At 48.3% G+C, this 229,526-nt stretch carries 184 protein-coding genes, 1 tRNA gene, 4 pseudogenes, 1 riboswitch and 1 other annotated feature; of the genes and pseudogenes, 37 read left to right on the forward strand and 152 right to left on the reverse strand.

Annotated elements, in window-relative coordinates:
• Positions 1-235: hypothetical protein (locus tag ACESLK_RS03350; protein ID WP_372662228.1), on the forward strand; the 235-nt coding region annotated here is incomplete at its 5' end.
• A gap of 58 nt (positions 236-293) precedes the next feature.
• Here ACESLK_RS03350 and ACESLK_RS03355 read toward each other — a convergent pair.
• The 6 genes from ACESLK_RS03355 to ACESLK_RS03380 form a co-directional block, all read right to left on the reverse strand.
• Positions 294-1,913: a response regulator transcription factor gene (locus ACESLK_RS03355; RefSeq protein ID WP_372662231.1), complete on the reverse strand. Its 1,620-nt coding sequence runs from the start codon at positions 1,911-1,913 to the stop codon at positions 294-296.
• Between the two features lie 5 nt (positions 1,914-1,918).
• Positions 1,919-3,700, reverse strand: a complete 1,782-nt coding sequence (locus ACESLK_RS03360; RefSeq protein WP_372662234.1) for a cache domain-containing sensor histidine kinase — start codon at positions 3,698-3,700, stop codon at positions 1,919-1,921.
• Positions 3,701-3,704: 4 nt separating this feature from the next.
• Positions 3,705-4,856, reverse strand: coding sequence for an ABC transporter substrate-binding protein (locus ACESLK_RS03365; protein WP_372662236.1), 1,152 nt, complete (start codon positions 4,854-4,856; stop codon positions 3,705-3,707).
• Positions 4,857-5,162: 306 nt separating this feature from the next.
• Entirely contained in the window at positions 5,163-6,242 is a 1,080-nt protein-coding gene (locus tag ACESLK_RS03370) for a GerAB/ArcD/ProY family transporter (protein WP_372662239.1), read from the reverse strand.
• A 15-nt stretch (positions 6,243-6,257) separates the two neighbouring features.
• Positions 6,258-7,466, reverse strand: a complete 1,209-nt coding sequence (locus tag ACESLK_RS03375) for a Ger(x)C family spore germination protein (RefSeq protein ID WP_372662242.1) — start codon at positions 7,464-7,466, stop codon at positions 6,258-6,260.
• A gap of 3 nt (positions 7,467-7,469) precedes the next feature.
• Complete coding sequence (locus ACESLK_RS03380) at positions 7,470-9,062, reverse strand: spore germination protein (RefSeq protein ID WP_372662245.1); 1,593 nt, start codon at positions 9,060-9,062, stop codon at positions 7,470-7,472.
• Between the two features lie 143 nt (positions 9,063-9,205).
• Between ACESLK_RS03380 and ACESLK_RS03385 the strand changes: the two genes are divergently transcribed.
• Together ACESLK_RS03385 and ACESLK_RS03390 are read left to right on the forward strand one after the other, a co-directional pair.
• A complete protein-coding gene (locus ACESLK_RS03385) occupies positions 9,206-10,936 on the forward strand; it encodes a sensor histidine kinase (RefSeq protein WP_372662248.1) in 1,731 nt (576 codons plus the stop codon).
• Positions 10,929-12,551: a response regulator transcription factor gene (locus ACESLK_RS03390; RefSeq protein ID WP_372662251.1), complete on the forward strand. Its 1,623-nt coding sequence runs from the start codon at positions 10,929-10,931 to the stop codon at positions 12,549-12,551. The genes ACESLK_RS03385 and ACESLK_RS03390 overlap by 8 nt, the downstream gene beginning before the upstream one ends.
• 3 nt (positions 12,552-12,554) lie before the next feature.
• On the opposite strand, the gene ACESLK_RS03395 is transcribed toward ACESLK_RS03390, so the two are convergent.
• From ACESLK_RS03395 to ACESLK_RS03525, 27 genes are all read right to left on the reverse strand, one after another.
• The gene (locus ACESLK_RS03395; RefSeq protein ID WP_372662253.1) at positions 12,555-15,713 is read right to left on the reverse strand and encodes an alpha-mannosidase; all 3,159 of its coding nucleotides are present in this window, start codon (positions 15,711-15,713) and stop codon (positions 12,555-12,557) included.
• A 27-nt stretch (positions 15,714-15,740) separates the two neighbouring features.
• The gene (locus tag ACESLK_RS03400) at positions 15,741-16,628 is read right to left on the reverse strand and encodes a carbohydrate ABC transporter permease (protein ID WP_372662256.1); all 888 of its coding nucleotides are present in this window, start codon (positions 16,626-16,628) and stop codon (positions 15,741-15,743) included.
• Positions 16,629-16,643: 15 nt separating this feature from the next.
• Complete coding sequence (locus ACESLK_RS03405; RefSeq protein ID WP_372662259.1) at positions 16,644-17,576, reverse strand: ABC transporter permease; 933 nt, start codon at positions 17,574-17,576, stop codon at positions 16,644-16,646.
• Positions 17,577-17,655: 79 nt separating this feature from the next.
• On the reverse strand, positions 17,656-19,437 hold the full coding sequence (locus tag ACESLK_RS03410) for an extracellular solute-binding protein (RefSeq protein ID WP_372662262.1): 1,782 nt from the start codon (positions 19,435-19,437) through the stop codon (positions 17,656-17,658).
• A 270-nt stretch (positions 19,438-19,707) separates the two neighbouring features.
• Positions 19,708-21,270 (reverse strand): glycoside hydrolase family 76 protein, encoded by a 1,563-nt coding sequence (locus ACESLK_RS03415; protein ID WP_372662265.1) that lies wholly within the window; start codon positions 21,268-21,270, stop codon positions 19,708-19,710.
• A gap of 59 nt (positions 21,271-21,329) precedes the next feature.
• The gene (locus tag ACESLK_RS03420; protein ID WP_372662268.1) at positions 21,330-22,376 is read right to left on the reverse strand and encodes a glycoside hydrolase family 76 protein; all 1,047 of its coding nucleotides are present in this window, start codon (positions 22,374-22,376) and stop codon (positions 21,330-21,332) included.
• A 10-nt stretch (positions 22,377-22,386) separates the two neighbouring features.
• Positions 22,387-23,544 (reverse strand): glycoside hydrolase family 76 protein, encoded by a 1,158-nt coding sequence (locus ACESLK_RS03425; RefSeq protein ID WP_372662271.1) that lies wholly within the window; start codon positions 23,542-23,544, stop codon positions 22,387-22,389.
• A 4-nt stretch (positions 23,545-23,548) separates the two neighbouring features.
• Positions 23,549-24,448, reverse strand: coding sequence for a carbohydrate ABC transporter permease (locus tag ACESLK_RS03430; protein WP_372662722.1), 900 nt, complete (start codon positions 24,446-24,448; stop codon positions 23,549-23,551).
• A gap of 27 nt (positions 24,449-24,475) precedes the next feature.
• On the reverse strand, positions 24,476-25,372 hold the full coding sequence (locus ACESLK_RS03435) for a carbohydrate ABC transporter permease (RefSeq protein ID WP_372662724.1): 897 nt from the start codon (positions 25,370-25,372) through the stop codon (positions 24,476-24,478).
• A 26-nt stretch (positions 25,373-25,398) separates the two neighbouring features.
• The gene (locus tag ACESLK_RS03440) at positions 25,399-26,691 is read right to left on the reverse strand and encodes a glycoside hydrolase family 125 protein (protein ID WP_372662274.1); all 1,293 of its coding nucleotides are present in this window, start codon (positions 26,689-26,691) and stop codon (positions 25,399-25,401) included.
• Positions 26,692-26,763: 72 nt separating this feature from the next.
• Positions 26,764-28,089, reverse strand: a complete 1,326-nt coding sequence (locus ACESLK_RS03445; protein WP_372662277.1) for an ABC transporter substrate-binding protein — start codon at positions 28,087-28,089, stop codon at positions 26,764-26,766.
• 146 nt (positions 28,090-28,235) lie between these two features.
• On the reverse strand, positions 28,236-29,420 hold the full coding sequence (locus ACESLK_RS03450; RefSeq protein ID WP_372662280.1) for a GntR family transcriptional regulator: 1,185 nt from the start codon (positions 29,418-29,420) through the stop codon (positions 28,236-28,238).
• Positions 29,421-29,483: 63 nt separating this feature from the next.
• Positions 29,484-31,505: an RICIN domain-containing protein gene (locus tag ACESLK_RS03455; RefSeq protein WP_372662283.1), complete on the reverse strand. Its 2,022-nt coding sequence runs from the start codon at positions 31,503-31,505 to the stop codon at positions 29,484-29,486.
• Between the two features lie 229 nt (positions 31,506-31,734).
• Positions 31,735-33,843: a CBM35 domain-containing protein gene (locus tag ACESLK_RS03460; RefSeq protein WP_372662286.1), complete on the reverse strand. Its 2,109-nt coding sequence runs from the start codon at positions 33,841-33,843 to the stop codon at positions 31,735-31,737.
• A gap of 139 nt (positions 33,844-33,982) precedes the next feature.
• Complete coding sequence (locus ACESLK_RS03465; protein ID WP_372662289.1) at positions 33,983-35,941, reverse strand: glycoside hydrolase family 127 protein; 1,959 nt, start codon at positions 35,939-35,941, stop codon at positions 33,983-33,985.
• Positions 35,942-35,989: 48 nt separating this feature from the next.
• Positions 35,990-36,817 carry a carbohydrate ABC transporter permease gene (locus ACESLK_RS03470; protein ID WP_372662292.1) on the reverse strand — a complete coding sequence of 276 codons (828 nt, stop codon included), beginning with the start codon at positions 36,815-36,817 and terminating at the stop codon, positions 35,990-35,992.
• A gap of 13 nt (positions 36,818-36,830) precedes the next feature.
• Positions 36,831-37,718, reverse strand: coding sequence for a carbohydrate ABC transporter permease (locus tag ACESLK_RS03475; RefSeq protein ID WP_372662295.1), 888 nt, complete (start codon positions 37,716-37,718; stop codon positions 36,831-36,833).
• Between the two features lie 62 nt (positions 37,719-37,780).
• Complete coding sequence (locus tag ACESLK_RS03480; RefSeq protein ID WP_372662298.1) at positions 37,781-39,157, reverse strand: ABC transporter substrate-binding protein; 1,377 nt, start codon at positions 39,155-39,157, stop codon at positions 37,781-37,783.
• A 129-nt stretch (positions 39,158-39,286) separates the two neighbouring features.
• Complete coding sequence (locus ACESLK_RS03485) at positions 39,287-40,660, reverse strand: ABC transporter substrate-binding protein (RefSeq protein WP_372662301.1); 1,374 nt, start codon at positions 40,658-40,660, stop codon at positions 39,287-39,289.
• Positions 40,661-40,671: 11 nt separating this feature from the next.
• On the reverse strand, positions 40,672-42,501 hold the full coding sequence (locus ACESLK_RS03490) for a sensor histidine kinase (protein ID WP_372662304.1): 1,830 nt from the start codon (positions 42,499-42,501) through the stop codon (positions 40,672-40,674).
• On the reverse strand, positions 42,498-44,069 hold the full coding sequence (locus ACESLK_RS03495; protein WP_372662307.1) for a response regulator transcription factor: 1,572 nt from the start codon (positions 44,067-44,069) through the stop codon (positions 42,498-42,500). Before ACESLK_RS03495 ends, ACESLK_RS03490 begins: the two co-directional genes overlap by 4 nt.
• A 203-nt stretch (positions 44,070-44,272) precedes the next feature.
• Positions 44,273-45,301 (reverse strand): LacI family DNA-binding transcriptional regulator, encoded by a 1,029-nt coding sequence (locus tag ACESLK_RS03500; protein ID WP_372662310.1) that lies wholly within the window; start codon positions 45,299-45,301, stop codon positions 44,273-44,275.
• 230 nt (positions 45,302-45,531) lie between these two features.
• Entirely contained in the window at positions 45,532-47,133 is a 1,602-nt protein-coding gene (locus ACESLK_RS03505; RefSeq protein ID WP_372662313.1) for an ABC transporter substrate-binding protein, read from the reverse strand.
• Positions 47,134-47,238: 105 nt separating this feature from the next.
• Entirely contained in the window at positions 47,239-48,144 is a 906-nt protein-coding gene (locus ACESLK_RS03510; protein ID WP_372662316.1) for a carbohydrate ABC transporter permease, read from the reverse strand.
• Between the two features lie 12 nt (positions 48,145-48,156).
• A complete protein-coding gene (locus ACESLK_RS03515; protein WP_372662726.1) occupies positions 48,157-49,026 on the reverse strand; it encodes an ABC transporter permease in 870 nt (289 codons plus the stop codon).
• Between the two features lie 115 nt (positions 49,027-49,141).
• On the reverse strand, positions 49,142-51,982 hold the full coding sequence (locus ACESLK_RS03520) for a beta-galactosidase (protein ID WP_372662319.1): 2,841 nt from the start codon (positions 51,980-51,982) through the stop codon (positions 49,142-49,144).
• A 241-nt stretch (positions 51,983-52,223) separates the two neighbouring features.
• Complete coding sequence (locus ACESLK_RS03525) at positions 52,224-52,793, reverse strand: thioredoxin family protein (RefSeq protein WP_372662322.1); 570 nt, start codon at positions 52,791-52,793, stop codon at positions 52,224-52,226.
• Between the two features lie 116 nt (positions 52,794-52,909).
• On the opposite strand from ACESLK_RS03525, the gene pdxR reads away from it, so the two are divergent.
• Positions 52,910-54,367, forward strand: a complete 1,458-nt coding sequence (gene pdxR, locus ACESLK_RS03530) for a MocR-like pyridoxine biosynthesis transcription factor PdxR (RefSeq protein WP_372662325.1) — start codon at positions 52,910-52,912, stop codon at positions 54,365-54,367.
• A gap of 143 nt (positions 54,368-54,510) precedes the next feature.
• Here pdxR and ACESLK_RS03535 read toward each other — a convergent pair.
• From ACESLK_RS03535 to ACESLK_RS03605, 15 genes and pseudogenes are all read right to left on the reverse strand, one after another.
• Positions 54,511-54,648: pseudogene (locus ACESLK_RS03535) on the reverse strand (glycoside hydrolase family 30 protein); the annotation flags it as partial.
• A gap of 27 nt (positions 54,649-54,675) precedes the next feature.
• Positions 54,676-56,955: a beta-glucosidase family protein gene (locus ACESLK_RS03540; protein WP_372662328.1), complete on the reverse strand. Its 2,280-nt coding sequence runs from the start codon at positions 56,953-56,955 to the stop codon at positions 54,676-54,678.
• A gap of 21 nt (positions 56,956-56,976) precedes the next feature.
• Complete coding sequence (locus ACESLK_RS03545; protein ID WP_372662331.1) at positions 56,977-58,017, reverse strand: alpha/beta hydrolase; 1,041 nt, start codon at positions 58,015-58,017, stop codon at positions 56,977-56,979.
• 87 nt (positions 58,018-58,104) lie between these two features.
• Complete coding sequence (locus tag ACESLK_RS03550) at positions 58,105-59,643, reverse strand: ABC transporter substrate-binding protein (protein ID WP_372662334.1); 1,539 nt, start codon at positions 59,641-59,643, stop codon at positions 58,105-58,107.
• A 63-nt stretch (positions 59,644-59,706) separates the two neighbouring features.
• Entirely contained in the window at positions 59,707-60,591 is an 885-nt protein-coding gene (locus ACESLK_RS03555) for a carbohydrate ABC transporter permease (RefSeq protein WP_372662337.1), read from the reverse strand.
• Between the two features lie 21 nt (positions 60,592-60,612).
• Positions 60,613-61,545, reverse strand: a complete 933-nt coding sequence (locus ACESLK_RS03560; protein WP_372662340.1) for an ABC transporter permease — start codon at positions 61,543-61,545, stop codon at positions 60,613-60,615.
• 166 nt (positions 61,546-61,711) lie between these two features.
• A complete protein-coding gene (locus ACESLK_RS03565; RefSeq protein ID WP_372662343.1) occupies positions 61,712-63,322 on the reverse strand; it encodes a response regulator transcription factor in 1,611 nt (536 codons plus the stop codon).
• Between the two features lie 6 nt (positions 63,323-63,328).
• Positions 63,329-65,068, reverse strand: coding sequence for a sensor histidine kinase (locus ACESLK_RS03570; protein WP_372662346.1), 1,740 nt, complete (start codon positions 65,066-65,068; stop codon positions 63,329-63,331).
• Positions 65,069-65,186: 118 nt separating this feature from the next.
• Positions 65,187-67,445, reverse strand: coding sequence for a glycoside hydrolase family 3 protein (locus ACESLK_RS03575; protein WP_372662349.1), 2,259 nt, complete (start codon positions 67,443-67,445; stop codon positions 65,187-65,189).
• Positions 67,446-67,473: 28 nt separating this feature from the next.
• A complete protein-coding gene (locus ACESLK_RS03580; protein ID WP_372662352.1) occupies positions 67,474-70,371 on the reverse strand; it encodes a family 78 glycoside hydrolase catalytic domain in 2,898 nt (965 codons plus the stop codon).
• A 207-nt stretch (positions 70,372-70,578) separates the two neighbouring features.
• A complete protein-coding gene (locus ACESLK_RS03585; RefSeq protein WP_372662355.1) occupies positions 70,579-72,333 on the reverse strand; it encodes a DUF5605 domain-containing protein in 1,755 nt (584 codons plus the stop codon).
• A complete protein-coding gene (glpK, locus tag ACESLK_RS03590; RefSeq protein ID WP_372662358.1) occupies positions 72,330-73,865 on the reverse strand; it encodes a glycerol kinase GlpK in 1,536 nt (511 codons plus the stop codon). Before glpK ends, ACESLK_RS03585 begins: the two co-directional genes overlap by 4 nt.
• 2 nt (positions 73,866-73,867) lie before the next feature.
• Positions 73,868-74,806, reverse strand: coding sequence for a transketolase family protein (locus ACESLK_RS03595; protein ID WP_372662361.1), 939 nt, complete (start codon positions 74,804-74,806; stop codon positions 73,868-73,870).
• Between the two features lie 2 nt (positions 74,807-74,808).
• Entirely contained in the window at positions 74,809-75,654 is an 846-nt protein-coding gene (locus ACESLK_RS03600) for a transketolase (RefSeq protein ID WP_372662364.1), read from the reverse strand.
• An 18-nt stretch (positions 75,655-75,672) separates the two neighbouring features.
• Complete coding sequence (locus ACESLK_RS03605; protein ID WP_372662366.1) at positions 75,673-77,106, reverse strand: L-fucose/L-arabinose isomerase family protein; 1,434 nt, start codon at positions 77,104-77,106, stop codon at positions 75,673-75,675.
• 255 nt (positions 77,107-77,361) lie between these two features.
• On the opposite strand from ACESLK_RS03605, the gene ACESLK_RS03610 reads away from it, so the two are divergent.
• Positions 77,362-78,438, forward strand: coding sequence for a LacI family DNA-binding transcriptional regulator (locus ACESLK_RS03610; protein WP_372662369.1), 1,077 nt, complete (start codon positions 77,362-77,364; stop codon positions 78,436-78,438).
• 195 nt (positions 78,439-78,633) lie between these two features.
• Here ACESLK_RS03610 and ACESLK_RS03615 read toward each other — a convergent pair whose 3' ends face one another.
• The 8 genes from ACESLK_RS03615 to ACESLK_RS03650 form a co-directional block, all read right to left on the reverse strand.
• Positions 78,634-78,738 (reverse strand): helix-turn-helix transcriptional regulator, encoded by a 105-nt coding sequence (locus ACESLK_RS03615; protein ID WP_372662372.1) that lies wholly within the window; start codon positions 78,736-78,738, stop codon positions 78,634-78,636.
• A gap of 102 nt (positions 78,739-78,840) precedes the next feature.
• The gene (locus tag ACESLK_RS03620; RefSeq protein WP_372662375.1) at positions 78,841-79,599 is read right to left on the reverse strand and encodes an SDR family oxidoreductase; all 759 of its coding nucleotides are present in this window, start codon (positions 79,597-79,599) and stop codon (positions 78,841-78,843) included.
• Positions 79,600-79,648: 49 nt separating this feature from the next.
• A complete protein-coding gene (locus ACESLK_RS03625) occupies positions 79,649-80,035 on the reverse strand; it encodes a hypothetical protein (protein ID WP_372662379.1) in 387 nt (128 codons plus the stop codon).
• 77 nt (positions 80,036-80,112) lie between these two features.
• Complete coding sequence (locus tag ACESLK_RS03630) at positions 80,113-80,547, reverse strand: MarR family winged helix-turn-helix transcriptional regulator (protein WP_372662382.1); 435 nt, start codon at positions 80,545-80,547, stop codon at positions 80,113-80,115.
• 32 nt (positions 80,548-80,579) lie between these two features.
• Positions 80,580-80,756 carry a hypothetical protein gene (locus ACESLK_RS03635; RefSeq protein ID WP_372662385.1) on the reverse strand — a complete coding sequence of 59 codons (177 nt, stop codon included), beginning with the start codon at positions 80,754-80,756 and terminating at the stop codon, positions 80,580-80,582.
• A gap of 208 nt (positions 80,757-80,964) precedes the next feature.
• On the reverse strand, positions 80,965-81,567 hold the full coding sequence (locus tag ACESLK_RS03640) for a Uma2 family endonuclease (RefSeq protein ID WP_372662388.1): 603 nt from the start codon (positions 81,565-81,567) through the stop codon (positions 80,965-80,967).
• 235 nt (positions 81,568-81,802) lie between these two features.
• Positions 81,803-82,744, reverse strand: coding sequence for an aldo/keto reductase (locus ACESLK_RS03645; protein ID WP_372662391.1), 942 nt, complete (start codon positions 82,742-82,744; stop codon positions 81,803-81,805).
• A complete protein-coding gene (locus tag ACESLK_RS03650) occupies positions 82,741-83,733 on the reverse strand; it encodes a Gfo/Idh/MocA family protein (RefSeq protein ID WP_372662394.1) in 993 nt (330 codons plus the stop codon). The genes ACESLK_RS03645 and ACESLK_RS03650 overlap by 4 nt, the downstream gene beginning before the upstream one ends.
• Before the next feature lie 133 nt (positions 83,734-83,866).
• Between ACESLK_RS03650 and ACESLK_RS03655 the strand changes: the two genes are divergently transcribed.
• Positions 83,867-84,697 carry an AraC family transcriptional regulator gene (locus ACESLK_RS03655; RefSeq protein WP_372662396.1) on the forward strand — a complete coding sequence of 277 codons (831 nt, stop codon included), beginning with the start codon at positions 83,867-83,869 and terminating at the stop codon, positions 84,695-84,697.
• Positions 84,698-84,848: 151 nt separating this feature from the next.
• Here the strand turns inward: ACESLK_RS03655 and ACESLK_RS03660 are convergent, their stop codons facing one another.
• The 11 genes and pseudogenes from ACESLK_RS03660 to ACESLK_RS03710 form a co-directional block, all read right to left on the reverse strand.
• Complete coding sequence (locus tag ACESLK_RS03660; RefSeq protein WP_372662729.1) at positions 84,849-85,043, reverse strand: His/Gly/Thr/Pro-type tRNA ligase C-terminal domain-containing protein; 195 nt, start codon at positions 85,041-85,043, stop codon at positions 84,849-84,851.
• A gap of 56 nt (positions 85,044-85,099) precedes the next feature.
• Positions 85,100-85,855: pseudogene (proS, locus tag ACESLK_RS03665) on the reverse strand (proline--tRNA ligase); the annotation flags it as partial.
• Positions 85,856-86,019: 164 nt separating this feature from the next.
• Positions 86,020-86,454, reverse strand: a complete 435-nt coding sequence (locus ACESLK_RS03670) for a Fur family transcriptional regulator (RefSeq protein ID WP_372662398.1) — start codon at positions 86,452-86,454, stop codon at positions 86,020-86,022.
• Positions 86,455-86,599: 145 nt separating this feature from the next.
• Complete coding sequence (rpmG, locus tag ACESLK_RS03675; RefSeq protein ID WP_372662401.1) at positions 86,600-86,749, reverse strand: 50S ribosomal protein L33; 150 nt, start codon at positions 86,747-86,749, stop codon at positions 86,600-86,602.
• A 60-nt stretch (positions 86,750-86,809) separates the two neighbouring features.
• Positions 86,810-87,751 carry a metal ABC transporter substrate-binding protein gene (locus ACESLK_RS03680; protein ID WP_372662404.1) on the reverse strand — a complete coding sequence of 314 codons (942 nt, stop codon included), beginning with the start codon at positions 87,749-87,751 and terminating at the stop codon, positions 86,810-86,812.
• Between the two features lie 31 nt (positions 87,752-87,782).
• Positions 87,783-88,688 carry a metal ABC transporter permease gene (locus tag ACESLK_RS03685; protein WP_372662407.1) on the reverse strand — a complete coding sequence of 302 codons (906 nt, stop codon included), beginning with the start codon at positions 88,686-88,688 and terminating at the stop codon, positions 87,783-87,785.
• Complete coding sequence (locus tag ACESLK_RS03690; RefSeq protein ID WP_372662411.1) at positions 88,634-89,341, reverse strand: metal ABC transporter ATP-binding protein; 708 nt, start codon at positions 89,339-89,341, stop codon at positions 88,634-88,636. Before ACESLK_RS03690 ends, ACESLK_RS03685 begins: the two co-directional genes overlap by 55 nt.
• A 30-nt stretch (positions 89,342-89,371) precedes the next feature.
• Positions 89,372-89,833, reverse strand: coding sequence for a Fur family transcriptional regulator (locus ACESLK_RS03695; RefSeq protein ID WP_372662414.1), 462 nt, complete (start codon positions 89,831-89,833; stop codon positions 89,372-89,374).
• 115 nt (positions 89,834-89,948) lie between these two features.
• A complete protein-coding gene (locus ACESLK_RS03700; RefSeq protein WP_372662417.1) occupies positions 89,949-90,755 on the reverse strand; it encodes an AAA family ATPase in 807 nt (268 codons plus the stop codon).
• 20 nt (positions 90,756-90,775) lie between these two features.
• Complete coding sequence (locus tag ACESLK_RS03705) at positions 90,776-91,516, reverse strand: class I SAM-dependent methyltransferase (RefSeq protein ID WP_372662420.1); 741 nt, start codon at positions 91,514-91,516, stop codon at positions 90,776-90,778.
• The gene (locus tag ACESLK_RS03710) at positions 91,509-91,817 is read right to left on the reverse strand and encodes a (2Fe-2S) ferredoxin domain-containing protein (RefSeq protein WP_372662731.1); all 309 of its coding nucleotides are present in this window, start codon (positions 91,815-91,817) and stop codon (positions 91,509-91,511) included. The genes ACESLK_RS03705 and ACESLK_RS03710 overlap by 8 nt, the downstream gene beginning before the upstream one ends.
• A gap of 167 nt (positions 91,818-91,984) precedes the next feature.
• Between ACESLK_RS03710 and ACESLK_RS03715 the strand changes: the two genes are divergently transcribed.
• A complete protein-coding gene (locus tag ACESLK_RS03715) occupies positions 91,985-92,989 on the forward strand; it encodes a CobW family GTP-binding protein (protein WP_372662423.1) in 1,005 nt (334 codons plus the stop codon).
• Between the two features lie 3 nt (positions 92,990-92,992).
• On the opposite strand, the gene ACESLK_RS03720 is transcribed toward ACESLK_RS03715, so the two are convergent.
• Positions 92,993-93,976, reverse strand: a complete 984-nt coding sequence (locus ACESLK_RS03720) for a CobW family GTP-binding protein (RefSeq protein ID WP_372662425.1) — start codon at positions 93,974-93,976, stop codon at positions 92,993-92,995.
• 105 nt (positions 93,977-94,081) lie between these two features.
• Between ACESLK_RS03720 and ACESLK_RS03725 the strand changes: the two genes are divergently transcribed.
• Complete coding sequence (locus ACESLK_RS03725; RefSeq protein ID WP_372662734.1) at positions 94,082-95,083, forward strand: CobW family GTP-binding protein; 1,002 nt, start codon at positions 94,082-94,084, stop codon at positions 95,081-95,083.
• Positions 95,084-95,132: 49 nt separating this feature from the next.
• On the opposite strand, the gene ACESLK_RS03730 is transcribed toward ACESLK_RS03725, so the two are convergent.
• Positions 95,133-95,330, reverse strand: a complete 198-nt coding sequence (locus tag ACESLK_RS03730) for a P-loop NTPase family protein (RefSeq protein ID WP_372662428.1) — start codon at positions 95,328-95,330, stop codon at positions 95,133-95,135.
• Between the two features lie 49 nt (positions 95,331-95,379).
• Here ACESLK_RS03730 and ACESLK_RS03735 point away from each other — a divergent pair, with 49 nt between their 5' ends.
• Complete coding sequence (locus ACESLK_RS03735; RefSeq protein WP_372662737.1) at positions 95,380-95,628, forward strand: IS3 family transposase; 249 nt, start codon at positions 95,380-95,382, stop codon at positions 95,626-95,628.
• Positions 95,629-95,712: 84 nt separating this feature from the next.
• Here ACESLK_RS03735 and ACESLK_RS03740 read toward each other — a convergent pair whose 3' ends face one another.
• The 3 genes from ACESLK_RS03740 to ACESLK_RS03750 form a co-directional block, all read right to left on the reverse strand.
• Positions 95,713-97,242 carry a glycoside hydrolase family 13 protein gene (locus tag ACESLK_RS03740; protein ID WP_372662430.1) on the reverse strand — a complete coding sequence of 510 codons (1,530 nt, stop codon included), beginning with the start codon at positions 97,240-97,242 and terminating at the stop codon, positions 95,713-95,715.
• Positions 97,243-97,270: 28 nt separating this feature from the next.
• Positions 97,271-97,714: a hypothetical protein gene (locus ACESLK_RS03745; RefSeq protein WP_372662433.1), complete on the reverse strand. Its 444-nt coding sequence runs from the start codon at positions 97,712-97,714 to the stop codon at positions 97,271-97,273.
• 211 nt (positions 97,715-97,925) lie between these two features.
• Positions 97,926-103,874, reverse strand: a complete 5,949-nt coding sequence (locus tag ACESLK_RS03750) for an alpha-amylase family glycosyl hydrolase (RefSeq protein WP_372662436.1) — start codon at positions 103,872-103,874, stop codon at positions 97,926-97,928.
• Positions 103,875-104,636: 762 nt separating this feature from the next.
• On the opposite strand from ACESLK_RS03750, the gene ACESLK_RS03755 reads away from it, so the two are divergent.
• Positions 104,637-104,933: a hypothetical protein gene (locus ACESLK_RS03755; RefSeq protein ID WP_372662439.1), complete on the forward strand. Its 297-nt coding sequence runs from the start codon at positions 104,637-104,639 to the stop codon at positions 104,931-104,933.
• Positions 104,934-105,023: 90 nt separating this feature from the next.
• Here ACESLK_RS03755 and ACESLK_RS03760 read toward each other — a convergent pair whose 3' ends face one another.
• From ACESLK_RS03760 to ACESLK_RS03800, 9 genes are all read right to left on the reverse strand, one after another.
• Complete coding sequence (locus tag ACESLK_RS03760) at positions 105,024-106,601, reverse strand: response regulator transcription factor (protein ID WP_372662442.1); 1,578 nt, start codon at positions 106,599-106,601, stop codon at positions 105,024-105,026.
• A gap of 28 nt (positions 106,602-106,629) precedes the next feature.
• The gene (locus ACESLK_RS03765) at positions 106,630-108,369 is read right to left on the reverse strand and encodes a cache domain-containing sensor histidine kinase (protein WP_372662445.1); all 1,740 of its coding nucleotides are present in this window, start codon (positions 108,367-108,369) and stop codon (positions 106,630-106,632) included.
• A 73-nt stretch (positions 108,370-108,442) separates the two neighbouring features.
• On the reverse strand, positions 108,443-109,276 hold the full coding sequence (locus ACESLK_RS03770) for a carbohydrate ABC transporter permease (protein WP_372662448.1): 834 nt from the start codon (positions 109,274-109,276) through the stop codon (positions 108,443-108,445).
• A 2-nt stretch (positions 109,277-109,278) separates the two neighbouring features.
• On the reverse strand, positions 109,279-110,160 hold the full coding sequence (locus ACESLK_RS03775; RefSeq protein WP_372662451.1) for a carbohydrate ABC transporter permease: 882 nt from the start codon (positions 110,158-110,160) through the stop codon (positions 109,279-109,281).
• Between the two features lie 76 nt (positions 110,161-110,236).
• Positions 110,237-111,589 carry an ABC transporter substrate-binding protein gene (locus ACESLK_RS03780; protein ID WP_372662454.1) on the reverse strand — a complete coding sequence of 451 codons (1,353 nt, stop codon included), beginning with the start codon at positions 111,587-111,589 and terminating at the stop codon, positions 110,237-110,239.
• Positions 111,590-111,604: 15 nt separating this feature from the next.
• On the reverse strand, positions 111,605-113,065 hold the full coding sequence (locus ACESLK_RS03785; protein WP_372662457.1) for a family 43 glycosylhydrolase: 1,461 nt from the start codon (positions 113,063-113,065) through the stop codon (positions 111,605-111,607).
• 259 nt (positions 113,066-113,324) lie between these two features.
• Positions 113,325-113,678, reverse strand: a complete 354-nt coding sequence (locus tag ACESLK_RS03790) for a DoxX family protein (protein ID WP_372662460.1) — start codon at positions 113,676-113,678, stop codon at positions 113,325-113,327.
• A gap of 30 nt (positions 113,679-113,708) precedes the next feature.
• Positions 113,709-114,158, reverse strand: coding sequence for a MarR family winged helix-turn-helix transcriptional regulator (locus ACESLK_RS03795; RefSeq protein WP_372662463.1), 450 nt, complete (start codon positions 114,156-114,158; stop codon positions 113,709-113,711).
• 41 nt (positions 114,159-114,199) lie between these two features.
• A complete protein-coding gene (locus ACESLK_RS03800; protein WP_372662466.1) occupies positions 114,200-114,958 on the reverse strand; it encodes a pirin family protein in 759 nt (252 codons plus the stop codon).
• A 407-nt stretch (positions 114,959-115,365) separates the two neighbouring features.
• Between ACESLK_RS03800 and ACESLK_RS03805 the strand changes: the two genes are divergently transcribed.
• The 6 genes from ACESLK_RS03805 (at position 115,366) to ACESLK_RS03830 (ending at position 123,978) form a co-directional block, all read left to right on the forward strand.
• Complete coding sequence (locus ACESLK_RS03805; protein ID WP_372662469.1) at positions 115,366-116,931, forward strand: response regulator transcription factor; 1,566 nt, start codon at positions 115,366-115,368, stop codon at positions 116,929-116,931.
• Between the two features lie 11 nt (positions 116,932-116,942).
• Positions 116,943-118,688 (forward strand): sensor histidine kinase, encoded by a 1,746-nt coding sequence (locus tag ACESLK_RS03810; RefSeq protein ID WP_372662472.1) that lies wholly within the window; start codon positions 116,943-116,945, stop codon positions 118,686-118,688.
• Between the two features lie 123 nt (positions 118,689-118,811).
• Positions 118,812-120,524, forward strand: a complete 1,713-nt coding sequence (locus ACESLK_RS03815; protein WP_372662475.1) for an ABC transporter substrate-binding protein — start codon at positions 118,812-118,814, stop codon at positions 120,522-120,524.
• A gap of 113 nt (positions 120,525-120,637) precedes the next feature.
• Positions 120,638-121,597 carry an ABC transporter permease gene (locus ACESLK_RS03820; protein WP_372662477.1) on the forward strand — a complete coding sequence of 320 codons (960 nt, stop codon included), beginning with the start codon at positions 120,638-120,640 and terminating at the stop codon, positions 121,595-121,597.
• 19 nt (positions 121,598-121,616) lie between these two features.
• Complete coding sequence (locus ACESLK_RS03825; protein WP_372662480.1) at positions 121,617-122,528, forward strand: carbohydrate ABC transporter permease; 912 nt, start codon at positions 121,617-121,619, stop codon at positions 122,526-122,528.
• A 34-nt stretch (positions 122,529-122,562) separates the two neighbouring features.
• On the forward strand, positions 122,563-123,978 hold the full coding sequence (locus ACESLK_RS03830) for a family 43 glycosylhydrolase (protein ID WP_372662740.1): 1,416 nt from the start codon (positions 122,563-122,565) through the stop codon (positions 123,976-123,978).
• Positions 123,979-124,690: 712 nt separating this feature from the next.
• Here ACESLK_RS03830 and ACESLK_RS03835 read toward each other — a convergent pair.
• The 14 genes and pseudogenes from ACESLK_RS03835 to ACESLK_RS03900 all read right to left on the reverse strand — a co-directional run.
• Positions 124,691-124,794, reverse strand: a pseudogene (locus ACESLK_RS03835) (family 43 glycosylhydrolase); the annotation flags it as partial.
• Positions 124,795-124,843: 49 nt separating this feature from the next.
• The gene (locus ACESLK_RS03840; protein WP_372662483.1) at positions 124,844-126,364 is read right to left on the reverse strand and encodes a glycoside hydrolase family 43 protein; all 1,521 of its coding nucleotides are present in this window, start codon (positions 126,362-126,364) and stop codon (positions 124,844-124,846) included.
• Positions 126,365-126,378: 14 nt separating this feature from the next.
• Positions 126,379-127,419 carry an endo-1,4-beta-xylanase gene (locus tag ACESLK_RS03845; protein WP_372662486.1) on the reverse strand — a complete coding sequence of 347 codons (1,041 nt, stop codon included), beginning with the start codon at positions 127,417-127,419 and terminating at the stop codon, positions 126,379-126,381.
• A gap of 114 nt (positions 127,420-127,533) precedes the next feature.
• On the reverse strand, positions 127,534-129,813 hold the full coding sequence (locus ACESLK_RS03850) for a glycoside hydrolase family 95 protein (protein WP_372662489.1): 2,280 nt from the start codon (positions 129,811-129,813) through the stop codon (positions 127,534-127,536).
• Positions 129,814-130,045: 232 nt separating this feature from the next.
• A complete protein-coding gene (locus ACESLK_RS03855) occupies positions 130,046-130,846 on the reverse strand; it encodes an alpha/beta hydrolase (RefSeq protein WP_372662492.1) in 801 nt (266 codons plus the stop codon).
• Positions 130,847-131,022: 176 nt separating this feature from the next.
• Positions 131,023-131,961, reverse strand: a complete 939-nt coding sequence (locus tag ACESLK_RS03860; RefSeq protein ID WP_372662495.1) for a carbohydrate ABC transporter permease — start codon at positions 131,959-131,961, stop codon at positions 131,023-131,025.
• Positions 131,954-132,808: a carbohydrate ABC transporter permease gene (locus tag ACESLK_RS03865; protein WP_372662743.1), complete on the reverse strand. Its 855-nt coding sequence runs from the start codon at positions 132,806-132,808 to the stop codon at positions 131,954-131,956. Before ACESLK_RS03865 ends, ACESLK_RS03860 begins: the two co-directional genes overlap by 8 nt.
• A 53-nt stretch (positions 132,809-132,861) precedes the next feature.
• Positions 132,862-135,414 (reverse strand): DUF5696 domain-containing protein, encoded by a 2,553-nt coding sequence (locus tag ACESLK_RS03870; RefSeq protein ID WP_372662498.1) that lies wholly within the window; start codon positions 135,412-135,414, stop codon positions 132,862-132,864.
• A 16-nt stretch (positions 135,415-135,430) separates the two neighbouring features.
• On the reverse strand, positions 135,431-136,063 hold the full coding sequence (locus ACESLK_RS03875) for a Yip1 family protein (RefSeq protein ID WP_372662502.1): 633 nt from the start codon (positions 136,061-136,063) through the stop codon (positions 135,431-135,433).
• Positions 136,050-137,507, reverse strand: a complete 1,458-nt coding sequence (locus ACESLK_RS03880; RefSeq protein WP_372662505.1) for an SMP-30/gluconolactonase/LRE family protein — start codon at positions 137,505-137,507, stop codon at positions 136,050-136,052. The genes ACESLK_RS03875 and ACESLK_RS03880 overlap by 14 nt, the downstream gene beginning before the upstream one ends.
• A 16-nt stretch (positions 137,508-137,523) precedes the next feature.
• Entirely contained in the window at positions 137,524-138,399 is an 876-nt protein-coding gene (locus ACESLK_RS03885) for a carbohydrate ABC transporter permease (protein ID WP_372662746.1), read from the reverse strand.
• Positions 138,400-138,401: 2 nt separating this feature from the next.
• Positions 138,402-139,358: a carbohydrate ABC transporter permease gene (locus ACESLK_RS03890; RefSeq protein ID WP_372662508.1), complete on the reverse strand. Its 957-nt coding sequence runs from the start codon at positions 139,356-139,358 to the stop codon at positions 138,402-138,404.
• Between the two features lie 17 nt (positions 139,359-139,375).
• Positions 139,376-142,273 (reverse strand): extracellular solute-binding protein, encoded by a 2,898-nt coding sequence (locus tag ACESLK_RS03895; RefSeq protein WP_372662511.1) that lies wholly within the window; start codon positions 142,271-142,273, stop codon positions 139,376-139,378.
• Between the two features lie 91 nt (positions 142,274-142,364).
• On the reverse strand, positions 142,365-143,747 hold the full coding sequence (locus tag ACESLK_RS03900) for an ABC transporter substrate-binding protein (protein WP_372662514.1): 1,383 nt from the start codon (positions 143,745-143,747) through the stop codon (positions 142,365-142,367).
• Between the two features lie 269 nt (positions 143,748-144,016).
• Between ACESLK_RS03900 and ACESLK_RS03905 the strand changes: the two genes are divergently transcribed.
• The gene (locus ACESLK_RS03905; RefSeq protein WP_372662516.1) at positions 144,017-144,772 is read left to right on the forward strand and encodes a response regulator transcription factor; all 756 of its coding nucleotides are present in this window, start codon (positions 144,017-144,019) and stop codon (positions 144,770-144,772) included.
• Positions 144,773-144,853: 81 nt separating this feature from the next.
• Here ACESLK_RS03905 and ACESLK_RS03910 read toward each other — a convergent pair whose 3' ends face one another.
• The 12 genes from ACESLK_RS03910 to ACESLK_RS03965 form a co-directional block, all read right to left on the reverse strand.
• A complete protein-coding gene (locus ACESLK_RS03910; RefSeq protein ID WP_372662519.1) occupies positions 144,854-146,455 on the reverse strand; it encodes a glycoside hydrolase family 43 protein in 1,602 nt (533 codons plus the stop codon).
• Between the two features lie 6 nt (positions 146,456-146,461).
• Positions 146,462-148,102, reverse strand: coding sequence for a response regulator transcription factor (locus tag ACESLK_RS03915; RefSeq protein WP_372662522.1), 1,641 nt, complete (start codon positions 148,100-148,102; stop codon positions 146,462-146,464).
• On the reverse strand, positions 148,095-149,843 hold the full coding sequence (locus tag ACESLK_RS03920; protein WP_372662525.1) for a sensor histidine kinase: 1,749 nt from the start codon (positions 149,841-149,843) through the stop codon (positions 148,095-148,097). Before ACESLK_RS03920 ends, ACESLK_RS03915 begins: the two co-directional genes overlap by 8 nt.
• Before the next feature lie 27 nt (positions 149,844-149,870).
• A complete protein-coding gene (locus ACESLK_RS03925) occupies positions 149,871-151,556 on the reverse strand; it encodes an extracellular solute-binding protein (RefSeq protein ID WP_372662527.1) in 1,686 nt (561 codons plus the stop codon).
• A gap of 157 nt (positions 151,557-151,713) precedes the next feature.
• Positions 151,714-153,984: an endo-1,4-beta-xylanase gene (locus tag ACESLK_RS03930; RefSeq protein WP_372662530.1), complete on the reverse strand. Its 2,271-nt coding sequence runs from the start codon at positions 153,982-153,984 to the stop codon at positions 151,714-151,716.
• Positions 153,985-154,044: 60 nt separating this feature from the next.
• Positions 154,045-154,938: an ABC transporter ATP-binding protein gene (locus tag ACESLK_RS03935; RefSeq protein ID WP_372662533.1), complete on the reverse strand. Its 894-nt coding sequence runs from the start codon at positions 154,936-154,938 to the stop codon at positions 154,045-154,047.
• A 7-nt stretch (positions 154,939-154,945) separates the two neighbouring features.
• A complete protein-coding gene (locus ACESLK_RS03940) occupies positions 154,946-157,816 on the reverse strand; it encodes an ABC transporter permease (RefSeq protein WP_372662536.1) in 2,871 nt (956 codons plus the stop codon).
• Positions 157,817-157,862: 46 nt separating this feature from the next.
• Positions 157,863-158,918, reverse strand: a complete 1,056-nt coding sequence (locus ACESLK_RS03945) for an efflux RND transporter periplasmic adaptor subunit (protein WP_372662539.1) — start codon at positions 158,916-158,918, stop codon at positions 157,863-157,865.
• Positions 158,881-159,618: an ABC transporter ATP-binding protein gene (locus ACESLK_RS03950; protein ID WP_372662542.1), complete on the reverse strand. Its 738-nt coding sequence runs from the start codon at positions 159,616-159,618 to the stop codon at positions 158,881-158,883. Before ACESLK_RS03950 ends, ACESLK_RS03945 begins: the two co-directional genes overlap by 38 nt.
• Before the next feature lie 259 nt (positions 159,619-159,877).
• Positions 159,878-160,267, reverse strand: coding sequence for an RNA-dependent RNA polymerase family protein (locus ACESLK_RS03955; RefSeq protein ID WP_372662545.1), 390 nt, complete (start codon positions 160,265-160,267; stop codon positions 159,878-159,880).
• 401 nt (positions 160,268-160,668) lie between these two features.
• Positions 160,669-161,934 (reverse strand): ABC transporter permease, encoded by a 1,266-nt coding sequence (locus tag ACESLK_RS03960; RefSeq protein WP_372662548.1) that lies wholly within the window; start codon positions 161,932-161,934, stop codon positions 160,669-160,671.
• Complete coding sequence (locus ACESLK_RS03965; protein WP_372662550.1) at positions 161,927-162,832, reverse strand: ABC transporter ATP-binding protein; 906 nt, start codon at positions 162,830-162,832, stop codon at positions 161,927-161,929. Before ACESLK_RS03965 ends, ACESLK_RS03960 begins: the two co-directional genes overlap by 8 nt.
• 235 nt (positions 162,833-163,067) lie before the next feature.
• Here ACESLK_RS03965 and ACESLK_RS03970 point away from each other — a divergent pair, with 235 nt between their 5' ends.
• Both ACESLK_RS03970 and ACESLK_RS03975 read left to right on the forward strand, forming a co-directional pair.
• Entirely contained in the window at positions 163,068-164,639 is a 1,572-nt protein-coding gene (locus tag ACESLK_RS03970) for an S-layer homology domain-containing protein (protein ID WP_372662553.1), read from the forward strand.
• Positions 164,640-164,661: 22 nt separating this feature from the next.
• Positions 164,662-165,603 (forward strand): RluA family pseudouridine synthase, encoded by a 942-nt coding sequence (locus tag ACESLK_RS03975; protein ID WP_372662556.1) that lies wholly within the window; start codon positions 164,662-164,664, stop codon positions 165,601-165,603.
• Between the two features lie 443 nt (positions 165,604-166,046).
• Here the strand turns inward: ACESLK_RS03975 and ACESLK_RS03980 are convergent, their stop codons facing one another.
• The 4 genes from ACESLK_RS03980 to ACESLK_RS03995 form a co-directional block, all read right to left on the reverse strand.
• Positions 166,047-166,475, reverse strand: a complete 429-nt coding sequence (locus ACESLK_RS03980) for a DMT family transporter (protein WP_372662560.1) — start codon at positions 166,473-166,475, stop codon at positions 166,047-166,049.
• 18 nt (positions 166,476-166,493) lie between these two features.
• Positions 166,494-167,192 carry a cyclic nucleotide-binding domain-containing protein gene (locus ACESLK_RS03985; RefSeq protein ID WP_372662563.1) on the reverse strand — a complete coding sequence of 233 codons (699 nt, stop codon included), beginning with the start codon at positions 167,190-167,192 and terminating at the stop codon, positions 166,494-166,496.
• Between the two features lie 160 nt (positions 167,193-167,352).
• On the reverse strand, positions 167,353-168,708 hold the full coding sequence (locus tag ACESLK_RS03990) for a zinc ribbon domain-containing protein (protein ID WP_372662566.1): 1,356 nt from the start codon (positions 168,706-168,708) through the stop codon (positions 167,353-167,355).
• 132 nt (positions 168,709-168,840) lie between these two features.
• On the reverse strand, positions 168,841-169,998 hold the full coding sequence (locus tag ACESLK_RS03995) for a PQQ-dependent sugar dehydrogenase (RefSeq protein WP_372662569.1): 1,158 nt from the start codon (positions 169,996-169,998) through the stop codon (positions 168,841-168,843).
• A gap of 372 nt (positions 169,999-170,370) precedes the next feature.
• Between ACESLK_RS03995 and ACESLK_RS04000 the strand changes: the two are divergent.
• Positions 170,371-170,529 (forward strand): annotated as a pseudogene (locus tag ACESLK_RS04000) (DUF4183 domain-containing protein); the annotation flags it as partial.
• A 96-nt stretch (positions 170,530-170,625) separates the two neighbouring features.
• The gene (locus tag ACESLK_RS04005) at positions 170,626-171,039 is read left to right on the forward strand and encodes a DUF4183 domain-containing protein (RefSeq protein ID WP_372662749.1); all 414 of its coding nucleotides are present in this window, start codon (positions 170,626-170,628) and stop codon (positions 171,037-171,039) included.
• 43 nt (positions 171,040-171,082) lie between these two features.
• Here ACESLK_RS04005 and ACESLK_RS04010 read toward each other — a convergent pair whose 3' ends face one another.
• The 12 genes from ACESLK_RS04010 to coxB form a co-directional block, all read right to left on the reverse strand.
• On the reverse strand, positions 171,083-171,235 hold the full coding sequence (locus ACESLK_RS04010) for a hypothetical protein (RefSeq protein WP_372662572.1): 153 nt from the start codon (positions 171,233-171,235) through the stop codon (positions 171,083-171,085).
• Between the two features lie 16 nt (positions 171,236-171,251).
• Entirely contained in the window at positions 171,252-171,584 is a 333-nt protein-coding gene (locus tag ACESLK_RS04015; protein ID WP_372662575.1) for a ferredoxin family protein, read from the reverse strand.
• Positions 171,566-172,861 carry an FAD-dependent oxidoreductase gene (locus tag ACESLK_RS04020; protein WP_372662578.1) on the reverse strand — a complete coding sequence of 432 codons (1,296 nt, stop codon included), beginning with the start codon at positions 172,859-172,861 and terminating at the stop codon, positions 171,566-171,568. The genes ACESLK_RS04015 and ACESLK_RS04020 overlap by 19 nt, the downstream gene beginning before the upstream one ends.
• Positions 172,845-173,879 carry an electron transfer flavoprotein subunit alpha/FixB family protein gene (locus ACESLK_RS04025; RefSeq protein WP_372662580.1) on the reverse strand — a complete coding sequence of 345 codons (1,035 nt, stop codon included), beginning with the start codon at positions 173,877-173,879 and terminating at the stop codon, positions 172,845-172,847. Before ACESLK_RS04025 ends, ACESLK_RS04020 begins: the two co-directional genes overlap by 17 nt.
• A complete protein-coding gene (locus ACESLK_RS04030; RefSeq protein WP_372662752.1) occupies positions 173,876-174,712 on the reverse strand; it encodes an electron transfer flavoprotein subunit beta/FixA family protein in 837 nt (278 codons plus the stop codon). Before ACESLK_RS04030 ends, ACESLK_RS04025 begins: the two co-directional genes overlap by 4 nt.
• A gap of 225 nt (positions 174,713-174,937) precedes the next feature.
• The gene (locus tag ACESLK_RS04035; RefSeq protein ID WP_372662583.1) at positions 174,938-175,132 is read right to left on the reverse strand and encodes a hypothetical protein; all 195 of its coding nucleotides are present in this window, start codon (positions 175,130-175,132) and stop codon (positions 174,938-174,940) included.
• Between the two features lie 49 nt (positions 175,133-175,181).
• Positions 175,182-175,275: riboswitch (cyclic di-GMP riboswitch) on the reverse strand.
• Between the two features lie 447 nt (positions 175,276-175,722).
• On the reverse strand, positions 175,723-176,184 hold the full coding sequence (locus ACESLK_RS04040; protein WP_372662586.1) for a DUF420 domain-containing protein: 462 nt from the start codon (positions 176,182-176,184) through the stop codon (positions 175,723-175,725).
• A gap of 97 nt (positions 176,185-176,281) precedes the next feature.
• Positions 176,282-177,202, reverse strand: coding sequence for a cytochrome c oxidase assembly factor CtaG (gene ctaG / locus ACESLK_RS04045; RefSeq protein ID WP_372662589.1), 921 nt, complete (start codon positions 177,200-177,202; stop codon positions 176,282-176,284).
• 75 nt (positions 177,203-177,277) lie between these two features.
• Positions 177,278-177,595, reverse strand: coding sequence for a cytochrome C oxidase subunit IV family protein (locus tag ACESLK_RS04050; protein ID WP_372662592.1), 318 nt, complete (start codon positions 177,593-177,595; stop codon positions 177,278-177,280).
• 4 nt (positions 177,596-177,599) lie between these two features.
• Complete coding sequence (locus ACESLK_RS04055; protein WP_372662595.1) at positions 177,600-178,217, reverse strand: cytochrome (ubi)quinol oxidase subunit III; 618 nt, start codon at positions 178,215-178,217, stop codon at positions 177,600-177,602.
• Positions 178,214-180,019, reverse strand: coding sequence for a cytochrome c oxidase subunit I (gene ctaD / locus ACESLK_RS04060; RefSeq protein ID WP_372662755.1), 1,806 nt, complete (start codon positions 180,017-180,019; stop codon positions 178,214-178,216). Before ctaD ends, ACESLK_RS04055 begins: the two co-directional genes overlap by 4 nt.
• Before the next feature lie 72 nt (positions 180,020-180,091).
• Entirely contained in the window at positions 180,092-181,120 is a 1,029-nt protein-coding gene (gene coxB, locus ACESLK_RS04065) for a cytochrome c oxidase subunit II (RefSeq protein WP_372662598.1), read from the reverse strand.
• A gap of 354 nt (positions 181,121-181,474) precedes the next feature.
• Between coxB and ACESLK_RS04070 the strand changes: the two genes are divergently transcribed.
• A complete protein-coding gene (locus ACESLK_RS04070; RefSeq protein WP_372662601.1) occupies positions 181,475-182,188 on the forward strand; it encodes a hypothetical protein in 714 nt (237 codons plus the stop codon).
• 46 nt (positions 182,189-182,234) lie between these two features.
• Here ACESLK_RS04070 and map read toward each other — a convergent pair whose 3' ends face one another.
• The 9 genes from map to ACESLK_RS04115 form a co-directional block, all read right to left on the reverse strand.
• Positions 182,235-182,996 carry a type I methionyl aminopeptidase gene (gene map / locus ACESLK_RS04075; protein WP_372662604.1) on the reverse strand — a complete coding sequence of 254 codons (762 nt, stop codon included), beginning with the start codon at positions 182,994-182,996 and terminating at the stop codon, positions 182,235-182,237.
• A gap of 142 nt (positions 182,997-183,138) precedes the next feature.
• Positions 183,139-183,327 carry a hypothetical protein gene (locus tag ACESLK_RS04080; RefSeq protein WP_372662607.1) on the reverse strand — a complete coding sequence of 63 codons (189 nt, stop codon included), beginning with the start codon at positions 183,325-183,327 and terminating at the stop codon, positions 183,139-183,141.
• Positions 183,328-183,558: 231 nt separating this feature from the next.
• Positions 183,559-184,242: an FHA domain-containing protein gene (locus ACESLK_RS04085; RefSeq protein WP_372662610.1), complete on the reverse strand. Its 684-nt coding sequence runs from the start codon at positions 184,240-184,242 to the stop codon at positions 183,559-183,561.
• Positions 184,243-184,520: 278 nt separating this feature from the next.
• On the reverse strand, positions 184,521-186,215 hold the full coding sequence (locus ACESLK_RS04090) for a long-chain-fatty-acid--CoA ligase (protein ID WP_372662612.1): 1,695 nt from the start codon (positions 186,213-186,215) through the stop codon (positions 184,521-184,523).
• Between the two features lie 19 nt (positions 186,216-186,234).
• The gene (locus ACESLK_RS04095; protein ID WP_372662615.1) at positions 186,235-188,013 is read right to left on the reverse strand and encodes an acyl-CoA dehydrogenase family protein; all 1,779 of its coding nucleotides are present in this window, start codon (positions 188,011-188,013) and stop codon (positions 186,235-186,237) included.
• Between the two features lie 21 nt (positions 188,014-188,034).
• Complete coding sequence (locus ACESLK_RS04100) at positions 188,035-189,216, reverse strand: thiolase family protein (RefSeq protein ID WP_372662618.1); 1,182 nt, start codon at positions 189,214-189,216, stop codon at positions 188,035-188,037.
• Between the two features lie 36 nt (positions 189,217-189,252).
• The gene (locus ACESLK_RS04105; protein WP_372662758.1) at positions 189,253-191,589 is read right to left on the reverse strand and encodes a 3-hydroxyacyl-CoA dehydrogenase/enoyl-CoA hydratase family protein; all 2,337 of its coding nucleotides are present in this window, start codon (positions 191,587-191,589) and stop codon (positions 189,253-189,255) included.
• Positions 191,590-191,783: 194 nt separating this feature from the next.
• A complete protein-coding gene (locus ACESLK_RS04110) occupies positions 191,784-192,974 on the reverse strand; it encodes a copper amine oxidase N-terminal domain-containing protein (RefSeq protein ID WP_372662621.1) in 1,191 nt (396 codons plus the stop codon).
• Positions 192,975-193,099: 125 nt separating this feature from the next.
• Positions 193,100-193,672, reverse strand: coding sequence for a hypothetical protein (locus ACESLK_RS04115; RefSeq protein ID WP_372662625.1), 573 nt, complete (start codon positions 193,670-193,672; stop codon positions 193,100-193,102).
• An 80-nt stretch (positions 193,673-193,752) separates the two neighbouring features.
• Positions 193,753-194,012, forward strand: a binding site (T-box leader).
• A 71-nt stretch (positions 194,013-194,083) separates the two neighbouring features.
• Between ACESLK_RS04115 and ilvA the strand changes: the two genes are divergently transcribed.
• From ilvA to ACESLK_RS04150, 7 genes are all read left to right on the forward strand, one after another.
• A complete protein-coding gene (ilvA, locus tag ACESLK_RS04120; RefSeq protein WP_372662628.1) occupies positions 194,084-195,352 on the forward strand; it encodes a threonine ammonia-lyase IlvA in 1,269 nt (422 codons plus the stop codon).
• A gap of 124 nt (positions 195,353-195,476) precedes the next feature.
• Positions 195,477-196,619, forward strand: coding sequence for an MGDG synthase family glycosyltransferase (locus tag ACESLK_RS04125; protein ID WP_372662630.1), 1,143 nt, complete (start codon positions 195,477-195,479; stop codon positions 196,617-196,619).
• 33 nt (positions 196,620-196,652) lie between these two features.
• The gene (locus ACESLK_RS04130; RefSeq protein ID WP_372662634.1) at positions 196,653-197,852 is read left to right on the forward strand and encodes an MFS transporter; all 1,200 of its coding nucleotides are present in this window, start codon (positions 196,653-196,655) and stop codon (positions 197,850-197,852) included.
• A 27-nt stretch (positions 197,853-197,879) separates the two neighbouring features.
• Positions 197,880-198,509, forward strand: coding sequence for a TVP38/TMEM64 family protein (locus ACESLK_RS04135; RefSeq protein ID WP_372662637.1), 630 nt, complete (start codon positions 197,880-197,882; stop codon positions 198,507-198,509).
• An 81-nt stretch (positions 198,510-198,590) separates the two neighbouring features.
• Positions 198,591-198,734 carry a hypothetical protein gene (locus ACESLK_RS04140; RefSeq protein ID WP_372662640.1) on the forward strand — a complete coding sequence of 48 codons (144 nt, stop codon included), beginning with the start codon at positions 198,591-198,593 and terminating at the stop codon, positions 198,732-198,734.
• Between the two features lie 12 nt (positions 198,735-198,746).
• Positions 198,747-199,031, forward strand: coding sequence for a transposase (locus ACESLK_RS04145; RefSeq protein ID WP_372662643.1), 285 nt, complete (start codon positions 198,747-198,749; stop codon positions 199,029-199,031).
• A 244-nt stretch (positions 199,032-199,275) separates the two neighbouring features.
• Complete coding sequence (locus ACESLK_RS04150) at positions 199,276-199,590, forward strand: hypothetical protein (protein ID WP_372662646.1); 315 nt, start codon at positions 199,276-199,278, stop codon at positions 199,588-199,590.
• An 88-nt stretch (positions 199,591-199,678) separates the two neighbouring features.
• On the opposite strand, the gene ACESLK_RS04155 is transcribed toward ACESLK_RS04150, so the two are convergent.
• Genes ACESLK_RS04155 through ACESLK_RS04165 form a run of 3 tightly spaced genes read right to left on the reverse strand, consistent with a single transcriptional unit; the run spans position 199,679 to position 203,628 of the window.
• The gene (locus ACESLK_RS04155; RefSeq protein ID WP_372662649.1) at positions 199,679-200,728 is read right to left on the reverse strand and encodes an FUSC family protein; all 1,050 of its coding nucleotides are present in this window, start codon (positions 200,726-200,728) and stop codon (positions 199,679-199,681) included.
• Positions 200,725-201,843: a DNA alkylation repair protein gene (locus ACESLK_RS04160; RefSeq protein WP_372662652.1), complete on the reverse strand. Its 1,119-nt coding sequence runs from the start codon at positions 201,841-201,843 to the stop codon at positions 200,725-200,727. Before ACESLK_RS04160 ends, ACESLK_RS04155 begins: the two co-directional genes overlap by 4 nt.
• Before the next feature lie 21 nt (positions 201,844-201,864).
• On the reverse strand, positions 201,865-203,628 hold the full coding sequence (locus ACESLK_RS04165; RefSeq protein ID WP_372662655.1) for an ATP-binding protein: 1,764 nt from the start codon (positions 203,626-203,628) through the stop codon (positions 201,865-201,867).
• A 105-nt stretch (positions 203,629-203,733) separates the two neighbouring features.
• Between ACESLK_RS04165 and mscL the strand changes: the two genes are divergently transcribed.
• Together mscL and ACESLK_RS04175 are read left to right on the forward strand one after the other, a co-directional pair.
• The gene (mscL, locus tag ACESLK_RS04170; protein WP_372662658.1) at positions 203,734-204,219 is read left to right on the forward strand and encodes a large conductance mechanosensitive channel protein MscL; all 486 of its coding nucleotides are present in this window, start codon (positions 203,734-203,736) and stop codon (positions 204,217-204,219) included.
• Between the two features lie 5 nt (positions 204,220-204,224).
• Entirely contained in the window at positions 204,225-204,881 is a 657-nt protein-coding gene (locus ACESLK_RS04175; protein WP_372662661.1) for an NUDIX hydrolase, read from the forward strand.
• Position 204,882: 1 nt separating this feature from the next.
• On the opposite strand, the gene ACESLK_RS04180 is transcribed toward ACESLK_RS04175, so the two are convergent.
• Positions 204,883-205,698, reverse strand: coding sequence for a tyrosinase family protein (locus tag ACESLK_RS04180; protein WP_372662664.1), 816 nt, complete (start codon positions 205,696-205,698; stop codon positions 204,883-204,885).
• 330 nt (positions 205,699-206,028) lie between these two features.
• On the opposite strand from ACESLK_RS04180, the gene sda reads away from it, so the two are divergent.
• Positions 206,029-206,202 (forward strand): sporulation histidine kinase inhibitor Sda, encoded by a 174-nt coding sequence (gene sda / locus ACESLK_RS04185; protein WP_372662667.1) that lies wholly within the window; start codon positions 206,029-206,031, stop codon positions 206,200-206,202.
• A gap of 332 nt (positions 206,203-206,534) precedes the next feature.
• On the opposite strand, the gene ACESLK_RS04190 is transcribed toward sda, so the two are convergent.
• The 4 genes from ACESLK_RS04190 to nirB all read right to left on the reverse strand — a co-directional run bounded on the left by ACESLK_RS04190 (position 206,535) and on the right by nirB (position 210,810).
• Positions 206,535-206,610: transfer RNA gene (locus ACESLK_RS04190), tRNA-Thr, on the reverse strand.
• Between the two features lie 284 nt (positions 206,611-206,894).
• Positions 206,895-207,740, reverse strand: a complete 846-nt coding sequence (locus ACESLK_RS04195; protein ID WP_372662670.1) for a uroporphyrinogen-III synthase — start codon at positions 207,738-207,740, stop codon at positions 206,895-206,897.
• Between the two features lie 22 nt (positions 207,741-207,762).
• Entirely contained in the window at positions 207,763-208,101 is a 339-nt protein-coding gene (gene nirD / locus ACESLK_RS04200; protein WP_372662673.1) for a nitrite reductase small subunit NirD, read from the reverse strand.
• A 219-nt stretch (positions 208,102-208,320) separates the two neighbouring features.
• Positions 208,321-210,810, reverse strand: coding sequence for a nitrite reductase large subunit NirB (nirB, locus tag ACESLK_RS04205; protein WP_372662675.1), 2,490 nt, complete (start codon positions 210,808-210,810; stop codon positions 208,321-208,323).
• Positions 210,811-211,162: 352 nt separating this feature from the next.
• On the opposite strand from nirB, the gene ACESLK_RS04210 reads away from it, so the two are divergent.
• The 3 genes from ACESLK_RS04210 (at position 211,163) to ACESLK_RS04220 (ending at position 213,897) form a co-directional block, all read left to right on the forward strand.
• Entirely contained in the window at positions 211,163-211,720 is a 558-nt protein-coding gene (locus tag ACESLK_RS04210) for an ANTAR domain-containing response regulator (RefSeq protein ID WP_372662678.1), read from the forward strand.
• A gap of 250 nt (positions 211,721-211,970) precedes the next feature.
• Positions 211,971-213,197 carry a nitrate/nitrite transporter gene (locus ACESLK_RS04215; RefSeq protein WP_372662761.1) on the forward strand — a complete coding sequence of 409 codons (1,227 nt, stop codon included), beginning with the start codon at positions 211,971-211,973 and terminating at the stop codon, positions 213,195-213,197.
• Between the two features lie 91 nt (positions 213,198-213,288).
• On the forward strand, positions 213,289-213,897 hold the full coding sequence (locus ACESLK_RS04220) for a DUF3298 and DUF4163 domain-containing protein (protein WP_372662681.1): 609 nt from the start codon (positions 213,289-213,291) through the stop codon (positions 213,895-213,897).
• Positions 213,898-214,272: 375 nt separating this feature from the next.
• Here the strand turns inward: ACESLK_RS04220 and ACESLK_RS04225 are convergent, their stop codons facing one another.
• From ACESLK_RS04225 to ACESLK_RS04235, 3 genes are all read right to left on the reverse strand, one after another.
• Positions 214,273-214,917 (reverse strand): ThuA domain-containing protein, encoded by a 645-nt coding sequence (locus tag ACESLK_RS04225; RefSeq protein ID WP_372662684.1) that lies wholly within the window; start codon positions 214,915-214,917, stop codon positions 214,273-214,275.
• Between the two features lie 92 nt (positions 214,918-215,009).
• Positions 215,010-215,465 (reverse strand): VOC family protein, encoded by a 456-nt coding sequence (locus tag ACESLK_RS04230; protein WP_372662686.1) that lies wholly within the window; start codon positions 215,463-215,465, stop codon positions 215,010-215,012.
• 52 nt (positions 215,466-215,517) lie between these two features.
• Positions 215,518-216,666 (reverse strand): phosphodiester glycosidase family protein, encoded by a 1,149-nt coding sequence (locus tag ACESLK_RS04235; protein ID WP_372662689.1) that lies wholly within the window; start codon positions 216,664-216,666, stop codon positions 215,518-215,520.
• A 184-nt stretch (positions 216,667-216,850) separates the two neighbouring features.
• Here ACESLK_RS04235 and ACESLK_RS04240 point away from each other — a divergent pair, with 184 nt between their 5' ends.
• Positions 216,851-218,149: an ABC transporter substrate-binding protein gene (locus ACESLK_RS04240; protein ID WP_372662692.1), complete on the forward strand. Its 1,299-nt coding sequence runs from the start codon at positions 216,851-216,853 to the stop codon at positions 218,147-218,149.
• Between the two features lie 190 nt (positions 218,150-218,339).
• Positions 218,340-219,212, forward strand: coding sequence for an aldose epimerase family protein (locus tag ACESLK_RS04245; RefSeq protein ID WP_372662695.1), 873 nt, complete (start codon positions 218,340-218,342; stop codon positions 219,210-219,212).
• A gap of 480 nt (positions 219,213-219,692) precedes the next feature.
• Here the strand turns inward: ACESLK_RS04245 and ACESLK_RS04250 are convergent, their stop codons facing one another.
• From ACESLK_RS04250 to ACESLK_RS04290, 9 genes are all read right to left on the reverse strand, one after another.
• Positions 219,693-220,292 (reverse strand): DUF4878 domain-containing protein, encoded by a 600-nt coding sequence (locus tag ACESLK_RS04250; protein WP_372662698.1) that lies wholly within the window; start codon positions 220,290-220,292, stop codon positions 219,693-219,695.
• Positions 220,293-220,382: 90 nt separating this feature from the next.
• Positions 220,383-220,619 carry a hypothetical protein gene (locus ACESLK_RS04255; protein WP_372662701.1) on the reverse strand — a complete coding sequence of 79 codons (237 nt, stop codon included), beginning with the start codon at positions 220,617-220,619 and terminating at the stop codon, positions 220,383-220,385.
• Between the two features lie 18 nt (positions 220,620-220,637).
• Positions 220,638-222,188, reverse strand: coding sequence for a response regulator (locus ACESLK_RS04260; RefSeq protein ID WP_372662704.1), 1,551 nt, complete (start codon positions 222,186-222,188; stop codon positions 220,638-220,640).
• A gap of 1 nt (position 222,189) precedes the next feature.
• The gene (locus ACESLK_RS04265; protein WP_372662707.1) at positions 222,190-224,073 is read right to left on the reverse strand and encodes a sensor histidine kinase; all 1,884 of its coding nucleotides are present in this window, start codon (positions 224,071-224,073) and stop codon (positions 222,190-222,192) included.
• Between the two features lie 125 nt (positions 224,074-224,198).
• Positions 224,199-225,893 (reverse strand): type 2 periplasmic-binding domain-containing protein, encoded by a 1,695-nt coding sequence (locus tag ACESLK_RS04270; RefSeq protein WP_372662710.1) that lies wholly within the window; start codon positions 225,891-225,893, stop codon positions 224,199-224,201.
• A 67-nt stretch (positions 225,894-225,960) separates the two neighbouring features.
• A complete protein-coding gene (locus tag ACESLK_RS04275) occupies positions 225,961-226,851 on the reverse strand; it encodes a carbohydrate ABC transporter permease (protein ID WP_372662713.1) in 891 nt (296 codons plus the stop codon).
• Positions 226,852-226,868: 17 nt separating this feature from the next.
• Positions 226,869-227,819, reverse strand: a complete 951-nt coding sequence (locus ACESLK_RS04280) for an ABC transporter permease (RefSeq protein WP_372662764.1) — start codon at positions 227,817-227,819, stop codon at positions 226,869-226,871.
• Positions 227,820-228,042: 223 nt separating this feature from the next.
• The gene (locus ACESLK_RS04285; RefSeq protein WP_372662716.1) at positions 228,043-228,987 is read right to left on the reverse strand and encodes a DoxX family membrane protein; all 945 of its coding nucleotides are present in this window, start codon (positions 228,985-228,987) and stop codon (positions 228,043-228,045) included.
• 221 nt (positions 228,988-229,208) lie between these two features.
• Positions 229,209-229,334 carry a hypothetical protein gene (locus ACESLK_RS04290; protein WP_372662719.1) on the reverse strand — a complete coding sequence of 42 codons (126 nt, stop codon included), beginning with the start codon at positions 229,332-229,334 and terminating at the stop codon, positions 229,209-229,211.
• Positions 229,335-229,526: the final 192 nt, after the last annotated feature.

Below are 229,526 nucleotides of genomic sequence, written 5' to 3' on the forward strand. Positions count from 1 at the left end.
TATCATTGCTGCATTTTGCGACAATAATGGCACGCTTCTTGGCTTTGGCGGTATCATTGCTGCATTTTGCGACAATAATGGCACGCTTCTTGGCTTTGGCGGTATCATTGCTGCATTTTGCGACAATAATGGCACGCTTCTTGGCTTTGGCGGTATCATTGCTGCATTTTGCGACAATGGCAGGACACTTTTCGGTTCCGCGGTTAAAATGCTATCAACGACGAAATACCGTTAACTAATTATGCGCTCGCAGAAAAAAAAGCCCCAGAAACTAGGGCTTTAATCTCTCTTTCCTATTCGGTTTTTTTTTGCGTAAACTTCTCCCGATACTCCTTGGGACTCATTCCATAAAACTTCTTAAAAGCGGTACTGAAATAGCTAGAGCTTGAGTATCCAACTAGGGTAGTGATGTCTGTCAGCTTCAATTCGTCCTCCTTGAGGAGCTGCTCTGCTTTTGTCAGCCTAAGTCTCGTTAGGTAATCACTGAAGGTAATACCCGCATTTTGCTTAAACAGTCCGGACAAATAGGTCTCATTGATATGAAACATTTCAGCCAGGGAGGATAGCGTCAATTCGTAGGAATAATTATCCTCGACATACATGCGAATGGCTTCCGCCAATTGTTGCCCATTGGAAAACCGCGTTTTTCTGACTTCATTCATGACCAATTGCGCCATTTCATGAAGCTGTTCCAAAACTTGGTCCCGGGATTCATGATCCCTTACTGTCATTTGACAGTTCCAAAGGTATTTCTGCAAAGAATGATCTCCCAATTCGAACTTCTTGGCAATGGAATTAAACAAAAGGATGATCCGAAAGGTCAGGAAGGTAAACGCAAACATAGGAGTGTCGCGATCTGTCGTAAAAATATCCTGGACTTGCTTGGAAAAAGTCCGCATATCCAAGCTTTCGATAGCATTGATAAGCTTGCGTTCCACTTCAGGTGTAAAAGCATGCGTCAAGTCCAACGTTCGTCCGCCGCTGCCAGTATTTATTTTAATCGTACTTTGGCTCCAGGATAACATGCTTGATACATATCCATTCTTTAATTCCTTTAAGCCCTTAATTCTTTCGCCTATTCCTATCACGCAATCTAAGCGCAGATATTCCTTCAGATAATGCTTCAGTTCACGGACGAACCGTTCTGTATGCCCGCCCTTTATCTTTGTTTCATCTAACAAAATCAGAAAAAACATCATGGAAGGATGACCCGCGTCCTGGAAATAAAACATATCTCCCCATTTACCCGCTGTCTCCCGGCCCATCATTTGAAAAGCTAGATTGAGCAAATCTTTCCGGTCGCTCCACTGCTCCAGTCGCCCATGCGGCAATCTCATTTCGACGGTTACGAATTGCGCCTGTAAATCGTCCACGGTAAGAGCAGACATTTTCAATTGCTGCAGTCTTTCCTTTACCGCAGCCAGACTAAACCACTCGCTCTTCACTAGCTGTAGCAGCATTTGCCCTTGCAGAACCTCAAGCTGCTGGCTGCTCTTCATCAAATCCAATTTTCTGATTTGTTTGTTACACCTGTCCTCCTCTAACTCAACAGAAATCTTGGTCATCAAATCCGATAATTCGCTCCGAACGACTGGCTTTAACAAGTAATCCTTTACTCCTAACTGGATGGCTGATTTCATATATTCAAAATCGGAGTAACCGGACAATACGACGATACGAAGCTCCGGATACCGTTCTTTGCATACTTGTATGAAGGTAATCCCGTCCATTTGCGGCATACGAATATCCGATATCACGAGCTCCGGCAGCGGACTGTCACGAAGCAGCCGAAGTGCTTCTTCTCCGTTGGATGCTTCCATATTGACTTGAAATCCCGCAGCCTCCCAATTCATCTTGGCTTTAATACTATTTCGAACTCCCACTTCATCATCCACCAGCATCACTTTATACATGGAATTCAACTCCTAACTACAGGAAGCATGAGAGTAATGGTCGTCCCCGAGTCCAGCTTGGACTCCATTTGCAAATGAAATTGTTCACCATACATTAACCTGCAGCGTGACAGAACATTTCGCAGCCCAATACTATAGCCTTCACTGTCAAGGATACCGATGGAGTCGCTGGCCTGTACCCCTAACATAAGGTTGTCTACCAATTCGGCGGACATGCCGACCCCGTTATCTTCTACAGTCAGTAACAGTTGATTATCCTCAACTAATGTCCTTATAGAAACGGCGGCTTCCCCCTCCTTCTCTAAGCTGTATTTAACGGCGTTCTCAACCAAAGGCTGCAAAATAAACTTGGCAATAAACAGTTGATTAGCAGAGATATCCTCTTCAACTCTAACGTCAAGCTTGTCCCCGTACCGCAGCTTTAGAATAAACAAATAATCACGCATGTAGTCCAGCTCTTCCTTCACACGGACAACGTCACTATTCAAATTCAAGGAGTATCTCATCATCTTACCAAGCGACTCCGTTGCGTCCATGACCAAGTCTTCTCTTTTCATTGCCGCCAATCCGCTTATAATCTCTAAAGTATTATTATAGAAGTGCGGATTGATTTGCAACAACAATGCTTTATATTCCGCATTTTTGCGGCGCAGGTTTGTTTCAAACTCTGTTTCGATCAGGTACCTTAAACGGTCGGTCATTCTCTCGAAAATCCGTGTAACATAACCTACTTCGCTATGTCCGGTTCTCACTCCCGGCATGATTTGCACGGCTTGGCTAAATTCACCGCGCTCGACATGTTTCATGGCTCGTGCCATGGCACTTAAGGGTTTCGTTATTCCGAAAGACAGCCGCAGGGCGACAAGAATAATTATTATAAAAAGAAAGACGCTAACAAGAAGCAGCTTTTCACGTATGTTACTGATCTGTTGATAAAGCTCGGCCTTTGGCACTTCACCTATGATGATCCAGTCTTGGGCAGGCAGCTTACGAAAGAACAGTAAATAAGTAACATGGTTCTGTTCAATTGGGAATATCCCGCTAGTTTGCTTCTGGTCATTCGCATTCAACTGAGATAAGCCTGCACTAATAACATCCATGCTCTCCGAAAGATCCTGATTTAGAACACTCGTACCCTCGTTATTAAGTAAAAAGACTTTGCCTGTTTCACCAAAATGGATTTTCTCTATCGATCCCTTTAACACTTCAGTAGGATAGTTAATTTTGACAAACCCAACTTCCCTGAGTGACTGAAGGTGAACTAACGGCAAGAGAAAGCTGTTTACGTACCTTGAGGTCATAATCTGATCCGCTTGATCATTATCCTTGTGAGCATTCGTCCATCGCCTATTCTTCTGCTTGAAATGGGAATACCAATCGCTGATTGCATAGCTATTATCCTGTCTCCATAGCCCGCCCAACCCGTCTGTAAAGGCACTAATCGTAATCCCATTAGAATTATTAACGGCATAAGACGAATAAAATTCCCGCAGCCTCTGTTTGGTTAATACTCGTTCCTCTATGGTAGTCTCAGGGTTCAACTGAACGGCAGTCCAATCTTGGCTAGTCCGATTACTCATCACTTGCGTACCGATATCCTCTACTTGTCTTAATAAAGTGTTGATATGAGATGCAAATTGGTCTATGGTTTGCGTCGTGGACGTCTCGATCGATTTTTGTATGAGCTTTCCAGACTCATTACTTAAAATATAGATTACCGCTGTTAAAGGAACGATTAGCAGTATGGAGAATACCAACATAAGTCGGCTTCTTAAGGAATAGAACATGAAGTCACCTCACCCGTGCATATTCCCGATTGACTGTCTGAATAGCCTCTTCAATAGATCTATCCAAGTCCTCCTTGCCGATCGTCACTTTCTCAAACAATTTGTTTATCGCTTCCGCCATTTGAGGGAAAATCGGCGTAATGGGTCGAGGTCTTCCGAACTTCTGGTTTTGTACGACAAATATATTATTGGGATACTCGTTAAGCTCCGGAAACTTCTTAGCTGCTGAATAACGAGCTGGGATGTCTTTCGTGATCGAGCAATAGATAACCTGACCCTCATGACTAGTAACCCAGTTCACGAACCTCCACGCTTCTTCGGAGTACTTGCTCTTTGAAGAAATGCCTAAAGCCCAGCTTCCGTTTGCTACCGCTTGTTTCACTTGCTTAGGCAAAGGAGCAATGTCGTAATCCTCTCCCAATTTGAAATCAGGAAATCTCTCGTTTAAATAGGAAAGCGACCACGAGCCTTCGATCGTGATCCCCAAATTTCCATTCGGGAAAGGATCCACCGGATATTCAAAAGTGGAAACCTTATGTTTATTGTAGAGATCGGAATAAAAGCGAAGCGCTCTCTTTGTTTCCGGGGAATCTAAGTAGCCTTTGGCCGTCGTACCATCTGAACTCATGACTTCACCCCCGAATTGCCAAATAATCGGATACTTAAAGTAGGCAGTTGCACCAGAGGTCTGAAATCCTTGTGCGGGGTCGATGCCATAAATCCCTTTTTCAGGATCATTCAGTTTTTTGGCAGCTTCCAATACTTGATCCCATGTCCAAGGCTCATCTGGATTTTTAGATGGGAATGGAATCCCCTTCTCTTCGAACATTTTCTTATTATAGAACATCGCAATGGACGATTCATTCAAAGGTGCCATATATATTTCATTCTTGTAAGAATAGGTAGCTAAAGTTGTTTTCGGGATATCGTCCAGGTCACCGTCAGCTTTGAAATAAGAGGTTAAGGGCATTAAAGCACCAGCGTGAGCGAAGGAAGCTAATGAAGGGGCATCCAGCGCCATAATATCAGGAAAATTCCCTGAAGCGATGGAGGTTCTTAGCTTAGTGTCATAATCTGCATAAGGAATGGGTGACATCTCAATCAATAGATCGGGGTTGTTCTCCATAAACGTGGATACAAGCTTCTCATAAGCCATGTTTTCAGATGCGTTTCCTGAGTTTCTCCAGAATGTCAGAGTAGTCTTATCACTACTAGAATCAGGGTGCTTTGTGGCTGTATTTATTTGTGCTAAATCAGCATTTTTGTTTCCGTTTCCAGAACAAGAGGTTAAAAAAAGGATTATTAGCAAAATACCGAGACTCACCCAGCTTGACTGTTTCATAAAGAAGGTCTCCTCTATAACCAGCAATTGTTACTGGGTATTATACCATCGATCTCGTATTTTATTTTTTGTTTTTCTCTGAAATTCACTTTTAAAATGTTCTGGTATTGGGCTGTGAAGTCATTTATCACGCCCTCTAATCAACATAACGATAAAAAGAATAAACGGTATAACTCCAATAAAAATCAAATTGACCTTGAATTGATCCGCGACGATTTTTCCAAATTCCAAATGTGACTGCCAGCTTCGCGGGAGAAAGGAAGCGGCATACATAATGGCTCCAACCGGAAGGACAAACCTTCTATAATCGGTATTAAACAACTGAGACAGCCCAAGTACGGCGGCTAAATACCATAATGTCGCTTTAATAAATATTCCCGCATAAAAAAGCAAGATAACTAATGCGTCAAACCGCTCGAATACTTCGGCGATCTGAATCAGCTGTACGGATTGTAATAAAGGTACAGTACTAATGCCAGCTAATTGCGGACCCAGAACGATCAGATTCATTATGTTCGAGGTAATGATAACTACGCCGGATACAAAAAAAGATCGAATCGATGTTTTACCCAACCCTTTCTTCTCTTTTAAATAACTCCAGAACATGAGAAAAATCACCATTTGGCCAAAGGGAAACCAAACGGCGGTCAGACTCTCCTTAAATACAGGTTGTATTCCATTCTCCAAAATCGGAAGAAGGTTATCCCAATACACTACCCCTGAAATTAATTGCATAATTAGCAAAATAAAATAAAATCCCAGCACGCCTGCTAATATAAATTCGGCAAATCGAAAGAAGACTTCTATTCCTTTATAAATCGCGTAGATCGATAAAGTTAACATAACCAGCATAATGAGGGAAATGGGACCACGTGGAAGAATGGTCAAGAGGGTGAGATCTCCAAAGTCACGCAAATTTCGCATGGCTTCGTAAGTAAACCACAGGGCATAGACCAATATGACGAACTTCCCCACAAATGAACCGAAATAGTGATTCAATAGCTGACTCAAGTTTTTTTCCGGTTCCTTGCGTTGGATCGCCAAAAAGAGAAAAAGCAGCAATAATCCTAGCAGCATGCCAGCGATGGCAACTAACCAGGCATCTCGACCGACTTTAATTCCTATTTCAAATAAAGGTGTGCTGCCAATTTGAAATAAGATAATCATTGCAGCTAACTGATATTTGCTGATCCGTTCCATACGAAGCCTCTTTTCTCATTTCTGTTTCCCGGATATCTTGGAGAAGGAGTCATCGATCATTCCGGTTTGCCGGATTTTTACCTCAACATTAACGTCCAATTTTATCTTAGCGAACTCATTATCCCAGTTCTTGCTCAACTTTTTCCAGGCTTGCGGATAAGACTTGTGGAATTTTTCTCCAAAGCCCAGCGTATCTGCTTTCATCTTTTTAACGGCTTGAAAGGAGTCTTCCACATTGTTTCTTATTTGCTTCTGTATATGTTTCTCCAGTTTTCTTAAGGTTTTAGACTTTTTCAAGTCTAGATTACATGTCGTTTCAATCAAGTTTCCTTCGGCTTCAATTTCTACGGACATGAACAAATTGCCGTCCGAGATGTTTGGTATTAATTTTGTGTGAGATTCTTCAACCAAAAAGGAGGATTGTTGTCCATGGCGGCTCTCCCCTTCACAGGAAAAGACTATGGTTGTTCTTTTTAAGCGATTTGTTATCCAAGGGATGCCGCGGCTTTCTTTCCTGTTTAACCAACCTACGAATTTATCCTGCTTAAATACTCCGAATCTATCCAATTTCAATACGGCCGGGCTGCGAGTTTCTTGGAGTGCATCTAACGATTTTTGTTCTTCTGGCTCACCCATAACTTTGATTTCCAGCAAAGCGGCGCTAACGGAAGGAGTTGTAATCGCGAATATAAATTCATGTAATTTGGATGGGGCTAATTCGGATTGTCGGTTTCCCTTTCCGCTTAATAAATTGGAAATCGTGTTTCCGGGAATGTTCTCAAGTGGCGTAAGAACTTCCAAAACTCTTTTTGCGTCTCCATCCGAAATCAGAACATTTGTATTTTCTCTTGATTCGTAACTTCTCAAGTTAGCGTCCAATATTTGGTCAACTCCATATTTAGCAACCCGTTTGCTGATAATAATGACTTGTGTATGGGAAAAGAAGAGGTGACGAGGGGCTTCTAGCTCACTCTTCTGTATCGCCTCCAATAGGGTCTTTCCTTTCGATGAAAAGACGGTAACCGGCGATTGGGAGCCGCCGCCGGATTTACCTTGGGATAACTTCGGAATGATGATTTGAAAGGTTAGTTCCCATTGATTGCTTTCGTCCAAATCATAGGCTATTGCACTAATTATCCCCAACCTGTTTAATTCAATTTTGTTCGAACAACCACTTCCAAGAAATATGATAATGGTCAACAGCAGGACTATCCATCGCCTCATTTCTTACTTCTCCTTTTCCTTATTAGAAGGTTTAGGATGTAAATTTACATTTTGGCGCACATAATTATTTTTAGCGAGAAAACGCGGTCTGGTAATCATCATCCACCATGGCGCCCTTACAATGGAATCTTTCAAGTTGCTTGGTACAAAAGGCGCCATTGGCGTTAAGTAGGGAACGCCGAAAGAACGAAGAGACAACATATGGAGCAATAGGAAGAAGAGCCCCGACATTATTCCGAATAATCCTAAGGCGGCGGCAAGACCCATCAGGATAAAACGAATCAAGCGGGCAGCAATCGAGATATTAAATGCCGGAACGACAAAGCTGGAGATCGCCGTAAAAGCTACCACGATCACCATGGCTGCTGACACTAGACCCGCTTCAACTGCAGCCTGTCCCAGAACAAGAGCTCCAACGATGGATATTGCGGAACCGATGGCTCTAGGCATTCGAACTCCCGCTTCCCTTAATACCTCAAATGTGATTTCCATCAAGAGTGCTTCAAGGAATGCCGGGAAAGGAATCCCTTCCCTTTGTGCAGCAAGACTGACCAAGAGAGTTGTCGGTATCATTTCTTGATGAAAAGTCGTGATTGCAATATATAAGGAAGGCAGAACCATTGAGATGGCAAATGCAAAGAATCTCAACAAACGTAAAAACGTAGATATATCGAACCTTTGATAATAGTCTTCGCTGGCTACGAAGAACTTGAGGAAGGTGATTGGCAGAATCAGAACAAATGGTGTTCCATCCACCAGGACAGCGACCTGCCCTTCCAAGATAGAGGCCGCAACCGTATCGGGACGTTCCGTATTTAAGATTGTGGGAAACGGAGTGAAGGTTTGGTCTTGAATAAACTCTTCCAAATAGCCGCTTTCCAGAATGCCGTCTATTTCAATGCGATCGAGTCTTTGAAGTACTTCGTCAACGACTGAATCATTGGCAGTCCCTTTAAGGTACATCACACAAACATCGGTTTGGGTTACGAGTCCGATTTTCCGGTCGATTTTCCATAGCTTAGGACTTTTTATTCTGCGCCGTATTAATGCTATATTGGTGCTCATATCCTCGGTAAAACTATCTTTGGGACCCCGCACGACAGATTGGGACGATGGCTCCTCTACGCTTCTTTGCTTCCATTTGGACGAACTTGCAGAAATGCCCTGTTCCCAACCTTCAGCGAGAATAATCGTATCTCCGTTGAACAAAGCCGACATAAATTCGTCCATTTTACTTATCGTATTTGTGCGGCTAACGGTTATAATCTTGTCTTTGATGTCTGTAAAGAAGTCGGATAAAGCTCTTTGTTGAGGTCTGTTTACATCGGCGTCGAACAAGATCGGTTTCATAATGTTATCGTTTATAACATCAGAGTTGGTAAGTCCTATAATATAAAAAATAGCCATTGGCAAACCATAAGCCCCTTGAAACGTACGAATGGCTATATCCGAGCTGTTTCCCGTTAATGCTTGGACTTTATTTATATTTTGTTGAAGGTTGCCAGATAGCGAATCGGCCTGTTCGGTCTTTGCTTGGGCGTCTTGCTGCGGTGCTTTATTTAATTTCCGAATAAATAGCTGCAGAAGTTTGTTCACCTTACCATCCCATCCACCCAGCTATAATGTAATATCGCTCGTGAGTTGTATTGCTATTATTTTGGGCAAAAGACAATAAGCTTAATCAACACGTTATTGTATAATCGAAAAGAGGACATCTTTCAACAAGGAGATGTATATCTATGAAATGGATATGGGATTCCAGCATTGCGAGAAGCATCCTTGGAGGCTTTTTGGCGTTCATGATACCGGTTCTCGTATTCAGCGTTTTCATGAACAGTAAAAGCATCGAAACCGCCCGAACCGAGATTACCGGTTCATATCAGAATTCGATCTCACTGTTGACAAGGCAATTGGACGACCGCGTCAGCGTCATGTCGACGGTCGTTGATTATATGATCACGGATACGAATATTCTATACTTGAATTATAAAGAAGAAGTGGATGCCAACCAGCTGTTCGCGTATGCCGCGCTGGTAGATAACTTGAAATTTTATGCCAATACCAGCCTTCTCAAAGGGGAAATCCGGGTTTACCTTCCTAACAAAGGAAAGAGCTTCTCATCCGTAACCGGCTACAGCGACATTAACCAAGCGGATCACCTTGAGGCGCTCGACCTGAATGCCAAACAGACCGGACATTGGCGGCTGGACGAACGCAGTCTGATCTTCGTGCGTAACCCGTTATTGAAGCGTGAAAGCAAGGGTATCGTGGCGATGGCGCGCATCGACAAAAGCGAAGTGGTCCAGTTTCTGAACAATTTGAACGTTGCCAATCCTGCAGGCACTTTATTCCTGGTGGATGCGGAAGGGCAATGGTTATTTTCGGAAGCCAGCCCCCATGTCGACAAGGTGACCTTGCTCCAAAAGCTGAGGGAGCTGGGCAGCGACGCCGACCAGTTCGTCTTTGGCGACGGCGGCCGCGATTACCGGGTCATTTACGGCAAATCCCCTTCGTCGGGACTGATCGTTGGCATGTATTTCTCCGAACAATATGCGATGCGAACCATCACCGGGAAAATCCAGCTCATGACCGTTTTCGCGGTCGTGGCGATTATGCTGGCTATGCTGTTTACCTGGATTGTATACAGCCGACTGCTTCGGCCTTTCTACATTCTGGTAGAAAGCATGCGCAAGGTGGGAAAAGGCGAATTCGGCACCCGCATCGGCTTGATTCCCGAGAAAGATTTTGGCTTCGTTTTCCGACATTTCAATAAGATGGCCGGAGACACCGAGAAGCTGATCAACGAAGTGTACTTGGAAAGGCTGACAAATCAAAATACGCAGCTTCAACTGCTCCAATCCCGGATCAACCCCCATTTTCTTTACAATTGCCTCAATTTCATCTATCAGATGTCCATGGGGGAAAATCATGAAGGCGCTGCCAAAATGGCGTCGCATCTAGGCCAATATTTTCGTTTTATGGCCAAGGGCAATCGCGAGATGATTTCTCTTGGGGAGGAATGCGACAATGTCGCTTCGCTTCTTGAAATCCAAAACATGAGGTTCAGCGGACGCATCGTCTACCGGATAGACATTCCGGACGAACTGAGAGACAAGCGGGTACCCAGCTTGATCGTTCAACCGCTAGTAGAGAACGCCATCCTTCACGGGTTAAAGCCGGATCAGGAGCGCCTGTTCATCCGGATTTCCGCTTCGACAGATGAAGGAATTTTTATGATCGTGGTGGAAGACGATGGACGCGGCATCCCTTTGAACCGCCTGGAAGAAATACGCCGCAACCTTCAGGTGTTCGACGCGGGCGGAACTGGAATCGGCTTGAATAACACATATTGGCGTTTGAGATTGAAGTATGGGGATCATGCAGATCTAAAGCTGGAAAACATCGTGCCCAGAGGCTTGCGGGTGACGCTCGTACTCGAACGGCACCTAAAGGAGAATACCGATGTATAACCTGTTGTTAGTGGACGACGAAGCGGCCGTGGTTAAAGGCCTCGCTTACGATATCGATTGGAGCGATTTGAATATTTCCGGCGTCCACAAAGCCTACAGCGTCGAGCAAGCTTTGCAGCTGATGGAATGGACTCGCATAGACATCGTCGTAACCGACATTTCCATGCCGGAGGCTGACGGCATTAGATTGGCCGCAAATATTCAGCAGCGATGGCCGGATGCCGTCGTCATTTTTTTATCCGGTTATGACGATTTCCAATACGCCCAAAAAGCGATCGAGCTCGGCGTCTTCCATTATGCCACCAAGCCGGTTGATTACACTGAATTTAAGGAAACCGTCCGCAATGCCGTCCAGAAGCTGGAGAAGGATTTGATCCGCGACAACGCTCTCCGATCGGCCAGGGAAAGCCTCGAACAATTGCGCCCGCTGCTGCAGGAACGCATCTTGAGCGCATGGGTCGTCAAAGGAACGGAAAACCCGCTTTCGCATGCCGATAAATTCTCAGCTGCCGGACTGGGCTTCATTCCGGGCGACATATTCGTACTTGTCGTCCTGCGGGTGGAGGAGACCGGAACTGGAACAAGGGAAGAATCCGGTGTTCTGGAGCTGGTTTTAAAAGAACTAGCGACGGAATGGCTGCTTCGGGGCAAGGAAGGCTGCTTTTTTCCGAACGATCAAGGACAGTTGGTAATGCTGTGCTGGGAGCAAAATCATGAAGAGTGTACCAAATCCATGCGATATATGGCCGAGGTAGCGGAACCTTTCAAGGAATCGGTGAAACGGACGTTGGATTGTGTCATTTCCGTCTTCTTCGGAGAAATCACGAAGGCGGAAGGAGTAAATGCGGCATACCGCAAATTGGATGCAACGATTCGCAGAACGGTTGCCGACCCGTCGGGCGTCATCATGCTCGCAGGACAGCCGGGGGCCGCTGGCGTCGGTGTACCACATGTACGGCTGGAGTCGTTGTACGAAGTGCCCGAACTTTCCCTGCTGCTGGACCGGTTAGACTTAACCCAAGCCTTGGAGCGGATCGACCGAATTTTCGCAGAAGTTAAACGGAAACACCCCGTCGAGATGACGACGCTGCTCGAAATTTATCATTCCTTTTCCGGCGTCGCCATTCAGGCGTCTCTTCGCCATGGTCTAACGTTATCCCAATGGGCCGGCGACAACGAACGAATGCTGTATCCGTTTATGGCGGCAGGCAAAGTATCCGACCTGAAGAAATGGTGCCGGGCGGTCGTTCAATCCTTCATCGATCATCTGCACAGCGTGGAGAGAAAGCAGTTCAACCGCCTTGTCGATCAGGCGAAACAGCTTGTGGACGAGCAATACGCACGCGACATCTCCGTGGCCGAAATCGCCTCGTACCTGTATGTGCATCCGAATTATTTGACCCGCCTCTTCAAATCCGAAACCGGCCATTCTCTCATGGATTACATCACCAAGCGGAGAATCGAAAATGCGAAAGGGCTGCTTGCGCAGCCCGGTTATAAGGTATATGAAGTTGCCGAGCGAGTCGGGTATGAAAGCATTGCCCACTTCAACCGGATGTTCAAGCGGGAGACCGGGATGAGTCCGAAAGACTACCAACGCAAAATCTCGCAGTAGCAATCAGCCTTCTTGCTTGATCATTTTTATAAGAATGGTTTTGATCTCATAGGGCATGAAAGATAGGTTTAGACCAGAGTCAGTCGCTTCTAGGGGCACATCAGGTTGCTCAAGCAGATTGGCCGTAGAAACGGACATTGGATCGAGGAAGTCGGCGCTAATCATCGCCTGTTCCCGGCCGCCTTCGGACTCGTAAAGGCGCATAACCACGTTTTGTCCGTCTTCCGCCATTTTCAGTGTCTCCAGTATAACTTGATCTCCCATGACTTGAACAAATGACCCGGTTGAAGGCAACGTTCCCCTGCTTGCCTCCGAGAGCACCGGCTGAAGGGGACAGTTCAATTCAATACCTTGGCGAACGGTTTTGGCATCACGCCAATCTCCCCGATGCGGGTATAAGGAATAAGTAAACTCATGGTCCCCTATGTCCGCGGTCGGATCTGGATTTTTGGGAGCTCGCAGGAGAGTCAGCCTTATGTGGTTCCCCTTTATGTCATATCCGTACTTACAGTCATTAAGCAAGCTTACCCCGTAATGAGCCTCCGACAAATCCGCCCAACGAAATGCGCAAACCTCGAATTGGGCTTGCTCCCAACTTGTATTCGAGTGGTTCGGTCGCTCCACCGATCCGAACGGGATCTCATAGGCGGCATGTGAGGACAAAACGTCTACAGGAAATGCCACCTTCAGCACCTTGTGCTCCTCCTGCCAAGACACTTTCGTTACGAAATCAACCCGCCGCGAATCATGATAAAAGATGATATCTTGTATAATATGAGATTTGCCGATGTTCCAACGAAACCGGAGTATATCCCTTGTTTTACCGCGATGCGCCATTTTCGCCGCCAGCAGTTCGATATCGCCTGCTGGCTGTAATCCGAACCGGTCATCTAAATCCCAAGCGTCTGAAGACAAGGGAAGATCGTGAAACAGCTGGAAATCATTCGCTTTCTGACCCGGAACGACGAGCTCCCTATCGTTCTGTTTATCAAACCAACTCGTAATTCGGCCTTCTCCGTCGAACTCCAATCGGTAAAACCGGGTTTCCCATTTACCGTATGTCCAAGGAAATTTCTGTGACAACGAATGCTCCATTTCTTGACCGATGCCTTCCTCATTACGAAGCCAGACGGTTTTATAGCCAAGCGACGGGACATTCGGAACATGCACATGAAATTCATATTTTCCCCCTCTGTCCAGGGCCTGAACCACATCCGATCGAAGCTTATTCCCTTCGGCGTCGAAACAAGCCATTCCGAGCAACTCGGCTCCACCTTCTATTGTGATGTTATCGGTTCTTTCCCAGGACAAGCTGTTGAAAATTACATAAGGAACGCCTTCTCCTTCTTTAAGAATGCTGGCCGCAAGATCGGAAAGGGCGGAAAAGAATAACTTCTCGCCATTATTGAATATAAACTCATAATCTGTTTGCGAATCGGTGTAAACGTCAGGAATGGAGCTTCCCGGAATAATATCATGAAATTGATTAAGCAGGATTTTTTTCCACCCCGCCTCGAACTCTCTGTACGGATAGGGTTTACTCTGCAGAACTGTGCGAAGTGTGTTCCAAATCTCCGCTTGCCGGTACAGAACTTCGGATTTCCGATTCCACTTTTTGTTTCTGGCGTGCGTGGTATAGGTCCCGCGGTGTTTTTCCAGATACATTTCACCGACCCAAACGGGGAGATTCGATTTGGTTTTCTTGCTGATTCCGTCAAAAAAACCATGAGCGGTGCCGAACTGGATTTTCGGGAGTCCGGGCAATACAGAGGAGCAGCGGATCTGCTCGACCATCTCCCGAGTGACACCTCCGCCTCCGTCCCCATATCCGTAGAGCAGCATTTGTTCGGGATGAGCCGTCTTTTGCTTGTAAAACTTCCAATGTTCTTTAATCGTATGAGGATCGGGTTCTTCATTCAGCCCGTGGTTGATATAAGTTAACACGGTGGTACCATCGATGCCTTTCCAATGGAACAGATCGTATGGGAACAGGTTGGTTTCGCTCCAATACATTTTTGTAGTCATGAAATATTCGATACCCGCCTTAATAAGGATCTGAGGGAGTGATGCGCAGTATCCGAATGTATCCGGAAGCCACTCGATACGCGGGTGTATACCGAATTCCTCCTTCAAAAATTTCGAACCGTACAATAACTGGCGAACCAAGGATTCTCCAGACGGAATGTTGAGGTCGGGTTCGATCCACATCCCGCCGACCACTTCCCATCGCCCCTCAGCGATCTTCTGCTTGATCCGTTCATAAAGCTTCGGGTCGTGTTGTTTCACATATTCATATAATTGCGGTTGACTCTGCGTGAAATGATATTGCGGATATTCGTCCAACATCGCGCAGGCAGTCGAGAACGTACGGCTGCTCTTGCGCACCGTCTCTTTCAAAGGCCAAAGCCATGCGACGTCGATATGCGACTGCCCGATCATATGGATCATTCCGGTTCCGGGGCCAGTCGTATTCTCTTCAAGCTCAATTCGCAGTTCCCTTTCCAATTGCGCGATGCGATGCATATTCCGATAATCCACCGATATAAAGCCGTTCATTTCATCCATCCGACGATATAGGGCCGAGAGGATCATGGACCTGTTTAAATCTTCTTCCGGAAGAAGGGCGGCCGTATCAGCGTAAACCTTCACCGTATGAATAAGGGTTTGGACGGGTTCATTGATCAGAGCCAGTTTGCTTTGCTGCAAAATCAGATCCCCCGGTGCATAATCGTTCGGCGGAATTTCTTCGTTAAGCCAATCGCGGGGAAGGGCTTTCGGATTATACAGTTCGATTTCCAGCGAGCAAGAACCAGCCGATATCGCCTCTACCGGCAGCGGAATCAGGCTGCGATTGCGATCCAAGCCGTGATACGACTTGCCGTTGATACGCAGAAGCCCCTCTCCCCCGGCTTTAAATAATAATTTGACCGGCTTTTGCGACCATTCGGGATCAATGAAAATTTCTTTTTTTAACACTATCGTTTCGCCGGAAGCTGCAAGACGATCTCCCTCCGACACGGTAGAAGAATTCAATCTTTCCAGAGGTTCATATTGCCCCGGTCCGCGATAAAAATACTTTTCCGCTTTCCATTCCCGGATATCAACGGTATCCAGAAGTAATTGATCATTCAATTGACGGAGCCATCTGATAATCCTTTTCATTTTCGGATGTCCTCTCTATATGTCTGTTTATTCCTTGACCGATCCGATAGTCAGACCCGCAACGAAATAACGTTGAAGGAAAGGATAAACGATCAGGACGGGAATTATGGTCACCATAATTTGCGCCGCCCGGAGCGAACGATTGGATATGCTGGCGATCGTCTTCGCTTCTTCCGGACTGAGCTTGGTAAAGTCGATTCCTACGTATAATTGCGAGTATAGATAGGTTTGCAGCGGCCAATTTTTGCTTTCTGACATAAGAAACAAACCGGTAAAATAATCGTTCCAATGATAAACTATTGAAAATAGCGAGAGCGTCGCCACCGCCGGCAGCGACAGCGGGAGAAAAACTCGCAGCAGAATGGTCCAATGACCCGCTCCGTCGATCCTCGCCGCTTCAGACAAGGCAGACGGCAAACCGCGAAAAAAGTTCATCATGATGATCACGTTAAAGGCGGGAACCGCATATGGCAAAATCAAAGCCCAAAAGTTGTTGACCAAATTCAGCTCGTTCACGACGATGAATAACGGGATCAATCCACCGTTGAATAGAATGGTGAACACGAAATACCAGACGAAGAAGGTTCTCCCTTTCAGCTGTTTAGCCTCCAGCGAGAGCGGATAAGCGGACAGCACAATGAGGATCATGCTGACCACGACGCCGACTCCCACCCTCTCCAAGGAGATCCAGAGCGAATGAAGAAATGCCTCGTTGTTCATGATTAGCTCATAGGCGTTCACATTAAAGCCCATCGGCCAGAACGTAACCAGGTTCGCAGCTGTCGACGCTTTATCGCTGAAGGATATAGCAAGCAGGTTCGCGAACGGAAGGAGGCAAAGAAGCGCAGCTGACAGCAAAACGATTCCGATCATAAGTCGGAACGCTTTGGTAGCTGTTGTTTTCGATTGAATCATCACTAGAAAACCCCCTCAGAAAATCCTTCTGGATGCGTATTTGGTGGAAATTCGGTTGGCCATGACGATGAGAACAAGACCGACCACGGATTTGAAAAACCCAACCGCCGTCGCGAATGATAATTGTACGTTTACGATCCCGGTGCGGTAAGCGAAGGTATCAAGAATATCGCCCGTCTCGTATACGAGCGGATTGTAAAGTACGAGGAGTTGATCTTGTCCACCGTTCGCTGATAGGATCTGGCCCAGGTTTAAGGTCGTAAGCAAGATCAAAGTCGGTACAATACCCGGAAGCGTCACATGAAGCATTTGCTTAAACTTTCCTCCCCCGTCCACGACACATGCTTCATACAAATCCGGGTTGATGCCCGCGATTGCCGCGATATAAAGAACGGCTCCGAATCCGAAGTTTTTCCACACATCGGTCGCCACGACGACCGACCGGAACCAATCGTTGCTGCCGAGGAAAAAGATGCTTTGCATACCGAACGATTGCAGCAACCGGTTCAGGATGCCGTCATGCGACAAAATATCGATGAACAGACCGCCGACGACGACCCAAGAAAGAAAGTTGGGCAGATAAGTCACCGTTTGCACTGTTTTTTTGAACCACTTGCCAACCAGCTCGTTCAGAAGAAGCGCGAAAACGAGGGACGCCGCCGTGCCAAACGCAATTTTGAAAAGCGCGATGATGACCGTATTCACAAGCACCTGCGAGAAATCCGGCGAGCTGAAGAGGTATTCGAACCATTTAAACCCGACGAAAGGTGATCCAAAAAAACCTTTCCTGGGCTGAAAATCCGTAAATGCGATGATCAGGCCAAACATGGGCGCATAACTGAACAATAGCAGCATTAGCATTCCAGGCAATAACATGAGATAAAGGGACGATTTCCCGAACCAGGCTGCGGGAGCTTTACTAGGGACGCTGTATCCCGGAATTTTCATGCGGATCCTCCATCTGTTAAAGAATTACCGGAAACAAACGGCCGCGGCGGGAGTTCCCCGTAGCGGCCGCTTAAGACCGTCATTTCGATCTCTGATACCAGTCGTTTACTTCTTGGGTGATTTGATCGCCGCCAGCTTTCTTCCACTCAGCGACAAATTTATCAAAGTCATCTAGAGGCGCGTTGCTGTAGATGATTTTGGCGAACGTTTCGTTCTCGAGCTTGAGCAAATACGGGTTTTTCTCCACCATCGTCGGTGTCGGCGCCCCCATGTAGCCGTCGATCACCAGGTTGGAGCGAATTTTTTCGGCCAGCTGCATTTCGGAGGCTAGGGCACTAATCGTTTTGTTATTGTTCAAATCGTTAAACGACTGCTGCTGCTCGATGGTCAGGCCGTCCTTGCTGCCTTTCTCGCTCGCTTTTCCGACCGCGAGCATGTCGCCGAAACCTTGGTCAACATTACCGAAAAACTGAAAACCTGGGAAATATTTCGGGTGTATGCTCGTACTGAAATATTTGGGTCCCGGCTTAACAACATCGAATTCCTGAAGTTCCTGCGGTGCGTCCGGATTTTTGGCGATCAAGGCGTTCGGGCCTTCAACAGGATATTTGAATTCATACCCATATTCCTGTTTCATGCGGTCACGAAGCGCCGTATCGTTTCTGAGCCAAGAATCCATCGCTTCGTTCAATTGGTAAATCAACGATTCCGGATGCTCGCTATCGACAGAAACTGCCATCGCGAAGTTGAACGGATTGCCCGTCACCAGCTTGACCTTGCCGTCCGGTCCCTCCAGGCTCGTCGCTGCGAAAGTGGCTTCCGGCGCATTCTTGACGGCGTCCGGAAACGGCCAGTATACATACCACCAGTCGCCGGTCATCGACAGAACCTTGCCGGCAGTTACCGTCTCAACGGCTTTGCTGAAATCTTTCACGACAAACTCTTTGTCGAGCCAACCGTTTTCGTACCATTTGCGCAGCGTTTCTAACCCTTTCTTCGTTTCGGGCTGGACGCTTCCGTAAGCCAGCTTGCCGTCGGCTGTCTCGATCCATCGACCAGGATAGGAGCCGAAAGGCTGCATCGCCGGAGACATTTGGTTCACACCGCTGGGCACCAGATCCTTGTGCAGGAACACACCGACTCCGTCCGGTACTTTCGATTTATACGCAGCCAGCACATCTTCAAACTGCTCCAGCGTCTGCGGCACCTGTTTGCCGAGCGAATCGAGGATGTCATTGCGGATAAATGTGTTGTAATAGGTTCTCCCCCAAATTTCCGCGTCGACCGGAATCGCATAATACTTCCCGTCAATCGTATACGGCGAGAAAAATTTGCCGCCGGTAGCATCCATAGCCGCCTTTAGTCGATCTTTAAGCAGCGGAGAGCCATACTTATCGATCAGGTCGTTCAGCGGAGCAAGTAAGCCTTGGCTGGCGAATGCCCCAAGCTGGGGCGTCTCGCCAAAGATGGCGTCCGGCAAATCTCCGCTGGCGCTAGCGATGTTCAGCTTAGCTTTACCGTCTTCGTTGGTCGGCGAAACGAACTTCGCTTTCCACTCAATTCCCAGTTCTTCCTTCGCCCACCATGTGAACGCGTTGTTCTCGACCGACTCACCCTCCCTCCACTTTGCGTCAGGACCTACGGCAGTGTGAAAGGTGAGCTGGATAGGCGGGTCGAATTTGTGGAATTCAAATCCTTTTTTCACTTCCGGTGTCGGCGAGGCTTGGTCTGTGCTCGAAGCCGGCGGCGATTGAGACTCGTTCGTTTTCTCGTTCGATTTCTCGTTGCCCTTCGAGCACGCCGCCATGGCGACTGACAGAACCAGAATAACGGACATCAGAATCACTAACCTTTTCTTCAACTTAAATCCCCCTCGTGTAAAATGTATAAATCGAAACAACTAGGTAATTATGTCAGAAAAAAGCGCTTCAAACGCCTTTATGAAAGGGCTTTCTTTTTCCTGTTCTCATTATAAGATGCACTGGATTTGATGTACCAGATGCGTTTTCTGACATTTCTTATCGTTTTCCAACCTGTTGTGAAGCTTCGACGAAAATGATTAAAAAACAAAAAGTGGTTGAGCAGGAAAAACACCCTGCGCAACCACTTTATTAATTTGAATTCACAAAGTTTATAAACCGCTAAGCAAATCTACATTGAGGAAATTCGAATTCCCCTTCGAGCTGTCATAGCCTAATTGGATGGTATTGGATCCGGCACCCAGCGGCACGGAAATTGATACGGTGTTCCAGGATCCCCAGTTGGAGGTTGAGGTGAAGAGCAGATTGTTAGACATAAACACGCCATTCACCTTCACATAACGCGATGCGTTCCCGGCGCCTGCGGCATAACGGAACGTAATGGTTTTGCTGCCTGCGGAATTCTGGTTGACGTAGAAATCAATGGAGGTCCCACTCGTATTCCATCCCGCTACGTATCCTCTGCCGGTAAAACCCGAAGACGTGCTTTCGTTAATCATGCCGCTTCTGCTGACCAATGTTCTTCTTGCATTTTCAGCCTCGTAGGCTCCATTGCCGGCAATATAACCCGTATAGTTGTCAGCCGGAACAAGCTGCAGAATGGAAGCGCCTGCCGCGGCCGCCAGACTCTGCACGTAACCCGAGCCCGTTGGACGAAGCCAATCGCTGCCGATAATATTGTCGCTCGAGCGACGATGATTCCATGCTTGTGTCGCATTCTGCTGAAGAAAGCCTAAATATTGCGATTGGCCTCCCTGTACTCTCAACCGGTTTAAGTTTCTGGCGTATATCATCTTGAAGCCGGCTGCATCGTTTTCTCCTTCATACATCAGGCTTTGAGCCGACACCATTTTATCAATGACATACTGCGCGGCATTGTTGGCGTCCGTGAGATAGCCACTGTTCCCTGTCGCCTGGTAAAGGGATGTTGCCGCCCCAAGAAACGTCCCATAGTTGTAGGTGAAATCCCAATCCTTCACGATTCCGTTGCCTGTACCTTCGATATGATCATTGACTTTACTCGGCGTCACCAGCTTCAATTTCGTCCAGTTATATATTTGCGTTGCTTTAGTTAGGAAGGCGTTGTCATTGTAGGCGTTGCGAAGCTTGATCGCCGTCATTACCATTGGCGCGTTGGTAGCCATATTTTTCTGAGCATTCGTCGAGACAGCCGGATCATGGGCATCGCTTCTCCACCAAATGCCTCCCCCGTAATAGCTGTCATCCCATTCAGCATAAATCTCGTTGAACAGGAATGATCCGCGGTTCAAATACTCCACCGTTCCCGTCAGCTCGTAAGCACGCAGACATGCCAATGCCCACCAGCCCAAATCGTCATTGAACACATTTGCCATCATATCTGGATATTTGGCGTTAAATCCAGTATAAATGTCGTCAATCATCGTGCGATAAGTTTGGCTGTTCGTACGTTCATAGGCGTCCATGACCGTTTCCCAGAGCTGTGCTTCCCACCAGAAATCGGTATACAATCCTCCGTCAGGACCGTACGCATGTTCAATATGAATCTGGTGATCGCTGTTGACAAAGAAGTATTTGGCGGAAGAATCATAGAACACATTCACCAATGCAGTCATAGCTGTATCGGCGTTGGAAGTCGTGAACGCTTCAGCCTTTCGATCCATGCCTGGCATAAAAGGTGAGACAGTGAGCAAACAAGCCAGTGCCAACATCAATTGCCTTTTCCACGCTTTCATCAACATATCCCCTCACCTATAACGGTCCATGATTCTATCGCCGAATCGATCAAGGCTTATCACTCCAGCAATGCTGCCGCTTCGATCAGAATGACTCCGCTGAGCTGAGTGCTGAGCTCCACTTGTCCATTGGGCGGTACGTTCCACGCTTCTCCGAAGAGAGCTCTCTCTTCACTGCGTCCGGTTTCCCACAAACTCTTTGCATTGGAGAAAAGCACTTCCCTTATAGCGCCGCTATCTTCGATCGCACGAGCGAGCATACCGGCATAACGGGCAAGAATACCTTTGAACAATCCACCGTCTCCAGTTCCTTCGGGAGGAAACAGCCCCTTTCCGGACTCGGTCAGCTCTTCCACTGCCGCGTTCCATGTTCGTTCAGCATCCGCCAGATAAACCTGTTCCTCGGTCACGCGGTGAAGCTCTATGGCAGCCCCGATAAACACGCCTTGGCAATACGTATACTTCCAGTCCTTGTCGATCATCCCGTCCTGGAGACGATTGACCCCATCCCAAACAAAGCCGGATAAAGGATCAACAAGGGTACGTTTCTGCCAATCGTAGATGGTCTTAGCCCATTCCAAGTCTTCGTGATTGCCGAACGCCGTGTACAGACGTACTGCCAATATGACGGCAGGAGCATTAGCAGGGGTATTCTTATAATCAAGCTGCGTCTTCTGCCAGGCGATCCCCCCGCCCATATGATCGTTCCAGCCCGTCTTGATATCCTCCCAAAGCACATGGACCGTTTTCTTGTAGACCTCATCACCCGTCACATGGTAAGCACGCAGCCATGCAATCGCCATCCATTCCATGTCATCGTACAGATTGTTAGGCCAGACGCCTCCGTTGCGAGCGAGCAGACTTTGATGGATCCTGCGAAGCCTTGCCGTGTAGAAGGAGTCTCCCGTTCTATCCAAGCCATCGACCAGTGCTTCTACGGCGTGGGCCATCCACCAATAATGAAAGATCGTATTGCAGCTGCCGTCAGGACATGGTGTCTGAATGTCGTACATATCGATCGAAGGATTCCAGAACTTCTCGTCCAGCGTTCGCTGCGCCTCTTCGGCTCTACGCTTCCAAGTCCCCGCTTGAATACGGTTTGTCATTTTCTCACCTTCATTTATCATCTAGACCTGGCACGTCATTGTGTTCTAATCTCGCCAGCTGCTCCAGCAGCATGACGGCACTAAGCTGTGTGCTCATTTGTACAACCTCATCCGGCGTTTGGGCCCAAGAATTGCTGAACAAAGCCTTCTGCTCGCCTTTCCCGTATTCCCATAGGCTGTTGCCGTTCGTGACCAATAATTTCGTAAGCATGCGATGCTCCTTCGGGTTTTCTAAGATCAGTTCGCCGAGATAACGAACCAGAATTCCCTTGAACAATCCGCCGTCGTCCCCACCTTCGGATGGAAGCATTCCTGTCGCCGGACTTACTAGCTTTTCTCTCACATACTCGGCAGTTCTGACGGCATCTTGCCGGTAAGCCTTCTCTCCTGTTGCTCCGTAAAGCTCAAGACCCGCTCCAATATAAACGCCTTGACCGTAAGTAAAAATCCAATCCGTATCGATTCGTCCGTCTCCTTGGCGGTTGATTCCGTCCCATACCAAACCGATACGCGGATCGACCAGCTTATCTTTCTGCCAATCATATAGCTTCTGCGCCCATTCCAAATCTGCTTTATCGCCGAAATTCCGATACAGCCTGGCAGCCAGAATGACGGCAGGAGCGTTGGCAGGCGTGTTTTTGTAGTCCGGCTGCTCCTTGCGCCAAGCGATGCCGCCGCCCATAGATTCATTCCATCCTGTTTGGATATCTTCCCATAATATTAGCGCGGCAGCCTTGTAACGCTCTTCTCCCGTAGCTTCGAATGCCCTTAACCACGCAAGCGCCATCCATTCCATATCATCGTAATAATCATTCGGGAAGACACCGGCATTACGATCCAGAATCCCTTGATACATGGCGGCAATACGGTCCTTGAAGATCGATTCTCCCGTTCGCTCATATCCGTCGATAAGAGTGTCGAGAGCGTGGGCTTGCCACCAATAATGAAATGGACTCGTGCAGAGCTGCAGCAGACAGGGAGAAGCATTGTTAAACAGACCGCGCCTCTCGTCCCAGAATGAGGTTTGGAGTTCGGCTTGAGCCGCAGCTGCGCGTTCCGTCCAGACCGTGTTTTCTGACGAGGCATACTGCCTTAAATAGACAACGACTAGGATGGAAAAAAAGCCAGCAATCACAACTCCACCAAGCAAAATCCTGCTTCGCCTCATTTCTTTATCCCTTCACGCCGCTGAACGCAATGCCCTGGACGAAGTATTTTTGCAGAAATAAGAACATGATCAAGATCGGTAATACAGCTACCAACGCACCTGCCATCATCGGGCCATAATCGGTCTGATAGTTGTATGAGAACGCCTGAAGTCCCATCTGGATCGTATGCTTGGCCGGGTCATTCAGCACGATCATCGGCCACAGAAACGAGTTCCAGCCCGCCTGAAACGTGAAGATGCCGAGTGTCGCAAGCGCAGGCTTGGTCAATGGCCAATAGATACGCCAGAAAATCTTAAACTCACCCGCCCCCTCGATTCTCGCCATCTCCATCATGTCGCTTGGCAAGGTGAGGAAAAACTGACGCATGAAGAATACGGCGAATGAACCCGAAGCCCCCGGAATAATGACTCCCCAGAATGTATTCAGAAGACCATTGCCGCCGTCGCCGAGAATATCGTTTCCTCCTAACAAAGGCAAATGCTTTAGCACGAAGAAGGTTGGAATTAACGTGACGACACCCGGGATCATCATGGCCGCCAGCAATACTGTAAACAAAGGTTTGTTCAGCTTGAACTTCAGCTTGGCAAAGGCATAACCGCTAACCGATCCGAAAAACAGGTTTGCAATAACGCCGGCAGATGCGAGGAAAAAAGAGTTCCAATAATACAAGCCGAACGGCACTGTGGTAAAAGCAGTCTTATAATGTTCAAAAGTAAGCCGGTTGGGAAGCCATCGGATCGGGATGGTGAATATATCCTCATTCGGCTTCAATGAGGTCAACAGACTCCAGTAAAATGGGAGAAGCATCACGATCGCCAGCGCCGCCGCCAAAACGTAGAAGAAGATGGTCCTGAAGCGCAGCCTTGCCGCATTGCTGACCCTAATTCGGGTCAAGGAAGTCATTCCTCTGGTTGACATGTCATCACCTTCTTACAGAATGGGTTCATCCGCTTTCGAAATTCTCATGTTAACCGCGGAGAAAATAAGGATTGCTGCCGCTAAAATAAAGGCTTGAGCCGAGGCATATCCCATTTGGAGTTGATTGAATCCTTGTTGATATATGAGATAGACGGGTGTTTTGGTCGCGTTGGCCGGACCTCCTTGAGTCAGCACGAACGCCTGGTCGAACAATTGAAATGCCGAAATAATCGCAAGCGTACTGACTAGAAAGGTGGTTGGCTTAAGCTGTGGCCAGGTGATATACCGGAAGCAATCCAGCCTTGTCGCTCCATCCAGCCTTGCGGATTCGTATAAGTAATCCGGAACCCCCTGCAAACCTGCGAGATAGATAATCATGTTGGCTCCGATCGACTGCCATAGCGTAACGAGAATGATGGACAACATCGCCGTCTTCGTATGCGCAAGCCAAGCAGGCCCCGTAATTCCGAAATAGGAGAGAAATCCGTTTACAAGCCCGAACTCCGGATGCAGGAGCCATAGCCATACCGTTGCCGCAGCAACCGCCGAAGTCAGCGTTGGCATATAGGCGAATGTCCGGAACAGCTTCACGCCGGGCTTCATCCGATTCAGAAGTACCGCTGTCAACAAAGAAAACCCGATATTCAATGGAACAAAAACGATGGAGTAGAAAAATACGTTTCTGAAGGTTTGCCATAAAAGCGAGTCGCGAAAGACACGTTCATAATTGCGAAAGCCGACCCCATCCATCCGGCTAACAACGTCGTAATTCGTAAAGCTCAAATATAAGGCCATGAATACGGGAACGATCGTGAACACGGCGAACAGCAGCATTGTTGGTGTAATAAATAGATAAGCCATCCTGGCTTGGTGTTTTCCCAGCTTTCCGGATTTACGCAAGGAAACCATCTCCCCTTTCCATCGAAAGAGCCGGTTCATATTCGCACCTTCATGCCGCAAACATCAAGCACCAGCTCGCAGAACATCATATTAGCCCAAGAGAACCATTCGCGGCTGTATACGCCGGGATCGTCCTTGTGGAACCCTTCGTGCATCATGCCTTTACCTGCATCCGTGCGGGCCATGACATCTAGGAACCGCTCTTTTTCTTCTTGGACAGTTGCGGTTAAACCTTGAATCGCCAAAGCAATATGCCAGATATAATATTTAGGAGTATGGGGACTGCCGATTCCTTCAGCTGCAAGTCCCCGATAGAAATAAGGGTTTTCTTCGCTTAGCAAAAACCGCCGTGTATTCAAGTAAACGGGATCGTCCGGCGCGCAATAACCGAGGTACGGAATCGCCAGCAGACTCGGAACGTTGGCGTCATCCATCAGAACATGCCCGTCTAAGCCATCCGTTTCGTAAGCATAGATTTCGCCGAACCTCGGATGAACGACCTTGCCATGACTGATGATCCCAAAGCTTATTTCCTCTCTAAGCATTTCAGCTTCTTTTCCAAGCTTTTCATCGCCCAAGACGTCTCTCGAGATTTCTTCTAAATACCGCAGGACAACGATCGCAAACATATTCGAGGGAATGAGATAGCCGTATTTACAGGCATCATCGCTCGGCCGGAAGCCTGACCAGGTCATACCCGTGTATCCGGTAACTGCCCCTTTTCCTTCGCGGGGCAAGGTATCCGTGGCGGGACAATTCAGCCTCTGGAAAAGGTAGGGAGAGCGGGTTTCGTGATGCTGCTCCGTTCTCCATAGCGATAGAATGGCTCGAACGCCTTTCACGAACGTATCGTTGAACTGATCCGTTCTGCCTCCATTCTTCCAGAGCAGGTAGCTCAATTGCATCGGATAACAGAGAGAGTCGATCTCGTATTTCCGCTCCCAAATCCATGGGCTCATCGCTGTTAGATCGGTCTGATGACCTTTCCCGTTGCCTGATTCATTAAACGCGTTCGCGTAAGGATCATGCAGGATCTGTTGAAATTGCTGCTCGATCAGTCCTCTGATCATATCTGAAATCTCGCGGTCTTCCGATGCGAGGAGCAGATAAGGCCTCACTTGGGCTGCCGAATCCCTCAGCCACATGGCCGGAATGTCCCCGGTGATGACGAAAGTCGTTCCGTCCGGCATTCGCTTGATCGTCGTTTCGAGCGTATTGCGAATGCAATTTTCAAACATCTGTGCCACCCGGGGCCGGTCTTGCAGCTTCTCCGCGACATCCCTGATGAGCTTCTGCAAAATTAGCGTAGTTTTCACGGATTGTTCCATCGGCTTATCCCCTTGGTAAGTGTCAAAGGGAGGACGGATCCTCCCTTTGATCGGTTTCTATTTCACTTGATTTTATTTCACCTCTGCATTATCGCTCAACAGACGATCACCTTGTTCCTGCGCTTTCTTCAAGGTTGATGCTGCATCGGACTCACCCTGCATGAACAATTGCAGATTCGGAGTCAAACCGTCTCCCTCCATAACGGAATAGCCGGGGTGCTGCGGACGGATCTTGGCAAACTCAAGCGATTGCAAGAACGGCTGCCAGAGCGGGTCGTCCTTGAAGAACGGATCGTCCAATGCCGGTTTGAACGGCGGGATGTTCAAGCTGGTTTTGGCCCACAGCATCATATTCTCTTTGTTCGCCATCCACCATTTTACAAACTCCCAAGCCTCTTCCTTGTTTTTGGAGCCTTCCGGGATGACAAGACCAAACCCTCCCATAATCGTGCCTTTGTCCCCATTCGGACCGGAAGGCGGCGGTACGATACCGAAATCAAGCTCTTGGCCGTATTTCTTATAAGTGCTCAGCATCCAAGGTCCCGTATAATGCATCGCCAGCTTGCCTGTAACGAAAGCGTCTGTTCCTTCGCCGAGACCAGTCTCGAAGCCGACCTTATATACTTTGTCTTCCTTTAACAGCTTGTTCCAGAAATTCAGTACCGCTTGACCTTTATCGTTGTTGAAATTCGTCTTTCCGTCGTCCGTGATCATAGTTCCGCCCGCTTGCTGCAGGTACATGTTGAACAATCCTACATCGTTCAAGGAAAAGCCTGCAACCTCGAGCTTGTCGCCGTTCCATTTGGTCAGTTTCTTAGCTGCGACCGCTACCTCATCCCATGTCGTCGGCGGCTGTAATCCCGCATCGGCGAACATCTTCTTATTGTAGAACAACGCCCGTGCATCCACGGTCAACGGAAGTCCATATAATTTGCCATTATGAGACAGTTCCTTGAGCGATTCATCGAAATAATCTGCTGCATTGATGCCATCCCGCTTCATATATTCATCCACCGGATGCAGCACATTCTTCGGTGCGTACAGCGATGTCCGCCAGCGGTCCCAGAACAAGATGTCCGGTGATCCTCCGGAGGTTGCGGCCGTTAGAAATTTGGTGATCATGTCCTGTTGCAATGCATATTTAACTCGGATGCGGTCCTGCGATTTGTTGAATGCATCCACCATAGTCTCAAATTGCTTTTGTCCTTCTCCGCCCCAATCGCCCCAGAACGTAAGCTCAACCGGTTTTTCCCCCTTGGATTCAGCGACCGGAGCCTTACTAGCGGACTCGGATGGCTTCGCCGATTCAGCGGCCCCATTATTGTTCTTGCTGCTGCATCCCGCAATCAGCATCACTGCCATTACAACCGCAAGGACGGTTGTCATTGTTCTTTTCATCTTAACCCCTCCGTCTTCTAATATAAGCGCTTACAAATAATATATTATGTTCATAAGCTTGGTATGTCAATATGATATTTTTGTTTTTCAGTTAATATTTTTTCATTGAAAAAGGCCGCTGACGAATCAGCGGCCTCACGGTGATCTTAAGAAATTGTCGATACTCCCTTCACAATCTCGTGAGCCACGATATTATTCAGTTTTGTATCCTCATGATCCCACATACATAGAAGGATTTCCACCGCTTTCCTTCCCATTTCCCTTTCATTCTGCCGGACATGCGTAAACAGATATTCGCCGAATGGCTGACCCGGGGAATCGAAGCAGCCGATCTCGTAATCCTCTGGAATACTCTTGCCAATGGAATGCAGGACTTCCCGCAGTATGAGTGCCAAGTTGTATTCTGCAGATACAAACGCATTCAGCTCAGGGTTGAGTTCTACGAATCGACGAACCCGTTCAATGTCGGCTTGAACATAAGGTTTGTCGAATGATTGCGGCAATGAACTATACAGGTTCGTCATGATATGTTCTGGCTTTGGAGTCCAACCTCGCTGCTGGCAGGCGTCAGTAAAACCCAACAGCCTGTCTTCGATGGTCGACGTGTTCTCAGCCGGCGCGGACAGAAATCCGATCGGTCGATTTCCCTTTTCCAGCAGGGTATTTGTCAAATCGAATGCGGCCTTTCGATTATCCGTATATACCGAGCTTGCCGCTATTCCTTTAAGGTACCTATCGACAAAGACGATCGGGAACCCGTCCAATACCAGTCGCAGCAGTTCGGAATTATAGTGCTCCCCATGCCCTGGAAAGACTATTATTCCATCCACGCCAAGTCGGGCAAAGGAGCGAATCGCAGCTTCTTCTTCTTCCCTCTTATCATAGGTCAGCTTCATCAAGAGATGGCATTGCTGCAACGAACATGCTTCCTCGATTCCCCGAATCAGCGTGGCGCCGAAGGAATCGGCAAAGTCGGGCAATATAACCCCGACCGTACGCCATTCCTCGTCTTTTTCCAGCTTAGGATCGGTTGCCTCCGCCTGACTTGTTGATTTCATATCTTTCAATTCCGGCATCGTTCCGCTGACAAAGGTTCCTTTGCCCTGAATCCGTTCGACCAATTTATACTGCGACAAGAGCTCCAAAGCTTTCTTCGATGTAATTCGGCTTACGTTGAATTGATCCGCCAGCTCTTTCTCAGAGGAAACGCGATCGCCATTCTTCAACGTTCCTTCCTTGATCTTGTCGAAGATATAGTTAAATATCTTTTCGTATAAGGGTATATCCATGGCTACCTTCCCTCGACTATACTTGATATACCAACTATACATTTTATTTTTTAATATATCAATACCTATAAACAAATCGTCTAAGCTTAGAAGCGTAACAATTCCTCACTGAGAAACTTGCAGGTTATCCAGATTCAGCCAGTTCGAGCTGCCCTTCGAGGAGTCAAAGATCAGAGAAATAGTGTTGCTGCCAATGTTCAAATGGACATTCTGAACGATTACCGTATTGTACGCATTCCAACTGCCCGTACCGGAAAAACTCAGATTATTAACGATCCCGGTTCCATTCACATAGAGATAACGCCCTGCAGCGCCCGCTCCTCCCGCATAACGGAAGGTCAGATTGTAGGTTCCGGCAGTGTTCGCTATCACGTTAAAATCCACCCATTGGTTATTCAAATTCCAACCGGCCACATAACCCTTCCCTGTGTATCCCCCATGTATCGATTCAGTCGAAAGAGAATGGAGCACGGCCGCTTCGGCCTCATATGTTTTATCGGTTTCAATCAATTGGAAGGTCATATTATCCGTTGCCGAATAGGACCACTGAATCATCTCGCCGCCGCTTACCAAAGAGTTTCCTGACACATTCAAAGACTTGCCGGAGAGCCTGTTAATCACCTTATAGAACCCTTGACCGACACCTTGTATTTGCCATTGATCATTTCCGGTCGGGCCAAAATCCCACTGTATCACCTTCGCACCGTCATTAAGAGCTGCGTCTTTGACAGCCAGGGCTTTTCCGCTCTTTACGTTGATGATTTTATAAAACCCTCCATCAGTAGCCGTAATAACCCATTTGTCGTTTTGCTGAATACCCTGCTCCCACTGGATTACCTTCGCTCCGTTAGACAACGAAGCTCCGTCAACAGCAGCCGATAATCCTGTTGATTTTGGTGAAAGCCTATAAGTTTTACCCGAAACGATAGGGCCCGTGGACGCTTCTGTACCTGTTAACTTCAACATAACCGATCCATGCGGCGGGACATTGGCCGAATAGCTGTTGGTGAAGTTTCCTTTGTTTGCTTTTTCCCACAGATCTCTTACAGCTGCGTTAGGCGCTAACCCTAAGCTTGAGAAATTAACGGTCATATTAGCAGCAGCGTTAGTTCGATTAAACAACACGACCGCACGGGTTCCCGCAGTCTGCAATATTTTCGAATACACCTGTAGTCCCCCGAGGTCGCTTACCAACACCCCTTGTCTGCCTAACGGGTCCTGATCCACTGCGATGACCTCGGTATTCATTAGCGTGTCTTTGGTATATTGGTTCATGCTCGAGAGGTTATTTCCGGAAATGAGGGGTGCGGCCATAATCGCCCACATAGAGAAGTGTGAACGATATTCTGTATCCGTCATTCCTTCTCCGAACACAGCACCGGTGCCATAATTGCCTACCATCAGCATGTCCGGGTCATTCCAGCTGCCTGGACCCACAAAGTTCGCAAGCGGAGCATTCTGATCAATGATCCAGGTTACTCTTTCCCAAAAATCAAATATATCGTCTGTCGTTCTCCACATATTACCCGTCTCAGGGCCCCAAACCCATGGTTTGTTTATCCCCCAGTTACAAATGCTGTACACCATACTCCGTCCTGAGTTCAGCAACGCATCACGAATAATCGTATATCGCGTTTGCGGATCCATCCCCCCGTTGTCGCACCAATCAACCTTGACATAGTCCACTCCCCAGGAAGCAAACTTGTTGGCATCCTGAACTTCATAACCGTACATGCCGGGTCTCCCCGCGCAAGTCGTGTACCCTGCGTCCGTGTATAATCCGAACTTCAAGCCTTTGCTGTGAACATAATCAGCAAGCGCTTTCATTCCGCTCGGGAATTGAACGGGGTCTGCAATAATATCCCCATTCTCGTCGCGGCTCGTTTGCCAGCAATCGTCAATCACAATATACTCATACCCTGCAGCTTTCATCCCGCTGCTGACCATTGCATCCGCCGCTTGCTTGATTTTATTCTCATCCACATTACAAGCATAGAAATTCCAGCTATTCCAGCCCATCGGAGGTGTCAATGCCAATCCATTATTTAAGGCTTGAACCTGTTGTGGAGCAATACCGCCAAATGTCACAGGCAATGCGATTAATAATGCCAGAATGCATTTTAACAAAATATTGCCCCTAACCCGTGGTGCTTTTTCCATCATTTTAACATCCCTTCGTTATAAATTAGTTTCAAACCAATTGGGTAAAGCGCTTTCAAAAAGAATACTACTTGATATAACCACTATATGTCAATATATCATCATAATATCCATTCAAAAAAAAGTCTGCTTCAGCCTCATTGTAAGCAGGCTTTAGCAGACCTTTTCTAAAAAGCGCAATTACAAAGTTCTATTCTCAGCGCAGTTCAATATAGTCAAGCTCAGCGTAATTTGTACCTTTCGTAAGTCTGATGGTATTATTTCCTGCATTGAGGTTAACTGTTATCGTCTTTATTTTTCGAGTACCCATATTAGGAACATCTGAGATCCAGCCCCCAGTAGGCGTGTAAGATACGGAAGTTGAACCGCCTCCATTAATCGACATATTGTGGGTCGAATTCGTGCTTCCGCCATTCGCATACCCAATGTCCATCGTATAAGATTTAGTAGTGGGTACGTTTACATTAAATTGCACATAGCTGGTGCTGGAGTCTATATTCCCTACGAACATACCGGATGATCCATAACCGCTGTTTCTAACTATGGCACTATTTATTGTCGACTTCTCCGCTTCGACTCTGAGATTGAAAGTACCAACCTTAGTTAATTGGATATAGTCAAGCTCAGCAAAGCCTGTTGCGCCTTTGGTCAATCTGATTGTATTATTGCCTGAATTCAGGGTGACATTGACCTTGATCGTACCGTTGTACCCGGTGTACAACCATCCGCCCGTCGTTGGATAGGTTACCGTTGAAGAAGCTCCTCCGTTAACCGACAGATTATGGGTTGAATTGGACGATGTGCCGTTGGCATAACGAATTTCCATGATGTGCGCTCCTGCTGTAGCCGCATTCACAGTAAATTGCACATAGCTGTCGGCAAAATCCATTTGTCCTACATACCTGCCGTTAGAAGCGCTGACATTGCTGAATAGATTTGCATTGTTTACTGTACCGTTCTCGGCTTCATAACGGGTTTTGACAGATCCCGTCGGGGTAATGATTAGACGATAGCCCCAAGATTTATCCATACCAATAACAGGCACGGAAATCTGTCCGTTCGTTATGCTGAAATCCCCTTCAAAAACCGTTGTCGCAGCTGACACTGTTGTATCTACACCATACCATGGAGCCGCCTCCATCTTTACATGGGCAGTGCCGGAGAAGAACGGTGCCGCTGAAAAGCCTTTTACAATAATATTGCTGTCTCCATCCGATCCGCCGAACAAAACGTGAACATTCTGACTAGTAGAGTTGATGCTGGCAATACCGTCCAATCCCAGAGTGGTCGTGGAAGGAGGAGTGGTCATAGCCATGTTGCCTGACATGTCTCCGTACCACTTGTACAACCACCATCCGCCGTTTGAGGTGCCGGCATCCGTAATGATATTGCTGAGCCTTCCGGGTCTGAACCAGAAAGCTGCATTTGCCGTATCGACACCTTCGCGTTCAAACTGAGCAAAATATCTCACCATGCTTCCAGGAACGCCTTCTTCACTCATGACGCCATACTCATTAATACTAATCGGTCTTGGTGAAATCCCCAAATCTCTTTCTATTTGCCTGTAACTGGCAATGTGAGCCTTGATTGTCCAAGGTTTCGGATCATCCCTATAATGGCCTTCAGGCAACCCTAGTTCATGCCAACTGATGATGTCCGGCAGAACGTTATTGTCCCTGCAGTATGTCAAAAAGTTTGTCATCCATGTAGTATTCCACTGATCAATACTCGGGCCCATCGTTTTTGTGCTGGTGTCTTTTGACTTGATCCTCAAATAAGTGTTTTTCCAACCGTCATGGAACGAACCGGCGGCTGCGGTATCCCATGTCCAGTTAGGCTCGTTCCATAACTCATAGGCGTAAATATTGGTCGCGCCCGAAGCGAGTCTCGCATTAACGATTGAATCAATCTTGCTGTACCAGTCGCTCCAGCTTACCCATTGGTAGGGGAAATTCGGATAGATGTCGGGCATGCGAATCGTTACAGTGGCGCCGTTCCTTTGCGCAATCGGTGCGACAACAAGAGCATCGCCGATAGGAGTCGTTTCACCATTGGGTAACTGCCCCCCATTAGGCGCCATCTGTGTAAAATTTTTCGGCTTGGTAGGTGAAATCAAGCTGTCAGTTGGCCGTCCCTCTTCGGCAAGCCCATAAAGAGACCCTGAAGCAACATGCGTGGCTGTTCTGTATTGGTTGGCCAAATCGACTGTAAATTGCGGTGGCGGCGGTGCAGCAGATGCCGTCATTAGGGGAATGGATGCGAACACAATCATCATACATGCAATAAATTTCGAAACCTTTTTCATTTTTTGTCCACCTCTCATGATTTTTTCACTTACTCATTTGAAAATAAAGATCACTATCTTCTAACCACCTCCTTAAAGCGCTTACTTATGGTGTTAAAGAAAAGAGGAGGATAAACCTCCTCCATCTCGCTGAATGGCTTCACGGTCTCTCTTTAACCCAAACCGTCATTTCCCCTTCCCCGCGGTTGGCCCATGCATAGTAAGGTATAAAGGTTGCCAAGGCCGGTCCGTAAATCTTATCGGTATTCCTACGGTAAAGTTCTTCTCCCCATTCGTCCGTCGAAAGCCGTTCAGCTTCTATCTGGATAACTTGAACGCCGCCCAAGGTGTCCGGTTCGAACGAGGTCTGGGGCTGGCTGTTAGCGGGTAGAAACAACCGATGAAGATTTTTTCCGTTATCCGCTTCCTCCAAGCAATACACCAGCGGTCCCCGCTGGAGGGCAACTTTACCGACCGTATCCCGAAGGAGCGGATGGCCCTTCATGCGCAGAACATTCATCGGCAGAACCAGCTCGACCCGGTCACCGGGTTTCCAGGTTCTTCGAATGAAGGCATATCCATTGGCCATTTCCGGGGAATACCGTTCATCATTAACGAGCAGTATAGCTGTTTCGCTCCAATCCGGGATTCTCAGTGCCAGCGTGCAATCCATATCCGTCTCCGGATGTATCTCAAACATCACGCGGCCTTCCCAAGGAAGCTCAGATTGCTGCTTAAGATGAAGCTTCTGGCTGCCGATTTGAATGTCCGCTTCTCCCCCGACATAGAGGTGTGTGTAGATTGTCCGTTCTTTAACTGTGTAGATGTATTGCCCCAGAGAGGCTAGTAGGCGAGCGACGTTTGGCGGACAGCAGGCACACCCGAACCAACCTTGGCGCACTGTCTTCACGTGGTCGTACACATGATTCTTACCGCAAGCGTCCGGCCATACCTCGAGCGGATTGACATAGAAGAAGTGTCTCCCATCCTTGGACATACCACCCAGAACAGTGTTGTACAACGCTCGTTCCATCACATCGGCGTACTTGCTGTCCGGCTCGGCCTTTAACATCCGGTGAGCGAAAAAGATCAGTCCGATGGAAGCGCAAGTCTCTGCATAGGCTGTATCGTTCGGAAGGTCATAGTCAAGTGTAAAAGATTCTTCTTGCGCCATTGAACCGATGCCGCCCGTAATGTACATCCGCCTTGTGACGATATTATTCCAAAGCTTGCGGCAAGCCTCAAGCAGCCCGGCATCTTCGGTCTCGACAGCTACATCTGCCATCGCGGAACACATATACACCAACCGGACGGCATGACCTTCCGCGCTCTCCTGCTCGCGAATCGGCGCGTGCGCTTGGCTGTAGGTCCGTTTCTTGATCATGAAGTCGGATCCCCAATGGTTGGTTCTTCCACGCCGCTCATACTCCTCATCGTAGAAATGCGGTTCCTTGCCGCGTTCATCGAGGAAAAAGCGGCTGAGCCTCAGATAGCGCTCATTCCCTGTCGCATGGTACAACTTCACGAGAGCAAGCTCGATTTCCTGGTGCCCGTCATAGCCCTGCAACTTGTTTGGTTCGGGACCGAATACGGTGTCGATATAATCCGCGAAACGGCATGCGACCTCTAGGATCGTCCGTTTGCCCGTAGCCTGGTAGTAGGCGACCGCCCCTTCGATCAGATGACCCGCCGTGTAGAGCTCATGACATTCGCTCAGGTTGGTCCATTCGTTGCCCGGTTCCTTAAGCATGAAATACGTATTTAAATAGCCGTCGTCCCGCTGGGCTTTTGCAATTAGATCGATTAGAGTGTCCGCAACCCGCTCCAGCTCTGGATCTTGCTCGCACTCCAGCAAATATCCAACCGCCTCCAGCCACTTGGCGACATCGCTGTCTTGGAACACCATGCCATAAAATTCTCCTTCTTCTTCCCCGGCCGCGATTTGGAGATTTCGGATAGCACGGCTCGGCTCCGCGCCGGGAATCCGATCGTTCAGCGCGTCCCATTGATAGGGAACGACAACTTCTCTTACGAGACGGATATAGTCCGACCAGAAGGGATCTTGGATGCGAACGTCCTTTAGGGACAGGATCGAGTTTTGATTTGCTATTATAGCCAATTTGTACCACTCCCAGGTGATTTTCTATAGATTGCGAATTTCATTCAGTTATTCACCCTTCAACCCGGATAATGTTACTCCACGGACAAATGCATCCTGCGCAAGCAGAAATACGATGAGAATAGGCAGAACGGTAATAACTGTCGCCGCCATCAAGGCCGGCCAATCGGTCGAATACAGGCCCTGCATGTTGGCTAGACCAAGGGTAAGCGTCATTTTGTTCATCGAATTGAGGAACACGAGCGGGTTGATGTAATCGTTCCACGTGCCCATTGTAATGAAAATACCGAGCGTGGCAAGCGCCGGTTTGGATAGCGGGACGAAAATACGCCAGTAAATACCGAACGGTGTGCAGCCATCAATTTTGGCGGCTTCCTCAAGCGCGTTCGGAATGGTTGAGAAAAACTGCCGCAGCAAGAAGGTGCCGAAAGCCGACACAAGTCCCGGTAAGATAAGGGACCAATGGGTGTCGAGCAGCCCATAATATTTCATCAGCAGAAATGTCGGAATCATCGTGACTTGGGCCGGAACCATGAGCGTGGCCAAGTACAGACCGAACAGCCCCTCGCGGAATCGGAACCGAAGTCGGGCGAAGACATAACCGGCCATCGAGCTTGTAATCAGTTGGAACACGACAACGATGACGGTGATCTTCAAGGTATTGAAGAAGAAAGTGAAAAACGGAAAACGCTCAGTCATTTGGGCATAGTTGGCAAATTTCAACTGCTCCCCGAAAAATTTAGGTGGATACGTAAACACCTCGCTTAAATCCTTCAGGGAGGTGCCCACCGACCAAATGAATGGAAATAACATGATAGCCGACCCGAGCAGCAGCAAGACATGCGCCGCCGGTTTAAACCAAATGCGTGGTTTCATTGCGTCCTCCCCCTTAAGAAGTGCCCCATTTTTTTTGCCGCCAGAACTGTATGAATGTTACGATTAGCACGATGAAGAACAATACATACGCCATGGCGCTTGCGTAGCCCATCTGGAAATACTGGAACGCATTTTGGAAAATGTAGTAGACCAGCACTGACGTCGAACGGGCAGGACCGCCTTGCGTCAACAAGGCAATCATATCGAAAACCTGGAATGAGTTGATGATGGATATAATCGTAACGAAAAAAGTGGTAGGAGACAGCAGCGGCAAGGTTATACTCCAAAATTTCGTGAACCATGTCGCTCCATCGATATCTGCGGCTTCGTAATAGTCTTCTGAAATGGACTGCAACCCCGCGAGAAAAATCAGCATATTAAATCCGAGGCTTTTCCAGATACTTGCTATAATGACGGCCGGCATCGCCCATTTCGGGCTGGTTAGCCAAGTAGGTCCGTCGATGCCGAACCAGGAAAGGGCGTAATTGAGCAAGCCGAATTCCGGATTATAAATCCACTGCCAGATAACCGTTATGGCGACCATCGAGGAGATGACCGGAATAAAGAAAGCCGCCCGGTAAAACCTGATTAGCGCCAGCTTTTGATTCAAGAAAACCGCAAGGAACAATGACAGCGCTATACCGATCGGCACGCTGACAAGAGTAAAGTAGAAAGTATTTCCGAGTACCTGCTTAAATACGGGATCATGAAACAGTTCCTTATAATTGTCGACTCCGTTGAACTGAAAGGAATCGCTCAAATTCCAGCTCGAGAAGCTGATGACAAACGTAGCCAAAACCGGGAGCAGCAAAAACATCAAAAAACCGATGATGTTCGGCAGCAGCATAAGGAGGGCCCAAAATCCGTCTTTATAAAGCAGAGGCTTACTTGGTTTCATCATCTCACCCCTGGAGTAGAACCCGGGAAGGAGGAGTATAGCATCCTTCCCGGACCCATTATCTGTTATTGGTTTTGCGCAATGCTTTTGTTCGCGAGCGTTTCGATATTCTGAACAGTCATGTCGAGCGACTGATTGCTGAGGAAATATTTATCCAGCTCTGCTGTTGTGTCTTCCTGGATTTTTTGGCTGCTAAGCAGGGCGTACGGATACGTTTTGGATTCCGTGAAATAGGGAATCAAATCCTTGAAGCCGTCCGGATGAACGCCTGCCGTCAGCCATTTGCCGATGCCTTCTTCGGTATAAAGTGATTTTTTGTTCGGCAGCCATAAGCCGGCTTTAACGTTTTGTAATTGATATTGCTCGGAGGAGAGGAATTTTATCAATTTCCATGCTTCTTCCGGATGCTCCGTATTAGCCGACGCTACGTGCAGATGCGCTTGTCCATGGGTTACAGCTTCTTTGAATTTCGGAAGGACTGCCATACCCACTTTGAAGTTCATATGGGACAATTCCTGCAACGCCCAAGATCCGTCGACGAGCATAGCGATTTTGCCGGTTTGCAGCATTTGCGCTGCGCTCATTCCGCTGTTCGTCAGAAGTTTGCCTTCTGGGCTGACTCCGTCTTTTCTGCGAAGATCGGATATCGCCTGTAGTGCTTCTTTAACTTCCGGCGTATTAGCTGCGGATGACTTAAGATCTTCAGAGAACCAGTTGCCGCCGTTACTCATGATTTCAGCGATGGTCATGTAGTAGTTTTCCATACCGAACACGCCGTACTGGTCGACTTTGTCGCCGTTTTTAATGGTCAATTGCTTCGCGAGGCTCACGAAATCCGACCACGGCAACGCTTTGTTCGGATCGCTGGGCGGATAAGGCAGGTTGGCTTTGTCGAAAATGTCTTTGTTGTAATAGAGAACCGGAGCAACGATACAGGATTCGATGCCATAATATTTGCCATCCACTGTGCTGAGGGTGACTGCGGAATCGATTAGGTCTTCCGAGACGCCTTCAGAGTTAACTCTATCTGTAATGTCAAGCAAGCTTTTCCTTTTCACGAAATCACGGTAATAGTCGCTTTGCAGGAAGAAGACGTCCGGCGCTTCTCCTCCTAGGACTAACGCCTGCATCTTGGCGATATATTGTGTACCGCCTGGAATTGTCGTATATTCAACTTTAATGTTCGGGTTTTCTTTCATAAATTGATCCAAGCCTTTTTTAACACTTTCGGTTTCAAGCGGGCTTACTTCCCATCCCATGAACTTCAGGGTAACTTGTTTTTGTTCCCCGCCTTCTGTCTTGTCGCTGCTAGCGGATTCGGATGCCGGAGCCGCATTCGAGCTCGAAGGTGAGCCTGACGAATTGTTGTTGTTCCCGCCGCACGCTGATAAGATTAGCGCTAACGTTAGAAGAAATACGATTGAAAATGACCATTTTTTCATAGAAAGACCCTCCACGCTTCGGTGTATTTGTCGGAGAATCCAGCGCGTATTAAAACGCTTTCATCTGCCATACATTCACTATACCGAAAGAATGGAGGGTAAAAATTGAAGCTTTTTTTGATTTAGCGACTATTTTTGTGAGAATAAACCGCTTACTTTTTGCGCAATTCCATCGAGCGCCTCTTGAGCGGTCATCTCACCTTGCCAGACAGGAAGTAAACCGGCTGTTACCTCTGGATAAATTTCCTTCTGGTTTTGAAGGTAATATCCGATACTAGGCATCCCGTTCTCGAGCAGTTGTTTCATCATTGCGTCCTTGAAGCCGGGTGGATGAGCGGCCGGGTTCTCATTCACCCACTGGGCGACGAGGGAAGGGTCCGTGTACCACTTCTTCAGCACAGGCATCCACAAGCCATCCGTGTAAAGATTGATCGCTTTGTTCGGATCGGATAACCATTTGTATAGCAGCCAGGCTTCTTCCGGATGCCGGGAGGAACGGAATAACACCGTTGCCCCGCTGAGTCCGACCGTAACGCTTCTTTCCAGCTTCGGAAGAACGCCGATGTCAAAATCCACTTTCGCTTTGCCCAGATCGAGGTTGATCCATTGCCCGTCGACAATCATAGCCGCAAGCCCGGCTTGCAAAGCGACATTCATGGCAGGCAAAGACTTGGATTCGAACGGAGAAGGCGCAACATGGTAAACGTTAATCAAGTTGGCAAGCTTCTGTATGGCCTCCGCTGCTTCAGGTGAATTGAGCGTAAACTGAGTACCGTTCGAACTGATCCAATCCCCGCCGTTCCCAAAGATAAAATTGTTGAGCGGGTCCGACCATGTCTCGAACATGATTCCATAGCGAACAATATGATCCTTGTCGAACAAGGGGTCGGTCGCATTCCGTCCTTCGTGATCCAGAGTAAGCCGCTTGGCCGCATCTACGAACTGATCCCAGGTCCATGCAAGCTCCGCTTGGGCTGGGGGAGGCGGCACGCCAGCTTCGGCGAGCAGGTCCTTCCTGTAATAAAGACCGAAGCACTCTGCCGCCGTGCTGATGCCCCAGGCATAATCGTCGGACTTTTTATACCACACGTAATCCAAGAAATCATCTTTCTTGAGGTCCGTATCCTTGTTCAAAAAGTCGAACAGGTTCAAGAATTTGTCCTGCCTCGCGAACACTTCCCCGAGCTCCGTTGTCATGTATGCGATATCGGGTTCCTCATTAGAAGCGGACATGGCCAGAATCTTCGTATTGTAATCGGAATTTGGAAGCTGGGTCGGTTCCACCCTAATCCAGGGATACTCCTGGGTGAATCGGTCAAGCGCGTTTTCAATCGCTCTTTTCTCTTCAACGGATCCCCAATAGGTGAATCTCAGATTGACTTGTTCCCTCTGATCATCCTTTTCCGGGACACTCAATTGATCGTTCCCCCATCGCCATGAAAGGGCGGCAATGATGACCATAACCGCAATTACTCCGACCGTAACGATACTTTTGCGGTACATGATGGATCCTCCTATCCTCTCACTAGTGGCAAAACGACGGTTACTGAGGTGCCTTTACCGGGAACGGATGTGATGCGAATGCCGTATGGCTCCCCATAGAGAATACGGATACGCCGGTTTACATTGGACAGACCGACATGATGCTCACCCTTCAAGAGGTCATCCAGCCGCGAAGTATCCATGCCCTGTCCGTTGTCCTCGATCCGGTAATAGCGGGCGTTCTCGTCCATTCGGCAAGTAATCCGCAGCACTCCGTCCCGCTTCAGCCGTTTAAATCCATGAACGAAAGCGTTCTCCACAATCGGCTGAAGAAAGAATTTCGGCACATCGTCTTCAAGCATATGGGAATCCATATCATATTCCACTCGAAAAGAACCCTCGAACCGCTTGCTCATGATGGTGACATAGCTTTCCAAATAGGTGAGATCATCCCGAAACCGAACGATGGCTGCCTCGGTCTTTACCATGTACTTAAGCATATTCGACAAGCTTACGACGACTTCGCTGATTTCGGATTCCCCTTTTTCCAGCGACATGAGGCTTACCATATTTAGCGTGTTATACATGAAATGGGGGTCGAGCTGCAAATTTAACGCTTTGATCTCAGCTTCCTTCTCGCGGATTTGCGTTTCGTAATTTTCCTGAATCAGCTTGCGAATGCTTTCGTTCATATCGTTAAATTTCTTCATCAGAACTTTGAACTCGTAACTTCCGCTTTCCTCGAACCGTGTTTCAAACCGCCCTTCCCCCGTGTTCACAATCGCCCTGATCATCGTCCGGAATGGTTGGGTGACGAGTCGAGACAGGAATAAAGACAGGCTGATGAACAGAAGCGTAATCATCCCTACCGAAATCAACATGTTACGGATATATTGACGGATGACCGGATCAAGCAGTTCTCGCGGGGGGATAACCGCCAGACTGAGCCAGCCGGTTATTTCTGATCGTGAGAAGGCCACTACCTTCTCTTCCCCGTCGATCTCTATCATGCGTACGCCGTGCTTCTCGTTCATTAATTCATCCAATACGGGAAGATCCATTTTATTTGTTAGAAGCGAACGGTCCGGATGAGAGACAATGTGACCGGTTCCGTCCACGACGAAATAAGTGCTGCCGCTCACCGGTATACTTCCTGCAAACACGCTAGTGAATAGGGAATCCTTAAAATTTAAGATGAGTATCGGCCTGTCCTTCATGTCAGAGTAAGCCCGAAAATCACCCTGGAAATAGGAACCTTGAATCATGGATACCGCCGAAAAAAGGTACTTGTAGTCATAGTCCATTTGCTGCAGATAAGGGATACGAAACATCTCGGCGAACTCGTAAGTCGGTACCCACTGGGTTTTCCCTTCCCCCTGACGGGCAATCCGGTTCATAACGGTATCCGCGAACCCCTTTATGGGAATGAAGTTTTTGGCGTGTTCGCTGTTCGCCGACGAAGCGGTGCCAAAGACGAAATAGGAGGTCGCAACCTGTACGGAGTACAAGTCTTGGGATTGAGCAAAATATTTATCGAGGATGCCTTTGATGCGGAGATCAGCAGCAAGCACTTGCGTCTTGTTCTCTGGATGCAAATGAGAGAAAGCCTCATAGAAGTCGGCATCCTCCGTAAATCCGTAAATCATTTCACGAATCCGCGAAAATTTGGCATCGATGATTTCATTGTTTTTCCTGACTATTGTGAAGACGTCTTGTTTGGCCATCTCAAGCACAGTATTGCGGCTTAGACGGTAATCGCTGAAGCTGACAATCAGGACTGTAACGACAAGCAGCAAAATGTAGGTGAAGAGCAGCTTCGTATGGAGACGGCTGATCTTAACCGCATTCAGTAATCTTCTCATCCCCCGCCGACCTTGCCTTTCATTTGCCTGAAGGAATTGGGGGAAATTCCCGTTTTGCGTTTGAATATCTTGTTGAAATAGGAGGGGTTATGGAAGCCGACCCGTTCCGAGATTTCCGAAATCTTATCCTCGGTATTTTCCAATATCCGCTCCGCCTGCTTGATCCGCATACTAATAATATATTCGGAAAAGTTGACGCCTGTCCTTATTTTGAACAAGTTGCTGAAGTAGGACGGATTAAAGTGGAACATAGCCGCAACGGACTCCAAAGAAATATCCTCCATGTAGTGCTGCTGCAGATAAGCTTGACATTGAAGGATGATCAATCCGTTCTTATCCTGACGAGATTTTCCGGATAACTCTAACAATTCTTCTACCAGCTTTTTGAATCGGAATCGCAGCTCCTGGTAATTACCGCACCTGCTGATCTTTTTTTTAAGGTGGGAATGCGACAACTCTATCGCTTCGGTTGGAATGACGCTTTGCAGCCCCTCGATCATCTTCCATAGAATCATATATAATTCTTCCTTTATAAGATCTGGATCGGGAAAAGGCGGCGCTTCGCGCTTTTGGAAGAATGCATTCACTAGTTCTATCGCCCTCGGCTGGTCGCCGACCTTCACCGCAAGCGTCAACGGTTCGGCAAGCTCTTTGGAGCCGGGCGTCACTTTATCGGTAAACGCTCGAATATCCGATCCCCAGATAATCGCCTCGTCAGCAGCGAAAAAACGATGCCTCAGAGCAAGAAGTGCCTCTTCATGAGCATACCTAGCCTCTTCTGTCAGCGCAGGGCGGATAGTACTTATACCCAGTACTGCCTCCTCCATGCCTTCACCTGTTCGCAGCTGTTCGAATAAACGGGTTATTCTGCTGACCGTTTCGGAAGGCTTGGCGGCGAGATAACGGTCAAGCCAGATGAGCGTTACGAATAACCCAGAGAAGGGGTCGCCAAACAAAATGCATTTACCTAGGGGAGCCAATAGCTTATTCCATTTCTGTCTGACTGCATTCGGAATGTTTTTGTCGACTTTCGTCTGCTGGTCTTGGTTCAGCTCGATAACCATTGTGATTCCAGGACCATCTGCCGGGATATACCGATTTAGCTCGAGACGCTGTTGCTCGTCCAACTTTCCGGCTATCAGCGCGTTCCACAGATGCTCATGATAGACGGAAACAGATTGATTCAAGGAAGATTCATGGGCAAACATTTCTTCCAGCTTGTAGATGATCCGTTCGATATCCGAAAGACCGATCGGTTTAACAAGGTATTCCACGACACGGTGCTCAATGGCTTGCTTGGCATAATCGAATTGGCCATATCCGCTTATAAGAACAGTTTTGATATGCGGCTTTTGACGGGAAATACGCTCAATAAGAGTCAAGCCGTCCACATCGGGCATCCTAATATCGGTCAAGACCGCATCCACGGGCTCCGTTTCGATTTTCTCCCATGCTGTTTCGACATCCATCGCCTCGATAATGCGATATTCCGGTCGTTGTTTTCTGAGAATGGCGGATAATGCTTTGACTTGACGAGGCTCATCGTCGACTAAAAGCAATGTTGTCATTCGTTTACCCCCTGGATGAAAGCGTTGTCAACTAATAATATAACCTTTCTATCGTTTCAAGGGGTAATAATATCTTTGGAAAATGCAACAAATACTAGATGTCTTGAATGAAAATCCATATTGAGATCGGATCTTCGGAAAACAAGGAAAAACCCTCTCCACAGAAAGGGTCTAATATGGCTTACAGCACAGTAGTCTGTGGCCTATAAAATTCTTGGCGCTGTACTTTGCCTGATTATGAGCTGCGGCTCAAGAGAAGTTAACTTCTTCACTTTTCCTTTGTTCATCATCTGCCGGAGCACTTTAACAGCTGTTCGACCAAGCTCATTTGCTTGTTGAGATATTGTTGTCAATTCGGGAATGACATGGTGAGCCAGAGGAATATCATCGAAGCCTACAATTGAAATGTCATCCGGGACTTTCAAGCCGTACTCGCCAGCTGTCTTAATCGCTCCGATCGCTGTAAAGTCATTTACACAGCATACCGCGGTGGGCTTCTCACTCATTTCCAACAATTTCTGCATCTGTTGCCTTCCCGATTCCATAGAAAAGCTATCCGTTAAAATCCAGTCTTCTTTGACTCGGAGACCTTCATCCCGCAGCGTTTTGCGAAAAGCGCGCAGCTTGATGGAGGTTGTTGTCATATGACTTTCCCCGCCAATAAAGCCAATTTGCGTATGCCCCAACTCGATCAAATGACGCACAGCGAACACGGTTCCCGCATATTCATCCGTAACAACACGTGTCAACTCGGTATTCCTCATATTTCCGTTAACAAGCACTATCGGAATTTTCTTGGCATGATCGACGATTTCCTGAACGAGGTGTGGTTCGCAATCCTTAAGGTTAATCCGTCCACCAAGAAAAATAATACCGTCTACGCGTTTTTCCTGCATGATATTAAGATATTCAGTTTCTTTGGTATAAACGCCCATTGTGTTGCACAATAGAAATGTATGTCCAGATTCCTGAGCTTCCAGCTCCGCACCAGTAAACACTTCTGGAAAAAAGGGATTGGTGAGATCGGGCAGAATAACGCCGATAATACCCGTTTCTTTTGAAAGGAGGCTTCTAGCCATCGCGTTCGGCTGAAACTGATACTTTTGAATGAGCGCCTCGATCTTCGCTCTTGTAGAGACCTTTACCGGTGCAGTTCCGTTTAATACTCTAGATACGGTGGCAACGGATACTTTAGCTTCGTTGGCTATATCATATATGGTAATTTGTCTCACGCGAACATTATCCTTCCTGCTGTCAGGGTTCGTCCTATTATATCAAAATAACGCTTTTCATGAAAAGGGTTACATATATAACAAAAAAGCAGACTAGCTCAGGAAAAGAACCGATCTGCTAGGGAGTCCAATTTCGTAATCCATCATGCCAGAATAAATTGTGGGGCTGTCCTCTCAGACAGCCCCACTCCATTCGACTTTACTGTTCTGGTTGGATGGTATAGCAGCTATTAGCCTTCGATTAGTGTCTTGTAAGCGTCCATTTGCTTCTGAATTTCCGCGAGCACTTTATCGTAGCCTGCGGCTTTCAGCTTGTTCCGGAAATCTTCAACCGCTTTAACCGGATCGCCCGCTTTCCCAAACAGGATGGCTGGACCCATCTCGCCAGTGACTTGGGAAATCGCCGTCAGCTCAGCATCGATGCTGCTCTTGTCGAATACGAACTGTCCGTAAGGGTATGGCTTTTTGTAGGTGTCATAATCCGCGTAGTATTGGGTTACGCCATCCCACACCGTATCGGTAGGAATCTCGAATTTGTCGACGCGGCCGCCCCAGAAGTCGGAGTAGAATTCATCTCTTTTTTGATCATAGCCGGCCGGTTTGACACGTTTACCGTCTTTAAGTTCGTATTGAACGCCTTCCATGCCGAAGTTGATCAGCTGGTAAATCTCTTTATCGTTGCGCATCAGTTCATAGGCCATAAGTGCGCGTTCTGGATTTTTGCTATGCGCGCCAAGCGAAGTTCCGCCGTGCGTGATTGACAGCTCGATCAGATTTTTGCGAGTTGCGGAGAATGGGAACATCGCAAGCTCGGAGCCTGGTTGCTCTTCGTCCATTAGTACGCGCAATGACCCGAAGGTTTGCGTGTGATGTGCATCTGCACCGGACAAGCCCGCCTTAAGCAACGTTCGAGTATCTCCTTTGTAATTCAATACGTCTTCGCGCCAGTAGCCCTTGTCCGCCCAATCCTTCATCATCTTCGCCATATTCAAGAATACATCGTTGAAAATCGGGCTATCGACCGTGTACTTCTCATCAAATGACTTCGCAAAGAACGCAGGCATATAACCGGTTCCGATAGGAAGCTCAATCATGTCGGTATACGAGGTCGTGAAACCGAGATAAGGTGCTATGTTACCGCTGGATTGAGCATCCCAAGGAATAACGTCCGGTTTACTTTCTTTGACGTATTGGAAATACTTGCCCAGTGTTTCGAAATCGATAATCGGGCTTGTGATTCCCGCTTCCTTGGCCCAGTCTCCGCGATAGAAGAAGCCATGGTTAACCCATTGCGTATAGTCGTTCTCAGGAATAAGCATGATCTGATCTTTATACTTCGTTTGCGCCCAATCTTCCTGTGGAATGGATTCCCACGTTTGCGGCGCGTATTTCGGCAGAAGCTCGTCAAGCGGCGTGAAGGCACCCCTCTGAGCATTATTCCAAGTATCCAGCCAGTCCGTTGCAACCGTGATCAGATCGATCGGTTCGCCGGACGCCAGCAACAGGTTGTATTTCGTGGACCAATCCGCCCATTCGACCCATTTCCATTCCAGCTCCGCATTGATTTTCTCTTTCATGAGCTTGTTGACTTTCTCTAACGTTTTATCGAATTGACCGTTCTTTGGCTTGTCACCTAATACAACATAGCTGACCTTAACGAACTTCGAGGTATCTACCGCACCGCTATCAGCACTGCCAGCACTTTCTTTGCCACCAGCATTACTTGCACTGCCGCTATTCGCCGCCTTTTCATTGTTCCCGCTGCATGCCGCAAGAACGATTACCATCACAATGGACATAACGAATGAGACCAATCTTTTTCCTCTTAACATTTCATTTCCTCCCCTGGGTTAAAATGATCATCTAGACCTGTCTGTAACCGATTTCAATTTATGTGAAGGAGTCCCTTTATGAGCTCTCCCGGCACAACATGCACATTATCCTTTAACTGCGCCTACCGTAATCCCCTTGATAAAGTATCGTTGAACGAACGGGAAGAACAGAATGACGGGACCTGTCGCCACAATCGCGGTCGCCATCTTCATCGACTCAAGCGGCATATCTCGAAACGGGACATTGGCAGAAGCGGATGAACTCCGGATAAATTCCGCGCTTGTAATAACGTTGTATAAGAAAAGCTGCAAGGGTCGGTATTTCATGTCCGCTGAGAGAAACAGCATCGAATGATACCATTCGTTCCAGTACGCGAGGGCGATGAACAGTCCGATCGTTGCCAAAGCGGGCGTCGTCATCGGCAGAATCAGCCGGACGAAGATCGTGAAATCACCGGCGCCATCGATCTTGGCCGATTCCGTAATCGCATGCGGTATCGATTGAACGAAGGCCTTCATCATAATGATAAGAAACGGGCTTAACAAGCCGGGCAGCAGCACAGCCAGGTAGTTATCCTTCAAGCTCAAATATTGCGTCATGAGCAAGAAGAAAGGTACGAGCCCGCCAGAGAACAGCGTCGTAAAGTAAATTAGGAAGGAGATGTTATTCCGATACTGGAAATCCGGCCTCTGTAAGGCATAACCGGTCATCGCCACTACGAACAACCCCAATATCGTTCCCAAGATGGTTATTGCAGCTGTTACTCCGTATGCGCCGATGATATATTCCGGATTCTCGAATACGATCTTGTATGCGAACGAGGAGAAATCCTTAGGCCAGAAATTGAAGCCGTACTTCTGGATTGCATTCTCTGCCGTGAACGAAGTGCCGAGTACGAGCAGGAACGGCAGCAAACAGCATAGGGAAAATAATCCGATAACTCCGTAGCCGATAAATCCGACGACTCTCTCCGCGGCATTAGTTCGAATGCTTCGCGAGACATTTTCCATTCGTGCCGCCTCCTAGAATAATGAATTTTCGGGTGATACTTTCTTAACGAACCAGTTACAGGAAACGACGATAATGAAACCGAATACCGATTGATACAAGCTGACAGCGCTTCCCATCGAGAAGTTAAAGTTGTTCATAAGAGAACGGAAGACATATGTTTCGATAATATCTGTCGTAGGGAACAGCATCGTGTTGCTTGCACCGACCAAGTTGTAGAACAAACCGAAGTTTCCTTTGAGAATTCCGCCGAGCGAGAACAGCAGTAATATAATGAACGTTGGCTTCAACCATGGAATGATAATGTGGATAATACGCCGGTAAGCGTTGGCGCCGTCGATTTCGGCAGCTTCGATAATCTCGTTGTCCAATCCCATGATTGCCGCGAAATAAACAATGGAGCCATAACCCGTCGTCTGCCATAAGTAGACAAGGACGATAATAAAAGGCCAGATATGGGGATTGGAATAGGTTTTGACAGGATCGAACCCTAGAGATTCGAGCACACTGTTTAATACCCCGTAATCGTAGCTCAGAAAGTTATAAGCAATGAGCCCGATCAGCACCGCGGATATAAAGTACGGGAGAAACATGAACGTCTGGGCAACTTTTTTGAACCACTTTTTACGCAGCTCGTTCAGAAGAACCGCCACGACAATTTGAAGAACGTTACCCAGTATAATGAAGGCCAAGTTGTAGAGGATCGTGTTCACCGTAAGTCGCCATAAGTCTCCGTTAATGACGAGGAACCGGAAGTTATCGAACCCTACGAACATACTTCTGAATATGCCGTCCGAATAGTTGAACTTAATGAAGGCGAGGTACAAGCCGGGCATTGGCAAATACGCAAAGATGATGAAAAATAATATGGCGGGAGAACACATGAGCAGAAGCGTTCGGTTGTTCCAAAGCCGTTTGGTTTTGGATATGCCCAAGTAAGGTGTTTTCTGCTTCACCGCAATGGATTCGGTTGATTGCATCGGATGCGCTCCTTTCCTCTCAAGCTTTAATGAAAGCGAATTGTTCGATCACGCATGGGCCCTTCAGATCTACCGCCTCTAGATATACCGCCATGTCGCCTTCCATTGCTGAGAACCAAGGACCAGGCAGCCAGAACGAATCCGGACTACCTCCTCTCATCGAAGGGCGGGCATCTCCCCCCGGCAACCAAATCCGAGAAACGAGTCGCCCTTGAAATAACACGGACAGCTTCATGCCGGTGCCTGTTACCTTCACGCGCCATCCGCCCTCACTAGGAGGAAGAGGTATCTTACCGAATAACCAACGGGACTCTCCGGCTTTAAGCGTTATTGGCAGCTCAATCTCGCTTGCTTCGATAGATTTGCTGGCTGCATGATGAACAAGCTCTTTCTCGCCGCATTCCGTAATCCGCCAATCGTTCGCTGCATGACCCTCATACAAAATAACGTTTCCGGCATCAGCTTCGAGTCTCCGGTCCAGGAAAACCGACAACTGCACTCTCTCTCCCGGCGTGACGCAAGAGGAAATGTCAACGAAAGGATCGAAAGGCGTAACGGAAGCTATGGCAACTCCATTCGCGTATACCTCCACGACTCCTTGCAAACCTTCGAATTGCAATGTCCAAGAATTAGCGGATGGTGAAGCTTCGAACGACTTGCGGAAGCATTCCACCATCGGACGCTCCATCTGCAGCCAGCCTCCGAATCCCGTGATCGGCCATTGGCGGTCATCGTATGCCGGATCCGCAACCATTGCCCGATCTCCCTTGACGAGCTGTCTTCTCCAATTGCCGCTAAGGTCTTTGACCTTGCTAACGGCAACAAGTCCTTGAAGCCCTTTCATTGAGCTCAGGCGCAGAGCAGGTCTCCTCGCGTCGTCGAAGTTGGTATGTCCCCAGATTTCGGTTCTCACTGTAAACTCTCCAGCTTGTTCGCCAACACTTGGCAGAAAAGTACTGGATCCGCCTGGAACGGCAGTTCCTGCATACACGTTACCCGCATACACTGAGATGATGTCGCTTGCTTGGCGTACGAGAATGCCTTCGCGGCGCAGGTTACTCGGCATCGTATCCTTTGCCTCGTACCAGGCATACCCACGGTAAATGCCCAATTTCTCTAAATAATCGGCATGTTCGATCGTTCTGGTCATGGCAGGACCAACTGGAGTTGTAGGATCAATGGAATAGTCCGACCATGAAACGGTCAAGGATACGGGTTTATTGTCATACACAGGCAATGACTTGGTTTGAATCTGTCCATCCAAACCGATATCTTCCAATGCAAGCGCGGCATTCCGATCCATGATTACAATGACGAGTCGACGTCCATCTGAAGCATTACCTTTTATAATGGAAGGACTCCTATGCGACCCGAACGTGAGGCGAACCCGGTTGCCGTCCTTTCTCACTTCTCCCCCATCTGCCTCACATTCAATCTCTTCATCGAATTGGAATACTATTTCTCCATCGCTATCGGCGTGGAATGCCGCGATCGTTTCATTCGCAAGTGTTTTCAGTAGAAACATCTCAGCGGTTGAGTAGAGCAATTGTCCCGCGAAATTCCATTCGGAGAGCGGAATTTCTACTGGAACGGCTATCGTGCTGCGCCCAGTAAGAGTTATTGATATTGCCTCTTCGGTGTGCCCATTATTCAGAAACGCGGTTATGCTATCGTCCGATGTATTGTGCAGGAAGACTAAGTGTCCTCCCTGACTAAGCGGAAGCGCCGTCGGTCCGATTAGACTGCTCACAGCGGCAGTGTCCATGAAGATGGGACTTGCTTCCCCTGTTGGCAAAGCTTCTGCCAGAGATGAGCTGTAAGCTTGAATCAACCGATTCAGGAGCCTGCCTTCGTAAACCTCCGGTCTTAGCTGACCCTCAGGCGATATCATCCCTCCGAAGTCGTAGTCGGAAGTCATGAAGGCAAGAGGCTCTCCCCAGTTATTCGTTCCGTTTGTGAAGCCGAAATCCGTTCCGGATACTTGTAAGTAGGGTCCGAGCAGCTTAGCGCCGACGGATAATAATCTCCGGAGCAGGAAATGGGAACGATTCGTCTCGGTCACCATGAGCGGCAGGTTGCGTTCCCCGAGCAGTTGCGTATATTGCAGCACCTTCTCTTCGAATTCAGGATCCGTATCGTTTGGATAGAAGTTGCAGGTAGGAACAACACCTTCAGCAAAGCCCGAAGCCTCGTATAATCCGCCTTGCCCTGCGCAAGCAATCAACGGAACCTCAATTCGATGTTTCAATGTCATGTCGCGCAATGCAGCGATATAACCATGCGGGTCTTTGCACCCGTAGAAATCTAGTTCATTCTCGAGCTGGATGCAAATGACGGAGCCGCCTTCGCTGACCTGCTGCCGGTGAAGAATGGGGAGAATCTTCTCGAACCATTTAGACACATGCAGTAGGTAAGCGGGATCATTATCCCTGAGAGTTAAGCCGTCCTTCGCAAGCAGGTATGCCGGAAGTGCTCCTCCATCCCACTCAGAGCAGATATAAGGTCCGGGTCTTGCTACCGTCCACAACCCTGCCTCCTTAACCAATCGCAGGAACTCTTCCGCATCCCTCTCCTCTTTGAAGTTCCACTGCCCTTCAGACAATTCATGATAGTTCCAAGGGAAGTAGACGTCCACACAGTTGTAACCAGCTATCTTTAGGCGATCTAATCTGTCTTTCCATAGCTCCCGTGGAATCCGGAAGTAAAAGACTGATGCAGATACGATAATGCTTGACTTCCCTTCTACTCGAACTGCTTTTTTGGATAATTGAATAGGCATGACGTCTTGCATGTAAACTAGCCCCCATTCGCGGAACAACGTATTAATGCCATTTTCGACATTTAATGTAACCCATTTCATGAATCCGGTTTCATTTTCCCTAAAAAAAATAAAAACTCTTTATTACTTCTCTCTGGGTTAACTAAATGTAACGGGTTACATTTGTGAGAAAAAAAATATAAAGCGCTTTCATGTTGATATTAATATTTAACTTCATTTTTGTCAAGCGTACTAAACTGAAATTCGTAGCACGTGAAAAGGCCGCTTCCCAGAGGGAGCAGCCTTTTCCCACAACGATAGTCCATAACGGAGTTGTCGCTACCTATATAAAGGATTCGATTAGCTTGCGGAGCTCTAGTACAATAACTGACTGATAACCAGTGCCCGCATTATACATATCTGCGACTTCGCTTCTTGCCTTCTCAACCTTCTCTTGGTAATCTGACGCCTCCCGATCCGGATTTTCCCGCCTGAACTGTTCCATAACGGCTTGAATGTATTGCGGACGCGGACCCCATTTCCCGAATACCATCCCATTGGAATCGATAAACACAGCGATCGGCTGGCCCCTCCCTCCGTCTGTAAGAAAATGATCTATTGTTTCCAGGTGCTCCTCCATGAGCAACACTTCCGTATAGATTCTGCCCTGCTCAAGAACGCGAAACAAGACCGGCACATTCCATATCACATCCGGGCACCAATCCGTACATAGAATTAAACATTTTAAACCGGTTTGTTCCCGTAAAGCGGCGAAAAAATCCTCATCCCCTTTTGAGCTCCAGGCAAACCTGTTGTACCCGTCCATCAGACTGCTTTTATTCTTCGACATTCCATCGATAAATGGTTGTGGTTGAAGCCCCTTGCCTATTTTATGCTTCAAATTAATTTCCATCTCATTGACGCCCCTCTTCTCATTGTTGTTGCCTGATTCAAAGTTTATAATAGAATTGACCTTTCAAGAAGTGTCAGTTTTGCACTAATTATTGGGGTCAGTGGAGGTGCTAAATAATGATTGAAATTTCACTGCCCGGAAATCATAGCGGTCCACTATACATGCAGTTATATAGACATATCCGTGAACTTATTCACAAGGAAGCTCTTAACGATGGCACCCGATTACCATCCGTTCGCTCGCTGCAGCTTCAAACCAATCTAAGCAAAATAACCATTGAAACTGCCTATCAGATGCTGCAGGCCGAAGGTTACGTCATTAGTAAGCCGCGATCTGGTTTCTATGTCGTCAATCCGTATTCCTTGAAACCCGCCTTGCATGAATCGGAATCCTACAGTATATCTTCTGACATTTCCTTGCCTGTAACTAGCAGGGCAGTCTCTCCCTCCGGGAATACAAGCATCATAGATTTCCATCCCGCGACTGTAGACTATGATTCATTTCCCACTCGAAGCTGGAGGAATATGGTCAATGAAGTGCTAACCACCAACATCCACACCGTTCATCAATATGGAGACCCCCAAGGGGAATACGGCTTACGAACGAATATTGCTCAATACTTAAAAAATTCAAGGGGTGTTGTCTGTACGCCTGAGCAAATTGTCGTAGGTTCCGGCATCCAATATAGTGTTCATATTCTTTCCAAGCTGTTAGGAGACATTTCAACGATTGCGTTTGAAGACCCCGGATATGCTCCGGTGAGAGACACCTTTATAGGCAATGGATTCACTATTCTTCCGCTTCCTATTCAAGATAAAGGACTTTCCGTAACGGACTTGGAGAAGCTCGAAACGAACGCCGTTTACGTTACACCTTCCCATCAGTTTCCCACCGGAAGAATCATGCCCTATACGGTAAGACAGCAGCTGCTTAATTGGGCTTATAACCGCAACGCTTATATCATAGAAGACGATTATGACGGGGAATTTCGTTACTCCGGCAGACCGATTCCCTGCCTCCAAGGACTTGATCGCAGAGGTGCTGTCATCTATATAGGAACGTTCTCGAAGGTGTTCTCCCCTGGCTTACGTATAAACTATATGGTGCTTCCTATACACTTATCGCATAAGCTAGCCTCGATGGAACACGTCCTAAGCTCCTCCTCCCGCATTGACCAGCTTGCCATGCAGTTGTTCATGGAGCGAGGGCATTGGTACAAACATATCAGAAGAATGAGAAATGTATATCGGAAGAAGCATCGAGATTTCCTTCGACTGATTCATGAACATTTCGCCAATCAGATTCAGATTATGGGAGAAAGTGCAGGGCTTCACATTGAACTAACGGTAAATGGCGGCTGCAGCGTAGAGGAATTGGTTAGATTAGCAGCAGCCGAAGATGTCCTTGTCTACGGGTTTCAGAAGATGTGGTTCAATTCAGGAAGTATGGAGAGCATCACGAGTGGGGGGAGTATAGATAATCCCAAGGTTTATTTGGGATTTGGAGGGATCAGCATGAACGATATGGAGCTTGGAATCCAGCGGTTAAAAAAAGCCTGGGACCCTGTTCTATAGAAGGCATTAGAGCGCCACCGCAATCTGCGATGGCGCTCCTCTATACCTGTACCTCAACAACAGCATAAGTAGGAGTCCCTACGATGACATGGATACCTGCCTTGTGCATAGCATCCAGTACGCGATCATTTGACCGCATTAGCTGCAGAGTCTACGGTAATCATCGAGTTTTGTTCCCAGCCCCACGTGCTGCGCCCTTTCGGCTCAAGTATCATGTTCCAGTAGATATAAGCATTAACACCATTCGTGAAATAGTGCTGGTATAAATTGAAAACATATTTCGTCCCAAAGGAATAACAGATTTTGACTCAAGCTCGACTATTCAACTGTCTTAGCACTTCATCCAGCGCTTCGTCTGTCAGAGAGCCGCCACTGAAACCAACCAGGCCACGAAGCGGCATATACTTCATCATCGCATTCATCATATCTGAATGATCAGAATCCTCGCCATCCTCATTGGCTATTGCACCGAAAGGAGTTTGGCTGATCCAGTCCTTGATAATGGACTGCGCTTGCGGATTGCCCATCAAATCGCCGATTGTCGAATTGCGATGGTAGACTTGTTGTAAAAACGTTGTCGACTCGACATTCAGGGTATCCCTAAGCAGAATTTCCTTCGATGACCGGCCAACCAGAACTTCAAATTCGCCTGATTCGATGTGCCAATCTTTCAATTCAATGTTGTAATAGGCGAAGGAACGCTTATCGAGCTTAAACACTACGGTCTTCGATTGTCCGGGCTGCAACTCAACCTTAGCGAAACCTTTAAGCTCTTTGGACGGGCGAATGACGGAGCTTTCGACATCGCGCACGTACAGCTGTACAATTTCTTTCCCGATATAGGACCCTGTGTTCTTGATGGTGACCGTTACTTCAGCCTGCTCATCGTTAAGGATGTTTTTCTTCGAAAGGACCAGATTTGAATATTCATAAGTCGTATAGCTTAGCCCAAAGCCGAACGGGAACAGCGGCTCGATCTGCTTGGTATCATAATAACGGTATCCAACAAACAGACCTTCCTTGTATTCCACACGATCGCCTTCACCTGGGAAATTAAGCTGTGAAGGATTATGCTCTAGTCGTAACGGGAATGTCTCGGCCAGCTTGCCGCTTGGATTGGCATCCCCGAATAGCAGGTCGGCAATCGCGCCCCCAAGTGCCTGTCCTCCTAAATAGGCTTCCAGTACGCCCTTTACTTTGCCCAGCCAAGGCATCTCAATAGGCGCTCCATTACTCAGCACAAGCACGACATTGCTCTGCACTTGGGCTATCGCTTCAATTAATCGAATTTGATTAACCGGTAAGCTTAGGTGCGTACGGTCGAAACCTTCCGATTCGTAACGATCAGGCAAGCCAGCAAAAATGACCGCGACGTCCGCTTGAGAAGCCGTCTGTTGCGCCTCCTCAATTAACGCAGCATCCGTGGAGTCATTCTGGATATCGTAGCCCTGAGCATAAGACACTAGCGCACCACTGCCAGCAGACTTAACAATCTCTTCACGGATATCTTCAAGTTGGGTAGGTTTGATATGGGAGCTTCCACCGCCCTGATAGCGAGGCTTTACCGCAAATTCCCCGATCACTGCGATTTTTCCTGTTTTGCGCAAAGGCAGGACGGAATCTTCGTTCTTGAGCAGCACCATACTCTCGCGAGCTACTTCTCTTGCAAGCTGGTGATGTGCTTCAGCATCATAGAAGGCATTCGATTTCTTGTTGTCTACGGCTTTGAAAATAATACTAAGCAATCGCTCGACTGCACGGTCCAGCTTTTCTTCTGTAAGCTTCCCGCTGCGTATCGCGTCAACGATCTTACGATCTCCCGCTCCACCGCTGGCTGGCATCTCAAGCTCTAGTCCGGCAGAGAGTCCATCCACTCGTTCATTCACCGCGCCCCAATCTGAGACAACAAAGCCTTCATGACCCCACTCTTCCTTCAGAATATCAGTCAGCAAGTATTCGTTCTCGGATGCAAAGGTTCCGTTAACCTTATTGTAGGAGCACATAACTGTCCATGGCTGTGCTTCCTTGACCGCATCCTCGAAGCTCGCAAGATAAATCTCACGCAGTGTCCGCTCGTCTACGATAGAATCGCCGGTCATGCGTCGATGCTCCTGATTATTAGCGGCGAAATGCTTAAGCGAGGTGCCCACACCCTGGCTTTGTACCCCTTGGATGTGACTTGCTGCCATCCGTGCAGACAAATAGGGGTCCTCGGAAAAATATTCGAAATTGCGTCCACATAGTGGAGAGCGCTTGATATTCACTCCAGGCCCGAGCAGGATGGCGACGTCTTCAGCCTGGCATTCTTCTCCCAGTGCGACGCCTACCTTGGTAATCAGATCCCTGTTCCATGAGCTTGCCAAGCCAACTGCCGACGGGAAGCAAGTCGCTGGCACACTATCGAATAAGCCGAGATGGTCGGCAGAAGCTCGCTGCTTCCTAAGTCCGTGAGGTCCATCGGTTAGCATGATTGAAGGGATGCCGAGCCTCTCTACTCCTTTCATGTGCCAGAAATCTAGACCGGAGCACATACCTGCCTTTTCCTCCAATGTCATTTGTGCAATAAAATCTTTAACATTTCGTTTCATATACAAACCACTCCCTATGATTTAGTTGAATTTGAAAGTTTTTTTGATTCCTTCGGCGATTTCGAGCATACAATCCTTCGCTTGCGGATAGAGCCCGATTTTGTCCATGAAAGCATGGTCCATCCCGTTATAGCGAATCATCTGAGCCGGAATGCCGAACCTGAGAAGCTTGCGTGCATAAGCCTCACCCTCCAACCGAAGATAGTCGTATTCGGCTTCGATGATCAGAGCTGGCGGTAAACCGCTTAGATCATTCGCAAGCAATGGCGATACATATGGATTGGAAACATCTGTATTTCCTTGGAGGTAAAGTGTTGAAAGTCCGTTCCCGCCCAAAGCGAGAATAATCCCCCGGATTATCTCATGGTTGTGATTGACATTGTACTCCTCTATGTTCCAACGGAAATCTTCTGTCTCCACCCCCGCCATGTTGACGGTCGGATAAATGAGTGCCTGATACTTAATCATACCTGTACCAAGATCCCGGTCCATCAACGCACAGACAGTGGACAAATTTCCGCCAGCGCTGTCGCCGGAAACCGCAATTTGATCTCGGTTTACCTGTATATCACCTGCATTCTCGTATACCCACTTTATTACATCAAAACAATCGTGGAGTCCACTAGGGTAAGGATGCTCCGGCGCTAATCGGTAATCGACATTAATAACTACTGCCCCGGCTTGCTCAGCAAGAAATTTGCATGGATTCTCTACCGCTCGCGCTGTTCCGCCGATAAACCCTCCACCATGGAAGAAAACAACAGCCGGAAGCGATTCACTCTTATTCGGTGCATATATACGCACAGGAATTTCTCCGTTACGTCCAATGATGACTCTTTCTTCCGTCGTGATTACTGTTGACGTAATATCGGAATTCGGCCAACCCATCATCGCCCTCATCTGTTCAATCGGGAAATGGCCGATTTCGCCATCCTCCGTTTCCAGCTTGGGAAAGGAAGCAAACTTCTTCATTTGCTCCTGCGTTACCTTCATCACCCTAGGATCAAGATCCCCTTCTACTTCCGAATCCGGAATCCGCTTTATTGTGATATTCAAAGTCATCCTTCACACATCCCTTCTTATTAGAAATCCCTCCCCCGAAACAGGGTTTCGAAGAAGGGAACCTTAATAACACGTTAATGCGTTGGATTATTGAATATTGTTTTCCTTAGCCCACTGATCTAGCTGCTTCTGTTTCTCAGCGATGATCTTATCAATACCGGACGCTTTCAGCTTGGCGAGGAAATCTTCAAGCTTAGCGGGATCAATAGTACCAGATTCAATGCCGGCTCTGAACTGGTTGTTTACGTTTGTGACAGCAGCTACTTCCGTTTTTACCGGCCCAGCATCAAATGTGAAACCGAGCGCTTTGGAGAAGTCGGCAGATGCGTTGAAGGCCTTCGTTTGATCCCAAATATCCGCAGGCGTACCTTCCCATACCTTAGCCAGTGCATTGTTACCCACTTGCCACTGGTTGAAGCCGTATCCACTTTCACCTTCGGGAGCCTTAATCAGGTTGTCTCCAGCGGAAACATAATGTTTGCCTTCGATACCGTTATCCAGCAAGTTGACGATATCTTTGTCGGTGTACATCAGATTCATGAGTTGCATCGCACGTTCCGGATCCTGGGCATTTTTCGGAATCGTAAGCATGAAGCCCGTTCCCGCGATGGAAGTTGACAGCGGTTTGGTCAAACGGACAGCGACCATTTCGTGACCCTGAAGATTGCTTTCTTGCTGTTCGAAGCCCGGCTTCATGTTGGAGAAGTATCCGAACCCCTTGCCGGCTTTCATCAGACTATTGTTCGTCTCCTGCGTAGTAGCTGAGTCCGGCATGATGTAGCCAGCTTGATACCATTTTCTTGCCAATGCGAGAGCGTCTTTGTAAATTTGCTGCTCATAAATGTTAACGGCCTTCAAGTCATTATTGGCGATGATGAGAGTACCCGGAGTGTCGCCCAACCAGTCGACATAACCGTTTACCAATTCCCAAGTGATAGAACCAGTCTGACTCCGTTGAACCAACGGATAAATTCCCGGTTCATTGTCCTTGATCGTTTTTAGGATCGGTTCAATGTCAGCGAAGGTCTTGATATTGTCAAAGTTCAGGTTGTACTTATCCATGAGATCTTTTCTTGCGATGAAGCCGATATCTGCAGCCGTATCCCGGACGCTTGGAACTCCGTAATTTTTGCCTCCGATTTTCGTTGAGTTATAGATGGCAGGTTCCATCGTATCTTTAATACTTGGGCCGTACTTCTCCAGAAGATCATCGAGAGGAAGCAGTTGCCCCTTGGCGACTTGGGAGCTGTAATTGAAGTAAGAAGAACCAACCATCAGGTCGAGCTTCTCGTTGCCCGCAAGCAGCAAGTTCGTTTGCTGCACCCAAGCCCCTATGTCGATTGGCATCAATTTTACTGTTGCGTTGATTTTCGCTTTGGTGATTTTGCTGATCTCATCTTGGACCAACTGCACTTCTTTCATGTTGCCGATGGCCAGGAATGCGACCGTCAGTTCCAATTCTTTCTCGTTATTCGAAGAAGACGATTCGCCAGTTGCAGGAGCTTTAGAAGCGCTGTTCGTAGAATCGGAAGCACCATTGTTCGAATTTCCGCAAGCAGCCAGTACTAGAGTCAACATCAGTATTACAGAGAGCAAGATCGTGACGGTTTTCGAATTTCTACGCATGTTTTTTCCCCCTATAATAAATTTGTTCTATACCAACCGGACCCATTGGGTCACGGGAATGGCCTATCCTTTAACTGCGCCTATCGTGAGTCCTTTAACGAAATACTTCTGGAAGAACGGGTAAATGCAGATAAGTGGTACGATGCCAATGACGGCCATAGCCATCCGAACTGAATTCATAGGCAGATCCGTCGCCATCTGGGAATTGTTACCCCCTAGATTTGACTGTTGAAGGAACTGGATATTGGACAGCATGCGGTTAAGCAGGTTCTGTATACTGAACAATTTCGGCTCTGTCACATAGATCAATCCATTAAACCAGTCATTCCAATAATTAATCGTCAGCATGAGGCCAATCGTTGCAAGGATCGGCAAGGACAATGGCAGAATCATGCGATAGAAAATCTTAAATTCGGAAGCGCCATCGATGTAAGCCGATTCGATGATTGCAACCGGAATCGAAGTGCTGAAGAACGTACGGATAAGCAGGATGAAGAATCCGTTGGTGAGCAGCCCTGGAATAATCAAGGCCATCAGTGTATTTTTCATATGGAAGACTTCTGTGTAAATCAAGTAGGTTGGGACCAGCCCTCCATTAAATAGGAGTGTGAAGAAGACTAAGAAGGACAGTATTCCCCTAATTGGCATATCTTTACGGGACAAGGGATACGCCAGCAGCGCACTGATTAACAGTCCGACGAAAGTGCCGATTACTGCAATTATGATCGTGACGCCGTAGGCATTAAACATGGCAGCAGATTGTCCCCATAAATACGTGTAAGCATCGAAGCTGAAATCGCTAGGGAAGATTGAATATCCGTTGCGAACGATCGCGCTCTCATCCGTTATGGATGACATGAAGAGCAGCAGGAACGGGAACAAGCAGGTTATCGTCAGTATCAGGAAAATAACATGGGTGGCGCTCTGATTCATTTGGTTATATTTCATGGCTTTAGCACTCCTCTCTGCTTAGAATAAGGCTTGTTCTTTATTGCGTCGGCTGACGACATAGTTGGACAATAGAACCAGGATGAATCCGACCAGCGATTGATACAAGCCAGCAGCGGAGGACATTCCAATATCCCCAAGGGTCATAAGTCCGCGGTATACATATGTGTCAATTACATCCGTGGTCGGCTGCAAAGGACCGGAATTTAGCGGTACTTGGTAGAACAGTCCGAAATCGGAGTAGAAAATGCGCCCAATCGCTAGAAGCGTCATGATCGTAATTGTTGGCGCGATAAGCGGTACAGTGATGCTGCGGATCTGCTGCCATTTGTTCGCTCCATCAATGGTAGCGGCTTCATAATATTCATTGTCGATTCCGATTATTGCGGCAAGAAAGATAATGCACAGGTAGCCCGTGTACTTCCAAATTTGTACGATAGTCAGAATATAAGGCCAGTATTTCGGGTCAAAGTACCAGGAGATCGGTTCCATTCCAAACAGCGGGAGGATGGTCGTGTTGATAAACCCCGTTTCGGAATTGAGCATCGAGAGTCCAAGATAACCGACGATAACCATGGAGATCAGGAACGGCAGTAGGATAACGCTCTGATAAAAGCGGGCCGCGAACTTGCTCCTTATTTCATTGAGCAGGATCGCTACTCCAATTGCCAGCACAGTATTAAGAATAATGAACGAACCGTTATATAGTAGCGTGTTACGGGTGATTATGAAAGCGTCCTCCGTCTTAAATAGATACTCGAAGTTTTTGAACCCGATCCAGTCGCTGCCCATAATGCCTTTGGCATAATTGATATCCTTGAAAGCAATTACGACACCGAACATAGGGAGATAGTTGTTGATGATCAGATAAGCCATACCGGGTATAACCATTAGAAACAACGCCCGATATCGCTTCAATTTCTTGAGCGCGCCTTGCCATCCCGCTTGTGTCATAGGTAGTTGTCCCCCTCTTTCCTTGCCTGATTCGTTATGTCCTTATATTAAGCTAAGCTAGACAGGACCGCTCACCAAAAAAACGACCTCTCGTTTTAGAAATTCCGACCTCTTCGATACAAGCCATAAAAAAAACCAACTTCGCCGCGGCGAAATTGGTTAGTCACTAGGTTACACGAGCTCTCTTTCGAAAATCAACAGGATTATAGCTCGTAGCCTTCTTGAATATAGTAGAAAAATAGCTCAGGTTAGAGTAGCCAGATGCCAACGCAATGTCACTCACCGATTGATCGGTATTAATGAGTAATTCCTTAGCATATTCGATCCGGCGCTGCTGCAGGAAGTCCGATAAGGAAATGCCCGTTTCTTTCTTGAATACACGCGTAAGATAATCCGGATTCAGAAACACGTAGCTTGCGATATCCTCTCGCGACAAGTCTGGCTCACCGATACGATCAGTGATGTAACGCTTGGCCTTCTCCACGACGGACATATTTTCCTCAGTAGCATGGATATGATTCATCGCAACCTCAAGTACATAACGTACCCATTCCTGCAGAGAGCTTAAGGAGCGCAGCACCGATGCTGGCCGATCAGTCAGCAGGTTCTGTGCGAATACGTGCTTCGCCTGAAGTCCTTTCGATTGAAGAACGAAGAATACCATTTGGAGAAACTCCTGGTAGAAGGAGTGAACCATCTGAGCATCCACTGACCTTCCATCCGATGTCCAGCACTCCAGATAATGAGTCACTTGTCCCGCCAATTTATCGCGAGCCCCCTGTTTCATCCATTCCGCCCATTCGTTTAAAGGTGCCTGTCTCATCTTACCTTCGCACTTTTGCACATTGCCAAGAACGAGTGTCCGATTGATTTCCGTGATGTTATCCTTATCTAATCGTTGCAGGCTACGAAGCATCGGCACCATCTCATGCAGCGCCACAGGCTTACCGATATAGCAGCTAATATCACAATAGAAATATCGATTTGCATTATGGATAAACTCGTCGCAGCCAGCTCGGAGTTCAGATTCCACGATCGAACCTTCGACAGGAATAACAGTAAGAAATGAGTCTCCCTCAACCGGAATAACCGCTGCGCCAGTCTTGTGCTCCGTGATCGCTTCTTCCAACACATTGCGAAGTGCATATCCCATGATCTGCTGATCTCTCTCGGACAACTCCTTGTGCCACCTTCGTACTTGGATGTATATGGGCAAGAAGCTTACAGAGTCGGGATACGAGAGATTAGCTTTCTTCAGGCTTTCACTTATCATCTGCGGTACGGCAGGAATCTTCAATTGGATAAGATCCAGCCAGAACCGCTCCGCCACGACCGGCTGGTGAGTTTCCCATAATTGGCGGTAATGATGATGGGTTTCCTCGAAAGACCGGAGCTCCCGCTCCTTTTTCATCTTGCCAAGCGCCTTTCCGATGACAGCTTCCAACTCCGTGTAGTCTACCGGCTTGAGCAAGTAGTCGAAGCTGTTTAGCTGCAGAGCTTGCTTAGCAAAGGAGAAATCCGAATGGCAGGTGAGAAATATGGTTTCCGTTCGTGGACTGAACTCCTTCACCCATGCAGCGAGTTCTAGGCCGGAGCCTTGCGGCATCTCGATATCGCATATCATCAGATCAATCGGGTGGGAATTGAACCTTTCTTGAGCTTGTTTAAGATTATGTGCTGTATGAACGTAGTCAATGTTCACTCGATCCCAGTGAACTCCCGCTTGGAGGCCTCTGACCGCGTGGATCTCATCGTCGACTATCAGTACGTTAACCATCTTTAATCAACCCCCGGTATTTTGAATCGGCAGAGTTATACGCACAACTGCGCCTTGGTTTTCATCATTATAAAAGGTAATAGAAGCATTGTCCTGATAGAGCAGCCGAAGTCTTCGCCTTGTGTTCCAAATTCCGATCTGTTCGCCTTCATCGTTGGGCGTATTGTCTTCCATTGCCAGCTTATCGAGAATCTCTTGCGGAAAACCGGGTCCTGTATCTTTAACCAGTATAACGATGCGGGAAGTAACTCCAACGATCTCCTTGCTTATCTCAACGGTAATCAAGATAGGCTTGTCCATATTCACGCCGTATTTAATGGTGTTTTCCACCATCGTTTGAATAATCAGCGGAGGAACCTCTATGTTCTGCAGCTCTAGCGGCTCCTCGATCCGATATTCCAGAATACCCGGAAAACGAAGCTGTTGGATCCTCAAGTAATTGGCAGTATGGGACAATTCATCCTTGAACGGTACGAAATAGGAATTACTCCGGAACATGAAACGAAAATAAGATACCAAGCATTTGGTCATTTCATGAATTAAGGTAAAATCTTTAACCGTCGCAAGATTATAAATAATGTTAAGAGAGTTGAGGAAGAAATGGGGATTGATCTGAAGCTGCAGCTGTCTGAGCTCCGCCCGCTGATGATTCAGCTTTTCTTCGTACACATCGATTTTAAGGTCGTGGATTTCGGTTGTCATACGGTTAAACGTTTCGTTCACGATCTCGAATTCGGTCGAAGTTGGAATCTGTTCCAACCTCGATTCCCAATTTCCTTCCCGAAATTTACGCATTGCAATAACAATCCGCTTAATGGGGGTCAGGAATACTCTTCTCATCATATAGACGAAGAGGAACAGGAATAGGACGACAACGACTGAGATGGCAGAAGAAATCCTCTGCAGGAAGGGCAGCTTCTCCAGAATGGTACTATCCGGCACCACGGTTACCAGATTGAAGTTTCCTTTAGTGGATTCCTCACCCATTACAAGGTAAGTATTCCCGTTTCTACCCGTAACAGCATAAGAATCTTCAGGAAAGCTAACGTCGATTTGCTGGTCATTTATAAGGTCTATATGACTGATTGGCTCATGCTTGTCCGTCGTAATCAACGCGGCACCAGATTCACCCAGATTGATCAAATTTAAAGGAACCATCAGCTTATTGCTGCTGATCCAAGCACCTATATAGACATTGCCGGACTTAATGAGATGAAACAGATAATATTCTTGCTCGCCGCGCCATAGATGCCATCGGGAGTAATTAATCATTTGTGCGCTTTGTTCAATCATTTTCAGCATTTCATTTTTACCCATCTCTCGGGACTCGTAGGTATTCACGGCATTTTGGGTCACGATTATATCGCGATTGGGCTCGGAGTAGATGAAAAAGGAATCGAGTATGGGATAATAAGCAGCGTCATTCCGAAGAGTGTTGAATAAACTTAGTTTAGCTATGTTATATCGGTCTTCGTCGACTGACTTTTGGAGCTCAAGATCCAACAGACTCAGGTTGCTTCCCAACGTATTGAACAAATACTTATCAATCTCTTCTAGGTTACGATCGATCTGATCCATATATAAGCTCAGCATATTTTTGTTGGATTGCGCTACCTGGTTGCGTACGACTTCTACAGAATAATAGTTATTTATGATCAACACGGTAATAAGCGGTACGAATATGACTAGAACGACAGTAAAGAATTTGAATCGAAGAGAGTTGATGAATTGTTTGAACCTGCGCATTCCGTCGCCTCCCCTTTGGATCTGTCTGTCCTAGCATTATATCTTGATTTGCGCAGATTCGGTATGGAAAAAGAAGAGCATAGAGGGTCTCTGCTCTTCCGTGTTAACAGGCTTCTTATTATCTTCTCGCGTATTTGGACGTGCGAGCATCGTCTATGACACCTTTCCAATCAAGACCATAGCCGAAATCATAAGCATGTCCGGCCGAATCGACATATACCTCCAAGTCATGAGGAACGTCCTCGAATTGCTCTTCTACAGTCTTCATATTCGCTGGCATCTGGAACGGAAGCAGTGCTTGCGGCTGCGCAGCTCCTGTCAAGATCTCGAGCACCGCCTGATCCTGGACGCCAAAGTGTGCAACAATGGTATCCACATCCTGCTCGAACTCCGCCACGACTGCTGGATTAGACATTAGAATGGAGACGACGATCGGTTTACCGTTCATCAATTGCTTAGTTTGGACGATTGTCTCCAGGTCGGATGAGTTAGAGACGGTAACCGTTTTACCTTTGTAAGTACGATTGAGCTCATCACGAGAATCTCCGGCGATGCTCGTTTCCCGGGCATGTTCGGCTGTATAAGGACCATATTGAAGGCTGATCGGAATGTAGCCGTTGCCACCCGCCTCCGCGTCTGCCTTACTGTAGCCCTTCGTTGAAAGCGGGCTTTCGATACAGATCAGGGCAAAATCCGCCATTTCCGGCAGGTCAGTCACTTGGAAATATTTCTTTACTACTTCAAGATTAACCGGATATTGTTCTGAAGGAGGGATCGGCATTCCCATCCAATCTGTATCCGCAGGTCGCGACCTCTTGGGGATGTATACGACCTTCTTCTTGGCAAATGGAAGAGCTTGCTTCTCGTTCTTAAGCAACACAATTGATTGGAGCTGAGCTTGGTAACCCGCATCCATGAACGTAGCATTCCCAACCTTTGCTACCGAATCTTCCACTTGCAAATATGGATTCTCAAACAGCCCAAGTCGGAAAATGTTTTTGAGAAGCCTTACAGCAGATTGCTCGAATCGATTGCGCATGAACGCTTCTCCGTGCTCTTTCACGCCAATAGTATAAGCTTCCATAACCGGTCCAATCTCGTTGTTACCGCCGAATTGATCCACCCCAGCCATGATTAGTTTATAATGACGCTTGGCTACCGTGTAACCTTCTTCTACTCCCCAGCTGCGCCCGCCTGGGAACAAACGTGTGATGTCCTCGCCTTCGTCAGCGGTAATCCCCCAATCCGTGCAAACTACGCCATCGTAACCGTACTTTTCTCGTAACAGATCGTTAATGAGATAAGAGTTATAGGAGTTTCCGACATTCTCCCCGTTCTTCGGATCTTGCCCGACGGAAATCGTATAATAGGGCATTACGGCTGAGGCCTGTCCAGTCTTGCCCGACAGACGGAATGCTCCTTCTGTAAAAGGAATCAAGTGCTCGTCGAAATTATTACCTGGATAAACCGCATACTTCCCGTATCCGAAATGCGCATCACGGCCAGCTTCTCCCGAGCCTCCGCCCGGCCAGTGCTTCACCATTGCATTGACGCTGTCGTAGCCCCACCCTTCGGAGATTTCAGCCTCTCCTATTGAAGTCTGGAAGCCATCCACATAAGCTCGCGCCATATCCGCAGCTAACCGCGGATCCTCTCCGAATGTCATTCCGAAGCGAAACCATCGGGGATCTGTCGCAATATCGATTTGCGGAGACAAAGCTGTGGTCAACCCAAGCGCACGGTATTCCTGAGCCGCGATTTCGCCAAACCTCCGGGTCACTTCCGGATTGAAGGTGGCTGCAAGTCCCATGCTTTCCGGCCACATGGAAATCGTACCGCCCGCACCAGCATTGAATTCCTTGGATGTGTCCGAGCTGTGCCTCGGGTCCGAGCTATTATTCGCGGGAATTCCAAGACCGATACTCTCGGCATAAGCCTGGACTTTATTATTCCATATCGCAGCCGTTTCAGGGCTTTCTACTCGGGTCAACAGAATATGCCGGATATGGTCATCTGCCATAAAAGCGAGCTGTTGGTCCGAAAGGTCGCTTGACTCTGCTCCGCTTTCCGCGAACGGCTTGCCGCTGTAGGTGGCCGGGAACCATCCTATGTTTCCCGGAATGGCTTGATGGCTGCTGTACAACATTAGGCCGGCCATCTGTTCAATTGTCATTTGGGAAGCAAGATCCTTCGCCCTTAATTCCGGGGAAAGCCTCCAATCCTCGTAGGGATCCAGTATGCCATCCTTGTTGAGGTCCTTGAAGTGAAGCCCGTCAACTTCGATAATCTGGACTCCTGATGCTTCGGAATAGCCAAGTGTTGGCCCATTATCATTGCTTACATACCGGATTTCCGTTTTTATTTTCCCAACTTGCATTCGTATCCCTCCTATGTCTGGTGCTCATTTACTCGCGAATGTCGACAAGCTCTCTATTGATTTGTTCATATTGCTCCTGTGAGATTATGCTTCCCATCGGGCCGTGAGCAGCCATTGCTAATGGAATGTTTCTCATATGGCCAAGGTTGTCCGACACTCCAGGCACATGACGGTCGAGAATTTCCTTGGCTGTCTCCCACTGCACCAGCTCATTTAATCTCATCTCCGGAGAATAGGTCCGATAAGTTGAATGAGCTCTTGCGAACGTGAATGTATAACGTCCTGAGCCCGCTTCGATCCGGACACTATCTTCCAGCTGCTCGAGGGATTGAATACCTCTCGCTCCAGCAAGCGGCTGATTGTCAACCCTGACGTCAGACAGAAGCGCACCGGGTAGTAATATAATAGCCTCCGTGTTCGCGGGAAGGATCACCTGTATCTCTACCATTCCGCCATGGAATATCCATCCCGATTCAACCTTCCCGTACATCGATTCATAAGAAGCGTGGGCATACTCTAATCGACCTCCCGTGAAGATCGGTTCCACACGTACCCGCTTGTAACCGGGAGATCGCTCATCCGGAGATAAGCCTGCGATCCTTCGGTACATCCACTCCCCCACTGCACCATAGGCGTAATGGTTGAAGGAATTCATATCATCGCTCCAGAACGAACCGTCGTCCTTGATCCCATCCCAATGCTCCCAGATCGTAGTGGCACCTTTGGAAACGGAATAGAGCCAAGACGGGTACGTTTTCTGCAGGAGCAATTTCACTGCTGTCTCATGGTATCCGTTATCAGACAGTGCAAAGCATAGATACGGTGTGCCAACGAAACCAGTCGTCAGATGATAATCGTTGTCCTCGATCATTTCGTTCAAGTCGCGGGCAATGCGAGCTCGGTCTTTCTTATCCACTAGATCAAATACTAGCGCTAGAATCTGAGCGGTCTGCGTTTGAGCGGCAACCCGACCGTTCGGAGTAATGAACTCGTTGCGGTAAGCTGCTGCAATCCTCTCCACCAGCGCCCCATAATACGCCGCATCCGCCGCAAGACCAAGCACTTCGGCTGTATCCCGTACAATTCGGGTGGAGAGAGCGAAATAAGCTGCAGTCACCATATGGTTAGGAGTTGCACCCATGTAGCTGTTCTCCTTGGCGTCCAATGCAAGCCAGTCGCCGAAATGGAAGCCCGTATTCCAAATATGTTCGTGCTCTCCTTGTGAGCGAATGTGATCCACCCATGCCTTCATGCTCTCGTATTGCTCGGCCAGCAGTCGTTTGTCTCCATAGCTAGTGTATACAGCCCAAGGAATGACAGTCGCCGCATCCCCCCACGCCGCAGAAGAATAGCCTTGAATAATATTAGGCACGACGAACGGCACGCTGCCGTCAGCTAATTGATCGGCTTTCAGATCGCGGAGCCACTTCGTGAAGAAGGCACCACCGTTGTAGTTGAACAGAGCAGTACCGACAAACACCTGAGCATCACCAGTCCAGCCGAGGCGTTCGTCGCGCTGAGGACAATCCGTCGGCACATCGAGGAAATTACCGCGCTGCCCCCATACGATGTTCCGCTGCAATTGATTTACCATCTCGTCGGAGCACTCGAACGTACCGGTTCTGTCCATATCCGAGTGAATGACTTCTCCTATGAACGCATCTGCCGGTAATCCCTTATCTTGTCCTGGGTAACCTTCCACCTTCACATAACGGAATCCTTGGAATGTAAAATATGGCGCATAGGATTCCACTCCTTCGCCTGAAGCAATATAGGTAACCAATTGCTTCGCTGTCCGGATATTCCCTCTATAAAAATTGCCGTTTCTATCGAGCACCTCGGCATGTGTCAGCTTAATCGTTGTCCCAGCAGCTGCTGTAACGTTAAAGCGGATCCGCCCCACCATGTTTTGACCCATGTCGAGCACCGTGTCTCCTTCTGGAGTGTGGATTACAGCGATAGGCTTCAATACTTCCGTAACACGAGTAGGTACGTTTTCTTGCGCTACTAGGTTGGTAAGCGGCAGGTCTAGTGTCACAGTTCCGCTCCAGCCTTGAACATCGAACGATGCCTCACTCCAGCCATGCCTTTCAAGACGAGCATCATAGGTTTCCCCATCGTAAATCTCAGAAAATTGAATAGGACCAGTTGCGGTGTTCCAGGTCGAATCGCTCACGATAATTTCTTCCGAGCCATTATGGTATAGGACATGTAACTGCACGAGAGCAGCCCTTCGGTCACCATAGTGATTAAATTTATTTTCCCATCCAAGACGGCCTTTGTACCATCCGTTCGCCAGCATAACTCCGATACCGTTGTTGCCTGAACGAAGCTGCTCCGTTACATCATAGGTTTGGTATTGAATACGGGTTTTGTAGCTTGTCCAACCAGGTGACAGCACTTCATCACCGACTTTCTCCCCGTTCAAATAAAGCTCGTATACTCCAGCGGCTGCGGTATAAATCCGTGCTGAGGCAATGTCACCACCACCAAGTACGAATGATTTGCGCAGCAGGAAAGCAGGTTCAGCCTGTGGGTCGATCTCCGCAGGATCCGGTGTGATCCAAGACGACTTCCATTCATCTGCGCCAAGGAATGCCGTCTCCCACCAAGAAGCATCGCTCCACTCTGACTCCCGACCGTAATTGTCCCAGATCTGAACCTTATAGAAATACCGGTTGCGTGAAGAAAGCTTCGGTCCGCTGTATGGGATCAATATGGATTCATCCGACTCTACACGTCCTGTGTCCCATATAAGCTTATTGAAATTTCCATCCGCCCCAGCGACTTGAATCCGATAGGCTAATTGCTTGGTTCCCGGGTGATCAGACTCGATCTGCCAACTGATCCGCGGACTGGCTACCCCCGTGCCAAGTAAATGGTTGCGATATTCTGCAGTAAGCTTACGAATAATGAGTGCCGTCATACGAAACATCTCCTTCACTATAGAGACTTAACCTCACTACATTTTACAAATAACGATAGGTTAACCGCTTCCAGTTTAACGACTAGTATCTTTGTTTTTCCGACTAATTTGAAGCTTGAACGCGAGAATGCTGAAGAACCCGCCCTTCCATCAACAAGGAGAGGCGGGCTTTACTTTCTTGTATAAACGCATTAGGACTACTTTGGACTACAATTTTGTTATTCTTATCGCCATATATTGTCTGCCTGGAAGCTCAATCCGGAACGAGCCTTCGAAGCTGCCAGATAATTTCTCAACCGTCATATTCCAAGTGTCGATGAGCTCCACCTGATAGCGGGTTCCGGCTTTCCGATTGAAATTCCTAAATTTAGGCTGATTGAAACCGAAATAATACAAAGAATATTCATCCTTTATCCCCGCGCAGGGTACATCCCAATCGGATGGCAGGGGATCCAAACCGCCTGCTGGACCTTCCTCCATGATCTTGCGCAGGAATGCGATTCGCGCAGGACTACTTCCGGTCAGCTTGCCCCCTTTGGACCACCATAGTATTTCTTCTGGGTTCAGGTAAGTTTCCCCATGTCCAACATAACCTCCGCGAATAGCCCCTTCCCAGAACCGGCGTACCATCTCTTCTCCTGTTATATTGCCCCAGCCTTGATCGATGTCACCTTCATACGCGCACTCGTCGATAACGATCGGCTTCTTCCATTTGTCTCGCCACTCATTCGTGAATTCTGAGGTTTTGTATACATCGACACGCTGAATGCTGCAATGAGTAACCCATGGTTTGCTGAAATCATAGAAAGCAAAGCAGTTATGGTTCGAGATCAAATGATTCACCGGATCGTTCTTTGTTACAATGCTCGCGAACCGTTCCCAATCCTCCGGCCCCTTCGCCCACATCAAATCGTATTCGTTAGCAAGCGACCACCATACGTTACGGTATGCTGATAGACGCGCTACGATATAACGAAGATAACGATCGTCCACCGTCGGACTCATCTCGGAATAACCCCATCTGTCATAAGCATGGAAAAGAATAAGATCCGCCTCTATTCCCAGTTCGCCGAGATCTGCTATACGTTGTTCCAAATGCTGGAAGAACGTTGGATTAAACCGGGTGTAATCCCAGCCTTCATCTAATGTACCCTCGAAAGCGTTATAAGTAGGTTCATTATTATTGAAGAGATAGGATTTCGGAAACACACACATTCGTATTTTGTTGAACGCGGAGGCTTTAAGTGACTCCAATGTTTGCTCCTCGAGCTCGGTTCCTTGATGTGTCCAAGCATAACAAGTTGTGCCGATTGGCACATACGGGGTTCCGTCTTCATGAGCAAAATGGAAGGTGTTGTTCACACGCACTGGACCATGATTTCCTTGTGTCGCTTCAACACAGCGGAAAGCTCCTTGTATTCCATCTAGAGTTCGAGCGTTGCTATGTGTCTTATATGACCATTCTCCTCGGGTATCGGGCATGAACCGAATCCGGTAAACACCTTCCCCGTCATAGAAACCCGCAACTCGAACTGATCGATCTTCCTGATAGAACTGTGCACCAATTGCTACGTCAACAAATGGATTGTTATGGCTAGGTCCTCGAAGCTCCAGCTCGAACACACCCCACAACTCGACTGCTCCCGGCGAATGGAAAGAGGCGGAACCGATGGCTACAGAAGCATCTTCATAATCTTGTGTTGGTACAATCTCCGGTTCTTCTTTCGATTCCTCCATCACGAACGGGATAGAGCTCAGCTCAGTTAGGATTCGAGACAGCCAATCTGGCTGAGAAAGCTCATCTTGGTGGAATTGATAATATTTCTCCAAGGATAAACTCTTCATTAGAGAGGCCATGTGCGGCGGCAAATTCGTTAAAGCAGGTATATACTTCTCCAAGATGTCACGGGATACCTCAAGCTTCCAGATCTCCCCGACCCTTGACTTCTCTGTAAAAGTCATCTGATGCTCTCCCCTTTTTTCACGTTAGTCTTCTGATTAACATTGAGTACAGAATTCACCGCTTTTTTCCATCCTGCGTATTGACGTTCCCGCTCTTCAGCAGGCATCAAGGCTTCATAGCATTTGCCGGATTTCGTCAGCGCCGCGATTTCCTTCAAGGATTTCCAATAGCCGACTCCAAGCCCTGCCAAGTAGATCGAACCCATAGCGGAAAGCTCGCTTACGTCTGATTTCACTACAGGGTTATCCAGCAAATCAGCTTGGAATTGCATCAGAATGGCATTATCAGATGCCCCGCCATCCGCAAGCAGCACCTTCAGACGAATGCCCGTTTCCTCTTCCATCAAATCTACCGCGTCCCGAACTTGGTAGGCAATACTCTCCAGCGCTGCGCGGATAATATGAGCTTTACCCGTTCTACGTGTCATTCCTATAATAGCCGCCCTTGCATAAGGATCCCAGTAAGGGGCGCCTAAACCGACAAACGCTGGCACTAGGTATACGCCTTCATTGTCCGGCGCCTTCTCTAGATAGCGTTCCATCTCCTCGAAGGAATCGAACAAGCCTAATTTGTCTCTTACCCATTTTATACTATCTCCGGATGTGCGAATAATCGCTTCCAGAGCGTAGGTGACTTTGCCGCTTATGGTCCAGGCAATGGCAGTTACAAGTCCATTACCTGAGTTGGCAGGCTTATCCCCGACGTTCATTAGCACCGAAGTTCCGGTACCGTAAGTTGCTTTGGCCATTCCGGGTTCCAAACACAGTTGGCTGAATAAGGCTGCCTGAGAATCTCCGATAACACCAGAGATCGGAACCTTCTCAGGGAATAGCTCCGGGTCATCTGTGTATCCGAATACTTCATCGGACGATTTAACCACAGGAAGCAGTTCATGAGGAACACCGAACATTCTACACAGCTCTTCATCCCAGGTGAGAGAATGAATATTAAACAAGGAGGTGCGGCTCGCATTGGTGTAATCAGTCGCGTGAATGCTGCCTCCGGTCAGCTTCCACACCAGCCAGCTGTCAATTGTCCCCGCAAGAAGCTTTCCTTCAGCTAATAATTGCTTTGCGTCAGCTGCATGTTCAAGAATCCAAGCCCACTTCGCAGCGGAAAAGTAAGGATCTAACCTAAGTCCTGTAGCGGCCTGAACCAAAGGCTCATGCCCGGCTGCCATTAACTCCGCACATATGTCGGCGGTACGTTGGCATTGCCAGACGATTGCATTGTATATAGGCATTCCCGTTGTCTTATCCCATATCACTGCCGTCTCTCGTTGGTTAGTAATAGAGATCGCCGCAAGCTTGCTTGCATCGATTCCAGCAAGCTTGAGTGATGAACGGGCGGCTTTCTTAACATTGTTATAAATCTCCACCGGATCATGCTCTACCCAGCCCGGGGAGGGGTACATCTGCTTGTGCTCCTCTGAGCTTCTCGCGAGCACGTGCCCATGCCGATCGACAAAAAGTGCCTTGGTACCCGATGTACTCTGATCGATCGATAAGATGAACTTGTCCATCTCCGCCATCCTTATCTGCCCAACATCTCTATGGCAATTTTCTTGATATTGTCGGCCGTAATGCCGTAATGGTTGAACACTTCGGACGTTTTTCCGGCAATAGCCGGTTCATCCGGAATACCGAGAATCCTCATTGGCACAGCATGGTTCTGAACGACGACCTCAGCAACAGCGGCACCCAATCCTCCGTGAATGCTGTGCTCCTCGACCGTGATGATATGTCCGGTCTCCTGAGCAGCATGAATGATCGCTTCCTCGTCTAGAGGTTTAATGGTGTGCATATTGATGACTCGACAGGAAACTCCCGCTTCCTTAAGAGCAGCTTCAGCGTCAAGAGCTACACGAACGGTTTCGCCGGCTGCAATTATCGTGATATCTGTGCCTTCACGCATAGTGACAGCTTTACCGATTATGAATTCATAATCATCCGATTCGTACACATCCTCCACGGGATTCCGACCAATGCGTACGTAAACTCCGCCTTCATGCTTGACTAGCAATTCGGTCATCTTCTTCGTTTCATGACGATCAGCCGGCAGAATAATAGCGATTCCAGGGATCGCTCTCATGACGGCCATATCTTGAACGGAATGATGCGACATGCCAAGCGCACCATAGCTGACTCCGCCGCTTATCCCAACCAGCTTGACATTGGTAGCGGAATAAGCGACATCAACCTTGATTTGTTCGATACTGCGCATACTCAGGAAGCAAGCAGGCGATGTTACGAATGGCTTCTTCCCGCTATGCGCGAGACCCGCTGAGATCCCGACGATATTCTGTTCTGCGATGCCTACCTCGACGAATTGCTCAGGAAAAGTATTCGCGAACGGAGCCATAGCCGCCGATCCACGGGAATCACTGGTTATGACCATGATGTCTTGATCATTATGAGCAAGCTCCAATAAAGTGTCACATATCACTTGCCTATTCGGGATTTTGTTAGCCATGACTATCGCACCTGCCCTTCCTGCTTATAGCCCTCAATCGCTGCGGACAATTCGGCTAACGCTAGCTCCAATTGCTCACCGCTTGGAACGTGGTGGTGCCAATGAGCTACATTTTCCGCGAAGGAAACACCTTTGCCTTTAACCGTATTAGCCATGATTAATGTCGGTTTGTTCGGAATTGCTGGAGCTGACTCGAATACATCAACAAGCGCTTCGATATCATTACCGTCAATGGATACGACGTTCCAGCCGAACGAAGTCCACTTCTCCTCAAGCGGCTCGAGTCCCATGACATCCTCCGTCGAACCGCTTATCTGCAGCCGATTGCGATCGATAATCCCAACCAAATTGTCAAGCTTGTAATGCGAGCCCGCCATCGCCGCTTCCCACACGGAGCCTTCGGCCTGCTCGCCGTCACCCATCAAGCAGAATACGCGGTAGGCTTTGCCGTCCCTTTTGCCTGCAAGCGCCATGCCAACAGAAATCGCCAGACCATGGCCAAGAGCCCCAGTATTCATCTCAATGCCAGGCACTTTATTATTCGGGTGACCGATAAGTCGCGTACCGAATTGGCTGAAGGTATTCAATTCCTCTACGGGGAAGAAGCCAAGATCTGCAAGAATGCACCATAATGATTCAACGGAATGGCCTTTGCTGGCAATAAACCGATCACGATCCTCCCATTTCGGATTGTTAGAATCGATTTTCATCACCCGATAATAAAGAGCGGTTAGAATATCAGTGTTGCTTAAAGAACCGCCTGTATGACCTGTTTTGGCGGTATGAATCATGCGTATAAGATCCATTCGAATCTGAGCGGCTTTCGCTTTCAATGCTATCTTTTCCATAGATGATGCCCTCCTTGATTACATACCTGTGCCGCGCAGCCACGCCTTGATTTCTTGCTCTGTCGGATCAACGGGGTCCGGGGTTAGTCCGGGAATATAATTGCATGCTTCATATAGAGCAGGAATAGCGTTCGCATGAATCCCTACAGCGTGATGCACATATGGACCTTTCACCAGCTTCTCTTCCCATAACGGCCAATCATTTACTTCCACCCAAACATAGGAACCTCGCGTATAAGGACCTTGAATACCACTAGCTTTACCAAGGAACATCTGATAGTCCCCGTGATCTCCGTCGAAACGAGCAAGTGTCATGCCCCCGCCTTTGATTTCCCCTTCGTGTGTACCCGGAGCATGATCATCAAATAGAAAATGCTTACGAAGCCTTGGCTTGTTCTCTACGGATAAAGACACAGGGAAATTCCCGCAGTGAAACAGCAGCTCGCCATTCGGGTTCTCAGGATGTCTTACTGTCAAGTCGGCAAAAAAGGTCGGATGCTGGTTCATTGTTGCCGCCTGCACCATGACGGAGGTGATTGCTCCGTGAATGTCAGTCTCACACGTTACCGGGATCTGTTCATCGGTAAGGATCGCATTGGCGAGACAAGGCATAATACCCATTGCGTCCTGTAGGGATGACCAGCATTGGATGGCTATTGCGGAGCTTCCGGTTTGAACGGCATACTGCTTCATAGCAACCTTCAAAGCCGCGATACGTTTCACATCCGCTTCTATCACTTCGGACCAATCAAGCTTGGCTTTGATATAATCGACCGCTTCAGCTAGCTCAGAGCTAGTTCCGTTCTCAATCCGTTTCGTAGATCTTTGGATGTCAACGAGCGTAATGGGATGAATTTCGATGCCAAATCGTTCTAATAACTCGCCTTCATTACACATCATCGTCCAGAAGGAGGATGGACGTGGACCGATCTGCAGAATACGCAGGCTGCGGAATTGTCTCACCACGTTTGCCGCTGCAATAAAATTAGTGAATCCTCGTTCGAAAACAGGATCGTCCACTCGGCTGTTCGTCACATAGGTGAAAGGGACGTTAAACCGACGAAGCACTTTACCCGTTGCGAAGAGTCCGCATTGCGTATCTCGAAGCCTCATCCCGTCTTCCAAGGGGGACTCGTCGCGAGGCCCCCATAACAGGACAGGTTTGCCAAGCGCTTTGCCCACGCGCGCAACCGTATCTTCCGTTCCGAAGTTACAGTGCGGGAAAAAAACCGCATCCACATTCTCCTGCCGGAATCTCTCCGCGATTAGATCAGCATTAATATTGTCGTCATAGAGCAATCCTTCCTGATTGAGCCCTTCAAGATCTACGATATCGATATCCATTCCGAAGCTTTCGATTTTCTCTTTAATTAGCACTTTGTACCTGAAAGCATCCTCAGCGCTAAATACGAAACGGCGTGTCGGAGCATATCCCAATTTCAACTTTTTCATTATCCCGTCTCCTCTGTTGGTTACTAAACAATCAAATGATAAAGTTAAAATCAGAATAACTAAACTTAACTAAACTAATAATATGTGTTTATGATTACGCCATAAATTTATCACCGTTTATACCCGAAGTCAATGAGTTTATAGAAAAAAAGCTATCATTTTAGTTCATATAAACTAAATTTTTATCAATTGTTGTACTTCACATTGCTTCCTGTCTCATTCGAGTGTAAACTAAACTTACTAAACTGTTTCCGAATGAAATGGGGATTATTAATCGTGAAGATGGAAGACATCGCAAGGCTTGCGGGAGTATCGAAATCCGCTGTTTCCTTTGCCCTCAGCGGTAAGCCTGGCATAGGACCTGAAACCCGAGAACGCATACTTAGAATCGCTAAAGAGAGTGGCTACTTGCCCAAAACAAGATTAGCCATTCGAGATCAATCAACTAAATCAATTACTTTCCTTGTGTTTGCCAACTCGGGAATCGTACTGGAGCAATATTACCAGCAGCCATTCTTTCGCGAGTTGATTCATTACATTGAAGAGCGAAGTCGTGCAGCTGGATACTCTCTGGTATTCACCTCGGTCAACATGAGCTCATTCGAACAAGATATCAGAACTCTAGCCGAAGAGAAGCGCTGCGATGGGATCATCCTGCTAGGAACTAATCTGGATAACATTCAAATTGCGGATATTTCGGCCAAAGTGCCGTCACCTCTAGTCGTTCTGGATACTTGCTTCGAAACGCTCCCCGTCCACTTTGTTCAGATCAATAACATCATGGGGGCTTATCAAGCGGGTTCTCACCTATGCAACCTAGGCCACAAGGACATTGGCTATCTCGCATCCAACATAAGAATGCGTAATTTTGATGACCGCAGGGAAGGATTCGAGACCGCATTACGAGAATATGGTCAAGTAATCCCCGAGGAGAATGTTATCTCCGTAGCACCCACAATCCTTTCCTCTCAAGAGGGATTAAAGAATCATTTAACCGCTTATTTGGAGGCAGGTCGCCCTATGCCGACCGCTTTCTTCTGCGAATGCGATTATATCGCCATCAGTGCCATTAAGACGCTTAGTGAGTTAGGCTACCATGTTCCGGAAGACGTATCCGTGGTCGGGTTCGACAACATTTCTGAAGCTGTGATCGTTTCACCCGAGCTTACAACCGTTCACGTGGAAAAAGAACGAATGGCCCATTTAGCCGTAGATTTACTCATTCAATCTATTGAATCGGGCTCCACCGTAAAGAATAAAATTACAGTAGACACCCAATTCATTGAACGACTATCCTCCCGTTCCCCTTCCCGTAAAACCAATGTTAAATAGAGGGTAACTGACCTAGTTGCAATCTAAAAAGGCTAAACTTATTTATAACTACAGAAAAATACGAGCCACTGCTTATCGCAGTGGCTCGTAAACGAAATATTATATATGTATATTCTAGCGGCTAAACACGAAACGATGCTGTACATTCGCGCCCGAAGTATTCATCGTAATACGCTACTCCGTACAACAGCTTGTTCATTTTCCTGTCTCCTTCTCTGCGTCAATGTAATTTCGATATTGATTAGGGGTCATCCCCGTATACTTCTTGAATACCTGAAAGAAATATTTCAGAGCCTTCAAGGTTACCGCATAAGAATTTTTAGATGCGATACCTTCTGATCAAGTACAGATCCTCCGTTATACCTTTAATACCGGCAGAGTAGAGCATTTCACATTTTCGCATTAATAAGCCGTCCAACCCGCGTCGGCCGTCACCGTCGTGCCGTTGACAAAGCTGGAATCGTCGGAGGCCAGGAACAGTGCGACCTTCGCGATGTCTTCCGGTTGACCTAAGCCTGGATTAATGCCCAAACCGATCTGCGCGCGTCCCGCGCCGAACGGATTCGGTGCCGTTATGGTCATTGCGATATTCGTAGCGACCGCGCCTGGAGCGATCGCATTACAGCGAATACCGAGATTCGCATATTGGAAGCCGACGTTCTTCGTAAATCCGACGACGGCGTGCTTCGAAGCGGTATAGGCGACACCCGCCCTGGAACCGAACAAACCGCCGGCCGAAGCGATATTCACGATTACGCCTTTCTTTTTGCCGATGAAGATGGGAAGAACCTTCCGCGTCGTCCGCATCGGTCCGGTCGTGTTCACAGCGAAAACCTTGTCCCACAGCTCGTCCGTAATGTCACCCGCAGGAACGAAATTGTCCATGATGCCGGCATTGTTGACGAGATTGTCCACGGTACCGTACGTTTGAACCGCAGTGTCGATCAAGCGTTGAACGTCTTCCTCGATGGCGACATTGGTTGCCACTGCGAAAGCTGTTCCGCCCTTAGCTCCAATTCCCTCGGCCACTTTGCCCGCGTTTTCAACATTCAGATCCGAAACGACTACTTTTGCACCTTCTTCGGCGAAGAGCTCCGCGATCGCTTTGCCCATCCCCGATGCCGCTCCCGTGACGACTGCTACTTTTCCAATAAGCTTCACCTAATCAACCTCCTTAGTTCCGATTATTCGGAATACTCAACTCTTTCGTTTATTCTCCGACAGTTGCTAAATCAGATACGATGGATGCCAGTATTTCCGAGGAGATATTCGCTTGCGGAAATGCGGCCAATTGACTGAGCGTAAACCCGCTAGCCATCCCGGTCATCGGGTTGGCAGCGAATCCGGGGAGATGTTTGTCCAGCACTGCTTTCGCGGCATCTTGCTCGTTTAGGAACGTCTTCAGCAGCTCGATCCCGTCTGTGCTTATCGCAGTGGGTGCGCCTTGCTCAATCCCCCCGGCCTGTATTCCAGTATCAACCATATCGCTCATCAGTCTCGGAAGCCCTAAATCGCATAAAACTTGGACGATTAGGAATGCTATGCTTACTGTTAACGCAAGCGCGAACGGCTTTAAATACCGTAATAATAGTTTCATGAAATACCCTCCTGCCTTTGACCGCAAACTTGTTCAGACCCTCACTGTTAGCGTCCTAACTATAGGGGCAAAAAATTTTACTTAAGGTTCTTCTTCAACTTCTCCACGATCCCAAAGAATGAAGCGATCTCTTCCTCGCTTAATCCGCAACGCAGGTCATTTTCAAATTCCATAAATCGTTGGACGACCCGCTCATGCAATAAGTTCGCTTTCGGCGTAAGGGTAATCTTCTTAAGTCTTGCGTCATGCCCAACTGATTCTCGAACGATGAGACCGTTACGTTCCATTAGCTGCAAGACGCCTGTCACCGTTGCGCGTCGAATATTGAAATCCTTCTCTATATCCCGTTGGAACACCACGCGATCCGAGTTGGCCCTTACGTAACCGATAATCCAGCCTTGCATGCCCGTTAATCCGTCTTCTCCACCATCTGACGAGCCATCGTCTAATTTTCGTTTGATTAAGTTCGCCAGCACCTTAATTTCGAAACTGATTGCATCTGGCGGCTTCATTCTCTCACCTCATATCGTTAGGGTACTAACATTTAACAAAGCGCTCCTGCTCCCATTCCAATCGATGAAAGGCTCGAATCACTCTCACACCCGTCCGTCACGAAGTGTTCTTCCGTAGTCTTCTGATACTCCAGCCGAAGCATAACGATGTTGGACATCAAGGTAGGAAGGATTAATTCAGCCAACGTTTGAATGATCAACTTAAGCATTTAATTATCCTCGCCTTCTGACTTCATATGAAACCCCAATTCTAATCTTAAAGAAGAATTAATATTCTCACTAACATTTTGCAGACTAATTCAGTAGCGTTTTGACGACTTTTTACACAAAAATAGCCCTGCCAATTTGGCAGGGCATAAGGTCAATCCGATTCAGTATGTATATTCGAGAATTCAAGGAGAAGCTAAGTCCGCGAGTTCAGCTCAAGGGAAATAGCTTCTGTATACTTGCATCCTTAAATAAGTCGCTAATGGCGAACTTCACGCAAGCCAAACCGTCTGATGTCACTAGATCGTCGCCTTCGAATAGATTACTAAGCTCATACCGCTCGTCGTTCAGCACATACTGCTCCAGCGTGCGCGCGTTCACGTCGACAATCCAATATTCCGGCACCGCATGCTTGGCGTATATGTTCATCTTTTTTACTTTGTCCCGTTTGCGGGAGCCTGGGGATAACACCTCCACGACGAGATCCGGAACTCCTTCAATCGCTCTACTGGTTACAATTTCCATCCGGCTGCGATGAACGAGGATCAGGTCGGGCTGAACGACGTTCGTCCGGCTCAGAATAACGTCAAGTGGTGCAACAAAGATCATATAATCGGAATTGCAGCTTTGCTTCAATATAAACTGCAGATCTCCGCTGACGCTCTGATGAATTACAGACGGACCCGGAGTCATCATCTCGAGAATGCCATCGAATATTTCGTATCGTTTTCCGTCATCCGGCATCGCCGCATAAATATCATACGTCACCTGCTGCTCCCCGATCCGTTCTTCTCTTTTCTTTTTTTTGTCCAAAGCCGATCCTCCTCCACATTAAAAAACCACCCCGACAAAGCAACACGTCTTGTGTCTGGCTTTGGCGAGGTGCTTCCCCGTTCAATTCAATATACTTGTATTATGTCCAACCTATACGAGGAAGTCAATCAGAGTAGTCATTCTATGATTTATGGTTTGCACATATCCTCTTGGACTAATCACTGCTTGTTAGTTATGCACTTCCGCCACCTCGCATAGTTCCCCACGAATCTGCTTATGCTGGGTCGACTTGGTCGAGCCAAGCCACTTCGGATGCCGAGAGGTCGACTTTCACAGCTTCAGCGCTCGAATGGAGCTCTTGCACGGTGTTCGGGCCGATGAGCGCGCAGACGGGGAACGGCTGGTTCAACACGTAGGCGAGGGCGATGTCGTTCGCCGAGACGCCCTTCTCCCGCGCGAGCTGCTCCGCTTTGCGATATCGCTCCCAGTTCGCTTCGCTGTAATAGACGCGGCGGATTTCCGGGTCGCCGTTGTCGCGGTTGTACCTTCCGGTGAAGAAGCCCTGCGCCTGAGAAGACCAGGACAAGAGCGGCAGCCGCGTGCGTTCGTGCCACTCCAAGTCGTCGGCGTATACGGAGACGCAGCCATCCCAACGCGCCTCGTTCGGCTTGGCCAGGCTGAGATTCGGACTGTTGCAAGTTAGCGGGGTCAAGCCGTTCGCCGCGGCGTACCTGTTCGCCTCTTCGATGCGAGCTACCGTCCAGTTGGACACGCCGAGCGCGCGGCAATAACCGGCCGCCAGCATGGCGTTCATCGATTCCATGATGTAGCCGACCGTCTTGTCCAGATCGTCGCGATGAAGCATGAAAATATCAACGTAATCCGTCTGCATCCGTTCGAAGGTATCTAGCAAATCTTGTTCCATGAACTCGCGCGTCATGCGGGGGCTCCCGTACGGATGGGCGCCTTTGCCGATAATGACGACGTCCCCGCGGTTGCCGCGTTCCTTCATCCAGAGGCCGACCGACCGCGCGGTGCTTTCCCCGTAGACGTGCGCCGTATCGATACAATTGCCGCCGATGGAGACGTACGCGTCCATCAAGCCTGCGGCGTGCTCCATGTTTTCTTCCTTCAGCATCATCGAACCGAGAATGAGCTTCGCGCATGAGATCGAGTCGTCGATGCGGATCGAAGGTTTGCCAAGCTTCGCCGTCATAGGGTCACTCTCGCTTTCTCGCGCGCGGAGCGCAGCAACGCGTCGAGCGCACGCATGTTCCGGATCGCGTCGGTCGGTGGAACGAGAGGCGTATCCTCGCCCCACACGGAGCGGGCGAACCGATCGGCCTGAAGAGTATATTGGTTCGGGGCAGGCTCTTTGTCTACTCTGCGCTGGCCGCCCGAATAAACGGTGAAGTCCGCTTCTTCCCCGTTCGGAAGGAACGTGCCGGGAATATCGATGCGGCCCTTCGTGCCGACGATCTCGAAGAAATTGCGGAAGTCGGCCCACATGCCGCAGTCGAACGTCAGCGCGACGTCGCCGGGAAACTCCAGAATGCCCGAGAGCATCATATCGACGCCGTCGTGCTCGGGAGAGAATAGGGCGTGGGCCGAAGCGGCGACGGGCTCGCTGCCGAGCAGGAACCTGGCGGTACTGACCGGATAACAGCCGACGTCGAACAGCGAGCCGCCGCCCCAGTCGGCGTTGAACCGGACGTTGCCTTTGTTCGCGGCTCCGTTGAACGTGAACGCTCCGCGCAAGACGCGTAGCTCGCCGATCTCGCCGGAGGCAATGACGTTCTTGATGCGTTCCCAGCGCGGCTGGTGGCGATACATGAACGCTTCCGCGAGCTGTACGCCCGCCTTCGCGCAGGCGTCGGCCATCTCTTGCCCTTCTTGAGCGTTCAGGGCAAGCGGCTTCTCGCATAAAACGTGTTTGCCGGCTTCCGCGGCGCGGATCGCCCATTCCCGGTGCAGGTGGTTCGGAAGCGGAATGTATACCGCTTCGATACTCTTATCGGCCAGCAATTCCTCGTAACTGCCGTAAGCGGTCGGAACGCCGAATTTGTCGGCTGCCGCTTGGGCCTTCTCTTGCGTTCGGCTCGCGATCGCGACGACGCGCCCCGTGGAGGAAGCTTGGATGGCGGGAACGACCGCGCCGTTGATGCCTGCTGCACCGATGACGCCCCAGTTCAGTTGTTTGGACATTAAAAGCACCTCTTTTTCGGACTTCATGTACCTGTACCGATGTGATATTGTTATCATACTAAATCTACTTTCCATGTCATATCTAAATATCTTGTTTCCGATATCATGATATTGTCATTGGCGGAGGAATCGCATGTTCAAGTATATCGCGCTGCCGAGCATCGGCGACAATCAATTCCCCTGTTTTCCGGAATCGGTCGGCCTCATTCGCGACGACCCGAACCATATCTGTCTCCGGGAGACGGGAGAATTCCCCCATTTCAACCTTCATCTGGTCGCCAAGGGCAAAGGCAGCGTCGTCATCGACGGCAAAACGTACGAGCTGAAGGCGGGAGACTCGTTCTTGTTCGCCCCGCAGCAAACGCAGCATTACTATTCCAGCCAGGACGAACCATGGGAAGTATATTTCGTCCACTTCTACGGAACGAAGATCAAAGAATTCCTGGCGGAAAAAGGGTTCTACCAAACGAGCTTATGGACGATGAAGAGGAAAGAGGAGCTCGAGCGGTCTTTCGACGCGCTGATCGAGGCGGCGGAGAAGAACAAGCTGTGGCTGTCCGCCGCCTTGTCCACGCTCGCATACGCCATCATCGCCGAATACGTGACGCAGGCGACACCGCTCGCTCCGAAGAAGGACAACAGCAGCGCGGACTTGGTCATGAGCTTGTTGCCCGAACTTCAAGAGAGGGCTTGCGAACCTTTCGAGCTAAAGGAATGGGCGGATCGCGCGAACGTGAGCACGTTCTATTTCTGCAAATTGTTCCGCAAGCTGACGCAGCTGGCGCCGATGGAATTCGTCTCGCTTTGCCGCATCCGGCAAGCGAAGCAGATGCTGATCGAGAACAGGAACATGCCGCTGCAGGACATCGCGTCGGGCTGCGGGTATCCGAGCGTCAGCTATTTCATTCAACGCTTCAAGAAGCAAGAAGGATTAACGCCGCGGGAATACAGTCGCAACGTATAGGATTTTACACCTTTGAATATCACTTTCGCTTTTTATCCAGAAAAAAGTGCTTCTGTCCAAGTTGTTGTTACTCTTTCAAAAGTTTTTTATAATGTCTACTATTTGGGGTCTTGACCAATTTCACAAGCAACAGCTTTTTGGAATATGTTTATTAGTTTACAGTTAACTCATCCATAATACGCGCAAAAGCATCGTTGATTTGAATTGACTCTTTCTTATTGTTTCTTCGCTCTATAAACTCAACATTCCCTTTCTCAGCATCTTTACCAATCACTATTCTTATGGGGATACCAATCAAATCCGAATCTTTGAACTTAACTCCAGGACGCTCATCTCTGTCGTCCATCAGCACTTCAATACCATAACTGCTTTATGGTCAGCGATGAAAATCTCGTATTTATCTACGGAAATCATTTCATCAGCTTCTAACGAAATTGCGCTAGACTCAGCTTTCTCAAGATTAGCGGCATATTCACAACACGTACAAGCTGCAATCGTATCTTCACCTCTATCGGCCAACGCCATAAATTCATGTGTTCCACCTTCGCCGCCAATTGCACCTGCATCAGCCTCGACTGCGCGAAAGTTTATTCCACATCGGGTGAATATCCGATTATAAGCCTTAAACATCTTCCAGTATGATTCATCCAGCCCTTTAAAATCCGCATCAAACGAATAGGCATCTTTCATCAGAAACTCTCTGCCTCGGAGGAGACCGAAACGGGGACGCCGTTCATCACGAAACTTTGTTTGAATTTGATATAGCGTCACTGGCAGTTTCCTATAGGAGTTAATTTCATTTCGCACTATTGAAGTGATCACCTCTTCATGTGTAGGACCGAGAGCAAATTCTCGATCATGTCGGTCATGTAAACGTATTAATTCCGGTCCATATACAGAATATCGTCCGGACTCTTTCCACAATTCCACAGGCTGTATGGCAGGCATCAACAGTTCTTGAGCACCTGCTTTGTCCATTTCCTCACGCACTATTTGTTCTACCTTCCGGAGAACTCGTCTTCCAAGCGGCATGTATGTGTAAATTCCTGCTGCTAATTGCCGGATAAACCCTGCACGAAGCATCAATTGATGACTGATTACCTCGGCGTCTGCGGGCGATTCACGCAATGTCGTAAGTAATAAATTGCTTTGGCGCATGAGATGCAGCCTCCTTTTGTATGTGGAAAAAAACAAAAAGACACATCCGTCAGGGACGAATGTGTCGTGATACCACCCTATTTTTGACCGTAGCCATATGCCATCGGTTCTCAATCGGATAACGGTTTATACCGGTAACGGTTAAGTTACGACAATTATTGGGATCAAGACGAAGACATCTGACACTCTTCACAGATCCCATACACCTCGAATCGGTGATTAATAATTTTATATTTCCCAGGGAGATCTAGTTTTTGTTCCATAGGACAATACTCAAATATCAGCGTCTTTTCACAATTGATGCAAATTAAATGGTGATGATGGTGTGAAAGGCAATTTACTTTGAATTTCAAACCTCCATCTAGAAAATAGAATTGCTCCAGAACACCCATTTCGCTCAGCATTCTAAGATTGCGATAAACGGTATCGAAACTGACGCTTGGATAATTCACACACAGTTTTTCGTAGACATCTTTAGGTGATAAGTAACCGTCATAGTCCGTAAAAATTTGCGCTAGTTTTCTACGTTTATCGGTTATTCTCCATCCATTCTTAGACATGATCGTAAGCATTTCCTGAACCGTATTTGGATCAGACATTTTCTACCTATCCTTTCAGCAAGCTAGAATCGCCACCTTATATTATCAATGATTGTATATCGATAATCCACATGAATCAACATGGCTGATAATAACTAGAAAAAAAGGGCTTCTCTCATAGGAGAGCAGCCCTTCAATAGATACTTTAACGAGTTTCTCGGTGGATCGTGTACTTCTTAAGGCGAGGGCTGTACTTCTTGAATTCAAGCCTCGACGGATGCGTACGTTTATTTTTTGATGTCGTGTAGTTGCGATCCCCACACTCCGTGCATGCCAGCGTAATAATGACTCTCATGAGGCCAACCTCCTTTCCCATAATCATCTACCCTTTTATTCATTAGCTCCCTTACGCTCGTTATTCGTTAAGCGCTTTTGCTAATCCTGCAAGGTTATTTTCCATGATTTTAATATAATCGAGTCCTTTGCTCATATCTTCCTCGGTCAATCCTTCAAGGGGATTGAGCACATCCGTCTTTGCCCCGATTTCGTCTGCAATCGTCTGGGCTATCTTGGGGTCCACTAGCGTTTCGAAGAAAATAGTCTTTACTTCATGCTCTTTCGCGAAGGCGACAACCTCCGCCATCTCTTCCGGTGAAGGCTCCTGTTCTGGAGATAGACCTGCGATCGGAACCTGCGTTAATCCATAATCTTTAGCCAAATAGCCAAAAGCGGCATGCTGGGTTATGAATTCCTTATGTTTAGAATTGCTTAAATCCTGCTTGAATTTCTCATCCAACGCCTTCAGCTTCTCGATATAAGCATCTGCATTTTTCTTGTAATTGTCCTTATTATCCGGATCGGCTCGCTCCAGACCAGCTTGAATATGGCGGACTTCTTGCTGTGCTAGAGTAGGTGACAACCAAACATGCGGATCAAGAGGATGTTCGCCTTCTTCCTCGTGCCCTTCTTCCTCGTGCTCATGTTCATCCGATCCTTCTATTAACTCGATGCCGTCTATCGCTCTAACGACAATACGTTTCTCATTCTTCGTGCTTTCCAGCGTTTTTTCCACCCAGCCCTCTATCATACCGTTATAAACGAACAAATCGGCATCCTGAATAGCAGCTACGTCTTTAGGGGACGGCTCCCAATCGTGCGGCTCTGCACCAGAAGGAATCAGCCCTACAACCTCAGCATGATCTCCAGCAACCTGCTTAGTAAACTCTACCATCGGGTAGAAGCTGGCCACGACCTTTAACTTTTCCCCATTACCCTCATTGTTCCCATTCGAATTTCCACAACCCGATAATACCAATGCCGCAATAGCGATTCCTGCCAAACCTTTTGATAATTTCATTTGCTAACTTCCCCCCGAATGATATGAATGATTAATGAATAACTGGTGGATCTTGACCTAAGCTAACATGCTCACGAAGCTTTTTCTGCTCGTTTATATGGATCGTACCTTTAAGCTTGCCATGTTGCTTCCTCCACTTCACGACAACTTTCATAGCACCAATACCGATGACTAGAAAAAGAAGTAACGTCAATGCGATCGTCCCCCCTGGAGGAGTGCTCAACACATAGGAACCCGTCAATCCAGAGAAAACGCCAGTCACTCCGATTAGCATCGCAAGCCATAAAGCACCGGTAAAGCTCTGTGCTAAACGGATGGCCAGTGCAGCTGGGAGCACAATCAAGGAAGAGACCAACAGAACGCCTACTATCGGCATCGCCGCGGCAACGATCATCCCGGTTATGATGCTGAACAGCAGCGAGATCCAGTTTACTGGAACGCCATTCGTTCTAGCTGTTTCCTCGTCAAAGGTAATAAGATACAAGGGCTTCCTTAACACATAGAAAAACAAAGCTCCGATGAGAGTAACTCCCGCAACCAAATAAATCTCGGTTTTCTGTACCGCGACGACGGATCCGAACAGATAAGAGGAGAAGCCGCGGCTAATTCCTGGATTCATCGACATGAGCACGACAGCAGTCGATAATCCTCCGATCATGATGATGGCGATAGACACCTCGGAATAAGTTTTGTAAGATCTTCTCACATATTCAACGACTATTGCGCCAATTAAGGCTATGACAAAGCCGAAGAGTGTGGGATTAACCTTCAACAACGCGCCCATCGCGACTCCCGCCAACGAAACGTGAGAAAGCATGTCCGCCATGAGTGCCTGTCTTCTTAGCATCAGGTATACTCCGAGAACCGAAGCGACCAGAGCAATTAGACCACCGGCGAAAAATGCCCTTTGCATGAAGTCGTAGTGCAGCATTTCCATCCTCCAGCCTCCTTCTTTTCTAGCTCGATTACCCGATCCAAGTAGGGGCTAGCTTCTGATAAGCCATGGGTGACCATGACGACGGTTATGTTTCGTTCCTGCACTAGTTCTCCAAGTAATGCGTATAATCTGGAACGGCTGTCCGTGTCCATCCCATTCGACGGTTCGTCTAGCACGAGCAAATCCGGTTGCTGAGCCAAAGCCCTCGCGATGCATATCCTTTGTTTCTGGCCTCCGGAGAGCTCGCCGATTTTGCGATCACGCAGCTCCCACAAGCCGACCTGCTTCAAAGCATGCTCAGTGAGGTTTTGATCTTGTCGACTGACGGGTCTCAACCAAGATCCTCTCGTATAAGTTCCCGAACGAACGAATTCCACCACCGTGCTAGGGAATCCTGAGTTGAATGCGGCGATCTGTTGAGGGATATATCCAACGACGATCTTCTTTCCATCCTCTCGTCTACTTGCTCTAGCCACTGTCCCGCTCCAAGGCTGTAACAAGCCAAGAACCAACTTGAGCAGTGTCGTCTTCGATGCCCCGTTAGGTCCGGTCACCGCTGCGAATTCACCGCTATGGATCTCGATATCCACATCTTCCAAGCAAGGAGTGTCTCCATAACCAAAGACAACATTCCTCATTGATGTGAGCAGCATAACTTCACCCTTTCCTGTAGCATTATTTACTTAGCAGCGATTGCAATCAGGGCAATAACCCAACACCTCGTGACGATGAATGACCGCTTTGAATTCGAGAGGCAACTGCGGAATCTCGATTAAGAAGCTGGTATCAAACGGGTAGACGATGTCGCAGGACATGCATATGAAAAGATGTTGCCCGGAGTCGGAATGGCTGCTGTTGATGCCGAATTTCACTCCATCCTTGTTATAGAAAGGCTCAAGCACGCCTAAATTCTGTAGTAGTTTCAGATTACGATATACGGTATCGAAACTAAGTCCCCGATGCTTCGAACCGAGATCATGATAGACTTGCATAGGCGTTAACAAATCGGCGGTTTCCGCGAACAATTTGGCAATGGACCTGCGCTGTTCGGTAATCCGCAAGCCGTAGCGGGAGAACATTTGAATAATTTGTTCCGTTTTGGGTTTTATCGTTCGAGTCGTTTGCTCCGGTACGATTTTCGCCATTTGGATGCGCCCCTTCGGTAAATCGTAAATACTACGTTTAATAAACGTAACCTTTACGATTAAAACTGTCAAGAGAAGGCTGAAGAAATTTTGAGCAACCACCTATTACACTTCCTTATTTGCCATGTGGCTTGTACTCTTCGAAAGACTCTGCGATTGCACTGAAGGTCAGCTGGTTATTCTCAATAATGGCCTTTCGTTTGGCCTTCAGAACAATCTGCTCTATATCCGCAAAGCTGCAGCCCATTAACAATTTGGAAGATAACTCCAAAATGTGTTTCTCCTGCTCGAAATCCCCGATCAACAATTGGATATACTCATTCCTGCTGTTATCATCCGGCATCCCGAATGTCATTTTCGTATCGAATCTGCGCCACACGGCATTATCCAGTTCTTCTTCAAGGTTGGTCGCAGCGACAAAGATGCTGTCGCCTTCAAATTCGTCTAGGCACTGAAGCAGCGTATTGACGACTCGCGACATCTCTTTCACTTCATCATTATTCTCACGGGTTCTAGCAATTGCATCGAATTCATCGAGAAATAGGACGCATGGGGATGATTTGGCATGATCGAATATTTTCCGTATGTTGCTGCCGGTTTCACCCAAGTGGCTATGAATAATCGCATCTAGTCGAACGAGAATAAGCGGAATGTCTAGCTGCTGTGCGATATAGAACGCAGTTAAGGTTTTTCCTGTTCCTGGCGGACCGAACATAACTACCTTGTTAGGAATCGGTACATCATGCTCTTCAAACTTTTCTTTCATGCCCAGAATGATAACAAACTCTTCGACAATTTGCCGATTTTGGGGATGCAGAACGATTCTCTTTACTTTTTTGGCACAATCCTTTGGGGTATAAAAGGTAGCCATATCGATTCCTTTAGCTCGAGGAAGGCGGTTGTTGTTGTTTGTTTTACTCATGTTAGACTGAAGCTCCTTTATTATCGATGTCCTGTTATAATCATCCGCGGCGACCGCAGATCGTCATAATCGTCCTCATCATAGTTTCCGTAAACGGCGTCTATGGCCAGACCGACCTCGTTCAACATTTCCGTTAGCTTATCTAGTGAATAGAGCTTGACGCGCTCTGTATATCTGCTTGTCTTCCTATGCGGACCCTGAACTACGATTTCTTTCGTCACGAAACCATCTTTGATATTACGGGTCTCTATAATTGAATTCTCATCCACAGTTCTTTCCGAAGAGAGAACAAGATGTTTAGCAGTATAAGAAGCATTCATATAATCAATAATGAACTGGCCTCCTGGTTTCAGTGCCTGATAGATTTGCTTAAGTACTTTGAGCTGTTCGCTGTCCTCTTCGAAGTAACCAAAGGACGTAAACAGATTAACGACCGCGTCGAAGCTTTCATTAAATGTCTCGTCACAAGGTAACGAACGCATATCGCTTTGAACCCAACGAATAGTATTGTTGGGATCTGAGGCGCGAGCTTCCATCAGTAGAATCGGAGACAAGTCTACACCCGTCACACAGTAGCCTGCTTCGACAAGTGCTAAGGCGTGTCTTCCCATACCGCAGCATAGATCTAATACATGACTATGGTTGGGAAGCTTCAGCCATGCGATCATTTTGCGAACCTCGGCCGCTGCTCCATGCATATCCCGATGCTTATATATAATCAAGTAGTCCTCACCAAAACTTTTTTCATACCAGTTATTCATATTGCTCCTCATTCATAGGGGCAAAAGAATAGACCAATCTCTCCTCTAATTTCCTACCCTCTGTCATATTGCGAACTAACTCTTTACCCGTTTCGGGAGTCATGTCCTTGTACCATGATCCCTCCGGATAAGCAATTACGACGCACGCATCCATACATCTGCCATTACAGCGTGTACGTGTTGTATGTATAAGATGGTCCACACCTAATCGGGATATTTCTTCCCTGATCGCCAAAGTAACCTCTTCTCCTTGATGCAACATACAGCTATCTCCATTGCAAATGAGCAAGTGAGTTTGCATGACTTCTAAGTTTCGTGTACCCACATAAACCCTCCTTTTTAATTGTAATTATTACGATTATAAAAGCGGGCAGTGAAAATAACAAGGTTTACATTTGACTTTGAAATTTTGAAATTTTATACTGTGTTTAGTTGTAATAATTACGATTAAGGACGAGGGTGATTTCATTGACAACGATAAAGAAGGAAGTATCCCGTATTCCCGTCACGATATTAACGGGATTTCTAGGTGCAGGCAAGACGACGTTGTTAAATCATGTCCTTACTGCTGATCACGGGCAGAAAATCGCCGTCATTGTGAACGAGTTCGGTGAAGTCGGTATCGACAACCAGCTAATCGTAGGTGCGGACGAGGAAATCATCGAGATGAACAATGGCTGCATTTGCTGTACAGTGCGAGGAGACCTTATTCGGATTCTCACCGAGCTGATGGAAGCGAAGCAAGGACAGGGCGACCAGCGAAAAGCCGGTTTTGACCGCGTACTTATTGAAACGACAGGCTTAGCCGATCCAGCGCCGGTTGCTCAAACATTCTTCGTAGATGAAACCATTGCTGATTTCTATCATTTGGATGCGATCATCACTGTAGTCGATGCCAAACATGCAGGTCAGCATCTTGACGAGGGCCATGAAGCGCAAGAGCAGGTTGCATTCGCTGATGTCCTGTTACTGAATAAGACGGACTTGGTTCCGGAAGCCGACCTTATCCAACTAGAACATCGACTTCGCGCCATGAATCCGGCTGCCAAGCAGTACCGCACGTTACAATCAGAAATCGATATTGGACATATTCTTGGAATCGACGCCTTCGACTTAGCAACAAAGCTGGAAATTGACCCCGGTTTCTTAGAAGAGGAAGACCATGATCACGACGACGATGTGACCTCGTTATTTTTCAGAGAAACGCGCCCGCTTGATATCGATAAGGTTAACCAATTCTTAAACGAGTGGTTGCAGGACCATGGGACGGATACTTTCCGATATAAGGGCGTGCTTCATATCAAAGGTGTCGATCAGCGAGTCGTATTCCAGGGGATACACATGCTTTTCAGTTCTTATGCTGATCGTTCATGGAAGAGCAGTGAAACACCACTTAGCGAATTTGTCATTATCGGACGAAATCTTGATGAACTATGGTTCAAGAAGCAATTCGCGGATTGCGTGGCTTCCTAATGCTTAGAATCCGATAATATCGAGTATTGTGTCATTAACTTCAGACAGGGTTTCTGGCTCCCCGATGACGACAAGGACTTCTTGCACGGTCTTTTGAGGCCGAATAGACATCATTTCCAATTCGCGATATGCATATTGAATGAGGTGAAGTCCTTGCTCGCCATCGAAGCGGACGATTCCCTTCATACGATTCACTCCATGGGGTAGGTTCAGACAAAAGGAATGGAATGAATCCCGGTTGATTGGTTCGTCCAGGTAATATGTTTTTACCGACAATGAGGGGTGAATATCTGTCCCCTCCTCTTCTTTCTCGGACGCGAAATCACCTGCATCACCTGCTCCTTCTTCCTGTTCTATGGATTCTCTCGGCTTCATTTGCGAATCTAAATCCAAGAATCCCAAGCCCTCACTTCCTTTAATCGTTGCTATTAGCGGGGTGTCTCCATTGTATTGCCGAATCCATTCCTCTAACGAAGGAAGACTCTCTATCGGTACCCGATCGATTTTGTTAAGCAGCAACCATCCAGCCGATTGGATTTGGCTTATGTAAAGCCGGGTTTCCTGTCTTGTTGAATGTAAATAGGTATCTAGAAGCCTGCGCGCGTCAATGACGTTTACAATCGTCCGAAGCTCGGTTCTCGTCAGAAGAGAGGCATCCGATACACCTTCAATGATCTCAGCGGGATGAGCAGCTCCGGTAGCCTCGATAATCAGAATGTCCGGGTTATACTGCTCACATAAATTAAGTATGGTCATACTCAGATCCCCTCGGATCGAGCAGCAGATGCATCCGCCAAGCATAGCCTCCATCGGAATGTCTTCCCCGATGATCTGACCATCCACGTCCGCATCTCCGAATTCGTTAATGATAACTGCTGGACGTCTGCCTTCGTTCTTCAACCTTACTAACAGTGCGAGAAGAACAGTAGTTTTACCGCTTCCTAGATAACCAGTCAACACATATATCGGAATTATTTTACTAGTCATGGTGAACGCCTCATTCATAATCGTAATTATTACATTCAAAAGATAGACGATCTACGGTTAAAAGTCAAACAGTAGGAGTGAATCGAGATTAGAGTTCCTGCCATTATATTAAGCGGATTTCTTGGAAGCGGCAAAACGACACTGCTTCTAAAATTGCTGGAAGCTTCTCAGAAAAAGGGCCTAAAACCTGCGATCCTCATGAACGAACTCGGTAAGCGTGATGTCGATGGAATAGGACTCACCCCATTGGGTATGGAGCTGGGCATTCAAAAACTCTTAGACGGTTGCGTCTGCTGCTCGCGAAAGCAAGAATTAGCCGGCAAGCTAAAGGATTTACTCCTGCTCAAGCCGGATGTTCTTTTCATAGAGCTGACCGGCGTTGCTAACCCAGAAGAAGTTGCACTCGCTTTAAGTGAACCCGATCTAGTCGCCAAAGTGAAGTTGCATAAGGTCATCACCGTGTTGGATGCGGAGCATCTCCTTGAGTACAATAGCTGGTTCGATACCGATTTACATTTGGTTCGAACCTTGCGCCGGCAAATTGAAACAGCCGACCTTCTCATTCTCAATAAAGTCGATCTGGTTAAAGACGAAAAACTTGTCAAAATTGAGAAAGAAATTCGCAAGCAGAACGAGAGCTCCCCCCTTATACGTTCAAAGCATAGCGTAATAGACTTAGAGTCTATTCTTGGCGGGATCAAAGTGGATCAGGTTAAAGATACTCTTACTCGCGTCAAGCGTCCCGTTTATTCTCCAATAGTTAAGAAGAAAGACTCAAGCAATGAATCTTCTTTGGGGACCCACAATCAGCCTTCGCCTTCTTTTTCGCGTATAAACACCCTATCGCTACAGCTCCCTGAGGAAAGAGCCCTGACTCCGAAGGAAATCGAGAAGTTCTTAGATGCACAAGGCAGTAATTTACTTCGGGCCAAAGGTTATGTGCGGGTACCGCGCAAGAACAAACATTATCTACTGCAATATGCGGGGAAAAGGGTAACCTGGGAACCGGCAGCCTATTATAATGCGGATTCCTATTTAGTACTAATCGGACTCGATATGAATGAGCAGAATACTATACAAAGCTGGGAGCGGCTTCTTAGCACCTAATCCAAAAAAAAAAGCTAATGGATCCGCTCAGATCCGTTAGCTTTTTTATCTAGTGCAAATGAATGATTCTGCTGCAAGTTACTTTGGCCAAGTTCTCGTTATGGATAAAAACTAGAATGCCTATGTTGTTCTTCTTTGCATAATGGAGGACGATTTCCCATATTTGGGATTGAGTGATCACATCAAGCATCGTGCTGATTTCATTTTGTGAAATCGCCGGTGTATCCAGAAGTGGAACGTAAAACAAAGGGAGTTCTCCTCCATAGTGACCAAGGATATCAATATACTTCCAGGCAATACAACAAACTTCTGAAGCAGTACAGGATCAAAGTGAGTATGCGAGAAAGGGCAAATGTTTGGACAATGCGTGCATGGAGAGCTTCTTCGGACATTTCAAATCTGAATGTATATACTTGCAGTCATTTGACTCCGAACATGCTCTCATCACTGCTATTCATGATTACATAAGGTTTTACAATTACGACAGGTTTCAGGAAAAATTAAACAACCTTAGTCCGGTTGAATACCGAACCAAGGCTGCTTAGTCTATTCAGTCTTATTATTGTCTACTTGACGGGGTTAAGATCAAAACACAGGCGCCAGCTAGAAGCATTGCTGTACTTTTTTTATTATGAAACTAGGATAGCAGCAGTACCTGCTGGGACAGTGAAGGTTACATTTCCAGAACTAACGGTGTAGGAAACTCCATTCCACACATCTTTAAACACGGTGCCGTTTGCTATGTTCATATCGGATACACTAATCGTAATCGTCTGATTCGAGGTGCTTCTATTATAAGCTGTTAAAGCATCTGGGTTAGTTGAGGCATCTTCACGTCCCACAACAACTACATCACCTGAGACATATTTCATCTTCAAGCTGCCCGTACGTAAGACAGAATATGTCTTGCGAATGGATATTAGAGCCTTATAATGCTGAAGCATAGAGGTATCTGGATTGCCGCCAAGGTCAGCCCAAGGATACGTACGCCGATTGTCAGGATCCGCTCCACCTGCTAAACCAACTTCATCACCATAATAGATCATAGGAACCCCTGGCCATGTCATTTGAATCATAGCAGCAAGCTTCACCTTATCCTTGTTTCCGCTAAATTCATTCAATACACGCGTAGTATCATGGCTGTCTAATAAATTTGTGCTTGCAAGTAATGACTCCCTCGGATAATCTTCAATAACACTTAACATATTTTCCCCAAATAATGTTGAATCGATGTTTTCTTTCAACCAATTTAACACGTTGTCTCGGAAGCGATAATTCATCACTCCATCAAACTGGTCTCCTAGAAGATATGCCGTAGCACGTCCCCATTCTTCAGCTAATAAATAACCATTTGAATTTATCGTTTTATACGCAGGACGGAATCCCGACCAAAACTGGTGACTAACTTCATTGGCTACATCCATTCTCCAGCCATCAAGCCCATATCCATTCCAATATTTAATGACGGAATTCGTTCCATTGTAAACATAATCTTTAAAGCCTTGAACTTCCTGAAGTTCAGGAATATTTTTATATCCCCACCAACTCACATATTCATGGTTCCAGGTATTGAATTTATAGTAGTCATAATACGATGAAGATTGACTTTCATAGGCGCCTACAACACTTGATTTCTTCCAGCGATCAAACCATGGATGATTTGCACTGGAGTGATTAAAAACTCCATCAATAATTAAATTAATCCCATGGTTGGATAACATTGTACTCAAGTTGCTATATACGTTCATACTTCCTGCTGTGTCATGTGTGAAGGTGCCGTCAGAATTACGATTGAGCTTGCCTAGGTAACCGCTTAGGTCTTTTAAATAAGCGGCCTGATCAATAATTCCTTGCAAGTCACCGCCGAACCAATCAGAACTCCCTTCGGGAGTGGCAAACCAATTTGTTTGCTTCTTTGCATAGGCGTTGGAAGATGAATCCCTTCTATCTATTTTGCCATCTCCATTATCATCCCATTTCGCCCAAAGCAGGTCACCCGAGGAGCCGTTACCTACTGGGTCATTAGTCGTATCCCCGTTGCGAAATCTTTCTGGGAAAATTTGATAAACAACACCATTTTTAATCGATTCTGGTGTAGAGAAATTCGGCTGAAAGAAACCCAAGGCATAATCGTAATCGAAATTGATGTCCTCATACATAGCACCAACTCCGCCATTACGGTTTGCATCATCTGAGTACATATCCGTGTCTGTACCATCCGTTATGCGGAATGTATAATACCCGAGAATAGGAGTCCCAGGCGCCTTTAATGTTCCTTCCCAATAATCCCGATTGTTTTCCGTTTTCACAACCGACATGGGTATAAAGCTCTCTGTGCTGGTGGGTAGCATTCCACCAACGTATTTTTATTTCACTCACATCCCCGGCGCAAGTCTGGATACGAAATGTTGCATCTTGATTATGTGGAACAGCGCCATATGGAGATTTATAATTGATGTCACGCGAGTTATAAGTAATACCGTCCCATAGAACTTTATTATCTAATACAGCAGTATCACATGCGGCATTACTCGGAGGACCTCCTGGAGCAGCTTGCACCATTGAAGCCGTAATTAGCGTTCCGATTAATGCAAGAATTAATAATAGCTTTGCATTTACCCAATATTTCATAAAAAGCACCCTCCTGATAAGTATCGTTTTGTTCATAAATCATAATCAATTTGGCTCCTTTTACATCGCTAAGAGTATCGCAACTATACTACTTTGAACGACACGTACTTAATGCGGAATACCTTTTGAGGCATTCCGCATAAGTCGATATCATTCTTCCCATAAAATTCGCGGCAATGGCGGTATTTTGCTTTCACCGCGAAGGAGAAGCTTAATTGGTACTATCTAATAATTTAGAGATAACTTGTGCACTTTCTGCACGATTGGCTAGCCCATTCGGTACGAACTGGTTGTTGTTACGACCTTGGATGAATCCAAGCTCATGCGCTGCGTTGACTGAATCCTGTGCCCAGGCACTGATGCTGGCACTATCTGCAAATCCAGTTTGACTGCTTGCTGTAACCTTCTTACCAGCTTTTACTTCGTAAGCCTTTACGAGCATGATCGCCATTTCTTGACGGGTGATCGCAGCATTAGGTGCAAATGTATCGCTGCTGCGTCCGGATACGATGCCTGCTTCGTACGCTGCCGCAGCGGCTTCTGCATACCACTTGGAACCGTCTACGTCCTTGAAGTTTACTTCTACCATTGCTTCTAATCCAAGCGCACGTACGATCAATGCCGTAAACTCAGCGCGTGTTACAGATTGCATTGGTGCAAATTTAGTATCGCTGATACCTGCAACAATATGTCTTGCCGCCATTTTCTTAATGACATCATGTGCCCAGTACTGACTGCTGACATCCTCGAAGGATTTGTCGTATTCAAGCACCGCGTATTTACTGAAGTGATTTACACTTGCTGTCATTTTGTTCCCGTTTAATTTACCGCCTACATACTCTAAAGATCCATCATCAGCAATGTAATAAACGCCTGCGAGATCTTTATTGGCAGCTTCACTAACGTTTAACGTAATTGCAATCGGTTTTTTGAACTTGGTTAATTTTTGCTCTTTGCCATCTTTATCTACGATAGATAAGTTGAATTCGAATACATCGCCGGCTGCCTTTACTGCAGCTTTTGATTTCCCCTTCGCTTTATCAACAAGCTGTCGAGCAGCTTCATTCGTTAATGCATCTACACCAAAAGAAATATTCGCGTCTTTCAACTCCGTTTCGGTTAATAGAGACTTTAACTCCTCAAGCACTTCACCATCGATGGTTACTTCAAACTTATCGTTTTTAACTACCACTTTATTGTTCTTGTTAATGGCTTCAGCATTGGCCGGCAATAGAACTTTATTTTTTCCATTTGGAAGCGTCACAGGAACCTTGCCGTCTGGATTGGCCTTTGGATTCACAATATCATTGGTTGGAGGCGTCGTGTCTCCCCCGCCAACCGAACCGCCGGATTTATGAATCGTGAGGTTTATTGTTTTGGTCGCTTGACCCGCACGACCTTTATCGATATACCATGGTTGAGCTAAAGTTTCTGCAGTAGGCTCAATATGAACTGAAAACGTGTTAGTACCTGCTTGGAGCGGAATATTTTCAACCAAAACATTACCATATTGATCCATTTCGCCGTCTGCAATTAGAACATCATTAATGGTGAATTCTACGCCATACGGTACTACAGCTTTTAAAGTAAAGCTATTCTCATTCTCGGCCACAGTATATTCAATATCGTCGCCGTAAGAAATGCGAGGCATGGAAATCATCATTGGCATATCCACCCAGCGCAGTACATAATCATCGACTAACATTTTGTTGCCGCCCTGATTATTAATGGTGAGCCTCATGTTAGTATCTGTGGAACCATACGCCCAGTTGCCATGATCTTCAGTATCATTCTGAACGCGAATATGGGAAGTGAAAGCTTCTGTTTCCCAGGTTCCTCGAGTGTACTTATACTCTATAGACTTACCAGCCATCATTTTGAACGTATATTCCACAACATCACGATTGGTTGCCCCGCTTGGAACCTTCAGTTCGGTAGAACCGGCATTCCATCCATTAAAGTTGCCTGCAATGTAAATTCCATCCTGAGCAGGCGTATAGGAAGGGAGATGCAATCTCAACGTCACATCCACCATTACCAGCTTAGGCGTTACTGACTTCTCCTCTGAAAAGGCGCGGTTATAGGCCTGATCAAAGGCTGCAATTTTGTAGATGTACTGAATATCATTACTTACTAAATAGTCTGCATAATTGTTAACAGTATTTTCTAATACTGCTATTTTTGTGAACCCTGTATCCGATACCTTTTTGCGGAAAACATCAAAGCCAGAGATGTCTTCACCTTCCGCAGTCCAAGCTAATCTAACCAGATTCGATTCTACTGTAATATCTGCAAGCACTGGTGCTGAAGGAGCAGTCGTATCCGTTGTATCCGCATTAGCGTTAAATGTTGCCTCCGCTGACTCTGCGTAGGTTTCCCCGTTATTGGTAGACACTTTTGCGAAGTAGCGGAATACTCGAGCCTCCGTTGGTTCAAAGGTTGCATAATAAATCTTGCTTCCATTAATATCTTCTTTGTACCTTAGCTTAGTATCTGACGCATTGGCTTTATCTGTACCATCTACATAGTAAGCTAGTCTTGCAATCATATTAGGCGCCTCTATACCAGCATTTTCTACAGTATCAGTCAGACCATACACTGCAATCGCAACAGTGATTTCACTTGTGCTGTTACCTACACCAATCGTCATATCTTCAGCTTGACCCGAAATGATTACGCTATTAATCGGGAAAGCCGGCGTAGCAGACAACATGTCTAAGATAGCACTTTCTCCATTTCCGATGACTGCGGTAACCGCATAATAATACTTTATTCCATTGGTCACCGTGTTATCTTCAAAGGTCAATGCAGTTTGATCATCAGATAGTAATGTTAATTCTCCGCCTTCGATCGGGGCGCGATATACGTTGTATCCTTCAGCATCCGTCACTGCATCCCAAGATAATGAGACGAAACCATTATTTCCAGCAGCGATAACATTTGGAACAACAGGGACTTCTGCCAACTCTCCTTCATTGACCATCATAAAGCCTGTTAATGCAGGGATTGTTAGTGTAAGTTTGCCTCCGGTAACAGTGGATTGGACTGTTCCATAAAGCTGGTCCTTGAAAATCACTCCATTTGGAATAAATCCAGCTACATCTGCTTCAATCGTCGCTTCTGTCTGGCCTTTGTTAATCACTACCAAGCCGGTTTTGATACTATTTTTCCTGGCATAAGCGATGATATCACCTTGCGCATAAGCAACTTTAATGTCGCCTGTACGGAACACTTCATTACTGTTACGAATCTCTGAAGATTTTTTATAGACGTTGAATAAGGAAGCATATTTCCCTACGCCCGTAAATTGTCCGTCTGCTTCACTGACACGCTCCCAAGGGAATGTTCTGCGAGAATCGGGGTCTTTTGTACCTTCTAGACCTACCTCATCTCCGTAATAAACGGTTGGAGCACCTGGATAACCCATTTGGAATATCGCGGTTAATTCTTGCAACTTTCGAGCGGTCTCTGTTGCATCTGGCGCTATTCCTAATCTATTTTCTTCATATTGCGGAAAATCCATTTTGGTTATATTTCTAGTTGTATCATGGGATCCTACTAGATTAAGCATAACTAACCAAGCTTCTTTCGGATAATCTTCACGAATGGATTCTAATGCAGTATGCATAGATTGCGCATTCCCGCCCGTTAAGAAGGACTGTAAGGCAGCTCTAAAGCGATAGTTCATAACAGAATCGAATTGGTTACCTAACAAATAATGCGTTGCTACGCCCCACTCTTCACCTAAGATAATCGGATCAGGAATCGGCTCTCCATTAGCATTGGTCAATCCAGTTTGTGATTTTACAGCGGATCTAAACTTTTCCCATGTTCCGAAGGATACATCTGGAGCAACGTCTAAACGCCATCCGCTAGCACCCATCCAATTCCAAGCCTGTGAGGCTGTGTTTTGCATTGCTGTTTGCTGTTCTTCTGGTGTCATAGTGGACAAGTCATAACCAATTACTTGATTTCTGTAGCTTTCTACGTTCCACTCATGCATTCCCTCTATTGCTCCAGTATCACCTTCTACTGGCTCAATCGCATCCATTGCCGGCAAGGAATCATAGCCCCACCATGCGTCATATTTATACATGTATACATTGTCTCGACTTAGAACTTTTTGATTGTGTACCGTAAACCAAGTAGTAAACTCAAAGTCCTCCGGGTACTTATAATTTACTCCTGTTGCAGGATTCCGTTGACTAGTAAATTCATTATTAACAGCCTGCTCAGCCACTTCTTGAGTCATACCGTCATCATTGACATGATTCCAAACTTTAGCCCAGTATTCATAAGCCCCAATCTCCGGGTATTTCTCGTAGCGGTCAAAATAAATGGAATCGTCACCCACATGGTTAAATACTCCGTCGGCGATAATGTGAATGTCGCGTGCTCTTGCTTCGTCAGCAAATTGGATAAATACAGCATCAGATGCTTTTCGTGTAGCATCATAGTTAAGACCTGACGTTGGATCCCCAGGTATGTTGTAAACCGGTTCGCCAAACATTGGATCTAAATGATTATAATCTGTAGCATCGTACTTATGGTTCGAACCCGCCCAGGCAATTGGGTTAAAGTAAATCGCTGTCACCCCGATGGATTCAAGGTAGTTAAGTTTCGCTTGGACCCCTTGAATGTCACCGCCATAAAATTCATTCGTCCATACTCCGTCTGTCTCAGAATCAGGGTAGTAGGGCGCATTCTCAGGCGTTAAGCGGTCTGGCATTTCTGGAATGTCACTCCATTCACCCCATACTTGATCAGGCGTAGGCTCATTCTCTACACCGCCATCAAAATACTGAAGCGGGAAAGCATTAATCGGCTCACCAGCACGATCTTCAGCACGATCACCACGGTAGCCATCTACGGTCTTGGCACGGTTATTTCCTTTATTGCCATCGAAGAAACGGTCAGGGAAGATTTGATAAACGATAGCATTTTTCATCCAGTCCGGTGTTTGGAACTCAGCATCGTACACCGTCAAGTCAAATGGAACTACCCCTTCATCAAGGGCTTTACCTGTGCCGCCACGGCTGCCGTCATCACCATATTCTACTTTTGTAGGGCCGTCAATTAATATAAATTTATAACCCCACACCCCGATACCATGGAAATCGGCAGCAGGAATACTAGTTTCAAAGTAGTCTAGATCACCCACTGAAGTCACTCTTCTCATGTCATAGGTTTTTGCAAATGCCTCTTCATTGATCAATTCTGCTTTAGCAACTTGCACATCATCTTTTTTGGCTGCAATGCGCAGCGTTAAATCTTGTTGTCCTTCTGGAATCGCTCCAAAAGGCTTTTTATAAGTGATGGAGCGACTGTCAAACATAATGGCATCTTTATTAATCATTCCATCAAAATTAACATCAGTCGGTTTGTAATCGTGAGATAGAGCTCTAGGTGTTGCTGAATAATCGATGGTAAATGTAACATCAGCTGGATCCAATATGGCTACGGGCATATTATGCCCTTCTGCATTGTATCCGTAGGACTCATCCCAGTTCGGCCCGAAGGCAACCTTAGCCTCATATTGTCCAACTGGGATATTTCTTTGAAGTTTGTAGATTGTGTTGTTAAAGTTGTAATCCACAAAAAATTGCTGGGCGCCAGATGGGCTCCATTCGGGTTCACTAAAAACAGCTTGGATTGACCCTACAAGTCTTGGCCATTTGTCAGCCGTTAGTGCAGGCGTATATTGCGGTAACCCCGTTACACCAGCTACATTAATACGCGCCTGCATTAATTCATCATTAATGTAGAAGTTTACTTTTGTTCTTTCCGCTAGGGTTAACGAGAAGTTGTTACCCTCATTGGAGTAACCGTCCCACGTTCCGTTTTTCGTTAATTTGAATTCATGTGTTCCTGCATCTAAAACGATAGAGTGAGCATAGAATTCTCCAACTAGATGAGCAAAAGGTAAGGCCGTGTTATTCCAGCCTGAAAAACTACCTGTCAGGTACCAATCGTTTGTACTACCTGGTTGATCAACAAATTCGTCTGCAGAAACGTCACCTGTTATTGCTGTTGAAATGCTGGAGCCTCCAGCCGCCGCTTCTGCCGTCAACGGTACAAATGCGCTAAAGAACAACTGCAGCATCATGAGAGCGCTAACAAAAATAGAAACATGTCTTTTTTTTCTTCTAATAGATTGCATGAATGAACCTCCTTATAATTGATTAAACGTTCTTCCAAGCACCACTTTTTGCGCAAACGTTTGCACAAAAAGTAAAAAAAAGAGAGATGAAAGCCTTTTCAAAACTCATTATATAAGCCTGCTTGTAAGGGCAACACCAACTTTATTGATCTCTTAGGTGGAACATATTAACCTTTAACAGAACCAGCCGTGATTCCCTCCATAATATGCCGCTGCATTACCGCGGTGATTGGTCAATATGAAGAGGAACAGTTCCAGGCTATCTTTTTCTATACATTTCAAGCGGATGGTCGTAGAGAATACGAAAAAGAGGGCGTTCCATCCGTCATTAAAATGACGGTGAGACGCCCTTGCATGTTCCGAATAGGTCATCATGTCGAATTCTTTAACGGTATGGACATCCTTCAGGAACCAAGCCCTTTTGCCATTAGGATGGAGTGTTCTCCGTCTTTATGTCTGCGTCACCAGGGCGACGGGGCGAGGCTAACTTTATGAATTTGATACATTTCGCTAAGCGAAAACCTAATAAATTGTTTCTGTTCTATTTCCTTTCCTTCTTTCTTGTCATACTCGTCCCACCTATCGACCAATGGATTTCGCAAATAACAGCAGCAAGAAAGCCGATGCTATGGTTGCCAACCCGAACCTTCGTTAATCAAGATGGGAACCCCTATTCAATCGCGACCATCGTCGTCAAGCTGCCCGTTGCATATGCGGAGATCACAGGTTATATTGCAATCCATTTCAATGAAGATAAACTGAATGATTATCTTCGGGCAATGGACTCTGGTAATAACACACGAGTATACCTTACCGCTGATAACGGCGTTCTTGTCTCTGCATACGAAATCAGAAGCCCATATTATACCGACGGACATGACCATACTCATTCAAGCGGGAGAAAAAGGGGCTTACGTTAAGCGGATTGATGGAGCCGAATCGCTTGTAACGGTAGGCACATCGCTTCTTAACGGTTGGCGTCTTGTTTCCGTAACACCACTGAAGTATGTGGATCAGAAAATGGATTACATCCGAAACGTCATCTTGTTGACCGGATAATTTTACAGTATCATTTCATCAATTTTGTTGAATGATTCCCGAACCTTCGACCTCGGCAATCTTTATCCGGGTGAGATTCTGATAAAATCTTTATGACGAACGGTCATCTTCGCTTTTGATCATATGCTCTTCTCTGTACTGGCCGGGACTTATGCCCACATGCTTCTTGAAAACACTGCAGAAATAACGCTGGTTATCATACCCGACGTTATCCGATATTTTGGAAATTTTAAAGCTGCTTTCCCTCAGCAGCTGTTTTGCTTTCTGAATACGCAGCAAAGTGACATATTCCAGAATCGTCTGACCGGTCGATTTGGAATACAAATGGCTTATATAGGAAGGGCTGAGATCGAACCGCTCCGCCAATTGATCGAGTTGGATATTTTCATGATAATGGGATTCCAAATAAGCTTTGATTTCTTGAACCACCTTTTCTTTCAGGGTAGTTTTCGTTACGTTCAAATAAAATTGCACGCCCTTCGCCAAGTCCTGGCATTGCTTCTGCAAAGACGGCCAATCCGGCGCTTCCAACATCCCGTCAAGCAGCCGCGTGCGGTCCCCGATCACACTTTCGACCTTGATGCCATAGTCCTGCTCGATCAAATCTAGCATTCGGTTCGCCCACTGGATACCGGCCTTCTTTAGGGTAACGGGAGCCATCATTCTCCCCGTACCCCATTCCGTCCAACGTCCGAGCATCGCTTCGAACTCTTCCCGTTCGTAACGGACGAAGGACTGTATTTGATCAGACCATTCGGAAATCAATCTCTCAGAAACGCGGGTGATCTCCGGCCAACTGTTCCCGTTCATTACCGGAACGCCGAAGAACAGACCCGTTTGACAGGCTTTGTCGGCGGCCAAAAAAGAAATGTGTACATGCATAATATTGCTTACAACCGGGCCGATTCCAAACGATAATGAAAAATTTTCCGATGAGCTGTGATTGGAAAAAGTTGTGGCTGCAGCGATTAGAATTTCCGTTAATTGCGTGTGTTCCTCAAGGACCGCCATGCATAATAAGATCACTTTCTGCTGCTCGTAGAGCAGCTCCACGGCGACGCCGCGATTCACCAAAAAGCCTAGGAGAGAATCCGTGACACCATTGTTCTTGATTCGTTCGAGCCAAAGCGTCGCCGAGCTTCCAAGTACGATGGCCGCAAACTGGTCATATCGCTCGAATGGCGAATGATCGAACGAAGGATGATTGCCATGGACGATAAGATCCGTAAACACCGCCCGATCCAATGCTTTCGCGATCCGAAACTCAGGGCGGTCCCCGCTTTGTTCCGATTTTCTTTCCAGTCGCTCAATCGCCTTCGAGACGGTCTTGGCCACTTCCTCCAGCTCCGCAGGCTTGATCAGATAATCCACCGCCTCCAGCTCAATGGCTTCTTTGGCGTATTCAAACTCGGAATATCCGCTTACGATAATGCATTCCGCTTTGCGGCCTTTCTCCTTGAGGGCACGGATCAACTCAAGCCCGTTCAGGCCTGGCATCCGAATATCGGTCAGGACAATGTCCGGATCCGACTGAAGAATCCTCTCCAGTGCTTGCTTGCCGTTATTTGCCGTCCCCACGATCCGGACCCCGGAAGCGTTCCAATCGATCATGGCCGACAACGTTTCCACCACGAGCTGTTCATCATCCGCTATAAAAAGTTTATACATGATGTGATCCCGCCTTCATAGCTCGACCTCAATTCATTATGCCGATTTCAAGGGTAACTTTGGTTCCGGCGCCCGGAACGCTGTCTATGCGGATCCCGCGGTCTTGGCCATAATGCAATTGGATCCTTTCCTGGATGTTCCTTAAAGCGTATCCCCTCGGCTGCATACCAGCAGGATCGAAACCCACTCCGTCATCCTCGACTTCGAATACAAGCGTTTCCCCTTCTTTTCGGCCTCGAATGGCAATGTTCCCTTTATCCTCTTTCAACTCGATTCCATGGAAAATTGCATTTTCCACCAACGGCTGAATAAGAAGCTTCAACATGCGAGTATGCTCGATTCCCGGTTCGAGGTCGATTGTCACCTCGAATTTTCCGTTATAGCGGATGTTTTGAATCTCTAAATAATTTTTAACTTGGTCGATTTCATTGCCGACAGTGGTGATGTAGTCCCCGTTGTTCAAGCTTAATTTAAATATATTGGATAGAGACATGACCATTTTGGAAATGTTTTTGGCTCCGATTCGTTCCGCCATTAAATAGATGGAATTTAATGTATTATATAGGAAATGAGGGTTGATTTGGCTTTGCAGCGCATGCAGCTCCGCTTCTTTCTCCTTCAGCTTGGCTTCTATAAGTTTGTCCGACAATTCGGTGTTGGTGCGGAAGGTCCGCAAGAATTGATTGCCGATTTTACCAATTTCGTCTTCCTCTGCAAAGAGGATTCCTTCGATCTTATCCCGTTTGGCCGCTTTCCGGGCGACGGAAGTGAGCAAGTTCAATTGCTTGGTGATCCGATTCGAGATCAAATACGAACCATAGGCGGCAAGCAGGAAAGCCACCAGCGTCAAAGAGAATGTAACGTTACGAATGAAGACGATTTCCGAATTAATGTTCGAATAGGGGATCATGCTGACCACTTTCCACTGGGTCCCCGGATTCGTATCGAAGGTGATGACAAATCGCTCTCCGCCCATCGTTTCGATGCGGGTGCCCTGTTCAGGCAAATCATAGAGAAGGTTCAATTCCTTTTGAGGCATCTGTTTTAAATCAGCGGTGCGGGAATTATGATAGATAATTTTGTTTTGCTCCAGGATCATTAAATGTCCGTTTTCCGCATTGGTAATGTCTTTGAACATTTCATCGAAGACCCGTCTGTCGATTGAAATAATCAACATGCCGATCTGTTCGAGCGTATCGAGGTTATTTAATCGTTTGCCGTACAGAAGCAAGTTCGGACTGTTCTTGACGAGACGGACTTCATCGCTGTTCAGCCACAATCCCTTGCCCCCCATGTCGATGATTTGCTGATACCATTTCGACTGCGAGACAGCCTGATAAATATTGTCGTAAGCTAGGCTGTCCCATTGGTTCGTGACGATCAGTTCCCTTTGCCCGCTGCCTACATAAACGTAACGTATATACGATTTGTTGTTGGAAATATTGACAGCCAGATTACGGGTGGCATTTTGAAGATCATAAATTTCCTTAAAATCATCCTTGTTATAGGATAGGAAGGTCTGAACGTCACGGGAAGACAACATGAGTTTCGAAATCGTTTCAACGTCATTCACGAAGGTTTGGATATTCCAATTGATCGAGCCCAGCAAATTGGAAGTGGTATCGGACACCTTGTTCTCGACCACTTTGCTCAAATAGATAAAGGTTACGGAGGCAATAAGGACAAGCGGCAGCAAGGAACAGGCGATGGACAATATGATAATCTTGCTTCGGATGCTGATCGACAGGAACGGGCGGTTTATTTTCATGAAATCCCTCTGGCTGAGAAAAGTATAAAGCCTGGTACTTTCAGTATACCTTCTGCCACGCGTATATGGGAGATCAACCTTTAGTCGCTCCCGCGGTCATGCCAGAAATAACGCTCTTATTGAAAATAAAATACACAATCATGGTAGGGATCGTCGTGATGCTGATTGCGGCAAAGGTCGCTCCCCAGTCCGTCAAACCGTACTGGCCGATATAATCCATTAATCCAACCGGAATGGTCCGTGACTTCATGTCGTGAATAAACGTATTCGCAAAAATAAACTCGTTCCAGATGAAAATCAGATTCATGATGATAACGGTGACGATCGTATTCCGGGATAAAGGGAAAATCATCCGCCAGAAAACCTGGTAAATACCGCAGCCGTCCATGACGGCGGCCTCCATAATCTCATTCGAAATGTATTTGTAGAAGCTCACGAACAGGTAAATCGAGATCGGCAGAGCAAAACCTACTTGGGGCAAAATGAGGGAAGTCAGTGTATTGATAATTCCCGTTTTGTTATAAATAATAAAAAGCGGTATGAGTACGACTTGAATCGGGATCATAATGCCGCACAGGAATATGAATAATACGATTTTGCTCCATTTAAACCGCATCTTCTCAATGACGAAAGCAGCCATGGCACTGAACAGGATCACCAGCAAGATGGACGTCACGGCAACGATAAGACTGTTTGAAAAGTAAGTGCCTAAATTCCCTTTGTTCCAAACATTGAGATAGTTTTCGAATGAGAATCGACTGGGCAGGCTAAGCGGGTTGTTGCCGGAAAAATCGGTCGGCGCTTTGAAACTGGAAATGAACACCCATATAAGCGGATAAATTTGAATGACAAGCAGAGCAACAGAAATAATCGCAAAAATCGCTTTAGAATAGCTGGAAGGTTTCATCTTCAGGTCTCCTTACTGTCCATCATCCGTCTGATAAAAGCGACTGCAATGAGGCTTTCAATAACAATAAATACGGCCATCGCGCTGCCGTAGCCGAAATTCAGACTGGAGAAGGCGGTTTTGTACATATAAGTCGGCAGTAATTCCGTCACGCGGCCCGGTCCTCCGTTCGTCAGGAGATACGGAATGTCGAACCCTTTTAAAGCCCCCGTAGTGGCCATAATAATCGAAACCATTAGTACCGGCTTGATCAGCGGCATTTTGATCGAACGAAACATGTTCCAGGAAGAAGCTCCGTCAATTCTGGCGGCTTCCTCGATATCGGAAGGAATGGATATGAGCGCAGTGTATAAGATGATCATATAAAGACCGATAAAACGCCATCCTTCGGGAATCGATACGGCAGTCAGAGCCCACTCCAAGTCGGAGAGCCAAGGCTTGCTCCAGTTTCCGAGACCGAATTGCTGCAGGCAAAAGTTCAATATTCCGACCGGTTCGAACGAATAGATGTTTTGGAACAGCTGCGCTATGGCTACCGACGTGATGATCGCAGGAGCGAAATACAACGTTTTAAACAATTCTCTCCCTTTGGTGATGCTAGTCAGCAAGATGGCAACCAACAAACCGAGAAACACTTGCATCGCCACAATAATGAAAACATAGATCAGGTTGTTGCTGAATGCCTTCCAGAACGTCTTGTCGCCGCCGAGCATCTTAGCATAATTGTCAAAGCCGATGTAGACCATATCGGAAACCCCGTCCCAGGAGAAGAAGCTAAAATAGATCGACCAAAGGATGGGTGCTAGAACGGTGAACCCATACACGAGCAATGCCGGCAGCAGGAAGACGAGAACGGCTTTGTGATTGCGTAGGACATTATCCATGCCTTCCTAATTCCCCCTTCTACTATATTTACATAGCTGGCCAACCGAATTTCGGTTGGCCAGTTGATCAGCGTGGTTATTTGAAATATTTCGGCGCGTTTTCTTTAATGGCTTGATCCATTAATTCCGCAAACTCATCCGGAGTATGGGCTCCGAGACCCAAGGCAATCAACTCGTTGCCGAGCAGCTCATTCGTGGCCGGATCGAGGCGCGTATCCCACGGCACTGCGAAGACGCTTCCGGATTTCGCGATCTCGTCTTGGATTTTATAGAAAATTTCCGGCATCCCCTGCGCTTGATCAAGCGCATAATTGAAAGGCGAGAATTGGCCTTTTTTCGTATAGGCTGCCGGATATTTTTCCAGGAGGAATTTGACGAATTCCTTCATTGTGTCATCGAAGGTCTCTTGGTTGAATGCAACGCCGATCCCCGAGTTGATGAAATAATCGTTCTCAGCTGTCTTGGCGCCATCCATCATGGGAAGTCGGAAAAATCCGATGTTATCCTTCATTTCCGCACTGATTTTATCGTTTGCGAAATTCATCGTTTCCCATGAACCCATGTAATAGATTGCGGTTTTGCCGGCCAGGAACAAGTCGCGCGCCGCGGTGTAATCCGTCGAAGCGAACCCTTGCTGGAAGTACCCTTTGGTGCCAAGTTCGTAAACGAATTGGATGCCTGCCATGCCGGCCGGATCCTTGAAGGATGCCTTGCCCTGCTTCACGTTCTCGATAAAATCATTGCCGGTCATGCGGAAAGGCTTGTAAGCCAGGTACCTGAGAACAGGCCATTTGTCCTTACCGTCGACGGCAATCGGCGTAATCCCATTCTTCTTCAGCGTCTCGGACACTTTCATAAACTCATCGAACGTCTTGGGTGTTTCAAGACCGAGATCCTTAAACATCTTGATGTTGTACCAGAATACCTCGATCCCGAATTCGAGCGGGAGCGTATACATGCTGCCGTCTGCGAACTGCTGATATTGCAAGGCAATCGGACGGAAATCTTCGTATTTCCCAAGGTCTTGCAGCACTTTTTTCATGTCCACCAGCTTGCCTTCCTGCACCAGCTTGGAAGCATAGGCATCGGAATCGGTATCAAACATTGCGGGCATCTCGTTGCTGGCAATCAATGTCCGCAGCTTCTGCAAATAGGAAGGGCGATCGCCCGTGCCTTCCATAACCAGTTCGAATTCCGGATGCGTTTTCGAGAACTCGTCCGCAATTTCTTTCACGGTAACGGCCTGAGGGCCGTCTACGCCTCGGGCGACAAACCATTTATACGTTTTCTTATCCGTCTTCTGACCGTCGTTTGCCGGAGCTTCCGAACCGGTTTCTGCAGTATTGTTACCGCCTCCGCATGCGCTCACTAATGCCATCAATACAACAAGAGATAACGCGAGAGTCAACCATTTGACGTAACGTTTCATTTATAAGACCTCCTGTTAGTTGGGAACCGAAATGTTAACCTCTTCGAATTGCGCGCAGCCTTCCTGGACAAAGCAACCCCAGCTGCCGGTTTTCAAATTATACAACCGCGTTGTCATGGCAATCTGATCGGCCAAGTAGACGACGCAAACGGAATTTTCCACAATGATCTTGATATCGTAAACCGTATCAGCTTGTAATTCGATCGGCACCTCCAACTCTACCGCATGGGGACGGTCTCCGTCGATGTGCCACTGCGCCTCGCCCATTAACCGGCGGGGCCACATGTCGAATACGAGGCGGTTATGAATCGGTTCAAGGCGAATGTAATAAGCTTCGTCGAGCTCCTCGCTTGCGCGAAGTATGATGCCACAGCTTCTGGTCCCTTCGGTGAAGATCAACCTGGCCGAAATCTTGCAGGTTTCGGGCATGGAGCCGGCTGATATGCAAGAGAATGTTTCGTAAGCCGCCGCCGTTATGCGTCCCTCTGACTCCTTCCAATCCCCGATACGTGAACCCCACTCAGCAGTCTGTTTTTTAGCAAAATGATCGGACACGGTCTCCGGTATGCGAACCGTTAACGTTCCATCCGGTTCTTGAACGACTTCGTGTACGACCAAATTTCCGGCCCATTGCCAATCGCCATAATCGTCCTCGTTTTCCTTGCTGGGATCCCAGCCGAAAGCGTACCGCTTGTTTCCGTCACTCCATGTTTTCGCGGCATAGAACGCTCTGGCGTCAAACGCGTCGTTTCTCGGCGCCGTCCAAGGTCCGCTCAAAGATTTGCTCATGCGGTAATGGGTGACGAACCGGTCAGAGAACGTGGAGTAAACCAGATACCACCATTCCCCGATCCGGAACAAGTCCGGGCATTCGTGCGTCACGTACATTTTCGGGTCCCAGAAAGGTTTTCGGATTTCCCATTTCTTAAGATCCTTGGAAGCGCACAATGCGATGCTCCCCCGGCGCCGGGACGGACCTTCTTTGTTCCTTGCGGCGAGAAGCATCCAGTACTCTCCGGACTCTTCGTTCCAGAACACGAAGGGATCGCGCCAGTCATGTCTCTCGTATTGCATTCCGTCCGAATAGAAGGTATCTTCGGGAATTTTCCGCCACGATTCCATATCCGCACTCACGGCGTGCATAACGCATTGGAGCGGCACGCCGTCCTCCACGAAGTCCGGGTGCGGATTGAGGCCGGTGTAGAACAGATGGTACTCGCCATCGGCTTCAATGATAGAGCCGGTATAACAGTTCAGGTCTTGCTCGCTCACGCTTCCATGCTTCAGCATTTCGCCTTTTTCTTCGTAGTGGACGAAATCGCTTGTCCGGAGCTCGAACCAGGAGGTTCCTTCTCCGTGGATTTTCTTATTCTCTCTCCAATCATGAAGATAGAACAAACGGAATGTACCGTCTTTGTAGAAGGGGATGAGGTCTCCCACCCAAGCCCCATCTGGCTTGTAAAACAAGTTCGACAATGTATGCGACCCCTTTCTTTTATCGTAACTTCATTATAGAACGGGATCGAAAGCGCTTTAAATTCTAACATCTTTGTCATATGTTCAATATTTTTTGTTTTCCACCTGGAATATAGAAAATGAATACAACGGACATACCAATGTCCATAACAAAAAAACCAGTCAGGATCAAAGGTTTGATCCAACTGGTCATAAATATAAGTCTCAATTAAACGATATGAAAGTCATTATGGCTACGACTGAGATATTTTTACCTGTTTCAAATTATAGAGTTGAAATTAATGATTACCACAACAATGGACAAAATAAGCAATATAAATGGTGCTCCCATGTTTTTTCCTGGGTCCTTGATATGGATATGAGTGATAAATGCTCCAATCATTGTCGCGGCAAGAAGAATCCCTGCGACTACTGCGATTTGCGGATGCCAAATTCCTACAATCATTCCAACAGCGCCAATCACTTCGATTAACCCAGTGAAGACACGGAATCCTTGAGAATAACCGTAACGTTGAAATTCCTGAACCATCTGCTTAGCACCAAATTTCATGAAACCAAACATTAAAAACCCCAAACCCAAGATTACCTGCAAAACGATAGATGTGATATGCATATTAATCGCCTCCCATGATTTTTGAAAAATTTATTGTAATTTTTTTGCACCTATACCAATTTTCTTTAGCAACTCAATGAGTTGTTCTTTTTCTTCGTTACTTACAAAAGATAAATTGTTGGATATCGTTTCAACATGTTGTGGGAAAATTTCATCGAATAGTGAATTTCCTTTATCTGTCAAAACAACATTAGAAGCACGGCGGTCTGTTGGACTTGGTTGCCTTTCTACAAAACCCTTTTTTTCCAATTTATCCACAACATAAGTGATACTTCCACTCGGAATGGAAAGCGTTTCGCTGATTTTTTGTACGGGATGCGGTCCCTTGCTATATAGAAGTTCAAGAATCATAAAATGCTCAGGATTAATTTCATGACGGTCAATATCCTTGCGAACATTATCGGAAAGAACTTTGGAAGCCTTCATCCAAATACGAAATAGCCTTAAATCAAGCTGGCTTTGTTGATCTCCTTGGTACATAAAAATCAACCTCCTTCCAAGGGATGAATGATCTAAGAATGTTATTTTGGCTTTCGATACAGCGGATAATCAACTTGAGTTGGAATCACTATTAGCAGCATCCGAAGTTCTTCACCTTTAGATTGAATGGTAATGGTTTCATCTTTCTCTGATTGAAAAATAACAAAATCTTTGTTCTCAAATGAAACCTCCTGTTCTTCAATCACGCCGTCACCTCTTATAGCTAAACCGGCGAGTGTCCGATTAGGTGAGAGAAGATACTTATAGGTTGCACCATTTGCAATTTGAACATCAACCATTTTGGCATCTGTAACGATATGGATTGGTGAATGTTCGCCAAGTATCGTCTTAACCGTAACACCATTCTCGGAAACGATTGGAAAGTCTTGATGCACGTATTTTCTGTAAGTTGGTGGATGCTTTATGGCTTCATTCAGGTTCGGCTCGAACCAAATTTGAAAGCCTTCTGTTGGCTCAAGAAGAGATTCGGCATGGTGTATACCTGAGCCAGCTTGCATGACTTGAACACCGCCAGCACCAACTACGCTATCTGTACCAATCGTATCTTGGTGACGACCTTTACCCTTAAGGAAATAGCTTAAGATCTCGAATCCCTGATGAGGGTGAAAGCCAATACCACCTTCGCCTTTGGATTGTCCCCATGCCCAGTAAAATAAAGGACCGAGGCGATTAATGAGAGAACCCTCACCAGAAAACCCAATCGGCTTTTGTTCTGTTATTTTGCCGCCATCAAATTCTCCTTTTGCTTGATCCTGTGGCTTAATGATTTTAATTTCCATTTGTAGCCCTCCTTTGCTTTTATTAAATCTTGTATATCCTAGTTTTAGTTATCCTGCAATTAGGATGAATTTATCCTAACATTAGGATAACGTTTTTGTCAACAGAAATTCTAAAGAATTATGAGTCCACAGAAAAGATACATTAACTGTGCCCGCAAGATGGACACTTTGAAAAAAGTGCACATCTTGCGTTTTTTTGTGTTTTAATCAATTCACAGAGGATGAAGCGGGGATGCGGATCATGGGATTATTAGGGAAAGTTTCACGGAGAAAGAGGTTCAGTTGCTGGAGGCAAACCCGACCGACATTACTTACATGCGTTACGGTATCGGGCAGATTGTCCTGAGCTTTTGCTGTACAATCAATTAAACGACGACCTAAGTTGACATCTCGGAGGAGGAAGGATCATGCATAAGGTACTGATTGTCGATGATGAGATTTTTGTACGCAAAGGTTTGATCAGTCTAATCGATTGGTCATCGCTGCAATATAATATCTGCGGCGAAGCGGAAAACGGGATGCAGGCGTTGAACCTTATCAAACAACTAACCCCAGATCTAGTCATTGTAGATATACGAATGCCCGTGCTTGACGGTCTGGAGCTAATCCGACAGGTGAATGTGGAGGGAGAGCATCAACCGTTATTTATTATTCTAAGCGGGTACCCTGATTTCTCGTATGCACAGCAAGCCTTCCGTTACAATGTGTCCGATTATATTCTGAAGCCGGTTGATGAACAGGAGCTTGTAGCTACCCTAAAGAGAATAGCAATTACACTGAATCAGAAACAACTTTTATCGATGACAAGAGAAAAGCCGCTTGTCGAGATCATTATCGAAAGCTTGGTCCAGGCCGAACCCGACGAGCAAGTGATGACGCAAATTGCACACACGCTTGAGCTTCCTCTCACCTCCTCCTATACCTATGTCATTGCAGAAATACAGGATAAGCTCCCTCATAGGGAGATTGACTATATGCAGCCATTGCAAACGTTGCTCCAGCGATTTTTCCATCTCGAGGGACAACCTCTTCTCATTCATGTACGCGCGTACAATCAATATGGTTTTATCGTTCCCTCGTTGTGGCAAGACGAGCAAATCGATTCTGCGCGGATGGGCTACATGAGGCTGCTTCATAGCTTGGAGAACAATCTTTCATCGGAAATCGCTTTGTTTATAGGCCATAAGGTCGATCACTTGAAACAGATCGTTCACTCCCGCACCAGCGCCGACGAATGCTTGAAATATCGTTTTGCCGCAGGCTTTAACGGCATATTTATGGCAACGGGGCTGTTAGAACTGCCCTTATATTATTTTGATGTAGATGAAGAACTACACAGTAAGCTGATCTATGAGGTTGAAGCCAATCGAAAGGAAGGGTATAGAAACGCTATTGATGCGATTTTCATTGCTTTTCAGGAGCGGTATTTCGCTCCCGGTGCAGTTGCGAATACCGTAAGGCGAAGCATGATTGCCACGATCAACATTATCCGACAACTGGAAGGTAATGAAGAGGAGCTAGCATGGTTGGAAGAACTGCTGCATTGGCAGTCGAAGTACCGTAATCTGAACCAGCTAAGGGATGTTTTCATGAATTTTATAGAGGAAGCTGCTGAATATATCGCGAAGAAACGAGGGGAAAAAGGCGAAGGCAATATTGAAAAAGTGAAAAAATATATCGACGGCCACTTCAGAGAAAACATTTACCTGAAGGGCATTGCTTCCGAATTCCATATGAACCCGATTTATCTTGGACAGCTGTTCCGCAAAAATTACGGTGTGTATTTTAACGAATATGTGCTGTCGCTTCGCATCGAGGAGGCGAAGCGGCTGCTGCGGCAAACGAAAAAACGCATGTACGAAATCGCAGAGCAGGTCGGCTTTCAAAACGCGGATTACTTTGCCACCCAGTTCGAGAAACTGGAGAAAATGACACCGACCGATTATCGCAATAAGATGATCGACCACAAATAAGGAGGCCCTTCGTGCTCAACATTCGATTGCACCATCTGAAGCTCCGAAGCAAGCTGATCCTCATCTATGTCATATGCGTGTTCATCCCGATCGTGCTGACGAACGTGATGTTCTATCATGTAACGACCATTAACATCAAGAACCAGAAGACGGCAGATGCGGAGCAAGCGCTTGCCTTATTGCAATCCGAATTACGGGCCCTTATTGACGATGCGGCAGGCATTTCTTATTTATATTCGATCGACAATCAGCTGAGCAATCTTCTGAATAGCGACCATGACTCCTACGATCGCTATGTCGAATCGCTAAGCGGCGTCTCGAGTCTGTTCAATCGCGCGGACAAGGAGTACAAGACCATCCGCTCCGTTAAGATCATGAGCGACAATCCGATGATTCTGACCTCCAGCCATATCATCAAGCTTGAGGATGACATCCGGGACACCGACTGGTATCGCCAGAGCAAACATTACAATAATTCGTATCCGCATCTGTATGTGACCTCCGACGGCATCAGCGTCATTCAAAAGCTGTCCGATCGCCGATACGAGTCTTACGAGAATGTGGTAAAAATCGACTTGAATGAAAATTACATCAAGCAAATTTTCGATTTATCCGGCTTTGAAGGCGATATTTATTTGCTGGATCCGTCCGATCAGGCGCGTTACGGCCGTCTGGCAAGCGGCGAGCCGAGCGGGCTGATCACGGCTGACCGGACATTGGGACTCGATGAAATCCCTAAGCCGAATAAGGCAATCGTCATCAGCAAGCAATATCAGGAAAATCGTTATCTGGGGAACTGGAAGGTATACGGCGTCCTGGACGAAGAGAAGATCTTGTACGATGTCCGGCAATCCGGCCGGTTCATCCTCTGGTTCGCAGGGGTTAACTTCCTTGTACCTACCATCGTCATTTTACTGTTCTCACGCTCGATCCATACCCGCATTCAAGCTATTCTGAAGCGCATGAAATCCGTAAAAGGCAAACATTTCGAACGGATTCCCTACCATCGGGAACGGGATGAAATAGGCGAACTCGCCGTGGAATACAATCGGATGAGCACGCGGATTGAAAACTTGATCAATGATGTTTATGTTTCTGAGATCCAGAAGAAAGAACTGGAGCTGCGGCAAAGGCAAGCCCAACTACACGCGCTCCATAGTCAGATCAACCCTCATTTTTTATTTAATGCACTTGAAACAATTCGGATGCGAAGTCTAATGAATGGCGAATCACAGACGGCCAAGACGATCCAGAACATGGCGAAAATCTTTCGGAAATCGATTCTTTGGAAGCGAAGCTTCGTTACGATTCGCGAGGAACTGGAGTTGATCGAATGCTTCCTAGAAATTCAAAAATATCGTTTCGACAGCAAGCTGGAGTATCATATCGAGGTCGATCAATCCGTTATGGATATTGAAATTCCTAAGATGGCATTTTTGCCATTCGTGGAAAATGCAAGTATTCATGGTATCGAGAATATACCCGGCATTGGATATATAACGATTCAGATTGCGCAAGAGAAGGAACAGATTATCTTCATCATATCGGACAATGGGGTCGGCATCGATCAAGAGAAAATCGATGAGCTTCACCGCTACTTTCACGAGGATGCTGCCATGGGCGATTCCATAGGCATGAAAAATGTCATTACTCGTCTAAAAATATATTACGGAGAATCGTTCAACTTCGCCATTGCCAGCGATCCAAATAAAGGAACGCGGATCACGCTGCGTCTTCCGATTACACAAAGAGAATGAAATCCATCAAACAAGTTCTTAACTATTCAAAGACCAATCTAAGGTTTGCTATATAACAATTATTTTCTTTTTCTTCTACACTGAAAGTGCTTACAACATTGCGAAAAAGAAAGGGGATTTGATATGCGCAAGAAAAAGTGGCTGCATACCAGCCTGGCCGTGCTAACGGCTGTAGCACTCCTCCTTGCCGGCTGCTCGTCGAATAATGGCGAAGGAGGGGAAACAAACAACAAGAACAACACGAACACCAGCACCGCGACCGACGCAAATACCGGGGAGGTCAGTAAAGACCCGGTCACCTTCAGTTCCTTCGCATTCGGAACGAATAACGACGTACTGGCAAGCGAGACCACGATCGGTAAGATACTGCAGGAGCAAACGGGCGTCGACTGGAAGATGGAGTTTGTTGTCGGAGACCCGAGCACCAAGGCTGGCGTCATGATTGCCGGCGGCGAATATCCCGATGTCATCTCTCCGGTGGGCGAGCTTGCCAAGCTCTTGGATGCAGAAGCGTATATCCCGCTTAATGATCTGATTGAGAAGCACGGTCCTAACATCAAGCGTGTTTATGGCCCTTATATGGACAAGATTACGCATGAAGACGGGAACATCTACATCCTTCCTTTTACAGCCAATATCGGCGGCTACTTGACGGAACCGGATGCGGGAAGCAACATCTGGATTCAACGCAGAGTACTGAAAGAATTCGGCTATCCGAAAGTCAAGACACTTGATCAATATTTTGATCTGATCGAGAAATATCAGGCCAAGTATCCTACCGTAGACGGCAAAGATACGATCGGCTACGCTACATTCGCAGGCGAACCTGGTCAATTCTACACGATCACGAATGCCCCTATGCATCTGGCCGGATATCCGAACGACGGCAACGTCATGGTTGACCTGGAGACGCACGAAGCTAAGCTTTATATGGGAACCGATTACGAGAAGCAATGGCTGCAATCGCTGAATGAAATGTACGTGAAAGGCTTGGTCGATCCGGAGAGCTTCACAGCTAACGGAGACCAATTCATGGCTAAGCTGACTTCCGGCCGCGTGCTCGGATTCAGCGGCTACATCTGGCAAATCGGAAATGCGATCAACAACCTGAAGACAGCCGGCAATGATGATCTGCGTTATGTATCGCTTCCAATCGTATTTGACGAGAGCATTACAGATGCCTACATGGATCCGCCTTCCTTCGTCAACAACCGCGGCCTCGGCATCAGCGTAAGCGCCAAGGATCCGGTTCGCATTATTCAATATTGGGATAATCTGCTGACGGACGAGAACCAGAAGCTTGTCCAATGGGGTGAAGAAGGCGTCACCTACTCTGTGAACGAAGAAGGCCGTTTCGTCATGAGCGAAGAGCAATTGGCTAATCGCAACGATAACGACTTCAAACGTAAGTATGGCTGGGCTTATTTCGATTATGAGTGGCCGCGGTATGGCAACAACTCGGTGTACGAGGACGGCAATGCGCATGTGCCATTCAGCCAGCCTGAAGTAGCAGACGTCAATTATACGGATGGCGATCGGGCACTGCTTGAAGCTTATGGTATAGATACATTCTCCGGTTTCTTCTCGAAGCCTGTGGAAAGACCATGGTATCCGGCCTGGAGTATCGAGAAGCCGCAAGGTTCTCCTGAAGATATCTTCAATCAGAAAGCCGGAGATCTTCAGCAGAAGTATTATCCTAAACTGGTACTCGCTTCTGCAGGACAGTTCGAATCCGTCTGGAGTGACTATCTCAAAGAGTTCGGCAAACTGGACGCTGCCGGCTTTGAGGCATTCATGACCGCCAAGGTGAAGGATCGGATCGCAGGAAAATGGTAAATGGCAGTTTCTGAATAGTAATGCAAACAAACTGGGAAAAGTGAAGCCTTTCACTTTTCCCATCTAATTATGATAGAGACAGATAAGATTGTGCCGGAAGGGAGACGGATCGGGTGGAGAAATATACCGTGCAGCTGACAGGATCGACTTCTGACGATTCGCGCCTAAGAGCCTTTTTCAAAGCATTGTCCAAGCAGAAAATGTTGATGCTGATGTCGTTGCCTTTTCTTGCGTGGGTGATCGTATTTAAATATGTTCCGCTCTGGGGCTGGACGATTGCCTTTCAAAAATACAGGCTGGGTAGAGATATTTTCGACCAGGCTTGGACGGGATTGGATAACTTCAAGTTTTTGTTTCAGGAACAACAGTTTTACCTGGTCTTGCGCAATACGCTTGTGATGAGCTCTATTAATCTTGTACTGGGATTCGTAACAGCTATTGTATTAGCGCTTCTCCTGAATGAGCTCCGCAGAATCTACTTCAAGCGGACGGTGCAGACGATCAGTTATTTGCCGCATTTCATTTCGTGGGTCGTTGCCGCTAATATCGTTCAAACGGCGCTTGCCCCGGAAGGGATTTTCAACGTATTGCTCCTCCAGTTCAATATGATCGATAAGCCCATATTGTGGCTCGGAGTCGGGGAATATTTCTGGGGAATTCTCGGCGTGACGGAAATATGGAAGAATGTCGGTTGGAATACGATTATCTACTTGGCTGCCATTACGACCATTGATCCTACTCAGTACGAAGCAGCCCAGATCGACGGCGCGTCACGCTTACAACGAATGTGGCATATTACGCTTCCAGGCATGAAGCCCGTCATTGTCATCTTGCTCATCATGAACCTGGGCCATATCCTGGAGTCCGGATTCGAGCCGCAGTACTTGCTTGGCAATGGCATGAATGTAGAATATTCGGAAAATCTTGATATATTCGTGTTGAAATACGGGATACAAATGAATAACTACGGATTGGCGACGGCAGCCGGTATGTTCAAAACCGTGGTCAGCTTCATCTTCCTTATCGTTGCCAACAACCTCGCCAAACGGCTTGGCGAAAGCAGATTGTACTAGATAGAAAGGCGGCGATACGATGTTAAAAACCAACTCAGCTCGATATTCTTCTTCGATCGGTGATAAAATTTTTGATGTATGCAATTACAGCTTCATGATTGTTTTGATCATTATCACCTTGTATCCCTTCATCAATATGTTTGCCTTGTCGTTTAACGATGCGAACGACTCCATTCGAGGCGACATCTATTTTTGGCCGCGTGAATGGACCATTCGAAATTATGAGTATGTGTTCAATGAATCCAACGTGTTCTTTGCGACCTTCATTTCCGCAGCACGGACGATCGTTGGGACAATCGTTTCCGTATTTTGTACAGCGATGCTGGCCTTTGCGATCAGCCGTCCCGAATATAAATTGAAGAAATTTGTATCCATTACCTTCATTTTTACGATGTACTTCAGCGGCGGCTTGATTCCTAGCTATCTGCTCATTAAAGAGCTCGGTATGCTGAACAGCTTCTGGGTATACATTATTCCGGGCATCATCGGCGTGTTCAATATGATTGTCATTCGATCCTTCATAGAAGGCTTGCCGGAGGGAATCATGGAATCAGCCAAAATGGACGGCGCAGGGGATCTGACCACATTTGTCCGTATTGTACTCCCACTGACCGTACCGGCTCTTGCTACAGTCTCTCTGTTCGTAGCGGTCTATCAGTGGAACTCCTGGTTTGACGTATTCCTGTATAATTCTTCAAGGCATAATCTTAGCACGCTGCAATATGAATTGATGAAGATCCTGTCCACCTCCAATACGGGCGCCTCGGCCGCTGACCAATATGCTAATGCACAAGGAAATGTACAAATGGTTACGCCGACATCGATTCGCGCTACAATGACGATCGTTGCAAGCGTGCCGATCATAATGGTCTATCCATTTCTGCAGAAGTATTTTGTCAAAGGTATGGTCGTTGGCGGAGTGAAGGGGTAAAAGAGAATCCGGGTGCCGAGGAGTGGAAAACATTATAAAGAAACAAGGCGTAAATCCTTACTTGCCGTCATGGGAGTATATTCCTGACGGAGAACCCCATGTCTTCCAGGACAGAGTCTATGTATACGGCTCGCATGACAGTTATAACGGGCATGCCTTCTGTCTGAACGATTATGTTTGTTGGTCGGCACCCGCCGATGATCTCGCGGACTGGCGGTATGAAGGCGTCATCTACGAGAAGACGGACGATCCGCTTAATCCGGACGGACGCATGTGTCTCTACGCGCCTGACGTCACTCTCGGTCCAGACGGGCGTTATTATTTGTACTATGTCCTGGATAAGGTGTCTGTCGTCTCGGTCGCGGTCTGCGATACACCGGCCGGCAAGTACGAGTTCTACGGATATGTACGGTACGCCGATGGAACGCGCTTGGGCGACCGAGAGGGCGACCAGCCGCAATTCGATCCTGGCGTCCTGACGGAAGATGACCTCACTTACCTGTATACCGGGTTCTGTGCGATCGGCGACAAGTCGCGCAATGGCGCTATGGCCACGGTAATCGGGCCGGATATGCTTACAATTGTTGAAGAACCAGTGTTCATCGTGCCCAGCGAGCCGTACAGCATGGGATCCGGCTTCGAAGGACATGCGTTTTTCGAAGCACCATCCATCCGTAAGCTAGGCGATACGTATTATTTCGTCTATTCCTCGGTCGTCATGCACGAGCTGTGCTACGCGACCAGCAAGTATCCGACGAGCGGCTTCGCGTACCGCGGCATCATCGTCAGCAACAACGACTTGCATATCGATACGTACAAGCCGGCGAACAAGCCCATGTACTACGGCGGCAACAATCACGGGGGCATGGTGGAAGCGAACGGGCAATGGTACATCTTCTATCACCGTCATACGAACGGCACGAGCTTCAGCCGCCAGGGCTGCATCGAACCGATCACGATCCAGGAGGACGGCACCATTCCGCAAGCGGAGATCACGACAAGCGGTCCGAACGGCGGCCCGCTCGTCGGCCGAGGCGAGTATCCGGCATATCTGGCCTGCCACCTGTTCACGAATACGGATGAGTACTATACGGGCACGCACGGCGCGTGGATGGACGGCCGATTCCCGAAAATTACGCAAGACGGCAAGGACGGGGACGAAGAGGTCGGTTACATCGCGAATATGCGGGATTCCGCAACGGCGGGGTTCAAGTATTTTCAATGCGAAGGCGTGAAACGCGTCAAGATCAAGACTCGCGGTTATGCCCGAGGCAGCTTCGAGGTTAAGACGGCATGGAACGGTCCTTCGCTCGGATTGATTCCGGTCGACTTCACGAACGTATGGACGACGTATGCGGCCGACATCGCCGTTCCGGACGGCGTTCAAGCCTTATATTTCAAGTATACGGGCATCGGTAACGCAAGTCTGGCCTCGTTCACGTTGGAATAGCCGGCTCACCGACCTCAAAAAGCGTTGTTTTATAAGTAACGATCGGGGGGGCTGTCCCAAGAGTGTCTAGGTTCACTACATGAAAACACGTTTATCAAGAATCCTGTTTACTACTCTTGACGGTGTATAAGAGAATTTGAGGTAAAAGTGCTGCTAATTTCATGAGTTCAACCGATAATTCTTGATTTACTTGCTTTCTTACCACTATTTCGTCGTCGAAACTCTGATTCGATGAAAATGGAGTTTGTTAGTAGCACTATTGCCACTAGTTGAACCAGAATGAGAGATAGGAAATGATTTAGCAGTAGTTTTTCCGCTATATCGGGGGTATCCTTAGGAATAGTACAGAGCTTCGGGTTTTACTTACTGACGAGGGGAATGTAATCCGGCATTATTATATTCAGCAGCAAAATAAGAGGCTGTCCCAAAAGTCAAAACTTTTGAGCAGCTTCTTTCTTTTATATCGATTCTGTTTTTTGCGGGGATGTATACCCTTCTTTTTTTATCGATTTAGTAAGAAAAAGTGCACTTGAAATCACAAAAAGAAACCGCTTCCCCAAAATCACCTGATTCGCGTTGTCAATGCTGCTGTGAATCGGCTGGACGACAAGATCTTCGCTTCGGCATACCCTGGAGGCGGCTGAGTTAGCTATCATCCTAAAATGCTCACCAAAAAGCAATGTCCGATCTGCTTCCAGTTCACGAGATCTTAGCTGTGAAAGAGCGGAACTCCCGGGAAATACTCGAAGGAACTGGTCACCAGGTAATAATCGTCGCCAAGTCTGCAGACGTCGGGTCAGAATGGAAGCCGCTAATAACCGGATTGCGCTAAGTCATTGGGCACAATTGGGTCCTTTGCATCGTATTATATAGACAAACTCTCCAGCTTAGCATAGCGGAAATAATCGAAATCAACAAACCCGCCACTTTGCTTGGATGCATAATTGAACAACCCGATTCGATAGCCCATAAAATGATCCAATGTGTACCGCATCTGCAGCGGCCGACCGATTGGATTCCATGTTTCCCCGTTCTCGGAATAATAGAAATGGGCAATATCGATGTTGTCCACGAAATTGAAGTCGATTCTGAGGTGAATCCAGCTGGCCTCGTATCGAATGCGATCGACCGCTTCTTCGCCTCCGTCTTGTTTAATGCACATCGTCACGTAGCTGTCACCGTTGTCCGCGACCTGAATGCCGACGGTTCCGAAGTTGCTCTGCAAGGCGACCAGCCCGGCATGGTCGCCCGGCTTCATGCCGGACAAATCCATCACTGTCGCTCCGATGCATTTCGGACCTTCCGTTCGCTGCGTTATCGTATTGCGGGCATATTCGACGCTGCGGGCGATTTGTCCCGTCGTGAGGCGTAGGAAGCCCGGACGTACCGTTACGGACCAAAGCCGGTTGTCAGGGTTATGGTTCCACTGCCAGTTCAATACCAGCTTGTTCACTACGTAATCGAACTCGTCGCTGATGACTAGCGGCTTAGGCACCGAAATCGGCAACGGCAGCTTGAACGTTTGCGGCGCTTTGCCTTCAATGCCGAGCATTGGCCAATCCTGTTCCCAGACAACGGGAACGACGCAAGGAATTCGGCCGACGGAACCGTGATCCTTGAAAAGCACCGCGTACCATTCGCCCGACGGCGTATCGACGATGCCGCCTTGCGCGACACCATTATTGAAATAGCCCATGTCGTCGTCGAGAACGATTTTATTCTCGTAAGGTCCGAGAAGCTCTCGCGAACGATAGACGTTCACTCTTCGACGCCTGTTGCCGACGCGCGGCCAATCGATGAAGAACAAGTAATAGTAGCCGTTAACCTTATAGGCGTGACAGCCTTCGCATCGCAGCCCTATGCCGTCGCGCTCCGTCTCGAAAAGTAGCTGGTCAAGACCTCCCGATTTGCGCGCGGTCACGTCTTCGGTCATCTCGGTAATGCGGATAGCACCGTTGCCATGAAAAACGAAGACGCGTCCGTTGTCGAACAGCAAGGCCGGATCGTGATGAAGCCCTTTAATGACGGAACGTTCCCACCGTCCGTTCTCGATATCTGCCGTCTGGTATACGTAAAACTGCTGCATGTCGTTGCTCGAGAAGCATACATAGAATATCCCGTCATGATAACGCAAGCTTGTCGCCCAAGAGCCTTTGCCGTAAATGCCCTTCCCGTCCAACAAGTTGTGAGCATCGTTATCCTCGAACGTATCGTATAGGTAGTTCACGATCTCCCAGTTCATCAAGTTCTCCGATTTCATGATGGGACATCCCGGCATCGAATGCATGCTCGTACTGACCATGTAGTAAGTGCTCCCCACCCGGATGACGCTCGGATCAGGGACATCAGCCCATATTATTGGGTTTGTGATTGTCGTTGTGTTCATCTCGACCTCTCCTTTCATGAACGCGCCGTGTCGATGACATCCCAGAACGATTGTTTCGGGCGATGCTTCTCGTCGAACAGAAACGGCCAGTTTTTGCGACCGCGCACCGGAAAATGATCCAACCAGGTATAATCGTCGGCCGCTCCCCAGAAGGTCACGGAATGAATATGTTCGCTATATTCCTTGAAGAGCTGGAAAAACTGCTGATATCGCTCCGCCTGTCTTGCAAGCATCTCATCCGTCGGTTCCGTTAGATCGGTTCGACGATCCTCAAACTGGAAAACAGATACATCCAACTCCGTGATGTGCAGCTTCATGCCGAGGCTCGCATACCGTTCGATGGCTTGGCGAATCTCGTCGATGGTCGGATGCTCCAGGTTCCAGTGAGCCTGAAGCCCGACGCCATGAATGGGCGCGCCCTTCTCCTTCAGCGATCGGACCAGGGTATAGATTTTCTCTCTCTTCTCGGGCACCGACTCGTTATAATCGTTATAGAAGAGCAGCGCCTTCGGATCAGCCGCATGGGCAAATTCGAATGCGCTGGCAATAAAGTCCTCGCCGGCGATATCGAGCCACTTGGACGGACGAAGCAGCTCCCCGCTATTGTCGGAGACCGCTTCATTCACTACATCCCACGCGTAGATAATCCCCTTGTACCGCGATACGACTGTCTCAATATGGGCTTGCATTCGCGCGAGCAGCGTCTCGCGGTCAACCGCGCTGCCGTCCCGGTTCTCGAACATCCACTTAGGAGTCTGATTATGCCACACGAGGGTATGGCCTCTAACCCCCATTCCATTCGTAGCCGCAAAATCGACCAATCGGTCCGCGACCGCGAACGTATACTTGCCCTCGACAGGCTGCAAGCTTTCGAACTTCATTTCATTCTCGGCCGTTATGTTGTTGAAGTGATGCTTTAGCAGCTCCGACTGCGTATCCAACGTAATCGGGTTTACTGCCGCGCCGATCCGGAAGCGCTGCTTGAAGGCTTCATGCAGCTTCGGAATGTCATCCGAATGGTCCTGTTTCGTCACTATGATCTGCCTCCTATCCATTATTAATCAAACGTGTACTGCTCGCCCCTTGCAACAACAACCCTCTAATGATTGGCTTAATCACCTGTTAAATTATAGGTTCATGATGATCGCAAACGAAAGCCGGTCGTTGACTTATCCGATCGCTTCGCCTGAGAACGTATAGCTTTGTCCCGCCTCCGCGTGGAATTCAACGACGTCCGCACCGATTACCCGAATGCGGCACATTCCGGTACGTGCGGCGGTGATCACGGCCTGCAGGAGCCGTCCTTGCGCCCAAACCATGTCCACCGTATAGCCGCCTCGGGCCCGAAGGCCGCGAACGCGGCCATTGCCCCATGCCGCCGGCCATGCAGGAAGCAGATGGAGCACGCCCGAATGACTTTGCAGCAACATCTCGGCGATCCCGGCCGTCCCGCCGAAGTTCCCGTCGATCTGAAACGGCGGATGGTTATCGAGCAAGTTGGGCAGTGTGGATTGGGCGAGCAGCGCTCGTACGTTCTCATGAGCCTTGTCCGCATCCCGAAGGCGCGCCCAGAAGTTGATAATCCATGCTCGGCTCCAGCCGGTATGCCCGCCCCCGTGTGCCAATCGTCTCTCGAGGGTAACCCTCGCGGCGGCAGCCAAACCCGGCGTCTTCTCCGGCGTAAACTGCTCCCCGGGATACAGCCCGAACAAGTGGGAGATGTGCCGGTGCCCGGGCTCCGCTTCCTCGTAATCCTCCATCCACTCCTGGATCTGACCGTGCCTGCCGATGGCTGGCTGCGGGAGCCTGTTCAAGGCGGTTACCAGCTCCCCGCTGAACCGCTCGTCGATCTTAAGGATTCGGGCGCTTTCTATGCAGGCGTCGAACAGGGCTCGGATGATTTGGAAATCCATCGAGGCGCCTGCGCACAGAACTCCGGACTCGCCGCCCGGCAGCACGTAAGTATTCTCAGGAGATACCGAGGGACAAGTAACCAGTTGTCCGTCTTCCCCTTCGATCATATAGTCCAATAAAAATCGTGCCGCTTCCTCTAAAGTCGGATAGACCTCTGTCAAGAAAGTCTCGTCTCTGCCGAATTCGTAATGTTCCCAGAGATGAAGACAGAGCCAGGCCGCGCCCATCGGCCAGAAGGTCGCGGGCGGAACCGTATCCTGCGGAGCCGTGTCTGCCCATAGATCCGTGTTGTGATGCGCGGTAAACCCGCGGCACCCGTACATGACCGCCGCCGTCACAGTTCCCGGTTCTCGCATTCTTTCGATCATATCAAACAGGGGAAGGTGACACTCCGCCAAATTGCAATTTTCTGCCAGCCAGTAATTCATCTGGGTATTGATATTAATCGTGAACTTGCTGTCCCACGGCGGCAGAAAATGGGGATTCCAGATTCCCTGAAGATTCGCCGGCAGCGACCCCGGACGACTGGAGGAGATGAGAAGATAACGTCCGAATTGAAAGTATAAGGACACAAGCCCCGGATCTTCCTGACCTTGTCCGATTCCCGCTAGTCTCTCGTCCGTGGCAAGCCCATCCTTGTTACCGTTCGGATTCTCGATCTCCAGCTCCACGCGGTCGAAGAAGGAACGGTAATCCGACACATGCCGCTCGAGCAGCTCCGCGAACGATTTCCTCGTTGCGGATTCGATTACGGTCTTGCTCGCTTGCTCCGGGTCCGGCGAACGGAAAGTCGTGCTTGCCGCTATGAAGAGGGTAACCTCGTCAGCCTGATCGACCAGCAAATATTCCCCGATCGTGCGGCAGCTTCCCCCTCTCGCAACGGCCTTCATTACGGCACGGAATGCGACTCCGCCTTCCCCGCCGCCGTTCCCTGACATCATGAACCCATCTGACCCCCACGATTCGATTCCGTCCAGATACCTATACCGCTGGCGGTCCCATCTTGCCCGGAAGGTCAACCGCCCTGGTTGATCCGCCGTCAGCCGAATGACGATGACTTGATCCGGGTAACTGGCGAACGCTTCGCGGGTGTAGCGAACCCCTTCTTGCATATAGGAGATTCTTACCATCCCGCTTTGCAAATCCAGCTCCCTTCTGTAGTCCACGGGAGAAGAATCGGACGATGCAAAACAGAGCTGCAGATCGCCCAAAGGCGCATAATGCCGTTGCGATTCGGGAATTCCCGACATGGCCATGCATGCCAGCTCCTGGGCTTCCTGAGGCTTTCCTGTTAGAATCAGCTCCCTGATCTTGGGGAGATTCGGAAGGGCATCCCGATTGTTGCGGTCCCTCGGTCCCCCATACCACAACGAATCCTCGTTCAATTGGAATCGTTCGTTATTCACGGCTCCGAACACCATGGCACCTAGACGTCCGTTGCCGATCGGCAGCGCTTCGTTCCAGTCCTTGGCCGACTGTTTATACCAGAGTCGTTGACGCCTTGCAGCCTCATTCATTTCGCCTTCACCTTCCATTCCGTGTGGATTTAATCCAACAAAGACAAGCTCAATCCAAATGTATCGACCTTGACCGGCGGCCGCAACCTGTCATACTATAGGTGTTTCGAGAACATGCGCCATACGGCTTGCGACATGAATCGGACCCGCGGCTGCCGATTCCGCGGGTCCGACCTTTGCACAATAAGCTTATAATACCCTTGCACGTAACTTATTTAAATAATATCTAACTTAAGCTATTCAGTTCTTCCTATCCTTCCAACACACGATCACCTGAAGCCCGCTCCAACGCATCGCGGACCGTCTCGATCCAGAATTCCCAGGTATGGCCTCCCGGTCCTTCATAATACGTATGCTCGACCTGCTCTTGTTTCATATAATGGTGGAAACGGCGGTTCACGTCCAACAAGAAGTCCTCGGTGCCACAGGACATATAGATCTGCGGAATCGCCGAATTCGTCTCCTTCAGCCGAAGGATCAACGCCTCCGGATCTTTATCGCTGCCGAGCAATCGGTCAAGATCGCCGAAGACACTCCTGTAGTAGTCATAGCCTTCGATCCCGTTATGATAACCCGGCTTGATGTTCGCAATCGTGTACGGAATGAGCGCCGATGACAATGCGATTATTCGGCCGAATCGCTCCGCACATTTCAATCCGTTCCGAATCGCTCCGTAACCGCCCATGGATAAGCCGCCGATCCAAGTGTCCTCGCGGTCGCGGGAGAGCGGAAACATCCGGCGGGTAAACTCCACAAGCTCGTTCCCGGTGTATTCCCCCCACATCTCGCCTTTCCCCTCGTCGTCCAGGTAGAAGCGATCCGCTCCCGAGGGCATAAAGACGGCAACGTTATACTGATCCGATAATTCTCGGATTGGCGAGGAGTTGATCCAATCCGTATGGCTGCCGGTATAACCGTGAAGAAGGTACAATGCCTTCAGCGGCTTGATGGCCCCCGCCGACTCTTCCAAATCATCTATCGGCAACAACGCGGTGAACGTCACTTCTCTTCGCATGCATTTCGAAAAGTAGCTCACTTGCAATAAGGCCATCTTCGTCACTCTCCTAGTGAATAATCGTCTTTCCTCTGAAGCAAAACCGCGCTCCTACAGCACTTCCTCCAGCTGCCTCCGGCTATGGGCGTCCAGCGCCCTCCAATCGGCGATTTCGCAGCGCCCCAAAACCAAAATAGGGAGGAGCCTTCCTTCACTTGTTCATTTCGGATTCATTAACCAACAATCCCCGTGCGCTCAACGCTTTCGACGAAGTAACGCTGTACGAATATATACATCAGAACAAGCGGCACGATGGCGAGCAGCATGCCCGTATCCAGCACCATGCTCTGATAGAACGGATCCGCTCCGGAAGAGACGCCGTCGCTCAGCATAATCCTCAGATTGTAAGGCAGCGAAGATAGCTGAATCGACATGACCTTGCTTGTCGTCAAGTACGTCGTCGTGTAGAAGCTGTCGTTCCATTGCCATACGAATGAGAAGAGCAGCACGGTCACGATGGCAGGAAGCGCGTTAGGCAGCATAATTCTGGTGAATGTCTTGCTGACGCCGGCGCCATCGATATAGGCGGCTTCCTCGACTTCCTTCGGTATGCCCCTGAAAAATTGCCGGAAGATGAAGATATAGAGTCCCGCCTTCATCGAATTCGCCGTCAAGGACGTGAGAATAAACGGCCAATGCGTATTGAGCATATTCAAGTCCTTCAGGTTCAAGTACACGGGAATGAGAATCGTCGTCGGCGGCACGAGGATCGTCAGGATGACTCCCATGAACAGCAAATTGCTTCCTTTGAATTTCAACCGGGCAAATCCGTAACCCGCGAACGCGCACGAAATCGCGGTCAGAACCGTCGTCATCGCCGACAGGGTGAACGTATTGCCCAGTGTCGTCCAATAGTCCATTATCCTAATGGCCTGCTTGAAATTATCCCATGTATAATGCTCGGGAACCCAGATCACGATCGGCGAATACAGATCGGATTTGTCCTTGATCGCCGTGGCGATCTTCTGGAGAATAGGATAGATGATCACGAACGACAGACCCAGGATTAGACCGAGCCGCACGCAAGACCAAAGCCCTCTTTTCCAGGATTGGAACGATAGTAATCGGGCCAACAGCCAGGTAGCCAACGTACTCATATTCGCTCTAATCATAGTAGAACACCTTCCTAGAAATCAGATAGGAGCTGATCAGCAGGATCAGGGACACTGCCAGGAAGTAGATCCACGCCATCGCGGAGCTAAGCCCGAAGTTAAACGCAGTGAACCCGGTTTCCCGGATCAAGTCCGTCATGGCGTTCCTCGAGAACGAATCGATGATCGTGTAAATGACGTTCACCAGAATGAGCGGGCTGACCATTGGGAACGTGATTTTCCAGAACGCTTCGTACCCGGTTGCGCCCTCCATCTTGGAAGCCTCGTACAGCTGCGGCGATATCGTCTGAATGCCCGCCAGGAAAATGAGAATTTGTACGCCCGATTGGCTTACGATCTGATAGATGCGGTCTACGGCTCCCGTCAAATAATTGATGATGATTTCGTTAGCGCCCGCATCTTCCATCATCATCGCCAGCTCGAAGCTGCCCAGCCCGCCAACGATAGGGCCGCCTGCATTGGTGTCGTTGATCGCTTGAACCAAGCTTGTGCTGTCCAGCGCCATGATGACACCGGAAGCGAGAATGACCGGCAGGAAGAAGATCGCTCGCGCTAACGTTCTTCCGATAAATTTCTGATTCAGCAGCACCGCCAGAAACAAGCTGAAGATAACGATCAAAGGCACATTAACGACCATGTTCGTGATCGATTCCGTCAGGATGCGGTTGAAGCTCGTATTGACCGTTAACGCTTCCGTGTAGTTCTTGAATCCGATGAAATTAACAATGATGCCGTTGGAATTGGCTTCAACCGAACTCAAGCTGAATCGCAGCGAAGAGATCAAAGGCACGAAGAAAAAGAAGATAAAGCCTAACAGCCATGGCAAGACGTAGATAAAGCCCCACATTGCTTTCTTCTGCGCATAGGTCCTCTCGCTTAAGCGGAGCTTCGGAAGGAATTTCAAGATTGCTCACCACCCGTTAGATAGCTTTCGGCTTCGATCGTCTTGCCATCGACCTGAGCTTGCGAACCGTTATAGTTCACCATGACGTACGTTCCGTTCTCGTAGACGGTTTTGAATACGCCCTCGCTCAGCTTCTCGTGCGAAATCATCCGCTGGCCTTGGACGCTGCCCAGTACCCCGTTCACTTCCTTGTAGATTTCTGCGGCTTGATCGATCCATAGCTCGTAATTCACGGCGTACAGCCTATCGTAATCCGTATCATTCACCTTATAGTTCGGTTCATAGATCCACTCGAAGTACACGCCCGCACCGTATTCAAGACATTTGAGCACGTACTGTCTAACATCGTTATAGGTGGATAGATTGAACGGCGTGCCCGTATAGTCGATATAGCCATGGATAACCATTTGATAGAACGGAACTTCTTCGTCCTCGAGCTTGAACCGGCTATATGACATCGGCGCGTCCGTAATGTCCGTCAAGTACGGAAGCGTAAATTCGTTGCCTCCGTTGCCCATGATCTCCAGCTTGTCGCCGAGCAGCTTGTCGAGAGCTTGGGTCGATAACCCTTGGGACTTCACCCGGTCGATTTGTTTATTTTCCCGATAATCGCTGTTCAAGGAATCGGTCATATCCCGCAGCGAAATGCCGCTGGCCTTAAAGTCGCGCAAGCTCTCCAGCACCGTGTCCACATACGATCCGATAAGCCGAGGCGATACGACGTAGGAAGGCGGTTTATTACGATCCCGTCGATTCGTAGCCAAGTTTATCGGGAACAGCATGGCAGGTTCGTCCCTGAGCGTTCTCGAGGCATCGTCTGCTTGGTCGAAGTTTTCGCCCGAGTTGGCGACAAGAAAGGCGACGTCCGGGAAGAAGGAAACGCCTTTCTCTTTCGCGAACGACGCGAAATCCTTAAACCCTTTGCTCCCGCCGACGGCTTTGTCGACCGATACGTGATCCGGAACTTCGTGATCGAGCCCTTCGTTGAACCAGCCGGCGAATTTGACCTTCAGGTTGCGAATATCGCGCTGTTGCGCCTCCGTGACGATGCTTTGCGCCTGATCGAACGTCGTAAGCGACTCGAGCGCGTCGTAAGGTATACCGGCGAAGTGTTTCTGCTTGGAGATGCTGCCAACCAACTGTAAGTAGAACGGAACGTCCTTCTTCTCAGCCCTCGTCTCCGTCTGCGGAAGTCCGTTCTTCTTAAGCAGATATTGCTGGTAATACTTCGCCATGCCCGAGACGGAGGCATCTTCTCCGCTCAGGAAGGCGTATCGTACCGTGTAATCCGTCTTCATCGGATTTTCTTGGAATTTCGGCAGCGAACGCTGCTGTTCGTTCGCAAACAAGGTGACCTCATCCTTATTGATCACATAGAAGCTCGGATACACGTTGTTGTAGCTGTTCAGTCTGCCGGCGACGTCCGCGTTGATCGTTGCCGCCGCCGCGCCTTCCTCGATGATGCCGAGGAACGCTTGGCCTTCCCTGACCATTCCGAATACCGGCAGTCTAACGTTTTGCTCCCTCGAGGCGTCTTCGGTCCGGTCAATCGTCTGGTCTGACCCGTATACGAGCTGCTGGTAGGCCGGATATCTGGTTTTACCATTGTTGAAGCGGATGAGCGCTCCCGAGCCATCCGGTACAAAAATCGAGCCTTCCGCATCAGATCCTCCCGCGCCGAAGAAGCGTAGCATGGAAACCATGTTCACTGGATATTCCTCGGGATAATAGATGCTGGAGACGGGGATTTTGGCGATAAGACTATCGACATCCAAGGTATACTCGATCGAAGCCTGGAAAATCCGCGGCTCCGGCTTCGTCAGATCCATATTCAGTTCGGCCGCATCTTTCATCAGATCCTCTTCCGTATAACCCGCGGTCTCGAGCGCTTTGAGCGCCCGCACCAGTTGGATCCCTGTCAGCGCTGCGTCGTTTCGGACGTACACCGATTTCTCCTTATCCTCCTTATAGGAGATACTCAGCGCGCGTTGGCCCGCCTTATCTAATTTGCTCAACACTTCCTCAAACCGGGCTTTGCTGAACATAGGAGGCATGTCTTCGAACGTTTTTTGGGCCGTTCCGAAATGATAGGACGCCCTGACGCCGTTCGGTATAGCTTCGAATTTGATCTGCTTATATGCCACGCTGTCCGTGTACGTATTGATCGAACTGATCTGGCCGAGATTATTGTAGAAATCCATCTTGATTTGAGAGGACAACAAATCTTTGTTAACCCCCGACGCGAACGAATCCGACTCCCGTTCGGGCGGGTTGCTGTACCAGATCGCACCGGTATTCTTGTTCAGAACGGCAACGGAGCCTGATGCTTCGTCGACGAACAAACGCAGCCGATCGTTCTCGGCGACGCCTTTCATGTTAGCAACTCGAGCATCCGTGAAGGAAGCGCTCAATGCTTTGCCCGGCGTAAAGGCCGTCACGGCCAAACCGCTCTCTTGCGTTGTATTGTCCGATACGGAATCGCTGCATCCTGCAACGAGAATGAGGACCGCGCAGCACGCGATTAGCAGCGCCTTACTGGCCAACCTCATGGGTATGCCTCCTTCCTTAGCTTCTCAAGGAAATCTCTTGGGATATCGTATAGACGAAGCTTACAATTTGCTGGATCAGACTAAAGAACAATAGGCACAAGAACGCCATGAATGCCATCGTCACGACGGTCAATAGAATCGTCCACACCGTCTTGACCGGCGTATATTGATGTACTGTCATGTTTCCGACGAATAAGAGGGACACGAACCAAATGGTCGCGAAGCTGCCGGAAAAATGATAAAAGGACGCCTCTTGCAGCGAAATATAATTACTGAGCAACACCCAAGGCAAGTTAATGATGACGATAGGAGTCATCGCATAGCATGTCGAGACGAAGATCTCGACGAATCTCCCTTCTCCGTCCATAAGCGTCGTAAGCGACCAGTTGGCCACGCACCAGAACAATACGGGTATAACCACGTACAGGATTTCCATGATGCTGTTCATGTCGTCCGAATCGGAAAGGTTGACCACGAATCCGCTGTACTGACTCTGCAAGATGTTCGTAACAACCATCAAGAGCAGTATGGCGAAGGAAACGACGAGGCTCGTCTTCCGGCTGTGTTCGTATTTCAAATCCCAAAAACCCTTAAAGGGATGCACGATGAGATGAAAAGGGAATTTATACTCTCTGCTAAGCGGCGACAACTTTCTTTCCCCCTTTCGCTTTCCGGTATCTTCTCCACAGGTATAGGCATGCAACGAGCACGATCAAGCCGGCTGAGATCTCGGTAAAGTGATCCCGAAGCACTTGCTTGCGGTAGAGAAGAAACGCCTTCGAGTAATTTTTCTGATCCAAGCTTCGTTTGAAGTAATCCATTGCCTCGGCGTAGTAGCCTTGACGAAGCTTCGCTTTGCCGATTCCCGAATAGGCGAAATCCAAGTTCGCGTTCATTTGGGTCGTCTTATCGTACAACCGGTTCGCCTGCTCCTCGTCGCCTTTGTAATAGCTTCTGACCGCTTCGTTGAGCGCTCGGCCGTACTCCGTCGTTTCGAATACCGTAATTTCTCCCAGGGCCTTATCCAGCACGAGGAAGTCGTCCCCGATCCGATCGAAGGCCACCGGTGTATTGAATTCGCCAAGCTGGTTGCCAAGCTCACCGAACACGTACATTAGATACCCGTCGCCGTTGTACGTGAGGATGCGTCCTCTCTTGACATCGAGAACCGAGTAGATATCGCTGTCCGTGACATCAATATCTGTGAGCCTCGGGCTGCCGACGTAGGAACTGATCCAGACATCGCCCCCCGGGTCGAAATACCCTTCTCTTCTCAGAATATCGTTGCCGTGCGCGTTCAGCTTCTTTACGTCATCGTTCCCTTGTCCGTTCGTGGCATAGATGAAGCCTTGATCGTCGATATCGAGATTCGTAAATTCCGTAGGAATGAACATCACCATCTGGCTCTTCTGCGCCTTTGTCGACAGCATCTTCCAGAAGCGCTCGGCCGGACTGAATTGTACTTTATTGGCGCCAATGAAAGAAGTAAAGGTGCCGTCGGCGCTGAATTCCATGAATCCGTCGAAAACGCCTGTCGCCATCGTGTAGATCCGCTGCGCCTTGTCAACGGCTAACCGAACCGGCTGAAATTGGAAGTCGTCCGGCAGCGACTCTGACTCCGGGGAATCGACGATCTGGACCAGCTTGCCTTCCGGATCGAGATGGACGATTCTTTGGTTCCCCGTATCGGCCACGTACACTTGACCGTTATCCGTTACGAACAGGCCTTGCGGGTTGTTGAACGTATCCGCTTGCCCTTCACGGTTGAAAGAATCGATCGTTCCGACGAGCTTGAATTGTTCATCCAAGACGACAATCCGGTTGTTGCCGGAGTCCATCACGTAGAGGTGCTTATCCGCCGTGACATGAAGATCGGCGGGCTCTTTGAACGCGCCTACGCCCAGCTTCTCGCCGGTCCACAGCGTCGTCGCCTGGTAAGCCGAAGGCGAAGCGACCGGATTTCCCCGAGCGGAATAATTATAGGAACCGCCGCTCTCGTCGGCGTAGACAGCATTGCCGCCTATGCTGACGCCAAGCAAGCCGCATAACGCAACGAGGATGTATACTTTCACTTTTTTCAAGTTTTTCGACATCGTGCACACCTCCTTTCTACTCTTTCATCCCGGAAGTCGCCATCGTCTGAATGACGCTGCTCTGGGAGATGATGAAGAGCGTGATCGGAACGATCATCAGCATCAGTGCGACCGCCGCTCCGACGCCCGCTCGGGCGATCCCTCCCTGAATGATCTGTCCGAGCGCATAGTGAAGCGTCTTTAGATCCTCGCTGTAGATGAAATTGCCGCCATCGCTTCCCCACAGAATAGGGAACTGCAAAATCATCAGCGTTAACCACGCGGGCTTCACGTTCGGCATTACGATCGTCCAATAGATCCGGTACTCGTCAGCTCCGTCAATCTTGGCCGCCTCCAAGAGCGCGTCCGGTATTTGCTCCATGAATTGCTTCATCAGAAACAGCCCAAGCGAGAAAGCGAGCGACGGCACAATGATCGAAGCGTGCGTATTGATCCATCCTAGCCAGGACATCACCATATAGTTTGGAATAGAGGTAACCGCCACTGAGAACATCAAGGATAATACGACGATATTAAAGAGCATTTTGGAGCCCGGGAACCGGTATTTCGCCAGCGGGTAAGCAGCGGCTGACGCGAGCAGAATATGTCCCATGGTACCGACTACCGTAATGAACAGCGTATTGGCGATATAACGGGAGAGCGGTACCCACGAATTTCCCATTAGCGCCAACAAGTCGTAGAAGTTATCCGTGGTCGGATTGTTCACGAACATGCGCGGAGGGAAGATAAACAGCTCGTCAAGCGGCTTAAAAGCATTGTTCACCGCAAAAATTAACGGCAGCGCCATGAAGCAACCGAATACGGCCAGGAGCAGGAACAGCAAAAAGCTGACGGTAAAAGAGCGATTGAGCTTTCTCGATAGCCGAAAGCCCGAGAGCAATTTGACGCCCAACGTCACTCACCTACCCTTCTCAGCAATTTTTGCGTCAGCATGTTAGCCCCGATCATCATGAGGAAGAGCACCGTAGCGATCGCGGATGCGTATCCCATCTCGAAACGAATCGTGCCATAGTCGATCAAATGGGTAACGATGGTATGCCCCGCGTAGTTGACGCTCGGGAAGCCCGCCAGGGCGATCGAAACGTCGGCGACCGCGAACGATGCGGTAATCTGCATAACGGCGCCGAACATCAGCTGCGGCCTCATGGAAGGCAGCGTGATGTACCACAACTCCTGCCACCGGTTCTTGATTCCGTCCATCGCGCCGGCTTCGACCAGCGATTTGTCTATCGTCTGCAGGCCCGCAATAAAGGCCAGGAAGCTCGTACCGAGACTAAGCCACAGCTGGACGATGATAATGATGGGAAGAATATACTTTTCGGTCGTTAACCATAGAATCGGTTCCAATTTAAATCCATATTTCATTAGAAAACCGTTCAAATAGCCGTACCTGTCTCCCGAGAAAACGATCAGCCAAATGAAAAACACGTTCCCCGCAATCGACGGCGCATAGAAGACCAACGTCATGAAGGCGCGTACTTTCGGCGACAGCTCGTTAATGATCCACGCGAACAGAAAACAGGCGATATAGCTGATCGGACCGGTGATAAGCGCGAACAATAACGTATTTTTCAACGCGATCATGAACACGTCATCGTCCAGCAGCAGCCTGGAGTAGTTTTGCAGCCCGACGAATCGCGGAAACTCGAGCATATTAAAGTAAGTGAAGCTCAAGATTAACGAGAAAACGACGGGAATGACGGTAAAGGTGAAGAAAATGAGCATGTAGGGACTCATCAAGAGGTAATGATGCTTGCTTTTCTTCATTTCCTTCCACTTCAGCGCCAAGCGCGATGGCTTATTCGTATGGATGAGGTTCGGTACGGTAGGACGCGATGTTTCGGCTTGCATCGTCTTTCACCCCCATGCTATTTCGGTAAGTTGAATTCTTTTCGCTTGACCGCGATTTCGTTATTGATGTACAAGATATAATCCGACAACGATTCGCGCGGGTTTTGATTGGCGTTGATAACCTTCCGGAACGCGTTGTCCAGATGCCGGCCGGTGAAATAGCCGCCAGGAACTTGCGGAATTCCCTGAACCCATTGCCATTGGTTTTCCAAATTTTTATAATCTTTAACCGGCCAAGGCAATTCCTGAAGCGATTCGATATTGGCCGTCGGATAACGTGCCGACTCGCCTAGCAGCCCTTCCATCTCGCGTCCGTAAGCGACCTGCGTCTCCTTGTCCGTCCACCATTTCATGAATTCCCATGCCGACTGCTTGTCGTCCGAATTGTCGAGCATCAAGACGGAGGTCGTATGGCTGGCGACATTATGGTTGACCGTGCCGTCTTCCATCTCCGTGCCGGGAACCATTGTAAAGTCCCACAAGCCTTTGATTTCCGGCGCCATGACCGTCAGCATGTTATAAGTCGTGTAATCCGCAATGCCGATCGGCATCTCCCCTGTCCGGAATCGGTTTGGGAAGTCCGCTATCACCGGGAACTTATAATTGGTGTAAAATTGCGTCCATTTCTTGAACACTTCCATGGACATGTCGGAATCGAGCGCGCTCTTCTTGCTGTCGTCCGTGTAGAATTGCCCTCCGTTCTGATAGAGCAGCATAGAGAACGTTGCATTCGGAACGAGCGTCGCGTTGTTCGTCGGATTCTCGAGCGGCAACCAAAAATCCATGTTGTGCTTTTGCAGAACGGGGATCATGTTATAGACGTCCTGCCAAGTTTCCGGAGGCTCCAAATTCAATTCCTTGAGTATATCCTTGCGATAGAACAGCATCGGGAACGTTTGCTGCTCAGGCAGAGCGTAGATGCCCCCATTGTATTTGTATGGTTCCAGCGCGCTATCCCGGAACCGCGCGGCGACTTCCTTGAAATCAGGGAAAACGGACAAATCGGCCGCGGATTTACGCATCGCGTAGTTGACGGGCACGTCTTCCCCGATCTGCATCGCGACGTCCGGGCCTTCGCCGGCGAGCGTCGCGGGAAGCAATATATTGCCCGGAACAAGCTTGAGATGCACCGAAATGTTCGTCTCCGGCGTGAAGGTTTCGTCTATTAAGCCTTTAAGTACTTGCGCCTGGTCTCGTCCCGTCGTAATCCAGACGTTGACCGAACGGTCGCTGTCTCCGATATTGCCGATGCTGTCGTAGTCTTCGGTATACGACGCGACGAAGGCGCCGAGCTCGTGCCCCGCCGTATCCAAGAATGACGCTTCCGCCTTCGGAACTTCCCGGTCGGGCGAAGAAACGACAAGGTAGTCGAGCTTAAGCGGCTGCTCCCTGACGGTCAGGATCCATGTGCCAAGACCGCCGATGTTGATTTTTAACGAACCGAGGCGTTTGGCAACCGTCTCCGGTTCGTCGGCCATCTCTTTTAGCTGGCGAACCAACGTGTGAAGAACGGCGACTTTATCGCTCCGCTCCCCAGTCGCTTGTTCCAAATAATCGGCAACGCTTTGAATCGTTTTAGCTTGCTTCTTGAACACGTCTACCATGCTGGGAATCCGTTTCTCCAGTTGGTAATCTCGATACGTATCAGGCGTGTTCGATGTAATGATCAAGATCTTGCGGTACATCTCGTTGAGCTCCAGCACGCTCGATTCGATCGTCTGAAGCAATGGAGCGATATCGCCCAGCGTATTCGTAATACGAATGACATGCTTACCTTTCGTCAAATGGAACAAATAAGGCTCATCGCCGCCCAGTACGTCCATTTGCCAATCCATGCTGAAATCGAAACGAATCCGCTTCATTTCATTGAACGGGTATTCGCCGTCGATCATCAGGCTTCGCGTGGCGTAAATGCCCCGAAGCTGATCCTGCTTCCGCTTTAAGGCGATTTGATACAAGCCGTCTTCCTTCACGTCGACTTCCCACTCGATCCATTGACCGGGCAGCTTCCAGTTGGTTCCTCCGATCGAATTGATTCTGATCTTCGAATCGTTCTGCGGCATGACCGTTGCGCTCGATCGGTCCGAGACCGGATATAGCGTCGGGGAAGACTTCAAGACGGCGTCCTCCGCCTGAACGAGAAGGAATTGATCCTTGCCGGCTCCGATGCCCGCGGCTTCGTATTCACTCTTCGTCTCGGCATAAGTCTTTACGCTTTCATCCTGATACAACTCGATATAATCAATGGCCATAGGCTCTCTAAGCGCCGTCAGCGTAAGGGTTTGAATCCCCTTGCCGAAGTTGAACAGGTACGGTTCGTCGTAATATCCGTCGCTGTCCGCGAACGCTGTGAGCCGCCATGCTGGTTTCTCTACTTGTCTCGGCCGCAGATCGTTGCCCCGGTCGTCCCGTTTGATTTCCGCGTCCCGATTGCCCCAAAGCCGTTTGAAAAAAATGATTTCGGCGCCCTTGAAGGGCACTTCCTGATTGATGGAGAACTCCCTCTCGATTGACGCGCTTTTGCCTTTGATCGGATAATAGTGGATTCTAACGTTGTACAAGCCAGGGTTATCGATATTAACATCCCAACTGATCGATCCCGTATCCGGCGTAATCACGGCTTTTCCATCCAAGCCTTGGTACTGATCCGCGACCTCGAATCCTTCCCCATCAGTCTTAGAGTATCTTTCACCCTCAATTCGAATAACTTGGTCAGGCCGCTCTGCAGTCGAGGCGTTATTCAAATAGGCATCATACCCATCCTGTGCTTCCGAATCGGTAACCGCAACGAAATCAGGCATATCCTGAATGCGTCCGATACCCGCGCGATCCGAAGGGTAGAACGCCCAAACGCATAAAAAAAAGATGACCAGCACGAGAATGATCGTTCCGTATTTCTTCTTCAAAATCTTCAACGCTACTCCCCTCCTGCGGCAAGAGATCGAAATTCAATAATAGTCCCCATTATAGAAAGGATCTAAATGGGGACTATTAGCTGCTTATAGATTATTTCTTGTAAATCGCGTCAATTGCCGCTTGTGCAGGCGCCTTATACTTCTCGATTACAGTCGATACCGATTCTCCGTTAAGAAGATCGCCGCTGATTGGATAATACGGGAAATCCGGAAACGTGAAGTGTTCAAGAACGAGCAAGCCTGCAGCGGACAACTTCGCATTATTAATATCTTCTTCTGTGGACAGATTTTGTTCATAACCTGCCTGGCCTTGATAATCATAGATGGAATCAATATCGTTGAATTTCTCCCAAATATACAGGAGCTTATCCGGATCCTTGATGGCTTTCGGAATCGACAATGCCTGGTACATGCCTTCCAAGGAATGGTAGGTATCCGCGCTCGGTCCTTTCGGGAATGGAACGAAGCCGATGTCGTAATCTTTCATGTCCGTCTTCAATCCGCCGATTTCCCACATTGCGCCAGTATACATCAGCGTGTTGCCTTGACGGAAAAATTGACCAGGCTCCGTCCAGTCTCCGCCTTCCGTCGGTCTCGCCGCCTTCTCGGTTGCGATTCGTGATACGAAGTTAAGCGCCTCGACCGTTTTCGGATCGTCCAACGTCTGCTTGTCTCCGATTGTAAGAGCAGCGCCGTTGGAGTACAGTGCCGGATCCATCAGGCCTGGGTTTGCGAGACCCCAAGTATCCAGCTTGCCGTCGTTATTCGTATCTTTGTTCGCGTCTTTGGCGACTTGAATGAGCGTATCCCAATTCCACGTTTCTTCGTTCACATAATCTTGCAGCGGCTTAATGCCGAGCTGATTCATAAGCGTACGGTTGTAGAAGATACCTTGCGCCAGGTTTTCACGAGCCTCCGAGAACAAGTAGCTTCTTCCGTTGAACATACCCCATTTGTTGGTCGCGTCTTGATCGAACGCGTTAGCGTTCTTCGTATACTCATCTACCTGCCACAGCAAATCCTGCTGCACCAGCGATGGAATCGAGTAGTTTCTGCCCACTCTGACGATATCGCCGATCGGCTGTCCTGCGAGAAGGGATGCCGTCACCTTCTCTTGATATTCGCCGAAGTCGACGCTAACGAACTCCATTGTGAAGTTATGCTTCTTCTGCAGCTCTTCCAGGTTTTTCTTCTTCGCAATTTCGTCCGGATTTCTCTCTTGCGGCGTCATATCCCACCACGATACAACTTTGATCACTCTGCCGCCCAAGTCGAAATCCATGTCCGGCGTTCCTTGATCGACCTCTACCGAAGCGGAAGCGATCGCGGATGCGGACGGCTCGGCCGCAGCCGAGCTGCTTGGCGCATCACTCGGGCTTGCACTGCTGTTATTGCTGTTGTTACCGCCGCAAGCAGCCAATGCACCGACCATCAACAAACTGACTAACACTGTCGAAAACTTCTTATTACGCATCTTATTCCCCCCTAAAATTGGATTACACCGAAAAGTGTAACGCTTACATTTTGGAGCCACAACCTGCCGTTATTCAGATGTTTCACCCGTTGATTTATAGGTTTTGACACCGCTTTCAATCACTTTGTTGAAGAGGTAAACAAATGCACCCTTACCTAAAGAGATGCACATTGTCGTTCCTCCTGCCGCCGAACATAATGAAAGCGCAGTCATTTGCGCGGGCAGGTCTACATCCATAGCTGACAATTTTTGAAGGGGAGGTTCTTCGCGTGTATAAGGTGTTGCTCGTAGATCCGAATGTCCAATCGAGAGAACATACACTTCGCATGCTCGACTGGAGCCAATCGGGCTTTGTCATCCAGGACTTTGCCGATAATTCCGCCGACGCCCTTACATTCATCGACAAGCAGAAGTTCTCCCTTATACTCCTAAATATTAAGCGCTTACAATCTGACGGACTTCAGCTCTGCGGCCTGATACGGCAAATCAGCCGCGTGCCGATCATTCTCATCGGCGGTGATCATGATTTCAACCTGGCGCGGCAAGCTTTGACCTATCAGGTAAGCGATTACTTGGCGGACCCTGCTCTCCCAGACGATCTAGCCGCAAGCCTGCAGTCGGTGAAATGGGAGCTTGACGGCAAGACGCTGCAGGATGCGTTCATTCTCCCAGCCTTGAAAAGAAAGCGCCGTTCACAATCTTCGATTATTGACGTGGTTAAAAAATACGTGAAGGAGGAACTGCACCGGAACGTATCACTCAAAAAAATATCGGACGAATTGCACTTTAACTGCGCGTACTTGGGCCAGAAATTCAAGAGCGAAGAAAACATGACCTTCAACGAATATTTGCTGCAGCAACGGATGGAGAAAGCGAAACGCCTGCTCGAACAGACGGACATGAGAATTTATGAAATCGCGGGTGAAGTCGGATATACGGAAATCGATTGGTTCTATAAGAAGTTCAAGGAATATACGGGAGCGAGCGCGAACGAATATCGGAAGCAAATCTTGGTTACGGCGTAATTCATATATAAACAGCGAGCGCTCTCGGTATCGAAACCGAGAGCGCTCGTTATTTTTATTGCGTTCTTTTGCCTATGTCCTCTATTCGCTGAACTTCCACCCGCTTAGCTTGAGCAGCTTCTGGCCGGACTTTCCTCTAAAGACAAAGTACAAGTCGTGAACGCCGTCGGCCCCCGACACTTCCGTCGTCAGCTCGGTCCATTGTTCTCCCATTACCTTGGACGCGGTGAGTGATCCAATCAGCTTGCCGTCCGGCGCGTCCAGACGAAGCTCGATAACTGCAGACTCGCTTGCGCCGGATACCTCCGCGGTGAACGAGGAAGCCCTTTTGCCGCCGAAATCGACCTTCGACAAAGCGATCCAATCCGCATCATCGATATCGGTGACAACCATCTCCTGCGTTCCGTCAGCACGTGTCTCCGTCGCGACGCCGGCGCTCCACGCAATCGTTGCGCTTGCAACGCGGGCATAAGGATTCAGCGGCTTGAGCTGCGGCACGCCCTCGTAATCCGCCTGAATCTCTTGGATGGAACCGTCATCCTTGAAGAACACCTGGTTCAAATGCGTGGAACGATAGCCCTTCGGTACGCCCATCGCTTTGGACAACGTCTGCGCGTGGTAAGCGATATACCAATCGCCGTTGAACTGGAATATCACATGATGGTTATTGCCGCCAACGCCAAAGAAGTGTCCAGGATTTTTCAGAATCGTGCCCTGGTACGTCCACGGTCCCATCGGACTATCGCTCGTCATGTACGCAATTTCCCCGGTCGGCGGGCTTCCTTCCGGACGGGCTCCGCCATAGAAGTTGGAGCAGTACGTATAGTAATAAGTGCCGTTATATTTGTTCATGCCGGCATCCTCGAACATGAAAGGCGCAGGAATCGTCTTCGCTTCACCTAGAACGCTGGTCATATCCGGGCCCAATTCCATCACGCGCGCGGTATCTGGCATTTCGTCTTTCCCTTTCGGAATACCGCCCCCGAAGTAGATATACGCCTTGCCGTCGTCGTCTACGAACACCGCAGGGTCGAACAGCCAGGTAACGTCCTCGACGCCCGGAGTCGATCGCAAGATTAACGCTTTGCCGATCGGATCGACCCAAGGTCCGGTCGGACTGTCGCTCTCGAGCACGCCGATCCCGCTCGCGTTGTTGGCGAAATACAGGAAGAACTTGTCTTTGCCGTCGATCACTTTGTGGGTGGCCGCAGGCGCCCACGATTGCGTCGCCCATTTGGCCGCGCCTTGCGGACCGGCAACCGGAATTTCCCCATGGTCGGTCCAGTTGACCAGGTCATCCGAGGAGATGACCGATATTTTGTTGATGTTGCCGTACGTATTGTCTTTCACGTTGCCGTCCGCATCGTATTCCAGGACATCGTTCGTCATATACAGATAGACGCGGTCCCCATAGACGAGCGCGTACGGATCGGCGCCGAACTTATGCGATACGAGGGGGTTTCCGTTAGGCGGAAGCTTGCCTACCGCTGTTGCGGGCGGCGTGGTAACGGCTTCGCTCGCTTCAGCGGTAACGGTTGGATTGTCGGTGTTCTCGAAATGGTTCATTGTAATCTCCTCCTTATTTGTTTGCGACCTTTCCGGATTGCTTTGGAATTGGATGATCGCCGCCAGACAAACGAGAACGGAAGCTAGGACGAGCAGAAGCTTCTTTCCGCTAAGCATGATCGGTCACCCTCCTCTAGCGATCGGGATCGTATCCTTATACTCTTGGGGAGTCATTCCCGTCTCCTTTTTGAAGAAGCGCGTGAAAGAATGGGCTGCATCGTATCCGACGGCAGCCGCTACCTCCCTGACTTTGAGTTCTCCTTCTCGCAGAAGCTCCATCGCTTTCCGGATCCGGCTTTGATCGATGTATTCGGACAAGTTGATGCCCCGCTCCTGTTTGAAAAATCGGGATAGATAGGTCGGGTTGAAATAGTTGATCTCCGCTAGCCGAACCAAGGACAGATCTTCTCCCACATTCTCATGAATGTAATGGCAGATTTGATCGATAACACGCGAAGCCCTTTCACGCTCGTCGAGCCGCTTCATCCTGAAGATGTCGTCCGCGATGTGCGACAAATATTGAAAGCCGATCTTCATCGACGAATGGTCATCCAGGCGCATCAGTTTGCCGTAATCGCCAATCTGGCGATGCAGCCCCCAACGATTGATATAGGAGAGCAGCACGAGCGCGATCGAATAATACGCCTCGATCGTCAACTGGACGTTGGGGCTCGGATGGAACAGGCTTGCCGACAATTCCTCCAGGCATTCATAGAACTTCTCTTTCCGGTCCGCATCAAGATGCGCCGCCAAAATCTCCACTTTCCGGCCGATCCGATACTCTTCCTTCATTTCGGAGGAATCGGGCAAATCGGTACGGTCCGTTATGATGACCGAGATCCCGTCGCTGACCTTCAGTTGTTGCAGCTGGCGAAGCTGTTCGTATTGCGACGTAATCGTTTCCCAAGTGCAGGAGGAGCCGCTTACGGTGAACGCCATTGTCAGACCCAGCGATTCCAAGCAGGTCTCCTGAATCAGCTCCAGCGTTCCTTCCAAATAACGAATCAAGCGGTTGTCGAACTTCTCCTCTGCCTGCTGGGAAGGCTGAAGAAACCAAAGCATGTCTCCGTGCTTGTCCATGATGCTTATCTGGCGGGTTTGTTCGGATAAATACGAGCTCCAGATCATGCGGGAGGAAGTCTGCATCTGGCTTCTCTCGGAATAGGAACAGTCCGCGGGATACGATAAGCGTCCGAGGACCAGCACGACGGGAGCGACCGGATCCAAATCGATGTTCAGTTCGCGGAATTCATCGGCCAGCGCCTCTTGATCCTGGCAAAGCACGTGACTCTCTTGAAGCAGATGCCTTAAATAATCTCCTTGTGCCATCAGCTCGAGGACGAGCTTCTGTTCGCGGGACTGGAGGGCGAGCTCGCTCATTTGGTTGCCGCGCGTGATCTCGTCTATGACTTCCCGCACTGTTTGCGTCACTTTATCGTAGCCTTCCGTTTTCAGCACGTACCTGACGTCGGGCATTTGAATGGCTTTATAGGCATAATCGAACTCGCTGAATCCGGTAAGGAAGACGACTTTGCACCTCGGCCAGTAGGCTTGGATCTCTTCGGTTAATTCCAGCCCGCTCATACCGGGCATGCGAATGTCGGTCAGTACGATATCGAAGCGGGTACGCGACATCCAATGCAGCGCTTCTTTGCCGGAATAGGCCTTGCATACGTCCAGCCGGTCCGGCATGAGCTTTGCGAACACTTCGTAGAGACTATCCGTGATAATCTCTTCATCGTCGACAATTAACAGCCTATACAATGCCCTCTTCCTCCCCTAGCTTAATTCGTACCCTCACCTGGAGGCCGTTCATCTCGCTTCTGGACAGAAACAGTCCGCTGCCCTCCCCGTAGATCAGGTGAATTCGTCGATGAATGTTGATTATGCCCGTCATTTCGTGGGATTCGTTCGGATTGGCCAACCGTTCGTTTAACGCTTCGATCTCGGCATCGCTGATGCCGCCCCCGTTGTCCTCGACGATGATTCGGGCTTCCGCGGAATCCCGCTCGAACGTCAAGCGAAGCTTCCCTTCGTCCGACATCTTCTCGAGGCTATGTTCGTAGGCGTTCTCGATCAGAGGCTGAATGATCAATCTTGGGACGCGGATCGCTTCCATATCCTCCGGCAATTCGTCGAATTGAATGCGGATTCGCCTGGAGAATCGAAGCTTCTGAATTTCGGTATACATGCGCGAGTGCTTAATTTCTTCCGCCAGCTTCACGTTGTCTTCGCCGTTGCGCGTGATGAATCGGAAATACTCGCCGAGCATGTTGGTGAACTGTTCAATTCTTTCCACATCGCCGGTTTTGGCCAAGGAATTCAGGATGAAAAAGCTGTTGTACAGAAAATGCGGGTTAATCTGGGATTGCAGCTGCTTCAGCTCCGCTTTTTGCATCATCAGCTTTTGCTTGAAATCCTGATCGATGAGCACTTGCAGCTTCCGGAGCATATGGTTGAACCGATCATAGAGATAGCCGAATTCATCCTTCTTCTCGTGCTCGATCTGAATGTCCAAAGCGCCGCCCTCCATTCTCCGAAAGCTCTGTATAAGAAGCAATAAAGGCTTGTGAACAAAGCGGTACGTCAGCAACAAATAGATGACAATGGCGCATAGAGCCGTTAAGGCGAACAGCCATGCCCAGGTTACGAATTTTTTTAACGGCCTTTTGACCGCTTCCTCCGGCAAATAGGTCGCGACAGTCAGCCCCAATTCGTTGGAATGCACCTGATCGATGTGATATTTCTGGCCGTCCAGCGTCAACAAAGACATACCCCCGCCCGTCTCCTTCGCCGCTTCGATGTAGCTTTTCAACATCCGTTCCGGTTCCGCGTCGCTCCCTAGCGTGAATCCCGACTTTTCCGACAGCAGGAACGACCGACTTTCCGGATATATATTGACTTGCTTGAGCGAATCCTTCAGCTTCTGCGTATCCAATTCGATCTGTACGATGAACAGCGGCTCCTCGCCTCTCTTCCCGCTTTGCTTGGAGGCGCTGAGGTGAAGCGCGTTGTAACGATTGATGAGCCGGTTTTCCTTCTGATAGACAATCGAACGAAATAAGTTGAACCTATCGCTTTCGAACTCGTGCACGGAGTTGCCGGCGGAGACGGATTTGCCTATGGAACGTATATGAACGTTAATATCTTTGATATAGGGACTGCTATTCTTGAAGGTCGCCAGCCGATGCACCAAGTCATTTAAGCTCGCCCTTCTTTTGACGTTATCCATCATGTCCCACGTCACGGCGAGTTTGTTCAGATCGCTGTCATCCAGCAGATCGAACTGCTGAATTTCCATCCATTCGATTTCGCGGTTCAAGTCCCCGAGATAATCCGACAGCTGCGCCAAAGTCGCTCTCGACAGATCTTGACTGGCGTTCTTATAGCTCCAGTTATACAAGTACATGCCCAGTAACAAGACGGGGAGAATAACGATCAGATAAGTAACGACCAGTCTGACGAAGATGGTCTTGCGAAACGAACTAGCGGGAAATTTAAGCAAGTTGACTCCTCCGTTGCGACGTACCCGTTAATTGGCGCTGTCCCTCTTCGAATACCATTCGTTCACTTCGGCCGTAATCATGTCTCCGCCAAGACGGCGCCATTCGTCTACGAATTGGTCGAATTCGTCGACGGAATGTCCAAGGATAATATTGATATACGTCTCGTTAAGCAGATCATTTAGAATCGACTGCTTCTCGATCATCGTCTCCGTTTGGCCTCCGACGAAGCTCTCATACAGCAGCTGGTTATTTTTCTCGTATTGCTCGAGTATCGCATAGGCGCCCGACGGACCGTAAGTCCGTTCCCAGCCCCATCCCAATTCTGTATTTCCGGTTCCCGACAAATAATTATCGATGTTCTTCTGAATCGCTTTGGCTTCAGCTTTTAACCCTGACGTATCGCCGGATCGGCGGGCTTCTTCAAGCTGCCGGAACGCCTCCTGGTTTTTCTTCGCCGGAAACGGCGTTACCGGAGACAGCTGCCATGCGGGGAATGGGGTGCTGTAGTAGGTTTCGTACTCAGCCGTTGCTCCCCAGTTTTTCTCCAGGTGTAAGTTAAATAGCTTCACGATCGCTTCGGGATGCGGATAATCTTTCCTTACGGCGTAAAACTGGTTCGTGGTAAATGTCAAAAGCACTTTTGCCGGTTCGCCTGTTGCTGACACGATCGGAAAAGCCTGCCACTCTGCGTTGGGATCTTGCTCGCGGCTCGATTGAACCCAGAATGAACTCCATTGCTGCCCGTATACGATTCCAATTTTTCCGTCGCCCACTCTTTTTTTAACCTTGATTCCTTCCATGATGGCGAATTCGTTATCGATTTGACCGCTGCGATATAAGTCCTGAAGTGCTTTTAAAGCCGTTTTGACCTCAGGCTGAATCCCTCCATACGCAAGCTTGCCGGAAGCGTCCTTAAACCAGAAATTCGGATATGCCCCATAGCCCGCCATGAATCCCGACACTCCTGCCACGGGATCCCACAGATAGCTCGTGACTGCTAGGCCGTTCGTATCCTTTTTCCCGTTCCGATCCGGATCCTTTTCTGTAAACGCTTTCGAAATCGTCAACAAATCGTTCATCGTTTGCGGAGGTTTAAGACCGAGGGTATCGAGCCAATCGGTTCGAATCCATATATATTCGGCACCCTCGATTGACGAGGAAGCACCCGGTATTCCCATCAATATGCCGTCGATCGTCGCCGCTTCTAATGGCCCCGTTCCCTCCTGGCTCAGAATTTCCTTCGTGAACGCAGAGGCGTATTCGTTGTAGGCGGCGGATAAATCTTGAATCAGCCCGGCATTGCTAAGCTGCCTCAATTGCTGAGCGTTCACTCTCACGACATCGGGAATATCGCCGGAAGCAAGCGACACCCCTAGCTTTTGACGGAACAAGTCCCCTTTGGCAAGCCAATCGTACTTGATCCTAATGCCGAGTACCTGTTCATAGAGCCGGCTCCACCGGTTATCCTCCAACGTCTCGCCCGGAAACGATCTAAGCAGATTATCCAAATCGTCGCCGTTTTCCCTTACGAACGTGAGTTCAACCGGCGGCTCATACTTGCTCAACGATGGATCTTGATACGAGATTTCATGCACGGGCGGGTCCGATTTGGGTTGATCGTTCGCGCTGCCGTCTTGAAAACATGACGAAAGAAGGGTCAACGACGATAAGGCGGTTAGTATAAGCTTGACCTTGGATTTAACCTTGTTCATGATTGCCCCCCGTGACTCGTACCAGCATTGGGACGGAACATTCCGATGACAGACGTATCTAATTATCCAATGTGCCTATCAGGAATACAAGGAGCAATTCTTGATTTTGTTACCCAACCTTTACCGAAAGTTAATAGAGTCCACCATTCCTCTTATCCTACTTCAACTTAAGCCCCCCGAAGTCGGAAGTATTCTGATACGATTGTCCGGACGTATCGCTCCAGATCGCGACGCTGTCGCGCACGCCGTCGCCGTCCTCGTCGTTGTTGACCTGCACGTCGAAGCCGATCATATCACCTGCTTTCGGCGGCGTGCCGGGCCAAGCGATGGAGGCCTCCACGATGTATCCGGTGTCCGTGCGTTTCACGGCGGATACAAGATTCCCCTTCAACAACTCCGGATTAACGGACGGCTCGTTATCGAAGTTGATGCGATATTGTCCGTCGTCCGGCTCGTAAGCCGTTGTCTTGGCATTGTTCGTGTCGATGAAAATTTCGACGGAATCCTGCTCCCACGCGTTTGCGCTCTTATTCGTCAGCTTCGAGTCCGTAACGACCGCCAGCACGTACAGATGGCCTTCGTCCCATAGCGTTCTGACCCGGGCGGTCGAGCCGCTTATGCCAGTGACCCAGCGATCGGTCGTAAGCTCATGCGTGCCGTTCCAAGCCGTCTCCCTCTCGCCGTCGATGACCGGCGTTCCTTGCTTGGCCGCAGTCACTAGCTTCGTTGCGGCCACGACCGGCAAATTCTCCTCCGGCACCTTGCTCGGATCGACGAGCGCCCAGTACGCGTATTTCGCCTGAAGCCGTTCGTCGAACAGCAGCGGCCAGTTGTTGCGCTTAACGGGGAAAGAGCGAAGCCACGTGTTCAAGTCGTCTTTGCCCCAGAAAATAACGGCGCTGAGTTGATCTTTATGTTTCTTGAAGACGTCGAAAATTTCCTTGTACCGGTACGCCTGTCTGATTTGCAAGTGTTCCGGGAACGTATCGTAGGCATCGGTGTCTTTCGTATAGATGCTCATGTCCATCTCCGTAATTTGCTGGTCGATACCAAGATCCGTGAAAGCTTGAATCATTTGATCCAGCTCGAGTACGGAAGGATATTGGATCCCGATATGCGTCTGATGGCCGATGCCGTCTACTGGAACTCCCTTAGCTTTCAGGCGCTTGATCATGTCGTGCAAATACTGACGTTTGTACGGCATATTCGTGTTGTAATCGTTAATGAACAGCTTGGCGTCCGGGTCCGCTTCATGAGCGTATTCGAAAGCTTTCTCAATGAATTCCTCGCCGGCGATTTGGTACCACAGGCTGTTGCGAAGCCCGTTCGGCTGCTTATCTCCGGGCTCGATGACCTCGTTCACGACGTCCCAGGCGTATACTTTGCCTTTATACCGGCCGACTACCGTCTCGATATGCTTCTTCATCCGCTGGAACAGCACTTCCTTGCTTACGAGGTTCCCTTTGTCATCATGGAACACCCAATTCGGTGTCTGGCTGTGCCAGATCAGCGTGTGACCGCGGAAGGCTATGCCATTGGCCATAGCAAAATCCACGATCTGATCCGCCCGCGAAAAGTTGAATTGCCCTTCCCGCGGCTCGGTAGCGTCCCACTTCAATTCATTGCCGGCCGTGAGGCTGTTGAAGTGCTTCTTGAGCAACTGTGCATCCGGTCCATCCGGATCGTAGATCTCGTTCACGAGCAGGGCGGATCCCAGCATGAAGTCGTCTTTGAATACATCCTTGAGCGCCGGTATATCCTGCTGGACTTCAATTTTTTGCGGCTCCTGATTGCGCTCGATCTGAAAATCATCCACGTAAAAATCGAGCGTCGGATTCGCGGACGATTCGAAGTATACCGCCAGCTTCTCAACCTCGAAGAGGACCTCGTATTTAGCCGTAAGCTTCACCCATTTGCCTGCGGTAATCGTATCCGAAGCGACGAACTCGTAGGTATCTTTGCCTTTCGTCGTACGGTGGACCGTCATCGACACGGAGGAATCGGGTATTCCGGCAGGAAGCTTGAGCCAGGCCGTAAGCATATACGTTGTACCTTTCTCCATTAACGGCGTCACATCAAGCTGCGGACCGTTCCAGCTCTCTTTTCTCCCGGTGACCTGCAATCCGTACTTGCCCGAATGAACCGCCTCTGCAGCCGCTGTCAAAACTTCAGTGCCGCCGCGACCAATCCAGCCTTGTACCGTGCCGTCCTCGAAGTCCGTGGCGATCCTTCCGGCCGATCGAACAGCCGCCGGCTCTCCGTCAGCTTCCTTAACGGCAATCTGGGTCGCCGCGCTCTCGGATTGGGGGGAGTTAGACGCCGATTCTGTGTCGTTCTTCTCCGGCAGCAAGCGGAATAGTAAGTACGTTAGCAAGATCGTTGCGGTCAATCCTAAACCTAAGTAGAGTTTAAGCCGATTCGGTTTCATGAATCCACCTCATCCTTTAATGTTAGAGACTCTCCGTCCCACATCCGGTCAGCGAGAGCGTCAGCCCGTCTTCTTCTCATCCGGCGGATAGAGGATGATTCTTCCATCATCCTTCTCCACCCGAACTTTGTTGCTTCCTTTGAAGCCTTCTCCGTCGAGGTAGCCTGCCGGAATTTGCAGCCGGCCGGCTTTGTCGACGACTGCATACTCAATATGGCTTTCCGGCTCGTTATCCGCGCCCTCCGCTTCCAGCTGCGCCAGTTCCTCGGCATAGGATACGCGGCGGATCATTTCCGCCGACGTCTTTCCGTCTCGGATTTGGACAACGCGGTCCACCTTGCGGGCCAAGAGCGGGTCATGCGTAACGATGACGATCGTTATGCCCATCGTCCGGTTTAATGTCCGAAACAGATCCAGCACTTGATTGGATGTTTTCGTATCCAAGGAGCCGGTCGGCTCATCAGCCAACAGCAGCTGCGGCTCGTTCGCCAGCGCGATGGCGATGGCCACGCGCTGTTGTTCGCCGCCTGACAGCTCGCTAAGCTTGTTTTTCATTCTATGGCCAAGACCTACCGCTTCAAGGAGCTCCATTGCCCGCAGCCTGCGGCGTTTGCCGCGAAGCAGAATGGGCAGTTCTACATTTTCCAAAGCGGTTAAGTACGGAATCAGATTGCGCGCGTTGCTTTGCCATACGAACCCGACCGTGTCCCGCTTATACTTTACCAGATCCCTCTCGCCGAACGTGAGTAAATCACTGCCGTCCACGAGCAGCTTGCCTGCGGACGGCTTATCAAGGCCGCCAAGCATATTGAGCAGCGTCGATTTGCCGCTTCCGGAATTGCCGATAATCGCCATCAGCTCGCCGTCCGCGACTTGCAAATCCAACCCTTGAAGGGCGACGACCTCGAGGTCGGCCGTCTTATAAATTTTGACGAGTCCATCGCATTGAATCATAGGTAGGTTACTCCTCTCCCAGCTTCAGCGCCTGCGCAATTCGGATCCGCGAGAGGCGGTAGCCGAGAATGAGCAATCCGATCGTCAGCATAATGCCGACTATGCTGTACAGCTGCACGTAATCGCTAAGCTGTCTCACAATATCGAACGGCGGCACCTGATCCTGCGTCGAGAAGGACATTTCGAATAGAGGAACGAACATCTCGCTGATCAGATTGCCGATCATTACACCGATCACGACAGCAGCGCCAGAAGTGAGCAATTGCTCGCTGATGAGCATGCCAATGATCTGTATGAACGGTATGCCCATCGCACGCAGCACGCCGTATTGCAGCGTCCGTCCGGACAGCGTCAGCACCCAGAAGAGCAGGAAGCCGAAGAAGCTGATCAGCATAGAGATGACGAATCCAAGCGTCATTACACCGTTGATCGCCATCCGGAACGGATCGTTCTTAGACTCGACCAGCTCCTGCTTTGCGTCGCGGAATCCTCTAACCGGCAGCTTTTTCTCCGTCAGCTGCTCATAGATCATCTGGTTAGAGACCCCATCCTTCAGCTTCAGCCACACCTCGTACGGTTCTACTGCCAGCCGGTTCTGAATCGTGGCCAGATGGCCGACGATCAGCTTCGGCTGGTCCGCCTTCTCGTCATTCCCGTCAGAGCCTGACGGGAGCGGATTCCAGCTTGGCCAATAATCGATAATCCCGTAGACGGTGAACTGCGCCTGGTCAAGACCGTCCCAAGAAACTCGGATCGGATCGCCTGGCTTAACCTTCGCCGCATCGGCGAGCGAGCGCGAGATGAGCACGGCCTTCGGATCGGGCGCAATCAGATTCAAATAGCTGTTGATGTGGTAATCGAGCAATCTGTTCTTCATCCAGGCCGTTTGGCCGAAAGCCTTCGTACCGATTCCGAACAACGTCGTGCCGCCGGACGTACTACCTGCACTGAATCGAGCTTTTTCCTTCTTGAACACCTTGGCGGCCGTTTCTACCCCTTCCAGCTTCTGGTAAGGCTCGAACGGCGGCTCCGTGTACTGGACTCTCTTCGCTGCTGTAGTTCCCGCCGTATCTGTCTGATTCGGTTGCCCTTGATAGGTCGACGGCAAAGGCGCATCGTTCCCCCACTTTGTCGTCAGCGCAATATCTCCGCCCACGGCGTACTTGATTTTGCTCTCCATATTGTCGTTGATCGTTCTTGCAGCATTCGCGCTGAAAAGGCCGGTCGCGACGGTCATGATCAGGAACACCTTAATGGTCAAATATTGTCCTGAGGAACGGCTGATTTGAATCAAGGTGTGGTAAAGCGCCGGCGACCACCATCGGCGACCCGCCCAAAAAACAAGGCGGATGAACCATGGATATACCCGCAGCACCAACAATCCGCCTCCGAGCGCGAATAAAGCCGGCATCAGGAACAACAGCGGATCGACCTGCAGAGCGTCGGAGTCAAGCGCCAGCCGTTTCAGATCCGCCTGACGATTGTTGAAGTTATGCAAGAGATACAGAGCCAAGCTGACAAGGATAATATCAAGCCCTGTTTTGTGCCAGAACGACATCTTGGTCAACCGCGCCATCTGCTGCTTCTGGCCGACGATGCTGACCCTTGTGGCCAGAAAAGCCGGGATCAGAATCAGTACGATTGCTCCGCACACCGCGATTGCCGCTACCTTATAGGCACTGCTGGTCAAGCTGACCGGCAACGCCGACCGGTTGACGAACTCCAGGAAGCCGTTCGCGGCGCCAAGCCCCTTCGTGAACTGTACGCCAAGGAACGGTCCAACAGCCAGCGCGCCTAGTCCGAGAAGCAGACTCTCCATCGTATAGGCGGTCATAATCTGCAGACGGCTGGCTCCGCGGCTGCGTAGAACGGAAATATCCGTCTTCTGCCTTTCAATGATAAGGTTGGCGGCCATGTACAAGTAAAAAGCCAGCATCAGCATGACGGGACAATAGAGAGAAAGCAGCATAACGTCAAGCTTGCTCTGCTTTCCTTGGAAGGAAATAATGGTCATGCTCGATGGGATGTCGAACTCGGCAACGCCGACCCGCCCTTTAAAGTAGCGGCGGATGTCTTTGTCGGCCTGGATATATCGGTCAACGCTGCCGACCTTCATCTGCTCGTAGTTCAAGGCGTAACGCCATTCCATTTCGGCTACTCTCGTCTTGCCGCCTTTCATGAACTCCCGTTCAAACTGCGTGAACGGGATAAGGAAGCCGTCGCTGTCCTCCGTCGTCAAATAAGGCAAATACGGATCGGCCTTCGGATTCGTTCCGATAATTCCGATCGGAATGACGCGGAACTTATCTTGTTTATCGTCTGTCGTTTCCGCGACCAGCTCTTCCCCGAGATCCCGCTTCGCTTTTAACAGAAAGTCCTGCGTAACTAGCGCTTCGAAAATGCCGTCCGAACGGTCCACCGGCATCCGTCCATCGATCAGATGAACGCGCTTTTCCATGTCGGATAGCGATTTGAAGGCGCCTGCCGTTTTCTGCTGCTTCTTCTCCAGCTCTGAAGCGTCAGCGCCGTATACCTTCAATAGCTGCGTGAACCGCTGTTGGTAGAACGACAGCGTCTCCAGCCCCATTCGGTCCGGAATCGACTTTGCGAACTGATCGGCCCGCTCGATCGCCTGCACCGTCTTCTTGTCCATCGTCGACGAAGAATTGGTCGTGTTGACCCGGATGAAGCCCGGATAAACGGCGCTTTCAGTCTGTACCTGTTGAAGCTCTTTAATCAGCGTCCGTTGCATGATGGCATCTGAGTAAAGCGGCATGGAGCTGAACAGAGCCACGCATACGGTAAGCCCGAACCATAGGTTTAGCTGCAGCCATTTGTTATTAGCCATCTTGCGAAGGATCATCGTCCATAAGGCCATACTTACACCTCATCCTTGCTCCCGGCATCCGGGCATCTTAGTTCGGTTAATTGTTCAGGATGACCTGCTGGCCTTCCTTGAGACCTTGAACGATCTCTGCCTGAGTCGGTGTCGTCAGCCCCACCTCGACGTCGACTTCCTTGCGGCGATCCCCGTCTGCGACCTGTACATAGAATCGGCCCATATAAGTACGGACAGCCGAACGCGGCAGGACAATGACATTCTCCCGCTTCTGGAGCTCGATTGTGACATCCGCGACATCGCCGACATGTACGCCTTCGGGCTGGTTATCCATACTTAGAATGATTGTCGTCTCGTTCTTTTCTGCTTTCGCTTTATCATCGGTGATAGGCGCGCTAGATGGAGACTGCAGCACTTGGCCTGTATAGTCCTTGCCCTTATACCTCAAGCTGATTGGCATTCCGACTTCCACTGGAAACAAATCCTTCGCATTACCAGCCGCATACGAAAGCTGCATGCTCGAAGGATCAGCGATCGTGATAATCGATTGGTAGGTGTTGACCCCTTCTCCTGTTTTCAGCGATTCGACGAAAATAACGGTCCCGCTGATCGACGCGTACAGCTGAGCTTGCGAAAGACGGTTCTCCATCGCTCCATACGAAATGTTCTCCCGCTCAAGGTCGATTTCGCGGAGACGCAGATCGGTTTCATTGGCTCCTGACATTTTGGCTTCTTTATATAGCAGCCCCGCTCGCTCCAAATTGAGACTTTGCAGCTTAAACTGCAGATCCAGGTCGCCGGTCTCCAGCTCCGCCAGCAAGTCTCCAGCCTTCACTTGATCGCCCAGTTTAACGTTAATAGACTTCAGTCGCCCGCCGTTACCCTTGAACGAGAGCGTCTCGACTTTTGCGGATACGAAGGTCGCGTTGCCTTTCAGGGACGTTTGAATGTTCCCCTTAGCCACAACCACGGCGTCGAATTGCTCCTGCGCCGGTTGGATAAGCGGCGGCTGCAGCGTCTCCTCGTCGGGGAACAGCGAGCAGCCGGCAAGCGCCAGCGACGCGGCCAGCAAAACGGCAGTACCCGCCGCGCGAGGAATGAGTCTATTCAAGCGGTGCTTCGTTGGTCCTATACAATTCAATTTTTCCATCCTCCAATGCAATTACATGATCAACTAGCTCCATAATGCCTGGGTCGTGCGTCGTCAGCACGACGGTCACGCCGGAACGCTTCACGAGCTCCCGGAAGACTCGCATGACCTGAAGTCCCATACTGCTATCCAGCTCAGCCGTCGGTTCATCCGCGATCAGCAGCTTGGGTTCGTGCACGATCGCACGGGCGATAGCCACGCGTTGTTGCTCGCCCCCGGACAGCTCCGTCGGCCGATGCTTCATCCTCTCCCGCATGCCGACACGCTCCAGCGCCCATTCCACGGTCTCGCGATAACCCTCAACGGACTTACCGGCAATACGCAGTCCGAATTCTACATTCTCGTAGGCGGACATCAGCGGAACGAGGCCGAAAGATTGGAATACGAGACCGATCTCCTTGCGCCTCAGCGCGTTGCGCTCCGCGACGGACATCCCGGTGATCTCTCTGCCCCGGAACACCACCTTGCCTTCCGTCGGCTCGTCAAGCGCGCTGAGAATATTGAGCAGCGTTGTCTTGCCGGAGCCCGATCTGCCCTTGAGCACCACCATCGATCCTTCAGCAATGGCTAAATGGATGTCCGCCAGCGCTGTGACCGCGGCATCGCCTTTGCCGAACACTCGTTTAATGCCTGTCGCCTTTAGAATCGTATCGCCGCTCGCTTCCCCTCGTCTTCCTTGCACTGCGGACACCGCGATCCCTCCATGCCGAGTTTTTATATGCGTTCATTGCGACAAGAAATAGACCTTTCCCAACTTCTTCGTTCCATAGGAAAAACATTAAAGGTTTCATGAGGCAGCAACAACCTGCCGATCGTCTTGTAATTACCCGCTGAGTTATAGGTATCTCATTCTCTATACTAGAGTGATTCATGTACATGCGACTTACAAAAGCATCTTTAGCCCATGTAGATGGCTTAACGATTTCACTTCATATCCAGAGCCACGCCAGTTACTTCGCTAGCTTGGTCATCCATTTGGCACTGTACGGCGTCGCGTAGTAGCTCTTCCAACCTTGTATTCTCAGATTGAGCCATTTCATGTGTTCTTCTAACGAAACGCGCCGCATTTTTGGCGGCGCGTTTCGTTCCTTCACTACTTCCCGAATGTGTTTCTCTACCTTCGTGAAGAGCCATTGTTGAGTCGTGTAATACATGCGATTTTGTCCTGTCTCTGCTCTCGTATTTCGGTGGTGCATGCCGAGGAAGTCAAATCCTTCTTCTCCCGTCCATAACTCCACGATCCGTGTCTTGTCTGGATGCAAGGTCAGTTCCAGACGCTCCATAATCGCCTGAATCAATTTGTAGGCATGAAGAGCATCTTTCCTTATCTTGCACACCACAACAAAGTCGTCTGCATATCGCGTCAGTTCCTTCTTAGGTCGGATCGTCTAACTTGCCCTTTCTCCATCACGCCTGCTCCGAGCCATTGCCGAATAAGCTTGAGTACTCGTCTGTCGCTGATTCGCATTTCACCAGCTTCATGAGTTTCTCTTGGTTAATGTTGGTGTCCGAGGAGCCCCAGCCCCGATGCGTGGATGCGTTGTTAGATGAAGTTACTCTCCTCGAAGAGACTTCCCAGTAATTCTTCCTTACTTATAAAAAATTTTTTATCGCAAAGAAAAAAACCAGTTAGATCAAAGGTTTGATCTAACTGGTCATAAATTCAAGTCTCAATTACACGATATATTTCTCATTTATAACCATTACTCACCACATTCTACTACACTACGTTTCACTAAAATCAAACCCTATAAGCCCTCATAGCCTTAACAATCTCCTTCATCGAAGGACGCTTACCGTACATAAGCACGCCTACGCGGTAAATCTTCGCGGAAATCCAGCCAATGGCGAAGATCGTAGCGAGAAGGATGCCAATGGATACAGCAATCTCCCATGTAGCAGGCTCGCTCAGGCCGATTCGCAGGAACATGATGAATGGCGCGAAGAATGGAATATAGGAGCAGATGACGATCAGAATATGATCAGGCTGCGATAATCCGAAAAGCGCGATATAGAATCCGACAATGGTTAGCATTGTAATAGGCAGCACGGACTGACCTAGATCCTCCGTACGGCTTACGATGGAACCTACTGCTGCGAACAGTGTGGAATATAGGAAGAAACCGGTCAAGTAGAAGAATACGGCGAATACGATGAGCGAAGGATCAATCGTATCCAACCGGATCCCCATATCTAGCAGGGCATTTTTATTCTGAGGCAATAAGAGATTCACTAGGAAAGCCCCGATAAGTACAGCAATTTGCAAAGCACCTACGAGAAACGTTCCGATGATTTTACCGAACATTTGCTTAAGCGGCGAGACGCTTGTTACGAGTATCTCCATGACACGGGAACTCTTCTCGGCCGTAATCTCGGTTGCGATAAGCTGACCTGTAATCATAACAGCCATGAATAACATAATAAGGAGTACGTAGATCAGGCCAATGGCAGTCGCTTGCTCTTCCTCTGTTCTGCCCTTCTCATCCGTAAAGCTGACTTTAACGGGCATTAGGGATACCGGGGTTTCCAGCATCTTTCTCTGTGCCTCATCAAGGCCAAGGTCTTTTACGACAAGGTCATTCTTTACTGTCTGCAATGCAGTGAATAGGGATTGATGGGTCCCCGTGCCGAAAGCATTCTCCGAATTGTACGTCGCTTCGGGGAAACCCGCTTCCGCATGATCCTTGAAGATCAAGTAACCGTCCAAGTCATCTTCTTCCACGCTGCTCTTGGCAGCTTCTTCTGAAGTCATGCTCACAAGGGAGACCCCAGATTCATCTCCTTGCTTCGCATAATACACTCGCAGCCCTTCGATAATGTCAGCTTGCTGGCCCGCTACGTATCCAACCTTCGTCGCTTCATCTGAGCCCAGCTTGCTTAGGAGGTTAGGCAAGTTCCCGACAACGACCAGAAGCACCGCCAGAACGATTGTCATGATGATAAAAGTCTTGCTCCGAAGCTTATTGCGCATCGTGAACGCCATAACCGTCCAAATCCCATTATTCATGGTTCTCACCTACCGTCTTAATGAAGATTTCATTTAATGTAGGCTCCATGACCTCGAACCGGGTAACCGGTCCTTGAGCCAACGCATGCTGAAGGATACGTTGTCCCGCTTCCGGCGCCGATACCTTCACCTCATATCCGCCATGCTCATGACGAATGACTTCTCTTACACCAACGATCGTCTCAAGTCCCTTGATCTCATCTTCGGAAGCCACGACGACTCTCTCTTGCGGGAACTTCTTCTTAATCTCTTTGATCGGCCCTTGCAGAACCGGATTCGACTTATGCATGATCGTAATATTGCGGCATAGCTCCTCAACGTGCTCCATGCGGTGAGTAGAGAAGACGATACTCGTACCGCTGTCGCGCAATTCCTTGACTGTAGATTTAAGCAGCTCCACGTTAACAGGATCTAACCCGCTGAACGCTTCGTCCAAAATCAAGATGCGAGGCCGGTGAATAACTGCGGCGATAAATTGGATTTTCTGCTGATTACCCTTCGATAGCTCCTCGACCTTCTTGCCGTAATATTCCGGCACCTGGAACTTATCGAGCCAGATCTTCAGGTTTAGGTCCGCAGCCTTGCGGGACATCCCGCGAAGCTGTGCTAAGTAGATGATCTGGTCACTCACCTTGATCTTCGGATACATGCCTCTTTCCTCTGGCAAATAACCTAGCATTTTCAATTGCTCATTCCCGTATGGCTTGCCTAAATAACGAATATTGCCTTCATCAGGAAGTATAAGTCCAAGTATCATGCGCATAGTTGTTGTTTTACCTGCTCCGTTGGCACCTAGCAAACCGTAAATCTCGCCCTCCGGCACCTCGAAGCTGAGACGGTTTACGGCTGTTTTGTCGCCATAGTTTTTGACGATTTGTTCAACTTTAAGAGAGTTCAACGTCTAGCTTCCTCCTTCCGAATTAAGCAGCTTAATATATCTTCCAGCTACCGCGAGTACATGTTGTAGTAGCAACTTTCAGTGTTCATGTGTGTATATCCTTATACACACTATACAAAGTGTGCCTGTGAACCTCAAGCCCATAAAACAGGACTTTTCTTGTTTGCTATCGAATTAATAGAGTACAGCCATGTAGAATGATCTTAGACATTCTCTATGAAAGCGAGATGACATCATGAAACGTAGACTCATTACTTTATCAACCATTACCGCACTCTTATTCTCCTTCATTCTTACCTTTAACCCTTGGCAAGCTTCCGCTGCCTCCACAGGTACGGACAGCGGCTTACCTATCCGCAGCAGCCAAGAAGTCATAGCCATGTGGAAGCTATTAATGAATCCCGCCGGAGACGTTGACAACCCTTTCCTCACAAAACCTTCCAGCTCCAAGCCTTACGCGGCGGGCTCTTTAAAGGCCAATTACATCAAAGATGGAGTTAACGCGGTTAACTTCTATAGATTCATCAGCGGATTACCTTATGATGTGACTTCAACCGCCCAATTGAATTCACGGGCGCAGCATGGTTCAGTGCTGCTGGCTGCCGAGGGTAACTTCAGCCATACGCCGACTCAACCTTCCGATATGCCTGCGAACTTCTATGACAAAGGTTACGAGTCCACCTCATCCGCCAACATCTACGGCTCTACTGGATACGACGATCATATTGTTGTGCGTTCCATTAACGCCTATATGGAGGATTCGGATATCTACAATCTAGATCGGTTAGGCCACCGCCGCTGGATTCTGAATCCCCCGCTTAAGCAGGTTGGTATCGGCCTTGCTAAGAGCGCAGACAATTGGACGTATTCCGCGCTGCAAGTATTCGACCAAAGCCGGAATGAAAAAGTAGGCTACAGTTATATTGCTTACCCCGCTCCGGGTGCATTTCCAATTGAAGTATTCAAACCCTTGTATGCATGGTCGTTCAGCATCAACCCCGAGGAATATGCCGAACCCTCGATAAAGGAAGTGAGTGTCTCCTTAAAGAGACTCCGCGATAATAAGACATGGAATCTAAACGCCAAGAGTAATACGGTGACCGAATCTGGTGCCTACTTCAATGTTGAAAATTCAGATTATGGAACAGGACCAGCTATCATTTTCCGTCCGACCGGCGTTGAAGAGTACAAAGCGGGCGACCGCTTCGAGGTAACCATTAACGGCCTTAAGTCAACGAGCGGCACGGCTAAACCCGTCTCTTACACCGTTGATTTCATAAGCGCCAAGAATGATGCCCCAGTTACGGTGACAAACCCGATTCCAGCTGCGCAATTTACCGATATCTCTAAGCATTGGGCTAGAAAAGCGATTGAATGGGCTGCAGTGAACGGTATTGTTAGCGATATTAAGGGACCCTTCCGTCCTGGCGATAGTGTCACTGAGGAAGAATTCTTGCGGATGTTTACCTCTGCTTTGGGCAAAAACGTGCGGGCTGCTGCAGCAGGTGAACGTTGGTCTACCCGATTTTATGACTATGCGAGCGAAAACGGGTATAATCTACAAGGAAGCCTTAAACCTTCATTAAGAATAGAAAAGATTAGCCGCTTATCGGTTGCTGAGCTGATCGCATCCGCAGCCGGACAATCCTATATCGGCGATGAAGCCATCGAGTACTTGCTCGCCAATGGGTATTCCCACGGAAAAACATCCGCAACTGTTGAAGGATATGCAGGAGCTGCCGCATTAACCCGTGCAGAGGCCGTGCAATTTATCAAGACACTAGTCGATGCAGAATATACTGCGTAAGTGAGAGGAACGATCCATTCCCATGAAACAAGGAAAAAACAGGCCCCGTCGCCTTGGCGGAGCTTTACCCCGAAATCAAACGCCGCCTAAGCAATTCAAGGTCGCAGAGGAGTCCGAGCTATTGCTTTTTCTCTTGGAGAAGCTCTCTCCTCAAGGCCGCAATTCTATTAAGTCCTTGCTCGCTCATGGACAGGTGTCCGTCGATGACCGTGTCGAGAAGCTTTATAATTTTCCATTAAAGCTCGGGCAGACTGTCACCGTTCGTAAGGATAGAACAACTGTGGCTCCTGCATTGGTTGGGTTAAGAATCCTGCACGAGGACGATGATATTATCGTTATTCACAAGGATGCTGGACTTCTGTCGATCGCCACCCCGCAGGAAACGGAGTTAACTGCCTATCGGCAGCTAACGGCGCACGTACGAATTGACAATCCGAACAACCGAATTTTCGTGTTGCACCGATTAGACCGGGAAACGTCCGGTGTCATGATGTTCGCCAAAAGCGAAAAAATCCAGCAAGCCATGCAGGATAGCTGGAAGGATGTCGTGAAGGAACGGATGTATGTAGCGCTGGTCGAAGGAATGGTCAAGAAAACCCAAGGGACCATCTCCTCCTGGCTGAAGGAAAGCGCAACGCTGAAAATGTACTCCAGCCCGCACCCGAACGACGGGCAGCACGCGATTACTCATTACAAGGTGATACAATCGAACCGGAACTATTCCCTGGTAGAGGTTCATCTGGAAACCGGGCGCAAGAATCAGATTCGGGTACACATGCAGGATATTGGCCACCCCATTGCAAGCGATAAGAAATACGGGGCCAGAACCAAGCCGTTCTCACGGCTGGGCCTTCATGCGCGCGTTCTCTCCTTCGTCCATCCGACGACAGGCAAGCTGATGCGCTTCGAGACCGAGATTCCGAAGCAATTTCTCAGCCAGTTCCGGGAGAGCCCTGCTAAGTAAACAAACTGTATATTGTACATGTGTTTTTGGCAATATCTAATGATCCGTGCCCCTGACCTGCATTTAGTACAGGTATTATCGCCAGTTCTGCTATTTTCGCCGCTTGATGCCCCAAACACCTGTTCAAAGAATATCTCTGATTAGACAAAACACATGTACAAAATGCAGTTGCCCATCACGCAGCCTGTATTTTGTACATGCGTTTTTGCAGTATCCGATAATTCCGTGCCCCTGACCTGCATTTAGTACAGGTATTATCGCCAGTTCTGCTATTTTCGCCGCTTGATGCCCCAAACACCTGTAGTAAATACATCTTGTTCGAAGAATATCTCTGATTAAACGAAAACACATGTACAAAATGCAGTTGCCCATCACGCAGCCTGTATTTTGTACATGTATTTTTTGATTTTTATTACAATGTCGGTCACCAGCTAGCTAATCCCTCATTTATACTTAAAAATCACCACACCCGCAATCATTACACCGATCCCGAGCAGACGATTTGCAGAAAGCGCCACCTTATCTATGCCGAACCACCCGAAGGTTTCCACTGCCAGCGTCCCAATTAGCTGAGCAATGAGCAAAATGGCAATGGCCAAAGCAGGATTAAGTATCGTTACGGACTTCATAGCGCCGAAGACGATGACAACACCCATACATCCCCCAAGTAAATAAACCTTATTCAGCGAATCAAGCTTATGCAGATTACCGTCCTTAACCATCCACAGTATCAACAGCGACAACATAAATCCCGAACCGTGCACAACCGTATTCGTTAGCCAGAAACCTAGCTTTTCGGAAACTCGAACATTAAATATGCTTTGAAAACTAACGGTCAACCCCGCGATAATGGCATATACCACACCGAGCACCTGAACAACCTCCGTTTATCAGCTGTACAAATTTCCATTCGCCAGCTTCTTCAATTGGTTAATATCCTTTACAAATAGGGAGCCTCTAGACCGCTGCACCAGCCCTGCTGCCGCGAATTTTGAGATCACCCGGTTCAAATGCCGATAACTGGTTCCCAGCATCTCCGCGATTTCCGTTAGCTTAGCCGTCTTAATCCCCTCGATCTCCGCTTGATCATTCTCATCCACCGTAATGGATACTAGGTAACTCGCGAACCGCGTCTCGACTGGATAAAGTAGATTTACGCTGGAGGCTATTGAGAAGGTGTGCAGCTTATGTGCGAGATGCTTTATGATAAAACGGAGGAAAACGGGGTCATCAAAAGCCGTATCGATAAGCGCCTGTTCCTTAATGCCGATAAACAATGTGTCATTCACCGCCTCCACCGTGCTTTGCACCGTTAAGTCGTTTAGCATCTCTAGATCCCCGATCGTGCTCAACGAATTATAGAACCGGATTAGAATCGATTTGCCGTTCGGCAGTACCTTATAAATTTTTATTTTTCCTTTAATCAGAATAAATAAATGCTCCATCCGGTCGCCCACAGAGCATACGAGTTCCCCTTTATCGAAGGCGAACAGCTCCATTGCCTCGTCGGTCTTCTCATCGAATATTCCACTGAGCTGATGCTGGCTCATTAAGCTCCTAAGGGCTGCCGGATCATGAATTTTCCTCATTCGACTCTCTCTTTCTCCTCAAATACATTTTCGTGTCCGGTCTTTTGTCTGTTTTCATTGTAATGGGATTATACCCACTGTAATAGGACATATGTCCTTATTGCAAAAAAAAAAAAAAAAAAAAAAAAAAAAAGAAAACCCTGAGCCTCAGGGATTTCTGTTACTTATAAACCTTCGTATTCTTAGTACCGATGACATTGGATTCGAACCAATTCGTGACGATCCACTGTCCATCCTCATATGCCAGCTCATAGTCCGTGAATGTCGTTCCAGCTGCAGGAACAGGATTTAGATTATCAAGCTTATAATAGGTGATATCGCTGTAATCGACCTGTGCTTTGACTTGAGCTGAATATCCGCCATCTTCAAGAGGCGTCAGAACAAAGCTATCCAAATCGAAGCTCATCTTGTCTAATCTACCCCTATACTCCTGACCGTTTACCTTCATGCTCTCGATATAATAGGTTAGATCGGCAATCCTGTCCGGATGCGCATACAGGAGAATGTTAGAATCCATTGATTGCAAGGACTTCATCCAGGTATCTTGAAATTCATGGGTCGAGTCCATGATGTTATCTTTCGCAATATCATTGAGTCCCTCAATGACGAATGCCAGCTCACTTACATCAATAGGAAGCTCTTCGCTTACCATTGTTCCCCATGGATAATCGGCTTCCAAGTGCATCTTGTTTGAGCCATCTAACGAGATAGGACCGATCTTCTGCCCATCTTCAACCATTAACCCGATATGTTGGCCGTTAATATAGATACGCGCCGAACCATTGTTGGACTCGACGTTGACATAATCCCCTTCGAGTACAAGCTCCACGGTATCATCGTATCCCGATAGAGGGAACAGCGATACCTTCTCCAATTTCTCTAACGTTGTATATTCTCCTTCAAACACAGCTTTGATGGAATACTCGCCCGGAAGAAAGGGACCTAACTCGATCGGGGAGCCGTCTCCGCCTGCCGTAGCGGACTCTTTGCCATCCACCAGGATCTTAGCGCCTTCGAAGTTCGTTTGAACGGGAATCATATAACGCTTAATTTTTAACTCATAATCATTATAGATAAGCCAGCGTTTTCCGTCCCTCTTCTGCAAGTAAACGAAGGCGGTGTCTTGATCTTCGGCGAACGCTTCCTGTTCGCCGCTACGAATCTGCTTGGATTGCAGCTCCAGTTCATCCGTAACCTGAATTAGAGCATTCGAATTCGATTTGAAGTAGGCCACTATTCCGTCGGCTGACTTCTGATCGAATTTAATATCTTCATTGGCTGACGATAACAGCTTAAATAACTTGTCTGACTTCTCTTCTTTAACCGATTGCTCGAAACGCTTAATCAATCGCTCTTCATCCGTGAGATACCTCCCTAGAAAATAAGCCCCTGCAAGCAACAAAATAATGAATAATCCGCTGCCGATTAGAATCTTGGATTGTTTCGTTAGGACAAAACCTCTATTTGGGTTCTCTGGGTTTACTTGATTCGAATGAATGGTAGCAATGATAATCACCTAGATCCTTCCTATGTTGTCTTGACCACAGCATAGGCCCATCATAACAGATCCCATGCCAATCAAGGCATAGGAGGAATTCCCTAATTTAATATAAGTAATTAGTCAGATATTCAAGTCTATCTTTTTCACCTAGAGCAATCTGAAAATCTGTCCTTCCTGCGTACAGAGATAGATTTCTCCAGCCGAATCCGTGCCGAATGAAGTGATGTTCTCCTCAGACTCTAGCAGGGTCTTATTAACGATAGAGCCATCCGCATCTTGGCGTAGTGCCCATACTGTACCTGTTCCATAATCGGAATAGATGTACCACCCTGCAAGGTCTGGCAAATGTTCCCCTCTATATACATACCCTCCGGTAATAGATACCCCAATATCGCGGCCGTATGTGAATAAGGGCTGTTCTAATCCTGATGTGTCGCAGTCATTCTTAGGATTAAAGCATTCCGTACCTTCTTGAATACGCCAGCCGTAGTTTTTTCCTTTGGCTATTATATTTATCTCTTCTAACCGGTTCTGACCGACATCGGCAGCCCATAACAAGCCCGTCTCTTGATCAAAGCTGAAGCGCCAAGGGTTCCGCAGACCGTAAGCATAAATTTCGGGTACCTCTTGGTTAATGAACGGGTTGTCCGGCGGAATGGCATAAGCGTGGTCTCCCGTCTTCCCGTCAACGTCGATACGCAATATTTTCCCAAGCATGGTTTTTAAATTCTGGCTATTGTTCTGTGGATCACCGCCGCTGCCGCCGTCTCCCGTCGCAATATAGAGATACCCGTCCGGACCGAAAGCAAGCTGGCCTCCGTTATGGTTGGAGAATGGCTGCTCGAAGGTAAGCAGGACCTCTTCGCTGGACGGGTCGAGACGTTCCGACTGATCTGGATCAGCCGTATACCGCGAGATGACCGTATGTGTCTGAGTCGTGTAATTGACGTAGGCTTGGTTAGGTTTCTTCGGGTGGAAGGCTACGCCCAACAAGCCCTGCTCTCCCCCTTCATCATAGACACGGTCGCTAATATCCAGCACAATTACCGGTTCAGCTTCCGGCTTCTCAAGGTTCATGCTCACAATCCGCCCAGGTTGCTCAATGACGTAGATGAATTCGGCATACCCCTCCCGATGCTCGAATCCTACCGGCTTCTCAAAGGTTTGCGTTCCGAAAATATTCTCAAGTGAAAGTCCGTTGGTTTCATCCATGGTGTTTGTAGATTTGGGCTCCTTGAAACCCAAACATGAGGTTAGACCTAATATCATGATCACCCCTGTTAACGCAATAATTAGTCGTTTCATTCTGAGCAACCCCCTTTACCCAAGATCATCGCACATGGACAAGGCGATCACAAGACGAAAGGTTCTGTTCATTTACTAGAAAAAAGATAAAGCGCCGTTTCAAAAAGACAACTTTTTCATTAAATAATGTAGTCAGGCTAGGGGTATGATTTTTATTAATTCTCCAAAAGAGGGGATAAAATGCCTAATGCACGGCAGCATTTTCCAAAGAGATCGTCTATAAAAAGCTGCAGATCACCTTGTCCCAGCCGTAAAAGCCGCCATAATAAAGCAATCTCCATTCGCTTCACCCGTAAAAAAACAATTCCTCGTCTACCAAAGAAAAGGCGCTCTAAACCACTGAAACGGAAGCCTTATAGATTTGCAGTCTCCATGTACTGTGCGATTTCAGACGGTAATAAGCGAATATATACGGATAAAGAGTGCATTAAAGGATTTGATTCCTGCCTATCTCTTAAATCCACGGCTTTGTTTAATGTTTTTGTCAACGGCATGCTTCAACCACCTATGAATTACAACTTAAAGAAGAAACGGCTTAGTTTTAATACGACAGATTTGCCGCCAAAAAACACGCCCATTACGATACAGTTCATTCGGTTCGGCAGCAGTAAGAAGGGAGGTGAAAACATGCCAATCATCAAGCCTGTATATACAGCGACAGCCACAGCCCCAGTAGCCTCAGGTGGCGTAATAACCACTTCGGTTACTCCTGTAACGTCCGGATTCCTTGCCACATTAACAGCCGGCATGATAGGAGCTACCGAGACTACCATACCCGCGGCTAGCTTCACGACGGACAGCGGAGATCCTGTTGCAGCTCTGCCGGCCATAACGACAGTTGATTATTATACTGTTGATATCAACGGAACTCTCCAACAAAGCACGCTATCCACGCTTTCTACCGCTAGCTTGGTTTTGGACACAGTGGATGTCACTGCCGGAATCCCGGTTTATTTAAGCGTCGTGGGCTTTGGAGGTTCCACTTCTGCGCAAACTACGCCTCCAACTATTTCTGCTCCTACGATCACAATTTTCACCTAGCTTAGTTTTTCTTTTACGCTTTACGAAAAGAAGCTTACCCCAATCACAGGTAAGCTTCTTCTTTTCTTAACGTTTCGCCATACTCCCAGCTGCTGAAGTGATCCTCCCACACGATGTGGTACAGGTTACCCTGAATTTCCATAATGATTCCCTTCGTGCCATCCGACACGAATACAACGTAGTCTCCAACCTTCATCCCACGCCCACCCCTATCACCCGAGTCGAAAGACGATTCCATGCCCACCCTTAGGATAGACCCACTTGATATTCTGATGCGGACAGCCGATCCGGCAGCTTCCGCATTCATGACAGCCCTCATAGCCGACATGCATGCGGATTTCCTCCCATTTGTACACTTCCGCCGGACAGAAAATCGTGCAGATCTTATCCGGGCAGCTCGTCATGCAAACGTCCGTATCCATTACATGAAGGTGAGACTCGGTATCCGCGTTAAACCTCAGCAAGTATTGCTTCTCCTCGATCTTGGCCGCTTTCGAGCTTTCAGAAGGATCATTCGGCGCGCTCATTACTTCATCACCTTCCATGCCCGGAACAGATCGCGGGCGATTTTGAGCTTTTTCTTGGCAGGACCGATTTCTCGCCATATCTTCTTCTGCTTCTCCCATTTGGAAGAGCCATCCACCGTCAGCATCTGGCTCGCTGCGCGGTTCATCATCGGAATGTATTGCTCGAAGTATTGCGGGAACTTGTCGAAGTGGTGGGTAGAGTCCTTATATTTCTTCATATCCTGGCCTACGAAGCTGCCCATAAGGCGTTTCCGGTATTCATCCAACGAAGCCTCGGAGAAATCCTCGCGCTCCCTCGCAGCCACAATCGTCTCGGCGGCAAATCTGCCGGATGTCATGGCCATGTTGGAGCCCTCACGGTGGATCGCATTCACAAGCTGCGCAGCGTCTCCGACGACCAGTACTCCCGCTCCCGCAACCTTAGGTATGGAGTTGTAGCCGCCTTCAGGAATAAGATGCGCCAGATATTCCTGCGGTTCTGCTCCTTGAATATAGGGACGAATCATCGGATGGGTTTTCACATATTCCATTAGCTCGTAAGGTTTTATCTTATGCTTGATAAGCCCGGAAAGTAACGTGCCGACGCCAATGCTGAGCGTATCTTTATTCGTATACAGAAACCCGGTGCCGAGAATACCTTTGGTCGCATCCCCGAACAGCTCGATCGTGCAGCCTTGGCCTTCCTCGAGATTAAACCGATCCTCAATAATCTTCTTGTCTAGCTTCAGAATTTCCATTGTCGCCAGCGCTACTTCATCCGGCCTGAACTCCTTATGAAAGCCAAGCGACTTGGCAAGCAGCGAGTTCACTCCATCGGCTAACACCACCACATCGGCGCGAAGCTCGCCATCCGGTCTATCCGTCCTAACTCCGACAACCTTCCCATTCTCCACTACACATTCCAGCACGACAGTCTCGTTAAGAAGCAGCGCACCCTTTTCCACGGCTTTCGCAGCAAACCATTGATCGAACTTAGCTCTTAATACAGTGAAGTTATTGAAAGGCTCCTGCGCCCATTCCATCCCCTTATAAGCGAAGGTTACAGCCGATGTCTTATCCATCATCATGAATCTCTGCTCCACAATCGGCCGCTCCAGGGGGGCTTCCTTGTGGAAGTCCGGTACGATTTCTTCCATCATCTTGCGATAAAGCACCCCGCCCATCACATTCTTAGAGCCTGGATACTCCCCCCGTTCAATGAGCAGCACGTTCACGTTCGCCTTGGCTAGCTCGAAGGCGCAGGCAATCCCAGCGGGGCCTGCTCCAACGACGATAGCATCAAACTTTTCCGGCATTGACCTCTTCCTTTCTTCCAAGCGCGGTTTTGAATGCTTCGTTGAGCATCGGTACGATGGTTAGCGCGTCACCTACAATTCCATAATGGGAGGACTGGAAGATAGGAGCTCCAGCGTCCTTGTTAATGGCAATAATAAGGCTGGCATTCTGCATTCCGACCAAGTGCTGAATAGCACCCGAGATCCCGATGGCAAAATAGATCTTGGGCGTCACCGTGACCCCCGTTTGACCCACCTGATGGTGGTGTCCAATCCAGCCCGCCTCCACGACATCCCGGCTCGCCCCAACTGCTGCGCCCAAGGTTTCCGCCAGCTGATGGATGACCTGAAACCCTGCAGGTCCTCCCAACCCTTTGCCTCCTGCCACAATGACATCAGCTTCATCGATGCGAACCCTTTGCGTCGTCGTTCTGACGATTTCCAGCACCTTAGTACGAATGTCCGCTTCTTTTATAGGAATGCTCTCTTCGACTAGTTCGCCTTTCCTATCTGTGTTACGGGTTAACGCTTTCATAACTTTAGGTCGCACCGTCGCCATTTGGGGACGATATTTCTTGCATAGAATCGTCGCCATAATGTTGCCGCCGAACGCGGGACGACTCGCGAGCAAAAGTCCGGTATCCTCTTCCACATCCAGCTGCGTCGTGTCGGCAGTTAATCCAGTAGGCAGATCAGTCGCCACCGCGCTAGCCAAGTCTTTACCCGTAGAAGTTGCTCCGTACAGCAGAATTTCCGGCTTATGCTTCTCCACGCAAGCAAGCAGCGCTCGCATATAAGTTTCGGTCCGATAAAATCTATATATGGGATCATCATATACATAGACAAGATCCGCACCATATTCAAACGCTGTTTGCGCCAAGCGAGATACGTTCTCGCCGATCAGAACACCGGCAACTCGCGTTTTTCTCTTATCCGCAAGAAGTTTTGCCGCTCCGAGCAGCTCTAGAGACACCTGCGCGACATTGCCGTCTTTCTCCTCAATGAACACCCATACGCCGCGATAATCATCGAAATTCAAGATTTCCCACCCCCGGCAGCAGCCTCGAAAAGTTCTTTACGCTCTAATAAAATATCAAGAAGAAGCTTTATCTTCTCTTCGGGCTCGCCCTCAAGAAGTTTACCCCCCTGCGGCTTCTGCGGCGCCCAAACAGCACTGACGATAGTAGGCGAGCCTTTGAGCCCTAACTGTGTTTTGTCTATTTCCCCTAGATCGCTCACCGACCAGATATGCGGCTGATATCGGGCTGCCCTAAGCATATTGGGCAATGTGGAGTACGGAACCTCATTGATTTCCTTCTCCACCGAGAATAAGCAGGGGAGCGTCGAACGAATAACTTCATATCCATCCTCTAGCTTCCGATGAACGATTGCATAACCTTCTGCCCGATTCACCTCGATCACCTTGTTAACTGAGGTTAATGGCGGCATATCCAGTCTTCTTGCAATTCCTGGTCCTACCTGCCCGGTATCTCCGTCAATGGTCATCTTGCCGCAAATAATCAGATCAATGGGACAGATCTCCGCGATCTTCTCGAGCGCCTTCGTTAATGCATAGCTGGTAGCCAAGGTATCCGCACCCGCGAATGCCCGATCGGTAATCATATAACCTTCATCTGCGCCAATCTCAATGCATTTTCGGATTGCTTTGACCGCGGGAGGCGGTCCCATTGTCAGAACTGATACTTTACCCCCATAACGCCCCCGAAGTCGAACTGCTTCCTCTACCGCGTGCGAGTCATAGGGGTTAAGAATCGCCGGAGCGCTGGAGCGGTCCATCGTGTTCGTCTTCGGATTCATCTTGATGATCTTCGTATCCGGCACCTGCTTAATACAAGCGACGATATGCAGCATAACCTTCACCCTTTCTGCTCTCTGCCTGATCACCGGTTCAAATGTTCACTTTTATTTATATTAGGCGAGTGACCGGATCATGACTGGGTTTGTCCTCACCAAAAAACCGTCAAGAAAGCCTTGACGGTTTTTCTGGGTTTAGGCATAAAAAAAATATGCCTCCGAAGACATTCCGGACGCATACCATTTCTAAGGGTTTGGAAGATTGTTATCCTGCTGCTTCCGCTAGAGTAAAGGTTTAAGCTTAATATCCTTTGTTTCGCTAAAGGATACAGATATGAGCTCGCTTCCCTTATCAATCCACAAAGAATAAAGCTCGTCTCCCATACACTTCAATTCATGCAGAACACCCTCTAAGGTGTGTCCGTTCTGCAAAGTTAGAATATAATTCTTGCCGTTCGTTAATTTTACCTTCCCCACCTGCTTACCCTCCCCTAATTCTATTAATAACAACAAAAAACCAAGCCCGCTGAGCATCCCGGCTGTCATCCCGTCCTTCGTGGAACGGCTAAGACCCGTGGTTTTGCGTCTCCGCCTTTCGGACGGATTTGCCTTTGTTCTGATCCTTGGATAAAAGTTTGAATGTCTATGTCATTTGTACTAAGACTTACTTTAGATGTTTTTCGACATAAGATGCGGTTTTCCTTTACTATTATTGCTAATTTGACAAAAAAGTGACTAAAGTCCTACCTAATATTGCTTAACAGAACTAAAAAGCATGTTTCATCTCAGGTTTTTTGGGTTATCAGCTAAGGAGCGAACCCCTTTATGACAATATCCCCTTCGCTCACCCTATCTTCTCGAACCCTTATGACGATATCCCCTCCGCTCAGAAGCTGAAGAATAATTCGAACAAGTCGGTCCCTGAGCCGAAGGGATATCGTCATTAAGGCTTGGATCACTCGTATTCACAGCTCATGCAAACCTGCCAATTTGCCATCTATAGCCAAAAAAAAGGCCGCCCATAATTGCTTGGGACAGCCCTTCACATATGTTAAATTAAAGTGGTGTTAACCAAATATCGCATCAATAACAGGCTTCGTATGACCGCCTGGATAGCACAGATACAGCAATACATAGACCGTAATCCCCGTTATCACTGTGGCGAACCAGATTAAAGCTGTAACCTTACCCCATTTGCGGTGCTTTGCAAAGCTCTTGCGGTAAGCAAGCGTTATCGTCGTAATCCCAAAGACAGCTGCAACCGTCGCAAGTAAAATATGAAACAAAAGAAAAATTAGATAGATTGTCTTTAGGTCTTCCGGCCCGCCCCAAGAGGTGTTACCAATAAAAATAGTTCGTGACACATAGATGATAAAGAAGCAAAGGGCCGCAACAGCCGCTGCAAGCATTACCTTCTGATGCGCTTCTCTTTTTCCTTTAATGATTAAAGACCATCCGATTGCCACTAGGATTCCGCTAATCGCGATAAAGCTTGTACTAACCAATGGAAAGATATCATACCACGACATGTAACATTCACCCGCTCTATCGTCATAAATGCTTACTTCTTCTATTCACTTTATTGTAACTGTCTATCGTGTATTGTTCAAACGTTTCCTCTTTACGTCACACATTGTTAATAATATCTCCCGGAGCCCCCGGCTCCAATGTTGGTTCATCCTCGCTAGCTCGTTCCTTACGGAACCACTGCATGAACACTGTATAAAGCGCAGCAGAATTGATGAACTCTTGGATGAGCTTCATCACGATTCCTCCCAATTGCTGATCATCCCTGGCACTCATAAGATTAAAGAAAGCGGGCCCATCGAATTTGCTTAGCAATACGGAAGGGTCTCCTGAAACACAATAACCCATCGCCTTCACCCAAACCTGCGGATCGTTATATACTCCGAACAATGGTCCGCTAGCGAAAATAATCATTGCACAAGCGGGGGTTAGCAGCAATCCGCTCATGAATATATAACCAAGCGTAAGCATATGCGACATTCGCCGCCATTCTGCTACCGGACAATAAATGTGCCACCACATCATCATGGCAGATAGAAAAAGTACAATATAATAAATCGTATGAATCGTGAAATGGGTCATGATCCAGTCGTGATTTTTCGGCATGTGATAGAAAGAAAATAACAATGTGAATAATGCCATGCTGATTATTGGATTCATTAGGATTCGAAACACAGATAGTCGCCATACGTTAGCTTGGAACATCCTTCTCCATAACCAAGAAGGGATCCCATAAATCAATAATGGAGGTACGAGCATATAAGCAAGCGCCATATTCGTCATATGGAACGTAAACATGAGATGACCTAACAAGCTAAGCGGGCCGCCCTGCGTTAAATAGAGGAGCACAATCGCCAAGATGAAAGAGGTTTGCCGTGTAATTGAAACGGCTTTATCCTCAGTGAACCGATGCCTCCACGGTCCGACGATAAACGTGTATAACACAATAATCGCCATCATGAAAACCATGAACAATGGACTCCATAAATCGCGAAACGAGAAATACTCTAATCCCCACATAAAGTTAACCTCCTTTCGTTGTCCTCATAAAAAAGAGAGGTCGGATTTTGGCCGCCTCTCTGAAATTTTATTCTCTTACCACCAGACCCAATACAGGGCCATGACTACCATCGTGAACACGACGAATATGCCGGTTATGATCGCGATGATAGGGAACATATGCCCACGGTCTTTCAAGTGCATCCAGAATGCCAGCTGTATGAATACCTGAATGACAGCCATTGACACCAGAATAATGTAAGTAAACGTGGTATTGATTTCTCCTGCGGAGACAGCCGCGAAAGCGATAATCGTTAGAGCAAGAGACATAACGAAGGCGACAATGTGCTTCCGTGGACCTTCGACCTTATGACGTTTGGTCTGTTCGCCGGAAGCTGAATGATTACTTGACATGAGTTTAGCCCACCTTTCCCATCAAATAAACAACGGTGAAGATGAATACCCATACTACGTCGATGAAATGCCAGTAAATAGCTGACAAGTATACCTTCGGCGCATTCACGACTGTTAAGCCCTTTTGCATAACTTGGCCGATGACCAAGCTGATCCATACAACCCCAAAAGCAACGTGAGCTCCATGGAAGCCAACTAACGTGTAAAAAGAGGAACTGAACGCGCTTGTGGTAAATCCATGACCCTCATGCACATAGTGGTAGAACTCATAAATCTCGAGCCCAAGGAAGCCAAGTCCTAGAAGAATAGTAACGATCAACCAAATAATCATGGCTTTAGCCTTGTGTTGGTGCAACGCTTGAACCGCGAAAACACTCGTTAAACTAGAGGTAAGCAGGATCATCGTGGCCAAGAAAACCAATGGAAGCTGGAACAGTTCGTCGGCTGTTGGCCCATCCATTATATTATGCCGCAAAGCCAAGAATGCGGAGAATAGAGTTCCGAACAATACCGTTTCCGCACCAAGGAAAATCCAGAAGCCCGTGATCTTATTACGACCCTCTAGTGTTGCTTTTTCCGGCTCGTGCGGCAAGTGTCCGTCTGCGTGATCATGTGCACTCATGCGTGTACCTCCTTATCCTGATCTTCCGGTTCGATATGGAAACCGTGATCATCGAATACGGAACGGATGACCATACAAGCGAACGTAATCAACAAACCGATTCCGCCAACCACCAGATTGTCATACATAAAGCCGAAGCCCGCGATAAACAATCCGATGCTCATAATAAGCGGTAAAATGGATGGAGAAGGCATATGAATCGATCCTACCGGTTCGGCAGGCGTCATTGCTGTCTTACCTTCCATCTTTTCCTTCCACCAAGCATCGTATCCGCGAACAAGCGGTGTTTGTTTGAAGTTGTACTCTGGCGGAGGTGAAGGAATCGTCCACTCCAGAGAACGCCCGTCTTCCCAAGCATCGCCTTTAGCATTGCGCGGCTTCGACCAAGTGATAAAGATGTTGAGCAAGAATACAATCGTACCAATACCCATGAAGAATGCGCCGATCGTACTAATATAGTTCATATCGTCGTAGCCTTGACCGCCTAAGTAGGTGTATACCCGGCGCGGCATACCCAGCAAGCCTAAGAAATGCTGGATAAAGAACGTAAGATGGAAGCCGATGAAGAAGGTCCAAAACGTAATTTTACCAAGAGTTTCATTCAGCAAGCGACCGAACATCTTCGGCCACCAGTAATGCAGCCCTGCGAATATTCCGAAAATCAAACCGCCAACGATAACATAGTGGAAGTGAGCCACGACGAAGTAAGTATCGTGATATTGATAATCCGCTGGAGCAGATGCTAGCATAACCCCAGTAACTCCACCCATAACGAATGTCGGAATAAAGCCGATTGCGAACAGATTCGCCGTCGTGAAGCGAATCGAGCCACCCCAGAGCGTGAACAGCCAGTTAAAGATCTTAACCCCTGTCGGAACTGCAATCAGCATCGTTGCAATCGAGAACAGTCCATTGGCAATCGGCCCAAGACCCGTTGTGAACATATGGTGAGCCCATACCATGAATCCAAGAAAGGCGATTAACACAGTCGCGAACACCATGGAGCTGTAACCGAACAAGCGCTTACGAGAGAACGTGCTTACGACTTCAGAGATAACTCCAAAAGCCGGCACGATCAGGATATATACCTCAGGATGTCCGAACACCCAAAAGATATGCTCCCACAATACCGAGTTACCTCCATTGCCTGCTTCGAAGAAGTTGGCATGGAACAATCGATCAAACATGAGCGCTACCAGACCAACTGTCAGTACCGGGAAAGCGAACACGATTAGAGCGGACGTAATGAAGATCGACCATGTAAACATCGGCAGCCGCATGAAGGACAACCCTGGCGCGCGCATATTAATGATCGTAGCCATAAAGTTAATTCCGCCAAGTAATGTTCCGATACCGGCAATTTGCAGACCGATAACGTAATAATCTACACCGTGACCGGAATTGAATGTGGGTCCTGCTAAGGGTACATAGGAGGTCCAACCCGCATCTGGAACTGACCCGGCAAACCAACTAAGGTTAAGCAGCAAGCCGCCGAAGAAAAAGGTCCAGAAGCCCAGTGAATTCAAGAATGGGAATGCTACGTCGCGAGCACCGATTTGAAGCGGAATAACCGCGTTCATTAGCGCGAACAACAACGGCATCGCCGCCAAGAATATCATAGTTGTACCGTGCATCGTTAATAATTCATTAAATGTATCACCAGAAACAACGTCATTCATAGGCTTCATCAGTTGAATCCGAATCACTATCGCTTCCAAGCCGCCAATCAAGAAGAAAAATAGACCTGCGATCATATACAAAATCCCGATCTTCTTATGATCGACGGTCGTTAGCCAATCCATCAAGCCGCTATACCGCTTGACCGTGTGCGCATGTGCAGCCAAGGCCACGTACCTCCTTTAATTCCCGCTTGATTAATAGTCGAGCTTGTATTCAGCCAAGTACTTGGCAATGCCGTCAATTTGTTCCGGCGTTAATCCGTTCTCTTCAGCCGTCGGCATCATCGCACCGGATTTGTATTCCTGCGGATCGGTAATCCAATCATGAAGATTCTGCTCTACTGCTGCTTCATCATTGTACAGAATACCGCCAATGGTTTGACGTCCGCCGATACCTGTTAAGTTCGGTCCTGTCGTACCGCCGTTCTCACCTACTGCATGGCAGCTTAAGCATTGCGAGTTAAAGGCATCTGCGATTTCCGCGTCTGCCGGCATAATTGCTGGAGCTTTCATGGCTGAAACCCAACGCGTGAATGATTCTGGGCTCACCGCTTTTGCTTTGAAATCCATCAAAGCATGGGAAGGTCCGCACAATTCCGCGCATTTACCACGGAACACGCCTTCTTTCGGGAACTCAAGGAACATTCTGTTGGTCAATCCCGGGTTCGTATCTATTTTCCCGCCAATAGAAGGAATCCAGAAGGAATGTTTCACATCTGCCGCAACTAATTCGAATGAAATCTTCTTGTCGGTAGGAACAATTAATTCCTGCGCTGTCGTAATTCCGTAATCGGTGTATTCGAATTCCCACCAATACTGATGCGCGGTTACTTTTACTTGGACAGCGTTCGCATCTTTGCTGTAATCCTTGGCAAGACCAAATACATCAGTGATCGTCGGTACTCCGAGTATTATGAGCAAAATAAGCGGAATAACAGTCCAAATGATTTCAAGCGTGTGATTACCTTCCACTTGTTTCGGAATACTCTTGTCTCCTGCCCGACGGCGAAAGCGAATCAACACATAGATACAGATGACGAATACAACGACAACGACCAAAGCCATTATGCCAATGGACAGTTTCATTAAGTCGAATTGTTTCTCAGCCACCGGTCCTTGCGGATTCAATGTCGAGAGATCTTCTCTTCCACATGCTGACAATAGCAGCACCAATCCTGTCAGCAGCGGAAGCAGCCGCTTCATTACGTGCCACCGATTCATCATATCAACCCCAATTTGACGTTTTCATAGATCAAACAACAAACGCTCACAAAGCACTCTAATAAATATAAGGATTGATCCGCCTTCTTGTCAATGTTCACAGAACAGTTCACAAATTGTTCTCAAAACTGTCAAATACCAAGTAGTTCTAGGGATCTTATGATTTTTACGTTCCAATACGAACCACTTGTCAGCTGTCCTTCTAGTCTCTAACCCATTAACCTTCGACAACTTTCACGATTTACTCCTCCCCTTCTTTTTGCCAATATAGCCGAGTTTTATGTGTTCATGGGTTTGCATACCCAACCCGCTTTTGTAAAATCCTATACTTAACTCGAATATAGGAGGGGTTGTCTCATGTCAGCTCGTCGTTCGTCTGCGCTTATCGGAGTTGCATTAATGCTTGTACTTCTAACCGCATGCAATTACACATCTTATTATCAGAAAAGCGGACATGACTACGCCAGCCGAGCCTCGAACGATCCGAAAATGACTCGTGTACGGTCTTATGGTTCCTTGTCCGCGAATCCCATGCAGCACGAGAATCGATATTTCGAATATAGCTCCGCCCTCTCTAATAAAGTAGCTGCCTTACCTGGTATTAACACCGCGCTTGTTTTCTTAACCGACAAAAATGCCTATGTTGCCATTCTTACGGATTGGACGGCAACCGGAACCAAGGCTCGAGGAGGTTCCAAAACCAAAGAACAGGACAATACCGGAACGACTGAAGGCGTATATAATGTTAGCAACGGAAGCTCCAAATGGGACAATCGTCAGGCGGCAACGCCTTACAACTCCTATTTTACCTCTAAAGACTACTCAGACCTATCTACGGAATTACGGCAGGTTATCGGAGACACTTTACGCCACTCCCTTCCTTACGTCCAAGAAGTTCATATCTCCGCAAACCGGGAATTCGTGAATCAATCGCTCGAATTTGCCAAAGCAGCTTGGGCCAAAAAACCGCTGATTCCACTGACACCGGATTTTAATGAGCTTGTCCAATATATTTTCGGGCAAGGAAACGCTGTTCCGCTGCCTTTGTATGAGAAAAAGCCGAGCCCATGAACCTCCGCAATCGGAATTAAGAACTTGGCTTTGACTAAATGTACAGCTATCTCGTTAAAATGAGGGGACCATTCCTCGTGATCGCAACCGTATGCTCGAATTGGGCGGCCAGGCCGCCCTCCTGGGTTAAGACCGTCCATCCGTCTTCATCAATGAACACCTCAGGCGAACCAATCGTAAGCATCGGCTCAATCGTGATGACCATCCCTTCTTTAAGCTTTCTTCCCGTTCCAGCCATACCTATATAAGAAACCTCCGGCGGCTCATGCATGGCTTTTCCAATCCCATGTCCGCCAAATTGACCGACAACGCCATACCCGCCAGCATCCGCAATTTGACCTACGGCCTCAGCAATGTCGCCAATTGTTCGACCGGGCCGAGCCTCGGCAATCCCGCTGACCATCGCTTGATAAGCCGCTTTGCGTAATCGCTTCGCTTCTGGGGATATCTCACCCACCGCAAAGGTCCAAGCCGTATCCGCCATCCAACCCTTGAATTCCACCACGAAATCAAGGGTAACAATATCCCCTTTCATCAGAAGCCGTTCACTTGGCATTCCATGACAGACACAATCATTAACCGCCGCACATATGGCATAAGGGTACCCATGATATCCCTTCTGCGCCGGCTTTGCTCCTCGCTGAAGTAAAAAGCGTTCCGCGTATTCATTTAATGCCATCGTAGAAACTCCAGGAGCGACTCGTTTACCCAATTCCCGCCTAAGCCTCGAAGCCAGCCGACCTGCTATCGCCATCTCTCCGAGTTCCTCCTGCGAACGAATCGATATTTTGCCAACCGCTGATCCCACAATAACACCTCCCAATTCCTCTTTTTTAAAATTTATTCAGGAAGGTTTGTTTTTGTTATGGTGATTCAGGATTACAAAAAAAAAAGAACCGTTCAAGGAGTCGGCCATTGCCGTCTGCCTAGTCGGTTCTTCTTCCGCCGCTCTATGAGGCAGGGGAATTTAGTTTAGTAAGCTCGCGATCTACGAGCATGGTTAGCTCATCTTCATATCCACCGGTAATTCTGTATTTGCGGATGTATTCCTTAACAAACTTGCGCGAATCCTTAGGGCGGAAAATTCTAGTCAGTTCTCGCAAACTTTCTTGAACTTCATTGTGGCTGCGTTTGGCCATGCAATTCCCTCCCAGTGGAATGGATTCCGTCCGGCTAAAACGCCGAAACGGAGGCGGTATTCACCACCCAGAGAACCGATAACGGGTTCTTCATAGCTAGTTCGATTATGCCTTCGCAATGCTGCAATTAAGAAATACTTCCTTTCTTTTACTCATTATAACACTTATCTTCTGGAGGATAAAGTAAAAAGCAGTAGACTTGTGACATCATGGGAGATAACCTCACATAGATTACGCGTCGTCCCTGACTTCAAACCAATGCTCGTGTCCGGATAACGAGAACCGCTGTCCGGAGCGGAGCTCATAACTCTTGCCCGGCTCAAGACGCTGCCCATCCGCCAGAAATGTTCCGTTGGAGGAGCCGTGGTCTTCAAGAACAAATAAACGACTTTCCTCCATAAACCTCAATGAGCAATGCAATCGACTGATCTGGGCGGCTTCAATGGGAAAAAGGATAGCGCATTGAGAGGGATCCCGACCGAATGACAATCGCCGGTTTAAGATTCGGTAACAGGAGCCCGAGTGTTCTCCCACTACACCGCATAAGCTTGGCTCGCCAGGTGCCGCAGCTTCTACATGATCAGGATACGTAAGCAGTTGCGTAATGGGAATCGTATAATCCGTTAATGGGTTGTGTTCGTATTCCAAGCTCGACATCGCGCCTTCATCATTCCAATCCACTATGGAACTATCTTCGAAAGGATCGTCGTCTTGGACAGTCGTTGAGGAGGAATCATTCGCTTCCTTCCCCTTAGCCGTCATGTGCAGGAAAGCTATAACCGAACCCACGGCTACTGCTATTCCAACTCCAAGCGCAGCGAGTAACGGCAAAGTTCCTACCTTAACTTGATTAGAAGCGGTTATCAGAGGCTCGGCCGCGAATGCATTCACAGGCAGTATTGACAACCCTGGCAAGACTAAACCCGCTTTTAAGAGTAACATGGTCACGCGTGAAAAGACTTTCCCTTTAAACTTGAGTTTTTCCCTCCCTTTTTGTTCATTTCGCTCACTTTCCGTCAAGTTCTTCACCCCCATGCTTACGATAACTTTACATTCGTCAATATTGTAAACGCTTTCCTTTATTTTTAGAGAAGGAGTTTAGTTTTCGCACATGTTTATATTATAGCGAAAACTATGAATTCCTTCAATGAACGCCAACCAAATTTTAGGATAAATTAATGTTCCTTTCCTCTTCAGTCCGTTTCCTCTTCCTCTCTCAGCTTACGACGCAGTACTTTACCGATCATGGACTGCGGGAGATTTTCTCTGAATTCATATTGTCTCGGCACCTTATAGGCAGCAAGCCGATCCCTGCACCATCGATCCAGCTGCATCTCGGATACCTGCCAGCCTTTGCGCAGGACGATATAGGCTTTAACCGTTTCTCCGCGATAAGAATCCGGAACGCCAAGGACGGATGCTTCCACAACTGCGGGATGCTCGAATAGAACCTCCTCCACCTCTCGCGGGTACACGTTAAATCCGCCCGCTAGGATGATATCTTTTTTCCGGTCCATAATTTTGAAGAAACCATCTTCATCCATCGTTCCGAGGTCGCCCGTCCGCAGCCATCCACCCTGCAGAACCGCCGCCGTCTCCTCAGGACGGTTCCAGTATCCCGCCATCACCTGCGGCCCCTGAACAATAAGCTCTCCAATCTCTCCGATCGGAAGCGGTTCCAAGCTGTCTGGACCAGCAATTCTTACATCCGTATCCGGAAGGGGAATACCGATTGCACCGGGTTTGCGGAAGCCCCATATCGGATTGCAGATTACAACCGGCGATGCCTCAGTTAAACCATATCCCTCAATCAACCGTCCTCCGGATTGCTGCTCGAATTTCACTTGCACATCACTCGGCAGAGGAGCTGCTCCGCTCACGCACACTCGAATGGAACCTAAATCAACATCCGTCGTAAGCGCATGATTGATCATGGCAATATACATTGTTGGCGCGCCCGGAAAAACGGTCGGCTTACGCCTTCGAATCGTTTCCAGCACCATTTTCGGATCAAAACGCGGCACCAGCAGCAGCGAACCCGCTCGATATACCGCTTGATGAAGCAGAACAGTCAACCCGAACACATGAAATAACGGCAATGCGGCCAAATACTTTTCCTTCCCCTGCTCCATCCCATAACACCATACAGCCACCTGAACGGTGTTGGCGACGAGATTGGCATGCGTCAGCATGACCCCTTTGGGTTTGCCTGTCGTGCCTCCTGTGTATTGAATGATGGCTAGATCTGAATCGGAGTTTACCTCCTCGCAGAGCGGAGCTTCCGAAGAGCTTTTGAGTATACTTGACCAACGTATGATCCCAGCCGTTTTGTAATTCACCTTTAGCTGGGGATACTCTTTGCGGCGCTTCAGGGGGTAGAGCATATTTTTCGGAAAAGGGAGCCCGTCGGACAACGAGGTTACGATGATTTGTTCTATGGCCGTGTTTTCTTTCGCTTTACCGACTCGGGGCATGAGCAAATCCAATGTGATAAGCATAACCGCACCCGAATCCACCAGCTGACCGTGCAGCTCCCGTTCCGCATAGAGCGGATTCGTCTCGACGACCGTTGCTCCAGCCAGCAGCGCCCCATAATAAGCGATTACCGCTTGAGGGCAATTCGGAAGCATGATGGCAACTCTTTGTCTCTTTATGATGTTGAAGGACTTTAGAGCATTCCCCATTTGATAGCAATTTCTTAGCAGTTCCTTGTAGGAATAGCTCTTGCCGAGAAAATCGAGCGCTTCATGGCTCGGATAATCGCGAGCGGAGTCGATCAGGAATTGGGCAATATTCTGAATTGGATAAGTATAAGACGGAGAAACCTCCCTTGGATAATGACGAAGCCAAGGACGCTGGTTTTCCGGACGATCAGAATCCTCACTCATAACGCTTCCCCCCTCAGAGTTAGGCGTAACTCTCAGCAGCAATCACACGATTGGAAATACGTTTGCGAAGAGCGCTTAAATCAGCCGATTCGAATCTAAGCAACCGCTTTAGCACGGATAAATGAAGCTTCAAGCTTTCGCCTTTCTCCAATGACGACAACATATAACGAGCTCGCTGCCCGGCTCTCTCGATCGCTTGTTCCGCGAATAACGCCGTCATATCCATTGGATTACTTAAGGCTTGCGCGCTGGGATTATTCAGCAGCAGCTTACGTGTCCTCAAAAGCGCGCTTTCTAATGCATAGAGGTCGATCATCAAGTCGGCAAGCGAAGCGACGATTTCCTGTTCGCGTTCAAGGCGCAAACCATGCTTCTGCACCGCTAGCCCGCCTACCATAAGAAAGACTTTCTTCAGTACGGCTACAATAGCGATTTGCTTCATCAGCGGCGCTTCCGGCATAGCGGATAATGAAGCCGGTTGAAGAAGCTCCTTCTGTACTTGCAGCGCTCTCTCAATCAGAGGAATCTCCCCTTTTAACGCACGTTTGAGCAGGGTTGCGGGAATAAGGAGCCGGTTTATTTCATTCGTCCCTTCAAAAATTCGATTAATACGCGAATCTCTATATAGTCGTTCAATTTTGTAATCCTGAATGTACCCGCAGCCTCCATGAATCTGAACCCCTTCATCGACAACCGCATCCAGAGCCTCAGAGGCGAATACCTTGTTAATCGAGCATTCCAATGCATATTCCGCAATGGCGTTCGCCGCCTCCAATCCCCCGCCGGCACCCCCCAAGTCCGCTTGCCCCAGCGACTCATCTATAAGACCTGCAGTACGGTAAACCATACTTTCAGTCACATAAGTCAGCGTATTCATATCAGCCAGCTTCGCTGCGATTAACGGAAACGAGGAAATAGCCTTACCGAATTGCTTGCGCTGATTGGCATAGGTTGCGGATAGCTTAATGGCCTCCTTCATCCCCCCCAGACAAGCTGCCGCCAGCTTAAACCGGCCGATGTTCAGGATATTAAAGGCAATGAGGTGACCTTTGCCTGACTCTCCTAGGAGATTGCCCGCAGGAATGCGCGTTTCCTCGAAAAATAACGGGCAGGTGGATGAGCCCTTGATCCCCATCTTGCGTTCCTCCGGTCCGATCGTGAAACCGGGCGTGTCTCTCTCCACAATGAAAGCACTGAAATGAGTGCCGTCTACCTTCGCGTAGACAATGAACACATCCGCAAAACCCGCATTTGTAATGTACAGCTTGGAGCCGTTCAGAGTGTAGTGAGCCCCATCCGCGGTTTTCACCGCCGTTGTCCTCGCCCCTAATGCATCTGAACCGGAGCCCGGCTCCGTCAGGCAATAGGCTGCAATTCGCTGACCGGATGCGAGGCTTGGGAGAAATTGACGCTTCTGCTCCGATGTACCGAAGAACACAATGGGCAGCGTACCGATCCCCGTATGAGCGCCAACGGAGAGAGCAAAGGATGAGGCTGGGGATAGGGCTTCTGCGAGCAGCGTCGTGCTTATTTTGTCTAATCCCAAGCCTCCATAGGCTTTCGGAACGTCTGCGCCTAGAACCCCGAGCTCTCCAGCCTTGAGCATCAGCTGGACGGTTAAAGAATAGTCGAGCTTCTCAAGCTCTGCATCGCAGGGTAAGACTTCCCGCTCAACGAAAACACGGACAATCTCAGCCAACTGCCGCTGCTCCTCCGTGAAATCCTCAGGCGTCACGATTTGCCCTGGCTGGGCATCATCCACAATGAAGCGACCGCCGCCCCATACAGGAGTTGTCATCGTGCGCCACCTCCTCTTGAGTTAATAAACCTCCAACACCCCCGCTGCGCCCATTCCGCCGCCTGCACACATCGTTACGACGCCATACCCGCCTCCCAATCGCGCGAGCTCGTTCAGCAGCGTTACAGTCAACCTCGCCCCCGTGCAGCCTAACGGATGACCAAGAGCGATTCCTCCACCGTTCACGTTAACTAGATCGGGATCCATTTCCAAGCGATCAATAACAGGGATGCATTGTGCGGCGAAAGCCTCGTTAACTTCCCACAATGAAATTTGCTCGGTTATAAGCTTAGCTTGCTGAAGTGCTTTCGGAACGGCGTCAACTGGACCCAGCCCCATGATCTCCGGCTGTACTCCGGCTACTGCATACGCTCGAAAAACAGCCAGCGGCTGTACACCAAGAGCCTCGGCTCTTTCGCGGCTCATGACAATAACAGCTGCCGCTCCGTCACTAAGAGGCGAAGAGTTGCCCGTTGTCACCGTACCAGTCAGGTTGAATGACGGCTTCAGCAAAGCCAGCTGCTCTAAGGTAATGTCCGGGCGAACACATTCATCCGTGTCGATGGTGGCAGATAGCGAACGCGGATAACCATTCGCTGGTTCCGTAAGGTTTAAGGTCGTGTGGACAGGGACGATTTCCTCTAGGAATCGTCCGGAGGCAACCGCCAAGGCGGCTTTGCGATGGCTGTCCGCAGCGAACTGATCCTGCAGCTCGCGCGTAATACCGCAGCGCTTAGCAACGAGCTCCGCCGTATGGCCCATGCCCATGTAGGCGGAAGGCATCGCATCCCAGAGACCGGGATGCGGGGAAGGCTTGAAGCCGGATAACGGAATCCGGCTCATGCTCTCCACGCCGCCGGCGACAATGGTCTCGGCGGCGCCGCACTGCACTGCCGCGGCCGCTTGGGCGATCGCCTGCAGGCCGGACGCGCAGAACCGGTTCACGGTGACGGCAGGAACGTGAACCGGGAACCCGGCGTGCAGCGCAATCAGCCGGGCGACGTTAAGCCCTTGCTCTCCTTCCGGCATCGCGCATCCGATGACGACGTCATCGATTTCGGACAGCTGCAGCCCAGGGGTCCGCGCCACTGCTTCCCGGAGCACTGCGGCACCCAAGTCTTCCGGGCGAGTTTGCGCGAAGCAGCCCCTTCTGCTCCGGCCCACCGCCGTACGTACCGCCGACACAATGACCGCTTCCCTCATGGGTCTCCTCCTCTCTACATCCTCCCAGCGAGCACCTCAATTACGAAGAGGCTTACCAGCGGCAAGCATATGGCGCATACGGTCTTGAGTTAACGGTTGTCCGCACAGACTGAGTAACGTTTCCCGCTCCAGATCGAGCAAATACTGCTCCGAGACGATAGTTCCCGCCGGGACTGCTCCTCCTGTCATGACATCGGCTAACCTTCCGGCAATTAGGGCATCGTGCTCCGAGATTTGGCCGCTGCGACGCTTCGATGAGACAGCCAGCTTGAGCGCTGCCGCGTTTTCTCGCCCGCCAACTGTAACTCGCCTGTCGGCGACAGGTACCGGGTATCCCAAGCGATCCAGCTCCAGCACGGCATTCTTTGCTTCGGCGACTCTTGTTTCATCGCGAATAACAACCGCATCCCCCGAGCGCCAGTATCCGAGCTGTTTAGCGTGGTATCCGCTATCCGATACTTTGGCCATTGCAATCGATTCGAACAGAAGGGAAAGCGGCGATGATACATCCTTAAGGCTTGCCGCCTCCGCACGCTCCTGAGCCATAACGGCCGCAGCCAGACAGCCTCCGCCTGCAGGAATTAAACCCACTTCCGTCTCCACGAGTCCGTAATAGGTCTCGGCAGAGAACAGGATCCGATCCGCAGTCAAACAAGCCTCCACCCCTCCTCCCAATGTCTTGCGATGCGGGGCAGCCACGACCGGGCGAGGCATGACTCGCAGCGCTTTCATGCTCTGCTGGAACTCGCGGATCATGAAATCGATTTCCTCCCATTCTCCGTTCTCGGCTTCCATAAGCAGCAGCATCAGATTCGCGCCGATACAGAAATTACGCCCTTCATTGGCCATAACAAGCCCCCGCCAATTACGGTTCACCTCCTCTATTGCTTGATCTATGGCGGCTAAAACCCCCGGTCCGATCGCATTATGCGGAGAATGGAACTCTAAGCATGCTACCTCGTTACCCAAATCAATCAAGCTGGCTCCGTCCGCGGTGAACACCGTATGCCCACTTTCTTGTAACAGTCTTAGAGATAATTCCTCCGGCCGCTCCTCAATAGCCTTATATATGCCGCAAGAATAATATGATCCAACACCCGCTTTCCTGACGTAAAAAGATGCGACGCCCTTATTCAGCATCGAAGCGACCGGGGCAGGCACAGCTAACCCTCGTCCCTCTAATCTAGCCGCAGTTTCCTCTAACCCTAGAGCATCCCAGGTTTCAAACGGCCCCTCCTCCCAGCGAAAGCCCCATCTCATGCTCCGATCGATCTCATCGACGGTATCCGCGATTTCGCCAAGCTTATCCGCCGAGTAGCATAGCGTGGCATCCAGAACCTCGCGGACAAACGCCGCATAACGATCCTCATCCGCCGCCGTAAGCAGCACCTGCAGCTTAGCGGCTCCTCCGTGGACCAGACGCACCGCTTCCAATACGGGGGAGGTGACCTTCCTGCTGCGGGAACCGTAAGTCATTGCAGCGAGATCGAGCACTTGAATTCGTTCCTCTCCCCGCTCAGCGCGATTTTTTCGGTAGAATCCTCCCCCGCTTTTCTCCCCGAGCCAGCCTCGGGAAACTAATTGTTCAACAATCGCAGGCGGAGAGAAAGCTTCCGCTTCCAGTGGATCTTCAACCTTCTCCCGAACATTCCGGCAAACATCCAGAAAAGTATCCAATCCGATAAGGTCTAGCGTGCGGAAGGTTGCGCTTCTGGGTCTGCCGAGCAGAGGCCCCGTTATCGCATCTGCTTCATCTACCGTTAGTCCGTGTTTGTCCATGGCTCTTAGCGTTGCAAGCATAGCGAAGGTTCCGATGCGGTTGGCGATGAAGTTAGGGGTGTCCTTGGCAACCACCACGCCTTTCCCCAGCCGGTCTCTGCAAAAGCGCGCAACGTCAGCAAGCAGCTGCGGGTTCGTCTCTTTACAGGGTACGAGTTCTACCAGCTTCATATAACGGGGCGGGTTGAAAAAATGAGTAACCATCGCATGTTGGCGAAGCTCCGTACTGCATAGAGCGGCAACCTCATTAATCGATAGCCCGGATGTATTGCTGCTAACGATTGCCCCATGCTTCCATACCTTATCGATTCTAGACCAAACACCTTGCTTGATCTTTAACTGTTCTGATACAGCTTCAATGATCCAATCGCATTCTGACAGCTGTCCGAAATCCCGATTCATATCCCCAGCTTGTATTCTTGATAGAAAAAGCGGATCGTAAAGAGGCGATGGCCTTGATTCCTTTAGATTTGTTATCCCCTTAACAGCAAGCCCCTCAAGATCTAGAAGCAGGCAAGGTATTCCGGCATTTGCTAAGTGAGCAGCTATGGCCGACCCCATTACTCCAGCCCCGATAACAGCCGCTTTTCTCACGATCCACAAGCTTCATCACCTCCCTCGGAAGGCTTTTTATCCTCCATCGCTGATTTGTACTATTCGTAAATTTATTCGTAAGCCAACCCTTCATATGCTCACATCGGTAAAAAAGGCACAAAATAAATAAGGCAGTCCTCCGCTAGACATTACTGTCTCGCGGGGAACTGCCTTCCTCTTACTAATATTGAAGTTTAGAGCTGTTCACTGAACAGGATCCTGGCTTCTGGGCTTAGCAGCCATTTGCCGTTCGTCTTCTCGGCTCCGTTAAGGATAATCGCACGCACTTTAACCTTCATGCCATTACTTTGCTCCACCTCAGAAACCATAGAGAGCAGCAGAGTCGCACTATTGTCCTCGGCGCTATACTTAACGATTGTCATTTTCTCTAACGTTGTCTTGATTGTAGTTGTCGCGAACAATTGTTTAATGGTATCGATCATAGCTTCTTTTTCTTCGAAGTCTACGATTGTAGCCAAATAGTTATCCAAGTTTTCTTCGCTCGCTGCTTTCAATTGCTCGGCGAATACTTTATCTATCGCCGTTTTATCAGCCTCGGGAATAGCAGCGGCTTCGTCGAACAGCTCCTGCACATTAGTGAATACTATATCTAAAGGCTCCATGTCGTATATCTTCAAGGATCCATCCGAGTCTACGTGCAGCGTATACCTTGTTTGCGCTGCATTATCAGGGAAAAATCCTCCGCTCAGCTTTACTGTTTCATCGTTAGTTACAACGATAACTTCCTTGTCTGAGAAAGACTCGATAATTATCTCGTGAATCGTCGTTTTGGTTTTAACCTCTGCCCATTGCTCCTTAAGGGTATCGACATCCATGACTGTATCCTCAGAGAACAGATCAGCCAAGCCCTCGAGATCCCCGCTGGCCTCAACAAGAAGCAGCTTATTGAACAACTCGTTTACTGCTGCCTTCTGCTCTGGGGCAGGTCCTAGATACGTTAGAGTAATGGTTTGCGTCTTATCGTTCCATCCGACTTTGTAATTCGATATAACTCCGGCAAACCGAAGTCCGACCATCGTCTTTCCATTCTTCGCGATCACTTCGCCCGTACTCGGCACCGTTTTCCCGTTCACAAACGCTACATCGCTGCCTACGGACATTTCAATAGTTATTCCGTCCGCTTTTGCATGGATGGTTTTCGTCACTTTATCGTACTCAATTTTATAACCCAATTTCTCGAGCAAGGCGCGAAACTCTACGAAGGTTTTCCCTTTACTGATTTCGATACTCGAGCTTAATTCAACAACCTTACCATCCAGCACGAGCTTAATGGATTGAGGCTTCGTTGCTGCCGCGGCGGTACCCGCCAAGGATAAAGCTAGAACCAGAGACAGAACAATGATCATAATACGTTTCAATTCCACACACCATCTTCCCATTTTATGTAAACCATACTACTGATTTCTATGGAATCTATGCAAAGACCTGCTAACTTATTATTTTTATTCTATTCTTTAAACAAAATTTAGGTGGAAACAGCTTTCTGCTATTAATCGCCCATTCCGATTATCTGCTGCAATTCCTTTAACGTCGGCTTCTCGAATTGAACCTTTACTTCCCCTTCGCCCCACACCAAATCCTTGATCTTCAGGAACTTCGGAAGCTCTTGTCCAACCGGGATGACCCGGTCTGAGAATAGGGAGACGGGTAGTGATATCCCCTTCATCTTGGCTTTCTCCACGGTCACGATGACATTCGGATTATCCCAATGCAGTCGGTAAGTCACCTGTAATCCGGCAGAAATTAGATCTTTCCATATCAGGTTCAAATCTGCAATCAGCAGATCATCTTCTAAAGTAAAGTTCGCACCTATAACCTTTACATCTCTCTCTACCTGCGGATGATCAGCTAAGGATTGCTTCGCAAGGTTGTTAAGATCCGCCCCGGTTAAGATAAGCTCTGGAGACAATCGGCGTGCCATATCAACCGCTCGCGCTTTCAGAGTAACCTTCTCATAAGTCAAATCTAGCTTCTGGTCGGGTTTGATATAATACAGAACGCCTACACCAGAGAATACTGCCACGAATAACAACACAAAAAGAATGATAAACAGCTTTTTCATAGAAATCCCCTTTACCCAAAAATAAGTAAAATATGAATTAAATCAATTGACTTCCTTGAACGGGAAGAGTATAACAGGAATTACATTCATTGACGGGAACACGTTGCTCAGGATCTGTTCAATCTCCAGAGAGTCGGCGATTTGGTGAAAGCCGATGATTGAAGCCCAGAGCGATATCCTCCCCGAGAAGCTTCGCCGAACATTTACAGTAGGCGCGGACGTCCTCCCTCGTTAAGGGATGTCGTATCCACATATACGACGCACGAGTGCCAAACGTTGCATCTTCTTGATGTAATGCGAGGAACGAGGGTGGTACCACGGACAATGATCCGTCCCTTTTTAGGGGCGGTTTTTTTATGCGATTAAACAGATATCACATTAAATATCAAGCTTAAGAAAGGATGGTTATGTATGTCCAGCCAACTGCCTAATTTTTCTGTACCCCTCTCCGACATTTTGAACGCTCATCGCGTGCTGCAGGAGGTCGTTGTCCCAACCCCTCTCCAGCATAATCGCGCCTTGTCCGCGAAATTCGGATGCAATATTTATTTGAAAAGAGAGGATTTGCAGGTCGTACGCTCCTTCAAGATCAGAGGTGCATACAATCTGATCTCTTCCTTATCCTTAGAAGAACGCGAACAAGGCGTCATCTGCGCGAGCGCGGGTAATCACGCCCAAGGGGTAGCCTATTCGTGCCAGAAGCTGGACATTACCGGGATCATCTATATGCCAGCTACGACCCCAAGGCAGAAGATTAACCAAGTCAAGCTGTTTGGCGGCGACAAGGTGGACATTCGCCTGATCGGCGACACCTTCGACGATGCCTATGCGGAAGCTATTCGGGTTAGTGCCGAAGAAGGCTTGCCGTTCGTTCACCCTTTCGATGATGCGCGTATTGTTGCGGGTAATGCAACTGTAGGTAAAGAAATCATCGAGAGCGGCGTACTCCCTATCGATCTTCTTCTAGTAACCATTGGCGGCGGCGGATTGGCAGCGGGCGTATCTGCTTACATCAAAGCCTTAAGCCCATCGACCCGGATTATCGGAGTGGAACCGGAAGGTGCTCCCTCCATGCTGCGGGCGATAGAAGCTAATCATGTCGTCTCATTAACGGATATCGACAAGTTCGTAGATGGAGCTGCGGTCAAGCGGGTCGGTGATCTTACCTATTCTCTCTGCCGCGATTTGCTGGATGAGGTAATGCTTGTCCCGGAGGGCCGCGTCTGCACAACGATACTTGAGCTCTATAATGAACATGCCATTGTCGCGGAGCCTGCCGGAGCGTTAACTGTCGCCGCTCTCTCAGCTTTAGATCCCGACCAGCTGCGCGGCAAGAATGTTGTTTGCATTATCAGCGGCGGGAACAACGATATTGACCGAATGCAGGAAATTAAGGAACGTTCTCTGATTTATGAAGGCTTAAAGCATTACTTCATGATCAACTTCCCTCAACGGGCAGGTGCTTTACGTGAGTTCCTCGATGATGTGCTCGGTCCTAACGATGACATCGTTCAATTCGAATATACGAAGAAGCACAACAAGGAAAACGGGCCAGCGCTGGTCGGCATCGAGCTCAAAGCCCGAGAGGACTACGACTGCTTGGTCGATAGAATGCACAATAAGGGATTTCAGTTTATTGAACTAAATAAAGATCCTTTATTATTTAACCTATTAATCTAAGAATTGACACACCTCGTTTTCATGTTAATCCCTATTTTACACTGGGAAGTTACAGTTGAATAAGAAAGGGAAGGAATGAGCAATACTTTCCGTTCATATTCGATAAGAAAACTGAGGTGCCTCCATGTCGAAACAGTGGAAAATATTCATTCTGTACGCACTCTTCGGAGATGGCCACTGGCAAGCCGCTTCCGCTCTCCGTCACAGCTTCATCCAGCAAGGAAATACTGAGGTAAGGCTGATTGATCTGCTTGCCGAGTCACATCCAGTCATTAATCAAGTAAGTCGTTTTGTATATAAGAAAAGCTATCATGTATTACCCCAAGTTTACGGCTGGGTTTATGAAACAACGAAAGGAATGAAGGCTGATTCCCTATTCGCTAATTGGCTCCATTCCTTCGGCGCGGAGACTCTTCAGAAGCTAGTGGAGCTTGAACAGCCGGATGCCATTATCCATACCTTTCCAACTCTTGTGCTTCCGTCTTTAAGCTCTCGAATGCCGCGCAAAATCCCAATGTTTAACGTCATCACCGACTTCGACCTGCATCTTCGGTGGGTTCACCCTGAGGTGGATAAATATTATGTGGCAACGGAAGATATAAGCAAGCAGTTGTGTAACCTCGGCATTGGCGCTGATCGTATTGCGGCTACAGGCATTCCGATACACCCCGCCTTCTGTACCGGGAAGGTTAAGTTATCGGCTGCCTTTTCCTACGGTTTAAACCCTCATAGGCCTATCGTGCTTATGATGGCTGCAGCTAATAGCACGTGGACTGAAATAGGAGAGATGAGCCGCAGGCTAGTGGAGCAATGTAAAGTGCAGGTAATCATTGTATGTGGGCGAAATCGAACGATGGCACTTGCATTAACGGCTTTTTTCAACCAGAATGCTGATGTTTCCGTCCTGGGGTATGTCGATCATATGGACGAATTAATGTTAATTTCCAGCTGTATTATTACGAAACCTGGCGGCCTAACACTGTCGGAGGCTTTGACGGCTCATTTGCCGATGCTGCTCTACCGTCCCGTTCCCGGACAAGAACGTAACAATGCGCGGTATATGGAGAACAAAGGCGCAGCGGTTATTTGCCATAGCGTCGCTCAATTATTAACCGCCACTGATGAGATAGTTAACAACCCCGATCGCCGGAGGGAAATAAAACAGGCCATAAGCTCACTCTGTAAAAAAGGGGCATCAGATCGGATTGCCTTGGATATTGCTTCACAGTTGCATATAATGGAAGAGGCTTCCACATCTTTGGTGTAATATCGAATGAAGGTTGTTAAAGGAGCGCAAGTCATGAATAGAGCTTCCATTAAATCTTTTTTCCATACAGATATGCTGCTGCTTTTGGTCATCTTATTTCTAGTAGAATTTGTAAGAGGAGCCTCCCTTATCAGCTTTCTGCCGATCTATGGAGACAAAGCGCTAGGTCTTGACCTTGATGTCATTGGGGCCGCGATAACCGCTCACTACTTAACGGATACGGGTTTGAAGCTAGCTATCGGATATTTGTTGGACCGTTTGTCCGTTAGAACCGTAGTAACTATAGGCTTGTCATTTTCACTGGTCGGAGTCTTCGCGATGCAGTTCGCAGACGTTCCTTGGATTTTTATTACTGCTGCTGCCATCTATGGGATTGGAATCTCTCCAATCTGGATTGTCTGTTTAACCAAGGTTCGCGACGACAATCGCGCGACACAGATGGGCTTCTTGTATACGATTTGGCTTGTCGGACTTGGTACAGGACCGGTCGTAACCAATCTGCTTCTTGATTTCAATCTGGATTTGACCTATTGGGTTATGGTTGGCGTATCGTTCGGAGCTTGTCTATTGTCCCTGTTCATTACCGGAGGCAAAGGAATCCATGTAGACACGGTTCCCTTCCGTCAGCAGCTCACCATTCTAGGAAGTCGTCTAAGGGAAATGAAGCCTTTGCTGCCCGGCATGGTATTACAAACGCTTGGAGCCGGAATGCTTCTGCCCATTCTGCCTAGCTTTGCAGTGAATAGCCTTGGAATGACAGCAACCCATTATTCCATCCTGCTTATTATTGGCGGCGGCTGTACGATCCTTGGGTTAATTCCAATGGGCAAGCTCTCTGATTCATTCGGTAAGAAATGGTTCCTGATCGTCGGCTTTCTCTCGTTCGGAATCGTCTTATTCGCGCTTACCGCGCATCCGCCGCTCGCACTCGCCTTCTTCTGGGCATTCGTGCTTGGCATCTCCTATGCTGCGGTCCTGCCAGCATGGAATGCGCTTTTGGCTGCTTATGTGCCTCCGGGGCAGCAAGGACTCGGCTGGGGAGTTTTCTCCACGGTGGAAGGAATAGGCGGGATGATCGGTCCGATACTTGGCGGAATTCTAGCGACACGGTACAGCGAATCCTCCGTCGTCGGCTTAGCCGCCATCATGTTTATTTTTATAAGTATGTTTTATGTATTTTTTCCTTTTCGTCTATTTCGGGGGGACGCACCCTCAACAGGCGGGATAAAGTAACCGACGGAATGATTGGAGCTTAATAACATGTTTAAAATGCAATTCATGGTGGAGGCCTCCCAGCAGTGGCAAGATTGGATCGCTTATGCGAAATCAATGAACCTTGAAGAGATCAAAAAACTTCTTGAACGCTATTCCGATCTCGGTCCGCTTCCCGGTATTTTACTGCCGTTTCTGGAAGCGTTACTGCCCATATTACCGTTGGTCGTGTTCGTTGTCGCCAATGCTTCGGCCTACGGGATGTGGGCTGGTTTTCTATATTCGTGGATCGGCGTGTGCACAGGTTCTTTGTTAGTGTTTATGCTAGCTCGGCAGCTTGGTTATCGTTACGGGGACCTAATCCGCCGCCGTTTCCCGAAATCGGAGAGGTTTTTCAGGTGGATCGAAAATAAGGGGTTTACTCCGATATTTCTCTTAGCTTGTTTTCCATTCTCTCCTTCCGCCCTCGTAAATATTGCATCCGGCTTATCCAAAATACCGCTGCATACATTCATGACTGCAATGCTGCTCGGAAAAGGAGTTATGATCTTTACGCTATCATTTCTTGGACATGACCTTCAAGCGATGGCAGATCAGCCGTGGCGCATTGTTATAGCGGTGGTGGTCCTGTTCTTAATGTGGCTTGGCGGGCGCAAGCTAGAGGCTCGCTTCAGCTAAGCTTTGCGTTGTCGCAAGCATAACACTCATTCTTCCGTGGAACCCTATGCGAGGAAATAGAACGCAAAGGAGGGAATGGCCATGTCCGGCGAATTGCCATCCGCCAATCAGCAAGCGGCCAGCAAAGCTCAATCAGAAGCGGATCGGTCAGGAGCAGGGAAGCAGAAAGCTCGCGAGCTTCAGTCAAACGCTGACCGAGCAGCCGTTCCGAAACACGGATTGTGAGGAGTGCGCCATATGAGCGAGAACAATAAGGAAAAAATGGATCCATTTAGCGGAGAGAAAGTCGACGTGGATGGGGTTTACAAGAACGAGTACGGGCAGGAGCTTGCGCTCAAGCGCGGTGATACGTTTCCTGCCGACTTAATTCTCGGAAATACGGAATGGACGCTTACCGAGTATAGCTTCGACAACCATCATGATGGCAGAACCGACCCAAGGCTCGTACCTAAGGAAGATGATACCAACAAAATGGGTAAGATTGATTCACCTCGTCGTCAGATGGATCACGGTAAAAAGTAACTTTGCACATGACCAATCGGCTGCTTGCCGGTTGGTTTTTTCCTTTATGACAATATCCCACTCGCTCAGCACATGTTTGGAAATGGATGAAGTGAAACTTCTAGAATAATCATTATTTCGGTTATTTCTAACTTGGTTCTTAGGTGCGGCAGTATGATGTTGTAGCTGTAGTTTCTACGGCTATTGGATTACAGGTGCGGCAGTTGATGCTGCAGCTGTAGTTACTACGGCTATTGCATCACAGGTGCGGCGGTTTGATGCTGCAGCTGTAGTTTCTACGGCTAATGCATCACAGGTGCGGCGGTTTGATGCTATAGCTGTAGTTTCTACGGCTATTGCATCACAGGTACGGCGGTTTGATGCTGTAGCTGTAGTTTCTACGGCTATTGCATCACAGGTGCGGCAGTTTGATGTTGTAGCTGTAGTTTCTACGGCTATTGCATCACAGGTTCGGCGGTTTGATGCTATAGCTGTAGTTTCTACGGCTAATGCATCACAGGTGCGGTGGTTTGATGCTGTAGCTGTAGTTTCTACGGCTATTGCATCAAAGGTGCTGTAGCTCATGTCCGGCTACATCCAACTGCAGATTAGCCACATTGGCGCTCCACTTCACCTAAATCAAAAAGCACAGAATTTGGGTCGCTTCTTCAAATCTTCTCCTCCGCATCCTCAGCGTGTTCCTCGCGGTGCAGCCATTGCTCCATCAGCTTGTCTAATCGCCGTAACCGCTCATCATAGGTATAAACAGCAGATGTAATGACGAGAAGTCTGGCACGAGAGGCCTTGTCTTCAACCTCGCGTTCTTCAATTAATTCGGTTAACAGTATAGAGGCTTCGGGAGGCGGCGCTGCGGCCAAGGCGCCCGGCTTCATTTTCCCCTCCCACTTCCATAACAGCTGCTCGTGGTAACCGCATAGCGCTTCTATCTGCCTGTCGATGAGCCGATTCCACGATGCAGCGGTCGAGACGGCCCAATAATGCTCCTCCACCGCATCGATAAGCGTCATTCCACGCTCTAGAGAAGTTAACATTCCCTTGTATACGACGAGCAGACGCGCTCTCTTCTTCCTTGAGCTTCGCCTCCACACCCGCTCCTCAGCGAACAAATCATAGAACTCATCCAGCTTGCGCAGTTTGGTTCTGAGATTTTTTAGCTCATCACGGTAAACATTCTCTTTCAACTCATTGGATACCGCCGTACGCAATAGCCGAGATAACAAAGCCTGCGCTTCCTGAGCATACTTCACAAAGCGATTACGATGCCGGGGCGGCGCAATCATGACGTTCACAACAAATGCGGACACCATTCCCGTTAGGATGGCTGCTAAACGGTCCATGGCGAGCATCCAGCCTTGGCCTTGCGCTTCCATGATAACAACTGCAGTGACCAAAGTCAGCGCAATCGTATCCTCTGTTTTCAAACGAATACATAAGAGTATAACCCCAATGCAAACAATCCCAACAGCGATGGGAGTATTCCCAATTAGAAATACGGCACCTATTGCGATAATAGCACCTAGCACATTACTCTGTAATTGCTCCAGCACTTGCATCCACGAGCGATAAATAGAAGGCTGAATTGTAAAAATAGCCGAAATGGCTGCAATAAGAGGGGCTCCCAGCCCGACTAGCGTACCTATCCATAGCGCAACGGCAACGGCTAACCCCGTCTTGAGTACCCTAGCTCCAATTGTCATGAGCCTTTGTCACCTTCCGTTAATTCCTCTCCGGGTTGTAATAAGACGTTTGCAACAGCGACTTCCTGTCCGTTTACCACGAGAGCGAGCTGATGATTACCTGGGTAATGGCGACGGGTGGATAAGTCGGCGAAGGAAAATGCTCGTCCCCCTTGAAGCAGAGTACCTCCGGCAATAATCTTCTCGCTTAGCTTAAATACTTTACGATAGTAACGGCCGGTTGATCGAGGAAAAGATACTGCGAGCTCTACCCTCAGCTTCATCGGTTGGCCTGCAGGCACCTGAAGACCATATCTATATTCAATCGATCCGCCAAGCGGAAGCTCCCTAGGGGCAATCTCCCAATGCGTCACTTCGACTCCGGGCTGAGGTGCGAAGCCGAACAAAGCCATGGCCTCTGGATGAGCCGCACGAAGAAGCCCTCGACAAGCATGTCTTATAATCCAATCTGTATGTTCACTCTTCCCCATCCAGTCCCGCGCAATAACGAGGACCTTATCCGGGTGATCCTTGGATATGTCGTTTAGGTTATTCGCTACGCTTCGTCTTACATAATCTGAAGTGTCGGACTTTAGCTGCTCCAGTATCGACATAATCGGCTCAGGGTCGCGTTTCAAAGCGGGGAGCGCATCCGCCCATGGCAGTCTGGGACGACACCCTTCGCTTGCTAATCTCCGCACATGTTCATTAGAATGCTCGCTCCACACCCGCATCTGGGCCATCATTCGAGGTTGATCCCGCTTGATGAAGGGCCGAACAGCGAACTCCGAGCTTGACAAACGAGTGAATTTCTCCAAAGCCGCCACGGAACGATCCCAATGATCCAAACCATACATCTCAACGAAGTCCGGGAAAAACAAATAAGGGAACCCCTGACAACCGTCCGCAATCGCCTCGAGCACATCAAGTGCACGCTCATATTCAGCCGGAAGCGTCGCCCCTAAGCTCTCTGAGATCCGATGCATGCGTCCTTTTAGCTCCAAGTCCTCCCACCCAGATCCAAGAGCAAGCTGTACGAACGCCTCCCCATCAAAGGAGGAATAAGCTCCCTTTACTTTATCAGCGAACCCCCTAAGAAAGGGCTCATTATACATTGCCTTAAGCGGTTCTGCCACGCTTGTTTCCTCCAGACATTTTCAACTGCTCTTCTTAATTGCGGCATCCGGATAACGAAAAGGCAGCATGATTTCGAATATCGTCCCTTTACCCAGCTCGCTGTTGACTTTAATCTTTCCATGATGGTTATCCACAATCTTGTAACTCACCATGAGCCCCAGACCGGTACCCCTTTCTTTGGTAGTATAGAAAGGTTGCCCCATTTTGGCCAGCTGGCCCTCATCGATACCCGGTCCTTCATCATGAATACGCACATAGACCCCGTCGTTCTCGCGCGAAAGGCTAATCTTAATGGCTCCTCCGTCTATCATGGCTTCGATCGCATTTTTGATGACGTTAATAAACACCTGCTTAACTTGGTTTTCTACGCCATAGATCCATAGAGGATCTGTGCCATACTCCGCTTCGATCGCGATATTATGCAGAATGGCCTGAGTCTCCAGCAATGTAACTGTATCTCTCATCATCACCCGCAAATCTTGATAAACAAGCTCGTAAACCTGCGGCTTGGATAACATCAATAGTTCACTTACGATATCCTCGATACGGTCCAGCTCAGCGTTCATAATATCATAATAAGTGTTATTATGTTTCCTGCCGGAAACAATTAACTGCAGGAAGCCTTTAAGCGAAGTAAGCGGATTTCGAATTTCATGGGCAATTCCCGCAGCTAACTGTCCGGCCACGTATAATTTCTCGGAATTGATAAGCAGCTCCTCATTCTTCTTGCGTTCGGATATATCTCGTATGATGACCTGAATCGCCGGCTCATTATCGAGCGTTGTCATAGTCTCTACGATTTCAGTGTGGAGGATGTTCCCCTTCAGAGTAAACCATTCCTGTTCCAATGGCTTCCCGCTGCCAGTAAATACGAGATTGTGCAATCTCTCTCTAACCACATGGTGATCCCTGGCAGGAAGAAAGGTATAAATGGATTTGCCCAGCAATTCACTTAATACCTCAGCCTCAAACATTCGCAAGCCCGCAGCATTCACGAACCCCCAGCGGTCTCCCGTTAGAATGGCAATCGTATCTAACGAATTCTCCACCAAAAGCCGGTAACGTTCGTCCATCAAGCTGAGTCGCTTGTCTATGTACCAAGTAATCAAGGTTGAGATCAGGATGAGCAGAGCTCCTATACCTACGATAATAGCAAGCAGGTTAATATTCTGATTCAGCTTGTCCGAATCCTGATAAGCCGCGTCTTTGTATTCAATAATCAGAGCCGATTGCGCGAGCAGCTGAATAATAACCACAGAACTTCCCAGCAGCACACTGGCGATAATCTTTCTGAAACGATGAGTGCTTTCCGAGAGTAAAATAGATAAATAAGTTCCCGTGAAAAGAACTAAATAAGAAAGAATAAAATAGCCTATATCGATGCTGAGCCGTTCAATCGGATGTCCCAGTCCGCTGAAATAACACATGAAGGCGACTCCGAAAGATAAGATGGAGCTGCCGAGCAACACTCGATACTTCAGAATGCCCTGAAAGGTCAGCATCACGAAGGCCATCAATGAGAAGAAGATACCCAACATTAAGGCGACAACCATAAACCAATCGAAATGAAGCGGTTCGTTGAAGCCGAGTGTCGTTATAAAATGCTTCGCCCACAATCCCACTCCAAAGACGAACGCGCCGCCAGCTAACCAAAACTGGCGAAAGGTTCCATTCGTTCTCTTGAGATTGCCTACAAAGTTAAACATGGTATATGATGCGAGTATGCTGATTATCAGTGCCAGCAGCAAGAAGAAAGTAGGCAATAGAGCTATGGAGCCGTTCATATTGTATCCCTCGCAATAACTGACTTCTTAATGCTTTGTGTAATAAGATTCGACGAATACCAGCAAATTCCTTTTAGAGCAACCAAAAATTGGAGGTTAAACTCTATGTTCCGTTCTGTTTTTAGTGAATTTAAGACTTTTGCTATGCGAGGAAATGTTGTTGATTTAGCTGTCGGGGTCATTATTGGCGCCGCATTCGGCAAAATCGTTACTTCTCTCGTAAATGACATTGTGATGCCCCCGGTCGGTAAGCTGCTCGGCGGTGTGGACTTTAAGGATTTATTCATTCCATTGCAGAAAACAGATCTCAAGACACTTGAAGCTGTACAGGCAGCTACGATCCCCGTTGTCGCCTATGGACACTTTATCAACGTACTTATCGATTTCATCATCGTTGCCTTCTGCGTATTCTTACTCGTGAAATTCTTGAACAAGCTTACCCGGAAGAAGGAAGTAGAAACACAGCCCGCAGCACCGACAACTCGTGAATGCTCCTATTGCCTTTCCGAGGTCCCTCTGGCCGCATCCCGTTGCGCTCATTGCACTTCCGAGCTTGTCCCCGTGGTACAAGCTTCCTCGGCACAGGTATAGGTAGGATGGCTGAAATATTCGATGTATATGACGAACGGGGCAATTGGACAGGGACCGCAGAACGGGGAGAAGTACATGCGCAGGGGTTATGGCATCATACGGTGCATTGCTGGCTTGTCCGTCTGTCGAACAATGGAGTAAACAATAGCAGCAAACGCAGCGCTCGTGTTTTGTTTCAGAAACGATCTGAGAATAAGGATACTAATCCAGGATGCTTCGATATCACGGCAGCAGGTCATCTTGCAGCTGGGGAGACGCCGCGGGACGCCGTTCGGGAGCTGGAAGAGGAGCTTGGCGTCCAAGTCGCCTTCGACGAACTCACCGAATATGGTATCATACGCGAAGAGTCGTCCGGAGAGATTGGCGGCGCGGCGTATATCGACGCAGAAGTCAGCCATGTATACGGGCTAGTCACTTCAATGGAGTTAATGGATTTCACACTGCAGGAAGAGGAAGTTTCCGGCTTATATGAAGCGGACGCGGATGAGCTTATCGCTTTATTAGAAGGTAAAGTAGACGAGCTCATCGTTAGTGGTGTTACCATAAAGAACGGACAGCTGAAGGCTGCCAAAACCATCATCACCTGCAGCTCGTTCGTATCCCGGGATTATGGCTACTATATTTCCGTGTTCCGTTTTTTGCGGGATATGGCTATGCGTTAATCTAGATATTACGAGGTTGAAGGCGGATGGGCTTCCAAATGATACGTCCGCCCTTCACCTTGCCTTCTACCCAGTATCCGTGTCGGGGGTGTCGGAATAGCACTTCAAGCTTGCCGTCCCCGTCTACATCCCAGATTCGAAAAAGACGTCCGTCGTTCACTCTCCCAAAGCCCCGACTGTCTCCTGCAGATTCCCATGCCAATCCGCCCGTACGAAGTCTATCGGAATCCTTTGCACGTGCCAACGCTTTCCCCAACCACCAAGATCCATCCTTAATCCCGTAATACAGCACTTCATCTTCCTCTAAGTCAAACCGACCGCACCAATAGGCGCCTCCTTCATGAAACCTGCCTAACCCCTCCCAGTTCCGCCACCAACGATCAATCATTCCGTGAATATTATAAAAAACTGTATTGTGCGGGGCCGTATCGAAATCGTTAATATCCGACTCCCCAAACAATTTGGCCGCTTCCTGATGAATGCATGCATGAATGTCCGAGGATTCGACAAATCGGCCAAGTTCGTCCGCGGTGGCGAAGGATTCCGGTTGGAGCAATATTCGAGCTTCCGCCGCTTGGTTGTAACAAGGCGATTGCCGGATCGGCTCCGGAACAGATGTCCATGCCTCCACAAGGCTGGGATCAAGGCTGTTACGATGGTACCAAGTTAATGCTCGAGTGATAAAATTGCGATGATATTGAAGAAACTCAAGCCCATACCCAACCGGAGGGTTAGCCTTATCAACATAATGCCGGGCATGGTGCCAATTCTTATGCTCTTCCACAAGGTACTGCGGAAAGTTCGGAATTCTCGGCAAGAGATCCCCCCTCTTAACCGCATCAAAGCTGCAAGCGGTCTAATTGCCAATACTATATGCAATGGTTTAGGAGGATGATGCTTACTCTGGCTATATAGCCGAGGTGATTATCATGATCATGTCTTCCGCGAATATTATCTATCTCATTATCCGTAATGACGGTGGACCTCGTAAAGATGACCCGGTATAGGTGACGTTTCATATCCCTTTCTGCGGGTAATGGTAAATAAAGGGTTGAAAACTAACAAATACTTAATACCTTATCGCAATTATTTCTAATACTTTGGCGTTATGATTTACTTACCAAACAACCAAATGGTGGTGATTAACGTGAGGGACATTAGAGATGCCATTCTTGCTTTAGACAACAGCTTTCTGATTAACAAGTTTAATGCGGCAGCGGAACATTCTCCTGATGATGAATTCATTCAGGTTCTCCTCAAGGAAATAATCAACCGTCAACTAACCATTGAAGAAGTGCTGGCACAGCGAGAGCTTCATTGAGCTAACTCCTCCCTTTAAATATATTACTCGCCTGCAGAGATGCAGGTATTTTTTTTACACAAAAGTCTATACACACCCTATTTGCGAGTCCCTCGAGTAAGCTTAATCGGAGACATTAGTCATCATCATTAACTCTAAACCTGTATTTACTACATGTTCTTTTCGCGATTAGAGACAACTGGGTTTCCCATCCTGTGTACAAAATGCAGGTTAGAGTCGACTGAGCCATTGGACGTAGAGTTATACTATCTTTATAGTTAACAAACAAAAAAACCGCTCAGCCAAGTTGGCTAAGCGGTTCCTTATCTGTTAAAGCATTCAATTAAGGGTGGTGGTGCCGGCGAGAGGATTCGAACCCCCGACCTACTGATTACAAGTCAGTTGCTCTACCAACTGAGCTACACCGGCACGTGAATTTTTCCTTACAAATAAAGACTTTATCACAAAATTTAAGGATGTGCAATGAATATTTTTAAACTCAGTCTTTGTTTTTTCCATCAGCCTGAGCCGCTATCCCACGAACTACATCAGCAAATCCTTTATTAGAATAGTTATTTTTGAAATAAAAGTCAAGCCTTACTTCGCTGGTTTATTATGGATGGTTTAGTACGCAAAAATCACTGTATATGTATCACAAAGAACCCCTGCAGGATAGGTTTCTCCGGTCAGGGGCTTAATAATTGATTTTGCAGCTATTGCTTTACTTCGGCAGGCACTGTGATCTTAATGTCTGCATGCTCCTCAAACCAACGTCCCGCTCCGACAAGAGCCGGGCCTAACCTCTCTTCTTCCGGGTATTGCAGGCGGATAACACCTTCGTCATGCAACGCATCGGCTGTGACTTTGCCAATCGCTATGCAGAGAACATCGTTCTCGAAAGCAGCAAGAAGAAGTTGTTCCTTCTTTGTATCGCGAGCTCTATGAAAGATGCAGCGAGCTTGCGCGGTACTCGTGAATACAACAGCGTCCATCGAGCCTTCCAAGCAACGGTGAATCAACTCGTCTATCGGTCCAGGCTCCGGCATGACATGAATATAAGGCAGCAGCTCCATGCATTCCGCTCCAGCTTCGCGTAAACGATTGGAAATTGGGGGCGAAGGGTCGCCATAGAGCTGAAGTGCGATTCGAGCTCCTTGGAGCGGATATTCCGATAAAGCTTTAAATATCCCCTCCGTTGTTCCATCTTCTGCTTTAATGGTCGGTTCAATCTGCAGCTTCCGCAGCGCATTAACTGTTTTATAACCACGAGCGGCAATTCGCGTCCTAGACATAAAGGCAAGAAGTTCTTCCTTCATCCCCAGATCCTGTGCCTTAGCCACTAACGCTTCGGTTCCGATCCCTGTCGTTAACACAAGCCAATCTATAGAGGAGGTTGTTAAGCTGCGAAGCTGCACCTCGAGTAATCCGTCGTCGGAATAGACGTTGCCTTGAGCGGGACATATGAAAGGAGATCCACCCATTTTAAGTACCATTCGGGTAAATTCGACTTCACAACGTGGACCGGTGACTGCAATGCTTCTGCCTGACAGCTTGCCCATGCCTAATTCCCCCTCGCTATTCTCAGGATGAACGCCGTAATGTCTCGGTATCGTTGCAAAGATAAACTTTACCTGTCGCCTCTTCATGTATCACGCTGACAGCCTTGACACAGCCATGATCGGGAGCTTGAACCTGCCCGTCATCGAGATCAATCTTCCAATCATGCAACGGGCAGTAAACGTGATGATCGCATACGATGCCCTCCGACAATTTACCCGCTTTGTGGGGACAGCTATTCTCCACGGCTCGGAAGCTGCCATCCGATAATAAGAATACCGCCCACTCCACACCGCCTGATTGAACAACTCTAGCTCTGCGGTCAGTGAAATCTTTATGATGGCCAATTAGGGTTTTCGCCATGGTTATCTCTCCTTATATTTAAGTGCCTATTCGATATACGGGTGCGACAGGAAAGGATGAGGATTCCGCCGCTGGTAAATCCAAGTTGCTTTGATCACACCTAGCGGTTGCAACTTGGATTTAAAGGCGACGTAAACTCTCCATCCTCATTCCTTTCCTTCTGACCCTTTCGAATAAGTATAGCATTCCAAACGGATCTCAACCTAGCTTTTTATTGAGTTAGTCGGTTGGGGGTTTCTCTACAAGCGCGGCTTGAGACTGGTTGTCTGCTCCGCCGGAAGACGAGTCGGAATTAGCCGCCGTTAATGAGTCAAACGCTTTAAGTAGATCTGCGTTTTCAATGATTTGCTGCCATGGATCCTTCATGAGATCTAGCGTTTTCTCGATTCGGCTCACCAGAGCTTCGCGTTCGGATTGGAGCGCTAAAGCGTCCTTGATCTTAGGAAGTCCGATTCGCTGCAGCCACTCGGCTGTCCGTTCATTAAATTTAGCGGTCTCGCGATAGTATTGCAGGTAAGCGCCAGTCCATTCCAGCACTTCCTCTTCCGTCTTCACCTTAATCAGCAAGTCTGCCGCCCGTACGCGAGTACCGCCGTTTCCTCCGACATATATCTCCCATCCGCCATCGATCGCAACAACTCCGAGATCCTTGATCGTTGCCTCTGCGCAATTTCGCGGGCAACCGGATACGGCAAGCTTGATTTTGGCTGGCGTATTGAGCCGTTCGAATTTCTTCTCCATGGCGATACCCATTCCAATGGAATCTTGCGTGCCGAAGCGACAGAATGTATTGCCCACGCACGTCTTCACCGTTCTCAAGGCTTTGCCATAAGCGTAACCTGAAGGCATATCAAGGTCCTTCCAAACGTTCGGCAAGTCTTCTTTCTTGACTCCCAGCAAATCGATTCTCTGTCCGCCTGTAATCTTCACTAGTGGAACATCGTATTTTTTCGCGACATCTGCAATACGCTGCAATTCCTCCGGTGTAGTAACTCCTCCATAAATCCGCGGGACTACAGAAAACGTTCCATCCTTTTGGATATTAGCATGGTTTCTCTCATTAACAAAGCGACTCTCCAGCTCATCCTCATGCTCGTCGGGAAAGATCATTCCCAAATAGTAATTCAAGGCAGGACGGCATTTGGAGCATCCCTCTGGATTTTTCCATTCCAGAACATGCATGACCTCTTTGGAAGTGGTTAGTTTCATGCTTGTAATAGCTTCAACGACTTCATCGCGAGTTAAGGGGGTGCAGCTGCAGATCCCCTCATGAACCTGCTGTACATTATCGGCTCCAAGCGTGAGGGAAAGAACTTCCTCTACTAATGGCTTACATCCCCCGCAGGAACCAGAAGCCTTCGTGCAGGCTTTAATTTCCCCGATGCTTACGCAGCCTTTTTCCTTGATCGCTTCGATGATCGTATCCTTTGTAACACCATTACACCCGCATATGATCTCGTCTCCGCTCATCGCTTCAACTAAAGTCGTTGTGCTGCCGCTTTGACCGCCGCCGCCTTCGTTACCGAAAAGAACTTCCCGCTCCCGCCCGGTGAAATCTTCACCGCTCCGTATCAAGGAGAACAGCTTCGAGCTTTCAGCCGTATCACCGAATAGAACAGCACCGACTACCTTACCCTCTTGGAACACTACCTTTTTGTAGATTCCCGCAAGATCATCCTGAACCCGCAATGCTTTCGTACCCGGCTCATCCGTGAAGCGGCCTGCCGAGAACACTTGCACACCCGACACCTTCAGCTTAGTGGATAGTACGGAGCCGGCATAACCTGGAGCCTCCGTTCCCGCCAGCTTCTTCGCCAGCACCGCGCCTTGTTCATACAGTGGGGCGACCAGACCATAGACGATTCCCCGATGCTCCGCGCATTCCCCCAAGGAATAAATGCCAGGTATGCTCGTCTGCATGAAATCATTAACCACAATACCGCGGTTCACTTCCAACCCGCAGTCACGTGCCAATTGAACATTGGGCTTGATCCCAACCGCCATAACAACCAGATCAGCCTCTACCTCTGAACCGTCTTTGAACCTTAAGCCTTTTACGCGTTTCTTACCTATGATGGAATCCGATTGCTTCTCAAGAAGGAACTTCATTCCTTGGCCTTCCAACTGCTCGCGAAGCATCTGAGATCCGGTTGGGTCCAACTGTCTCTCCATTAGATGTTGGAAAATATGAACAACGCTAACTTCCATGTTCAAGTTAAGTAATCCGCGCGCCGCCTCCAAGCCGAGAAGACCTCCGCCGATTACGATTGCTTTCTTGTACTTTTTGCTCGTTTCGATCATGGTGTTGCAATCTCGAATGTCCCGAAAGGCGATTACACCTTCCTTGTCCGCCCCTGGAAGCGGGAGCATGAAAGGTAAGGACCCCGTTGCCAACACAAGCTCATCGAACTCCACAACCATTCCTTGATCCGTGGAAACTTTCTTATTGACGGTATCAATCCCCGTTACTACATGGCCGGTAAGCAGCTCTATGTGATTGTCCCTGTACCAATCCCAATCGTTCAGAACAATGTCTTTCAGCTCCGCATCTCCTGCAAGTACCGATGACAACATAATTCGGTTATAGTTAGGGTGCGGCTCTGCTCCGATAATTGTTATTTCATATTTATGGGAATTCAGCTTCAGCAGCTGCTCGACGAACGCAACCCCGGCCATTCCATTTCCAACCATGACTAGTCTTTGTTTCATTTCCTTGTCTCCTCTCTGTTCGCGACGCATAACCTTTCCAAATTACACAAAAAGCCCATCCTCTTGAAATCAAAAGGATAGGCTTCGCTGCCAGGAGTGATAACACGCCATTGTGTCTGATCACTGCATTGATCATCTTAAATTATAGCAATATTATAGAGGGTCAATCTGTTTAGTGTCAACATAATTTACATAAAGATAGTGCTTTACACAACAACTAACTCTTAAAGGTTAACCTCGACAGTTATTTGCTTCGTATGTTATATTACATTACATCACATTAAAATTATACAGAGTGCGCATCTGAAATATTGTTGAACATTCAGAGGCGTCGAGCGGGGGAGGTGTGACTATGAATAAACCATTATTATGGCAGGACGAGGACTTAGACCCCAATCCCATTGCCTCATTAATCAATCGCTATCGTAATATTACCTGTATTCGTACGGAAGCTGAGCTGCGCCATTCACTGCCTTCGGCATCCGTGGCTATCCTTTATGTCTCCTATGCGAAGTTGCGCGATAAACAAATCACCGTCACCAACACTAGACGCTTACCTATCCTTTGGCTTTGCAATGAACCGCGTATCCCGCGTGAGCCGGAATGGGGCTACTCTCTAGATGGTCTGATATTTCCCGGAATGGATCGCCATGAAATGGATTGGGCCATACAATGGGCCACCCGTTCGTTCCTTGAACGAAAAAGATGGCATGAAGAAAAAGAACAATTATTACAGCGCCTTGAGGAACGAAAGTGGGTCGATCAGGCCAAAGCTATCCTGTGCGAAATCAAGGGTATCACCGAATCGGAAGCTTATGATTTTCTAAGAAAACAAGCAATGAATGAGCGGAAAAGAACAGGAGAAGTCGCAGCATCGATCGTTAAGGTTTACCAGTTGATTCATGGTTAATTGAAATTTTGGTGTTAATTTAGTTGACATGTTCCTAAACCCACATCTATAATGGCAATAGAACCCCTCGAACGAGGGAGCGGACATGGCGACGCAGCCTTACCGTTATTATCACTAACCACAAAAATTACGATAACGGTACAAGGGCGTACCTAAATCGGGCAATGAAGCCGGCAGCAGTCGATTACTCGACCGCGCCGGCTTTTCTTATGGTTATTAACACGGTTTTATACAAAGAGGAGAGATTATGATGGCAGGAAAAGGATTTATGCAAGCGGGACACAAGCCTTCTTTATTTAGTTCGTTTCTTTACTTTGATGTAAGCTTTATGGTTTGGGTATTGTTAGGACCTCTCGCTGTTATTATAATGGGAGATTTCGATATGACCGCCTCACAGAAAGCAAATCTCGTCGCTTTGCCGGTTTTAGGCGGTTCTATCCTACGCCTCGTGTTAGGTTTCATGACGGATCGTATCGGCCCGAAACGGACCGGTCAAATCGGAATGCTGCTTACAATGATCCCATTATTCTGGGCGTGGCAATTCGCCAATACCTTAAGCAGCATGTACTTTGTCGCACTGTTGCTCGGTATTGCCGGCGCCAGCTTTGCAGCTGCGTTGCCGCTTGCAAGTCGTTGGTATCCTCCGCAATATCAAGGGCTTGCCATGGGTATTGCCGGAGCCGGTAACAGCGGCACCGTGATCACGACATTGTTCGCTAACCGGATCGCTACCTATTACGGCGATTGGCATATCGTTTTCGGCTTTGCCCTCATCCCCATTGTAATTACTTTCATTGTTTTTACTATTCTAGCCAAAGACAGTCCAAATCAGCCTGCACCTGCTACTCTTAAGGATTACGGCCGCATGTTCGGTCAACGCGATACCTGGTTGTTCTGCTTACTATACAGCGTTACGTTTGGCGGTTTTGTCGGTATGGCCACTTACCTTACCATTTTCTTCAATACCCAATATAATCTCGCCCCTGTGCGCGCTGCCGACTTCACGACCATTTGCGTAATCGCGGGCAGCTTCTTCCGTCCGGTTGGTGGATGGCTTGCCGATAAGCTAGGCGGTATTCGCATGCTGATCACTCTTTATGCTGGCGTAGCGATTCTATTGGCCTTTATTTCCGGACTTCCGCCGCTTGGCTTTGTTACTGTTCTCCTCTTCATAATGATGATGCTTCTAGGGATGGGGAATGGAGCAGTGTTCCAGCTTGTACCTCAACGGTTCCGCAAGGAAATTGGCATCATGACGGGAATTGTCGGGGCAGCCGGTGGAATAGGAGGCTACTTCCTGCCGAAAATCCTCGGCAATGTCAAGGAAGCTACAGGAAGTTATTCGACCGGTTTCTTGATCTTGAGCGGGATTGCCCTCATCTGTATCGTGGCTATTCTCGTCGTCCAAAAAGATTGGAAATCCTCATGGGTTGGCCAAGGCGGCCGTGCGCAAACTACTACTGAAATATCCGCTTAATAGCAGCCATTGATGACTTTTTCTGAACCAGACTTCCCTCTTCTGCATAAGCTGGCATGACACCAGCCTATAGAAGCGAAGGGGAATGAAGATGAACGGCCAAACATTGATGCTCCCGATCCGAGTACGAAAAATGACCGCTAAGAACGTTAAAATTAACGTCCCTTATATAACCGGGGGAACAACCCCAGCAGCGGTTGAAGCAATGAACAATGCCATTGCCTCAGCTAATCAAGAGTTGTTGAGAGCTCAAGGTTATCCAGGACCGGATGTACAGGAGATGGATGGTACATTTGAAATCAAGACGAATGAGAGAGGCGTACTGAGCCTCTCTCTCCTGAACTATGCTTACACGGGCGGCGCCCACGGAAATACGCTGCAGAAATCGCTGACCTTTGATGCAGATACTGGACGCAGCTATACGCTGGGTCAGCTGTTTAAGCCGGGAAGCAACTATGAGGCAAGGTTGAATACAATTATCCAAGCTCAAATTAAAGCGAGGCAGTTGCCGCTTCTTGGAGATTATCCAGGGATTACTCCGGACCAGGATTTCTATATCGCCGACAAAGCGCTGGTCATCTATTTCCCGTTATACGCGATTGTGCCTTATGCGTGGGGCTTTCCTTATTTTCCGATATCGGTATTCGAGATTCAGGATATTATCGATGAAGAAGGTCCTATGGGTGTCTTAATGTATTAGGAGTGGGGATGCAACAATGGGGGGCCGCTTTCTGGCCTTCCATTGTTGCATTTTGAGGCTGTCGATTAATTGTGGACAGTTTTAACGTGAACATACACATGCAGAGAATGTATATGATTTTTCGGATACATTTATAGAATCCGGGCTCAACTCGTGTTTTGTGTATGAAATTTCGTATAGAATCGACTGATTCGATGTGTATGCCGCTCATTTTGTATGATTTTTCGCATACATTTTGTGGTCTCCCGCAGATTTCCGAAGTTATGAACTGTTAATCGACAGCCTCATTTTGCGACAATAGCGAGGCGGGCGACATGTCAGTTGGTTTAAAAAAGGCTTATCCCTAGTCCGAGGACTGGTGATAAGCCTTTTTATTCATTTCAATCCCCCGCAGCACCACCCAACAGAGTGCTGAAGCAGCTTCAACACTTCCGTGTGCAACAGCCCATCGCGGCGATGCGCAGGAGTTAGACAGCACACTCGCCCTCCTCCGTATGGATGGCGCCAACCTGCAATGGAGCTGCCGTCCACCGATTCAGATCGAAGGAACACCTCGGTTTGCTCCTCGCTGCAGGCAACGAAATAGTGTTCATCCATAATTTCGAAGGTAGTTTGATCTTGCGCAGTAAAAGTATAAGTAACCGGTTGATGCAGCTCCGGGTGGTGTAGAAAGCAGCCTCGTAACATGGAGACATAGCTTCCTTCTTTATCATAAGAGGCCAACCCGGAATGCCAAGCCAACCAGCCTCCACCCGCTTCTACATACTTAGCGATCGAAACGGAGATTTCGTCAGACATCCATCTGGCATTGTTATCTGCTTCAGGAGAGATCCGATCTTCCGCGAAAAGAATAACGGCATCCGGCCCTTCAGCCAAAGCGGACTTCAGCTGCTCCACTGAAATATAACGTAAGCTAAGCTCGCCGGAATCGATCATTGGCTTCAAGGCTTGATTTAACGCTTCCGCGCTATCCTCTGCAACATGGTAAAAATCACCGACTATTGCCACGATTTGTTTCATGGATCAGATTAACCTCCTGCTTATTTTAAATTGGCATCGAATGCACCGTTAGTTGAAAGCCGAGGCCTCTTCCGGCACCTGTTATAAGTAGTTCATTTATCGTTCTCCAGTAACTCAACCAGCATCTTAAGCTCACTGTAGGAGTCGATATACGCATATCGCCCTCCCGTATACTCGCCCTTCTGAAGAAGAGGCATCCCTTTTGCTTCCAGCAACGCGATTTTCTCCTTCATTCCATCAACAACAAAGGCGATATGATGAAAGCCTTCGCCGTTCTGATCTAACGACTCGCGCCAAGTGCTTGGATTGTGGTCCGGCTCGATTAACTCCAATTGCAACGATCCCATATCGAAGAAGGCCAACTTCGCCCGAGCCTCCGAGCGCTCTCCCCGGTATTCCGTCTGCGCAATATCCGCTGTATCCGTCCAGAACCAAGCCGGCTTCTCGACCCCGAAAAAATCTGCATATTTCTGAGAGGTTTGGTCGATATCATTGACCAATAACCCGATTTGCGTAATCACCTTATTACCCAGTAAACTTTTGTCCATGGTAGAAAGTCTCCTCTGCGATTGATTGTTCGTTTATTGCTGAATATCCCGGTTACCCGCCCGCATCGATTTCACTCGGCTTCATCCCCGCCCATATGTTCGGTACTTGAACTGTACTCGGCTCTTCAAAAACTAGGAATGCGGTGGGCAAATACCTCTCGCCATAGGCAGAAGCCGGTTTATTTACGATTAGCCCTTTGTCATCTACGAGTACCGTTGAGGATCCTCCGTCTAAGTTAGCCGCAATGACGGCACCTCTCGCCAGCATTATTTCCTGAGCCTCGTACAGAGTCACACCCAGACTATAACCCGGCTGCCGTCCATCGATCATAAGAAACAGAATCGCACCGTCTTCGCGCTGTCCCATTACCGTACGCGGGGCAACTCCCCAGCCTTCCTTGCGGCTTTTGATCAAGCCCTTGCCATTGACGATAATCCGCGGCGAGAAGCTTACAGCTTCAGAGATACCCATCTCCATTAATTCATCTATCGTATAATTCCCAGCTATCATCTTGCCGCTCTTATCAATACCTACAATTTGCACGCTTTTCTTACCGCCGAGTCCATCGTAGAAAATTCTTCCCTGGCTTATTACAAGTCCAATCGGCTTAAACCCATTACCCTTCCAGTTGGGATCCGAGAAGCCACCTGCATTCACTCCCGCCACAGCTCCCGTCCGTTTGACCATACTGGATACCTTCTCGCCCCGCCCCCGCTTGATAGGAACAACGAGACGCACCTTTTTCGGGTCCCTTACGGTGAGGAGGTAACCGTGATAGCCATCGCCATCCACTTCTTCAATGGAAGTAAGCGGCTGTGTTTCTTCCTCTGGATCGGCGGTTTGCTTAGAAACTACCGGAATCGCCGGAATCGTATGGGTGTCGCGCTCCGTTCCCATTTCCTCGAACCGGGCAGCATAAACCGCGACCCGTTCCTTCAAAGCTTTATCGCCAATCAAATATTTCGCCCATTCCCGATGCTGGGTTGTAATTAATGAATCAGCTAACATATAGCGATACTCTATGCCAGAAGGGATCAGGAAAAACCAGCCTGCTGCTAAGACCGTGAAAATAAACCCTGTTACGAACAAGGCTTTGAGCATCCGCCAAAACCTAGATCGTTTTGGACGTCCTGCTTTGTTTTTCCGCGGAGTCGACACCACGGTTGAAGTTCTAGAGGGTAATGGCGATATGGCGTCCATGCTCCTTTTTTTGTTTTTCCACACTCCTTTATACGAGGCTAGGGATGAAGTTGTTGCGTGCTATTTTAATAGAGACAAAAGTTCCTAAAATGAGACAAAATGCGACTTATATTGAAAACGGTCAGGGTATACGATATTGTAGAATCACTTGGAATATTATTCATAATTAGAGAGGAAGAGTTGCTTGTTCCCTTTTCAGAAGTTTCGTATTTTCATTCTCAGCCTAATTTTGACGGTTTGTATCGGCAATGTTGCGGTTGTTGCCGAAGGAGAAACAACAGAGCCTTCTGTTGAGACGTTAGAACTCTCTGTCTATCAAACGGATTTGTGGGACTACACCCCACTCTTTCAAACCTATGTAGATGAAATCAACCCAAATGTCAAAATCAACATCTATTCCTTTCCCATTTGGGAGTATGAGGATAATATCAAGATCGCACTGGCCTCAGGAGATACTCCCGATTTAATCCTGTTTCCAAACTGGTTTATTCCGGACTTCAGCTCCACAGAAGGTCTATTTACAGATATGAACGAGATCGACTCCAGTGCAGTATCCGAGATCCGCAGCGGAACGGTAAAAGGCTTGTGGAGCACCATAAATCCTCCCGGCAGGAAATCCGTATCGTTTGTCCCCTTGAATTCTTTACCCAGCGTAATGTTTTATAGAACGGACTTGTTCCGTAAAGCGGGGCTGCCTACACAACCCGAAGCCGTAGAAGCCAAATTGAATAGTTGGAATGCAGTGGCCTCGTTAGGAAAGATTTATAAAAGCAAAACCAAGAGAGCTCTTCTGGGACAGCCAACATCTATCTTTAATTCCGTTATTCAATTAAAAACACCTATTTACTATGATAATAAAAACAATTATATCGGAGATAAAAATCCGCAAATCAAAAAAGCATACGATTATGTCGTTAAAGGTATGAAGGAAGGCTGGATCGGTAAATACAAGGATTTCAACTCATTGGAAAATGCGGTTAAATCGGGATCCGTCGGAGCTGTAATAGGAGAACCCTCAATTGCTCAGAGCATTAAAGATTGGGTGCCAAAATTAGCGGGGAAATGGGCAGTCGCTTCGGTCCCTGAGCGTACTTATGATTCCGGCACGCTGTCTGCGGCCATTCCGCCCATGAAGCAAAACTCAGGAGCCGCGATGGAGCTTATTCAGTGGTTGGCCGGGGCGAATGCGCAAAACATGGCATTCAACAATTTCGGGTTTTTCCCCGCCAACCTTGAAGCATTGGGGGAGACAGAGTGGCTGAATGAGTCGGATGCTTTTTACGGTAACCAGAAAGTAAATCACTGGTATGTAAAAGCGGCACAAACAGCCAAACCGGATGCGTTATATCAAAACCATTCACTAGAACTTCATAGTAGTTTCAACAATGCGATTATAAGACTCATTCGCAACGCGAAATCCGATCCTACTAAAGAGTGGGCGGCTGCCGTAAAAGAAGCGAAGAAAATTGCCGCAAGCAATTAATCTATTTTTTGCGACAGCATTTCCCAGGAAATGACGAGAAACGTCCCTATCCGCTAGTCTCAAGGTGGAATAGGGACGTTTCTTTATATACACCCCCCTCTTCTTCGTTGAAGAAGGAGTCTTCTCGGCAAGATAAGATAAATATTGGTATAATGAGGAGGACTAATGGTGAGAAACTGGAGGAATTTTTATGAATTCGAATGAACGTTATGTCATTAATCAATTAAACGATTGCTTTCCCCTTTATGAGCTTAGAGATCATCATACGGATTCTCGAGTTGTACTATGCCCGGAGCGCGGCGGAATCGTTACTGAATGCCAGCTTCACGGGCAGGAGCTGCTTTATCTGGATCGCGAGACATTCCTTAATCCTCAAGCAAACATTCGCGGAGGAATCCCGGTACTGTTCCCTATCGCGGGACAGCTTGTCAACGGTCAGTATGAATGGAATGGTGAAACATACCGGATGAAAAATCACGGAGTCGCACGTAACCACCCCTGGGAGGTTATCGCAACCGGAACCGAGGGCTCGGCTTCCATTACATTAGCTCTACGCAGCAATGCCGAAACCTTAGCAGCATATCCATTCGAGTTCGAGCTGCGGTTTACTTATCGGCTGCGGGACGGGATCCTCTCGATTGAGCAAAAATATATCAATCTCTCACAGCAAGCGATGCCCATGGTTGCGGGCTTTCACCCCTACTTTGCGACAGAGGGCAAGAATTTAACTTATGGTACGGATGCAACACACATGCTGGATTACAACGACAAGCTGGTAAAGCCGTTTAACGGGTCACTGGATTTAGGTGGTATGGTGGAATCCGCAGCCTTGCTAGATGCTCGCAAGCAGGAGATCTCCTTTCCCCTGGCAAGAGGGCGTAACGTTCACCTAAGCTATAGCGAGGAGTTCCGTTACGCTGTTCTCTGGTCCGTAGAAGGGAAGCCTTTTGTATGCGTGGAGCCTTGGACGGCTTTAAATGAAGCTTTGAATGACAAAGCCGGCCTTCTAATGGTATCCCCAGGAGAAACGTTGGATTTGGCCTTACATATCGCTTGTGAATAGTGAAGCTTTAATATAATTATTCGTCGCTAAGAAGGGGCTGTCCCATAAGGGCGATCTTATGGAACAGTCCCTTATTTGCTGCTGAAAATAACAATGCTGGAATACATTCTCCTCATCAGTAAGTAAAACCCCGTAACCCATTACTTTTCTTAAGGCTATCACTGTAAAGAAAATAACGCCAAAACTACTTCTATATCATTTCCAATATCTCATTATGGATCAACTAGTAGCAATAGTGCTGCTAACAATCTCCATTTTCCACGAATCATGGTTTTGACTACGAACTAGTGGTAAGAAAGCAACAATATCAAGAATTATCGGTTGAACCCATGATATTAGTAGCACTTTTACCTCAAATTCTCGTATACACCGTCAAGAGTAGTGAATAGGATTCTTGATAGGACATTTTTGTCATTTAGTGAACCTAGAACCTTTTGGGACAGCTCCCTTCTGGTTCCGAAAGATAAAAGCGATCTGTTCTTAGAAACCAAAGACGACGTCAATAAACCATTTGCCATCGATCTTCATTAATTCGAATGTATCCTCATCGGTTTGTTTCTCTCCATCCTCCATATAGACGACCTCATAATGAACCTTTGCTGTATTCTCGTCTTCATCGACCTTTAAGATGCTATAGTCCCGAAGGTTTATTTCACCCGCTTCGAATTGTCCTTCCAGCATCTCGACTAAGGAATCCTTTTTCTCTCCTTCAGCGGCCATGGAGGAAGCCGACATATAGGATACCATTTCCCTCACGTTTTCTTTTTTAACGGCATTCATGAATCCTTTAACCGTGTTCTCCGGAGTGGCTTGGTTTCCAGCTCCTCCAGTAAACTTGAAGAGAAGAAAGATAAGCGCTGCCGCCGCCATGATAACCAGAATCATTTTCTTCGTCTGATCCGATAACAACCTTGATGGGTTAGGTGCGGATGGTGTCGCAAAAGGGTATTGTGGATCTATAAATTCCGATTGATCTGACGCGCCTGCCGATAGGGGCTGTTCTTTTGTAATTTCTGTGCCGCAGCTCGGACAAGTTACAGCTTGTTCAATAAGCTTTTCTCCGCAATTCGCACAATACATCTTCAAAAATCCTCCAAAATGTGTAATGTATTCATGTCTCCTTTCACTATACACACAAACTTGGAGCAGAGGAATAATGTACCGAATTCTTTAAGAGAATTTAAGCTTATAGCTCCACCGATATTCACTCATATACCCGAACATAATCGGAAAGGGCAGAGTTCCTTCCGCTCCCTTGGGACTCCCGCTGAACCACTCCGTATGCGTCTGATACAGCTCACTGTTTCCTCCGATCTTGTACAACTCGTAATTAATCCTACTCCATATATCATAATTAAGGCCGCTGCCCATTTCGTCAATGGTCTTCCCCCTTATGCGACTGTTCAAGCATTATGGGTATTTATCTCAGGAGAGAATCGATTTATTGTTCCGATACTCCAGAGGCGTAACTCCTACAGTATCCTTAAATACCCGATTGAAGTGCTTGGTGTTCTCGAAGCCGACCATTTCCCCAATCTCGAATACCTTCAACTCTGTCGTTTCCAGCAGCTCCTTGGCCTTCTCGATCCGCAGGTTTTTTATATAGTTAACAAAGCTCATCCCCGCGAATTCCTTGAACGCTTGGCTGAAGTACGAATAATTAAGCGATACGTGATTAGACACCATCGTCATGCTAAGCTCTTTGTCATAATTAGCTTGGATGTATTCCACGGCCCTAGTCATATCTCTCTGGTCGACATGGATTAATTTCAAATGCCGAATGAAGTCATTCAAACCGGATAGAAGGCCTTCCACGCAATGAATGTAGTCTTGAATACTAGTAAAGTTGTATATGCTGCCAGCTAGTTTGTACATTTTGATAATTTCGACCGACGCTTCCCCATAGGTACGAAACACTTGATCGAATACCCATTCGTTTAAAGCATGGCTGACCGCTTCAAAATATACGATGTCTGCCTCAGCTAGCGCCCTAGGCTCGAAAAGCTCCATGAGAAGCGACTTCATTTCTTTCTCCCTATCCGTCCCCATCATGTTCGCCAGCTTACGAATTGCATCTTCGGGTACCCGATAACACCGATCCCGGTGTATCAGCTGACCATAACGAATGAATATCGATCCAGATCGATCGAATAGCAGACGGTATTTCAAAGCATGACGAGCTTCCTCGTATTTGATCTTGAGCTGTCCGATCGATACACCCAAATCGCTGATGCCCGCAGCGAACGTCCCCGTTCCGCCGGATGCAGAAGCCATATGCTCCGTCATCCCTTGTAACAACTCCTGCCGGGACGTTAACACGACAAGCCGGCCGTCCTTGTCTTCCAAGGAGAGGAAATTGCCCTGCTGCTGGCGACCGTACAAATACTCATTCCCTTTAATGAGATTACGCTGATGGTCCGATGTATCCAAGATTCCAACATAATAAGACGGCTCAAACTCCTCAAGCCCCGCTTCAAGACAATGCTCGACTACTTCTTCGGCTCCGATGCTCTCCCTGGCCCAAATATATTGCAGCGTATTGATTCGCATACCCTGCCTATACTTATCCGTTGTCTCGAGCCGGTTATGAATCGACTCCTGCAAAACAAGCTCCGATTCTATTCTGCCGAGAGCCGCAAACAAATCTTCTCGTACGATCGGCTTTAGCAGATATTCCTTCACTTTATATTTAATTGCTTCTTTGGCATATTGAAAATCGTCGTAGCCGCTCAAAATGAGTAACGCAGGCCCTTTAGGCAACTCCGCCAACGATTTGATGAGCGCAATCCCATCCATTACCGGCATTCGAATGTCAGTAAGAACAATGTCCGCAGGCTCCTGCTCGAATCGCTCCAATGCCTGCTTGCCATCGGCTGCCAGAGAGATGCAGTAAACTCCCGGATATTCCCGTTCGATCATCGCTTTCAAGCCTAGCCGGATATTACGTTCGTCATCCGCGATCAGCAGCGTGCGCATATCAAGAGATCCCCCCGCTCAAGTTGAAATACGGGATACGGATCGTTATGCGTGTATAGCGGCCTTGCTCGCTCTCGACCTGCAGCCCGTATTCTTTGCCGAAATGCATTTGTATCCGACTATTAACATTCACCAATCCGATGCCGTTTCCTTGGCCGGGATGGCCTTGACTATCCCAGACAATGGACGTCCGCTCGACTTGCTGAATGCGCCGGCTAAGCTCATACACCTGCTCTTGCGTCATTCCCTCTCCATCGTCGGTGATCGAGATCAGCATTGTATTCCCATCCAATTCCGCCCGGATGACAATGGTCATCTCCTTGTCCCCCAGTCCGTGTTTAACGGAATTTTCAACGACTGGCTGAAGCGACATTTTGAGCAGCTCTTGGTCCATGAAGCCACTAGGAATGTCCGTCACTAGCTTCATCTTATCGTCGAACCGAATATTCGCGATATTGATGTAGTTGCCGATATGATTCAATTCATCTCTTAGCCTCACGTATTCGCTGTTCCAACGCATGTTATAGCGCATCATGCTGCCAAGCGAGGTCAGCGCGTCTGAAACGTCTCGCTGATCGTTGATTTCCGCCATCATTTTGATATTTTCAAGCGTATTATACAAGAAGTGCGAATCAATCTGGTTTTTCAGCGTAACAAGCTCAGCTTCCTTGGAAGCTGCTTGCTTGTTCACCGCATCTGCAATGAGCTCATTGATTTTGCGCAGCATCTTGCGGAAATGGTGAGCAAGTTCCCCGACCTCGCCCCCTCCGCGTATATCGATGTCGAACCCAAAATCTCCTTGCCGCACTTTTTTCATCGAATCGGTCAGGACATGAAGCTTTTTTAGAATAATGGAATTCAAGAAATAGGTTGAAAGCGTCAGAATGGCAAGCAAAATGACGTTGGCCAGGATAATCCGGTTTCGTGTCTTGTTGATCCCTTCATAGACAGGTTCGAGTGTAGACACCTTCAACATGTATGCATCCAAAAGATCGATATAGGAATAGACACCCAAGAATGGAACACCTTCGATAATAAATTCGAAGCTTCCCTTGCTGTCCGGCGCCGGCTCTATGAGAGCGAATTGCTGCCTAAGGATATCTTCCGTCAAACCCGAACGGTCCAAGAAGCCATTGGCCGGATGTCGGAACATGTGTCCCTTCCGGTCGAGAACGACCATCTGGGATTGATCCTCTTGCAGAGCGCTGAATGTGTTCGGAAAAAAATGAGTAAGCAGCATATCCACTTCCAGCACGCCAACGTGTGAACCAAACGGATGTTGGATCTCCTGAAATAGAGATACTTTGGGCCTTATTACTTCTTCTCCGCTAAGTCGGCTCTGAAGCACCTCACGATCAGATCGGCTAAACACCCAAACATCCTTCATCCCAGCATTCATGACCTGCGCGTACCAAGTATCCTTCTGAATCCGTTTTTCATAAAGAAAAACAGGCCACATCTCGAAGGTATAAGGATTACTCATATAAATACGGATAAGCTCAATATCCGGATTATTGTACTGAAGTCTAACAATGTCCTCCATGTTAATCCGGTCTACATCAATCAATTCCTGTACGGTTGGCTCGTTTGATCGGGATAAATAATCCCTAACATCCCCGACAAGCGGGGTCGCCATCTGCGCCGCTCTTTTCATCGTTTCCATATTGTTTTTGATATGGATCTGTTCGATCTCCAATGCATATTCGTTGTTTTTCTGTATTTCCTGAATGGCATTGCCGGTTAGTCCCCGGAAAATATATAGCGAAATAAGGAGGCTCGGAAGCAGCATAATAAGGATATAGGCAATTACGAGTCTTTTCTGCAAAGTTAGCTGTTCCAGCCGGAACATTCCTCTGCCAAGCTTGCTTTTCCAATATCGCAGCAATCTTCGTCACATCTCTTTCGCCCGGGTCATGCCCCTATTCTATCATGGGGTGCTGCAGTTCGATCCCCTAAACGTCCAAAAAACCCAGAAGTGCTGGGTTTTTTGAACTTGCCTGTCATCCATCCTTACTTCATGAATTCCGCTAATTTCTTCACATTCTCTTCATACATCTTCTGACGGTAGGCCATCAAGTCAGCAAAACCAGTTTTGTCGCGTTTCTCGATAAATTCATTAAAGGTTTTATCGAAATCCGCGTCCGACTTGGACAGAAGCAGCTTAGGCAGAATCTTGCCCCATTCATTGGCAATCTTCGTTGCGTTGATGCCTTCTTTGGAATTGGCAGGCGGATTGATCAGATCATACTGCGAGAAGCTGGTCGTCTTGCCTTTGGTCCAATCCTCCAATTGCTTGAAGGGAGCAACGGATGGCGGCGCCCACTGCAGATTCATGTTCGTATCCATCAGCATCCAGAAGGTATGGGAGGAGCCGTATTGCTTGTCGAAAGCCGAGCGGTCCTTGTTCATTAATTCTAGCACTTCAGGCTTGAATTGGTCTTTGCCGTCGATCGTATCGTACGACACGCCTTTCTCGCCCAGGTACATATCCTTCTGGCCTTCTTCGCTAATTAAGTAGCTAAGGAACTTAATGGCTCTTGCTTTGTCTTTAACTTTTTTCGAAATTAAGGTGACTGTCCAACCTGAAATCGCAGGGCCGGCTAGGGTTGGCGGATCCATTTGGGCGTTCGCCGGTCCGTCAACCGCGATATATACGGAATTCGGATCATTCGCGAAAAGTACATTCTGCTGTGCAGCGAAGTCCGTACGTTGGTACAGCATCGCGAAATAACGGCCTTGCGAGATTTTTTCTTCCATTTGGGCGCGCTTGTCAACGAAAACGTCTTTGGAAATCAAGCCGTCTTGGTTCGCTTGGCGGAATACTTTCAGCCATTTCACAAACTCAGGATCCGTGGAACGGTCATACAGCTTGCCGTCTTTCTCACGCGGAAGCGCAAGGAAGTTTGCTAAGTAAGAGGAATCCTGCTGATAGTCGATGAAAGAATAGTTGCCAATGTCGCCGAATTCATGGAAGCCGATCGGGATAAGCGGTTGCCCGTTGACCTCAGGGAACTTTTCTTTAGCCAATTTCAACGCGTTCAGGAAGCCTTCAGGCGTTCTCATGTCAGGACTGCCGATCGCTTCATACATATCTTTACGCACAGCGAATGTTTGGTTAGAGGCAAACTCCGTGCCGAACTTCTGGAAGTCCTTCGGAGAAGAAGAAGCATTCGGGTAAACGTAAGTTTTGCCATCCGGCTGAGCGTACCAGGACAATTTGGCAGGATCGGCCACCTTGAAGAAGTAAGGATCGTACTCGTTAGCCAGATCCGTCAGAGACTCGACAAGACCGCCTTCCACCATCTTTTTCACGCCTTCTTCCCACCAGCCTAGAGTGATGAAGTCAGGCAGATCGCCGGAAGCAATCATAGCGTTAAGCTTATCGTTCTCGTTACCCGCAGGGACGATGAATTCGAGTTCGACGCCAGTTTTCTTCGTGATATATTGGGAAGTCGGATCAACGCCCCATTTGTTCGGGAACCAAGCAAAGTTCAAGTACCAGTCGAATTTGATCGGCGAAGTATCGGCTTTCCAGCCTTCTTCCGCAACCGGTTGCTCACTTGCACTTGCGCTGGCGCTTGCTGCCGGAGGTTCGCTGGATGCGCTCTGGATGCTCGCAGCCGGTTCATTGTTGTTGCCGGAACATGCGGCGACGATGGTAACCATAAGTGCTGCAATAATTGCTAAGCTAAGCCACTTTTTCATTGTCATACCCCTTTGAATAAATTTTATAGGATTTTCCCTTTCGGGAAAAGTAAAACCGTTCTTGATGCTAGCCTTTGAGAGAACCGATCATAAGCCCCTTGACGAAATACTTCTGCAGGAACGGATAAGCCAAGACGATTGGCAGCGTCGTGATAACCATGGTCGCCAGCTTAATCGATTGAGAGGTAACCGTTCGGTTGATCGCCCCTCCTGCAGCCCCAACGATTTGATTCGAGCTGGACTGAGCGATTACCCTGTACAGGAAGGTTTGGATGGGCTGCAAATCCGCATTGTTCGTGTAGAGCAGCCCCGTGAAGTAATCGTTCCATTGCCACACGCCATGGAACAGCGCGATCGTGGCGACAACCGGCAGAGACACCGGCAGGACGATTTTCACGAATATCGCGAAGTCGTTGGCGCCATCGATTTTGGCCGCTTCCTCCAGCCCCTCGGGAATTTCCCTGAAGAAGGCCAGGAAGATAATAAGATCAAAGAAGCTGAACATAGCCGGATAGATGTATACTCCGAAGGTATCAAGCAGTCCTAAGTCGCGAAACCATAGATAGGTTGGAATCAAGCCTCCGCTAAAGAACAAGGTAACAGTTCCGAACACCATATAAACATTACGGCCAATCAACTCTCTTCTTGATAAGGCATAGGCAACCATTGCCGTGAAGAAGACGTGAATCACGACTCCTATGACTGTTTTGGCTACAGTCACGCCCATGGCGGTCATTATTCCGGCATTCTTGAATACAGTCGTGTAATTCTCAAGGCTGAAATCACGAGGGATCCAATAGATATTGCCGCCGGTCATGGCATCTTGGCCTTCGTTAAACGAGTTAACCAGCACATACCAAATCGGATACAATGTGGCGAAACAAATGAGCAGCATTACGATTACGTTAAGATTATCGAAAATGTGATCTCCGCGCGTTCTGCGGTCTCTTGTCCACATGGTCGTTCACCGCCTTTCTAGAATAGGGAAGATTGATTCATTCGTTTGGTCACGGAGTTGGCGATCAATAGGAGGAAGAGAGCGATGAACGCTTTAACCAAATTTACAGCGGTAGAATAGGAAAACCGTCCTTGCGAAATACCGATTTCATAAACAAAGATGTCGATAACACCGCTGGCGCTTTCGTTCAATTGGTTTTTCAGCACGAGAATTTGATCGAAATTGGAATTGAGTATTCCGCTGACTGCCAGAATAAACAGGATTGAGATCGCCCCTTTGATACACGGCAGCGTGACAAACCACATTTTCTGGAAACGCCCCGCACCATCAATCGTCGCGGCTTCATAGAGCTCAGGCGATATGCTGGCGATGGCAGCGATATAAATAATAGCCGACCAACCAAACTCCTTCCAGATGTCCGACGCGATAACGATGCTCCAGAAGTAACCGGGTTCGCCCAAGTAATAGATAGGCTCATCAATGATACCGAGACCCATTAATACGTCATTAACGATCCCTACATCCGACAGCCACGTTGTCAGTATTCCTCCCAATATGACCCAAGAAAGAAAGTGCGGAAGATAGGAGATTGTCTGCACGACCCGATTGAATTTCAGGGAACGAAGCTCGTTCAGGAAAAGCGCGAATATGATCGGCAGCGGAAATCCGATGATCAGCTTCAGCAAGCTAATGCCGAGCGTATTCTTGATGACCTCAAGTATTTGATCATCCTCGAACATCGCTTGGAAATGAGTCCATCCCGCCCAAGGCGCGTCCGATATTTGACCAATGCCGATGTAATCCTTGAAGGAAATAATAATTCCATACATCGGAATGTAGTTGAACAGGATCATCCAGGCGACTCCGAGAAGCGCCATAACTTGCAGATAACGCTGGCCGTAGAGTTTACGGAGAATATTCGCACTCCCCTTTTTTCTGTTTACAGGCTTCTGTATCGGGATTTGCATTCCCGCGTTTGTTTCCATTCCGGCCACACCTCCTAGCAGTTCTGTAAGCCTTTTCACGAAAATTATACTGAATGGATATTTGGAAAGTAAGGCGTCAAATTTTATCTAAGGTTGCATTTTTTCAGGTTTAAAGACAGTAAAAAAGAAGCCGACCCGTAAAGATCGACTTCCTTATTCATTTAACCCTCTAAACAATCAACGGTTCAAAGCTTTGCTGCATTTCCTATGCGAATCGATAGTAGAGAAGGATAAAGGCTGCAAGCACAAGCAAGAAGTTAAGGCCCACGAAAATAATCCGGTCCAGCTTGGTTTTGTGCATGTCAACCGGAGGCTTGTAGAAGCTCACCCCTTCGATAATGAACAAAATCAGTATGATGTGAATCATGAAGTGGCCAACGATTTCTACATATCCGAACAGCATCGTCGTCGTGATGAAGATAAGCGTCAGAACGATGGACAACAGCCGATTCAGTATTCCGACCACAAGCAAATATCCGACGACGAATTCGATGAATGCAGCAATTACGATAAATACCGTTGGAGGAAACCCGAAGGTTGGAACTCCATGCTGGTGGACAATATCTAGGCTCATCGCGGGATAAATCCACTTCTCGGCCGCAACCCAGCATAAGGAGAGTCCAGTGCCCAAATATAGTAGAGGGAATGCCATCCTCTCGTAAGGTGTCTTGTACATCGCCAATGCAGCGGCAATAGCCAAATAAAAGCCATAATCCAGCATATGAAACAGGCCGTATTGTGAGGCGTAGTAGACATAAAGACCAAATAAAACAGTCGAAGCGAGCTTGACTGAATAATGGGATGGCACGAGTAATAATGCAATCGCCGCTATGACTGCTATATGAATGACACTCTCAGGAGCCGCAAATTCAGGAGCGAACAACCCACCCTCTAAGAGACCCCATAGAAGAGAGGCGGCCGTACCATACTGGAGGATTGTAAATGACCACGGTCTAAGCTTCTCCAACTGCCTATCCAGTTTACCTATTGCCGGAATCTGCATAATTGCAGGAAGAAGCTGTGTTAATACTGCTAATAACAGTGCTACTACTAAAGCCGTACCCATAAACACGGGAGATAAGATTTTGCTAATCTCTTCTTTAACAGGAACGACATCTGTAAACCATTTGACGTGCGCGAAATGAAACATGTCCTCTACCCCCATTGGTCTCGATGAACCAGCTTTAGTATACCATTCCTTTCCTTGCTATTATCCTTCGATCAATCCGCTCACAACCCTTTGTTGACATTGTTTAACAAAACCTGTATAATATTTGGTTGTAGAAGTAGTAACCCTCAGTTTTTCCTCTTTGGGCAATATTCCTCCGTTTTCCCTAACACATTCCTTACGATTTATCTCAATGATTTATCTCAGCTGCTGGAAGGAACACGAATTCTCACTGGCGCGGCCATGGAGCCGTAAGAACGATGGAGAGGTAGGGCTATCGTTGTTTTCGTGAAAGTGAATTCAGGAAGAATCGCGCGGTTGCGCTTCAATATTAAGACCCCCCAGACAAAGTCTGCGGGGGTCGTCCAATTTGTACATTTCGAATCGATTTTTTAATCGAGTAGGAGGGAGTGATTAACTCCCGACCTCTCACACCACCGTACGTACCGTTCGGTATACGGCGGTTCATGAAATATTCCGTAGTGAGTTATATCTGTCCACTAAACTCTTCAAACCATTAG

It is taken from the genome of Cohnella sp. (genome assembly GCF_041640265.1).
Classification (GTDB): Bacteria; Bacillota; Bacilli; order Paenibacillales; family Paenibacillaceae; genus Cohnella.

Excerpts from the sequence above, each read along its gene's own strand:
- ACESLK_RS03355 (WP_372662231.1), bottom strand. The coding sequence starts at position 1,913 with ATGTATAAAGTGATGCTGGTGGATGATGAAGTGGGAGTTCGAAATAGT.
- ACESLK_RS03360 (WP_372662234.1), bottom strand. The coding sequence starts at position 3,700 with ATGTTCTATTCCTTAAGAAGCCGACTTATGTTGGTATTCTCCATACTG.
- ACESLK_RS03365 (WP_372662236.1), bottom strand. The coding sequence starts at position 4,856 with ATGGCTTATGAGAAGCTTGTATCCACGTTTATGGAGAACAACCCCGAT.
- ACESLK_RS03370 (WP_372662239.1), bottom strand. The coding sequence starts at position 6,242 with ATGGAACGGATCAGCAAATATCAGTTAGCTGCAATGATTATCTTATTT.
- ACESLK_RS03375 (WP_372662242.1), bottom strand. The coding sequence starts at position 7,466 with ATGAGGCGATGGATAGTCCTGCTGTTGACCATTATCATATTTCTTGGA.
- ACESLK_RS03385 (WP_372662248.1), top strand. The coding sequence starts at position 9,206 with ATGAAATGGATATGGGATTCCAGCATTGCGAGAAGCATCCTTGGAGGC.
- ACESLK_RS03390 (WP_372662251.1), top strand. The coding sequence starts at position 10,929 with ATGTATAACCTGTTGTTAGTGGACGACGAAGCGGCCGTGGTTAAAGGC.
- ACESLK_RS03395 (WP_372662253.1), bottom strand. The coding sequence starts at position 15,713 with ATGAAAAGGATTATCAGATGGCTCCGTCAATTGAATGATCAATTACTT.
- ACESLK_RS03400 (WP_372662256.1), bottom strand. The coding sequence starts at position 16,628 with ATGATTCAATCGAAAACAACAGCTACCAAAGCGTTCCGACTTATGATC.
- ACESLK_RS03405 (WP_372662259.1), bottom strand. The coding sequence starts at position 17,576 with ATGAAAATTCCGGGATACAGCGTCCCTAGTAAAGCTCCCGCAGCCTGG.
- ACESLK_RS03415 (WP_372662265.1), bottom strand. The coding sequence starts at position 21,270 with ATGAAAGCGTGGAAAAGGCAATTGATGTTGGCACTGGCTTGTTTGCTC.
- ACESLK_RS03420 (WP_372662268.1), bottom strand. The coding sequence starts at position 22,376 with ATGACAAACCGTATTCAAGCGGGGACTTGGAAGCGTAGAGCCGAAGAG.
- ACESLK_RS03425 (WP_372662271.1), bottom strand. The coding sequence starts at position 23,544 with ATGAGGCGAAGCAGGATTTTGCTTGGTGGAGTTGTGATTGCTGGCTTT.
- ACESLK_RS03430 (WP_372662722.1), bottom strand. The coding sequence starts at position 24,448 with ATGACTTCCTTGACCCGAATTAGGGTCAGCAATGCGGCAAGGCTGCGC.
- ACESLK_RS03435 (WP_372662724.1), bottom strand. The coding sequence starts at position 25,372 with ATGGTTTCCTTGCGTAAATCCGGAAAGCTGGGAAAACACCAAGCCAGG.
- ACESLK_RS03440 (WP_372662274.1), bottom strand. The coding sequence starts at position 26,691 with ATGGAACAATCCGTGAAAACTACGCTAATTTTGCAGAAGCTCATCAGG.
- ACESLK_RS03445 (WP_372662277.1), bottom strand. The coding sequence starts at position 28,089 with ATGAAAAGAACAATGACAACCGTCCTTGCGGTTGTAATGGCAGTGATG.
- ACESLK_RS03450 (WP_372662280.1), bottom strand. The coding sequence starts at position 29,420 with ATGTATAGTTGGTATATCAAGTATAGTCGAGGGAAGGTAGCCATGGAT.
- ACESLK_RS03460 (WP_372662286.1), bottom strand. The coding sequence starts at position 33,843 with ATGAAAAAGGTTTCGAAATTTATTGCATGTATGATGATTGTGTTCGCA.
- ACESLK_RS03470 (WP_372662292.1), bottom strand. The coding sequence starts at position 36,817 with ATGAAACCACGCATTTGGTTTAAACCGGCGGCGCATGTCTTGCTGCTG.
- ACESLK_RS03475 (WP_372662295.1), bottom strand. The coding sequence starts at position 37,718 with ATGATGAAACCAAGTAAGCCTCTGCTTTATAAAGACGGATTTTGGGCC.
- ACESLK_RS03480 (WP_372662298.1), bottom strand. The coding sequence starts at position 39,157 with ATGAAAAAATGGTCATTTTCAATCGTATTTCTTCTAACGTTAGCGCTA.
- ACESLK_RS03485 (WP_372662301.1), bottom strand. The coding sequence starts at position 40,660 with ATGTACCGCAAAAGTATCGTTACGGTCGGAGTAATTGCGGTTATGGTC.
- ACESLK_RS03490 (WP_372662304.1), bottom strand. The coding sequence starts at position 42,501 with ATGAGAAGATTACTGAATGCGGTTAAGATCAGCCGTCTCCATACGAAG.
- ACESLK_RS03495 (WP_372662307.1), bottom strand. The coding sequence starts at position 44,069 with ATGACAACATTGCTTTTAGTCGACGATGAGCCTCGTCAAGTCAAAGCA.
- ACESLK_RS03505 (WP_372662313.1), bottom strand. The coding sequence starts at position 47,133 with ATGTTAAGAGGAAAAAGATTGGTCTCATTCGTTATGTCCATTGTGATG.
- ACESLK_RS03510 (WP_372662316.1), bottom strand. The coding sequence starts at position 48,144 with ATGGAAAATGTCTCGCGAAGCATTCGAACTAATGCCGCGGAGAGAGTC.
- ACESLK_RS03515 (WP_372662726.1), bottom strand. The coding sequence starts at position 49,026 with ATGTGTTCTCCCGCCATATTATTTTTCATCATCTTTGCGTATTTGCCA.
- ACESLK_RS03520 (WP_372662319.1), bottom strand. The coding sequence starts at position 51,982 with ATGAAATGGGTTACATTAAATGTCGAAAATGGCATTAATACGTTGTTC.
- ACESLK_RS03525 (WP_372662322.1), bottom strand. The coding sequence starts at position 52,793 with ATGGAAATTAATTTGAAGCATAAAATAGGCAAGGGGCTTCAACCACAA.
- pdxR (WP_372662325.1), top strand. The coding sequence starts at position 52,910 with ATGATTGAAATTTCACTGCCCGGAAATCATAGCGGTCCACTATACATG.
- ACESLK_RS03540 (WP_372662328.1), bottom strand. The coding sequence starts at position 56,955 with ATGAAACGAAATGTTAAAGATTTTATTGCACAAATGACATTGGAGGAA.
- ACESLK_RS03545 (WP_372662331.1), bottom strand. The coding sequence starts at position 58,017 with ATGACTTTGAATATCACAATAAAGCGGATTCCGGATTCGGAAGTAGAA.
- ACESLK_RS03550 (WP_372662334.1), bottom strand. The coding sequence starts at position 59,643 with ATGCGTAGAAATTCGAAAACCGTCACGATCTTGCTCTCTGTAATACTG.
- ACESLK_RS03555 (WP_372662337.1), bottom strand. The coding sequence starts at position 60,591 with ATGAAATATAACCAAATGAATCAGAGCGCCACCCATGTTATTTTCCTG.
- ACESLK_RS03560 (WP_372662340.1), bottom strand. The coding sequence starts at position 61,545 with ATGACACAAGCGGGATGGCAAGGCGCGCTCAAGAAATTGAAGCGATAT.
- ACESLK_RS03565 (WP_372662343.1), bottom strand. The coding sequence starts at position 63,322 with ATGGTTAACGTACTGATAGTCGACGATGAGATCCACGCGGTCAGAGGC.
- ACESLK_RS03570 (WP_372662346.1), bottom strand. The coding sequence starts at position 65,068 with ATGCGCAGGTTCAAACAATTCATCAACTCTCTTCGATTCAAATTCTTT.
- ACESLK_RS03575 (WP_372662349.1), bottom strand. The coding sequence starts at position 67,445 with ATGCAAGTTGGGAAAATAAAAACGGAAATCCGGTATGTAAGCAATGAT.
- ACESLK_RS03580 (WP_372662352.1), bottom strand. The coding sequence starts at position 70,371 with ATGACGGCACTCATTATTCGTAAGCTTACTGCAGAATATCGCAACCAT.
- ACESLK_RS03585 (WP_372662355.1), bottom strand. The coding sequence starts at position 72,333 with ATGACTTTTACAGAGAAGTCAAGGGTCGGGGAGATCTGGAAGCTTGAG.
- glpK (WP_372662358.1), bottom strand. The coding sequence starts at position 73,865 with ATGGCGGAGATGGACAAGTTCATCTTATCGATCGATCAGAGTACATCG.
- ACESLK_RS03595 (WP_372662361.1), bottom strand. The coding sequence starts at position 74,806 with ATGGCTAACAAAATCCCGAATAGGCAAGTGATATGTGACACTTTATTG.
- ACESLK_RS03600 (WP_372662364.1), bottom strand. The coding sequence starts at position 75,654 with ATGGAAAAGATAGCATTGAAAGCGAAAGCCGCTCAGATTCGAATGGAT.
- ACESLK_RS03605 (WP_372662366.1), bottom strand. The coding sequence starts at position 77,106 with ATGAAAAAGTTGAAATTGGGATATGCTCCGACACGCCGTTTCGTATTT.
- ACESLK_RS03610 (WP_372662369.1), top strand. The coding sequence starts at position 77,362 with ATGAAATGGGGATTATTAATCGTGAAGATGGAAGACATCGCAAGGCTT.
- ACESLK_RS03625 (WP_372662379.1), bottom strand. The coding sequence starts at position 80,035 with ATGAAACTATTATTACGGTATTTAAAGCCGTTCGCGCTTGCGTTAACA.
- ACESLK_RS03630 (WP_372662382.1), bottom strand. The coding sequence starts at position 80,547 with ATGAAGCCGCCAGATGCAATCAGTTTCGAAATTAAGGTGCTGGCGAAC.
- ACESLK_RS03635 (WP_372662385.1), bottom strand. The coding sequence starts at position 80,756 with ATGCTTAAGTTGATCATTCAAACGTTGGCTGAATTAATCCTTCCTACC.
- ACESLK_RS03645 (WP_372662391.1), bottom strand. The coding sequence starts at position 82,744 with ATGACGGCGAAGCTTGGCAAACCTTCGATCCGCATCGACGACTCGATC.
- ACESLK_RS03650 (WP_372662394.1), bottom strand. The coding sequence starts at position 83,733 with ATGTCCAAACAACTGAACTGGGGCGTCATCGGTGCAGCAGGCATCAAC.
- ACESLK_RS03655 (WP_372662396.1), top strand. The coding sequence starts at position 83,867 with ATGTTCAAGTATATCGCGCTGCCGAGCATCGGCGACAATCAATTCCCC.
- ACESLK_RS03660 (WP_372662729.1), bottom strand. The coding sequence starts at position 85,043 with ATGGACGACAGAGATGAGCGTCCTGGAGTTAAGTTCAAAGATTCGGAT.
- ACESLK_RS03670 (WP_372662398.1), bottom strand. The coding sequence starts at position 86,454 with ATGTCTGATCCAAATACGGTTCAGGAAATGCTTACGATCATGTCTAAG.
- rpmG (WP_372662401.1), bottom strand. The coding sequence starts at position 86,749 with ATGAGAGTCATTATTACGCTGGCATGCACGGAGTGTGGGGATCGCAAC.
- ACESLK_RS03680 (WP_372662404.1), bottom strand. The coding sequence starts at position 87,751 with ATGAAATTATCAAAAGGTTTGGCAGGAATCGCTATTGCGGCATTGGTA.
- ACESLK_RS03685 (WP_372662407.1), bottom strand. The coding sequence starts at position 88,688 with ATGGAAATGCTGCACTACGACTTCATGCAAAGGGCATTTTTCGCCGGT.
- ACESLK_RS03690 (WP_372662411.1), bottom strand. The coding sequence starts at position 89,341 with ATGCTGCTCACATCAATGAGGAATGTTGTCTTTGGTTATGGAGACACT.
- ACESLK_RS03695 (WP_372662414.1), bottom strand. The coding sequence starts at position 89,833 with ATGGCGAAAATCGTACCGGAGCAAACGACTCGAACGATAAAACCCAAA.
- ACESLK_RS03700 (WP_372662417.1), bottom strand. The coding sequence starts at position 90,755 with ATGAGTAAAACAAACAACAACAACCGCCTTCCTCGAGCTAAAGGAATC.
- ACESLK_RS03705 (WP_372662420.1), bottom strand. The coding sequence starts at position 91,516 with ATGAATAACTGGTATGAAAAAAGTTTTGGTGAGGACTACTTGATTATA.
- ACESLK_RS03710 (WP_372662731.1), bottom strand. The coding sequence starts at position 91,817 with ATGCAAACTCACTTGCTCATTTGCAATGGAGATAGCTGTATGTTGCAT.
- ACESLK_RS03720 (WP_372662425.1), bottom strand. The coding sequence starts at position 93,976 with ATGACTAGTAAAATAATTCCGATATATGTGTTGACTGGTTATCTAGGA.
- ACESLK_RS03740 (WP_372662430.1), bottom strand. The coding sequence starts at position 97,242 with ATGTATGAGGACATCAATTTCGATTACGATTATGCCTTGGGTTTCTTT.
- ACESLK_RS03745 (WP_372662433.1), bottom strand. The coding sequence starts at position 97,714 with ATGAAATATTGGGTAAATGCAAAGCTATTATTAATTCTTGCATTAATC.
- ACESLK_RS03750 (WP_372662436.1), bottom strand. The coding sequence starts at position 103,874 with ATGCAATCTATTAGAAGAAAAAAAAGACATGTTTCTATTTTTGTTAGC.
- ACESLK_RS03755 (WP_372662439.1), top strand. The coding sequence starts at position 104,637 with ATGATTATCTTCGGGCAATGGACTCTGGTAATAACACACGAGTATACC.
- ACESLK_RS03760 (WP_372662442.1), bottom strand. The coding sequence starts at position 106,601 with ATGTATAAACTTTTTATAGCGGATGATGAACAGCTCGTGGTGGAAACG.
- ACESLK_RS03765 (WP_372662445.1), bottom strand. The coding sequence starts at position 108,369 with ATGAAAATAAACCGCCCGTTCCTGTCGATCAGCATCCGAAGCAAGATT.
- ACESLK_RS03770 (WP_372662448.1), bottom strand. The coding sequence starts at position 109,276 with ATGAAACCTTCCAGCTATTCTAAAGCGATTTTTGCGATTATTTCTGTT.
- ACESLK_RS03775 (WP_372662451.1), bottom strand. The coding sequence starts at position 110,160 with ATGGATAATGTCCTACGCAATCACAAAGCCGTTCTCGTCTTCCTGCTG.
- ACESLK_RS03780 (WP_372662454.1), bottom strand. The coding sequence starts at position 111,589 with ATGAAACGTTACGTCAAATGGTTGACTCTCGCGTTATCTCTTGTTGTA.
- ACESLK_RS03790 (WP_372662460.1), bottom strand. The coding sequence starts at position 113,678 with ATGCATATCACATCTATCGTTTTGCAGGTAATCTTGGGTTTGGGGTTT.
- ACESLK_RS03795 (WP_372662463.1), bottom strand. The coding sequence starts at position 114,158 with ATGTACCAAGGAGATCAACAAAGCCAGCTTGATTTAAGGCTATTTCGT.
- ACESLK_RS03800 (WP_372662466.1), bottom strand. The coding sequence starts at position 114,958 with ATGGAAATTAAAATCATTAAGCCACAGGATCAAGCAAAAGGAGAATTT.
- ACESLK_RS03805 (WP_372662469.1), top strand. The coding sequence starts at position 115,366 with ATGCATAAGGTACTGATTGTCGATGATGAGATTTTTGTACGCAAAGGT.
- ACESLK_RS03815 (WP_372662475.1), top strand. The coding sequence starts at position 118,812 with ATGCGCAAGAAAAAGTGGCTGCATACCAGCCTGGCCGTGCTAACGGCT.
- ACESLK_RS03825 (WP_372662480.1), top strand. The coding sequence starts at position 121,617 with ATGTTAAAAACCAACTCAGCTCGATATTCTTCTTCGATCGGTGATAAA.
- ACESLK_RS03840 (WP_372662483.1), bottom strand. The coding sequence starts at position 126,364 with ATGAACACAACGACAATCACAAACCCAATAATATGGGCTGATGTCCCT.
- ACESLK_RS03845 (WP_372662486.1), bottom strand. The coding sequence starts at position 127,419 with ATGGATAGGAGGCAGATCATAGTGACGAAACAGGACCATTCGGATGAC.
- ACESLK_RS03850 (WP_372662489.1), bottom strand. The coding sequence starts at position 129,813 with ATGGAAGGTGAAGGCGAAATGAATGAGGCTGCAAGGCGTCAACGACTC.
- ACESLK_RS03855 (WP_372662492.1), bottom strand. The coding sequence starts at position 130,846 with ATGGCCTTATTGCAAGTGAGCTACTTTTCGAAATGCATGCGAAGAGAA.
- ACESLK_RS03860 (WP_372662495.1), bottom strand. The coding sequence starts at position 131,961 with ATGATTAGAGCGAATATGAGTACGTTGGCTACCTGGCTGTTGGCCCGA.
- ACESLK_RS03865 (WP_372662743.1), bottom strand. The coding sequence starts at position 132,808 with ATGTGGGGCTTTATCTACGTCTTGCCATGGCTGTTAGGCTTTATCTTC.
- ACESLK_RS03870 (WP_372662498.1), bottom strand. The coding sequence starts at position 135,414 with ATGAGGTTGGCCAGTAAGGCGCTGCTAATCGCGTGCTGCGCGGTCCTC.
- ACESLK_RS03880 (WP_372662505.1), bottom strand. The coding sequence starts at position 137,507 with ATGTCGAAAAACTTGAAAAAAGTGAAAGTATACATCCTCGTTGCGTTA.
- ACESLK_RS03890 (WP_372662508.1), bottom strand. The coding sequence starts at position 139,358 with ATGCAAGCCGAAACATCGCGTCCTACCGTACCGAACCTCATCCATACG.
- ACESLK_RS03900 (WP_372662514.1), bottom strand. The coding sequence starts at position 143,747 with ATGCGTAATAAGAAGTTTTCGACAGTGTTAGTCAGTTTGTTGATGGTC.
- ACESLK_RS03910 (WP_372662519.1), bottom strand. The coding sequence starts at position 146,455 with ATGCTTAGCGGAAAGAAGCTTCTGCTCGTCCTAGCTTCCGTTCTCGTT.
- ACESLK_RS03925 (WP_372662527.1), bottom strand. The coding sequence starts at position 151,556 with ATGAACAAGGTTAAATCCAAGGTCAAGCTTATACTAACCGCCTTATCG.
- ACESLK_RS03930 (WP_372662530.1), bottom strand. The coding sequence starts at position 153,984 with ATGAAACCGAATCGGCTTAAACTCTACTTAGGTTTAGGATTGACCGCA.
- ACESLK_RS03935 (WP_372662533.1), bottom strand. The coding sequence starts at position 154,938 with ATGATTCAATGCGATGGACTCGTCAAAATTTATAAGACGGCCGACCTC.
- ACESLK_RS03940 (WP_372662536.1), bottom strand. The coding sequence starts at position 157,816 with ATGGCCTTATGGACGATGATCCTTCGCAAGATGGCTAATAACAAATGG.
- ACESLK_RS03960 (WP_372662548.1), bottom strand. The coding sequence starts at position 161,934 with ATGAATAATGGGATTTGGACGGTTATGGCGTTCACGATGCGCAATAAG.
- ACESLK_RS03970 (WP_372662553.1), top strand. The coding sequence starts at position 163,068 with ATGAAACGTAGACTCATTACTTTATCAACCATTACCGCACTCTTATTC.
- ACESLK_RS03975 (WP_372662556.1), top strand. The coding sequence starts at position 164,662 with ATGAAACAAGGAAAAAACAGGCCCCGTCGCCTTGGCGGAGCTTTACCC.
- ACESLK_RS03985 (WP_372662563.1), bottom strand. The coding sequence starts at position 167,192 with ATGAGGAAAATTCATGATCCGGCAGCCCTTAGGAGCTTAATGAGCCAG.
- ACESLK_RS03995 (WP_372662569.1), bottom strand. The coding sequence starts at position 169,998 with ATGAAACGACTAATTATTGCGTTAACAGGGGTGATCATGATATTAGGT.
- ACESLK_RS04005 (WP_372662749.1), top strand. The coding sequence starts at position 170,626 with ATGCCAATCATCAAGCCTGTATATACAGCGACAGCCACAGCCCCAGTA.
- ACESLK_RS04010 (WP_372662572.1), bottom strand. The coding sequence starts at position 171,235 with ATGAAGGTTGGAGACTACGTTGTATTCGTGTCGGATGGCACGAAGGGA.
- ACESLK_RS04015 (WP_372662575.1), bottom strand. The coding sequence starts at position 171,584 with ATGGAAGGTGATGAAGTAATGAGCGCGCCGAATGATCCTTCTGAAAGC.
- ACESLK_RS04020 (WP_372662578.1), bottom strand. The coding sequence starts at position 172,861 with ATGCCGGAAAAGTTTGATGCTATCGTCGTTGGAGCAGGCCCCGCTGGG.
- ACESLK_RS04030 (WP_372662752.1), bottom strand. The coding sequence starts at position 174,712 with ATGCTGCATATCGTCGCTTGTATTAAGCAGGTGCCGGATACGAAGATC.
- ACESLK_RS04040 (WP_372662586.1), bottom strand. The coding sequence starts at position 176,184 with ATGTCGTGGTATGATATCTTTCCATTGGTTAGTACAAGCTTTATCGCG.
- ctaG (WP_372662589.1), bottom strand. The coding sequence starts at position 177,202 with ATGTGGGGATTAGAGTATTTCTCGTTTCGCGATTTATGGAGTCCATTG.
- ACESLK_RS04050 (WP_372662592.1), bottom strand. The coding sequence starts at position 177,595 with ATGTCAAGTAATCATTCAGCTTCCGGCGAACAGACCAAACGTCATAAG.
- ACESLK_RS04055 (WP_372662595.1), bottom strand. The coding sequence starts at position 178,217 with ATGAGTGCACATGATCACGCAGACGGACACTTGCCGCACGAGCCGGAA.
- ctaD (WP_372662755.1), bottom strand. The coding sequence starts at position 180,019 with ATGGATTGGCTAACGACCGTCGATCATAAGAAGATCGGGATTTTGTAT.
- coxB (WP_372662598.1), bottom strand. The coding sequence starts at position 181,120 with ATGATGAATCGGTGGCACGTAATGAAGCGGCTGCTTCCGCTGCTGACA.
- ACESLK_RS04070 (WP_372662601.1), top strand. The coding sequence starts at position 181,475 with ATGTCAGCTCGTCGTTCGTCTGCGCTTATCGGAGTTGCATTAATGCTT.
- ACESLK_RS04080 (WP_372662607.1), bottom strand. The coding sequence starts at position 183,327 with ATGGCCAAACGCAGCCACAATGAAGTTCAAGAAAGTTTGCGAGAACTG.
- ACESLK_RS04090 (WP_372662612.1), bottom strand. The coding sequence starts at position 186,215 with ATGAGTGAGGATTCTGATCGTCCGGAAAACCAGCGTCCTTGGCTTCGT.
- ACESLK_RS04095 (WP_372662615.1), bottom strand. The coding sequence starts at position 188,013 with ATGACAACTCCTGTATGGGGCGGCGGTCGCTTCATTGTGGATGATGCC.
- ACESLK_RS04100 (WP_372662618.1), bottom strand. The coding sequence starts at position 189,216 with ATGAGGGAAGCGGTCATTGTGTCGGCGGTACGTACGGCGGTGGGCCGG.
- ACESLK_RS04115 (WP_372662625.1), bottom strand. The coding sequence starts at position 193,672 with ATGAAAAAGCTGTTTATCATTCTTTTTGTGTTGTTATTCGTGGCAGTA.
- ilvA (WP_372662628.1), top strand. The coding sequence starts at position 194,084 with ATGTCCAGCCAACTGCCTAATTTTTCTGTACCCCTCTCCGACATTTTG.
- ACESLK_RS04125 (WP_372662630.1), top strand. The coding sequence starts at position 195,477 with ATGTCGAAACAGTGGAAAATATTCATTCTGTACGCACTCTTCGGAGAT.
- ACESLK_RS04130 (WP_372662634.1), top strand. The coding sequence starts at position 196,653 with ATGAATAGAGCTTCCATTAAATCTTTTTTCCATACAGATATGCTGCTG.
- ACESLK_RS04135 (WP_372662637.1), top strand. The coding sequence starts at position 197,880 with ATGTTTAAAATGCAATTCATGGTGGAGGCCTCCCAGCAGTGGCAAGAT.
- ACESLK_RS04140 (WP_372662640.1), top strand. The coding sequence starts at position 198,591 with ATGTCCGGCGAATTGCCATCCGCCAATCAGCAAGCGGCCAGCAAAGCT.
- ACESLK_RS04145 (WP_372662643.1), top strand. The coding sequence starts at position 198,747 with ATGAGCGAGAACAATAAGGAAAAAATGGATCCATTTAGCGGAGAGAAA.
- ACESLK_RS04155 (WP_372662649.1), bottom strand. The coding sequence starts at position 200,728 with ATGACAATTGGAGCTAGGGTACTCAAGACGGGGTTAGCCGTTGCCGTT.
- ACESLK_RS04165 (WP_372662655.1), bottom strand. The coding sequence starts at position 203,628 with ATGAACGGCTCCATAGCTCTATTGCCTACTTTCTTCTTGCTGCTGGCA.
- mscL (WP_372662658.1), top strand. The coding sequence starts at position 203,734 with ATGTTCCGTTCTGTTTTTAGTGAATTTAAGACTTTTGCTATGCGAGGA.
- ACESLK_RS04175 (WP_372662661.1), top strand. The coding sequence starts at position 204,225 with ATGGCTGAAATATTCGATGTATATGACGAACGGGGCAATTGGACAGGG.
- ACESLK_RS04195 (WP_372662670.1), bottom strand. The coding sequence starts at position 207,740 with ATGGGCAAGCTGTCAGGCAGAAGCATTGCAGTCACCGGTCCACGTTGT.
- nirD (WP_372662673.1), bottom strand. The coding sequence starts at position 208,101 with ATGGCGAAAACCCTAATTGGCCATCATAAAGATTTCACTGACCGCAGA.
- nirB (WP_372662675.1), bottom strand. The coding sequence starts at position 210,810 with ATGAAACAAAGACTAGTCATGGTTGGAAATGGAATGGCCGGGGTTGCG.
- ACESLK_RS04210 (WP_372662678.1), top strand. The coding sequence starts at position 211,163 with ATGAATAAACCATTATTATGGCAGGACGAGGACTTAGACCCCAATCCC.
- ACESLK_RS04215 (WP_372662761.1), top strand. The coding sequence starts at position 211,971 with ATGGCAGGAAAAGGATTTATGCAAGCGGGACACAAGCCTTCTTTATTT.
- ACESLK_RS04220 (WP_372662681.1), top strand. The coding sequence starts at position 213,289 with ATGAACGGCCAAACATTGATGCTCCCGATCCGAGTACGAAAAATGACC.
- ACESLK_RS04225 (WP_372662684.1), bottom strand. The coding sequence starts at position 214,917 with ATGAAACAAATCGTGGCAATAGTCGGTGATTTTTACCATGTTGCAGAG.
- ACESLK_RS04230 (WP_372662686.1), bottom strand. The coding sequence starts at position 215,465 with ATGGACAAAAGTTTACTGGGTAATAAGGTGATTACGCAAATCGGGTTA.
- ACESLK_RS04235 (WP_372662689.1), bottom strand. The coding sequence starts at position 216,666 with ATGGACGCCATATCGCCATTACCCTCTAGAACTTCAACCGTGGTGTCG.
- ACESLK_RS04245 (WP_372662695.1), top strand. The coding sequence starts at position 218,340 with ATGAATTCGAATGAACGTTATGTCATTAATCAATTAAACGATTGCTTT.
- ACESLK_RS04250 (WP_372662698.1), bottom strand. The coding sequence starts at position 220,292 with ATGTATTGTGCGAATTGCGGAGAAAAGCTTATTGAACAAGCTGTAACT.
- ACESLK_RS04260 (WP_372662704.1), bottom strand. The coding sequence starts at position 222,188 with ATGCGCACGCTGCTGATCGCGGATGACGAACGTAATATCCGGCTAGGC.
- ACESLK_RS04270 (WP_372662710.1), bottom strand. The coding sequence starts at position 225,893 with ATGAAAAAGTGGCTTAGCTTAGCAATTATTGCAGCACTTATGGTTACC.
- ACESLK_RS04275 (WP_372662713.1), bottom strand. The coding sequence starts at position 226,851 with ATGTGGACAAGAGACCGCAGAACGCGCGGAGATCACATTTTCGATAAT.
- ACESLK_RS04280 (WP_372662764.1), bottom strand. The coding sequence starts at position 227,819 with ATGCAAATCCCGATACAGAAGCCTGTAAACAGAAAAAAGGGGAGTGCG.
- ACESLK_RS04285 (WP_372662716.1), bottom strand. The coding sequence starts at position 228,987 with ATGTTTCATTTCGCGCACGTCAAATGGTTTACAGATGTCGTTCCTGTT.